Raw genomic sequence first — 204,097 nt, 5'->3', positions numbered from 1 at the left:
CCCCAAAGGCATCGACTTCACCACCGTCACCGACGAACGCGTCGCCCACGTCGAACACCTGCTCAACACCCGACCCCGAGCCACCCTCGGCTTCCACACCCCCGCCGTTAGGCTCAACGAACTACTCACCGTTGCGCAGACGACTTGAGACCGCCGCGTGGGGAGCTGGGCACTCGAGTGTCGAGTGCCCACTTCCCGACGGGACCAGCCCCTTCAGGAGTCGAAGCCGACCCCGACTCGGTCGAGGGCGCGTAGCCACAGGTTGCGTCGGCCGGTGCGGTCCTCGGCGGCGAGCGACGAGCGCGTGGCCCGCACAGCGGCATACCGAATCGGCTCCGGGGGGAAGGGGATCGGCTTGCGGCGCACCATGCCCAGCCGGGTCAGCTCGGTGTCCTTGCTGTCGACGAGGTCGAGCGCCACAGCCGCACCGAAGCGCGTCGAGGCGACGCCCAGACCGGTGTAGCCGACGGCATACGACATCCGTCCGCCGAGGGCGGTGCCGAAGACCGGCGTGAAGCGCGACGTCGTGTCGATGACACCGGCCCAGCGGTGCGTGAACCGGATGCCGTCGAGCTGCGGGAAGAGATCGAGGAAGTGGTCGGCGAGCAGGCCGTGCGACGCGTCGTTCTGCTCGAGTGCCGGGTCGATGCGTCCCGGGAAGTGGTAGTTGGCGTCGTAGCCGCCGAAGAGCACCCGGTCGTCGAGCGTCCTTCGGTAGTAGTGGAACTGGTTGCCGGCATCGGTCAGTCCCTCGCGGCCCTTCCACCCGATGGCGTCGAGCTGCGCCGGCGCCAGGGGCTCGGTCATGAGGACGTGGTCGTAGACCGGGAGCACCCACGCACTGAGCCGCTTGAGCACGCCCTGCGACGCGTTCGTGCCGATCACGACGCGCCGCGCATGGACCGAGCCCGCGTCCAGCGTCACCCGGACGCCGTTGCCCTCGGTGTCGAATCCCGTGGCGCGCGTGTGCTCGTGGAGCCGGACGCCCAGCGACTCAGCGGCCCGGGCCAGCCCCCAGACGAGGCGCGCCGGGTCGACGAGGGCGACGTCGGGGTCGTACATCCCGGCGAGGTAGCGCGGGGAGTCGACGCGCGCCCGGGCCTGCTCGGCGTCGAGCATCGCGACCCGCGCACCGTGAGCCCGGTGCAGCTCGTACGACTCGCGCACGGAAGAGATCTGGTGCTCGGTCAGGGCGAACGTCAGCTCACCGGGGACGTGGAGGTTCGCGTCGATCCCGTATGCCGTGAGCGACCGCTCGATGGCCGCGAAGTTCTCGGTCGCGAGCCGGTCCAGCGTCCCCATCTCCTCGGGCCAGCACCCCACGCCCTGGGCGAGCCCGTGGGTCAGCGACGGCGCCATGAAGCCGCCGTTGCGCCCGGACGCCCCGTCACCCAGCCGGCCGGCCTCGACGACGACGACGTCGCGGCTGGGGTCGGCCTCCTTGGCCTGGATTGCGGCCCACAGCCCGGTGAACCCGCCGCCGACGACGAGCAGGTCGGTGCGCGGCGCGGCGCCCGTCAGCGGGGCCCGCGGGTCGGGGCGTTCCGGACGGTCGGTCCAGAACGGGACGGGACGGGCGTCGGCCAGGGCGGCAGCGGCTCGGCGGGAGAGCGGGGAAACAGGCATGACGAAAGGGATTCGACCATGCTTGGCTGTCGCCTGTGAACCCTTCTTCGTTCCAGAGCGATGCCACGGTCCTCGGCCCCGACGAGCTGCTGCGCGTCTTCCACGACGAGACCCGCGCTCCGATCGGCGTGGGAACCGCCCAGCGTCCCATCGAGGTCGACGGGCTCGTGCGCCGCGAGTACGAGCTCGACGGCGGCCACTGGAACATGATCGAGAGTCCGGACGGCCTCGGCCCGAACCCCGACGAATGGGACCGCGTCATCGCGCGGCAGCGTGACTTCTTCGCGGAGCGGGGGCTGCGCGTCGAGTGGAAGACCTACGACTACGACGAGCCCGCCGACCTCGGCGAGCGACTCGTCGACGCCGGCTTCGTCAAGGAGGACGACGAGGCGCTCATCCTCGGCGAGGCCGCGCCCCTCGCCGCCCAGGACCTCGACCTGCCCGAGGGGGTCGTCGTGCGGGCCGCCGACTGCGACGAGGACTTCGCGCGGATGGCCGCGATGCTCGAGGTCGTCTGGGGTGAGCCGCAGGCCTGGGCCGTCGACTCCCTGCTGCCACGGTGGCGGGCCGAGCCGGCATCGATGGACGTCGTCGTGGTCGAGGAGTCGCGCGAGGGACCGGTGCTCTGCGCGGCACGCGCGGAGTACGACACGAGCGGGTTCATGGGGCTCTGGGGCGGCTCGACCCTGCCCGCGTGGCGCGGCCGCGGGCTCTACCGCGCGACCCTGCTCCACCGCGCCCGGCTCGGCCTCGAGCGCGGCAAGGACTACGTCCGCGTCGACGCCTCACCCGACTCCGAGCCGATCCTGCGTCGCCTCGGCCTGCACCGGGTCGCGACGACGACGCCCTACGTCTTCGATCCCACGGCCTGACGGAGGGCACGGTGGTGACGTGGGTACCGGGGCGGCGCTCCGCCACGGCCGCTCTGCCCGTCCTGGCCGCCGGCGCACTGGCCGCGACGACCTTGCTCGGCGCGTGCACCACGGAGAGCGCCGACCCGTCGGCGCGACGTGCCACGGCGACCACCGCGTCGACCACCGCGTCGACCACGGAGACGACCCGGCCCGACCCGGGGATGACCCCCGTCGAGTCCGCGCCGCGGTGCACCACGACGCGGCCCCTCACCGGCAAGGGTCGGGTGCCCCTCGACGCCGTCTTCCCCGGCGCCGAGACGAGCGCGATCTCCGACCCGAAGGAGACCGTGCCGGGTCCCGACGCGACCGACCGGAGCCGGTGCCCCCGCGAGCTGCCGTCCCAGCCGCACTGCGACGGCCTCGTGCCGTGGACCGGCCTGCTCCCCGAGGCGTTCGTCCCGGCGAGCGGGGCGCGTCGCCTCGTCGGCGGCTACCTCCTGACGATGCCGAGGCAGGCCGGCAACCAGGCACCGCCCGAGAGCTCGGCCGGGACCAAGGTCGTCACCTTCAACCTCGTCGACCTCGCGGCGGGCGACCCCGGCGGTCTCGTCGACTACCTCGACGCCGCGTTCCGGGCCTGCGCGAAGGCCACGCCGAGCAGCGTCGCCGGCGTCGGCGCCCTGGTCGGGACGGTGCGCTCGGAGTACGGCGCAGGGTCGGCCGAGGTGGTCCTGCTGCGCCGCGGCACCCACCTCGTGTGGGCCGCCCTCGACGGGAGCGGCTGGGAGCAGGGGGAGCAGCAGCGGGCCCTCGCCGTGCTCGTCGCGCGCCTCCTCTGAGCGCGCGCTCACCGATGGGTGGGCACCCGTGTGCAGGCGACGGCATACGTGGCAGGATTTCCGACGAACCTTGAAAGCCGCTCACGAGACTGCAGGAGTAGCAATGCCCATCGCCACCCCCGAGGTGTATGCCGACATGCTCGACCGCGCGAAGGCCGGCTCCTTCGCGTACCCCGCCATCAACGTCTCGAGCTCGCAGACGCTGAACGCCGCGCTCAAGGGCTTCGCCGACGCCGGCTCCGACGGCATCATCCAGGTCTCGACGGGTGGGGCCGACTACCTCTCCGGCCCGAGCATCAAGAACATGGTGAGCGGCTCGCTCGCGTTCGCCGCCTACGCGCACGAGGTGGCCAAGAACTACCCCGTCAACATCGCGCTCCACACCGACCACTGCCCCAAGGACAAGCTGGACGGCTTCGTGCGCCCGCTCCTCGCGGCGAGCACCGAGCGCGTCCAGGCCGGCGGCACGCCGTGGTTCCAGTCGCACATGTGGGACGGCTCGGCCGTGCCGCTCGACGAGAACCTCCAGATCGCGCAGGAGCTGCTCGCCCTCGCCAAGGCCGCGAACGTCATCCTCGAGATCGAGGTCGGCGTCGTCGGCGGCGAGGAGGACGGTGTCGAGGGCGCCATCGACGAGAAGCTCTACTCCACCCCCGAGGACGCCATCGCCACGATCAAGGCCCTCGGCGCCGGTGAGAACGGTCGCTACCTGACGGCCCTGACGTTCGGCAATGTCCACGGCGTCTACAAGCCGGGCAACGTCAAGCTGCGTCCCGAGATCCTCCTGCAGGCCCAGCAGGCCGCCGCCAAGGAGCTCGGCCTGTCCGACGACGCGCGTCCCTTCGACCTCGTCTTCCACGGCGGCTCCGGCTCGCTGCCCGAGGAGATCTCCGCCGCCGTCGACAACGGCGTCGTCAAGATGAACGTCGACACCGACACGCAGTACGCCTTCACCCGCCGCATCGCCGACTGGATGATCTCCGGCTACGCCGGCGTGCTCAAGGTCGACGGCGAGGTGGGCAACAAGAAGCAGTACGACCCGCGCGCCTGGGGCAAGGCGGCCGAGGAGGCCATGGCGGTGCGCATCGTCGAGGCCTGCACCGCGCTCCGCTCGGCGGGCACCCACTCGTGAGCGACAACCTCCTCGGCATCCCCGACACGCGTCTCGCCGTCGACCCGGCCGCCCAGAAGCTCGACGCCGGCGTCGACCCGGTCCAGGTGGCGGCCGCCTACCCCGCAAGCTCGCTCGCGTGGGCGGTCCTCGCCGAGGACGCGCTCGCCGACGGTGACCGCGACGTCGAGGCCTACGCGTACGCCCGGACGGGCTACCACCGGGCGCTCGACTCGCTGCGCAAGTCCGGCTGGCGGGGCCAGGGGCCCGTGCCGTGGTCGCACGAGCCGAACCGCGGCTTCCTCCGGGCGCTCGCGGCCCTCGCCCGGGCGGCCCGCGCCATCGGCGAGAGCGACGAGGAGGCCCGCTGCACGCAGTTCCTCCGCGACAGCTCGGCCGAAGGTGCCCGCGAGCTCGGCCTCTGAGGCCCGGCCGCGCCATCGCATGACGCTGTTCTGCTCCGACGTCGACGGCACGCTGCTCGACCACCGACGCACGCTCTCCGACCGCACCGTCGCCGCCATCCGGGCGGTGCGGTCGGCAGGGCACACGTTCGTGCTCTGCAGCTCGCGCATGCCGGCGTCCCTGGAGGGCCTCGAGCGACTCTGCGGCGTCGAGCCCACCCCGCTCATCGCCTACAACGGCGGTCTCGTCCTGCGCGCCGACCGCACCGTCGTGACCGACGTGCCCATCACGCCGGGCGACGCCCGGGAGGCGTATGCCGTGTGCTCGCGTCTCGGACTCCACGCGAGCTTCTTCGCCGGGGACGACTGGTACGCCTGGGGGCCCGACGAGTGGACCGAGCGCGAGGCGACGATCACGGCCGTCGACCCGAGCGACGGGTCCGCGCACGACTACATCTCGAGCGGGCGCGTCGACACGCACCCGCCGCACAAGGTGATGGCCATGGGTGACCGGGCCCTCGTCGACGACCTCGAGGCGGCGCTCGCCGGGCGCCCCGGTCTCGTGACCTACCGGTCCAAGCCGACCTACCTCGAGATCGCCAACGCCGCCTGCTCCAAGGGCGACGGACTGCGTTCCCTGGCCGAGGAGCTCGCCATCGACGTCGCCGACACGGTCTTCTTCGGCGACAACCACAACGACGTCTCGGCGTTCGCGGTGGCCGGCACGGCGGTCGCCGTGTCCAACGCCGTCGAGCCGGCGCTCGACGCCGCGACCGTCGTCACCGGTCACCACCGCGAGGACGGCGTCGCCGACTACCTCGAGGACTGGCTCGCCTCGCACTGACGGCACGCCCGTCCGACGCGCCGCAACAACTCCGCCCGGGCGGAGGAATCCGGGGTCGGGTGGCCCGATCCGCCACCACAACTCCGCCGGGGCGGAGCAATCCGGGTCGGGGGGCCTGATCCGCCACCACAACTCCGCCGGGGCGGAGGAATCGGGGGTCGGGGGGCCTGATCCGCCGCCACAACTCCGCCGGGGCGGAGAAGCCGGGTCCGGGGCACGGGCGTGCAACCGATAACCTTGCGGTTGGCTTTGACCACAACCGGAAGGCAGACCGATGCCGGCAATCGTGCTCGTCGGAGCGCAGTGGGGCGATGAGGGCAAGGGCAAGGCGACCGACCTGCTCGGCAGCAGCGTCGACTACGTCGTCAAGTTCAACGGCGGCAACAACGCCGGCCACACCGTCGTCATCGAGAAGGACGGCAAGCGCGAGAAGTACGCGCTGCACCTGCTGCCCTCCGGCATCCTCAGCCCGAACTGCGTGCCGGTCATCGGCAACGGCGTCGTCATCGACCTCGGCGTGCTCTTCGAGGAGCTCGACGGTCTCGAGGCCCGCGGCGTCGACACGAGCAAGCTGCTCGTCAGCGCCAACGCGCACGTCATCCCGAGCTACAACCGCACCATCGACAAGGTGACCGAGCGCTTCCTCGGCAAGCGCCGCATCGGCACGACCGGTCGCGGCATCGGCCCGACCTACGCCGACAAGATGAACCGCGTCGGCATCCGCATCCAGGACCTCTACGACGAGGGCATCCTGCGCCAGAAGGTCGAGGCGGCCCTGTCGCTGAAGAACCAGCTGCTCGCCAAGATCTACAACACCCGCGGGGCCGAGGTCGACGAGGTCGTCCAGGAGCTGCTGTCGTATGCCGCCCGCCTCGCTCCCATGGTCGCCGACACGAGCCTCGTGCTGAGCCAGGCGCTGGACCGGGGCGACACGGTGCTCTTCGAGGCCGGGCAGGCGACCCTGCTCGACGTCGACCACGGCACGTACCCCTACGTCACGTCGAGCAACGCCGTCTCCGCGGGCGCGTGCACCGGCTCGGGCGTCCCGCCGACCCGCATCGACTCGGTCATCGCGATCCTCAAGGCCTATACGACCCGCGTCGGCGAGGGCCCGTTCCCGACCGAGCTGCACGACGACAAGGGCGAGTTCCTCCGCAAGACGGGCGCCGAGTACGGCACGACGACCGGCCGTCCGCGCCGCTGCGGCTGGATGGACACCGTCGTCGGCCGCTACGCGACCCGGATCAACGGCGTCACCGACTTCGTCATCACCAAGCTCGATGTCCTCACCGGCCTCGACAAGGTCCCGGTGTGCGTCGCCTACGACGTGGGTGGCGTGCGCCACGACGAGATGCCGGTCAACCAGACCGACTTCCACCACGCGACCCCGATCTACGAGGAGCTCGACGGCTGGTGGGAGGACATCACCGCCTGCCGCACCTTCGAGGACCTGCCGGCCAACGCCCAGGCCTACGTGCTGCGCGTCGAGGAGCTCATCGGCGCCCGGGTCTCGGCCATCGGCGTCGGTCCCGGCCGCGACGAGATCATCGAGCGGTTCCCGCTCAAGCCGGCCGTCGCGGGCTGACGCGTCTGCGCGTCACCCGAGCACACGGCATACGAAAGCCTCTGCAACTGAAGGAAACCCATGACTGAAGAGGTCACCCCGCTCGACTGGGTCACGCGTCTAGCCGACGACGTGATTGCGGAGGCGCAGGAGCGCAACCCCGGCGAGACGATCGTCTGTGCGTCGGGGATCAGTCCGTCCGGCCCGATCCACCTCGGCAACTTCCGCGAGCTCATCACGCCGCACCTCGTCGCCGACGAGATCAAGCGGCGCGGGATCGACTGCGAGCACATCCTCAGCTGGGACGACTTCGACCGCTTCCGCCGCGTGCCGAAGAACCTTGCGGGAGTGGACGACTCGTGGGAGCAGTACATCGGTATGCCGCTGACCTCCGTGCCGCCGCCCGCCGGCTCACCGCATGCCAGCTGGGCCGAGCACTTCAAGGCGCCGCTCCTCGAGGCGATGGCCGCGACCGGCATCGAGGTGCGCCAGATCAGCCAGACCGAGCAGTACCGCGCGGGCGTCTACCGCGACCAGGTGCTGCTCGCGATGCGTGAGCGCTTCGCAATCGACAAGGTGCTGGACCAGTACCGCACGCTCGAGGCCGTCGAGGCCGCGCGTCAGAAGTCCTCCGGCAAAGGCAAGGGCGGCAAGCAGCAGAAGGCGGCGAAGCTCACCGAGGAGCAGGCCGCTGCGGCGACCGAGGCCGAGCGCGGTTCCGGTGCGGCGTCCGAGGACGACGGCAGCGAGGGCAAGGCCGGCTACTACCCGTTCAAGCCCTTCTGCAGCTCGTGCGGCACCGACTTCACGACCGTCACGGCCTACGACGACGACAGCCACGAGCTGACGTATGCCTGCACGAAGTGCGGCCACACCGAGACCGTCGACCTCGACACCTTCACCAACGGCAAGCTCGTGTGGAAGGTCGACTGGCCGATGCGCTGGGGCCACGAGCACGTGATGTTCGAGCCGTCCGGCGTCGACCACCAGAGCCCCGGCAGCAGCTTCGTCGTCGGCAAGGACCTCGCGCCGATCTTCGGCTGGGAGCGCCCGGTCGGCCCGATGTACGCCTTCGTCGGCATCGCCGGCATGGCCAAGATGAGCTCGAGCAAGGGCGGTGTGCCGATCCCGACCGACGCGCTCGAGGTCATGGAGGCGCCGGTGCTGCGCTGGCTCTACGCCCGCCGCCGGCCCAACCAGAGCTTCGACGTCGCCTTCGGGCCCGAGCTGCAGCGCCTCTACGACGAGTGGGATGCCTTGGGCCGCAAGGTCACCGACGGCTCGGCCCAGGCAGGCGACCTCGCCGCGCACCTGCGCGCCACGTCGACGGCTGCCGGTCCTCTGTCGACGACGCCGCGACCGATGCCGTTCCGCACCATCGCGTCGGTCATCGACGTCACCCAGGGTGACGAGGAGCAGGCTGTCCGCATCCTCAGCGAGCTCGAGCCCGACAACCCGGTCGGGTCCACGGACGACCTGCGCCCGCGCCTCGACTGCGCCGAGCGCTGGATGCTCGGCTACGTTCCGGCGGAGGACCGCACGATCGTGCGCACCGAGCCCGACGCCGAGCTGCTCGCCAGCCTCGACGAGCAGCAGCGGGAGTCGCTGCGCCTGCTCGTCGACGGGCTCGAGCGGCACTGGTCGCTCGACGGCCTGACCCACCTCGTCTACGGCGTGCCCAAGGTCCAGCGCGGCATCGACCCCGAGGCGAAGGTCAAGGACCCGGAGCTCTCGGCGGCCCAGCGCGCCTTCTTCGTCCTCGTCTACCGCCTGCTCGTCGGCAAGGACACCGGCCCACGGCTGCCCACGTTGCTGCTCGCCGTCGGCGCCGACCGCGTCCGCGCCCTCCTCGGCCACTGACCGATCGAAAAGAGCATCTCGCCGCCGGGCATTCGAAAGAGCGCTTCGTCGGCAAAGAATCGAAAGAGCACTTCGTCCGGACGAAATGCTCTTTCGATTGCCTGGTCGGGCCAGCCGTCGCCGGACATGGAACGGGCGAGGGGCGAGATACAGGGGGGTCGTATCTCGTCCCTCGCCCGGCGCGACGTCCATGTGTGGGAGCGGGACCTCGCCGGACGCCAAGGGCCTCAGGGGGGAGAGGACGGCGGGGAGGGGGGTCCCCGTGCCTTGACGTTGACGTAATCATCCCCCCCGTTCGGGGCCGAGTCGATGAATCACGGAATCTTTGAACAAGTCTTTACCTTGGCCGAGACGCTCCCGTCCGGGCTGGTCGTCGGGTCGACTCCGGAGCCCACCGAGACCGGACCAGAGGCAGCGACTCAGGACAGAACGGTCATCCGGTGCGCCGCGCGTGTCAGCGCGACATAGAGCACGCGGACGCCGCCGGGTGACTCGCGCGTGATCTCGTCGGGGTCGACCACGACGGTCGCGTCGTACTCGAGGCCCTTCGTCGACATGGGGTCGATGACCTGCACGCGTCCCGCGCCGAGCTCGGCCACAGGAGCGAGCCGGTCAGCATGGGTCGACGGGGTGATCACCGCGATCGCGCCCTCGACCTGCGCGAGCAGCGACTCGACCGACCGCCGCACCGAGGCGAGGGCGTCGGGTCCGAGAGGCCCCTCGACGGGCTCAATCCCGGTCTCGCGCACCGCCTGCGGGATGTCGGCGTCGGGCACCTGACGCCGCACGACCTCGGCTGCGTAGTCGAAGATCTCGCGCGCGTTTCGGTAGTTGGTGTCCATGTGGAACTGCTGGCGAGCCTGAGAGCCGAAGGCCTCCTCACGCGCGGCCGTGGCCTCGGTGGTGTCGGGCCAGGAGGCCTGGGCGGCGTCACCGACGACGGTCCACGACGCATACCTCCCGCGGCGGCCGATCATCCGCCACTGCATGGGGGAGAGGTCCTGGGCCTCGTCGACGAGGACGTGGGCGTACTCGTCGGGCTTGCCGATGCGCCCGGCGAGGAGCTTGTCGCGCGGGTCGGTCAGGACGAGCGGTGCGCCGGCGTCGCGAGCGGCGCTGACGACCGGCTGCACCTCGGTGACGCCGTACTGGCTGAGGTCCTCGAGCTCCTCGATCTCGTAGAAGCCGCGCTCCTCCTTGGGCGCCTCCTGGACCGGACCGACCCGGGCCGCGATGTCGTCGATGAGGGCGACGTCGGCCACCGACCAGGTGCCGGTCTCGAGGGCGAGGCGGAACGAGGCGGCCAGCGGCTCGACCTCGTCGTCCCGGAGGGTGCCGCGGGCGTGGCGTCGCACGAGCTCGGGGTCCGCGAGCCAGAGCAGCACCTCGCGCGGGTCGACCTGGGGCCACCACACCTGCATGAAGGCCTCGACGTCGAGGTGGTCCTCCCACTTGTCGAGGAACTCGGCCTTGGCGTCGCGGTCCCCGGTGACGCCGAGCGAGGCCCAGGCGGCCTCGCCGAGAGCGTCCTGCGCGGCTGCCGTGGCCGTGTTGCGCTGGTGCTGGCGCAGGACGTGCGAGCGGACGCGGTCGAGCTCTCGCGCCTCGAGCCGCACCGGGCGACCGGCGACCATGGCGCGGAACTCGGTCGGGGTGCCGGGAACCCGACCGCGGGCAGCGGCGCCGAGCAGCGTACGGACGCGGGTCGAGCCCTTCGTCCGGGCGACGGCGGGGGAGTCGAGCCGCTCGGTGTGCACCACGTCGAGGACGTCGCCGAGGGCGCGCAGGATGACGCTCTCCTCGCCGAGCGACGGGAGCACCCGTTCGATGTAGGCCGTGTAGGCACCTGAGGGGCCGACGACGAGAATGCCGCCCGACTCGAACCGGCGCCGGTCGGAGTAGAGCAGGTAGGCCGCGCGGTGCAGGGCGACGACCGTCTTGCCGGTGCCGGGCCCGCCGGTGATCTCGGTGATGCCGCGGGCGCTGGCGCGGATCGCCTCGTCCTGGTGGGCCTGGATCGTGGCGACGATGTCGCGCATGCGACCGCCGCGGCTGCGGGTCAGGGCCGCCATGAGGGCCCCGTCGCCGACGACGACGAGGTCGTCCGGCGCCTCGGGGACCATGAGGTCGTCCTCGATGCCGATGACGGTGGTGCCCCGGCTGCGCAGGACGCGACGGCGCAGCACGCCCATCGGCTGGGTCGGCGTCGCCCGGTAGAAGGCGGACGCCGCGGGTGCGCGCCAGTCGATGACAAGCGGCTCGTAGTCGTCGTCGCGGACGCCGAGACGCCCGATGTAGCGGACCTCGCGGTCGCCGCCGGTGCCGGCGGTGCCGCCGGCACCCCCGTCGGAGTCGGAGGGCGGCCGGTGGCCGTTGCCGTTGGCGTCGACGGCCGACGCACGCAGCATGGCGTGGTCGATGTCGAGGCGACCGAAGACGAGGCCTTCGTACTGGGTGTCGAGGGCGGTGCGTCGCTTCGCGGCGTGGAACATCAGCGCGTCACGCTCGAAGAGGGCAGCCCCCTCGGCGTCGCCGACCTCGACCTGCCGGCCGAACTGGCTGCGGGCCAGGCCCTCGGCCTGGACGCTGTCGGCGCGCACGCCGGCCTTCTCCAGCTCCTCGTGGACCCGGTCGACGTGCGCCTGCTCGACGGCGATCTCGCGGGCCAGCTCGTCGGGAATGCTCTTGGTCGACACGGGTGAGACGTCGCGCGATCCGGGCGCGCTGCTCCGCTGTGACGATGCGTTCGAAGTGCTCACTGACATCCAAGGACTCTGAGGGACGCCTCGGGCGGCGCGGGAACCATCAAGTCTACTGTCACTCCATGCCCACAAAGGCCTGTATGCCGCCAACTGGCGTGCCGCTCGTCGGGCGGTTCGTCCGGCTCGACGTGACGACCGCCGCCGACGCCGCCGGACTCTTCGCCGTCTACTCCGACCCGCGCTGCTACGAGCAGGGATTCGCGATGATGCAGCCCCACCGGACCGTGGCCGACACGGAGGCCCTCGTCGCGGCCGCGGCGGGGGCCCACGGGACCGACGGGACGGGCCGGACGGCATACACGATCAGGCTCGTCGCCGACGGCGACCTCGGCCCGGCGGGGACCGTCGTCGGCTCGAGCTCGCTCGGCGACGTCGACACCGGACGCGAGCACGTGCACCTCGGCTGGACGATGTACGGCTCGCGCTGGTGGGGCACGCAGGTCAATCCGGAGAGCAAGCTCCTGCTCCTCGCCCACGCGTTCGAGACGTGCGGCTTCGGCCGGGTGAAGATCCAGACCGACGTCATCAACGCCCGGTCGCGGGCGGCCATCCTCAAGCTGGGGGCGGTCTTCGAGGGCGTCACTCGTCGCGACGTGCGCCGACCAGACGGCACCTGGCGGGACACCGCGGTGCACTCGATCCTCGTCGACGAGTGGCCCACGGTCCGGGCAGGCCTGCTGGCGCGTCTCGGCGCACCCTAGGCTGGGCGCCGTGAAGGTCCTCGTGCTCGGCTCAGGCGCCCGTGAACACGCTCTCGTCAAGGCCGTCGCGGCCGATCCCGAGGTCGACGCGGTCATCGCCGCGCCCGGCAACCCGGGCATCGACGTCACCGCCCTCTGCGTCCCCGTCGACATCCTCGACGGGAACGCGGTCGTCGCCGTCGCGCGCGAGCACGGCGTCGACCTCGTCGTCGTCGGCCCCGAGGCACCACTCGTCGCAGGCGTCGCCGACGTATGCCGTGAGGCCGGGTTCGCCGTCTTCGGGCCCTCCGCGGAGGCGGCCCGTCTCGAGGGGAGCAAGTCCTTCGCCAAGGAGGTCATGGCCTCCGCCGACGTGCCGACGGCCCTGGCCCACGTGTGCACGACGATGGACGAGGTCGAGGCGGCTCTCGACGCGCTCGGGGCCCCGCACGTCGTCAAGGACGACGGGCTCGCCGCCGGCAAGGGCGTCGTCGTCACCGACTCGCGCGAGGTCGCCGTCGAGCACGCCCGTGCTTGTCTCGCCAAGCCGGACGGCCGGCTCGTCGTCGAGGAGTTCCTCGACGGGCCCGAGGTGTCGGTCTTCTGCATCAGCGACGGCGAGACCGTCGTCGCGCTCGCACCCGCGCAGGACTTCAAGCGCGTGGGCGACGACGACGCCGGCCCCAACACCGGTGGCATGGGCGCCTACTCACCGCTCGACTGGGCCCCGGCGGGCCTGGCCGACGAGATCGTCCGGCGCGTGGCCCAGCCGACCATCGACGAGATGCGGCGCCGAGGCACGCCCTTCGTCGGTGTCCTCTACGTCGGCCTCGCCCTCACCGCACGCGGCCCGCGGGTCATCGAGTTCAACGCGCGCTTCGGCGACCCGGACGGCCAGGCGTCGCTCGCCCGGCTCGAGACGCCCTTCGCCCAGCTGCTCTTCGCTGCCGCCACCGGTGGTTTGGCCGACTTCGGTCGGCTCCGCTGGTCCGACGACCACGCCGTCGTGGTGGTGCTCGCCTCGGCGGGCTACCCCGCTGCCCCGCGCACCGGCGACCCCATCACCGGGCTCGACGCCGCGGCCGAGGTTCCCGGCGTCGTCGTGCTCCACGCCGGCACTGCCCGTGACGGCGACGGGTTGCTCGTCTCGGCCGGCGGGCGGGTCCTCGACGTCGTGGCGGTCGCGCCTTCGCTGGCGCAGGCCAGGAAGGCGGCCTACGACGCCGTCGCCGTCATCGAGCTCGACGGCTCGCACCACCGCACCGACATCGCGCTGCGTGCCGAGCGCAACGACATCACCATCGGAGGGGCTCGATGAGCACGCTCGACCTGCCCGGATACGTCCACGTCTACTCCGGCAAGGTGCGTGACCTCTACGCGCCGGTCGGTCCCGACGGCGAGGCGGTGCCTGATCAGCTGCTCCTCGTCGCCTCGAACCGGCTCTCGGCCTACGACTGGATGATGTCGCCCGAGATCCCCGACAAGGGCGCCGTGCTGACCCGGCTGTCCCTGTGGTGGTTCGACCAGCTGAGCGACCTCGTGCCCAACCACGTCGTGTCGACGGAGGTGCCGGAGGCGGTCGCCGGGCGGGCCGTGCTCGTGCGGAAGCTGGAGATGCTCAAGGTCGAGGCGATCGCCCGCGCCTACCTCACCGGGGGCGGGCTGGAGGAGTACCGCGACAAGGGGTCCGTCTCGGGGATCGTCCTGCCCGAGGGGCTCGTCGACGGGTCGAAGCTGCCCGAGCCGGCCTTCACGCCGACGACCAAGGCGCCCGTGGGTGAGCACGACCTGCCGATGGCGCCCGACGAGGTCGAGGCCGAGCTGGGCGCGGACGTCGCGGTCGAGGTCTCGCGGCTGACCCGCGCGATCCTGGCCCGCGGCAACGAGATCGCCGCCGAGCGCGGCATCCTCATCGCCGACACCAAGGTCGAGTTCGGGGTCTCACCCGACGGGACCGGCGGCCTCGTCCTCGCCGACGAGGTCCTGACGCCGGACTCGTCGCGGTTCTGGCCGGCAGAGCTCTGGGAGCCCGGGCACCCGCAGCCGTCCTACGACAAGCAGTTCGTGCGCGACTGGCTCACCTCGGCCGAGTCGGGCTGGGACCGCAAGGCCGGCGGTCCACCGCCGGAGCTGCCCGAGCACGTCGTCGAGCAGACGCGCGCGAAGTACGTCGAGGCCTACGAGCGCCTCACCGGCGAGACCTTCTGAGCCGCGTCGAGCACGGCATGAGTCGTGCGCACGACGAAGTCCCGCACCTCGTCGGAGCGGCTCGGTTCGGTGTCCCGACCGTCGGCGTACCACCAGTCCCGCGCCCAGACGGCGAGGTCGGCGTCCTGCGGGTGACCGCCGACGAAGCGGTCGGCGGCCGCCCGCTTCGACAGCCGCTCGCGCCCGACCAGCGCGCACCAGGCTCGGCACACCGAGAGGACTGAGTACGCCTGCGCCCCAACCGTGGTCATGCTCTCGACCCAGGTGGGCCAGTCCCGGACGTGGTCGAGCAGAGCCTGGTCCACGGTGTGCTCGGGCCAGGCCGGCAGCACGTCCGTCGCCGGTGCTCCCGACAGCACCCGACCGGTCGCGCGCACCGTCGCCCACGTGAGGACCCGGTGGTTCGACGCGGGGAGGAGGTGAAGGGGCTCTCCCGGGCTGATCCGCATGATGCGGTCGTCTCGTCGGTCGGCACCGTCGACCTCCCGACCGGCGTAGGCGTCGACCGTGGACTGCGCGACGGTCTCCACCTCCACCCGCCCTCGCCATGCGCGGTGACGGCCCGCCAGCGCGGTGTGCACGGGAGCGACGGCCGCCAGCATGGTGTCGTCGGGTGGCCGCCTGACGACCGCGAGCACGTCGAGGTCGCTGCGTGAGGGGGCGAAGTCGCCGGCGACGAGTGAGCCGTGGGCATAGAGCCCGAGCAGATCATCGCCCAGCACCGCCCCGAGCCCTGCGGTCAGGTCGGCAAGCACGGCCTCGGGCCCCACGCCGCGACGCAGCACGACGCGACGGCCGAGTGCGTCCAGCCCGAGCCGTCGCTCCGTGTCGCGCAGCTGCCGCAGACCGGGCCCAGGGTCGGTCAGCTCGACGAAGCCGTGCCGGGCATAGAACGGGCCGTTCCACGGCACCTCGGCGAACGTGCACAGCGTCAGCGCCTCGTGCCCGCTCCGGGCCGCCCACCCGGCGGCCGCCTCCAGCAGGGCCGTCCCGACGCCGCGACGGGACGCGGACGGGTGCACCGACAGCTGCTCGAGATGGGCCTGCCCGTCGACACGTTCGAGCCGGGCGAAACCGACGACGGGGTCACCGACGACGAGCAGGGCAGCCGCACCGGCGAGCTCCTCCACGGATCCGACGCCCGGCGGGAGCGGCCCGATTCCGGCGTCCGCGAAGAGCGCGTCGGCGGCCGCCTCGAGTGCCGGGAGGTGCTCGAGGTCGCCGGGGCGGGCGGGACGCACGGCAAGGAGCATGTGACCACCCTGTCAGCCGGGGACCACTCTGTCGTATGCGTTCTGGCCGGTCGACGACCGATCGCAACGTCACGCGGCCCCCCGGGCACACGGCATACGCCAGCGGTTCGTGCCTGCTGTGGGACGCTGAGGGGATGACCGAGCCCGTCGCCGACGCGATCTCCGAGATCCCCGCCGAGCGCTACGTGCTCCGCCCGCAGCTCACCCTGATGGTCAACCGCTACGAGATCGTCCGCGCCGACGACAACGGCAGGGAGCTCGGTCTGCTGTGCTTCGCGGAGCAGAAGCGGATGGCCGCCAAGGAGCAGGTCACTTTCTACACCGACGCCGCCAAGCAGCACCCGCTCTTCGGCTTCAAGGCCCGACGCCGCCTCGACCTCGGGTCGACGTACGACGTCACGGACAGCCAGGGGCAGCCCATCGCCTGGTTCAAGAAGCACTTCAAGGCCTCGCTCGTGACCTCCACCTGGACGCTCGGTCTGCCCGACGGGCGCGAGCTCATCGGACAGGAGCGCAACGCCAAGGTCGCTGTCGCGCGCCGGCTCTGGGAGGTCATCCCGGTCGTCGGCGACATCCCCGGACCCTTCCTCTTCCACTTCGACTTCGTCGCCCCCGACGGGTCGATCGCGCTCAGCTCGACGAAGCGTGCCGGCATCAAGGACGTCTACCGCGTGACGCTCCCGGCGCTCGCGGACGGGAAGCCGATCGACTGGCGCGTCGGCATGGCGATGGCCGTGGCCCTCGACGCCCTCCAGTCGCGCTGAGACGGTTGTCCTGACGGCGCCGTGGCGCCCGATAGACTCGGGCCGTCCTTCGGGACGCCACCACCGCCCATCCAGCGCAGGGAGAACCACCACTGATGGGAAGCATCGTCGTCGACGTCATGCTCAAGCCCGAGATCCTCGACCCGCAGGGACAGGCCGTCAACGGCGCCCTCCCACGGCTCGGGTTCAACGGGTTCACGGACGTCCGCCAGGGCAAGCGCTTCGTGCTCACCGTCGACGGTGACGTGACGGACGAGCACCTCGCCGCGGCCCGCGAGGCGGCCGAGACGCTCCTGTCCAACCCCGTCATCGAGGACGTCGTCTCCGTGCGCGTCCTCGAGGACGCAGTGGACGCGAGCGGCGACGCCGACGCGGCCGGCGAGTCGGGGGACGACGCGCAGTGAAGGTCGGCGTCGTCACGTTCCCCGGTTCGCTCGACGACCGTGACGCGGCGCGTGCCGTCCGCGAGTGCGGCGGCGAGGCCGTCCCGCTCTGGCACGGCGACGCGGACCTCCGAGGCGTCGACGCGGTCATCCTGCCGGGCGGGTTCTCCTACGGCGACTACCTGCGCTGCGGCGCCATCGCCCGCTTCGCCCCGGTCATGGAGGCGCTCGTGCCGGCGGCCCAGGGTGGCCTGCCCGTCCTCGGCATCTGCAACGGCTTCCAGGTGCTCACCGAGAGCCACCTGCTGCCCGGCGCGCTCATCCGCAACGACCACCGCAAGTTCAACTGCGTCGACCAGCGGCTCGTCGTCGAGAACGCCTCGACCGCGTGGACGTCCGACTTCGAGGCCGGCCAGGAGATCACGATCGTCCTCAAGAACGGCGAGGGCGGTTTCGTCGCCGACGAGAAGACGCTCGACAGGCTCGAGGGGGAGGGGCGGGTCGTCTTCCGCTACGTCCCCGACGCCGAGGGCCGCAACCCCAACGGCTCCTACCGCCACATCGCCGGCATCACCAACGAGCGTGGCAACGTCGTCGGCCTCATGCCGCACCCCGAACACGCGGTCGAGCAGGGCTACGGCCCGAGCCTCGACGGGCGCGGGTTCTTCACCTCGATCATCAAGCAGACCCTCGAGAGCGCAGCGACCGCATGAGCGACACCCAGCAACAGTCCTCAGCCACACGTCCGGGGGGCGCACGGGGGGCGGAGCCCCCCGTGGGTCTCGACACCGTCGAGCACGCCGCATCGACGCCTGACGTCGAGCAACCGTGGGCCGAGCTCGGCCTCAAGCCCGACGAGTACGCCAACATCCGCGAGATCATCGGCCGACGCCCGACGATCGCCGAGCTCGCGATGTACTCCGTCATGTGGAGCGAGCACTGCTCCTACAAGTCGAGCAAGATCCACTTCAAGCTGTGGGGCGAGAACACCACCGACGAGATGCGCGAGAAGCTCCTCGTCGGCATCGGTGAGAACGCCGGCGTCGTCGACATCGGCGACGGCTGGGCGGTGACCTTCAAGGTCGAGTCGCACAACCACCCGTCCTACGTCGAGCCCTACCAGGGCGCCGCGACCGGTGTCGGCGGCATCATCCGCGACATCATGTCGATGGGTGCCCGGCCGATCGCCGTCATGGACCCGCTCCGGTTCGGCAACCTGCACCACCCCGACACCCAGCGCGTCCTGCCCGGCGTCGTCGCGGGCGTCGGTGGCTACGGCAACTGCATCGGCCTGCCCAACATCGGCGGCGAGGTCGTCTTCGATGACTGCTACCAGGGCAACCCGCTCGTCAACGCCCTGTGCGTCGGCGCGATGCGCGTCGAGGACATCCACCTCGCCAAGGCGTCCGGCGTGGGCAACAAGGTCATCCTCTTCGGCGCCCGGACCGGCGGCGACGGCATCGGCGGCGTCTCGGTCCTCGCGTCCGAGACCTTCGACGAGGGCGGCCCGACCAAGCGCCCCGCCGTGCAGGTCGGCGACCCGTTCGCCGAGAAGGTGCTCATCGAGTGCTGCCTCGACCTCTACAAGGCGGGTGTCGTCGACGGCATCCAGGACCTCGGCGGTGCCGGGCTCTCCTGTGCCACCAGCGAGCTCGCCTCCAACGGCGACGGCGGCATGCAGGTCGAGCTCGACCTCGTCCCCCTGCGCGACGCGAGCCTGCAGCCGCAGGAGATCCTCATGTCGGAGTCGCAGGAACGCATGATGGCGGTCGTCGAGCCGAAGCACCTCGAGCAGTTCATGGCCATCACCGACAAGTGGGACGTCGAGGCCACCGTCATCGGCGAGGTCACCGACGGCGACCACCTCGTCATCACCTGGCACGGCGAGGTCATCGTCGACGTGCCGCCGCGCTCGGTCGCCCACGAGGGCCCCACCTACGACCGCCCGCTGGCCCGGCCGGCATACCTCGACCAGCTCAACGCGGTCGGCGCGGCCGAGCTGGCCAAGCCCGAGTCGGGAGAGGAGATCCGGGCCCAGCTGCTGACGCTGCTCGGCTCGCCCAACCTCTGCGACAAGTCGTGGATCACCGACCAGTACGACCGCTACGTCCTCGGCAACACCGCGCTCGCCCAGCCCGACGACTCGGGCATCGTGCGCGTCGACGAGGAGACGGGCCGCGGCGTCGCGATCTCGACCGACTGCAACAGCCGGTTCGCCAAGCTCGACCCGTATGCCGGCGCGCAGCTCGCGCTCGCCGAGGCCTACCGCAACGTGGCGACGGCCGGAGCTGCTCCGCTCGCCGTCACCGACTGCCTCAACTTCGGCTCGCCGGAGGACCCGGGTGTCATGTGGCAGTTCCGCGAGGCGATCCGCGGCATCGCCGAGGGGTGCAAGTTCCTCGGCATCCCCGTCACGGGCGGCAACGTCTCGTTCTACAACCAGACCGGGGACGTCGCGATCCACCCGACGCCCGTCATCGGCGTGCTCGGGGTCATGGACGACGTCTCCAAGCGGTCCGGCTCCGGCTTCCGCAGCGACGACGCGCACGTCTACCTCCTCGGCACCACCCGTGACGAGCTCGACGGGTCCGAGTGGGCGCATGTCGTCCACAAGCACCTCGGTGGCCTGCCGCCGAAGGTCGACCTGGCGGCCGAGCAGGCGCTCGGCCGGGTCCTCGTCGAGGCCGCCCGCACCGGTGTCGTCGAGGCGGCCCACGACCTGTCCGAGGGTGGCCTTGCCATCGCGCTCGCCGAGGCATGCATGCGTCATGGCGTCGGCGTGACCGTCGACGGCCTGGACCGGGTCGGCGCCGACGCCGAGGGCAACCCGCTCGACGTGTTCACGGCCCTCTTCTCCGAGTCGAGCGCCCGCGCCCTCGTCGCGGTGCCGGCGGGGCACGCCGCCGAGTTCGAGGCGATGCTCGGCGACGTGCCGCACGCCAGGATCGGCGTCACCGGTGGACGCGACCTCGACATCGTCGGCCACTTCGCCGTCTCCGTGGCCGAGATGAAGTCGGCCCACGAGTTCACGCTGCCCGCGGTGTTCGGCGGCTGACCCCGGCCAGGCTCAGCGAGCCCGCCACTTCCCGGCCTCGGGAGGTGGCGGGCTCTGCATTCCCAGCTCGTCGAAGGGCTTTGCTCCGGCGAGCAGTCTCGAGAGCGCGGCTCCCTCACGCAGGCCGGTCGGGAGGTTGGCTCGGGCGACGTCGCGACGCAGGGCCTCGACCGGCAGCGGCGCGGCGCTCGCGACGAGCACCGAGTTGCCGAAGCGCCGGCCCTTGAGCACCTCGTGGGTTGCGATGACGGTCACGTGCGGCAGCGACGTGGCCACTGTCGCGACGACCCTTGCGACCCAACGCATCCCGGGCTCGTCGGCAAGGTTCCAGAGGGCCGTTCCCGTCGGCCTGAGCGCCCGCGCGACCTCCTGGGCGTATGCCGTCCCGACGAGCTCCGCGGGCACCCGCCCTCCCGCGTAGGCATCCGTGACGACGACGTCGGCCGAATCGTCCTTGAGGGCCCGGACCCCGGCCAGCCCGTCGACCGCGCGCACGCGGATGCGGTGGCGCCGGGGGAGCGGGACCTCGCGGCGGACGAGGTCGGTGAGGGCCTCGTCCGGCTCGAGGACGATCTGCGGAGATCCCGGACGGGTGGCCTCGACCCAGCGGGGCAGGGTGAGGCCGGCACCACCGACGTGCGTGACGCCCAGGGGAGCGGGCGGCTCGGGCGGCATGGCGTCGATGGCGAGCGCGAGGTGCTGGACGTACTCGAAGACGAGCAGCGTCGGGTCGTCGGGCTGCACGTGCGACTGCGGCGAGCCGTCCATGTGCACGGTCACGCCGCCCCGCCCGTCCCACTCCAGGGTGACGTGCTCTGCCGCAGGCGATCCCGTGCTCACCGGACCAGCGTAGGTGGCCGCGGCGTCAGGACCCCATGACGTTGGTGCCGTCCGACAGCACGGGGGAGATCATGCCGAAGATGTTGTGGTCCGGGTCCTGGAGGTAGGCGAGGCGACCGACCCCCGGCATGTCGGACGGGGCGAGAGCCTCCGTCCCACCGAGCTCGAGGCCCTTCGCGAAGAGCCCGTCGACGTCATCGACGCCGATCACGATGTTGGCACCGTTGACCGCGCCGCCGACCTCCGGGGCCGGTCCCTGACGTCGGGTCAGGCCGCCGTTGATGCCGTTCCCCCCGCCCGATGGGGTGATGGCGCCCTCCCCGGTGTCGATGGACCAGTAGTCCATCTCGCCGAACCGCTGGAACGACCAGCCCAGCAGCTGCGAGTAGAACGCGATGAGGCGGTCGGGGTCCGAGGCATGGATCTCGAAGTGGACGACGAGGTTCGACATGGCTGCTCCTTCCGAGGGCATGATCCGACGCTACGACCCACCGCCGACGGCCACACTGGGCATGGAGAAAGCCGGGGCCGCGGCACTACGGTCGGGGGATGCGATTCGGCCTGACGATCCTGCCCGAGCACCCGTGGTCCGAGGCGGCGCCGATGTGGCGCGAGGCCGAGCAGATGGGCTTCGACCATGCGTGGACCTTCGACCACGTGACGTGGGGTGGCCTGCCCGAGTCGCCATGGTTCGCTGCGGTGCCGACGCTCGCCGCGGCGACTGCCGTCACCGACCGGATCGGCCTCGGCACCTTCGTGTCCTCGCCCAACAACCACCACCCGGTGCAGCTCATGCGGGAGGTGCTGGCACTCCATGACATCTCGGGCGGTCGCTTCCTGCTCGGCATCGGCTCCGGCGGCGACATCGACGCACGCATCCTGGGCGAGGACCTGCCCCTCCGCGACCGGGTCGCCCGGTTCCACGAGTTCACCCGCCTGCTCGACCGGCTCCTGACCGAGGACCACGTCACGGCTGACGGGCGCTTCTACGCGGCCCGCGACGTGCGCACCCTGCCCGGCCCGGTCCGCGGGGACGACGCCGGCAGCCGGGTGCCGCTCGTCGTCGCGGCCAACGGGCCGCGGTCGATCGACCTCGCGGTCGAGCGCGGCGACGCGTGGATGACCTACGGAGGGAACGCCGACACCGACGAGGAGTGGTGGACCCTGGTGGCCGGCCACAGCCGCCGGGTCGACGAGGCGCTCGAGGCGGCCGGCCGCCAGGCGAGCGGCTTCGGGCGGTACCTCAACCTCGACTCCGCGCCCACCTTCTCGCTGACGAGCGCCGCCGTGTTCGAGGATGCCGTCGGTCGCGCTGCAGGTCTCGGCTTCACCGACGTCATCACCCACTGGCCGCGTGCGACCGAGCCGTTCCGCGGCACCCGCGACGTCCTCGACGTGGTCGCCTCCGACGTCATCCCGCGGCTGCGCTGAGGGGCCGTCGCGGCCTCAGGGCTCTGAATCGCGCCTTTTCTCCGCCGGGGCGGAGTTGTTGTGGTCCTAGGGTCCYGARTCGCGCCTTTTCTCCGCCGGGGCGGAGTTGTTGTGGTCCTAGGGTCCTGAATCGCGCCTTTTCTCCGCCGGGGCGGAGTTGTTGTGGTCCTAGGGTCCTGAATCGCGCCTTTTCTCCGCCAGGGCGGAGTTGTCGGGGGCGGGGCCGCGGACGGTGGTGGCGCTGGCTGGCGTATGCCGTCAGGCCGCTTCGGGCGCGCCGGCACCGTCGCGCCCCACCGCGCCTTTCGAACTGCGCGCGACGACCTTGGGACGGAAGACGTGCTCCGGGACTGCGCTGAGGGGCCGTCACGAGCGTCGGTGCGCGCCGATAACCTGCGAGGTATGCCGCCGCGTCGCCGTACCCCTGTCGCCGAGGGACACGCTGCCCTGGAGGCGTGCCGGGCGGCCCGCTGGGCAGCTGACCGTCGCACGACGGCCACCGCGGTCCGCTACACGCTCGAGGAGCTCGCAACCACCGCCCCGGGCCGCACGGTGGAGGTGCGGGTGCCGCCGCACGGCGCCGTGCAGTGCATCGAGGGCCCGGTCCACACCCGTGGCACGCCGCCCAACGTCATCGAGACCGACGCTGCGACGTGGCTGCGCCTCGCGGTCGGCGACCTGACGTGGGAGGCCGCGACGGGCGGTGCGCTCGTGCGCGCCAGCGGTCAGCGCGCCCACCTCGACGGCCTGCTGCCGCTCGCCTCGCTTAGGCTTGACCCGTGACCCAGTCGCCGAACACCCCGCCGCACACGCGCGCCGAGCGTCCCCGCATCCCGAACTTCAAGCGCTTCCTCATCACGGGCGCCGTCCTCGGCTTCATCGTCGGCGCCGCCATCTCGATCATGGGCGACGAGGTCCAGGGCTACACGACGACCACCGGGGCGCTCTACATCGGCGCGCTCGGTGCCTTCCTCGGCACCGGCCTGGCCGGTGTGCTCGGGATCCTCCTCGACCGCTCCGGTCGCGACCAGCCGTGACCCCGGCGGCCGGCGACGGCTCGGCACGCCCGGGGCCGCTCGCCGGTGTGCGCGTGGTCGAGCTCGCCGGCATCGGTCCGGCGCCCTTCGCGGCGATGCTCCTCGCCGACCTCGGCGCCGACGTCATCCGCGTCGACCGGCCCGGTGAGCCCGCGCTGCCGGTCCCGCTTCCGCCCGAGGCCGACCTGCTCCGCCGCGGACGACCCTCCGTCGGCCTCGACCTCAAGCACCCCGACGGCCTCGCCACCGCGCTCGCCCTCGTCGAGCGCGCCGACGTGCTCCTGGAAGGTTACCGCCCCGGCGTCGCCGAGCGGCTCGGCCTGGGCCCGGACGACTGCCTCGCCCGCAACCCGCGGCTCGTCTACGGCCGGATGACCGGCTGGGGCCAGGACGGTCCGCTCGCCCAAGCGGCGGGTCACGACATCGGCTACGTCGCCCTCACCGGTGCCCTGCACGCCATCGGCCGCGCCGGCGGACCACCCCAGGTGCCGGTCAACCTCGTCGGCGACTTCGGCGGCGGCGCGCTCTACCTCGTCGTCGGGGTGCTCGCCGCTCTGCTGGAGTCGCGCACGAGCGGCTGCGGCCAGGTCGTCGACGCCGCCATCGTCGACGGCACGGCCCACCTCTCCTCGCTCGTCGTCGGCCTCGTCTCGGCCGGCCTCTGGTCCGACCGCCGCGGCACCAACCTGCTCGACACCGGCGCCCCGTTCTACGACGTCTACGAGACGAGCGACGGCGGCTGGCTCGCCGTCGGTCCGCTCGAGCCCGCGTTCTACGCCGAGCTGCTGCGCCTGCTCGACCTCACCGACAGCGCTCCCGACCGGCTCGACCCCAGTCAGTGGCCGGCCCTGCGCGCCCTGCTCTCCGACACCTTCCGCACCCGGACCCGCGACGAGTGGGCCGCCCTCCTCGAGGGCACCGACGCGTGCGTCGCGCCCGTCCTCAGCTACGCCGAGGCACCTGCGCACCCGCACCTCGCCGCCCGCGGCACCTACGTCGAGCACCACGGCGTCGTCCAGCCGGCACCCGCGCCGCGCTTCTCCCGCACCCCGGCCGCGCTCGGCACCCCGCCGTCCATCCCGGGCGCCGACACCCGGTCGGCCCTCGGGGCGTGGGGCATCGACGACGTCGACGCCCTCATCGCCACCGGCGCCGCGATCCAGCCATGAGGCTCTTCGTCGCCGTCGTCCCACCCGACGACGTCCTCGACGACCTCGAGGCCCACCTCGAGCCGCGGCGCGAGGCCAGCCCCGAGATCCGCTGGACCGACCGGCACCAGTGGCACGTCACGCTCGCCTTTTTCGGGGCCGTTCCCGAGCGACGCCTCGACGACCTGACCGAGGCGCTCGCCCGGTCCGCGGCACGCCGCGACCCGCTGGTCCTGCGCCTCGCCGGAGCCGGCGCCTTCCCGAACCCGTATGCCGCGCGCGTGCTGTGGGCCGGCGTCGAGCAGGTGCGCGGTGACCTCGTGGCGGTGGCGGGCGGCATACGCAATGCCTCGAGCTCGGTGGGGGCGACGCCCGACGGCACGCGCTTCTCCCCGCACGTCACGCTCGGCCGCTTCCACCGGCCGACGGAGGCGACCCGGTGGATCCGCGCGCTCGACGCCTGGGAAGGCCCGGCCTGGCGGGCCCCGCACCTCGCGCTCGTGGAGTCGCACCTGGGGGAGGGGCGCGGGCGGCGGCCGCGCTACGAGGTGCTCGCCGAGCTGCCGCTGCGCGGCCAACCGCCCACGAGCTGATCGCGGCGGGTGTGGGAGACTGGGCGACGTGTCACGTGGCGACGGTCGTTTGAACCATGACCTCATCCCCGGCGAGAAGGGCCCGCAGGACGCCTGCGGGGTCTTCGGCGTCTGGGCCCCCGGAGAGGACGTCGCGAAGCTGACGTACTTCGGGCTCTATGCGCTGCAGCACCGCGGGCAGGAGTCGGCCGGCATCGCGACCGGTGACGGCGAGAAGATCCTCGTCTACAAGGACATGGGCCTCGTCTCGCAGGTCTTCGACGAGACCGCGCTCAGCTCACTGCGTGGCCACATCGCGATCGGCCACACGCGCTACTCGACGACGGGCGGCTCCACCTGGGAGAACGCCCAGCCGACGCTCGGCGGCGCCGGCGGCAGCACGCTGGCACTCGCGCACAACGGCAACCTGATCAACACCGTCGAGCTCAAGGCCCTCGTGGACGAGCACTTCGGCGGCGCCCGCATCACCGGCGAGCTCGCCCGCGGCAACACCTCCGACACCGCGCTCGTCACGACGCTGCTCGCCGCCGACGAGGACCGCACTCCTGAGCAGGCCGCCCTCGAGCTGCTGCCCAAGCTGCGCGGCGCCTTCTCCTTCGTCTTCATGGACGAGACGACGTTGTATGCCGCCCGCGACCCCTGGGGAGTCCGTCCCCTCGCGCTCGGCCGCCTCGAGCGGGGCTGGGTCGTCGCCTCCGAGACCGCCGCCCTGCAGACGATCGGCGCGGCCGTCATCCGCGAGGTCGAGCCCGGTGAGCTCATCGTCATCGACGAGGACGGCCTGCGCTCGCACACGTTCGCCGAGCCCCAGCCCAAGGGCTGCGTCTTCGAGTACGTCTACCTCGCCCGCCCCGACGCCGTCATCCGCGGCCGGGTCGTCCACGAGGCGCGCGTCGAGATGGGCCGGGTCCTCGCCCGCGAGCACCCCGTCGACGCCGACCTCGTCATCGGAGTCCCCGAGTCGGGCGTGCCTGCGGCCGTTGGCTATTCGCAGGAGTCCGGCATCCCCTTCGGGCAGGGCTTCGTCAAGAACGCCTACGTCGGGCGCACCTTCATCCAGCCGTCGCAGACGCTGCGCCAGCTCGGCATCCGGCTCAAGCTCAACCCGCTCGAGCACACGATCCGTGGCAAGCGCCTCGTCGTCGTCGACGACTCGATCGTGCGCGGCAACACCCAGCGGGCGCAGATCCGGATGCTCCGTGAGTCGGGCGCGGCCGAGGTGCACGTGCGCATCAGCTCACCGCCGGTGCAGTGGCCGTGCTTCTACGGCATCGACTTCGCCACTCGGGCCGAGCTCATCGCCACCGGGCTCAAGGTCGAGGAGATCCGCGCGTCGATCGGTGCCGACTCCCTCGGCTACATCTCGGAGGAGGGCATGGTCGGCGCGACGAACCAGCCCGCCGACGAGTTGTGCTCGGCGTGCTTCACCGGGAAGTACCCCATCGAGCTGCCCGAGGACGGCCGGATCGGCAAGCACGTCCTCGAGACCCTGCCCTTGACGGTGCGCACCGGCCACGACCGCTCGGTCGACGTCGAGGGGGTCAGCCTCGGGGTCGGTCTCGGCGGCGAGAACGCCCTGCAGCACCCCTGACCCCGCCCCCGCCCGGCGTCCGCACTCAGCCGCCGGCGTCACCGATCGAGGTGATGGCCGACCGTATCCGGTCGTCGATCACCTCGATCCGTCATTGCGCCAGCCCGAGCGCGACCTGCCGCAAGTACTCGTCCTCGTAGAGCCGCAGACCGACAAGGTCGATGCGCAACACGCGGTCGTGCTGGAGTGTCACGGCATTGCGACTGAGGTTGTCCGCCGTCACGTTGAGTCCCTCGCGGTGCTGAGCCCCGTCGATCTCCACCACGAGCCGCGAGTCCTCCCAGCGCACATCGAGGTAGATGCGGCCTCGCGGACCTCGGCGAACCACCTGTCTGGAGGGCTCGGGAAGTCCGCGAGACCGGCACATCCGCGCGAAGTCGAGCTCGCCCAGCGACTGAACCCCATCAGCTGCATCGAACAGGATGCGTCGAACGAAGCCCCGGCGGCGGCGACCTGGCATCCGCGCGCTGAGCTCCAGCATCTGTCGAGGCGTGGCCAGTCGCTGCTGCACCGTCATGAGCAGGACGAGCGCGGCCTGACGGTCCGAGACCGCCCAGGACGCCGCGCGAAGCGCAGCCACGGCCGGTCGTGTCCGGGGTGGGCCGGAACGGGCGAGCTCGTCGGGCAGTCGCCGGATCACCTTGTGCAACCGGACGCCCGGCAGGTGCTTTACCGACGCGGTGTGGATGACAGACACGTGCACCTCCTCGTCGACGTAGTTGCGCAGTCCCGCCACCTGAAGAGCTGTGACCCCATCGAGTGCCGCCACGCCGGCACCTGTCTCCCAGATCGCCTGCCACCGCCGGGCATCCACACCGATCGGCCCGCAGTGCAGAGCCACCGTCTGCAGGCCGTGACACCTCCACCGTCCGGCAGCGACCTCGGTCCGGACGTCCACATGGGTGAGGCCGAGCGCGAGCAGTGCGTCGCGCGAGGTCACCCCGTCGGTCGTGAACGCAGCAGTGCGCGCAAGCTCGCGCCGTTCGGGTCCTCGCATGAGAGTGAGCCTGCTTACGCGCTCTGCTCCGGGCACGGGTGAGCCGTTGCCCTGAGGACGAAGCGATCGCCGCCGAGGGAGGTGTGGACAGTCGGAGTCGAGGTGATCCGCGACCGTATCCAGTCGCGGGATACCTCGAACCGCGGCGAGGGGGACGGCACGGCGCCGGTAGGCTGTGACGGGTGAGCGACGCCCCCATCACCTATGCCTCCGCCGGTGTCGACGTCGAGGCGGGTGACAAGGCCGTCGAGCTGATGAAGGCGTCGGTCCGACGCGCGACCCGCCCCGAGGTGCTCAGTGGTCTCGGCGGCTTCGCCGGCATGTTCGACGCCAGCGCCATCGCACGGATGACGCGACCCGTCCTCGCCACGAGCACCGACGGCGTCGGCACCAAGGTCGCCATCGCGCAGGCCCTCGACATCCACGACACGATCGGCTTCGACCTCGTCGGCATGGTCGTCGACGACATCGTCGTGTGCGGCGCCGAGCCGCTCTTCATGACCGACTACATCGCGACCGGCAAGGTCGTGCCCGAGCGCATCGCCGCCATCGTCGGCGGCATCGCCCGCGCCTGCGAGGAGGCCGGCGTCGCCCTCGTCGGCGGTGAGACCGCAGAGCACCCGGGTCTGCTCGAGCCCGACGAGTACGACGTGGCCGGCGCCGCGACCGGCGTCGTGGAGTATGCCGCCGTGCTGGGTCCGCAGCGCGTCGCCGACGGCGACGTCGTGGTGGCGTTGGCCAGCAGCGGTCTGCACAGCAACGGCTACAGCCTCGTGCGCCGCGTCGTCGCCAGCGCCCGCTGGGAGCTGGACCGTCACGTCGCCGACTTCGGTCGCACCCTGGGCGAGGAGCTGCTGGAGCCGACCCGCATCTACACCAAGCCGTTGCTCGAGCTCATCGCTGCCGAGGGCGTCGACGTGCACGCCCTGAGCCATGTGACCGGAGGCGGTCTCGCCGCCAACCTCGCGCGCGTGCTGCCCACCGACATGTTCGCACGCGTCGACCGCGGCTCGTGGACCCCGCCGGCGGTCTTCCGCACGGTCCAGGACCTCGGCCGCGTGCCACAGGCCGACATCGAGCGCACCCTCAACCAGGGCATCGGCTTCGTCGCGGTGCTGCCGGAGGCGCACGCCGAGCGGGCCATCGAGCTGAGCGAGGCGCGCGGCATCCAGGCCTGGCGCCTCGGCGAGATCGCCACCGAGGAGCGCGCGCAGGCAGCGGGCCTCGTCGCCGAGGGTGTGGAGATCGTGCGCGGCGCCAAGGGTGTCGACGGCGGCGCCGTGCAGGTCGTCGGACAGCACCCGGCTCCCTGACGCCCGGGGTCCCGGCATTCGCGTACGCGGAGGCCCGGCGACCCGGCATACGCGGGGATGACGAGAGCCCGCACACCCCGGAGGCCGTGCGGGCATCGATGTGTCACTCCGACGCGACCCGGCCACTGGGGCCGGCGGGGCATCAGCTCCTCGATGTCAGCACTGATCGCGCGCCGGGTGGGAACACCCGACGCACGAGGTGCAGACGGAAGAGGGAGGACGAGCTCAGCGCTCGCCTGAGACCCACTTCCCGTATTCGTCGTACTCGTCGTCGTCGACGGACTGTGGCTGGTTGGAGACGTCGCGTTGCGACGGTCCGTGCAGCTCACGCTCCAGCGCGCTCAAGTCCGTGTCAGGTGTGTAGTACTTGAGCTGCCGTGCGACCTTGGTCTGCTTGGCTTTGGCTCGGCCGCGCCCCATGGCGTGACCCCCTCGTGCGTCGTGCCGGGACGGCATCGCCCCTCAAAGAGCCAGATGGCTCTTCGATGTCTGCGTAGCGGTCCCGGGAATGTGTGTGTTCTCGTGGGGCTAACGCTACATGAGTGAGGCAAATCGCGCGCCCGCCGGACCCCGGCTCGCCGGGGTCCGGATGCGCCGGGAGCGACGGGAGGTGACGGGCCGACCCGTCAGGGCCTGCACAACCCCCTGACGACGCCGTCGCACCCGCTCTCGTACGCCGTCCGCGTATACACCCAGGAGTGAGCAAGCGGGACGATTTGACTCTTTTCAGTGTTTAACCGCGATGTGGACGGCCGAGACTTTACCCTTGCTTTACTGAGCCCCGATTGGGGCACATGCGTGTCGCTGCACAAGCGACAGGGTGGTGGGGATATGACAATGACGACTCAGGATCGACACGAGACCGAGAAGCTGCTGACTCCTGCCGAAGTTGCGGCCCTGTTCCGAGTGGACCCCAAGACGGTCACTCGCTGGGCCAAGGCGGGCAAGCTGACTTCCATCCGGACCCTTGGCGGGCACCGGAGATACCGCGAGTCAGAGGTGCGCGACCTTCTGGGTGGCGGACACTGAACACGACCGCTACCAGGGGGTAACCGGTCAGCAGTCGGGGGAGAGCACCGCGCGGTGTGACTTCCCGGGCTGCCCAAGGTGCGCGCTCGGACCCGTCCGTGGGGGAACGGGTCGAGCGCGCACCAGTAGAACTTCAGGGCGCCACCGTCAGCGAGGCCCGCGGCGTTCATGGCTGCCTGCACCCTGTCCGCTGCATCGTGGGACCCCGGTCCGGTCGCTGCCCACGTCGGTGCGCCGTCCTATCGTGGCGGGATGACTGCACCGCCCGACATCACCGCCATCACCCTGGGCGTCCGCGACGTCGAACGCTCACGCGCCTTCTACGTCGACGGCCTCGGCTTCCGCTCCGTGCTGGACGTCGCGGGCGAGATCAGCTTCGTCCAGTGCGCGTCCGGCCAGCTCCTGGCGCTCTGGGACGTCACCCGGATGCCGAGCGAGTACGGCGACGTCGCCCACGGCCCGACCGCCCCGCCCATGTCGCTCGGCCACAACGTCGGCGCTGCCGAGGACGTCGAGCGGTTGTATGCCGCGGCCCTGGCTGCCGGCGCCGCCTCGGTCGCGGTCCCGACCGTCCGCGAGTGGGGCGGGGTGAGCGCATGCGTGGCCGACCCGGACGGTTTCCGGTGGGACTTCGTCCACAACCCGAACTTCCGCGTCGACGAAGACGGCAGCGTCCACCTGGGCGAGGGCTAACGCGCGTCCAGGCGCGCCCGCCACGGGTGGCCGGCCGGCTGGGCGTCGACGACCCGCCGGAGCACCGCGACCTGGGCGGAACCGAGCAGGGGGAGTGCCGCCTCGAGGTCGGCGTCGTCCTTGGGTCGCGGCGAGGCGGCCTTGTGGGCGAGGACGAGCTCGGGGCGCAGGTAGCGCACGCCGTCGCGCTCCCACGTGGCGTCGTCCAGTGACACCACGAGCGTCGGGTCGCGCTTGAACTGCCACCGTCCGTCGACGTCCGGGTTGAGCAGGATCTCCCCGCGCCAGGGGGCGAGCGCGTGCTCGCGGACCCAGATCTGGCCGGAGTCCTCGGGCACGTCCCGACCCGGCCGCAGGTGCAGCAGGCCCGAGTCGCCGGCGGACCACAGGTGCCAATCCGGCTCGAGGTGGGCCCGGATCGCGCCGACGTCGCGACGGAGCACCGAGACGTCGATGTCCTCGTGGTCGCGGGCGACGCCGGTGAACGCCTCGACGGCCCACCCGCCGGCCACCCACCACGGCACGCCCAGCCCATGGAGCAGGTCGCGGACCTCGACCGGGGTCCATGAACGCTGCGGGCCGTAGATCCGCTGGAACTCGGCCGGTGCGAGCCACTGCTGCCCGCCGGTCGTCACCGCGTCCCGCTCGTCCACGACGCCACGGTAGCGGCGCGGGGCCCGTTCAGTGGCCGAGAGCGCGCAGTTGGAGACGCAGGGCGAGGCGGGTCTCCGGGTCGTGCAGGTCGAGGTCGACGACGCCCGACAGCCGCTGCATCCGGTAGCGCAGCGTGTTGGGGTGGACGTGGATGCTCGCCGCAGCTGCCCGGGGGTCGCCCGGGTGGTCGAGCCACGCAGCGACCGTCTCGAGGTATGCCGTGTGGTGGGTCTCGTCGTGGTCGCGCAGGGTCCCGACGGGGCCGAGCAGCTCCTCGGTCCAGATGCCACCCAGGGCGCGGGCGTTCGTGACGGCGGCCCACGCGTCCTCGACCGTCGTCGTCGTGCCCGCCACCCGGCCCACGTCACGCAGACGCTGGACCTCGGTGGCCTCGCGCCGCGACCGGTCGAGGTCGACCGTGCGCGAGACCCGTCCGCCGGCGCTGGCCGTGGCCGTGGGAGCGACCCCCGCAACCTCCTCGACGACGCCGTGCAGCCACTCCCACGTGCCGGGGGAGGTGTCGCCCGGCACGTCGCGCACGAGGGTGAGCGCCACGCCGTCGAAGATGGCCAGGAGCGGCTGGCGCCAGGACCGGCGGCGCGCGGCCGACTCCCAGACGTCGAGCTCACGCTCGGTGTCGCGAGGCGAGCCCTGGCCGGCGACGACGGTGCGGTCACGGTGGGCGCCGGCAAGCACGACCACGCGCCACGGCGCGGGCGGGAGCCAGCCCTCGGCCTCGAGGGTGTCTCCGCTCAGCACGGCACGCAGCCGGTCGGCCGAGACCCGTCGGGCGAGGTCTGCCTGGGATCGCAGCCGCAGCAGGTGCAGGGCCACGACGGAGGCGGTCTGGGCGAGGGAGACGAGAACCTGCGCGGGGGGCTCCTCGTCGACGACGGCCCAGATCGAGCCGAGCCACTCGGTGCCGGCCCGGACGGGGACGACGAGGCGCGCCCCCAGACCGCGCCCGGCCGGCACGAAGAACGGCTCGTCGGAGCGGGCCAGCCGCCGGAAGACTCCGCGCCCGCGCAGGCCCGCGATGACCTCCTCGGGCACCCGGCGCCCGACGATGGTGGACACGCGGGCGGGGTCGGCGACGTCCTGCGTCGAGGAGTAGGCGAGCACGCGCGACTGGGTGTCCTCGATGGTGATCGGGGCGGAGACGAGCGCCGCGCACGCGTCGGCGAGGACGAAGAGCTCGTCGAGGACCGGGCCCTCGGCGCGCATCGCCGGACCGCTCGCGGCCCGGTCGAGCACGCCGCGCAGCAGCCACACGACATGCGCCCAGGACGCGTGGTCGGCCAGCTCGACGAGACTGACGCCGACGCGGGCCGCTGCGGCCCTGACCGGTCGGCTGCGGGCGGCAGCTCGCCGCAGGACCACGGCGCCGCTGCCGGACGCCGCCGCGCCCTCGAGCAGGGCGGCCGCGTCGGCCGGACGCTCGATGCCGACGCCGAGCAGCAGGTCGCCCACCTGGCCGAAGCCGCCCGACCCCGGCTCGGCGAGCGTCACGTCGTCGACGGCCGGCCCGCCCGCGTCGACGACCACGGTGAGCAGGCCCCCGCCGAGGGTGCCGGCGAGCTGCGCGATCGGTAGGCCGACCGGAGTCGTCGACGACGTGCGGGTGGCGGACGCGCGTGCGGCGCGGGGAGCGCGTGGGGTGGCGGACGGCATACCCCATCATCGCGCACGTCACTGTGCTGGGAGCACAAGCTCTCGCCGAGACTCTGTGCGACTGGCACCACTCATCCGTGAGCGGCGGGCCGCACCATGGAAGCAGGCCACCCCCAGACCTGACACAGGAGTCGATCGCATGCCTGCCGTGACCCCCGCCGGTACCCCCGTCCCCGAGCGCGTCGCCGTCGTCGGCGCCGGCATGGTCGGTCTCGCGACCGCCTGGTTCCTCCAGGAGCGTGGCGTCGAGGTGACCGTCATCGACCGCGACGGCGTCGCCGCCGGGGCCTCGTGGGGCAACGCCGGCTGGCTGACACCCGGCATCGCGACCCCGCTGCCCGAGCCCGCCGTGCTCAAGTACGGCCTGCGCGCCGTGCTCAGCCCGAGCTCGCCCGTCTACGTGCCGCCCAGCGCGCGACCCGACTTCCTCCGCTTCGTCAGCGGCTTCACCCGGCACAGCACGATGACGGCCTGGAAGAAGGCCATGGGCGCGCTCGTGCCCGTCAACGACCTGTCGCTCCAGAGCTTCGACCTGCTGAAGGCGGGGGGCGTCGACGCCGAGACCTACGAGGCGAAGTCGTTCACGGCCGCCTATCGGACCGCCGAGGAGCGCCAGACCCTCCTCGAGGAGATCGAGCACATCCACGCCTCCGGTGGGGACATCACCTTCGACGTCCTGAGCGGTGACGAGGCGCGGGCCATCGAGCCGGCCCTGTCGGACGAGATCGGCGCCGCGATCGTGCTGCACGGTCAGCGCTTCATCAACCCGGGTGCCTACGTCGCGGCTCTCGCCGACTCGGTCACCGCCCGAGGCGGCAAGATCGTCACCGGCAGCGCCGTCTCGCGCATCACCGACGCCCCGACCGGCGTCCTCGTCACCAACGACTTCGGTCAGGCCGAGCACTACGACGCCGTCGTCGTCGCCACCGGCGCCTGGCTCGGCAAGCTGGCGCGCGAGTTCGGCGTCAAGCGCGTCGTCCAGGCCGGTCGCGGCTACTCCTTCAGCGTGGCCGTCGACGACCTGCCCAACGGTCCCGTCTACTTCCCGGCTGCCCGCGTCGCGTGCACGCCGGTCGGTGACCGCCTCCGGGTCGCCGGCATGATGGAGTTCCGTCAGCCCGAGGCCGCCCTCGACCGGCGCCGCATCAAGGCCATCGTCGAGTCGGCCCGCCCGCTGCTCCAGGGCGCCGACCTCGACCACCGCCAGGACGAGTGGGTCGGCTCCCGCCCGTGCACCATCGACGGCCTGCCGCTCATCGGCGCCTCGCGCAACCCCAAGGTCTTCGTCGCCGGCGGTCACGGCATGTGGGGCATCACGCTCGGCCCGGTCACCGGCCGCCTGCTCGCCGAGCAGATGACGACCGGCGTCGCCCCCGCGCAGCTCGCGCCGTTCGACCCCCTGCGCTGAGCCACACGGCGAGCGGGCACCGCCCTTCGGGGGAGGTGCCCGCTCGCTGCGCTTCAGGCCGGCGTCAGGACGACCAGCGTGTAGGCACCGACCGAGACGGTGCCGCTTGCCGGCTGTTCGTCGACCGGCTCCTCCACCGCCTCGACGTCATGCGTCTCGTGGCCGGCGAAGAGGGCGCTGTAGGTGGACGCGTCCGAGTTGAAGCGGACGGTCCACGGCCCGGCGGACGGCATACCCGTCGTGACGTCGCGGGGCTCGGCGCTCGCGTTGACGACCAGCACCGCCACGTCGTCTCCAGCTCGTCGCGCCCACGCCAGCGTCTTGGCGTCGTCGTCGAGGTGGAGCACCTCGAAGCCGTCGCCGCGCAGACCGCCGGAGACCCCGTCTCCGTCACGGCGCAGTCGTACGAGGTCGCCGGTGAGCCGCACGAGATCACGGAACTGCTCGGCACGCTCCCAGTCGAGCGGCGCGGTGTCGCGGAACTCCTGGTCCTCGAGGAACTCCTGGCCCTGGAAGAGCATGGGGATGCCGGGGGCGGTCAGCGTCAACGCGAGGCCGAGGGTGGCGCGCTTCTGGGCCGCCCAGCCGGTGGGGTCGCCGCCATCGACCTCGTCCGGCACCCGGAGGCTGCCCTCCGCCACCTCGTCGTGGCTCTCGGTGTAGATCACGCGCCGGAACGGTGCGTCGTTGCCGCGCAGCGCCTCGGCTAGCTCGGCCATCGAGCGCTCGTGGTCGTCGACAGCGGTCAGGACCCGTCGCACGGGGTGCACGAAGCCGGGGTCCCACTGGGCGTGGAAGCCGGCCCCGCCGTCGTCGCCGGTGGTGATCGCGGGGTCGGACTGCAGGTCCTCGGCGATGAGGATCTTGTCGGGGTGGCGCTCGCGGATCGTCGACGTGATGGAACGCATCAGGTCCCAGCCCTCCGGCAGGTCGCCGGTGCCGAGGCCGTCGATGGTGCGCACGTAGAGAGTGGCGTCGAAGCGCAGCCCGTCGAGGTGGAACTCCTCGAGCCACATCAGGGCGTTGTCGTGCAGGTAGCTCCGGACCTCCTCGCGGCCGTAGTCCGGACGCGTGTCGCCCCACGGCGTCGACGAACGCTCGTCGTTGTAGAAGTAGATGCCGCCCTTCTCGTCCTCGCTCCACCCGTCGAACTGCCACAGCGCGAGGTCGCTCGGCCCGAAGTGGTTGATCACGACGTCGAGGATCACCGCGATGCCGTGCCGGTGGGCCTGCTTGACGAAGTCCTTGAGCGCGTCGGGTCCGCCGTAGCTGCTGGAGACCGCGAAGGGGTTGGACGGGTTGTAGCCCCAGGAGTAGTCGCCGGCGAACTCGGTGACCGGCATGAGCTCGACGGCGCTGACGCCGAGGTCGGCGAGGTGGTCGAGCTTCCCGGCGACACCGCCGAGGTCGCCGGCGTCACCGTCGGCTGCGACGAACGAGCCGATGTGCGCCTCGTAGATGACGAGGTCGTCGTGAGGTGGGCAGCCGAACGTGTCGCCCTCCCAGTCGAAGGCGTCGCGGTCGTAGACGACGGCGTTGCCCGACGAGTTCGTGACGACGCGGGCACGCGGGTCGATGCGCATCAGGCGCTGCTCGCCGTTGGTGATGACGAACTGGTACTCGTCGCCCGGGCGGGCGCCGTCGACGTCGGCGTACCAGTGCCCGTCGTCCTCGGCGACCATCGCGTGTCCGTCCTCGGACCAGTCGGTGAAGCCGCCGGTGACCGCGACGGCCTCGGCGTTGGGGGCCCACACCCGGAAGGCGGTCCCGCCGTCGTGGGGCATCGACCCGAGTCCTGGGTGGTGGGCGTCGTGCTCTGACATCGGGGCTCCAGTCGTGCAGGGTGCGGGCGGTCGGCCCGTGGCCCGGACGAAGCGCCGGGCCGGTGAGGGCCGAGGCGTGTCATACCCGATCGGGTCGGGTGGACCGCCCGCTCAGGCGTTGTCAGGCCAGGAGGAGGTATGCCGGGTGCTCGGGCACGCCTCCCGTGTCCCGCAGGTGCCGGGCCAGGTGCACGGCCCCGTCGAGGGCTCCCCCGTGGGCGGGGGAGCGCATGACGCCGGCCTCGGAGAGGTGAGCATCGAGGGCCTCCGCGACGGGTGCGGCCGCGAGCAGGCCGCCCGTCGCCGCGAGGAGCGGGTCGGTGAGGCCGTCGGCGGCACGGAGCAGCGAGACCGCCAGGTCGGTCCCGGCCTGCACGCACAGGGCGTGCGCCACCGGGTCGGTCGCGGCGGCTGCCGTCACAAGGGGTGCGACGCAAGCGAGTCGCTCGGGGGCGTCGGCGGTCGTCATGACGAGCCGCGGCCACCCCTCCGGGGCGCCGAGCAGGTCGGCCGCAGCGCGCAGCAGGGCGGCCGAGCCGTCGGTCAGGCCGTCGTGGGCCCGCAGGGCCGCGCGAAGGCCGGCCATGCCGAGCGAGGCGGCGGATCCTGCGTCGCCGAGCACGTGTCCCCACCCGTCGACGCGGCGCCACTGCCGGTCGAAGTCGGTGCCGAAGGCCACCGCCCCGGTGCCGGCCGCGACGACGGCCCCGGGACCGACGCGGCCGGTCGCGCCGACGAGGCCCGCGACCGCGTCGCTGACGACGACGGTGCGCCGTGCACCGAGGCCCTCCACCACGGTGCGCAGCACGTCGGCACGGTCGGCGAGGAAGAGCAGGCCGCGCATGGACCACACGACGACCTCGGGCAGCACACCGCCAGAGACGTCCTCGCCGGCCGCCCGACCCAGCAGGGACCGCGCGTCCGCCACGAGGGCGGCCACGTCGATGCCGGCGGCCCCGACCCGCGCACCCGGAGCGGTGAGCACGGGACCCGGCTGGCCGGCATACGTCTGCAGACGCAGGCCCGAGCCCCCGATGTCGACGGCGACGACGGTGCCGCCGTGGGACGTCCTGGCCTCGCTCACGCGAGCGAGCCGATCACTTCGCCATGCCGGCGGTCAACCCCGCCACGATCTGCTTGGTGGCGACGAGGAAGAGCACGATGAGGGGGATGGTCGTGATGACGAGCCCGGCGAAGACGGCCGAGTAGTTCGTCGCGTTCTCGCCGAAGAAGTTCGTCAGGCCGACCGGCAGGGTGTACTTCTCCTCGCGGCGCAGCAGCACCAGGGGGAAGAGGAAGTCGTTCCAGATCGGCACGAAGCGGAAGACTGCGACGGTGGCGAGCGCGGGCCGCACGAGCGGCACCATGATCCGCCAGAAGGTCTGCCAGCTGCTCGCACCGTCGAGTGCGGCCGCCTCCTCGAGCTCCTCCGGCAGCTGCCGGAAGAACGTCGTCAGGACGAAGATCGAGAAGGGGATGCCCGAGGACGCGTACATCAGCATGAGGCCGAAGCGCGAGTCGATGAGCCCGAGCCCGTCGAAGAGGTAGAAGATCGGCAGGATCGCGAGGTGGATCGGCAGCATGAGGCCCGATAGGAAGAGCGACTCGAGCCACCGGAAGATGCGCGACCGGCCGCGGGCCAGGGCGTACGCCGCCATCGTCGCGACTGCCGTCGAGATCGCGACCGCACCGACCGTGACGGCGAGCGAGTTGCCGAAGTACGTCGCGAAGTTGCCCGTCGTCCACGCCTCGACGTAGCTCGCCGTCGTCGGGGGTGCGGGCAGTCCGAGCGGGTCGGTGATGAGGTCGGCGTTCGAGCGGAAGCTGTTGCTGACCATGAGCAGCAGCGGCACGAGCGCCAGGGCGGCATACCCCCAGAGGAGCAGGCTCGCGCCCGGGCCGCCCACGGGACGGGTGCCCCGCGAAGGGCGCCGGCCCCGACTGCCCTGGGTCGTCGGGACGACCACCTGCTCCGACGGTGCCTCGGTGGTGACGACGGCCGTGGTCATGCGGTGATCCTCCGCTCGTGACGGCGCAGCACGGCCGTGGCGGCGTAGGCGCCGCCGAAGATGATGAGGAAGAGCAGCGTCGCCAGGGCCGACGAGCTGCCGATGGCATCGGTCGCCCCGGAGTCGAACGCCGTCCGGTAGAAGAGCAGTGACACGAAGTCCGTTGAGCCGGCAGGGTTTCCGGTCGACCCACCGAACGCGTAGGGCAGCGCGAAGGCCTCCATGGCGAAGATGAACGTCAGCACCGACACCGTGCCGATGGCGGGGACGAGCAGTGGCAGGGTGATCTTGAAGAACGCCTGCCGGTTGGTCGCCCCGTCGACGCGTGCCGCCTCGGTCAGCTCCTCGGGCACGCCGCCGAGAGCCGCGCCGTAGAGCAGGACCGGGAAGCCGATCCACTGCCACACGCTGACGAGGATGACGACCCAGATCGCCGTCTTCGGGTCACCGAGCCACGGCAGGGCCCACGACTCGAGCCCGATCTTGGTCAGCAGCGTGTTGACCGGCCCGAACGTCGGCGACAGCAGCAGGGTCCAGAGGTAGCCGATGACGATCGGGCTGACGAGGTAGGGCATCGCATAGAGCGTCTGCAGGATCCGGCGACTGCGCGGACGGCTGTAGAGCAGGTAGGCGATCGTCAGGCCGAAGGTGTTCTGGATGAGCATCGTGCCGACGAAGAAGAGCACGTTGTGCAACAGCGCCTGCGGAAGGTCGGTCGTGAAGGGTGCCCTGGTGAAGAGCGTCGCGAAGTTCTCGACACCCGCGAACCCTCCGCGGCTCGTGCCCTGCCAGTGGAAGAAGGCGTAGGAGAACGCCGTCACCATCGGGTAGAGCACGAAGACCGCGAAGAGTGCGAGCGCCGGCGCGACGAAGGCCAGGCCGGTGCGGCGCCTCATGCTGTGTCTCCTGCTGGATCCGTCACGCGCTCGGCTTGAACCAGGTCTTGACGCCGGTGTCGAGGTCCTTGCTCACACCAGCGGCGTCCTTGGAGCCGAGCAGCATCTCCTGCAGACCCTTGCCGAGCAGCTCGCCGCCGGAGGGGGACCCGTAGCGGAAGTCGGTGAGCAGCAGGTACGGGGATCCGGAGTTCTTGTAGTTGTCGCTCATCTGCTTGAGCAGCGGGTCGCTGGGGTCCACACCCGGCACGGCCGAGATCTGCTTCACGTCGTCGTTGACCATCTGGCCGAACTCCTTGGAGGTCATCCACTTCACGAGCTCCATGGCCTCGGTGGGGTGCTTCGACTTGGCGGAGACGCCGAAGTTGCCGTCGGCCCATCCTGCCGTGGTCGCCGCCGAGCCGCTCGGCGAGCCCGGGGCCGGCGGCACCTGGAAGACGCCGATCTTCATGGCGGGGTTGGCCTTCTGCAGGACCGACAGGTCGAAGCTGCCGCCGGGGATCATCGCGGCCTTCTCGGCCGAGAAGAGGGTCTGCGCGTCGGTCTGGGCGACGCCGGTGACGTTCTTGGGCATGTACTTCGCGAGGTCGCCGACGACCTTGACCGACGCGACCCAGTCGGGGTCGGTGAAGGACTTCTTGCCCGAGAGCACCTCGCTCTGGAAGGCCTTGCCGCCGAAGCGCGCGCCGGCGAGCACCTCGTGCACGATCGGGAGCGTCCAGTCGTCCTTGGCGCCGACGGCGATCGGGGTGACGCCCGCGCCCATCAGCTTGTCGTTGGCCGCGATGAACTCGGCCCACGTCGTGGGGGCCTTGAGGCCCTCCTTGTCGAACAGGCCCTGGTTGTAGAACATCTGGACCGTCTGGCGGGCGAGCGGGACCGAGTAGGTCTTGCCGTCCTCCTTGCCCTTCGCGCTCGCGACGATGTTCTCGTCCCAGCCGGACAGGTCGACCTTGCCGTCGAGTGGCAGCAGCGACTTGCTGGCGACCGTGCCCTGGAGCTGGCCGTAGGAACGCACCTGCGGCACGTCGGGGCCGCTCGCGCCGGCGAGCCCGGTCGCGAGGATCTTGTTGTACTCCGTCGCCTTGAAGGCCTTGAACTCGACGTTGACCTTCGGGTGGGACTTCTCGTACGCCTGGAAGATCTTGTTGTATGCCGCCTCGTCCTCCACGCGCCACGACCACACCGTCAGGGTGACCTTGCCGTCGCTGCCGGCATCGGTCCCGCCCGACGAGGAGGGGGAGCAGGCCGTCACGAGGAGTGCGCCGGAGAGTGCGGCGATGGTGAGGACCGTGCGGCGTGCGCGCCGGGACGAGCCGGGCGGGCGTGAGGCGAACGTCATGGTGGTGCTCCTGTCGGGTTCTGCGAGGTGCCTGGGGGTCGGCACGGGTGGGTGGGTGCGGGTCGGTGTCAGGGGGTGGGCGCTGCGGGGACCTGGCCGCCGAGGGCGGCCAGGGCCTGCGCGACCGAACCGTCGTGGGCGGCGATGGCGTCGCGTGCGGCGCCGGCGTCGACGCCCGCGAGCAGGGAGAGCAGCGCGGGCTTGAGCTCACCGTCGGCCGCGTCGAGGGCCTCGCGGGCCTGGTCCGCATCGGCACCGGTGGCTTCCCGGAGGATGCGCAGCACCCGGCCGCGGAGCTTGGCGTTCGTCGCGACGACGTCGACCATGAAGTTGCTCCACGTGCGACCGAGCCGGATCATCACGGCTGTCGAGAACGAGTTGAGGACGAGCTTCTGCGCGGTGCCGGCCTTGAGCCGCGTCGACCCGGTCAGCGCCTCGGGACCGGTGCGCACGGCGAGCAGGATGTCGGCGAGGACGGCGATCTCGGCGTTCGGGTTGGCCGTGACGAGGGCCGTGACGGCGCCGAGCTGCCGAGCCCGCGCCAGGGCGCCGGCGACGAACGGCGTACGACCCGAGGCCGTGAGGCCGATCGCGACGTCGCCGGGACGCAGGTCGTCGGCCTCGGAGCGGCCGAGGTCGGCGTCGTCCTCGACGTTCTCGACGGCCTGGAGGAGGGCCTCCGGTCCGCCCGCGTGGTGCGCGACGACGAGACCGGCAGGTGCGTTGAAGGTCGGTCGAAGCTCGGCGGCGTCGAGCACCGCGAGGCGACCCGAGGTGCCGGCCCCGAAGTAGTGGACGGTGCCGCCGGCGCGGAGCGACTCGACGGCCCGGTCGACGAGGTGGGCGAGCTCGGGGAGGACCTCGCTGACGGCGCCGGCGACGGTCGCGTCCTCGGCGTTGAGGGCCCTCAGGATGTCGAGCGAGGTGTGCGTGTCGATGGACGTCGTCCCCGGATGGCGCTCCTCGGTGGGGGCGTCCACGGTCACCTCGCTGCTCACCCGAGCGAGGTTAGTTTCCTACACGCCCAGCGTCAATGCTGTAAATCAGTAACATTCTTGTCACGACGCCCGGTTGGAACGAGGGCTGGGTGCCCACTCGCCGGGTCAGTCGGTGACGTGGTGGCCGGCGACGGCTTCTCGGGTGTCGGCGACGGCCTTGCGGACCCGGCGCAGGTTGCGCTGCGCGACCGCGATGTAGAGGCAGTCGATGACGGTGAGGGCCGCGATGCGGCTCGCCGTCGCGCCCGAGCGGACGCTGGTCTCGCGCGCGGCCGTGGTGAGCAGGAAGTCGACTCCGGAGGCGAGCCGCGACAGCGGAAAGTTCGTGATGGCGATGGTGCGCGCACCGGTCGAGCGGGCTGCCGCCAGGGCCTCGATGGTCTCGGTCGTCGTGCCCGAGTGCGAGATGCCGACCGCGATGTCGCCGCGGCCGAGCAGGGTGGCGCTCGTCAGGGCGATGTGCGGGTCGTTCCACGCGAAGGCGACGATGCCGATGCGGTGCAGCTTCTGCTGCAGGTCGGTCCCGACGATCGCGCTCGCGCCGATCCCGTAGATGTCGACGCGGCCCGCCTTGGCGATGGCAGCCGCGGCGGAGGCGAGGGTGTCGCGGTCGAGCTGCTGGGCGGTCTCCTCGACGGCGCTCGCGTCGGCGAAGGCGACCTTGGCGATGATGTCGTCGATGGTGTCGCTCGCGCTGATGTCGGTGCCGTTGCGGCTCATCGTGCGTGGGTGCGCCGACTCCTCGGCCAGCGCGAGACGCAGCTGCGGGTAGCCCGGCAGCCCGAGTCGGCGGCAGAAGCGCAGCACCGTCGTCTCGGACGTGCGCGCCGTCGTGGCGAGCTCGCTGATGGTCAGGCCCGCGGCACGGCGTGCGTCGGCGAGGACGATGTCGGCGACGCGGTCCTCGGCGGGCGACAGCGAGGGCTTGATCCCCCTCAGGCGGATGAGCAGCGATGCGCTCGCGGCGCCTGCGGGCGACGAGCCGCCGTCCTCGGTCCTGGGCATGGGCCTACGCTACGGCGTCGCGACCGGTCGGCTGCCAACCGGCCGACGTCAGCGCGTCGGGCTGGTGCTCGGCGTCGAGGAGGACGCCCTGGCTCCCGGTCACCCGGATCCGGTCGAGGGCGACGCCTCGACCGGGGTGGTTCGCGTCGGGCACGAGGCGCCAGCGCAGCAGCTGGGTGCCGGGCTCGAGCGCGGCCCGCGCCTCGACCCAGCGCCGCGTCCCGGAGCCGTCGATGGTGTCGTCGACGGTGCCGGCGACTGTCTCGTCGGTCTGGCCTGTCGTGCCCCGGTCCTTGACGGCGAAGGCCACCGGTGTCCACGTCGTACCGGCGTCGGTGGACCGCTCGAGGTGCAGGCCGGTCTCACCGCTGTCGACGAGGAAGTCGAAGCCGAGGCGGGCTCCGCCGGCGTCGACCGCGAGGGGCGCCGTCGTCAGGGTGGCGGTCGTCGCGTCGGAACTCCCGGCACACCAGGACGTGCGCTCCTCCTGCGGTCGGATCGGTAGGGCACTGGCCAGGCCATGGGCCCACGCGCGGCGAGCGATGTTGACCGAGCCCCAGTCGCGAGAAGGGTGCACGCGGTTGGTCAGCAGGATCGCGAAGGAGCGGCTGGCGAAGTCGATGACGACCGATGTGCCGGTGTAGCCGGTGTGGCCCGCGCTGCGGGGGCCGGATAGGGCGTCCATGTACCAGCGCTGGTCGAGCTCGAAGCCGAGCCCGTGCGAGTCGCCGGCGAAGGCCTGGTTGAAGTCGGTGACGAGCAGCTCGACGCTCGAGGGATCGAGGATCCGGTGGCCGCCGTAGGCGCCGCCGTCCAGCAGCGCCTGCGACAGGATCGCCAGGTCGTCCGCCGTCGAGAAGACGCCCGCGTGGCCGGCCACGCCGCCGAGGGACCACGCGTTCTCGTCGTGGACCTCGCCGCGCACCATGCCGCGGGGTGGCGCGGTCTGGTACTCGGTCGCGGCCGTGCGTGACCTGTCCGCCGGGTTGTAGCCGGTGTCCTCCATCCCCAGGGGCGCGGTGATGCGCCGGCGCACGACGACGTCGAGTGGCTCCCCGTACAGCCTTTCGACGAGGACGCCGAGGGTGATGAGGTTGAGGTCGCTGTAGCGGTAGGTGGAGCCGGCCGGGTCGGCCAAGGGATGGTCCAGGACCGCCTCGATGCGCGAGGCCTGGTCGGGCCACGCGCTCCACAGCGGGAGCTCCGGCGGGTAGCCCGACGTGTGCGTCAGCAGCTGGCGCACCGTGACGGCCTCCTTGCCGTTGGCGGCGAACTCCGGGAGGTGTGCTGCCACCGGGCTCTCCAGGCAGACGTGGCCCTCCTCGATGAGCTGCGCCACCGCGATCGAGGTGAAGAGCTTGGAGACCGACGCGAGGTCGAAGATCGTGTCGGTGCGCATGGGAACCCACTCGTCGCGGGGTAGCTCGGCGGTCGCGTCGGCATAGCGCAGGGCCCAGCCGCTCACGTCGCGCCCGACGATGCGCCCCGCGTGGCCCATGATCCCCACCGCGCCTGCGAAGAGCCGGTGCCCGTCGGGTGTGTCCTCCCCGTACGTGTGGATCCGCGCCACGGCCTCCGCGATGGGTGCGGGGTCCAGGCCCTGCGGGGCCGGGCTCGCGTCGGACAGGATGGTGTCGGAAGGCAACAACGGCTCAGTGCGCCGGGCCGCGGTAGAGGAGGTACTGCTGGCGCCGGGCGTCGAAGGCCGCGAGCTCGTCCCTCCAGGCGCCGATGACCTCGTCGGCGGGCGCGCCCGCCGAGATCTGCGTGCGGAGGCGCTGCGATCCGGTCAGCTTGTCGATCCAGTACGGCCGCGCCGGGTCGTAGGAGTCGTAGCGCCAGGCGAAGTCGGGGTAGAGCGCCTTTGCCGCGACGAGCATCTCGACGGCGGCGCGCATCGGGTCGAACGTCGACGGGTCGGTGACGTGCAGCTGGACTCCGCCGCACACCTTGCCGATGTGCTTGCTGAAGGTCGGCGAGAAGTAGGCCTCGCGGAAGCCGACACCCGGAAGACCAAGCGCGGCAAGGCGTTCGGCCCACTTGTAGTCGACGAACGGTGCCCCGATGAGCTCGAAGGGCCGCGTCGTACCCCGTCCCTCCGAGAGGTTGGTCCCCTCGAACATCCCCGTTCCCGGGTAGACCAGCGCGGTGTCGGGAGTCGGCATGTTGGGACTCGGCATGACCCAGGGGAGTCCGGTGACGGCATACGGCACGTCACGGCGCCAGCCCTTGACCTCGATCACGGAGAGCTCGGCAAGCCGGCGCCCCGCGTCGGCGGTGAGGAACTCGCCGTCGAAGTAGCGGGCGAGCTCGCCGACCGTCATGCCGTGGGCCTGGACGATCTCCTTGGCGCCGACGCCCGAGGTCCACGGCGTGGTCATCATCGGCCCGATCGCCGTGCCACCGATGGGGTTCGGCCGGTCGAGCACGACGAAGCGGGCGCCGACCGCGACCGCCGCCTGCATGGCGGTGTACATCGTCCAGATGTAGGTGTAGAACCGTGCGCCGACGTCCTGGATGTCGAAGACGACCGTTTCGACGCCGGCGGTGCGGAACATCGACGTCATCTTCGCCGTGTTGGCGCCGTAGGCGTCGTAGACCGTGAGCCCGGTCCGCGGGTCGGGGTGGGTGCCCTCGGAGTCGCCGGCCTGGGCGGTGCCGCGGAAGCCGTGCTCGGGCCCGAAGACACCGACGATGTCCACGGCGCCCGACTCGTGCATCTCGTCGACGATGGTCCGCAGGTTGCGAAGGATGCCGGTCGGGTTGGTGATGACCCCGACCTTCTGCCCGGAGAGCATCGACCAGCCGGCCGCTGCGGCGTTCTGGGCGCCCGTCGTCACCGGGTTGTTGGGGTAGTTGCTGGCGTATGCCGTCTGGCCGGCCTGCGCTGCAACGGAACCCGCCGCCGTCGCTGGGATCGCGACGGCGCTCAGGGCGCCGGCGGTGAGCAGCTGCCTGCGGTTGAGGTTGGTCATGTGGAGCTCTCCGATCGCGTTGGTGCCGGGCCGGCCGTCAGTAGGTGAGGCCGTGGCCGAAGGGGTAGAGCACGGTGTTCGGGTCGCCGGCGACGGGGATGTCGACCGGGAGGGTCGCTGTGGGGGAGACGTCACCGACGATCACGCGCGCGGCGGCCTCGATCGCGACCGGGCTGTAGGAGTACGTCGCGACGTAGGTGGGGGCAGCGGTGAAGTAGGCGATGTCGTAGGGGTCGCGGACGGCAACCACGACGACCGTCTTGCCGGTGCCGAGAAGCTGCTTGACGAGCTTCTGTTGGCCGCCGCGCGGGTCCGTGACGGTGGTGTCCCAGGCCTTCATGGTCGTGACCACCACGACGTCCTTGTCCGCTGCTGCGGTGACCGCAGAGGCGACCTGGGCGTCGGTCGGGGAGGTCCCGGTCTGGATGGTCTGGACCGTGGCTCCCTTGGCGGTCAGGGCCGCCGCGAGGGTCGCCGTCGTGCCGACGCCGTAGCCGGTCACGAGGACCTTCTTGCCGCTCGGGGCGATCGGAAGGGCCTTGGCGTCGTTCTTGACGAGGGTCGTCGTGCGGTCGGTGACGGAGTCGGCCGCCGCGAGGTGGGCGGGGGTGCCGACGACGCCCGACACGGCGGCAGGGTCGGCATACGGGCTGGCCACGATGCCGCGGCGGTACTTCAGGCTCAGCACGCGGCGCACCTTCGCGTCGAGCTCGTCCTTGGTGATGCGTCCGCTGCGGACGGCGTCGAGGACGGCGGCGAAGGCGTCGTCCATCGCGGGCGTCATGAGCAGCTGGTCGACGCCCGCGAGCAGGGCCCGCACGGCGACCTCGGCGTCGCCGTAGAGGTCACGGACGCCTTGCATGGCAAGGGAGTCCGTGATGATGACGCCCTTGTAGCCGAGCTCGCCGCGGAGCACGCCCGTCATGATCGGCTTGCTCAGCGTCGCCGGGTTGCCCGAGTCGTCGAGAGCCGGGAACGACAGGTGCGCGGTCATGATCATGTCGATCTGCTCGTAGATCGCGGCCTTGAAGGGCGGCGCGTCGATGGCCTCCCACTGCTCGCGCGTGTGGGTGATGACCGGGAAGGCGACGTGGCTGTCGGTCGCCGTGTCACCGTGGCCCGGGAAGTGCTTGCCGCAGGATGCGACCCCTCCGTCACGCTGGTAGCCGGCAACCTGGGCGGCCGCGAGCTGGGCGGCGAGCTCGGGTCGCGACGAGAAGGACCGCGTGCCGATCACCGGATTGAGCGGGTTGACGTTGACGTCGCAGTCGGGCGCGAAGTCGGTGTTGACGCCCATCGCGAGCAGCTCGCGGCCGGTGATCGCAGCGGCGGTGCGCGCGTCGGGGGCGCTGCGTCCGGCGCCGAGCGCCATCGAGCCGGGGAACTGCGTGGCCGGCGGTCCGATGCGCGTGACGACGCCCTGCTCCTGGTCGGTGGCGATCTGGAGAGGGATCCGCACCTTGCTGGGCTGCGTGAGCGCTGCCTTCTGCAGGCCGTTGGACAGGCCGACGATCTGGTCGGGGTTCTGCACGCTGTCGGTCCACGCGAAGTAGATGACACCGCCGAGGTGGTACTTCTGCACGACCTCGGCCGGGCTCGCGACGCCGTAGAGCGGGATGTTGCGGCTGTCGGGCGTCGTCGCGTCCTTGCCGTAGACGTTCTGGATGAAGAGCTGGCCGACCTTCTCCTCCATCGTCATCCGGGCCATCGTCGAGGTGACCCAGCCGTTCTCGGCTGCCGGGGGCGTGGCGGAGGTGCTCGTGGCCGCGCGGGCGCTACCGGCTGTCGCGCCCGCCGCAGCAGCAGCGAGGCCGCCGGCGATGACGGAGCGGCGGGAGAGATCGGACATGGACATGGGGGCCTCCGGGTGATGTGAACAAATGACGCGTTCTGTCCTCTCTGTGGAACTTACCTACGGCCCCTGCCATCGGCAACAGATAGCGGGGACAGGCCCGGTAGAACATCGCCCGTCCACCGGCGCTCACCAGCCGGCGAGCTCCCGGACGGTCTGCACGGTGTCGATCTCGGACACGGGCTTGTCGTCGCGGTAGCGCAGCACCCGCGCGAAGCGCAGCGCCATGCCGCCCGGGTAGCGGGACGACTTCTGCACTCCGTCGAACGCGATCTCGACGACCTGCTCGGGCTCCAGGGTCACGACCCAGTCGCCGCGGTCGACGGCGAGCTCCTGGAAGCGCTCGGTCTGCCAGGCGAGCATCTCGTCGGTCATCCCCTTGAACGTCTTCCCGAGCATCACGAGCTCGCCGGTCTCCGCGTCGCGGGCGCCGAGGTGGATGTTGGACAACCAGCCCTTGCGGCGCCCGCTACCCCACTCGACGGCGAGCACCACGAGGTCGAGGGTGTGCCGGGGTTTCACCTTGACCCACCCGGGACCGCGCCGGCCTGCGGCATACGGCAGGGCGGGGTCCTTGACGACGACCCCCTCGTGGCCGGCGGCGACGAGGTCGGTGAAGAACTGCTGGGCCCGCCCGGGGTCGTTGGTGATCTCGCGCGGCACCAGCCACGCGGGCGGCACGGTGCGCGAGAGGTGCTCCCACCGCACGTGGGCCGGCTCGTCGAGGAGATCGGCGCCGTCGAGGTGGAGCACGTCGAAGAAGAACGGCGTCAGCGGCACCTCCTCACGCAGCCGGCCGACGTCGGCGCTGCTCGCCGTGCGCGCGCCCGTGACCTGGAAGGGCTGCGGCCGGCCACCCTCGCCGAGCGCAATGACCTCGCCGTCGAGCACGAGGGTCTCGACGTCGAGGCCCGCGAGCGCCTCGGTGATCTCCGGCATCCGCTCGGTCACCTCGTCGAGCGTGCGGGTGAAGAGGCGCACGCTGCCGGGGGTCGTGCGGTTGTCGACGTGGGCCTGCAGCCGTATGCCGTCCAGCTTGGTCTCGACGACGACCTCACCTCCCAGCGTGGCGAGGGCCGCGGCGACGTCGGGCGCGGAGCCGGCGAGCATGGGGCGCAGGGGCCGGCCGACCTCGAGGGTCAGGGCGTCCAGCGCCTCGGCCCCGCCGGTCAGGGCCGCGCGTGCGACCGGACCTGCGAAGCCGGCCACCATGACGGCCCGGCGCACCGCGGCGTCCGGCACGTCGGCCGCCTTGGCGACGGCCTGGAGCATCACGCCGTCTCCAGCGCCCTGACGCGTCTCGCCCGTGATGAGGCCGCGCAGCCAGGCCTGCTCGTCGCCGGTCGCGCGGGCGAAGAGCGCACGGACCGCGGTGGCACGTGTGGTGCCCGAGCCCGACCCGGTGATGGCGGCGATGCTCGTCGCGGCGCGGTCGACCTCCTCGACGGTCAGGGTCGACTCGGCGGCGGGCTCGGGCAGGCCCTGGAGGCCGCGCCAGCTGACGCCGATGCGCCGCTGGGGCAGCACGCCGGCGAGGTGGGCGGTGACGACCTCGACGACGTCAGGACCGTCCTCGGCCGCCCGTCGCAGGCAGGCTGCCAGCGCCTCGACCTTCGCGGTGCGGGACGAAGTGGCCGCGACGGCCTGCGAGGTGGCGACGACGTCGGAGAGCAGCATGACGTGATCTTGCCCCGCCCCACCGACACGCAACCGTCGAAAGGCCACGTGTGGCCGCCACCCAACCGTCGAAAGGCCACGTGTGGCCGCCACGCGCTCGTCGAAAGGCCACGTGTGGCCGCCACGCGCTCGTCGAAAGGCCACGTGTGGCCGCCACGCGCTCGTCGAGAGGCCACGACGGGTCGGCGCGGGACTAGATTCACCCCATGGGTGACATCCTCGGCCGCGCCCGCGGACTGGTGCGGACGGTCGCACTCAGTGCCGCCACGGCGGCCGGAGCCGTCGCCGTCGTCGCGCGGACGACGCCCTGGCCCTCCGCCCTGGTGATCCGTGCGGTCTTCGACCGTGGAGCCGCGCGGTCCAGCGCCGCGCTGGCCAGGCACGTCCCGGGTGACCTCGTCGAGATCGTCGACGAGGCATACGACATCGCGTCGCCCGACGGGCGCCTCGACGTCTTCCGGCCACGTCGCGACGAGCCGTTGCCGACGGTCGTCTGGGTGCACGGTGGGGCCTTCGTGTCGGGATCCAAGTCCGACGTCTCCAACTATCTCCGCGTGCTGGCCGGCCGCGGCCTCACGACGGTCGGTGTCGACTACTCGATCGCGCCTGGCTCGCGCTACCCCACGCCGGTGAGGCAGGTGGCGGCCGCGCTCGCCCACGTCGTCGACCACGCCGACCGGCTGGGCGTCGACCCGGGGCGCGTGGTCCTCGCCGGGGACTCGGCGGGAGCGCAGATCGCTGCTCAGGTGGCCCTCCTCGTCACCGACCCGGCGTATGCCGCGGAGATCGGCATCGACGCTCCAGTGCCCTCGTCGTCACTGCGTGGTCTCGTGCTCTTCTGCGGTGCCTACGACTTCAGGCTCGCGCGCGGGACGAGCCGCCTCGGGGGTTGGCTCGTCGACACCGCGATCTGGTCCTACCTCGGGTCGAGCCGACGCCATGACGAGCGGACCACGCGGCAGGGCACGGTGCCCCTGCACGTCTCGCCCTCTTTCCCGCCGAGCTTCGTCTCGGCCGGCAACGGAGACCCGCTGCTCCCGCACACGCTCGGGCTCATCGAGGCGCTCGAGCAGCACGACGTCGAGCGCGACGTGCTGCTCTTCGACGACGCCCACGCACCGAGCCTCGGGCACGAGTACCAGTTCGACCTCGACAGCGTCGACGGCCGCGAGGCGCTGGACCGCGCTGTCGCCTTCGTGCACCGCGTCGCCGGCTGAGGCCGCGGGGTGGCCAAACGTGGCCTCTCGACGGTCGGGAAGCGGCCGAACGTGGCCTCTCGACGGTCGCGAGGCGGCCGAACGTGGCCTCTCGACGGGTGGAAGGTGGCCGAACGTGGCCTGTCGACGGTCGCGAGGCGGCCGAACGTGGCCTCTCGACGGGGGAGGAGTGGGTGGGTCACTTGACGGGGGAGGGGTCTTGTCGTCAAGGTAAGCAAGCGCTTAGTCCACAGCGAGGAGCAGCATGCCCGACACCGCCGTCGTCACCGGGGCCGCCCGGGGGATCGGTCGCGCCATCGCGACCCGACTCGCGCGCGAGGGCTGGCAGGTCGTCGTCGCCGACCTCGACGCCGCCGAGCTGCAGTCCGTCGCTGACGAGACGGGCGCCCTCGCCGTCCCCGGCGACACGTCGACCGATGCCGGCGTGGCCCACCTCGTCGACACGGCATACGACCACCTCGGCCACGTCGACGTCTTCTTCGCCAACGCGGGCATCGGCACCCTCAAGGGTCTGGACGCCTCCGACGACGAGTGGACCCGCACGCTCGAGACCAACGTCCTCGCCCACGTGCGCGCTGCCCGGCACCTCGTGCCGCGCTGGCTCGACGCCGGTGGCGGGCGCCTCGTCGTCACCGCGTCGGCGGCCGGGCTGCTGACGATGCTCGGCGACGCGCCCTACTCCGTGAGCAAGCACGGCGCCGTCGCCTTCGCCGAGTGGTTGAGCGCGACCTATCGCCACCGCGGGATCGTCGTGCAGGCGATCTGCCCCCAAGGTGTGCAGACGCGGATGCTCGACGGCTCCGGCCCGCTCAAGGATCTCCTCACCCTCGACGCGACGCTCACGGCCGACGAGGTCGCCGACGCCGCGTGGCAGGCGCTCGCGACCGACGCCTTCTACGTGCTCCCGCACCCTGAGGTGAGCGGCTACCACGAGCAGCGCGCCGCCCACCCCGACGCCTGGCTCGCCGGCATGAACCGGCTCCAGCAGAAGCTCGACCACCAGACCTCCACCACCTCGACCCAGGAGCACGCATGACCGACCAGCCGACCACCACCGACACGACCACCCAGCGCACTGCCATCGTCACCGGCGCCGCGCGTGGCATCGGCGCCGCCGTCGCCAAGCGCCTCGCCTCCGACGGGTATGCCGTCGCCGTCCTCGACCTCGACGAGTCCGCTTGTGCGGCAGTGGTATCCGACATCGAGGCCGCCGGCGGCAAGGGCCTCGCCGTGGGTGTCGACGTGTCCGACGAGGCGGGGGTGCAGGCCGCGGTCGAGCGCGTCGCCACCGAGCTCGGTGCCCCGACGGTCCTCGTCAACAACGCCGGCATCATCCGCGACAACATGCTCTTCAAGATGACTGCCGACGACTGGGACGCCGTCATGAACGTCCACCTGCGCGGCTCGTTCCTCATGACGCGCGCCACGCAGAAGCACATGATCGACGCGAAGTTCGGCCGCATCGTCAACCTCAGCTCGACCTCTGCGCTCGGCAACCGCGGACAGGCCAACTACTCCGCCGCCAAGGCCGGTCTCCAGGGCTTCACGAAGACCCTCGCCATCGAGCTCGGCAAGTTCGGCGTCACGGCCAACGCCATCGCGCCGGGCTTCATCGCGACGGACATGACGCGCCAGACCGCCGAGCGCATGGGCATCACCTTCGAGCAGTTCCTCGAGGGCGCGGCCAAGGAGATCCCGGTCGCCCGCGTCGGCCAGCCCGAGGACATCGCGGCCACGACCTCCTTCCTCGTGCGCGAGGAGGCCGGCTTCGTCTCCGGCCAGGTCATCTACGTCGCCGGCGGACCGAAGGACTAACGTGACCGACGCCGACCGCACCGACCCGCCGGGACTGCCGCTCGACGCGCTCCGGGGCTTCCTCGACCGTGAGGCACCCGGCCTGCTCGACGGGCCGCTGACCGGTCGGGTCGTGGCGGGCGGCAAGTCCAACCTCACCTACGAGGTGGGCGACGGCACGAGCACCGTCATCGTGCGTCGCCCACCTCTGGGGCACGTCCTCGCCACCGCGCACGACATGGTGCGCGAGCACCGCGTCATCACGGCTCTGCGCGACACCGCTGTCCCGGTCCCCGTCACGTATGCCGTGTGCGACGACCCCGACGTCGTCGGCGCCCCGTTCTACGTCATGGAGCGCGTCGCGGGCACGCCCTACCGCTTCGAGGCACAGCTGCGGCCGTTGGGCGCCGAGCGGGTGCGCGCGATCAGCGAGCGGTTGGTCGACACGCTCGTCGCATTGCATGCCGTCGACCCGGCGGAGGTGGGCCTCGCCGACTTCGGACGTCCCGAGGGGTTCCTCGAGCGGCAGGTCCGACGCTGGAAGCAGCAGCTCGACGCCTCGCGCAGCCGCGACCTGCCCGGCATCGACGAGCTGCACGAACGGCTCGCGGGATCCGTTCCGGCGCAGGGTGATCCGACGATCGTCCACGGCGACTTCCGGCTCGACAACCTCCTCGTCACGAGCGACGACGAGGTGTCGGCCGTGCTCGACTGGGAGATGGCGACGATCGGCGACCCCCTCACCGACGTCGCGCTCCTCGAGGCCTACCAGCGGCTCCCGCTCCTCATGGACTCCGTCGCCGTCTCCGACGTCTCGCGGGCGCCCGGCTTCATCACCGGCCCCGAGCTGCGCCAGCGGTATGCCGCGGCCAGCGGCCGGGATCTCGGCCACCTCTCGTTCCACCTCGGGCTCGCCTACTTCAAGCTCGCCGTGATCCTCGAGGGCATCCACTACCGCTACACCCAGGGCCAGACCGTCGGCGGCGGCTTCGCCACCATCGGCGAGGCCACCGTCCCCCTCGTCACGGCCGGCCTCGCCGCCGTCAAGGAGAGCTGACATGGACTTCGGATTCGACGCCCGCACGGAGGAGCTGCGGCAGTCGCTGCTCACCTTCATGGACGAGCGCATCGTCCCCTCACTGCCCGTCTTCGACGAGCAGGTGTCGGCGCTGCCCGACCGGTGGGCGTGGAGCACCGCGCCGGTGCTGCAGGAGCTGCGGCAGGAGGCCCGCGAGCTCGGGCTGTGGAACGTCTTCCTCCCAGGAGAGCACGGCGCCGGCTTGACGAACCTCCAGTACGCCCCGCTCGCCGAGATCACCGGCCGCTCCATCCGCCTCGCCCCGGCCGTCCTCAATTGCGCCGCACCCGACACCGGCAACATGGAGGTGCTCGCGCAGTTCGGCACGCCCGAGCAGCAGGAGAAGTGGCTGAAACCGTTGCTGCGCGGTGAGATCCGCTCGGCGTTCGCGATGACCGAGCCCGACGTGGCCAGCAGCGACGCCACCAACATCGGCACGAGCATCCGGCGTGACGGCGACGACTACGTCATCAACGGGCGCAAGTGGTGGATCACCGGCGCGATGAACCCCGAGTGCGAGGTCCTCATCGTCATGGGCAAGACCGACCCCGACGCCGACCGGCACCGCCAGCAGTCGATGGTCCTCGTGCCACGGGACACCCCGGGTGTCGAGGTCGTCCGCGGCATGGAGGTCTTCGGCTACGACGACCACGACCACGGCGGTCACGCCGAGCTGCGCTTCACCGACGTCCGGGTGCCCGCGAGCAACCTCATCGGCGAGGAGGGCACCGGCTTCGCCATCGCCCAGGCGCGGCTCGGCCCCGGCCGGATCCACCACTGCATGCGCTCCATCGGCCTCGCCGAGGTCGCCATCGAGGCCATGTGCCGCCGGGCGTCCGAGCGGGTCGCCTTCGGCCGCCCGATCGCCGAGCAGGGCGTCGTGCGTGACTGGATCGCCGAGTCCCGCGTGCGCATCGAGCAGCTGCGCCTCCTCGTCCTCAAGACCGCCTGGCTCATGGACACCGTCGGCAACAAGGGCGCGCACACCGAGATCCAGGCCATCAAGATCGCCACGCCGAAGACTGTCGAGTGGATCCTCGACAAGGCCATCCAGACCCACGGCGCCGCCGGGCTCAGCCAGGACACCGAGCTCGCCGCCGCCTTCGCCGGCATCCGCACACTCCGCTTCGCCGACGGTCCCGACGAGGTGCACAAGAACGCCCTCGCCAAGGCCGAGCTGCGCAGGTATGCCGCCCGCTGATCCGGGACGGCGGGCGCGCGCCCGCTGAGCGACCCGGCATACGACCCCCGACCGCACGACGAAGGGACCGACGATGGACTTCGACCTCAGCGCCGAGGAGCGCGAGATCCGCGACTGGGTGCGCACCTTCGTGCGCAAGGAGATCGTGCCGCTCGAGCCGCAGGTGCTCGAGCGGGAGCGGCGGGGCGAGCGCGGCCTGACAGCCGAGGAGCTGAAAGCCCTTCAGGACAAAGCCCGCTCGTCCGGCTTCTTCGGCATCCAGACACCCGAGAGCCACGGTGGGATGGGCCAGGGTGCCGTCGTCGCCGCGCTCATCGAGATCGAGCTGGGTCGGTCGTTCGTGCCGTTCCGCTTCGCCGGCGAGGCCGACAACATCCTCTTCTCGGCCACCGAGGAGCAGCAGGACACCTACCTCCGCCCGACGATCGAGGGCACCCGGAGGTCGTGCTTCGCGATCACCGAGCCCGGGGCCGGGTCCGACGCCCGCGCCATCCGCACGAGTGCCCGACGCGAGGGCGACGAGTGGGTCATCAACGGCGAGAAGACCTTCATCACCGGCGGCAACGAGGCCGACTTCGTCATGGTCTTCGCGGTGACCGACAGGGAGTTGGGCGCCGACGGCGGCGTCACGTGCTTCCTCGTCGACCGCGACCGGGGCTGGACGAGCACCCCGATCGACACGATGGGCGAGTGGGGTCCGGCCGCCCTCGTCTTCGAGGACGTCCGTGTGCCGCACTCGGCGATCCTCGGCGAGGAGGGCAAGGGCTTCGAGCTCGCGATGCGCTGGATCGGCAAGGGCCGCTACATGCTGCAGGCCCGCGCCCTCGGCTCGTGCGAGCGGCTCGTCGAGATGGGCATGGAGTGGGCCCGCAACCGCGTCACCTTCGGCCAGCCCATCGCCGAGCGGCAGGCGATCCAGTGGATGGTGGCCGACTCCGCCGTCGAGATCGAGGCGCTGCGGTGGCTCGTGCTCAGCGCCGCCTGGCAGGTCGACCGCGGCCTCGACTCGCGCCAGTCGCAGTCGATGGCCAAGCTCTACGGCGGCGTCAAGGCCAACGAGATCGTCGACCGCGTGCTGCAGATGCACGGCGGCATGGGTTACACGCGAGAGCTGCCCGTCGAGCGGTGGTACCGCGAGCTGCGCCTCCTGCGGATCTACGAAGGCACCGACGAGATCCAGCGCCGCACCATCGCCCGCAACCTGCTCAAGGGGCACGCGTCGGTGCGCGGGCACCTGGGCTGAGTGGACGAGGCCCGGCCCGGACGGCATACGTCGTCGGGGGGCCACGTATCGGCCCCCGCGCCGGGCCCGCGCGAGGATAGTGGAGGGATGGCAGGCCCTCCCGCAGGCGCGAAGCAGTTCAACAAGGTCGCCGTCCGGCTGGCCGGTCACCGGATGCTGCCGGTGTGGGCCGTGCTGCGCCACACCGGACGCTCGAGCGGCAAGTCGTACGCGACGCCGATCGCCGTGCTGCCGACCGAGACGACGTTCGTCATCGGCCTGCCTTGGGGTCGCACCACCGACTGGGTGCGCAACGTGCGCGCCGCAGGCGGCTGCATCATCCGGTGGAAGGGGCACGACTTCACGTGCACCGACCCGACCTTCGTCGACCAGTCCGTCGCGCTCGCGGCCGCGAGCGGCATCGCCCGCCGCGTCATCCAGCGGCGCGAGATGCCGGGTGGCTACCTCCAGCTCACGCGTACGCCGGCCCCGGAGCACTCGGCGATGCAGTCCGGGTGGTGACCCCGGCCGGTCGCGACACAAGTCCCGAATAGTTCTTTTTGCCCGATCCTCTCGGCAACTGCGACATCATGGGGCCATGAGGAGGTCCGCGCAGCCGGCTGCCCCGGACGCCACGCGTCGACCGACCCGCGACGGCGGGGGCGAGTGAGCCGCGCGGAGTGGCTTCGGCCCCGCTGGTGGACCCTGGCGGCGCTCACGCTCGTGGGGGTCTTCGTGCTCGGGGCCACCTCGGTGCGGTTCGCCCTGCCCGGCTCGACCGTCGCGCCCTGGTGGCCGGCAGCAGGCCTGGCCGTCTGCTTCCTGCTCGCGACGGACCCGGGCCCGCGGCGATCCTCCCTCTTCGTCCTCGGGGTCCTCGTCTCGAGCGCCGCGGCCAACGTCTACGGGGGTCGCCCGCCCCTCGTCAGCCTGCTCTACGGCGTCGCGAACGCGACGGAGGTCGCCGTGGTGCACGGTCTGCTCACCCACCGTGGTCGTCGCCCGCGGCTGGCCTCGATGGAAGACCTGTGGCGGCTGATCGCGGCGACCATCGCCGGCGCGGCGGTCATCGGGCTTCTCGCCGGGCTGACCGCGCACTACGCCCTCGGTGGGAACTTCCTCGACTCGGTGTCGGCGGCGGCGTCCTCGCACGGCGCCGCCGTCCTCGTCATGGCGCCGCTCGGCATCGCGGCCCGCGTCCGGCGCACACGCCGCCCCGACGTCGAGGACGTCGTGCAGTGGATCGTCGTCATCGGAGTGACGTTCTGGGTGTTCCACCGGGGGCAGTCCCTGCCGCTCGCCTTCCTGCCGATCCCGGGACTCGTCTGGGGTGCGCTGCGGCTCGGCCTGCGCACCGTCGCCGTCCAGCTCATCGTCGTCGGCATGCTGACCGTGCGGCTGACGATCCTCGGAGGTGGGCCGTTCGCCGCCGCCGCCCGCCGCAGCGGCATCCGTCCGGAGACCGTGGGCACGCTGACACAGGCCTTCCTCGTCACCGCGGCCCTGACCGCCCTGTCGCTGGCTGTCGCCGCGACCCAGCGGCGGTCGGCGCTCGCCGGGCTGCGGGCCGAGGGCGAGCTGACCGCAGGTGTCCTCGACACCGCAGCCAGCGCCATCATCGTCGTCGACCGGCGCGGCGTCATCGAGCGGCTCAACGCGACGGCCGCCCGGCTGCTGGGCGGCGCCGAGGCCGAGCTCGTGGGGCGGCCGGCGGCCGACGTCTTCCCGGTCGCGGACCGCACGGCCCTGGCTGTCCGCATGGCGGCGATCGCCGACGGCGGCGTGCCGCTCGCCGAGGAGCACGACTGGGACGTGCCCGGCCTCGGGGTGCGGCACCTCGTGTGGACCAACGCATACCTCACCGATGACGACGGCCGACGGACCCATCTCGTCAAGACCGGCGTCGACGTGACCGACGAGCGCGCCGCCCGCTCCTTCGTCGAGGCGGTCCTCGAGGCTGCCACGGCGACGGTCATCGTCGGCACCGACCTCGACGGCGTCATCACGCTCTTCAACCGCGGTGCCGAGAACGTCCTCGGCTACCAGGCGAGCGAGCTGGTGGGTCGTCGGGACTGGTCGGTGCTGCACGATGCCCAGCAGATCGCAGCCGTGGCGAAGGATCTGGGGATCGAGCCCGGCTTCGAGGTGCTCGTGCACCGCGTACGCGGGGGCGCTAGCACCGAGACGCGCGACTGGACCTACCTGCGCAAGGACGGGACTCCTCGCACCGTGTCGCTCACGGTCAGCGGCATCCGCGACGCGGGCGGCCACCTCACCGGCTACCTCGGGGTCGCCGAGGACGTGACGCGTCGGCGCCAGGCCGAGGTCGCGCTCCAGGTCGCACTCGACCGCGAGCGGCAGGCGGTCGAGGAGCTGACCGCGCTCGACCGGACCAAGTCGGACTTCGTCTCCTCGGTGAGCCACGAGCTGCGCACCCCGCTCGCGAGCGTCCTCGGCTACGCCGAGATGCTCGAGGACGGCGCGGCGGGGGCCCTCACCGACCGCCAGCGCGAGCTCATCGCGCGCGTCGACCGCAACGGGCGGCGTCTGCTGTCGCTCATCGAGGACCTCCTGCTCAACTCGCGCATCGAGGCCGGGCGTCTGGAGCTGCACCCGCGCCGGTTCGACCTGGCCGAGGTCATCGACGAGGCGTGGCACTCGGTCGCGTCGGTGACGAGCCAGCGCCAGCTCGTGCGCGACCTCGACGTCGCCCCCCGGCCGCTCTGGATCGACGGCGACCCGGTGGCGCTCGAGCGGGCCGTGACGAACCTGCTGACGAACGCCGTGAAGTTCACGCCCGACGGCGGACGCATCGGCCTCATGGCGCGCGTCGACGCCGAGGACGGCGGGGCGGTGCGTCTCACCGTCTCCGACTCGGGCATCGGCATCCCCACTGCCGACCTCGACCGGGTCTTCGCACGCTTCTACCGCACGAGCACCGCGAACGAGCGCGCGATCCAGGGCTCCGGCCTCGGCCTCTCGATCGTGCGAGCCATCGTTGAGGGACACGGCGGTCGCGTCGAGGTCGAGTCGGCCCCGGAGCAGGGCGCCACCTTCACCGTGCGACTGCCCGCATCGGGTTCTGACGTGCGGAACCCGGAGAGCGCGACGGGTTCAGGGGAGGTGTCCGCCCTCCGCTGACGAGTGGCCAGGGCAGCCGCCGTGGCTGGGCCTCGCCCCCGCGTCGGACTCAGCCCGCGACGACGACGACGAGGGTCCGTGGTCCGTGGACGCCCTCGACCCGGGTCAGCTCGATGTCGCTCGTGGCCGACGGTCCACTGACGAAGGTCAGGGGACGAATGGGGTCGAGGCGCGCGAGCCCCTCGGGCACCGTCTGCACGACGCTCGGGAGGGTGACGACGCAGATGTGCACGTCGGGGACGAGCGTGATCATCCGTCGACCGCACAGCGGAGATCCGTCGAGGATGATCGTGCCGGTCTCGGAGACGGCAGCGACGGACCCGGTCACGACCGCGTCGACGAGGTCCAGGTCGCGCGCGGTGGCGCTGCCGTCGTCGCGGCGGCATCCAGGTTCGGCTGACGTCCACGCGTCGGGGACGCCTGGCGCGGCGATCGAGGAGGTGGCGTCGACGGCCGCGAGGGCGGTTGCGATCGCGGCGCCGACGGACTCGTCGTCCGCCGCGGAGCGGATGACGGTGGCGCGGTAGTCCTCGAGCCGGTCCACGAGCTGCTCGACGACGCGAGCCGACCCGGGCGGGTGCTCGCCCGTCCGTCGGTAGGAGCGGGGGACGGCTGGAGCAGCACCGGGTGTGTCGCCGAGCGCCCCTCGGATCCGCGCCAGCACCTCGTCGCGGGCGCTCACGAGCGCTCCCCACGGGTGCGCGTCCACCAGTCGCGGAACGTCTCGGCGGCCGGGCTCGGGGCGTCGCGGGAGGCGGTCCACCCGTTGAGGGGTGGCGGCAGCGGCAGGAGGGGTCGACCACGCCGTATGCCGTGTCGCGCGGTCGTCGCTGCGCGCCCGGCCCGCGCGAAGCGGGTCGCGTCGCGCATCACCCACGCGGCGGCGGCCATCGCGGCGGCCTCGGGCGAGGGCAGGCGGTGGGCCTCGGCACGAGCCTCCGTGTGCTCGGCACGCAGTTCGACGAGCAGGTCCGGGATGTTGATCTTCACGGGGCACACGTCGTAGCACGCGCCGCACAGGCTCGAGGCGTAGGGCAGCGAATCGTTGGGGTCGTCGCCGCCGGTGACGCCGGTCAGGAAGGGCGTCAGCACCGCGCCGATGGGCCCGGGGTAGACCGAGCCGTAGGCGTGTCCGCCCGTCCGCTCGTAGACGGGGCACACGTTGAGGCAGGCGGAGCAGCGGATGCAGTGCAGGGCCGTGCGTCCGAGGTCGTCGGCCAGAGCACGGGTGCGGCCGTTGTCGAGCAGCACGAGGTGGACGTCCTGCGGCCCGTCGCCGGGCGTGACGCCGGTCCACGTCGACGTGTAGGGGTTCATCCGTTCGCCCGTCGAGGACCGCGGGAGCAGCTGGAGGAAGACCTCGAGGTCGCGCCAGGTGGGCACCACCTTCTCGATGCCCATGACCGTGATGAGCGTGTCGGGCAGGGTCAGGCACATCCGCCCGTTGCCCTCGGACTCGACGACCGCGAGCGTCCCGGTCTCGGCGACCCCGAAGTTGGCGCCGGAGACGGCCACCCGGGCGCGGAGGAACACCTCACGAAGGTGGGTGCGCGCCGCGGCCGCGAGGACGCTCGGCTCGTCGGTGAGGGTCTCGAGGTCGACGTCGGCCATCTCGGCGGCGAAGATGTCGCGGATCTCCGCGCGGCCCCGGTGGATGGCGGGGACGAGGATGTGCGACGGCTTGTCGTGCCCGAGCTGGACGATGAGCTCGGCGAGGTCGGTCTCGTGCGCCGTGATGCCAGCTGCCTCGAGAGCCTCGTTGAGGCCGATCTCCTGGGTGGCCATCGACTTGACCTTGACGACCTCGTCGGCGCCGGTCGCCCGCACGAGGTCGAGCACGATCCGGTTGGCCTCGGCGGCGTCACGGGCCCAGTGCACCGTGCCGCCCCGTGCGGTCACGTTGCGCTCGAGCTCCTCGAGCAGCTCGGGGAGGCGGGCCATCGTGTCGGCCTTGATGGCCGACCCCGCATCACGCAGCGCCTCCCAGTCGGGCACCTCGCCGACGACGGCGGCCCGCTTCGATCGGATCGTGGCGGTGGCGTGGGCGAGGTTGCGCCGCAGGCGGGTGTCGGCCAGCGCGTCGCGGGCAGCGGCGGGGAAGGGGCGCTCGCCGGTCAGCTGCCCGACAGCGGTGTCGGCGGGCGGCCCGGGGACACGGCCACGCGGCATACCCAGGAAGGTGCTCATCGTGCTGTCCTCACGTCGTGCTCGCGAGGATCTCGGCGAGGTGGACGGGGCGCACCCCGGTGCGTAGCCGGGAGAGGCCGCCGCCGATGTGCATGAGGCACGACGCATCGCCGGCGGTGACGACCTCGGCGCGCGTCGTGAGGACCGCAGACATCTTGTCGGCGAGCATCGCCGTCGACGTGTCGGCGTTCTTGACGGCGAACGTGCCGCCGAAGCCGCAGCACGAGTCCGCAGCGGGCAGCTCGACGAGGTCGATGCCGCGGACCGCCCGGAGGAGCCGGATCGGCCGGTCGCCGACCCCGAGCAGTCGCAGCGAGTGGCAGGTGGGGTGGTAGGTGACGCGGTGCGGGTAGGCGGCGCCCACGTCGGTGACCCCGAGCACGTCGACGAGCAGCTCGGAGAGCTCGTAGGTGCGGGCGGCGACAGCCTCGGCACGGACCGCGAGGGCCTCGTCGCCGGCCCGTCGCGCCACGGCCGCGTGCTGGTGGCGGACCGAACCGACGCACGAGCCCGACGGCGCGACGATCGCGTCGCAGCCCTCGGCGAGCGCCTGCTCGAAGACGTCGACGTGGTGCCGCACGAGTCCCGCCGCGTCGTGCTGGTAGCCGGTGTTCGTGTGCATCTGCCCGCAGCACGTCTGCGCCTCCGGGAAGACGACCTCGTGGCCGAGCCGCTCGAGGAGGGTCACTGTGGCCCGGCCCACGTCGGGGAACAGGACGTCGCCGAGGCAGGTGACGAAGAGGGCGATCCTCATGCCGGTCTCCTCGCCGTCGAGCCCGTCGCCGTGGACGCGCGGGCGACGAGCTCGGGCGGGAAGACGACGTGCTGGTGCTCGTGCTTGGTGCTGGGGTCGGCCTCGTCGGCGAGCAGCCGGGCGGCGGTCTGGCCGAGCAGGTGCCGCGGCTGTGAGACCGACGTGAGGGGCACGGCCGCGGCCGCGGCGAACTCGATGTCGTCGTAGCCGACGATCGCGACGTCGTGGGGGACGCTGACACCGTGCTGGGTGAGGTGCTGCAGCAGCCCGAGCGCGAGCAGGTCGTTGGCGCAGAAGATGCCGGTCGGGCGTGTGCGGCGTGGCAGGCCGAGCAGGCGCTCCCCGGCCCGACGACCCTCGGCGATCGTCAGCGCCGTCGTGCGGATCCAGGTGAGAGCATCCTCGGGCAGATCTGCCGCAACCGTCGCCCGGACAGCGCCGACATGACGGTCCCGGACCTGGGGGATGTCGGCGGGGCCGCCCACGAAGGCCAGGCGGGTGTGGCCGGCCTCGACGAGATGGCTGATGGCGAGCCCGCCACCGGCGACGTCGTCGACACCGACCGTGCACCACTCGTCGCTGTCGTCCGGAGCCCGGTCGACGAGGACGACGGGCACGCCGGCCTCGCGGAGCCGCTGAAGCCGGGGGTTGGCGTAGTCCATCGCCGTGATGAGGACGCCGCGGGCACGCAGTTCCGTGAGCTGCTCGAGGTACTGGTCCTCGCGGTCCACGTCCTGGTCGCTGTTGCAGATGAAGAGGGCGAGGCCCTCGGCCTTGGCCACCTCCTCGATGCCGCGGGCGACGTCGGTGAAGAAGGGGTTCGTCGCGTCGAGCACGAGGTAGGCGATGGTGCGCGAGCGCCCGGCAGCCAGTTGCCTCGCCGACGCGTTGGGCACGAAGCCGAGCTCGGCGATCGCTGCCTCGACCCTGGCCCGCGTCGCGGCCCGGACCGCTGCGGGGCGGTTGAGCACGTTGGAGACGGTCCCGAGCGAGACGCCGGCACGCGCCGCGACGTCCTTGATGCTCACCGTGGCCATGGGCCCTCCTCTCGCCGCAGAAACGTATCGCGTCCGGCTCGGTCGGCGACATCGCCTCCCATCTCGTGGTGTCTCATGACGGTCGGTGCACGCGCAAGGCCTGGGTGGCGGCCAGGTCGGCCCGGATCTGCTCGAGCGTGGCCGGGGCCGCCCCGACGGCGCGGGCCTGCACCAGCACGTTGCCCAGGGCCGTCGCCTCCACCGGACCGGCTACGACGGGCAGCCCCGTCAGGTCGGCGGTCACCTGGCAGAGGAGGTGGTTGCGGGAACCCCCACCGACGACGTGGACCACGTCGACACCGGTTCCGGCGAGCGCGCTGGCCGCTCGCACCGTCGAGGCGTATGCCGTCGCGAGCGAGTCGAGGATGCAACGCACGGTGTGGGCGGGGTCGGGGAGGGCGCCCCCGGCGGCCGCGGCGATCCGCTCGGGCATGTGGCCCGGGGGAATGAATGCGTCGTCGTCGACGTCGACGACTGGTCCTCCCGGGGGCAGCTGCTCGGCTGCGACGAGGAGCGCGTCGAGATCGGGCGCCAGCCCAGCCGCCTCCCACTCGCGCACGGACTCCTGGAGCAGCCACAGGCCGCCGACGTTGCGCAGGAAGCGGGTCCGGCCGTCGACGCCGCCCTCGTTGGTGAAGTTGGCCGCGCGGCTCGCCGGCGTGATGACGGGCGACCGGAGCTCGAGCCCGGCGAGGGACCACGTGCCGCTCGAGACGTAGGCGAACCGGGAGGTCGTCGCCGGCACGCCGACGACGGCCGACGCGGTGTCGTGGGAGCCGACCGCGGTGACGAGGGTGCCCGGGCGGAGCCCGGTCTGCTCGACTGCTCCAGGCGTCAGCGGCCCGATGACCTCGCCGGGCGCGACGAGCGGAGGCAGCAGCCCAGGCGGGATGTCGAGGCGGTCGAGCAGGTCCTTGGCCCAAGCGACCGTGTTGGCGTCGAGCAGGCCGGTCGTCGAGGCGTTGGTCGTCTCGGTGCGCAATACGCCGGTGAGCCGGTGCGCGAGCACGTCGGGGAGCAGGACGATGTGGGCTGCCATGTCCCACAGGCCTGCCGACCTCTCGGCCTCGAGCTGGTACATGGTCGTGAACGGCAGGAACTGGAGCCCGTTGACGGCATACAGCTCCTCCCGGCTGACGCGCCGGTGCACGCGCTCGACGGCCGGCCCGGTGCGTCCGTCACGGTACGAGACGGGCTCGGCGAGGAGTCGACCGTCGGCATCGAGGAGGGCGTAGTCGACCGCCCACGTGTCGATGCCGACGGACTCCGTCTCCGGGAAGTCTCGGGCGAGCAGCCGCAGGCCGGCGAGGACCTCGTTCCACAGCCGGGTGAGGTCCCAGCGGAGGTGGCCGTCGCGCTGCACCGGTCCGTTGCGGAACCGGTGCAGCGTGTGCAGGGTGGTGCTCGCGCCGTCGACGACGCCGGCCATGACCCGGCCACCGGACGCGCCGATGTCGACGGCGCCGAACACCCGTGCGGTCATGGTGTCAGCGCAGGAACGCGGCAGCGACGCCGGCGTCGACGGGGACGTGCAGGCCGGTGGTGTGGCTCAGCTCGTCGGACGTGAGAACCGCGGCGGCGTTGGCGACGTGCTCGGGCAGCACCTCGCGGCCGAGCAGGGTCCGCTTGGCGTAGTAGGCGCCGAGCTCCTCCTCGGGGACGCCGTAGACGGCGGCGCGCTTGGCCCCCCAGCCCGCCGCGAAGATGCCGCTGCCGCGCACGACGCCGTCCGGGTTGATCCCGTTGACCCGGATGCCGTGCTCGCCGAGCTCGGCCGCGAGCAGCCTGACCTGGTGGGCCTGGTCGGCCTTGACGGCGCTGTAGGCGATGTTGTTCGGGCCGGCGAAGACGGAGTTCTTCGACGAGATGTAGAGGATGTCGCCGCCGAGCCGCTGGGCGATCATCGCCCGCGCCGCGGCCTGGGCCATGAGGAAGCTGCCCTTGGCCATGACGTCGTGCTGGAGGTCCCAGTCGGCCTCGGTCGTGTCGAGCAGCGGCTTGCTGATGGAGAGGCCGGCGTTGTTGACGAGCAGGTCGATCCCGCCGAAGGCGAGCAGGGTGGCGTCGATGGCGGCCCGCACCTGCGCGGCGTCCGTGACGTCCGCCTGCACCCCGACCGCGACGTCGGCGCCCTTGGCGCCGGCGATCTCGGTCGCGGCGGCCTGCGCCTTGTCGAGGTCGAGGTCGGCGATGACGACGCACGCCCCCTCGGCAGCGAGCCGGGTCGCGATGGCCTTGCCGATGCCGCTCGCGGCGCCGGTGACGAGGGCGATGCGGCCGGCGTGGCTGCGCGGCTTGGGCATCCGCTGCAGCTTGGCCTCCTCGAGGGCCCAGTACTCGATGCGGAACTTCTCGGACTCGTCGATGGGCGCGTACGTCGAGACCGACTCGGCGCCGCGCATCACGTTGATGGCGTTGACGTAGAACTCGCCGGCGACGCGCGCGGTCTGCTTGTCCTTGCCGAAGGAGAACATCCCGACGCCGGGCACGAGGACGATCGCCGGGTCGGCGCCGCGCATCGCGGGGGAGTCGGGGCGTGCGTGGCGCTCGTAGTAGGCCGCGTAGTCCTCGCGGTATGCCGTGTGCAGGTCTGCGAGGCGCTCGACGACCTCCTCGACCGTGGCAGTTGAGGGCAGGTCGATGACGAGAGGCTTGACCTTGGTCCGCAGGAAGTGGTCGGGGCACGAGGTGCCGAGCCCGGCGAGGTGGGCGAGCTTGTCGTGGCTGAGGAACTCGAGCACGACGTCGGCATCGGTGAAGTGACCCACCATCGTGCGGTCGTGGGAGGCGACGGCCCTGATGTGAGGGGCGAGGGCCGCAGCCTTGGCGCGGCGCTCGGTGGGCGGCAGGGCGGCATACCCGGGGACTGCCCCGCCGAACGGCTCAGGGTCGCCGTGCTCGTCGAGGTGGGCTTGGGCCCTCTCGATGATCCACCGCGAGTTCGCCTCCGCCTCCTCGCTCGTGTCGCCCCAGGCCGTGATGCCGTGGCCGCCGAGCACCGTTCCGACGGCCTGCGGGTTCGCCGCCTGGATGGCGGCGATGTCGAGGCCGAGCTGGAAGCCCGGGCGGCGCCACGGCACCCAGACGACGCGGTCACCGAAGATCTCCTTGGTCAGCTGCTCGCCGTCCTTGGCCGTGGCGATGGCGATGCCGCTGTCGGGGTGCAGGTGGTCGACGTGGGCTGCGTCGACGAGGCCGTGCATCGCGGTGTCGATCGAGGGAGCCGCACCGCCCTTGCCGTGCAGGCAGTAGTCGAAGGCCGCGACCATCTCGTCCTCGCGGTCGATGCCGGGATAGACGTCCACGAGGCTGCGCATCCGGTCGAGACGCAGGACCGCGAGACCGGATTCGGTGAGGGTGCCGAGGTCGCCGCCCGAACCCTTGACCCACAGCAGGTTGACCTTCTCGCCCGTGACCGGGTCGGTCTCGGCGCCCTTGGCGGACGTGTTGCCACCGGCGTAGTTCGTGTTCCGGGGGTCGGCCCCGAGGCGGTTCGATCGGGCAAGCAGGTCGGCAACGGCAGCGTTGGTCATGGTGGTCTTCCTGGGTTCAGAGGTTTCTGGGGTTCATGGGGTGGCGGTGCTGGGGTGGCCGGTGCTGGGGCGCGGCGGTCAGGCGCCCCAGCCGGCCTGGGTGCCCCCGACGCGCTCGGCGACGATCTGGTCCTGGTAGCCGCTGGCGGCATACGCCCTCATCGGGTCCGCGGGCAGGCCCCGGCCGGCGCGCCAGTCGGCGAGGTCGGCGCGGACGTCGGTGTAGAACGCGTCCATGAGGACGGCGTTGCCTGCGAGCACGTCACCCGCCCGCTCGGCCTCGGCGAGGGCCTGGCGGTCGACGAGCAGCGCCCGGGCCGTCATCTCCTGGACGTTGAGGACCGACCGGATCTGGCCCGGCACCTTGTCCTCGACGTTGTGGCACTGGTCGAGCATGAAGGCGATGTCGCTGCCCTCGCCGTAGCCGCCGCCGCGGATGACCTCGTGGAGGATGCGGAAGAGCTGGAACGGGTCGGCCGCCCCGACGATGAGGTCGTCGTCGGCGTAGAAGCGGGAGTTGAAGTCGAAGGCGCCGAGGCGCCCCAGGCGCAGCAGTTGCATGACGATGAACTCGATGTTCGTGCCCGGTGCGTGATGGCCGGTGTCGAGGCACACGACCGCACGGTCGCCCAGGGCGAGGCACTGCGCGTAGGACGTGCCCCAGTCCGGCACGTCCGTCGCGTAGAAGGCCGGCTCGAAGAACTTGTACTCGAGGACGAGCCGCTGCTCGCCCGTGAGCCGGGCGTAGACCTGGGCGAGGGAGTCGGCCAGGCGGTCCTGCCGGTCGCGCAGGTCGCCCTGGCCCGGGTAGTTCGTGCCGTCCGGGAGCCAGATCTTGAGGTCCCGGCTGCCGGTCGCGTCCATGACGTCGATGCACTCGATCTGGTGCGCGATCGCCTTGGCGCGGATGCGCTCGTCGACGTGCGTGAGGCTGCCGAACTTGTAGTCGTCGTCCTGGAACGTGTTCGAGTTGATCGTGCCGAGCCGGACGCCCAGGTCGTCGGCGAACCGCGCGAGCTTGTCGTAGTCGTCGACGCGGTCCCACGGGATGTGCAGGGCCACGCTCGGGGCGAGGCCCGTGAAGCGGTGGACGGTCGCGGCGTCGGCGAGCTTCTCCTCGATGGTGCGCGGGGTGCCCTGCGCGCCAAAGACCTTGAAGCGCGTGCCCGAGTTGCCGAAAGCCCAGGAAGGCAGCTCGATCGCCTGCTGGGCAAGCTGCCCCGCAATGTCACTGAATGTCGTCATTGGTCATCCCGTCATGGTGAATGGAGCCTCGGGCGCCATGTATGAAGCGTTTCAGAAGAATGCTTCCGAGTAAAGCGCAAAAGTCTCGCGACGGTCAACCCCCGCACTGCCCAGTTCGAGTTGAGTGATGGAATCTGCCGCACGAGTGCTGAAAGTTTCAGCGAATCCGTTGACACGGCCACAGGGGGACCCTACCGTGGAGCGACCGAATGAAGCGATTCAAAATCGGTGACATCCAATCGCGGTTCCGCGCCCCAACGCTGTGGAGGTACCCCATGAAGAGTTCCCGTTCCAGGCTGACGATCGCCATGGTCGCCGCCCTCTCCCTCGTCCCACTCGCGGCCTGCTCGAGCTCCGGATCCGGCGGCTCGTCCGACGGCAAGACGGAGATCACGCTGCTCACCGACAATGCGGACACGACGGTCAAGCCCGCGGCAGCCGTCATCGCGGCGTTCGAGAAGGCCAACCCGACCATCACGGTCAAGACCCAGACCCGGCCGGGTGGCTCCGACGGTGACAACCTCGTCAAGACCAAGCTCTCGACCGGCGACATGGCCGACGTCTTCTGGTACAACTCCGGCTCGCTGCTCCAGGCGCTGAGCCCGGAGAAGACCCTCGTCGACCTGACGAACGACCCAGCCCTGAAGGACACCGACCCCTCGTTCCTGCCGGCGGTCACCCAGAAGGGCAAGGTCTACGGCGCTCCGTGGGGCACGGCCATGGGCGGCGGCATCCTCTACAACAAGGACGTCTACTCCAAGCTCGGACTGTCGGTGCCCAAGACCTGGGCGGAGTTCGAGTCGAACAGCGACAAGATCAAGGCCGCGGGGATCACGCCGGTGCTGGGCACCCTCAAGGACACCTTCACCTCGCAGCTGTACGTCCTCGGGGACTTCCACAACGTCGCAGCCTCGAACCCCAAGTGGGCGGAGGAGTACACGGCGAACAAGGTGAAGTACGCGACCGACCCGGTCGCGGTCAAGGGCTTCGAGAAGGCGGCCGAACCCAAGGCGAAGGGCTGGCTCAACAGCAGCGCGGGCTCCTTGACCTTCGCCCAGGGGATCAAGCAACTGGCCCAGGGCAAGGCGGCGCAGTACCCCATGCTGACCTTCCCGGTCTCCTCGCTGTCTCCGGCCGACGCCGCCAAGATCGGTTTCTTCGGCATCCCCGGTGACGACGCCAGCACGAACGGCGCGACCATCTGGGAGCCGGGTGGCCAGTACATCCCCAAGTCGAGCAAGAACATCGAGGCCGCGAAGAAGTTCGTCGCCTTCGTGGCCTCGGTCCCGGGCACCGACGCCTTCTCCTCTGCACTCCCGCCGGCCGGTCCGTACCTCGTCAAGGGCTCCAAGCTGCCCGCCAACGCGCCCCCCGTCGCCGCAGACATGCAGGCCTACATCGACGCCAAGACCTCGACCCCGGCCCTGGAGTTCGTCTCCCCGGTCAAGGGCCCCTCGCTCGAGCAGATCATGGTCGCCGTCATGACCGGGCAGACGCCTCCCCAGGAAGGAGCGGCCCAGTACGACGCCGACGTGACGAAGCAGGCCAAGCAGCTGGGACTACCAGGATGGTGATCAGCTCGCGAGCTGACGAGGCTCGCGCGGCCGGCCCACACGGTGACGCCAAGGCCGGCCGGAAGGGTCAGCGGTCCACGGGCGTCCGCAGCCTCCGGGCGCAGACCTACCCTTACTGGTTCTACGCCCCCGCGGGCATCGTCTACGGCCTGATCTTCCTCGTCCCGACGGTCATCTCGTTCTACTTCGCCTTCACCCGTTGGACCCTGTTCGACTCGGAGTTCATCGGCCTCGACAACTTCCGCCAGTTCTTCTCCGAGCAGGCCCTGGTGAGCGGCCTGAAGAACACGCTCATCTATGCCGTCGTCACCAGCGGACTCAAGGTGGTGCTGGGGATGCTCCTCGCGGTGCTGCTCACCGGCCCGATCCGGTCGCGCGGCCTGATGCGCTCGGTCATCTTCTTCCCGGTGCTCGTCAGCACGGTCGCCGTCGGCATCACCTTCAGCGTTTTGCTCCAGCCCGACGTCGGTGTCGTCTCGGCCGTGCTGGCCAAGGTCGGCATCACCGCGCCGGACTGGCTGGGTGACCCGAGCACCGCGCTGCTCTCGGTCGCCCTCGTCGACGTCTGGAAGGGCGTCGGGCTCGCCACCCTCATCTACATTGCCGGCATCCTCGCGATCCCCAAGGACTACTACGAGGCCGTCGACGTCGACGGCGGCGGGGTCTGGACCAAGTTCCGCAACGTCACGGTTCCCCTCTCGCGCCCTGCGACGTTCACCGTCATCCTGCTCTCCCTCATCGGCGGCCTCCGGTCCTTCGACCTCATCTGGACCATGACCGGCGGCGGACCCGGCTTCAGCAGCGACGTCATCGCCTCGATCATCTACAAGACCTACCAGGCGGGGTTCTTCGGCCTCTCGACCGCCGGCAACGTCGTCCTCTTCATCCTCGTGACGCTGATCATCTATCCGCTGTCGCGCTACTTCAACTCGCGGGAGGTGGAGTCATGAGAGCCGTTCGACGCACCTCGCTCGAGGTCGTGGCACTCGTCGTCGCCGCGGTCGTGTTCATAGTCCCCTTCATCTTCATGTTCCTCACGGCCTCGAAGAACGAGTCGGAGTCCGCGGACCTGACCTTCTCGCTGCCGACCGAGTGGACGGTCCTCGACAACGTCAAGGAGGTGTTTGCCGCACGCGACAGCATCCTCGTCACGGCGTTCCGGAACAGCATCATCCTCACCGTGGCATCGGTGACGATCCTCGTGGTGCTGTGCGCCATGGTGGGCTACGTCATCCAGAGACGACCCGGCCGCGCCGCGAACATCGCGAACCTCCTGGTGCTCTCCGGCCTGATCATCCCCCCGGCGGTCGTCCCGACCATCTGGGTGCTCCAGCAGATGCACCTCTTCAAGACCCTGCCGGGCCTGATACTCGTCGAGGTGGCCTTCAACATGTCGTTCTGCGTGCTGCTCTTCCGCGCCTTCGTCGCGGCCATCCCGCGCGAGCTCGACGAGGCCGCCATGATCGACGGGTGCACGGGCCTGGGCTTGTTCTTCCGGGTGATCTTCCCCTTGCTCCGTCCGGTCACGATCACCGTGATTCTCACGTCGTCGGTCTTCATCTTCAACGACTTCGTCAACCCGCTGTACTTCCTGCCCGGTGACGAGAACGCCACCGTGCAACTGACGCTCTACAACTTCCTGAGCCAGTTCAGCACGCAGTACAACCTGCTCTTCATGAACATCGTGCTCGTGACGATCCCGCCACTCGTCCTCTTCATCTTCTTCAATCGCAAGATCGTCGCGGGCATGACCTCCGGCGCCGTCAAGGGCTGACACCGACTTGCACGACCCTGCCGGTCGCACGGCCGGCCGGACGTCGCACCATCCTCCGAAAGGGAACCATGACCCACGTCTGGACCGCAGACCTCATCGCACCCGACCAGGACTTCGCCGGAGCCCCGTTGCTGCGCAAAGAGTTCGACCTCGCCGCGGGGCACGGCGACGTGGTCGCTGCCACCCTCCACGTCACGGCGCACGGCGTCGTCGAACCGAGCATCAACGGCGCGGCCGTCAGCGACGAGGTCCTCACTCCCGGGTGGAGCAGCTACGAGTGGCGCCTGCGTTACCGCTCCTACGACGTCACCCCCCTCGTGGCCGAGGTCTCGGTGCTCGGGCTCGCGCTAGGCAACGGCTGGTTCCGCGGCCGGCTCGGGTGGAGCGGGAAGAGAGCCTTCTACGGTTCCGAGCTGGCCGGCCTGGTGGAGCTGCACGTGGAGTTCGCCGACGGCCACCGCCAGGTCGTGGGCACCGACACCACGTGGCAGGCGGGACCGTCCGCGACCACCGCGAACGACCTCTACGACGGCCAGACGATCGACGCCCGGCTCGCCTCCACCGCGTGGACGGCTCCGGGGGCGGACCTGACCGGGTGGGTGGGGGTGCACGTGGTGGAGCACGACGCCGCCCGGCTCGAGCCGTACGCCGGACCTCCCGTGCGCCGGCACGAGGTGCTGAAGCCGGTCAAGGTGTGGGCCTCGCCCGCGGGTGCCACGCTCGTCGACTTCGGTCAGAACCTCGTCGGCTGGCTGCGCTTCACCGTGCGGGGACCGGTCGGCACGGAGATCACCCTCCGGCACGCCGAGGTGCTCGAGCACGACGAGCTGGGCACCCGCCCGCTGCGTTCGGCGAAGGCGACGGACCGCTTCGTCCTCAGCGGGGGAGAGGACGTCTTCGAGCCCACCATGACCTTCCACGGCTTCCGCTACGCAGAGGTGACCGGCTGGCCCGGCGAGCTGACCCCCGACGCCATCGAGGCGGTCGTGGTGCACTCCGAGCTGCGGCGCACCGGCACCCTGGAGTGCTCCGACGAGCTGCTCAACCAGCTCCACCACAACGTCGTCTGGGGCCTCAAGGGCAACTTCCTCGACGTGCCCACCGACTGTCCGCAGCGCGACGAGCGGCTGGGTTGGACCGGTGACATCGCCGCCTTCGCCCCGAGCGCCGCCTACCTCTACGACGTGTCGGGCTTCCTGGACAACTGGCTGGCCGACGTCGACCTCGAGCAGCAGCATGCCGACGGTCTCGTGCCCTTCGTCGTGCCCGACGTCCTCAAGTACGTCGACGCGCCGTCGGACTTCCCGGCGCCCGAGAGCACGGCCATCTGGAGCGACGCGGCAGCGTGGGTGCCGTGGGCCCTCTGGGAGGCGTATGGCGACCGCGAGGCGCTCGCGCGTCACTATCCCGCCATGACGGCCCACGCCCGGCGCGTCGAGGGGCTGCTCTCCGACACGGACCTGTGGGATACCGGCTTCCAGTTCGGCGACTGGCTCGACCCGCAGGCTCCGCCGGACGACCCGATCAAGGCCAAGGCCGACAACGGGGTCGTGGCGACCGCCTGCTACTACCGCACCCTGCGTCAGGTGTCTGCGGCGGCCGAGGTGCTCGACAGGACGGATGACGCGAGCTACTTCTCCGCGCTCGCGGACCGGGTCCACTCCGCCTTCGGCAAGCACTACGTCACGGACGGGGGACGGATCACGAGCGACTGCGCGACCGTCTACGCCCTGGCCATCGAGTTCGGGCTGCTCGACGGCGCCGAGCGGCAGGGGGCGGGAGACCGGCTCGCCGAGCTGGCCCGGGCGAACGGCTACCGGGTCTCCACCGGCTTCGCCGGGACGCCTTTCGTCACCGGGGCGCTCTCGTCGACCGGACACCTGGACGACGCCTACCGACTGTTGCTCGAGCGGGAGTGTCCCTCGTGGCTCTACCCCGTGACGATGGGCGCGACCACGGTGTGGGAGCGCTGGGACTCGATGCTGCCCGACGGCACGATCAACCCCGGCGAGATGACGAGCTTCAACCACTACGCCCTCGGAGCGGTGGCCGACTGGATGCACCGGACCATCGGCGGCATCGCCCCGCTCGCGCCCGGTTACGCGCGTGTGCTCGTCGAGCCGCAACCGGGTGGCGGGCTCACGTGGGCCCGTGGGGGTCTCGACACGCTGCACGGCCGGATCGAGACGTCGTGGTCGATCGACGGGGACCGGTTCCAGCTCGACGTCACCATCCCCGACGGTGTGGCCGCGACGGTCCGGGTGCCTGGCGAGGACGCAGTCGAGGTCGGCGCCGGCACGCACCACTACGCGACGTCGCTGGCCTGAGGCAGATCCCATGACCGACGACGTCGACCTCGACGCCCGCATCGCACGCCTCGACCTCGAGAGCAAGGTCCGACTGCTGACCGGCGCGACCATGTTCACGCTCCACGACGAGGAGTCGATCGGACTCGGCTCCATGGCCTTCTCCGACGGGCCGACGGGGGTGCGCGGGCTGGAGTTCATCGGCGGAGACGAGGTGGCGCTGTTGCCCAACGCCACCCTCATCGCCTCCGCCTGGGACGAGGACCTGGCACACGAGGTGGGCCAGGTCCTCGCTGAAGAGGCCCAGCGCCAGCACATCCACGTCGTGCTCGGGCCGACCATCAACCTGCACCGATCGCCCCTCGGGGGCCGCCTCTTCGAGGCGTACTCGGAGGACCCACTCCTCACGGGACGGCTCGCGGCGGCATACGTGAACGGCCTGCAGGGCAACGGGATCGGCGCCTGTCTCAAGCACCTCGTGGCCAACGAGGCCGAGACGGAACGGCACACGGTCAACAGCGTCGTCGACGAGGCGACGTTGCGCGAGCTCTACCTGCTGCCGTTCGAGATCGCCGTCGAGGACGCGCATCCCTGGTCGATCATGGCGGCGTACAACGACGTCAACGGCGTGCCGGCCACCGAGCAGGATGCCGTCAACAACGACATCGTCAAGGGGGAGTGGGGCTGGGACGGCCTGCTCATGTCCGACTGGTTCGCCACGAGATCGGCAGGTCCGGCAGCCAACGGCGGACTCGACCTGGTCATGCCGGGACCCGAGGGGCCTTGGGGGAGAGCGCTCGTCGCCGCTGTCAAGAACGGTGAGGTGGCGGAGGCCGTCGTGGACGACCATCTCCGTCGGCTGCTGCGACTGGCCGACCGGGTCGGCGCGCTCGACGGGGCCGTCACCTGGCCGACGGGCCGCCCCGGCCCCGCTGACCCGACGCGCCGTGCGCAGCTCGAGCGCATCGCCGCGCGGGGCATGACGGTCGTGCGCAACGACGGAAGCCTCCCTCTGAACCCGGATGCCAGGGTGGCGCTCATCGGGCGGCACGCGACGCAGACCGTCGACATGGGCGGTGGTTCGGCCCAGGTGCGGCCCCCGCACCAGGTGAGCATCGCCGAAGGGCTGTCCGCGCGGCTCGACGGCGTCGTGGTCGTCGACGGGGTGGAGGTCCGCTCGCGTCCCGTGGCGGCGGACCTCGACGCCGTCAGCGACCCCCACGACGGTCGGGCCGGCATCCACTTCACCGCGACGGACTCTGACGGTGCCGTCCTGGCCGACCGGCACGTCGACGACACGACGGTCTCGTTCGGCGTCGACGACGGGCTGCCGGAGCTGCCTGCGGTCATCCGGCTCGAGGCGACGGTCGGGGGAAGCGGCCCTCGGTCGATCGGGGTCGTGGGCGTCGGTTCGTGGACGCTGCGGATCGACGGTGCCAGTCATGACGTCGAGCTCGGTCTCGCGAGCGGCGACGTCGCAGAGGCGCTCCTCACCCCGCCCGGCTGGACGACGGTCGTCGAGTCCGACAGCCCGGTCCGGCTGGTGGCCGAGCGCCGGTCCAGCGGGGTGTCGTTCGGCAGGCTCTCGGTCGTCGGGGGCCCGGCACCGCGCCCCGTGGCCGACGTCCTGCGCGACGCATCCGCTGCGGCATCGGCGGCCGACGTGGCGGTGGTCGTCGTGGGGCTGACCGACGAGCAGGAGACCGAAGCCGCTGACAAGGAGACGCTGGCTCTCCCGGGTCACCAGGACAAGCTCGTCTCGGCGGTCGCCGCGACCGCGCGCCGGACGGTCGTCGTCGTCAACGCGGCCACCCCGGTGCTCATGCCGTGGTTCGACGAGGTCGACGCCGTTCTCGTCGCCGGCATCCCGGGGCAGGAGGGCGGTCACGCCGTGGCCTCGGCCCTGCTCGGGGTCATCGAGCCGTCAGGTCGTCTCGTCACGTCCTTCCCCGCGGCAGACGGGGCTTCTCCCGCGTGGGACGTCGTCCCGGTGGACGGGGTGCTGAGGTATGCCGAGGGGTCCTTCATGGGGTACCGCGGCCATCACGCGGGGCGTGCTCCCGAGCCGGCGCTGTGGTTCGGTCACGGGCTCGGCTACGGCTCCTGGGACTACGCCGACGTCGCGGTGTCGACCGGCGCCGGGCCGGGCGACGGGCCGGGCTCCGACGGCGCGGTGGTCGTCACGGCGTCCGTCACGAACACCTCGGACCGTCCCTCCCGCGAGGTCGTCCAGGTCTACCTCGAGCCCGACGACGTGGAGCAGCCGGTGCGCCTCGTCGGCTGGTCCGGTGTCCACGTCGGTGCGGGGGCGACCGCCACCGTGTCGGTGGACTGTGACGCCCGGATGTGGCGTCGCTGGGACGCTGCGACGCGGGGGTGGGCCCACCTCGAGGGCGGTGTGACCCTTCTCGTCGCCCGGGGGCTCGGAGACGTGCGTGCCCGGCTCCCGCTGGGCTGAGTGGGGTGCGTGGCCTCCCTCGGAGGTCGCGCACCCCCCGCTCATCACTTCTGGTTGTGCCGGACTGACCCCACGAGGGGCGTATCGGACCTATCGTGATGATCAGGACTAATCCCCCTGCGACGGTGGTCGTGATCCAGGGGTAGGCGCAGGTGAGGGGACAGGGTTGCGCGACGGCGCGGTGCGGGAGGTGCTGGCTCTTCGGCGGCTCACCGAGCTAATGAACCGGGTCAGCGCCCAGGACGACCTCTCGATCGTCTTCGACATGGTCGTCGACGGCGCGGCCGACGTCGTCGGCTTCAAGGTGGCCGCGATCAGCCTCGTCACGCCCTCGGGTGACGTCGAGGTCGTGGCCGTCGCGGGTGACGACGACGCCCGCGCCGAGCTGCTCGGTCGGCGGACCCCGCGGGCCAGCCTCGAGGCGGAGTTCGCGGTGGCCGAGCGGTGGGGGAGCCTGCGCTTCGTCCCGGCGGGCAAGCTGCCCGACGGGTCCGCGGAGGGCTGGGTGTCGTCGGACTGGACCGCTCCGGCGCCTGTCGGCGCCCTCGATGCCTGGAACCCCGAGGACACCCTCATCGCCCCGTTCTTCGACGCGGTCGGCGAGCTGCTCGGCATCCTCTCCGTCGACCTCCCGCTCAGTGGCTGCCGCCCCGACCTGACGCAGCGGGCCGTCCTCGAGCTCTTCGCGAACCAGACCGGCATCGCCATCTCGGCGGCTCGACAGCGGCACGCCCTCTCGGAGCGCGTGCGTCTCGCCGAGGCGGTCCAGACGGTGGCCCGCATCGCCCAGGAGGACCTCGACCCTGCCCGGGTCGTCGACGTCGCCGCCGTCCCCATCTCGGCCGGTCTCGCGGCGGCGGGCCTGTGGTTGCGGGCGTTCGCCGGCGAGGACGATGACGAGCGCGAGAGCGTGTCGGCGCGCAGCGGCCGGCCGGTCCGCACGCCCGTCACGCTCGTCGCGATCGCACGGGAGATGGCGGCCAGCTGCTGGCGCGCCGGCGTCGTCGCCGTGGTCGGGACCGATCACGTGGAGCCCGTGTCGATGTGGGCCGGTGACGACGTGGCGCGGGTGCGCACCTTCCTGACCGATGCCGGGGCGCGCTCGCTGCTCCTGGCGCCGATGGGTTCGGGGTCGAGCTGTTTCGGCTACATCGCCTGCACGCGCGGACCGGGTGACCCGGACTGGACCGACGCCGAGGCGCAGGCCGCGCTCGAGATGGGCCGTGACCTCGGGCGGGCCATCCGCAACGCCCGGCTGTATGCCGTCGAGCGGCGGGTCGCCGTGGAGCTGCGCGAGGCGGACCGCAACAAGACGCAGCTCTTCTCGACCGTGTCGCACGAGCTGAAGAACCCGCTCGCCTCGATCGTCGGTCACGTCGAGCTGCTGCGCCACGAGCCCGACGGCAATCGCGACTGGTCGCTCGGAGTCATCGAACGCAACACCGAGCGCCTGCAGCGCCTGGTCGACGACCTGCTCACGCTCTCGCGGGTCAGCGACCCCGACCGGCCCATGCCCGAGGCCGACGTGGATCTCGGCGAGGTCTCGCGCGACGTCGTCGACATGTTCCGACCGCGCGCCGACACCCAGCGAATCCGTCTGACCTTCGACCTGCAGGACCGGCTGCCGCCCGTGCGGGGCAGCGCGGGTGACCTCGAGCGCGTCGTGCAGAACCTCGTGAGCAACGCGGTGAAGTTCACCCCCGCGGGCGGGAAGGTGGCGGTCTCGGTGGGACGTCGCCGCGACAGGGTCGTGCTCGAGTGCACGGACGACGGGTTCGGCATCTCGCACGAGGACCAGGCGCGACTCTTCACCGAGTTCTTCCGCGGCACCAACCCGGAGACGCTCCAGGTGCCCGGCACGGGCCTTGGTCTCAGCATCGCGCAGCGTGTCGCGGCTCGGCACGGCGGCAGGATCGACATCGACTCCGAGCCGGGCCGCGGGACGAGTGTCAGGCTCCTGCTCCCGGCTCACTGAGGCCGCGGCTCCGGCGATCGGGGTGTCAGGACGCGTGCGTCCGTGGGCGGCTCGCGAGCTGAGGGGTCACCGAGCGTCGACGCAGCAGGAGGACGCCGCCGACGACGATGCACACGACCTCGGAGATGGCGGCCGCCCAGACGGAACCGCCCGACCAGACGGTGTGCACCCCGAGCAGACCGACCGTCGAGGCGATGACGAAGGCCCCCAGGGTCGCGGCCCCGAAACCGGCGGTGAGGAAGGCCGGCACCCAGTGGTCCCACCGCAGCAGGAGGGTGGCGATGACGATGCCGGCGACGACGTTCACGAGGAACATCGGGCCCACGGTCTGGTGGCGCACCCCGTCGAACCACAGGTAGAGGTGCACTCCTGCGGAGACGAGCAACGCCGCCGCTCCCACGACTCGGAGTCTCATGACAACGCTCCTGTCTCCCGGGTCGCGCCGCGCCGCCCCAGCGACGTCGCGGTGTTGGACTCCCTTCCCCTGAAGACGACCCCGGCTGTCGAGGGGTTCAGCCGCCCGCGCTGCGGCTGTAGGCCGTGAGGAAGCGGTCCCGGAAACGGTCCATGGGCCACACGGGCGCACCGAGGCCTGGCCGCAGGCCGTTCTCCCAGCCCCACGCGGTGATGTGGTCGAACACGGCTGGGTCGCGGGCGATGATGCTGACGGGCACCTCGTGGCTGGCGTGGTCGCCGGAGACGATGCTGATGGGCTGGTGGTCCCCGAGCATCAGGACGACGAGGTTGTCGTCGTGGGTGGCGCGGAGGAACGACACGACGCTGTCGAGCGAGTACGCCACCGTCTGGCCGTATGCCGTCCGCACCCCAGCGGGGGTCCTCCACACGACGTCCCGGGACGTTGCCGTCCGCGCCTGGTCGAGGAAGAGCGAGCCGTCGCCGATCCCGGCCCAGTCGACGAGCTGGGGGTGTGGGGCCCACGGGGCGTGGCTCGTCACCAGGTCGATCTCGGCCATGAGGGGCTGGCGACGGCCGGTCGGTCGGGGGACGAGCTCGAGGCGGTCGAAGGCCGAGAGCGTGTACTGGTCGGGCACGGGGGCGTAGCCGAAGCTGGCACCGGCATAGCCGAGGGTGCGGGAGTCGTAGATCTTGTCGTAGCCGTAGAAGGCCTGTCCCTCGGGCCAGTCCTGGTGGTTGGCCGGGACGACGTCGACCGTCCGCCAGCCGGCCCCGTGGAAGGCCCGCGCCAGGGTGAGGCGCCGGGCGTCCGTCGACGCCGTGGCCAGCAGCTGGTCGTAGCGCAGCTGGCTGTTCACCCACAGGCCGGACTGCAGGCTCGAGTGGGCGAGCCAGCTGATCCCGCCGAACGTGGGGGAGGTGAGCCAGGCACTGCGCGAGGAGTAGCCGGAGTCGCCCAGCCCGGTCGTGCCTGCTTGCAGGGCTCTCGCGACCTCGGGGCTCTGGTCGACGGCGACCCGACCGTAGCTCTCGACGAAGACGACGAGCACGTCCTTGCCCCGCAGGGCTGTCAGCAGGTCCGCTGGCGGGGTGGCGTGGAACGGGTCGGCACGGATCGCGTCGGCGAAGACGGCCCGGTCGTGCAGCCCGTCCCGGACCGAGGTGACCTCCTGCGTGGCTACCGCCACCGCGGACGAGGACGCCACCGGCAGGTCTGCGGACAGTCGCACCCCGAAGGAGGCGCACAGCACCCAGACGCCGGTGCCGGCCGCCACCGTGCGCAGCGCGCCCGCACGGTGCCGTCGAACGAGTCGCCCGAGCCGTCCGACGGCCAGGGGTGTGAGCACGAGCAGGCCCAGGAGGAGCCCCACGGCCCCGACCACGGCCATGACCGCCGTCGTCGCGCCGGCCGAGGACCCGACCAGGTCCTTGGCGGACCCCGCGTAGTGCCAGTCGACGAGTGGGTTGAACGGGCGGCGCAGCACCGCAAGGAAGGTGGCGTCGAGGATCCTGACGACGAGGAGCAGCCCGAGGACCACCCCGACGACGACGGCGAACCACCGTGCGGCTGCACCGCGCAGCGCGAGGAGGGCGGCGACGAGGACGATGCCCTCGGCGGGCACGCGGACCAGCGTGAGCGGCGTCAGGGACCAGCCGAGGACCGGCCCCGGCGCGACGAGGGCGACCCACACGAGCAGGGCGGCGGCGACCGTGAGTGCTGCCCCCAGGGTGGCCCGGACGATCGCGCGCCAGGACGCGCCGCCTCTCGGCGCGGTCACGACAGCCCGCTGGCAGCGACGATCTCGGCGCCGTCGGCGGCCTTGCGCGGCGAGGCCGGCCAGGTCGTCATGCGTTCATCGGCCGGCATCGCCCGCAGGGGCTGGTGACGCCTCGCCACGACCTCGGTGCCGAACGAGGCCACGAGCAGGGCGAGACCCGCACCGACGGCCAGCGTGGCGACGGGTGCGGGCAGCACGTCCGCAACGGCCACCGTGAGGGCGATGCCCTGGTAGGCCGCGACGACCTTGCGCCACCGTCGCGGCGGGAGCTGGGCCCGCCGCCACGGCGTCGAGCGGCCGGCGACGGTGGCGAGCAGGAGGACGTAGCGAGCGACCCCGATGCCGAGCACCCACCAGCCCAACAGCGGTGCGACCTGCACGCTGAGCACGAGGATGAGGAAGGCGTCGATCTCCATGTCGAAGCGTGCCCCCAACGGGTGCACGGTCCCGGTTCGTCGCGCGACCCGACCGTCCACGGCGTCGAGGGCGAGGGCGACCGACGCCAGGACGACGAGCACGGCCGTCGGAGCCGGGTGGCCCGTGCTGTCGACGGCGGTCCGGGCGACGAGGGCTGCGACCCCACAGGCGAGCACCGCCCGCGCGAGGGTGACGCGGTCGGCCGGCGAGAGGTGACGTCGCGAGGCGCGCAGGAGCGCGGCGGTGAGCAGCAGGACCACGGTGGCCGCGCAGGCGAGGCCGGTGACCCAGCCGGCGACCCCGAGACCGCCACCTGCAGTCAGCTCCAGTGCGGTGAGCAGCACTGGCACACCGAAGAGCCCGACGAGCGGGCCGGAAGGGATGACCTGATGCACCGCGGTCCACCTCACCGAGAAGGGGTTTGACCCAAGGACGTCGTCGACGCCGCGGGAGTTCACGGGCGATCTAGTCTGGTCGCGTGTCCACCGATGCACGGGCGTTCTGGGTGGTCGAGCCCGGCAGGGGCGAGATCCGGCCGGCTGTCGTGCCCACGCCCCGTGCGGGCGAGGTGCTCGTGCGTGCTCTGCACTCGGGGGTGAGCCGCGGCACCGAGACGATCGTCTTCCGCGGCGCCGTGCCCGAGGACCAGTACAGCGTCATGCGCGCCCCGCACCAGGAGGGTGACTTCCCCGCCCCGGTGAAGTACGGCTACCTCGGGGTCGGCGTCGTCGATGAGGGGCCGTCGGAGCTCGTGGGACGGACGGTCTTCTGCCTGCACCCGCACCAGACGGCATACGTCGTCCCCGTCGAGTCGGTGGTCGTCGTCCCCGACGAGGTGCCGGCGAGACGGGCCGTGCTCGCGGGCACGGTCGAGACGGCCGTCAACGCGCTCTGGGACGCGGCGCCACGGGTCGGTGACCGGGTCGCCGTCGTGGGTGCGGGGATGGTGGGGTGCTGCGTCGCCCGCCTCCTCGCCGGGATCCCCGGATCCCGGGTGACGCTCGTCGACGTGGACCCGGCCCGAGCCGACGTGGCCGCCCGGCTCGGCGTCGGCTTCGCGCGGCCGGACGCCCTCGCGGCCTCCCGAGGCGACGTCGACCTCGCCGTCCACACGAGCGCCACGGGAGCCGGCCTGCAGCTCTCGCTCGACCTGCTCGCTCCGGAGGCGACGGTGCTCGACCTCAGCTGGTACGGCGACGCGAAGGTCGAGCTGTCGCTCGGTGGGTCGTTCCACTCGTCGCGACTGCGCATCCGGGCGAGCCAGGTGGGTTCCGTTGCAGCAGCGCGGCGTTCGCGCTACACGTATGCGCAGCGGCTGGCGCTCGCGGTCGACCTGCTGCGCGACCCGGCCTTCGACGCACTGCTCACCGGGGACTCCCCGTTCGAGGACCTGCCCGACGTCATGCCCCGTCTCGCGGACGGCTCCCTGCCGGCCATCTGCCACACCATCACCTACCGATCCACCCACTGAAGCGGGGAGCCGATGTTCAGCGTGACCGTCCGGGACCACATGATGATCGCCCACAGCTTCCGGGGGGAGGTCTTCGGACCCGCCCAGCGGCTGCACGGCGCCACGTTCGTCGTCGACGTGACCTTCCGGGGTCCGGAGCTCGACGAGGACGACATCCTCGTCGACATCGGACTGGCCACGCAGCACGTCCACGAGGTCGTCGGGGCCCTCAGCTACCGCAACCTCGACGACGAGCCGGCCTTCGAAGGAATCAACACCTCGACGGAGGTGCTGGCGCGCACCGTCGCCGACCGGGTCGCCGAGCGCGTGCGGGCCGGCGATCTCGGCGGCGCCCGCGACCGGGTGACCGCGCTGGTCGTCACCCTCCACGAGTCGCACGTGGCGTGGGCGAGCTACGAGTGCGACCTCTGAGCGAGGTCCACGCCGTCGTGCCCGCAGGGATCGACGACGCCGCCCGCGTGAGCGGGGGGAACGTGTATGACCGACGCGTCCTCGACGGGCTCCGTGCGACCGGGTGGGTCGTCGCCGAGCACGCCGTGGCCGGCTCGTGGCCACGTCCCGATGGCGCCGCGCTCGCGCGTCTGGCCGCCGTCGTCGCCACCGTGCCCCCGCGCGGCCTGCTTCTCCTGGACGGCCTCGTGGCGTCCTGTGCCGACAGCGTCCTCGTGCCGGCAGCGGCGGCCGGGTTGCGTGTCGTCGTCCTCGTCCATCTGCCGATCGGGCTGGCCGATCCCCTTGCGGCAGAGGGCGAGCGGCGCGTCCTCACGGCGGCATCGGCCGTCGTCACGACGAGCGACTGGGCCCGCGACGTGCTGCTCGACGCCTACGCCCTCGCTCCGGACGGAGTGCACGTGGCGAGACCGGGGGTCGACCGTGCACCGTCGTCGGTGGGCACCGCCGACGGGACTCGGCTGCTGTGTGTCGCCGCGGTCACCGCGCTGAAGGGGCACGCCGACCTGGTCGCGGCGCTCGCGCTCGTGGCCGACCTGCCGTGGTCGTGCGTCGTGGCCGGTGCGCTGGACCGGGACCCCGCCGTCGTCGCCGCGCTCCGGGGCCGGCTCTCGCAGGAGGGGCTCACCGATCGCGTGCACCTCGTCGGCGCCCTGCACGGCACCGACCTCGAGGGGGCGTATGCCGCCGCCGACCTCCTCGTGCTGCCCTCCCACGTCGAGACGTACGGGATGGTCGTGACAGAGGCGCTCGCGCATGGTCTGCCGGTGGTCGCGACCGCCGTCGGGGGTCTGCTCGAGGCCCTGGGTGAGGTACCGGGCGAGGTTCTGGATGGGAGCGACGACGGGCGGCCGGGCCTGCTCGTGCCGCCCGGTCGTCCCGACGAGCTCGCCGACGCCCTCCGGTCCTGGCTGACGGACGGGGACCTGCGTGAGCGGCTGCGGCGGCGGGCGCTGCATCGACGTCTCCAGCTGTCTCCGTGGTCACGGACCGTGGAGGATGTCTCGGCCGTCCTCAGTGGCGCGGGAGACCTCTGAACCCGATCGGTGCGACCGGCGTCGTCACCATCAAGGGTGTTGCCGCAGAAGGGGCGGAGGAGATGCAGCGCGACCGGTCGTGGCTCGGCCCCCTCGCGGGGCTCGTGATCGTCGCCCTTCTCGTCCGGCGCCTCGGCGCCGGCGCCTTCGTCGATGCCCTGCGCCATCTCGACGCCTGGTCGGTCGCCGCTGGAGCTGCCATCGCCGTGCTGACCACCGTGTGCGGCGCGTGGCGCTGGGTCCTCGTCGCCCGGGGGCTCGGGGCGCAGCTGTCCCTGCGCTCGGCCGTCGCCGAGTCCTACCGGTCGCAGTTCCTCAACGTGACCCTCCCCGGTGGGATGCTGGGTGACGTGCATCGAGGAGTGCGGCACGGTCGCGGCGGCGGAGACCTCGGGCTCGGGCTGCGCTCGGTCGTGTGGGAGCGCTCCGCGGGTCAGGTGGTCCTCGCCGTCCTGACCGCGGGTGTCCTGCTCCTGGCACCAGGACCCGTGTCGGCCCTCTTCCCACCCGGATCGCCCGCCGCGACAGCCCTGGCCGGGCTGGCCGTCGTCGCGGGGGTGCTCGTCGCGGCCCTGACCGTCGTCGCGGTCCACGGGCGCCGGCACGGTTCGGCCAACGGCGTCGCACGCGTGGTGCGCGCGGCGGGAGCGGACGTGCGCGCCGGGCTGCTGGGACGGCATACGTGGCCGGGCGTCCTGGCGGGCTCCGCTGTCGTCGTGGCCGGCCACGCGGCGACTTTCATCGTGGCGGCCCGCGCCGCTGGGGTCACCGCACCCGTGACCCAGCTGCTGCCGCTGGCGCTCATCGTGCTCGTCGCGATGGGACTGCCCCTCAACGTCGCCGGATGGGGGCCCCGCGAGGGAGCTGCGGCCTGGGCCTTCGGGGCCGCCGGCCTCGGTGCCGCAGGGGGCGTCGGCACCGCCGTGGCCTACGGGGTCATGGTCCTCGTCGCGAGCCTGCCGGGCGCGGCGGTGCTCGCCGTCGCACGTCGCGAGCGACGGCGGGCAGGCCGCGCGACTTCGGCGGACGGGGCCGCCCGTGGCTGACCGTCCCTACACCCTGCTCAGCTGCAGCATGTCGATCGACGGCTACCTCAGCGCCGGGACCGCGACCCGGCTGCTGCTCTCCAACGAGGCCGACTTCGACCGGGTCGACGCGGAACGGGCCGCGAGCGACGCGATCCTCGTCGGCGCCGTGACGATCCGCCGGGACGACCCGCGACTGCTCGTCCGGTCGCCCGAGCGTCGGGTCGCTCGGGTGGCGCGAGGCCTCTCCCCGTCACCGGTGAAGGTGACGGTCACGCGCGAAGCCGACTTGGACTGTGCCGCAGCCTTTTTCGCGGCCGGCGACGCGGACAAGCTGGTCTACTGCCCGAGTGACGCGGTGCCCGGCGTGCGCGGTCGCCTCGGTGCGGTGGCCACCGTCGTCGACGCCGGCCGGCCACTGACGCTGCGCCGGGTCAGCGAGGACCTCGGTGAGCGCGGGGTGCGCCGGCTCATGGTCGAGGGTGGCGGATCCGTCCACACCCAGATGCTGACCGAGGACCTCGCCGACGAGCTGCAGCTCGTCGTCGCGCCCTTCTTCGTCGGGGACTCGGCGGCCTGCCGGTTCGTCGGCGACGGGCGCTACCCCTGGAACCCGGACCGGCGCGCGACGCTCGTCGAGACGCGCCAGATCGGGGACGTCGTGCTGCTGCGGTACGCCTTGTCCTCGCGTTTCCGGGAGGGCGCATGACCGCCGGGAGCTCGGGGACACCGGGGCCGGGGCTGGCCCCGGCGCGCATCCGCACCCACGTGCTCGTGCCGATGGCCTTCGCGGACGGCTTCGAGACGACGGCACGGGTCTACACCTTCGACGGGCTCGCCGACGGCCGTGAGCACCTGGCGCTCGGGCTCGGCACCTGCGCCGCCCCGCCGGACCCGGCAGGGCGTCGCGCCGGGCCGACGCCGACGCGCCTGCACAGCGAGTGCCTGACCGGCGACGTCTTCGGCAGCCGTCGCTGCGACTGTGGCGCCCAGCTGCGCGAGTCCCTCGAGCGACTCGACACCTCAGGGGGATTCCTGCTCTACCTCCGGCAGGAGGGGCGCGGCATCGGCCTCTATCCCAAGCTCGACGCATACGTGCTCCAGGACCACGGGCTCGACACCTACGAGGCGAACGTCGCCCTCGGCTACGGCGAGGACGAGCGGGACTACACGGTCGCCGCCCAGATGCTCGGGGCGCTCGGGATCAGCCGGGTCGCCCTGCACAGCAACAACCCCGACAAGGCCGAGCAGCTGCGGCGGCTCGGGGTCACGGTGGCCGACCGCGTGCCCACGGGCGTGCACCTGTCGGACTCCAACGCCCACTACCTCGCCACGAAGGTGCAGCGCGGCGCGCACACCCTCGACCTGTCCGCCGACGGCCCGTAGGCCTCGGACGGTTGACAGGACATTCCGGGCGCTTCAGACTGCCCAATGGCTCGGTGGCCTTGTGGCCTAGCCAATTATTCGCCGCCCTCCACGCGGCCGGGTCAACGCAGAGAGGCTCCCATGTCGCACAACTCCGAGCTCGTCCTGGAACAGGACCAGAGGGTGAGCCCCGGTCGTCCCGGACCGTTGCACCGCTTCACCGACCTGTCCGTCCGGTACGTCGAGAAGTGGATGCCCGACCCCTACCTCTTCGCCGTCATCCTGACCGTCGTCGTCGTGGCCCTGATCTTCGCCTTCGTGCCGGGCGCGAGCCTCGGGGGCGTCGTCGACGGCTGGTACAAGGGTGTCTGGGGCGAGGGCAACATCTTCACCTTCGCCATGCAGATGATCCTCATCCTCGTCGGCGGCTACACGCTGGCCGAGGCTCCGCTCGTCAAGCGCGGCCTGCAGTGGCTGGCCAGCAAGCCGAGGAACCAGGCCCAGGGCGGCCTGCTCTGCTTCGGCGTCGCTGCCCTCGCCTGCGTCGTCAACTGGGGCCTCGGACTCGTCGTCGGTGCCCTGCTCGCGCGCCAGGTGTTCGCGCGGCTCCGGACCGTCAACTTCGCCTACCTCGTCGCGGCGGGCTACATGGGCTACATGGTGTGGACCTCCGGTCTGTCCAGCTCCATCGCCCTGGCCAACACCGACAAGACGAGCAAGCTCAACATCATCTGGACGCAGACGCACCAGCTGGTGCCGCTCAGCGACACGATCTTCCGGCCCTACAGCTTCGTGCCGATGCTCGTGCTGGTCGCTGTGATCGGCCTGCTCGTGCACCGCATGTCGCCGCTGCAGCAAGAGACGACCGAGCAGGCGGACGTGGACCGTGACGCGCTGCTGGCGCTCGACCAGGCCCCAGAGACCCGCCCGGCCGGGCCCCAGACCTTCGCCGAGCGCCTCGAGAACCTCTGGGTCCTCAACGTCCTCCTCTTCGTGGCCGGCCTGGCCTACTTCGTGCGGAGCGGCTTCGCGCTCAACATCGGCTCGATGGTCATGCTCTTCTTCATCCTCGGTGCGCTCTTCCACTGGACGCCCATGCGTTTCATCCGGGCGTTCACGGAGGCCGCCAAGACGGCAGGTCCGCTCCTGCTGCAGTACCCCCTCTACGGCGGCATCATCGGGCTGCTCGGCTACGCCCCGCACTCCGGCGTCCACCCGCTCCAGACGGTCATCGCCTCGGCCATCGTGTCCCACGCGACGTACTACACGCTGCCGCTGCTGAACTACATCGCCTCGGTCGTCATCTCGCTCTTCGTCCCGTCCGGCGGCGGCCACTGGGGCGTCCAGGGCCCCGTCGCCGTCAGTGCGGCCGTCCAGCTGGGCCAGGCGTCCCCGGCCTACCTCGGCAAGATCTCGATGTCGGTGGCCAACGGCGAGGCGGTCGCCAACATGATCCAGCCGTTCTGGCTGCTGCCGGTCCTCGCGATCGCCAAGCTCAACATCCGCCGGGTCATGGGCTTCACCGTGGTCGCCTTCGTCGTCGGGTTCGTCGTCCTCGGCATCGGCAGCCTTCTCATGCCGCTCCTGCCATGAGCGAGCAGGCTCGTCTCGTCGAGCACTCGGCACTCGAGCTCTCGGGCCTCATCCACCGGCGCGACGTGTCGTGCGTCGAGGTGATGTCCGCCCACCTGGCGCAGATCGAGCGGTACAACCCGGTGCTGGGTGCCATCGTCGCGCTCCGCGACGGGGACGAGCTGCTGGCCGAGGCGCGCCAGCGCGATGACGAGCTGGCGGCGGGTCGCAGTCGCGGCTGGATGCACGGCTTCCCGCACGCCGTCAAGGACCTGGCGGCGGCCAGGGGCTTGCCGCACGCGTCGGGATCACGGATATTCGCGGACCGAGTCGCCGAGGCCGACGACGTGGTCGTCGCCCGCATCCGTGCAGCCGGCGCGATCATCATCGGCAAGACCAACACCCCCGAGTTCGGCCTCGGCTCCCAGACGTACAACGAGGTGTGGGGCACGACCGCGAACCCCTACGACCCCTCCCGCACGGCGGGCGGCAGCAGCGGCGGCGGGGCCGCCGCGCTGGCCGCCCGGATGGTGCCGGTCGCGGACGGGTCCGACAACATGGGTTCGCTGCGCAACCCGCCCGCCTTCAACCACGTCGTCGGGCTCCGTCCCTCGTGGGGCCGGGTCCCGGAGCCGGGCTTCATTCCCTACGGCAGCGTCAACGGTCCCATGGCACGCACCGTGGCCGACGTCGCGCAGCTGCTGTCGACGATGGCCGGACCCGACGCCGGCGCGCCGCTCTGCATCGACGAGGACCCGGCGTCCTTGTCGGCCGACCTCGTCCGGGACTGGTCCGGCGCGCGGATCGCGTGGGTCGGGGACTGGGACGGCTACCTCCCCACGGAGCCCGGGGTGCTCGAGCTGTGCGAGTCGGCTCTCGCCACGTTCGAGAGGTTCGGCTGCGAGGTCGAGCCGGTGCTGCCGGCATACGCCCCGCAGGACATCTGGGAGTCCTACCTCGCGTGGCGCTCGTGGGGAAACCTGCGCTACGCGGACCTCTACGAGGACCCGGCCACGCGGGCGCTGATGAAGCCCGAGCTGGTCTGGGAGATCGAGTACGGCCTCCGCCTCACCGCCCTCGACCTGACGCGGGCGGCCGCCGCTCGAGACGCCTGGTATGCCGCTCTGGCAGGGATGTTCGAGCGTTACGACTTCGTCGTGGCGCCGAGCGCGCAGGTGTTCCCGTTCGACAAGGCGGTGCACTGGCCGCGGGAGATCGCTGGTCGCCCCATGGACACCTACCACCGGTGGATGGAGACCGTCGTCCCGTGGACGATGTCCGGGCACCCGGTGGCGGCGGTCCCCGCCGGCTTCGACAGGCGCGGGCTGCCGACCGGGATCCAGCTCATCGGCAGGCGCCATGACGACCACGGCGTCCTCCAGCTCGCCCACGCGTACGAGACGGCGAGCCCCGTCGTGGACGGCACCCTGCCGCCGCTGTTGACGGGCGAGCCGGGCGGGCACTGAGCCCGGCGCGCGGCAGTCCGCGGGCCGGGCGTGTCCCGGCCCGCGGGTTTCTCGGCTCCGCGGACCGGGGGGTCGGCGCTGGGTCACTGGTCGTGGCCCTGCGCCTCCGTGACGGGATGCTCGTGAGCAGCCCCTCGTCCGTGGTCGGTGGCGTGCTGTCCGTCCACGTCGTCGAGGACCGCGGCCGTCTCGATGAGGGTGCGGAGCGTGTCCGTGAAGCGAGCGGCGGGCGCGCCGTCGATGACGGCGTGGTCGAAGCTCAGCGTGAGCGGCAGCATCGCCCGGGCCACGATCTGGCCGTGGTGGACGGCGGGCCGCTCGGCGACGTGGCCCACGGTGACGATCAGTGTCAGCGGCGCGACGGGGATGGCCCAGCCCCAGCCGTGCGTGAACATGCCGACCGACGTCACGCCGACGGCGGGGCCGAACGTCGCCGCGATGCTCGGCCGGGTGGCCACGAGGCGGATGGCCGTGCGTCTCAGCGGCCCCGGGAGTCGCACCAGCGCCGCGGTCATCCCGTTCTGACGGTGTGCCGGCGCCGGTCCGAACTTGGCGTGGTGGAGCTCGGCCGTGATCTCGGCACACGACCGCTCGTCGGCTGCCTCGATCTCGGCGATGTCGAGGACGACGTGGGCGCCCACCGGCCGTTCCACGGTGGCGCCGACGTCGACCCGGTCGAAGAAGAGGAGCTGGTTGCCGGCCTTGCGGGCGTTGACCTCGGGGTGCTCGGCGACCGCCCTCGCCACCGTGGCGAGCACGAACCCCGTCCACGACACCGTGGGCTGCACGTGACGGATCCGCTCGGCCGCCGTGGTCACGTCGAGCTCGACCAGGGCGTGCACCTGGAACCGGCGGCTGGCGCCGGTCAACCTGTCCAGGACCGGTTGGCGCTCCTTGGGGATCGGATGGAGCACGTAGCCGGTCAGCGGACGCCGTGCCACAGCTCGCGCTCCCACGAACGTGGGTCGTCCACGACCTCGGACGTGGTGTCGAACCGCATGGTGGCTCGCTTCCCGAGGTCGTATGCCGTCCAGCCGGGGTCCCCGGTCGAGGCGAAGGAGACCCACGCGGCGTGCATGGTGTCGGCCAGGGTCTGCGGCGGGTGCTCGCCGAGCAGGGGACCGAACAGCGGCGCGTCCGGGCTCAGGGTGTCGAAGACGAACGGCACCTCCACGGCGTGGACTGCGCCGAGTCCCGGTGCGGGCCAGGCGAACTCGTACATGTACGTCTGGCCGGCGGTGGCCGCGGCTGCGGTCGCGGCGGCGTGCGCATCCGCCAGGGCGATGGCAGGGATCCTCATCCACCAGTCGGTCTGCACGACGGTCAGCACGTCACCGGGTGCGGCGCCTGGGTGCCTGGCCCGGTAGGCGGCCAGCGCGGTCTCCGGGGAGAGTCCGTAGGCGGCGAGCGACTGGTACCCGTACGAGGTGACCGGGCCCGTGAGCATCTCGTCGGTGATCCCTGCGATGGCGCCGCTGACGACGAGCCACAGCCGCCAGTCGTCCGTGTTGGTTCCGACGAGGACGTCGACGTCGCGGCTGGATCCCGCAGCGATGCGGTCGATGGGCAGCCCCGGCACGGTGTCCCCGTCGACCACGGGCTGCCACGGCATGGTGCTCGTGACGACCTCCCAGCCCCAGCGGTCGGGGTCCGGGTCGGCGAGCAGGTCCGCCTTGAGGGCGGCCTGGGCGGCGAGCAGGCGGGGGATCCCGGCGTCGGCGATCGCTGCACGGGTCGGTGCGACGCCGAGCTTCTCGGCCAGGCAGTGGCCGATGCGCAGTGCGTCGTCGGCCGGGGTCACGTGGTGGGCAGCCCCGCTCTGCAGGATCGCTCGTCGGAAGAGGCCTTGCGCGCGGGGCATGGCGAGCAGGGTGCCGATGCTCATCGCTCCGGCGGACTCACCGAAGACGGTGACGTTGTGGGGGTCGCCGCCGAAGGCAGCGATGTTGTCCCGGACCCACTCGAGGGCAGCGACCTGGTCGAGGAGACCGAGGTTTGCGATCCCGTCCCCGAGGTAGAGGAACCCCTCTGCGCCGGGCCGCCAGTTGATGACGACGCAGACCACTCCGTCCCGGGCGAACCGGCTGCCGTCGTAGGCCGCCGTGGAGCTGAGCTCGAACATGCCGCCCTGGATCCACACCATCACCGGCAGCCCGGCTGCGGTCGGGTGGGGCGCCCAGAGGTTGAGGTTCAGGCAGTCCTCCGAGGGTGCGGCGCGCCGGACGGCCTCGAACGCCGCCCCGACGTCCTCCCAGTCCTCCCCGGCCCCCGATGGTGGGCCGGTCGGTGTCGGGGGAGCGACCTGCGGTGGCTCGGCGCCCAGCGTCACGGCGTCACGGATGCCAGCCCAGGCTGGCGCCGGCTGCGGGGGAGCGAGGCGGTTCACGCCGAAGGGGGCCGCGGCATACGGCACGCCGAGGAAGGACGCCACCCCGTCGGCGACGAGCCCGCGCAGCTCTCCGCTGACCGTCTTGACCACCGCACCCATTCGTCCACGGTTCTGCCCACGGCGCACACTGACCAGAGTCGAAGGTCCCGGACCCCCGAGCGACGCAGCCGAAGCGCGACCGGAGACGGAGGCGCGTCGTCAGGCCAGCACGGTGCTCGCGGGGACCTTGGGCCCTAGGCCCGGTCGGTGGATGCTTCCTATCGTGGTTTCCGATGAAGGAGGCGGCTTCGAGTGAGGGTCATCATCGGCAATCGTGAGGAGACTGTCAGAGGTCGTCGCGCGACGGCTCCCTTCAGGACGAACGCGGTGGTCGCGGGAGTCTTGTTCATCGTGGCAACCGTGGCGAGTCTTCTGAGCGGACCCTTCCTGGCTCCGGTGACGGGCGTCGACCACCTCGCCGACGCGGCGGCACACGAGAGCCAGGTGGCCATGGGTGTGCTGCTCGGGCTCATCGCCGCGTTCGCGGCGCCGGGCATCGCGATCGCGCTGTATCCGGTGCTGCGAAGGTTCGGTGAGGGCTTGGCGCTCGGAGCTGTCGGCTTCAGGCTCATGGAGGGGATCTTCTACGCCTTGGGCATGTGGGCGTTGCTGTCACTGTCGACGTTGAGCCGGGCATTCGCCGTCGCGGGAGCGCCCCGTGGCGCGGGCTACGCGGTCCTCGGTGACGCGCTGCTGGGGCAGTACCACTGGCTGGCTGATGCCGGACTGCTGTTGGCCTTCAGCGTCGGCGGGCTCTTGTACTACCTGCTGTTCTACCGCAGCAGGCTCATCCCGATCTGGCTGTCGGCGTGGGGAATTGCCGGGGTGGTCCTGCTGATGCTCGCGGGGGTGCTCATCATCTTCGGCACCATCAGTCCACTGTCGACAGCTCAGGTCGCCCTGGCCGTCCCGATCGGACTGCAGGAGATGGTGTTGGCCGTCTGGCTCCTCGTCAAGGGCTTCGACCGCTCCGCCCTGGCGGCGCTGGAGTCCTGACGGTTGACCGATTTCGATGACTGGGCCGGCCCACCTCCGGTCAGGGCTCGGCTGCCCGCTCGTGCTCGAGGTGCACCTTCATGCTCTGCCAGATGCGCTCTTCCTGACGTCGACCGAGCCAGACGATCAGCGGACCCAACAGGTGCAGCGCCCCTTTGGGGCGGACCTGGCCGGACCAGCTCATGCGCGTTCCTGCGGCGACCGGCTCGAAGCGCAGGACGTAGCGGATGTCGGCCTGCGCCATCGTCGTGACCGATGCGAGGAGCTTCGGCCGGTCGAAGTCCGTGATCTCGATGAGCAGGTCCGCGGTGCGGCCGCCCGACCACACGGCGGAGCGGAAGGTCGTGCCGCGGCCGACGGGCGCGGCGCCGACCTTCTGGGCGCGGACCATCCGCGGGTTGTACTGCGGCTCGTTGGTCTGGTCGGCCACGTAGTCGAAGACCACGTCCACGGGACTGGCGATCGTGATGTCACCCTCGATGCCCGCCACGTCGCTCCCTCAGCCCGGGCTGCCAGCGGAGCCCGCGTCGGCCGGCTCGCCTCGGGCGCCCAGCACCAGCAGCGCGAACGCGAGGACGTAGAGTCCGGCGATCACCGGCTCCAACGCATCGAAGGCCACGGCATCCGGCACTCCGGCCCAGACCTGGAACGGCATCCCGACGAGATAGCTGATCTGCTCGGGGATGCCTGACAGCAGGGCCACGAACGCCAGCACGTAGCCCCACGCGGACCGGCGCCACAGCAGCACGGCGCCCACGGCATACAACGGCACCTGCACGGCCAGGTCCAGCACGGCCGACGTGTGGATGAGCGCGGTGGACTCCACGAGGCGGCTGCCCACGGGCACCGTCCCGTTGACCGCGTTGACGACCGCCGCCGCGATCCACATGCCGCCGAGCGAGATCGCGAGGATTCCCAGTGCCGCCGCCACGGGCCACACCTGCCGCATCCCGCGGAACTGCTCTCTCACCATGTCGATCTCGAGACCGCCGATGGTGAGCACCATGGCGATCAGGCTCGAGGAGAAGACCGCCACGTGGAGCAGGAAGAGGTCGTTGAAATCGGTGGCGAAGACGTAGAAGGCGTAGCCGTAGACGAGGTCGGCGAGCAGTCCGGCGGTCACCAGCCGGCCCAGCAGCGAACCGCGCCGGGCACGACCCACGGCCAGGGCCAGCGCCGGTACGACCAGGACCGCCGTCACCACGTCGTAACCGCGCAGGATCTCCGCGGTCGACCGGGCACCGGTGTAGACCCCGTCGATCACGAGCCCCGCCACCGACGCCGCGAGGGCGAGGGCCGCAGTGACCCAGACGACCGCCGCCGTCCCGGTGCCCAAGGTGCGGGGCTGCACCTGACCCTGCAGCCTCGGCTGCTCCCGGCTGCCGATCGTGGCCATGGTGGTCGCCTCCTCGACGGAGCAGCCTGCCGGCCGAAGGCTGGCACGACCACTTCGTACCATCACCACACTAGGCAGCTGGGACCGAAGGGGGCAGGGCCGAAGGTCCCCGCGCCGGCAGGTCACTCGCCCGTGGGACCCCCGGCGAGCTCGGCGACGATGTCGAGGTGGCCCACGTGCCTCGCGTACTCCTGGACGAGGTGCAGGAGCACCCGTTCGAGGGTGGCCGGTGGGCGACCCTCCCAGCGGGGGCCGGGCTGACCGACATCGTCCAGACCGTGCGACTCGATGACCGCGTTGCTGCGTCGAGCCTGCGCGCGGAAGGCCGCGAGGAGGTCGTCGAGCGTCTCCGTGTCAGCGACGAACCAGCGCCCGTCGCGGCGGTCGGCCCATGGTTCGGTAATGACCGCACCCTCGAATCCCCATTCGAGCCAGCGTTGCTCGACATGCGTCAGATGCTTCAAGAGCTGAACCGGGGTCCAGCCGGACGGGACGCGTGTGACCCGCTGCTCGTCGACGGGGATGCCTTCGACCCTGCTGGCGACCTGGTCGCGGAAGTAGTCGAGATACCGAAGCATCACCTCGGTGCGGGTCGATGCGGCATCGGTCGGCTCGGGGAAGGTCGGGCTCATCGGCCGAGTATGACCGGCGTGCGTCCGACCGTGGCCTGTTACACGGGCTTATGGGGTTTCGGAGGCTTCGGATGGACCAGGCCGTCGGTCGGGGGAGCCACGACGCTGCCGTCAAGCGTCACGAGCGGGGGCATCGGCTGGCCCAACGGGTCCGGCCACGGTGCGGTCGGCTGGGGTGGGGTCGGCGGGCTGGGCGTTGTGGGCTGGGTGATCACCGTTCCGGGTGCCGGCGGGACGGACCTGCTGACGGCAGGGTCGACCAGGTGTGCCAGCGACGGGGCCGTGTCGACGCGTGGGACCTCCATGGGCGGCAGGCCGAGCAGGTCGATGATCGTCTTGGGGATGCTGGCGTGGGAGTGCCAGCGGGCATCGATGTGTTGACCGACCTTGCCCCCGAACATGACCAGCGGTATCCGTGAGCCACCGATGGCGGCATACCCGTCGGGGTGCAGTGCGTCGGGAACGGTCTCGATCGCCGGCGTCGGCACCGAGTCGGCGTAACCGCCCCAGTCGTCCCAGGTCAGCACGAAGGTGGTGTCGTCCCAGCCCCCGCCGTCGATGACGGCCTGGACCCGCTGCCAGACGAGGTCATGGCCCTTGGTGACGTAGCCGGGGTCGCTGACGAAGGGCGGGTGTTCGTCGTAGCCCGCCGGGCTCCACACGTAGCAGACCTGCGGGAGGGTGCCCGCCTTCGCCATCGGGACGAACTGGCTGGGCGGGTACACGTGGGCGTTGCCGGGGGCCGTGCTCAACGAGGCGTAGAACTTCGTCGGGTAGCCCGACTGGTCGGGGAAGGCAGCCCACCCGACGCCGGCGGTCTGGGCGACGGAGAAGATCGAGGGCAGGTCCCAGACCGGGTGGGGGCCGACGAACGGCGGGTTCTTCATGGTCGGCATCTGACCCCCGATGGCCAGCATGTGACCGGGCGTCGAGTTCGACCCGGACCCGAAGTGGTGGTCGCAGAACACGAACTGCTTCGCCAGCCACGAGTAGAACGGGATCACCACGTCGCTGTCGACCTGCGCGGACAGCGCCGGGTAGTCGCCCATCGAGTAGTGGACCCACGCGTTGCGGTCGTGGGGCTGGTCGAAGTCGGGAGGGCTGGACAGCAACGGCCCGTGGTTCGCGACGGCGGCGCCCCAGGCCGCCAGGGCGGAGAAGTAGAAGTCGGTCGTCTTGTTCTCCTGCAGGAACACGACCACCCGGTGCCCAGGAATCTCGCTCATTCCGGCGCCTCCCGATCTCCTCGCGTGCAGCTCGTCGTCAGACCCAGCCAAGCACTCGAACCCGTCGTCGGCCAGGTGCGGAGGCGCTCAGCCCTGAGGCAGACGCGCCTTTCCGCGTCCCGCAGGGGTGCGTTCCACGGGGCTTGCCGCGTCCAGCCCCCACTCCGCCCAGGACCCGTCGTAGACACGGACGCCGGGGCGGCCCAGCAGATGGGTCAGGACGAACCAGGTGGTGGCGGCCCGCGCGCCGACCGTGCAGTACGTGATGATCCCCGTCAGCCGCGCGAGGTCGGCACTGGTGAAGATGCACGTCAGCTCCGCGGCGTCGCGGAACGAGCCGCGCTCGTCCAGCACCCTGGTGATCGGGACGTGCACGGCGGTGGGAACGTGGCCCGTCCGGCCGCCGACCTGCTGTCCTCCGGAGGGCCAGAACTGGTCACCCCGGTACTCCGCCTCGGAGCGGACGTCCAGGATCACGGTGCCTGCGTCCTCGATGGCTCGCTCGACATCCTCGCGTCCCGCCCTCATCGCGGGATCAACCCCTTCGAGCCGGTAGGCGGTGGGCGTCGGAGACGGCACCGCCCTGGTCACCGGGCGACCCTGCGCCTGCCACGTGTCCAGGGAGCAGTCGAGCAGCCCGACCCGTCGGTGTCCGTGGGCCTGGAGGAGCCACAGTCCCAGGGCCGGGGCGTAGCCGGTGAACACCACGAGGGTGTCGGCATCGATCCCGGAGTCGCGAACCAGTCGTTCGACGGCCGCCGGGTCGACGAGCTGGAAGTCGGGGCGTCTGAGGTCCGTGTAGATGTTCCAGAGCACGGCACCCGGGAGGTGCGCGGCGTCGTAGCCGGCGGCAGCGACGTCGACGTGGATGATGCGGACACCGCCATCGGCAAGGTGCTCGTGCAGCCAGCCGGGGTCGATCAGGAGCGCGCCGCGTCCCTGGCCGACCTGGCCGACCTGGCCGACCTGGCCGACGTGGCCGAGCTGACCGGCCTGACCGGCCTGACCGGCATACGTGCTGACAACTGAGGAACCGTCCATGCTGACCACCTCGGGCCTTCAGGACCTATTCGATGTGGATCCAGCCCAGCAGGTCCTCGTCCCGGACTGTCTCCAGGAGTTCGGGATGGTCAGCGCGCATGTGCTCCCGGATCGCGTCGATCACCAGTTCGTCGGTGTCGCCGTGAGCCACGAACCCGCATTCGCAGCGGATGATTCTGGCCATGTCGTCCTCCTCTCATGGTGTACGCCGATGGCCTTGCCACAATGTTGGCATGACGTTGGCGTCGCCGATCGCGACGAGGATTCAGCTCTGCGGGCCGCCCGTGATCGAGCTGCAGGGCCAACGCCTCGACGACCGCCTCGCCGGGCACCAGAGCGTTCTCCTGTTCGCCTACCTCGTCCTCAACCGTCACCGGGTCAGCAGCCGCGACGACGTGCAGCGGGCCCTCTGGCCGGACGGACCCGGGCACGCGTCCGGCCTCAATCCCCTCGTCTCCAAGCTGCGCAAGGTCCTGGGTGCCGGCCTGGTCGAAGGGCGGTCGGGCCTTCGGCTGCGGCTGCCCAGCGACGCCGTGGTCGACGTCGAGGCCGCTCGTCGGGCGGTCCACACCGCTGAGTCCCAGATCGCCTTGGCACACTGGAAGCAGGCGTGGGCGCCCGCGCAGGTCGCGATGTTCATCACGGAGAGAGAGTTCCTGCCGGGGGAGGAGGCGCCGTGGATCGAGGAGGAGCGCCGAGAGCTCACCGCCGTCGCGCTCCGCGCACTGCAGGCGTATGCCGTCGCCGCACTGGGCACGGGCGGCACCGAGCTTCCTGCCGCCGTGCGGGCAGGGCGCCGACTCGTCCGGTTGGCTCCGCTCCACGAGAGCGGACACCAGGTCCTCATGCAGGCGCTGGCTCGCGAGGGCAACGTCGCCGAGGCCTTGACGGTCTACGCCGACCTGCAGGTGCTGCTCCGTGAGGAGCTGGGGGTGTCGCCCAGCGCGGCCAGCCAACGGGTCTTCGAAGGCCTGCTGCACGGCTGATGACCGGCTGCGTCCACCATGACGACGGACCGCCCAGCCCCCCCGACGCCGACCTACTTCACGCAGGGGATCCCGCCACCGGACAGGTCGGTCAGGGCCGTCGGGGGCGGCCCGGACCGACCGCCTCCCACCGCGGACACGGCAGTCGCCGGCGGCGGCGCAGGGGTCGTGGCCGTGCCCGAGGGGGTGGCCGAGGCCGGGAGCGTGAACCCGTTGCCGAGGCGGACGATGAGTGATCCCGACGGCGTGGAGGCGCGTTCCCGGATCTCCAGCCCGCCGAGGAGGCCGGCGAGCGACTGGGCGGCCGCGGAGTCACCGGGGGCGTAGTCGACGACCGAGCCGGTGCGCGGCACTCCGGTGGAGACGAGGCCGGCCCGGTAGCCCTTGGCCACGGCGGCGTCGAGCACGAGCCGGGCCTGGCCGGCGACCCCGGACTCGTTGATGACGTCGACCTTGCGGTCAGGCACGGGCGTCGTCGTCGCCGAGGGTTTCGGTGTCGCTGGTGCCGTCGGCGCATTGCCGGTGCTCAGGATCGCGTGCACCGTGCTGCGGATCACCGGCACGTTGACGAAGTTGACCGACTGTCCGCGAGAGTCGAAGCCGAAGCGCTCGACCGGGAGCGTGAAGAAGTGCAGGTTGCCGCCCGAGATCGCCGAAGCGTCCCGCGCCAGACCGATCGGGTCGAGCCCGGCATCGATCGCCGTGTTCTGCTTCGCCACGTTGACCAGGCCCGTGATGGTCGCCGGGTTGATGAACGTGTTGGCCTGCTTGAGCTGGTGGAAGAGCGAGGCGATGAAGGCCTGCTGGCGGCGGGACCGGTCCAGGTCGGTGAACTGCAGGTCGGGGTGCACCGTGTCCCGGCGCTGGCGCACGAACGCCATGGCCTGCGAGGCGTCGATCTCCTGCAGTCCGGCGTGGAAGTTGGCGCCGGAGAAGGTGTCCTGGGTGTCCTCCTTGACGCACACCTGGATCGGCTGCACGTTCTGCGCGATCTGGTAGAAGGCCACCATCGTCACCTCGACGAAGTGGTCGATCGGCACGCCCCCGAGGAACTGCCGGACCGTCGCGATCTCGGTCTTGCGACCCGCCTCGCGCGCCTGCTGGTTGGCCGGGTGACCGGTGACGCCCTTCTTGGCCAGTGCACGTTGCTCCTGGTCGTACGCCAGCCCGTAGGCCTCCTTGATCTTGCCCTTGCACTCGCCGTCGGGACAGCCGACGAAGTCGACGTAGTCGTCACGGGGGATCGAGATGGCTGTGGCGCGGGTGCCGTCGCCCGGGATGTGCACGAGCATGAGCACGTTGGTGTTGAGGCCCCCGATGCTCGCGTCGCCGGTGTGGAGCGCGTCGTACATCGCCTTCGGCAGCGGGTCGCCGTTCTCGTCGAGGCGGCTGTCGAGACCCATGATGAGCAGGTTCGTGTCGCCGTGGGTCGACTGCGTGCCTCCGGCCAACGCCGCCGAACGGCGTATGCCGCTGTCGAGCGAGTGGTACTGGTAGGCGCCGTAGCCGGCCAGTGCCAGGACCAGGACCCCGACGACGCCCAGGATCCACCAGCGTCGGCCACGACGCGGCCGGTCCGAACGGTGCCCGGACACCTCCTCCGCGTCAGGCGCGGACGCCGAAGCGGGCTCGGCGTCGCCGCTCATGCTCGGCTCCCCGTCGTGCGGCCTTCCGTGACGTTGGCACCGTCCCCGCTCAGGCGCGACTGTCCGACGAACTCATCCATGCTGCTCACTGCTGCTCCTCTGGTGTCGTCCGCCTTCGCTGCGCGACGACCTGTCTGTGGACGAGGGTTCCAGTTCGCTCTGAATGGTTGCTGGGGGCAGCCGGAAAAGGCAAACCGCAGGCCACGAGGTGACCTGCGGTTTGGGGTGGTGGCCAGGGGCGGGGTCGAACCGCCGACCTTCCGATTTTCAGTCGGACGCTCGTACCAACTGAGCTACCTGGCCGGGACAACGAGTGGAACTATAGCCGACCCGTTGCCCCTTCCCGCAAACCGTCCGGCGTCACGCGGACGGTCCCTTGGTGCGCACGTCCGCGACGCGCGACATGGCCTCCTGCAGCTCCCCGAGCCAGTCGCTCTCGTGCTGGCCGACGAGCTTGACGCACCAGGCGAGCGCCTCGGCGCGGGACCGGGCCACGCCGGCGTCGACGAGGGTGTCGAGGACGCGGCGTTCGGGCTGGCGCAGCCGGGTCATCGCCGGGGCTGCGACGTGCGTGAACAGCTCGGTGCGATCGCCGACGCGCACGGCCCAGGAGACCTTGCGCTCGAAACGGTGCTCGGCCTCGCGGGCGATCTCGATGCGGCGGCCGCGGGTGTCCTCGCGGAAGGCCTTGGTGCGGCCGGCGCGCGCCTCGTCGCGCTCGGCGTCGCTCGACCCGTCGGGCAGGTCGACGTCGGCGATGGTGAGGACGACGGTGATCTCCTCGCGGTCGACGGTGATCTCGGGTGGCGTGCTGCGCCACTCCTCGGGGAGGCGGCCGACGAACCAGCCGCGCACCCGCTCCAATGCTTCGTTCGTAATCATGTAATCAGCATTACTCGATTACAGACGCGGGTCAACGTCTTACGCCCGGGGCGAAGCGCGAGGGCGCATGCCGCCCGGTGGCTGGCGGACGGCATACGCCCTCGGTGGAAAGGGTCGCGGTCCTCAGCGGCGGCGGGCACGGATCGAGTACGCGCCGGTGCCGGTCGGCGCGTGGTGGCGCACCTGGGCGACGTAGCGTCCCGGCGTCAGCCCGGCGCGCACGCGGGCGTTGACGCCGAAGCCGCCGTCGTCGTCCTCGCCCACGAGATGGGTGTCGCTGTCAGGTCCGAAGAGCGTCAGGTAGACGTCGGTGGAGCCTCTCGTCGTGACCTCGTAGAGCCCGTCGCTCGCGACGTCGAAGGCGTAGAGGTCCTCCTCGCCCGCTGCCCCGATCGAGGCGTCGACCTTCGGTCCGTCGACGGTGAGCGGCACGGCGTCGCTGACGACCGGAGTCGACCTCGGGTACATCGCGGCCCCGGAGACGAATGCCTTGTCGAGCGAGGACAGGACGTCGTTGGCGTGGGTCGCGACGCCGTTGAGCGTCCACGTCGCGGGGAACGCGTAGAGCATGATCGAGTCGGGGTCGAACTGCGTCCCCTTGATCTGGTCGACCGCGTACTTCATGAAGACGTTGTGGCGCACCTTCGCCTCGTCCCAGCGGTTCGGTGGCCCGGCGAGCGCTGCGATGACGACCGGCTCGTTCCACTGGATGCCGCCCTCGGGGTTCGAGTGCTCGTGCGCCAGCCCGACCGCGTGGCCGAACTCGTGTCCGGCCGTGCCGCCGTCGAGGAAGCCGAGGTTCATCGTCGCCTCGTTGCTGGGAATGCCCTTGTTGTCGGTGCCGACGTAGGACCAGGCGCCGTCGTTGGGGTCGAAGGAGATCCGGATGTCGGCGTCCGGGTGGTCGCCGAAGTCGAAGGCGATGTTGCACGCGGCCTGCCACCAGGCGGCCTGCTCGCGGGCCTTCGCCTGCTGCTCCGGGGTGCCCTCGAGGAAACGGACCTTGAGGCTCGTCCCGTTCATCCACGCCTTGCCGATGGGCGAGATCGCACGATCCGCGCCGTCCGGCCCGCGCACGCGCCGGTGAGGGCGCATCAGGTCCTTGGGAAGGATCCGGTCGAAGCACACGTGCGGCGCATCCGTCATGGCGTTCCCCAATCGATCCGGGGCGCAAGCGCGCCCACGGTCCATCGTCCTCCCGCGGTTTCTCCGCCACAGGAGAAACGGGCGCATGCCGTCCCGTGGGCGTATGCCGTCCGGTGCCCCGATCGCGGGGCCGCCCCGTGCCGTGAGGCCACCTCGGGCGCCTAGAGTTGGTGACCGTGCAGTTCCTCAACGGTCTCCAGCCCCAGCTCGACCTCACCTACGACGACGTCTTCATGGTGCCCAGCCGGTCGTCCGTGACGAGCCGCCTCGACGTCGACCTCTCGACGGTCGACGGGTCGGGCACCACGATCCCGCTCGTCGTGGCCAACATGACCGCCATCGCCGGGCGCCGGATGGCCGAGACGGTCGCGCGACGGGGTGGCATCGCCGTCATCCCCCAGGACATCCCCGTCGAGGTCGTGCGCAACGTCGTCGGCTGGGTCAAGGAGCGCCACCTCGTCCACGACACGGCGATCACGCTCGAGCGGCACATGACAGCGGGTGAGGCGCTCGTGCTCATCGGCAAGCGTGCCCACGGCGTCGCGGTCGTCGTGGACGGCCCGAAGCCCGTCGGCATCGTCAGCGAGAAGGACCTGACCGGCGTGGACCGCTACACGCAGGTGCACGACGTCATGCACGAGGACATGGTCGTGCTGCCGGATACCCTCGACCCGCAGGAGGCCTTCGAGCGGCTGTCCGCGGCGCGCCGCAAGGTCGCTCCCGTCGTCTCCGAGCACGGCGAGCTCGTCGGCATCCTCACCCGGGGCGGTGCGATCCGCGCCGGCCTCTACCGACCCGCCGTCGACGACGACCGGCGACTGCGCGTGGCTGCCGCCGTCGGCATCAACGGCGACGTCGCGGCCAAGGCCGCGGAGGTGCTCGAGACCGGCGCCGACGTCCTCGTCATCGACACCGCCCACGGCCACCAGGACAAGATGATCGAGGCGCTCCGCGCCGTGCGGGCCCTCGACCCGCATGTCCCGGTCGTCGCCGGCAACGTCGTGTCGGCCGCCGGAACCCGCGAGCTCATCGAGGCCGGGGCGGACATCGTCAAGGTCGGCGTCGGCCCCGGCGCGATGTGCACGACCCGGATGATGACCGCCGTTGGTCGCCCGCAGTTCTCGGCAGTGCTCGAATGTGCCACGGCCGCAAGGGAGCTCGGCAAGCACGTCTGGGCCGACGGCGGCGTCCGTCACCCGCGCGACGTCGCCCTGGCGCTCGCGGCCGGCGCGTCGAACGTCATGATCGGTTCTTGGTTCGCCGGCACCCTCGAGTCGCCCGGCGACCTCTACACCGACAACGACGGCCGTCAGTACAAGGAGTCGTTCGGCATGGCGAGCAGCCGAGCGGTCCGCAACCGCACGGCCACCGACACCGAGTACGACCGCGCGCGCAAGGCCCTCTTCGAGGAGGGGATCAGCACGGCTCGGATGTACGTCGACCCGTCACGCCCGTCCGTCGAGGACGTCATCGACGAGATCGTCGCCGGCCTGCGCAGCAGCTGCACGTATGCCGGTGCCCGCAGTCTGGAGGAGTTCCACCAGCGGGCGGTCGTCGGGCTCCAGAGCACGGCCGGTTTCGCCGAGGGGCGGCCGCTCCACACCTCCTGGTGACCACGGCCCCGCCCCCCGCAGCAGCTCCCCCCCGCAACACACCCGGCAAAGGTCAACTGGTCGCGGTTGCAACCCGCACACCCTGACTGTTTCCGGGTGTGTTGCGGGTGGGTGTGCTCGGCAGGGGGAGGGTCGGCGCACGCCACGCCACGCCGCACGGCATACGGCAGACGGCTCAGTGGCGCTTGCGGCCGACCTCGACGATGCGCCAGCCGCGCTCCCGGGCGATCTCGCGCAGCTCTCCGTCCGGGTTGACCGCCACGGCAGTGCCGACCCGCTCCATGATCGGCAGGTCGCTGACGGAGTCGCTGTAGGCGGCGCACCGGTCGAGGTCGTAACCACGCTCGCCGGCCAGCTTCTCGATCTCGATGACCTTGCCGGGGCCGTAGCAGAACTCGCCGGCGAGGTGGCCGGTGTAGCGGCCCTCGTCGTCGAGCTCGCTGCGCGTGGCGACGGCACCCTCGAGACCGAGCGCCGTCGCGATGCGGCTCACGAGCTCGATGGGGGACGCTGACACGACGATCCGGTCATGACCGATCTCACGGGCCTCCGACAGCAGCCTCATCGAGGCCGGGATGGCCTTGCGGACGATGCCCGGTGTGATCGCGTCGGTGAGGTGGATGATGTCGGACTGCCGGATGCCGGCGACGGCCCGGAGGATGCGCTCGCGCAGAGCCTCCGAGCCCTCGTCGGTGGATCCCTTGCGGTGGAAGGAGATCGCGTTGACGGTGTCCTTGACGAGGTCCTTCCACGGCACGTGACCGCCGCGGAAGGCAGCGATCGCGAGCGGGTAGTTGGCGGACCCGCGGATCAAGGTGCGGTCGAGGTCGAAGAAGGCAGCCGTCGGCATGCCCGCGGCCTCGAGGTCACCCGTCAAGGGACTCAGCCCACACTGGCCGCGAGCGGCAGCGCGACGCGCCGCGGCGGGACCGCCGCGTTGACGGCGCCCTTGGGCAGCGGCTTCGGGCGGTTCGGCAGCGCCAGACGGAAGACCTTGGCCCACGCCTGGCCGACCTGCTTCGGCAGCGGGCCCGTCGTGTAGGGCAGGCCGTAGCGCTGGCAGATCTCACGCATCTCGACCGCGACCTCGTGGTAGCGGTTGCTCGGCAGGTCCGGGAAGCAGTGGTGCTCGATCTGGTGGCTGAGGTTGCCGGTCATGAGGTGCATCAGCTTGCTGCCCGAGATGTTGGCCGAGCCGAGCATCTGGCGGATGTACCAGTCGCCGCGGGTCTCGCCCTCGATCTCCTCCTCGGTGAAGACGTCGACACCGTCGGGGAAGTGGCCGCAGAAGATGACCGAGTGCGCCCAGACGTTGCGGATCGCGTTGGCCGTGAAGGTGCCGAGGAGCGCCTGCTTGCCGGAGCCGAACGGCACGGCGGCGAGCGGCGTCGCGGCGTAGTCCTTGGTGAACTGGCGCACCACCTTGCGGCCCACGGCCTTGAGGTCCTTCTTGAGGTCCGCCTTGGACTTCTCGCCGTCCTTGACCGCCTCGAGCTCGAGGTCGTAGATCGCGATGCCCCACTCGAAGAAGGGAGCCAGGATGCCGTTGATGACCGGGTTGAGCAGGTTGAAGGGGCGCCACGGCTGTTCCTCGGCCATCCGCAGGGTGGAGTAGCCCACGTCCTTGTCCTTGCCCAGCACGTTGGTCCACGTGTGGTGCAGGTCGTTGTGGGTGTGCTTCCACGCCGCGGCGGGCGTGACGAAGTCCCACTCCCACGTCGTGGAGTGGATGTCGGGGTCACGCATCCAGTCCCACTGCCCGTGCAGGACGTTGTGCCCGATCTCCATGTTCTCGAGGATCTTCGCGACGGACAGCATCGCCGTCCCGGCGACGAACGCCGTCTTCTTCTTCGACAGGAGCAGCGTGGCGCGGCCGGCGACCTCGAGGGTGCGCTGGACGCGGATGACGCGGCGGATGTAGGCCGCGTCCTTGGCGCCGCGCGTCGCGATGATGCGGTCGCGCAGGGCATCGAGCTCCTGGCCGAGGCGCTCGACGTCGGCGTCGGACAGGTGCGCGGCGGCACTCGGGCGCTTGACGGGTCCGCCGGACGCTGCGAGGACCGGCTTCTTGGGCCGGGTCGTCGTGGCGGTGCCTGCAACGGCACCGACAGCGTCGGCGACGCCGGTGGGCGTCGTCGTCGGTCGGTTCGTGGTGGCGGTCATGGGGTGTTTCCCTTCCTAGATGTCCAGGTGGACGGGTCCGGCAGCGGCGTTGACGCAGGTCTGGATCAGCTCGCCCTCGTCGCCGTGCACCTCGCCGGTGCGCAGGTCGCGGACCTTGCCGGCGACGAGTGGGACGAGGCAGCTGCGGCAGATGCCCATGCGGCACCCGCTCGGCATCACCACGCCGCACTCCTCCCCGGCTTCGAGGAGGGGGACGTCGCCGCCCACCTCCGTCTCCTTGTCCGACTTCTCGAACGTCAGCAGGCCGCCCTCGCCGCCGGATCCCTCCAGCAGGACGGGCGCGAAACGCTCGATGGTCAGGTTGGTGTGGGCGTCGTCGTCACCGTGGCGCAGCCACAGCTCCGTGGCCGCGTCGAGGAACTCCGTGGGCCCGCAGGCGTATGCCGCCCGCTCGCGCCAGTCGGGACAGAGCGTCTCGAGATCGGTGACGTCCGAGAGGTCGAGGCGGCGGCCGCCCTCCTCGCGGGTGAACCAGTGCTTGACCGCGAGGCCGGGGAACTGGTCGGCGAGCTCGAGCAGCTCGTCGTGGAAGAGGGCCTCGTCGCGGGTGCGCGCCGAGTGGATGAGCACGACGTCGGCGTCGGGGCGGCGCGGGACGAGGGTGCGGATCATCGACATGACCGGCGTCAGGCCGCTGCCGGCGGTGAGCATCAGGAGCGGCCGCGGGTGCTCGGGGAGCACGAAGTCGCCCTGGGGGGTGTCGAGGAAGAGGATGTCGCCGACCTTCGTGTCGCGCGCGAGGGCCGTCGAGACGAAGCCGATGGCGGTGACCGTGATGGCTGGGTCGTGACCGACGGCGGCGGACAGCGAGTAGCTGCGCCACTGGCGCACCCCGTCGATCTCGACGCCGATGCGGGCCCACTGGCCGGCGGCGTGGGGGTTCCAGCCGCGACCGGGACGGAAGTGGATCGTCGTCGAGTCGGGGGTCTCACGGACCACCTTCGTGACGACGCCGCGCAGCTGGCGCGCCGAGGACAGCGGGTTCACCAGATTGAGGATGTCCTCGGGCGCGAGCGGGGTCGTCAGGAGCGACGCCACACGCCGGAGAGCTCTGATCTGGGTCATGGTTCCATCTTCGAGGCCGAAGACCCCCCGCGTCTTGGGGTGACGCGTAGTCTTTGAGGGAAGAAACTGTTGCGTCACGACAAAATGCTGGAGGCCGCCGTGGCACAGGACACATCTGACCCGCCGTGGTTGTCTCTGCCCGCCGAAGTTGCGACCGTGCTGCGACCCGTCGTGAAGGACATCGTCGAGGCCATCATCAACGGCATACCCCGTGACGTCCCCGTCTACGCGATGCCCATGGAGGGGCGGTTCGGTCAGGGGGTGCGCCAGGGCGTCACGATCGCGCTCAACCGCTTCCTCGACCTGCCGGGCACGCGTCTGCCGGCCCTGTCCGAGGATGGCAAGTGGGTCTACGAGAGCCTCGGTCGCGGCGAGGTGCGCTCCGGCCGGAGCCTCGAGTCACTGCTCGCCGCCTATCGCTACGGGGCGCGCGTCACCTTCCGGGCGATCTCACGCACGGTGGACGTGTCGCAGATGCCGCCCGACGCGCTGCTCGCGCTGGGGGAGTCGCTCTTCGCCTACATCGACGAGCTGTCGGCGGCGAGCGCGCAGGGCTACGCACAGGAGCAGTCCGAGCGGGCCGGCGAGCAGGTGCGGCTGCGGGGGGAGCTGCTCGAGATGATCCTGCGCGGCGACTCCAGCGACGGCGGGGTGCCTCGCCTCGCCGCAGCCGTCGGGTGGACCCTGCCGGAGGTCGTCGGTGTCGCGCTCGTGCCGTTCCCGCACGTCGACGGGCTGCGAGCGGCTCTGGGGCCGGATGCTCTCGTCGCGGAGCGAGGCAGCGACGTCGTCATCGTCTTCCCGTTCGCCAGCCGCTCGGCTCGCCGGCGCGGCCTGGAGCGCGCGCTGCGAGGACGCCGTGCCATCGTCGGCCCACCGAGGCCGTGGCAGCAGGCGGGGGAGTCCCTGCACCTCGCGACGTCCGCGGGCGCGCACGGCATCGGGCCGGCGCCGGACCAGCCCGACGGCGACGCGGCCCCGGTCTGGGTCGAGGACCACCTCGCCGAGCTCGTCGTGCACGCCGAGCCGCTCGCCACCGACGACCTCGCCCGCACGCGGCTCGCGCCACTCGACGGGCTGCGGCCTGCGGTCCGTGAACGACTCACCGAGACGCTTTTGTCGTGGTTGCGCCACCAGGGGCAGCGGGCGCCGATCGCGGAGGAGCTGTTCGTGCACCAGCAGACCGTGGGCTACCGGGTCGCGCAGCTCAAGGAGCTCTTCGGCGACGCGCTCGATGACCCCGAGGTGCGCTTCGAGCTCGAGCTCGTCCTGCGGGCCGGCCACCGCTGAGCGCGACCCGTCAGAGCAGGCGGATGGGACCCGTCGAGGTATGCCGTCACGGCCTCGACGACGCCTCCGAAGAAGGTCGCGTAGACGTCGCGGGTGACGTAGCCGAGATGGGGCGTCAGGAGCGTGCGCGGCGCCGTGCGGAGCGGGTGGCCCGCGGGCAGCGGCTCCTCGTCGAAGACGTCGAGGCCGACTCCGCCCAGATGGCCTCGCTCGAGGGCGGCGAGCAGGGCGCGCCCGTCGACGATGGGTCCTCGCGAGGTGTTGACGAGCAGGGCGTGGGGGCGCATCAGTGCGAGCTCGCGCTCGCCGACGAGGCCTCGGGTCCCGTCGACGAGCGGCAGGTGGACCGAGACGACGTCGGAGCTGGCGAGCAGCTCGTCGAGCGGAACGGCCCGGGCCCCGACGGCCTCCGCGCGGGCAGGCGTGAGGTTGCGGCTCCAGGCGACGACGTCCATCCCGAAGGCGCGCCCGACAGTCGCGACCTGTGAGCCGATCCGGCCGAGCCCCAGCAGGCCCAGGGTGTGGCCGCTGAGGTCGCTGCCGACCGTCGTCTGCCAGCCACCGTCCCGCACGGCGGTGGCCTCGGGCACGAGATGCCGTGCCAGCCCGAGGATCAGGGCCCACGTCAGCTCGGCCGGAGCCGTCGCGAGGCTGTCGGTGCCGCAGACGGTGATGCCTGCGGCAGTCGCGGCAGCGACGTCGATGCTCGGGTTGCGCCGGCCGGTCGTGACGACGAGCCGCAGCCGGGGGAGGGCCGCCAGCACGTCAGCCGGCAGGGCCGTGCGCTCGCGCATGACGACGACGGCGTCAAAGGGCGCTAGACGCTGCACCAGGGCGTCCGGGTCGCTCACGTGGTCGCGAAACACCTCGACGGTGCACGGCGTGCGCGGGTGGTCGGTGACGTCTGACCAGTCGGCACTGGTCAGGGCCACGCCCTGGTAGTCGTCGAGCACCGCGATCCGCACGCGCCCACCTTAGGAGACGGGTCGGTCCCCGGAACGGCAGAAGCGCCGCTCTCTGCTGAGAGCGGCGCTTCCTGAGTGAAGCGACCCCGACCGGGCTCGAACCGGCGACCTCCGCCGTGACAGGGCGGCGCGCTAACCAACTGCGCTACGGGGCCTTACTGGGTGGTGCGTGTGGAACTCTACTGCGTATCCCCAACGGGATTCGAACCCGTGCTGCCGCCGTGAAAGGGCGGAGTCCTAGGCCGCTAGACGATGGGGACCTGCCCGACCTATCCGTTGGGACGTCGAAACTATATGGGAGTTTCTGGCACCGTCCAAATCGGCTCCCGAGGCCCCTCCGAGGGGTGCTTGATCAGCCCTTGGCCCAGGCTCGCACGTCATCGACCGGCCACGTCGTGACGATCCGCTCGGCCGGGATGCCGAGGCGCTCGGCGCGCTCGCAGCCCAACGACTTCATGTCGAGCTGACCCGGCGCGTGTGCGTCGGAGTCGATGGTGAAGAGGCAGCCGAGGTCGCGCGCCAGCTCGATGAGCTCGTCGGGCGGGTCGCAGCGCTCGGGCCGCGAGTTGATCTCGACCGCGACGTCGTTCTCGAGGCACGCCCGGAAGACCTTCTCGGCGTCGAACTGGGACGGCGGCCGCTTGCCGCGCCCTCCGGTGACGAGCTGACCCGTGCAGTGGGCCAGCACGTTGGTGCGCGGGTTGCGCACGGCCGCGACCATGCGCGGCGTCATCTCGAACGACGGTTGACGCAGCTTCGAGTGGATCGACGCGGTGACGACGTCGAGCTGGTCGAGCATGTCGTCGTCCTGGTCGAGCGTGCCATCGAGGTGGATGTCGACCTCGATGCCCTTGAGCAGCGTGAACGCGTCGCCGAGGCTCGCGTTGATGGCCTCGACACGCTTCAGCTGGTCGGTGAGGCGCTCGCGGGACAGTCCGTTGGCGATGGTCAGGCGGGGGGAGTGGTCCGTCAGCGCCATCCACTCCTGGCCGAGCTCGACGGCTGCAAGGACCATCTCCTCGATGGGGCTGCCACCGTCGCTCCAGTTGGAGTGCGCGTGCAGGTCACCGCGGAGGGCGGCATACAGCTCGGCGCCGCCGCGGGTCAGTGGCTCGCCGTGCTTCCCCTCCGCCGAGACGAGGTATGCCGGCAGGACGCCGCGCACGGCCTGGCCGATGATCGCTGCGCTCGAGTCACCGATTCCCTTGATCTGCTTGAGAGTTCCGGCCTCGACGCGTTCACGCAGCTCGTCGTCGGAGATCAGGGTGATGGCCTCGATGGTCTTGCGGAAGGCGTCGACGCGGTAGCTGCTCTCGCGGCCGCGCTCGAGGAGGAAGCAGATCCGGCGCAGCGCGTCGAGAGGACTGATCGGTGCCTGCGGAGTGGTTGGCTGCTCCATGGCGAGCAGCCTAACCGCGCCGGCCGACGTGAGGCCGACGTGAGGCCGACGTGAGGCCGGCTCAGCCGCGAGCCCTCACCGCTGCAGGGGCGGCAGCGTGCTCCCGTCGGGCAGCTTGCCCGCCGCCGGCGTGGACGGCACGACGCGGACGATGTCGCCGTACTGCTGCGCGATGAGGCCGGGCGAGGAGCCCTCGTCGGCCATCACGACGATCCGGTCGGTGCGGGCATCCTGCGTCACGGCGATGATCTCGATCCCCTTGGCGCGCCACAGCATTCGCTGGTCGACGATCTCCTTGGCCACCTTCTGCTTCTCCGCGAGCGAGTGCCTCATGACGACGAACTCCACGTCCGTCGGGGAGGGCATCGCGCCCGCCACGAAAGCCTCGAGGGCGGGGTCGTGGCGGGTGACCACGACGGCCACGCGAGCGCCGGTGGCGTCGACGGCATACGCCCCCGAGAAGACGTCGGGCCAGCGCGAGGCCACGGTGGGCTCGATGGCCTCGAAGGCGTTGGTCTGTCGCGTCGAGAGGGTGCCGAACCACCGGTTCGTGTCGCGGGCCGACGGCACGGACGGCGCCACGCCGGGCCCGCCGGGGGTCGCGGATCCCGAGAGTGACTCCGGGCTGCGGGCCCCGCTGCCCGAGCCGGCGGCTGACGAGTCCTGTTGGGCCGCGGGCGCCGACCCGGCGCTGGCGGTGCTCGTGGAGGAGCCCTGGTGGCCGACCACCCACGTGCCGCCGACCGCCCCCGCGACGACGACCGCGGCTGCGGCGCCGAGCAGGGTGGAGCGACGGCGGGAGGTGCGTGCGCGGCCGCGCAGGAGTGCCCGCTGGGCGAACAGGTCGTCGCGAGGCGGTTCGAGGTCGTTCATGGTGGACAGCACCTTTCGAAGCTGCGGCTCGCCCTCCTCCGGAGCCGCGCCCCGGCCCGGTGTCGTGTCGTCGCTCATGGGAAGGCTCCTGCCCCGGTCAGTGGTGGTTCGGCCAGACGGCTGCGCAGGACGGCGAGCCCGCGGGAGATCTGGCTCTTGATCGTCCCCTCGGCGACGCCGGTGCACTCGGCGATCTGGGGCACCGTGAGGTCCTCCCAGAAGCGGAGGACGAGGACCGCGCGCTGCTTCTCCGGCAGGTCGCGCAGCAGGTCGGTGAGTGTCATCGCGAGCTCGCGGTCGTGGTCGCTGGTCGGCGGCTCGGGGGTCTCGTCGGTGAGGACCTCGCGGCGCCGTTTGCGCTGGTCGTTGAGGTAGAGGTTCATCATGGTGCGCCTCGTGTAGGCGGTCTCGGCGCCGGTGGCGATGCGTGGCCACGCGACGTAGACCCGTGCCAGGGCCTCCTGGACGAGCTCGTCGCCGTCGGCCCAGCTGCCGCAGAGCAGGTAGGCGCGGCGGCGCAGCATCGTCTGCCGTTCCTGCACGAACGTGCGGAACGCGGCCTCGTCCCTGCGTCTCATGGGCTCCTGCCGGTCTGTGTCGTCAGGGTCTGAGTGTCCCCTACACCCCTAGACACCGGGGCACCCCGAACCGTTGCACCCGTCACCCGATCGCCCCGTTGGCGTATGCCGTGTGGCCGCGGACGAGGTCACGCTCAGGTGACGCGGCCCCGGGCCGCGAGCGCGAACATGAGGGCGGCGATGGTCTCACCGTCGGTGATGGTGCCGTCAACGACGAGCGTGAGCACGTCGGCGACCGGCACGCGACGGACGTCTCGGATGCCCTCCTCGTGGCGGGCCGCGGGGTCCTTGCCGGCGCCCGGGGCCGGTTCGAGCCCGGTCGCCAGGAACACGACCTCGGGGGCGCGGCAGACGCCGTTGAGGGCGTTCATGGTCCCGACCTGCCGCCACTCGCCCGCGACGAGCCCGGTCTCCTCGGCGAGCTCGCGCCGAGCAGCAACGAGGGGATCCTCGCCGTCGGTGCCGCCCGCGGGGACCTCGACCGAGGGGCCGACGGTGTGTCGGTCGACGGTGATGAGGACGATCTCGTCCTCGTCCGTCCACGCCACGACGAAGACCGCCGGCCGCTGCACCTCGACGACCCCGAAGATGCCGTCGCTCCCGTCGGGACGGGTCACGGCGTCCTCGCGGACCCGGATCCACGGGTTCTCGTAGACGACCCTGGTCGCACGCACGGGCCAGGTCACGCGGACTCTCCAGGGCGCATGCCCCGATGGTCGCACCTGTCCGGTCCTTCGTCGGGACGGACGCCGGCTCGGGACCCGGCGGGTCTCGGGACGTGTCGGGTCTCGGGACCTGGCGGGTGTCAGTCGGTGAGCGTGAGGAGGACGATGGCGCGCCCGCGGGTGCCCTCGCGCACCTCGTCGAGGGTCGGCGGGCGGTCGACGTTGACCGACAATCCGACGCGGTTCGCCTTCTTGGGACCGAGGTCCGTCAGCAGGCGGTGGAAGACCTCAGCGACGCGATCCGGGTCCTCCTCCAGCTCGGCATGCGCCTGGCGTCGCCGCCCGTCGATGGTCACCTCGAGGTCGGCGCCGCCCCTGAGGTTGAACCGCCAACGGCCCCCGCCGTACGTCAGCAGCTGTCCGTCGAGCTCGTGCCGTCCGACCGGTACGTCGTAGACCTTGCCGGTGCGGCGGCCTCGGACGTGCAGCACCAGCAGGCCCTTGCTGGCGATCCCGTGCAGCGGCGAGGCGAGGACCGCGCGAAGCACCGGGTTGAGGATCCTGACCATCGCGGCGGGGGCGAGGCGCTCCTCCACCGCCGGCTTCGGGGTGTCGGCCACGTCCTCAGCATGGCACCGGAGCGAGGACGTCGAGGGCGATCAGGACAAGCCGCGCCCTTCCCGCCGTCCCGTCCGTCCCGGCTCAGGCGGCTCGCTCGAGGGCGAGGAGGCGCTGCTTGGTGGGCAGGCCGCCGAGGTAGCCACCCAGCGACCCGTCCGAGCGGACGACGCGGTGGCATGGGACGACGATCGGCAGCGGGTTCGTCGCGCAGGCCGAGCCGACGGCGCGCACCGCCTTCGGGCTGCCGGACGCGACGGCGACCTCGGCGTAGCTCTCGGTCGAGCCGTAGGGGATCTCGCTGAGGTGATGCAGCACGGCGAGCCGGAAGCCGCGCGCCAGCCGGAGGTCGAGGGGGACGTCGAAGCCGTGCCGGCGACCGGCGAAGTAGTCGTCGAGCTCGCGGGCCAGCGGGTCGAGCCGATGGCCGCCGCGGAGGATCCGCGATCCGACGGACGCGGCAAGCGACTCGAGGACTCGGTCGTGGTCCTCGATCTCGAAGGCCACGCGGAGGACACCGTTCTCGGTCGCCGCGAGCAGGAGGGAGCCGACGGGGGAGTCGACGACGCGGTAGGTCGCGTCGACGGCGGACTCTGTCGAGGCGCGCTCGACCAGTGCTGCGTGGAGCGTCGCGAGGCGTTCGTCGTCCCCGGCCGCCGGACCGCTGAGGAGCTGCATCGGGTTGTCAGACATGGGTGCTCACCCTTCCGTGGGGTGCGTAGGTGGATCGAAGGCGCGCGATGCCGTCGGCGGCCGCACGGCGTGCGGCCGCAGGCGTGCCGCCGAGGATGCGGGCGACCTCGGGGTGGGGCAGGCCGGCGACGTGGTGGTAGGCCACGCAGAGGCGCTGCTTCTCGGGGAGCGCCGCCAGAGCCGTCCAGAGGTCACCGTCGGGCAGCGCCTCCTCGGGCTGGTCGGCGCGTGGGGCGGTGGCGTCCGGCACGTCGGCGACCGGGACCGCGTGACGGGCGCCTGCTCGGGCGACGTCGAGGGCCTTGCGGTGCGCGATGGTGACGAGCCAGGCGCGGACGTTCGCGTCGTCGGGCAGCTCGGGCCAGGCGCGCAGGGCCGAGAGGAAGGTCTCGGACCACGCGTCGTCGGCCTCGGTCGGGCCGAGCACGGCACGGCAGACGCGGAGCACCACGGCCCCGTGCTCGGTGACGGCCTGCTCGAACGGTCGCTTCATGTCCTGTAGACGCTCCGGCCCGGGAAGGTGTGAGGTCACCCAGTGTGGCGGATCGGACGTCGCGACCCCTCGGCGCGCGGTCGTCGGGTCAGAAGAGGCGGCCGGACTGGTCTGCGGGAGGCTCCTCGAGCGCGAGGAGGTAGCGCTTGCGAGCGAGCCCTCCGGCATACCCGACGAGGGAGCCGTCGGCGCCGATGACCCGGTGGCACGGGACGACGACGGCGATCGGGTTGCGGCCGTTGGCGGTGCCCACGGCCTGGGCGAGGTTGCGGTCCCCGAGCGCGCGGGCCAGCTGCCCGTAGCTGCGGGTCTCGCCGTACGGGATCTCGCGCAGCAGCGCCCACACCCGCTGGTGGAAGTCGTCGCCGCGCGGGGCGAGCGGCAGGTCGAACTCGGTCAGGGCGCCTGCGAAGTAGGCGGCGAGCTGCACCGAGGCCGCCGCAAACGGCTCGTCGACGAGGTCACCGACCTCGCCGAAGATCTCCGGGTCGTCGGGACGGTACTTCGCGGCGTCCATGAGCAGGTGCGTGACGGCGCCGTCCTCGGCGACGACGGTCAGGTCGCCGATCGGCGAGGGCACGACGACGTGCGCGCGGCTCATGCCTTGGAGTCGCCCCGTCCCGGTTGCGCCTTCGGGGCTGCCCCGTGCGCAGCGACGATGTCGTCGTGCGTCGGGATGGGGAACTCGGCGGCGTAGTCGCCGTAGGCGCGGGGGTCCTCGGAGGGCTCGAGGTGGCAGGTGAGGGCGATCTCGCCGAACTCCCGGTGCACGGTGTCCTCGACCTCCTCCATGAGGTCGTGGCCCTGCTGGACGGTCCACGCGCCGGGCACCAGCACGTGCACCTCGGCGAACCGGTGGTGGCCCGAGACGCGCGTGCGCAGGGCGTGGAAGTGGACCTCATGCGTGACGAACCGCGACAGGATCTCGGCGATGGCGCTGTTGTCCTCCTTGGGCATGGAGATGTCCATGAGCCCCTCGGTGGACTCGCGGATGAGCTTCCAGCCGGTCCAGACGATGTTGACCCCGACGAGGAAGGCGATGATGGGGTCGAGCCGCTCGACGTGGGTGAGGCCGACGAGGAGCACGCCGACGACGACGCCCGCGGAGGTCCACACGTCGGTCATCAGGTGCTTGCCGTCGGCGGTGAGCGTCAGCGACCGGTGGCGGCGGCCGGCCCGCAGGAGCACGACGGCGACGGCGCCGTTGACGGCCGAGGCGACGACCGAGATGGCGAGTCCGAGCCCGACGTTCTCGATGGGCTGCGGGTTGCGGAAGCGCTCGACCGCGGTGTACATGATCACGAGGGCGGCGACGAAGATCATCATCCCCTCGATGGCCGCGGAGAAGTACTCGGCCTTGGTGTGGCCGAAGTGGTGGTTCTTGTCGGCGGGCATGGCCGCCACCTTGAGCGCGATGAGCACGGCGATCGCGGCGACGAGGTTGACGACCGACTCGGCCGCGTCGGAGAGCAGCCCGACGGAGCCGGTGATGCGCCAGGCGATGACCTTGAGCGTGATCGTGACGACGGCGGCCGCGATGGAGAGGTAGGCGAACCGGCTGAGGTCTCGCGTCTGCGGCGCTCGTCCGGACGACGGGGACACCTCGGAGGCGGGATTCGGGATCGTGGTCACCCCTCCAGTGTCGCAAAGGCCACCCACGCCGTGCGCACACGACCCTCGCGGACGACTCGCCCGATGTGGTGGCGAACCACGGTGACCGGGTAGGGGAGAGGCATCCGATCGAAGGCGAAAGGGGCCCTGACATGGGTATCGAAGACAAGGCCAGCAACATGGGTGAAGACCTGAAGGGCAAGGCCAAGGAAGCCGCCGGAAAGGTCACCGACAACGAGCGGCTCGAGGCCGAGGGCAATCAGGACCAGGCCTCGGCTGACCTCAAGCAGCGGGGCGAGCAGCTCAAGGATGCGGGCAAGGACGTCAAGGACGCCTTCGACCGCTGACGTTTCCGGAGTGGGGTGGGCCGGTCCCGGAAGGGGCCGGCCCACTGCTCTGTCCGGGCCCTTGCCAGCCCGGCTGCGGTCCGTGAGGCTCGACGGGACGGACGACGACCCAGGAGAGGCCTTGCTGTGACGACGACGACCACGACGACCTCCGTGCCAGCGCCCACCGCAGACGAGATCGCCTCGATGGACGCGTGGTGGCGCGCGAACAACTACCTGACGATCGGGCAGATCTACCTGCAGGACAACGCGCTGCTGAAGCGGCCGCTCGTGCCGGACGACATCAAGCCGCGCCTTTTGGGCCACTGGGGCACGAGTCCCGGCCTCTCCTTCGTCTACACCCACATGTCCCGGGTCATCCGGCACACCGGTCAGGAGACGATCTACCTCACCGGCCCCGGGCACGGTGGTCCTGCGCTCGTCGCCGACGGCTACCTCGAGGGCACCTACTCCGAGGTCTACCCCAAGGTGACGTGCGACGCCGACGGTGTGCGGCGCCTCTTCCGGCAGTTCTCCGCGCCGGGCGGCATCCCGAGCCACGTGTCGGTGACGACCCCCGGCTCGATCCACGAGGGCGGCGAGCTCGGCTACGTCCTCGTCCACGCGTTCGGGGCGGTCATGGACAACCCCGAGCTGCTCGCGCTGGCCGTCGTCGGAGACGGCGAGGCCGAGACCGGCCCCCTGGAGGGCTCGTGGAAGGGGATCTCCTTCCTCAACCCGCGTCGCGACGGCGCCGTGCTGCCGGTCCTGCACCTCAACGGCGCGAAGATCGCCGGCCCGACGGTGCTCGGCCGCAAGGACCCGGCGGAGGTGCGCGGCCTGCTCGAGGGCCATGGCTACGACGTCCTGGAGGTCGAGGGGGACGACGTGCCGGGCATGCACGAGCGCTTCGCGCAGACGCTCGCGACGGCATACGACCGGATACGCGGCATCCAGCGGGAGGCGCGCGCGGACGGCTGGACCATGGGGGAGCGACCCCGGTGGCCGCTCATCGTGCTGCGCACGCCGAAGGGGTGGACGGGCCCCGCGGAGGTCGACGGCGTCAAGGTCACCGGCACGTGGCGCTCGCACCAGGTGCCGCTGTCGGGGGTCAAGGACAACCCCGACCACCTCGCGCTCCTCGAGACGTGGATGCGGTCCTATCGGCCCGAGGAGCTCTTCGACGAGTCCGGCAGGCCCAGCGACATTGTCCTGCAGGCGAACCCGCAGGGCGACCTTCGCATGAGCGCGTCACCGCACGCCAACGGTGGCGTGCTGACGAGGGACCTCGACATCCCGGACTTCCGGAACTACGCCCGGGACGTCCCGTCCCCGGCGAGCACTCGCGAGGAGTCGACGCGCGCCATCGGTGAGCTGATGCGCGAGCTCTACGTGCGCAACCCGACGACGTTCCGGCTCTTCAGCCCCGACGAGACGAACAGCAACCGCGTCGGCGCCGTCTTCGACGTCTCCGACCGGATGACAGCCGAGCGGGTCACGGACGAGGACGTCAAGCTCTCGCACGACGGCCGCGTCATGGAGGTGCTGTCCGAGCACTCGTGCCACGGCTGGCTCGAGGGCTACACCCTCACCGGTCGGCACGGGCTCTTCGCGACGTACGAGGCCTTCGCCATGGTGAGCGCGTCGATGACGGTCCAGCACAGCAAGTGGCTGCAGGAGGCCAACAAGCTCGACTGGCGGGCCAAGGTGCCGAGCCTCAACATCCTGCTGACGTCCACGGCTTGGCGCAACGACCACAACGGCTTCTCGCACCAGGGGCCGGGGCTCATCCAGACGGTCCTCAACGCCCGAGGGGAAGTCGCGCGCATCTACCTGCCGCCGGACGCGAACTGCCTTCTCTCCGTGGCTGATCACTGCTTCCGGTCGAAGAACTACGTCAACCTGATCGTCATCGACAAGCAGCCGCAGCCGCAGTGGCTGACGATGGACGAGGCCATCGCGCACTGCGCGGCCGGGGCCGGCATCTGGGACTGGGCCGGCAACGACGACGGCGACCGCGACCCCGACGTCGTGCTTGCCTGCGCCGGTGACGTCGTCACGATGGAGGTCGTCGCCGCGGCACAGATCCTCAAGGAGAAGCTGCCGCAGCTGCGGGTCCGTGTTGTCAACGTCGTCGACCTCATGACGCTGCCTCGGGCGCGCAGCCACCCCCACGGGATGGACGACGTGCGCTTCGGCGAGCTCTTCACGGACCACGTCGATGTCGTCTTCGCCTTCCACGGCTACCACGGCGCGATCCACCAGCTCGTCCACGGCCGGCCGGATGCCGACCGCTTCCACGTCCGCGGGTTCAGCGAGGAGGGCACGACGACGACGCCCTTCGACATGGTCGTGCGCAACGGCGTCGACCGCTACTCCCTCGTCATGGACGCCATCAACAACGCCGGGCGCCAGGTGCGCGGGGCGAGCGAGGTCAAGGCGTGGTGCGAGGCCCAGCTGGCCGAGCACCAGGACTACATCGTCGAGCACCTCGAGGACCTGCCGCAGGTGCGCGACTGGGTCATGACGACCGTCGTCGAGGACTGAGCCACGCGAGAAGCGGGCGTATGCCGTGAGGCCCGGCTGGCGGCATACACCCGCTTCTCGTCGGGTGCGTGACCAGCGAGCTCAGTCGCGTCGCGGCGCGACCACGACCTCGACGCCGTTGTCTCGGAAGGCCTGCAGCGCAACGGGATCGGCGGACTCGTCGGTGACGAGGGTCCAGTGGTGCGGCATGACGGCCCAGGCGTGGAAAAGGGACTGGCCGAGCTTGTCGGCGTGCGCGAGGACGTAGGTGTGCTCGGCCCGGCTCATCATGAGCTCCTTGAGCCGGGTCTGCTCGAGGTCGGCCTCGCAGATGCCGCGCTCGGCGTGGACGCTGTCGGCGCCCATGAAGGCGCGGTCGAACGACAGGCGCTGCACGGCGGCCTCGGCGAGCGGGCCGACGAAGGCCTGGCTCAGAGGGCGCAGCCGGCCGCCCAGGGCGATGACGTCGATGCCGACGCTGTCGGTGAGCGTGCCCATGGCGCTGATGCCGGCCGTGACGACGGTCAGCTCGGTCAGCTCGGGCGTCTTGGTGATGGCGTCGGCAAGGGCACCCATCGTCGAGCCGGCATCGAGGAGCACCGTCTCCCCGGGCTCGATCTGGTCGGCCGCCCAGCGGGCGATGTCGCGTTTGGCGGCATGCGCCTCGCCGAGCCGCTGGCGCAGCGAGGCCTCCGGGTGGTGGGCCAGGCTCATGACGCCGCCATACGTGCGGGCGAGCTTGCCCTGCGCGGTGAGCTTGGCGAGGTCGCGGCGGATCGTCGAGGCTGTGACCCCGAGCTGGTCGGAGAGCTCCTCGACGCTCGCGAGCCCACTGGTCGTGGCGAGGCGGACGATCTCGCCCCTACGCGTCTGTGCGGTGTGCTTCGCCACGCTGGGCACCTTAGGCGTCCGAAGGCCGGGGCGCCATCTCCGCGCCGAGGCGCAGCGCCTCGATCATCGACCGGTGGTCGGCGACACCGGTGCCGGCGATGTCGAAGGCGGTGCCGTGGTCGACGGACGTGCGGATCACGGGCAGTCCGATGGTGACGTTGACGCCGGCCTCCAGCCCGAGCACCTTGACGGGGCCGTGGCCCTGGTCGTGGTACATCGCGACGACGAGGTCGTAGTCGCCGCGCCCGGCGAGGAAGAAGAGCGTGTCTGCCGGCAGGGCGCCGTGCACGTCGATGCCGTCGGCGCGCGCGGCCTCGACACCGGGGTTGATCTTCGACTCCTCCTCGCCGTAGCCGAAGAGGCCGTTCTCCCCTGCGTGAGGGTTGATGCCGCAGACCCCGATCTTCGGGTTCGGGTTGCCGGCGTCGACGAGGGCCTGGTGGCCGCGGCGGATGACGCGCTCGACGAGACCCGGCTCGATGCGGGCGACGGCGTCGAGGAGACCGATGTGGGTCGTGACGTGGATGACCTTGACCCTCTCGGTCGACAGCATCATCGAGACCTCGGGAGTGCCGGTGAGGTGGGCGAGCAGCTCCGTGTGGCCGGGGAAGACGTGTCCGCCCGCGTGCAGCGCCTCCTTGTTGAGCGGGGCCGTGCAGATGGCCTGGACCTTGCCCGCCATCGCGAGCTCGGCGGCGACCCGGATGTAGTGGTAGGCCGCGTCGCCGGCGACGGCGGACAGCTGGCCGAAGGGGAGGTCGGCCGGCAGCAGCGCCAGGTCGATGACGTTGATCCGCCCGGCGGTCTCGCTCGCCTCCTCGACGTCGTCGATGGTGACGATGTCGACCGGCAGGCCGGCGATGTCGGCGGCCTGCTTGAGGCGGAGCGCGTCACCGACGACGACGACGCGGGCCATCGTCGCGACGTGCGGGTCGGCGAGCGCCTTGACGATGATCTCGGGGCCGATGCCGGCACCGTCGCCCATCGTGACGGCGATGCGGGGAAGGGCGACGCTCATGAGTTCTCCTCTGTGGTCGCGCCGGGCGTGACGCGGGTTGCGGTGTGAGTGGGTGCGGGATGGCGGGGTGCGCCGTCGCCGAGCAGGTGCTGGGCGACGCGGACGATCGAGCTCGGGTCGCCGAAGCTGCCGGGCCGGGTGACGACGAGACGGTTGCCCGGGCGGCGGCTGACGACGGTGCCCGTCTCGACCTCGGCGACGACGTCGACGGAGGTCACGTCGAGCCGGTCGAGGACGGCGCGGGCGGTTTCGCCGCCGGAGAGGAAGGCGACGTCGTAGCGGTCGAGGTGGGGTGCCACGGCGGTGGCGAGGGCGTCGGTGAGCTCGCGGGAACGGGCCGGGTCGGCCGGGGCGGCGGGATCCAGGGCGACGACGACAGTCCCGTGCGTGGGGAGGTCACCGACCCGAGCAGCCAATGCGGCCGGGTCGCCGAGCACATCGGTGGGCTGCAGCAGCAGCGTCTCCGCTGCGTGTGCGCGCACCTGCTCGATCTGCGCACCGACCCCGGCGGCACGGGTGCCGAGCACGACGAGCAGGGACGATGGACGCTGCTCCTCGAGCGCGTACGGTGCGTCACCGGTCGCCGCGGTTCGGTGCGCCGGGCGATGGTCGGGGAGGGCTCGGACGGCCGCGTCGGCCAGCGCACCCGAGCCGACGAGCAGGGTCCCAGAGCCGGTGGAGGAGCTGACGGCCGCGGCATGCACGACATCGAGGTCGGCGTCGGTCTCGGCGTCGCACACCGCCACGAGGCCGGCGTCCGCGGCTGCGGCGAGAGCTGCGGCGACAGCCGCCACGCCGAGTGCGACCGTGGCGTGCGGCACGTGCCTGGTCGGCAGAGGGGCGAGGGCCTCCGCGACTCGGGCGGGCGCGGTCGTGGGCTCGACGGCCCACAGGTCGGTCTCGTGCAGGGGAGTGCCCGCGACGTGCAGCACGCCGCCCCGCACGACGCGCTCGAGTGCGGGGTTGGTGACGGCCACCACGGGCGTGCGGTGCAGCTCTGCGGCCAGGGCGGCGACCTCGGCCGCCACGTGCCCGCGCAGGAGGGAGTCGACCTTCTTGACGACGACTGAAGCACTCGTGACGAGGGCGGCCGCTGCGCGCACTGTGCGCACCGCGTCCTGGGGAGCCATGCGTCGCGAGTCGGTGTCGACGGTGAGGACGACCGCGTCGGTCGCCGTCTCGGCGTCCGGGTCGCCAGCCGCGCTGGCAGGACCTGATGCTGCGTCGCGCGGGGAGACGGCGGTGAGAGCCACGGTGCTGCGCGAAACGCGCAAGAGTGCGTGTGATGCGCACTCGGCGGCGCCGCTCAGGTCGTCTGCGACGATTCCCAGGGACAGTGTGGCCATGGCTCCTCCTTCCCGTGCGTGAGGCGAGAATGCTTGTGCAGCAAGGAGGTTGGCGACCTTGCCGATGATGGTGAACGTGAGGGGCGTCCGTCGGCAAGATGTGCTGGCTGGCGTACGGCGGACCTTCCTTCACAAAAAACGCTACAGGTATTGCGCGAATCACGCAATGGTGCGAAGGTTGGTGAACTCCGAGGGGCGCATGGCGCGCCACCGACGGAGAGGCCACCGCTCAACGAGGAGTCCCGATGCCCCAGCACTCGCCCGCCATGCTTCCCCTGTCTGACCTGCCGGCGCGGGAGGTCTCGCGTCGTTCGATCCTCAAGTTCGCGTCGCTGGCCGGCGCCGGAGCCCTCTTCGCTCCCGCCCTCGCCGCCTGCGCCGGGCCCAAGAGCGCCAACAGCGCGAGCACTGCCGGCGCAGGGGCTGCGGGAGGCACACTGAGCATCGTGCTCAACCGCAACCTGGTCAGCCTCGACAACAAGCTGAACCAGTACGACGCGGCCGTCACCGTCCAGCGCGCCGTCCGTGAGGCGCTGACGAAGATCGGCGACGACCTCAAGCCCGAGCTCGTGCTCGCCGAGTCCTTCGAGCAGACGAAGCCCACGGTGTGGACCGTCAAGCTGCGGAGCGACGTCCACTACTCCGACAAGTCGCCGGTCACCGTCGAGGACGTCGAGACCGCCCTCAAGCTCTACTTCGAGGTCAAGGCCGGCTACGTCGCGTCGCAGTTCCCGGAGCAGCCCACCTTCACGAAGGTCGACGACAAGACCTTCACACTGACGACCAAGGTTCCTGTCGTCACGCTGAACTCGCTGATGTCCAACATCCTCATCACCCCGGCCAAGGACAACAAGGCCGAGGAGCTGAGCAACGGCCTCGGCACCGGCCCCTTCGTCATCGCGAACGCCGACACCGGCACGGGCACCTACACGCTGACCCGCAACGACAACTACTGGGGCACCAAGCCGGCGCTCGATACGGTCAAGGTCTCCTACCAGGAGGAGGAGGGCGCGCGCGTCATCGCGATCACCTCCGGCCAGGCCGACGTCATCGACACCATCACGCCCGAGTCGGCGACGGCGCTCAAGACGAAGTCCGACATCGACGTCATCGAGACGCCCGGCACTCGCCTGATCCATCTCTTCTTCAACTTCCGCAAGCCGGCGGGCCACCCGCTCGCCAACCCGAAGGTGCGCGAGGCGTTGACCTACGCAGTCGACCACGACTCGCTCATCAAGGCGCTCATGAACAACCAGGTCACCTCGGCCGAGGGGGTCGTGCCCAAGACGCTGGCCGGCTTCGCCAAGACGGGGGCGTACGCATACGACCCGGCCAAGGCCAAGCAGATGCTCGCCGACAACGGCGCGAGCGGTCTCAAGCTGACGTTCATCTGGGAGGACTCGGAGTTCGCCGGCGCCTCGCGCGTCCTCGAGGCCATCTCGCAGATGCTCGCCGCGGTCGGGGTCACGGCCACCCTCAAGATGATCCCGAAGGGTGGCGAGATCAACGCCTGGCGTCGCGGCGAGGCCGGCGACTGGGACGTGCTCGCCAACGGCTACGGCAATCAGACGGGTCTGGCCCTGACCAACCTCGTGGGACAGTACGGCGGCACGGCCGAGAAGGAGAAGACGCGCGACACCTACCAGGGCTTCGTCGTCCCCGAGGTCTCGGCGCTCCTCGACAAGGCCGGCGCCGAGGCCGACGAGGCCAAGCGCAACGACCTGCTGTCGCAGGCCCAGGAGAAGATCTGGGCGCTGTGGCCGGCCATGTGGGCCTGGACGCCGAACAACGTCCTCGCCAAGCGTAAGCGCGTCACCACGCTCAAGCTGCGGGCCATCAACTCCTACGACCTCGGCTCCGTGACCGTCGTCTCGGCCTGACCGGTCCAACCCCAGGTGATCCCATGTTGAACTACGTCCTCAAGCGCATCGGACAGACCGTCCTCACCGCGTTCCTCGCGACCGCGACTGTCTTCGTCCTGCTGCGGATCGCGCCGGGCGACCCGGCGGCGAACTACGCGCCGCCCAACCCGACGTCGGCCCAGCTCGAGGCCATCCGGGTTCAGTTCGGGCTCGACCAGCCGATCCCGGTGCAGTTCGTGACCTTCCTGCAGCACCTGTTCCAGGGCGACGTCGGCACGTCGTTCTTCTACAAGCGCCCCGCCCTCGAGGTCGTCCTGGAGCGGCTGCCCTACACCATCACACTGGCGGTGGCCGCGATCGTCGTCACGTCGGCCGTCGCGATCCCCCTCGGGGTCTGGATGGCACGACGGGCCAACACGGCCACGGAGCTCGGGGCCAACATCGGGACCATTGCCGGCCAGTCGATGCCGGACTTCTGGATCGGCTTCGTGCTGCTCATCCTCTTCGCGGTGCAGCTCCAGTGGTTCGCCCCGGCCGGCTTTGACTCACTGGCCTCGATCGTGCTGCCGACCCTGACCGTCGCGATCCTCCAGATCGCGCTCATCTCCCGGCTCGTGCGCCGCGAGATGGTCGTCAACCTCGCCTCGCCCTACCTGACCGTGGCGCGGTCGCGGGGCATCTCCGAGCGGGCACTGACCTGGCGCTACGCCTTCGGCAACTCGGCGCTGCCTGTCGTGACCGCCCTCGGCACGCGCTTCGCCGCGATGCTCAACGGTGTGGTCATCGTCGAGGTCGTCTTCAACTGGCCAGGGGTCGGCGAGCTCGTCGTCAACGCCCTCAAGCAGCGCGACTTCCCGCTCATCCAGGCCACCGTCCTCGTCACCGTGGTGCTGGCGCTCGTCGTCCAGCTCCTCGTCGACCTGCTCTACCCGCTCATGGACCCGCGGGTCCGTCTCGGAGAGGCGAGCGCATGACCACCTCCACCCCGAACCTGCCCGGTCACCCGCAGGTCCCGAACCTCAGCGAGGTGCCGGGCTCGATCCTCGGCCGCGACTCCGCGGTGACGAAGGTGCTGGCGCGCCGCTCGGCCGCCGCCCGTCGCGCCCGCTACAGCACGATCAAGATCTGGGTCGGCGCCATCTGCACCGGAGTCGTCGTGATCCCGGTCGTGCTGGCCCGCGTCCTGCCGCTGCCCGACCCGATCGTCGGCGCCCTGTCCGAGTCGTCGCTGCCGCCCTTCAGCAGTGGCCACCTCTTCGGTACCGACCCCAACGGGCGCGACCTGCTCAGCCGCATCCTCAACGGCGGTCAGACCTCGCTCGTCATCGGCTTCCTCGCGATCTTCGTGTCGGGCCTCGTCGGCATCGTCGCGGGAGCGGCGGCCGGCTACTTCGGCGGCTGGGTCGACACCACCGTCTCCCGCCTGCTCGAGGCGCAGATGTCGCTGCCCCTGCTGCTCATGCTGCTGCTCGTCGTGGCGCTCTTCGGCCCGTCCATCCCGGTGATCACCCTGGTCATCGCCTTCGCGCAGTGGCCCGAGCCGGCCCGCATCACCCGCGCGCTCGTGCTCGTGGAGCGCGAGAAGCCCTACGTCGCGGCGGCGCGGGTGCTCGGCCTCCAGCGGATGTCGATCATCACCCGCCACGTCATCCCGAACATCCTCCAGCAGGTCCTCGTCGTCGTCCTGCTCCTGCTCGCCCAGGCGGTCCTGCTCGAGAGCGCGCTGTCGTTCCTCGGGGCCGGCGTGCAGCGTCCCTACCCGACCTGGGGTGGCATCATCTCCGACGGACGCGAGCTCTTCGTCACGGGCAAGTGGTGGCTCGTCACGATCCCGGGCATCGTCATCGCCCTGCTCGTCGTCGGCGTCAACCTCATGGGTGACGGCCTGCGCGACCGTGTGCGCCGTGCGAAGGGAGACCAGTCATGAGCGTCCTCGAGGTCACCGACCTGCAGGTGGAGCTGATGGTCGGCGACGGCAACGTCGTGCGGGCCGTCGACGGGGTCAGCTTCCACATCGACCGCGGCGAGACCGTCACCATCATCGGCGAGTCCGGCTCGGGCAAGTCGACGACGGCGATGGCCATCCTGCGACTGCTGCCCGACGACCTCGCCGTCATCTCCGGCGAGGCGCGCATCGGCGGCCAGGACGTCACCGGCGACCGCAAGGTCATCAACGCCCTGCGCGGGCGCACCGTCGCGCTCATCCCGCAGGACCCGATGACGGCGCTGAACCCGATCCGCACCGTCGGCCGGCAGATGTCCGAGGCCGTCCGCATCAAGTACCCCAAGCTGAGCAAAGCGGAGGCGAAGGCCAGGGCACTCTCGCTCATGGAGCAGGTGCACATCCGCAACCCCGCGAGGCAGTACGACGCCTACCCGCACCAGCTCTCGGGCGGCATGCTCCAACGCGTCCTCATCGCGATGGCCGTCTCGACCGACGCCGACCTCATCGTCGCCGACGAGCCGACGAGCGCCCTCGACGTCACGGTGCAGGCCGGCATCCTCGACCTGCTGCTCGAGCTGCAGGAGCAGACGGGCATCGCGCTCCTGCTCATCACGCACGACCTCGGCGTCGCGCGGCTCATGAGTGACCGCATCCACGTCATGAAATCGGGCGTCTTCGTCGAGAGCGGCCCCGTCACCGACGTCGTCGACCACCCCCAGCACCCCTACACCCAGAAGCTGCTCGGCGCGATCCCCGAGCTGGGTCCCTGGCACGACCCGGCGGCCACCGTACCGACGGCGTATGCCGTGAGCGACGTCCCGGACACCAGTGACCCCGTCGGGCAGGCAGAGCCGACGGCAGCCGGCGACCCCTCCCTCGTGAAGGAGACCACGCATGGCTGAGGACCTGCTCACCGTCAGCAACCTCGTCGTCGAGTACGGCACGGGCAAGGACGTCTTCCGCGCCGTAGACGACGTGTCGTTCAGCGTCCCGCGCGGCGGCACCCTCGCGATCGTGGGGGAGTCCGGCTGCGGCAAGTCGACGATCGCCAAGGCGCTGGTCCGGCTGCTCAAGCCGACCTCCGGAGTCATCGACCTCGAGGGCACCGACCTCGCGCAGCTCACCGAGAAGCAGCTCCGCCCGCTCCGGCACCGCGTGCAGATGGTCTTCCAGGACCCGTACGGGTCCCTCGACCCACACCTCACGGCGCAGGAGATCGTCGCCGAGCCGATCGCGGTTCGTGGAGAGAGGTCTCGAAAGGTCCAGCGCGACAAGGCGGCCGAGCTCATCGACCGCGTCGGCCTGCCGCGCACGGCGCTCGGTCGCAAGCCCCCGGAGTTCTCCGGCGGGCAGCGCCAGCGCATCGGGATCGCGCGGGCGCTCGCGTCCGGCCCTGAGCTGCTCGTGTGCGACGAGGCGACGAGCGCCCTCGACGTATCGGTGCAGGCGCAGGTGCTCGAGCTGCTCGCCGACCTCCAGGCCGAGACCGGGCTGACCTACCTCTTCATCTCGCACAACCTCGGGGTCGTGCGGGCCATCTCGCAGGACACGATCGTCATGCGGGCCGGCCGCATCGTCGAGAGCGGGCGCACCGACGACCTGCTGTCGCGCCCGCAGGAGGACTACACCCAGCGACTGCGTCGTTCTGCCCTGGAGCCCGGACTCATGACGGGCATCAAGCCACGCCACCTCATCCGCCACATCGCCGCCTCGCGGGCGGCCGAGACCGAGAAGGCCTCATGACCCTCCCCACCACCGACCTCCCCGGACTCGAGCAGCCGCTGTCGCAGCTCGTGCTCGGCACGATGACGTTCGGCGACACCGTCGATCTCGACACCGCGCGCACCATGGTCGACACGGCGCTCGACGCCGGCATCACCTCCCTCGACACCGCCAACGGGTATGCCGCCGGGCGGAGCGAGGAGATGCTCGGCGAGATCCTCGCCGGCCGCCGTGACGCCGCGACGGTCGCGACCAAGGCCGGCATCTACCCGGGCGACGCGGGTGGCGCGCCGCTGCTGTCGGCCGCCGGCCTGCGGTCGTCGCTCGAGGCGAGCCTGCGCCGGCTGCGCACCGACCACGTCGACGTCTACTACCTCCACCAGCCCGACCGCTCGGTGCCGATCGACGAGACCGTCTCTGCCCTCGGCGAGCTCGTCAAGGAGGGCAAGGTCCGCACGATCGGCGTCTCCAACTTCTCGGCGTGGCAGGTCGGCGACGTCTTCGCCGCGTGCGATGCCCTCGGCACGCCGCGACCCGTCCTCGCGCAACAGCTCTACAACCTCGTCGCCCGGCGGATCGAGGCGGAGTATGCCGAGTTCGCGACGACGAAGGGGCTCGCGACGATCGTCTACAACCCCCTCGGCGGTGGCCTGCTCACGGGCCGCCACTCGTTCTCGGAGTCGCCGACCGAGGGCCGCTTCGGCTCGTCGGCCCTCTCGACGATGTACAAGGACCGCTACTGGAACGCCGAGACGTTCGCGGTCATCGAGGCCCTCGGCGCCATCGCGGCGGAGGCCGGCATCACCCTTCCCGAGCTGTCGCTGCGCTGGCTGCTCTCGAAGCCGGTCGTCACCTCGGTGCTGCTCGGCGGATCCAAACCACACCAACTGGAGGCCAACATCACTGCCGCACAAGCCGGTCCGCTCCCCGCCGACGTCGTCGCCGCATGCGACCAGGCCGGCCTGGCCATCGCCGGTTCCATGCCGGGGTACAACCGATGAGCACGGCGATGGAGCGCAGCCGCGAGCGGGTCCTCGGCTACGCCCGCCGGGTGCGGGCGCGCGAGACGATCCTTGGCTACTGGGTCATCATCGACTCGCCGGTGTCGACCGAGCGCCTCGCACGCCTCGGCTACGACTACGTCTGCTTCGACGCCCAGCACGGGCTGCTCGACTACAAGGGCATCCTCGCCGGCATGACGGCCATCGATGCCGGCGGTGAGTCCGTCGGCATGGTCCGCGTCGGCGCAAACGACCCGTTCCTCATCGGCCAGGCGCTCGACTCGGGCGCAGCCGGCATCATCGTGCCGCTCGTCAACACGGCCGAGGACGCCGCCCGCGCGGTCTCCTACGCCAAGTACGGCCCGGCCGGCATCCGGTCCTACGGCCCGATGCGCTCCCAGCTCCGGATCGGCCCCAACCCGGCCGACTCCAACGAGGCGACGATCGTGCTGGCCATGATCGAGACGCCCCAAGGTCTCGAGAACGTCGAGGCCATCGCGGCGACGCCCGGCATCGATGGCCTCTACATCGGCCCGTCCGACCTGCGCCTCGCCGTCGGCGGCGCGACATCGACCGACCCCGCCGTCGACGACGTCTTCGAGGCCGCCGTCGAGCGAGTGCTCGCCGCGGCCGAGGCGGCCGGGATCGCGGCCGGGTTCCACACGCCGAGTGGAGAGGTCGCCGCCAAGCGCCTTGGCCAGGGCTTCACGCTTGCCACCGTCAGCTCCGACCTCATCCACCTCGAGCAGGCCGCGACGGCCCACCTCAAGGCGGCGCGGGGCGAGTCGTGAGAACGGCCGACACCACCAGCGACGCCGTGGTCACCGATGGTGTCCTGCGCCCGCGCGACGCAGGCGGCCACACGGCATACCTCCCGACTCCGACGGTGCAGTGCCACGCGGCCAACCTCGCGTGGCTGCCGAACGGCGACCTCGCCTGCGTGTGGTTCGGCGGCACGCAGGAGGGCGTCAGCGACATCACGGCGTACCTCTCCCGTCTGCCGGTCGGCTCCGACACGTGGCTCGACCCGGTGGCGCTCAGCGACGACCCGACCCGGTCGGAGCAGAACCCGATCCTCTTCACCGCTCCCGACGGCGCGGTGTGGCTGCTCTACACAGCTCAGGTCGCTGGCAACCAGGACACCTCTGAGGTGCGCCGCCGCGTGTCGCGCGACGGCGGGGCCACGTGGGAGCCGCCGACGGTGCTGCTGCCGGCGACGGACGCCGGTGGCGTCTTCGTCCGTCAGCCGCCGGTCGTGCTCGCGAGCGGCCGCATCCTGCTGCCCGTCTTCAACTGCACGACCGTGCCTGGGGAGAAGTGGGTCGGCAACGAGGACACGTCGAGCGTCTGGTGGAGCGACGACGGTGGCGTCACGTGGAGCGAGTCCGAGGTGCTCGGTTCGCTCGGCTGCGTCCACATGAACGTCATTGTGCGACAAGACGGCTCGCTCTGGGCATGCTTCCGCAGCCGGTGGGCCGACCACATCTGGGAGACGACGTCGAACGACGACGGCCTGACCTGGGCCGAACCGACGCCGACCGTCCTGCCGAACAACAACTCGTCCATCCAGGCCGCCTCGACGGGTGGCCTCGAGATCGCGCTCGTCTTCAACCGGAGCTCGGCTGCCGACGCCACCGAGCGGCGCGTGTCGCTCTACGACGAGATCGACGACGAGGGCGTGCGCGACGGCATCGACGGGCCGGTGCTGGCCGAGCCCTCCCTCGACGCCGGGGACGACCGACCCAAGGCCTTCTGGGGTGCACCACGGGCACCGATGACGTTGGGCTTGAGCCCCGACGAGGGACGCACCTGGCCGGTCATGATCGACCTCGAGACGGGGGACGGCTACTGCATGTCGAACAACTCCCGCGACGGACTCAACCGCGAGCTCTCCTACCCCTCGGTGCTGCCGGGGCCGGACGGTGACCTGCACGTGGCGTTCACCTACCACCGGCGGGCCATCAAGCACGTGCACCTGCCCAGGGACGTCGTCGACCGCCTCCGGGGCCCATCCCGGTGACGGCGCCGAGCTCGCCCGAGGAGGCCTCCACCCCACCTGACGCGCGCGAGACACGCACGGCGGTCGTCACGGGGTCCAGCTCGGGCATCGGGCTCGCCATCGCCTCCGACCTTGCCGGTGCCGGGTGGCACGTCCTCGGGCTCAGCCGCTCCCGCGGCGCGCTGCCGGACGCCGCCACGTGGGTGCCGTGCGACCTGGCTGACGTGATCTCAGCCGGCGAGGCCGTGCGGTCGGTGCGCGAGACCGCGACCGGCGGCGTGGACGCCATCGTCCACGCCGCCGGTCTGCAGTTCTCCGCCGGGGTCGACGAGCTGCGTCCCGACCAGGGCGCGCGCATGTGGGCCGTGCACGTGCGCGGAGCAGAGCTCGTCGTCGGGGGCCTCGTCGATGTCCTCGGCGACGGGCGACGCGTCGTGCTCGTCGGCAGCCGCACCATGACCGGGGTGCCCGGCAAGAGCCAGTACGCCGCCACGAAGGCCGCGCTCGCCGCGATGGCTCGCGCGTGGGCGGCCGAACTCGCGTCGCGCGGGATCACGGTCAACGTCGTCGCGCCCGGGCCGACCCGGACGGCCATGCTCGAGGACCCGAACCGTGCGTCAGTGCCGCCGGTGGTGCCGCCGCTCGGGCGCCTTGTCGAACCCGCCGAGGTCGCCGCGTTGACCCGCTTCCTTCTCGACCCGAGCGGGACGATGATCACCGGCCAGACGTTCGTGATCTGCGGCGGCGCATCGCTCTCCTGACACCGCCGGGGGCAGGGTCGCTATCAGCCCGGCGTAGCCGGTCCAGTGCGCGTGCCGGCGAGAACCCCGGTGCTCGTCCCCGCAGTGTCAGAATCCCCGCATGGTGGCTTGGGCAGACCTCAGCGAGGCCGAGCGTGACGTCATGATGATGGCCTCGGAGGAATCTCCGCTATGGGAATTCGCCTTGACCAGGAAGATGGGCGACGGCCCAACACAGGCCCCCATGGGCATCGCGGCTGGACGCGCGTTGGTGCGGCGGCTCATGGAAATGGACCTTGTGAGCATGTTCCGGTTGTCGGAGCCGGACGCCGTCATGTCCAACGGCGAGGTCACGGATGTACTTGCTGCGACCGAGCCCTGGGACCTCGAGACGGGGCCGAGTGTGTGGGTCAGTCTGTGCCTGACGCCTGTGGGGGAGTCCCTGTACTACGACGACCAGGCGACGTGACTCCTCGAGGCCCTGGGCCGACGGCCATGACGCCCCGGCGCTGGCTCTCGACGGACCTGGGCCTCACTGCGCGCCGCCCCAAGCCCCCGACCGTGCTGACACGGAAGAGGCGAACGGGGCAGACAGTGCCTGACCTGCGCAAGAAAATGCGTGGGTGGGCCCCGTCGGGCTCGAACCGACGACCGGCGGATTAAAAGTCGGTCCGAAGGGTGCGGTCCCTCTTGCCCGTGAGGACTTTCGAGCATGGATGTTCAGTGCTCGTTGCTGTGGGCTGCCGCCACTTTCCGAGCCAGCGTGCCCCTTTTGCGCCCCCAAGCAGCTCCGCGACGCGCATGGGGACGCGACCTCCGCCTTAGGAGCCGAATATGACCTGTTATCAAAGGTTTTGGGACTTGGGCTGGCGTGGGTGATCGCCTGTTGTTGCTGGGCTCTCGCGGTCCGCCGGGTCGGAGGCTGTGTACTACAAATGCGCCACGTGATCCTGCTTCACCAGTGCGCCTGGATCGTGACGCGTGACTGTTCGGGGAGGCGATTGCGGCTAGTGAGACGGTTCCCGCTCGGGCAGTTCGAGTGCCAGGGTTGCCTGCGCCTCAAGGCGTCTCAAGGCTCTTGGCGGCCCCACGGTGTGCGGCAGGTTCACCCAGCGCTCGTAGCTTCGCACTCTGAGCATGCGCCACCACCCGGAGGGCGTATTGCCGAAGGCCAAGCCTCGGTAGCGGATCTCCTCGATTTGGGTGATCGAGTCACGAGGGAAGTGCCGTGTTCTCAGAATGCCGCGCGATGTCACCTGACCGTCGTCGATCGTCAGGCCGAGTCGCAGGGATCGGACGAGGAGTGCTGCCGCGGCCATGAGTTCGAGGAATGGGGCGACGGGCAGTCCGGGTCCAGATGTCGGGTCGAATATGCCCCCCAGGGCAGACAGCACGAACAAGCTCCAGGGCGCGGCGCACAGGCCTCGGGCGGCCTTGCTGTAGATGCGCACGGGCTGCCCTCGGGTCATGGGGCACATCGTAGAAGGACCAGAGAGAGCCACCGACCCGATAGCGGAGCAGGCCAGCGCGTCGGAGTGGCCGGGTCAAGGGTGGCCGGAGGCCATCACGGAGTGACGCGCAGCGCCCTTGATGCGGTCCGGAGGCGCGCGGACAGTGGAGCGTCGGGTCGGCGGCTCGGAGCTCGCACTCTCTGTGGGATCGGATCCGCCATGCCGGCTGTCTGTGCGGCCCGCACGCCTACCATCAGACGCATGGAGCCGGAGACGACCTACAGGTTCCTGTCAGCGACGCTCCCGGACTCCGGAGCGCGGGCTACGGAATACGTTCCCGTCCTCGAAGCTGCGTCCGGGCCGCGCGTTTCCCGTGAGCCGCTGGGACAGTACCCGTATCTGCGCCGGTTATCGCTGGACTGGCTGGACCGCTACGACGATTCCGCTCTCGATGACGTCGACGAGTTCCTCAGGTCCCACCGAGACGGGATCGACGGGCAGAGCGCAGGGCATGACCTCTCTGTGTATCTGTGCGACTGGGTCGTTGTGAACGTTGATGCCGCGTACTGGGTTCTCGATCCGGCGGGCACGTGCTACGTGCAGCTGGGGCCACACTGGCTCGATCCGTTCCGCCACGTGGTGCGGTGCATCGCTGACCGTGAGGCGGTGGCGCGGCGCTTCGTGCTGCAGGTCTGGAAGCTCGAGCCTCCGGGTCCGGTGTAGCGCGGGGTGCGGTGGGGTGCGCGTAGGCGCGCTAGCGCCGGAGCGCGGGGTCCCCGCCGCGGGGTCCCGCGCTTCTTCGCGCCGCAGGCGCGCTTGAGCCAGTACAGAAACTCCTCACGCCATCGCCCTTGGGTGGGTGTGCTCCGTCAGGTGATGCGCGACAGTCGTCCGTCAGGTGATGTGCGACAGCGACGCGCCACCCGATGTGCGACACCTGACGCGCCGTCGGCGGCATGTCCGATCGGGGCGCGGAGTGGAGTGGCCAATCCGTCAGCCCGAAGTTCGAACGCCTCCGGGTCCACGCTCGTGTACCGACTCGACAACAGCAGGCAGCTCCTTGATCGCGTCAACCTTGCTGCGCAGGCGTCGTCTGGCAACAACCTTCCGCCTGTACGGCCATCTCGTGCCGGGCCGAGAGACCCTCAACTGCCAGCCGAACCCGAACGCGATTCGTCCGCCTAAGTTCCAGAGAGCACCTGCCAGTGCCACGGGCAAGCCGTATTCGGAGTTCAGTGCCTGGTCGTATTGCCAACCGATGACCCCAGAGGGCAGAGCCTCAATCAGGTAGCCGATCCCGTCCGGTCCGATGGTCGTGCCCCAAGCTGGCTGGTCTCCATTCGCGACCGCTGCTGGCCCAGGGCCTCCGAACGGGCTGTCGTCATTCACGTCGGGATCGTCGCACATCACGGATTGATGGAGCTATTGACGCGGGACGACCGATCGGCGGCATGAGCGGGCGCGACGGTGGGCTTGGTGGCCCCGCCACGCGGAGGCTTTGTGGGACCCCTTGCCCAGCAGGCCGGCATATCCGTAGATCGCAACGGCTCTAGGGTGAGCGTGTGAGGACCGAGCGCCGCCCAGGTCGGCATGCGGGGGCGCCGGGGCCTCGGCCGGGGCGTCTCAGCGGCTTTTGGGTCCTGCTGCTCATTGGGGTCGTAGGCGTCCTGCTCGGTTTGGCCGGGCTGAGCAGCGTGCAGGGCCTTCGCGACCACGGCGTCCGCACCTCAGCCGAGGTACTGGATATCGCCTCGGTGAAGGGGGGCTACAGCTACATCCTGCGATATGGCCTCGAGAACGGGACGGTGGTCAACTGTGAGACGGAGGACGTGCTGGGTCGGCCGGCGCGGGGTGCCGCGCTGCAGGTGCTGTACGACCGCGAACTCCCGGACGTGAACTGTCAAAGTGCTGACTACGGCACCGACCTGACGGCTCCGGTCGTCATGATCATTGCTGGCGTGGTCATGATGGTGTCGGCGGCGGGCATCCGCATCTTCTCGCGCTGAGAGCGCGCTCTGCGGCATTTCCGGACGTTTGGTCAGGCCCCGGAAAGCCCCATAGCGTCAAGCTGCTCACGCACGTCCTCGTACTCCGCGTCGGCGTTGAGTTCGGCAAGGATCGCGGGATCAAGCGGCTCCGATCGATAGAGGGCGCTCACGGCCGCCTCGCTGGGGTCCAGCTCGAAGTACTCCTGAGCGAAGCGCACGTAGGCTTGAGGGTCGCCGTCGAGAAGCAACTCGAACAGCTCCGCCGCCCCATCAGCGCTCGGGTCGGCAGGCGGCGCTGTGGCGGATCCCGCGCGCCAAGTCCGCCCGTCCTCGCTCCAGAACGCGGCGGTCGCCATGAACGTGTTGGCAAGCTGGAAACGCTCCTCCTGAGTCAGAGGCTCCAGGGGTGCAGGCATGCCGTCGAGGAGGCCAGGCCATACCTCGACGGGCGTCCGCATGAAGGGGTTCATGGGGTACTCGTGCGCGAACCCCCAACCGAACACGGCTGTTTCGCCAAAAGCGATGTAGTAGCGGTCGCCTTGACCGTTGTCCATGCTCGCCATGGCGACGCCGGACGGGTCGCGGGGGTCGAACCGGAAGATGCGGTCATCTGGTTCATCATCCGGGCTCATCGCCACGTCGAGAACGGCCAGCGCAACGCAGAGCTGGCGCAGCCGCACGGGCGACGGAAGTGAGTCCAGCAGATCGGCCATCATGAGCGTCATCGTTGCAGATCGGGACTTTTTGGAACTGCATTGACGCCGCTCCGACCCCGCCTCAGTCGTCGTTTTGCGCCGGGCCTCGACGCGCGCTCATCGGCACGGCCGATCAGCGGCATGAGCGATCACGTCTTTCGGGGGAGGACCTCACGCGTAGCGGCCGACCCGTTAGCCTTCCTGGGGCGCGGCTTTGAAGCCATACTTCGCCGAGAGGCTCTTGTCAGGAAGGAGCGCGTTGGTGGGCGGCACCGTAACGATTCCGGGAGGAAGGGAATGGCTATGGACGTTCTCTCCATGGGGTCTTCTCCTCACAGCTACCGCCATCGGTTTGCTGACCACCGGCCAGTACGACACCGCGATGGTGGCGCTGGCCGCCATTCTCGCCAACGTGGCATTCATGGCGCACATCCGCCGGCTGAACCGGAGGAACTTCCTCCGCATGCACCGTCACCATTTATCGGTCTGGTGCCGGAATGGCAACCACGAGGTTGCCTTTGAGGACATCTCCTTCGTCGACTGGCTGCCTGGCAACGGATCCGCCATGTTGACAGGGACCGCGCGTCCGCCCCGAATCAAGATCACCCTGACATCCGGAGAGGTGGTTCTCGTGGAGCTGTTCTTCGCCAAGCTGTGGAGGGAGCGTCGGGCGAAATCCTCGTTGAAAAAGGCTCTGCCTGCGGGCGTCCTGCGGGGCTAGACAAGGGTGACGACACCCAAAAGCCCAGCATGACCACAGTCTGTGGGACGCCCGCTCATCGGCATGTGGGTGAAACTTCGCCCGCGGACACTCGGCGTGTTTCTTCGTCGTCCGGCGGTCTGGGTGTGGATGGTGGAAGTGCGGACACACCCACATAAATAACCTGAACTGACAAAACAGCGGGCTTGATGCCCTGGGGGTCGGCTCCCCACCCCGGCCAGAGGCCATCCACACGAATTGCCGTCACACACCACACACCTTTCTGGTCCGCCATCTTCTTCATGATCTTTGACGTGGCCGGCGTGTGAGCAACCCCCGCGGCGCCGGCTTCTCCTCCTTCATCGTTTCGGGGCCGCCCTTTCGGACCGGGTGTGTCGTGCAGCGCGGGGTTGCATCAGCTGCACGGCACACCCACCCGGACAGGGAAGGGGGTGGCCGAAATGACTCGGGGAACACGAGATCGCATCTGGGACGCCCTCCCAATGCACCCTCTCGAGCGCTCTGGTGACCGGCCGGTCGGGGAGGGCCACCCGCTGGACCTGGGTCATCTCGACGCCGCGACCGAGAAGCAGGTCATCGCCCGGCTGCTGTCGCGGGACTTCGACGCCTGGTCCGAGGCTGCCTCACGGGTCGGTCACTGCGCCAGACCGGTCCGCCTCCACGGCCACTCCGACACGGTCGACGCGCGCACCGGTGAGGTCCTGTCGAGCTACTCCTCGACGGATGCCCCGCTCCTGGTCCTGCACGTCCGGTGCGGGAACCGGAGGGCGGCCGAGTGCCCGTCCTGCTCGCGCCTGTACGCCGCGGACACGTTCCACATGATCCGGGCCGGCGTCACCGGCGGCAAGGGCGTCCCCGACACCGTGGGCGAGAACCCGCTGGTGTTCGCGACCCTGACCGCGCCCTCGTTCGGGCTGGTTCACGGGACCCGTGGCGGCCGCACCTGCCGCCCCTTCACCACCAAGGGCCAAGGCCGGGTGTGCGAGCACGGTCGGCCGGCGGTGTGCCACGCCAAGCACGTCGACAGTGACCAACTGCTTGGGCAGCCGTTGTGTCGGGACTGCTACGACTACGAGAGCCACCTCGTCTGGCAGTGGTGGGCACCGGAGCTGTGGCGCCGGTTCACCATCGACCTGCGCCGCGCCCTCGCCCGGCACCTCGGCGTCACCGAGTCGGGGCTCGCGGACGTCGTGACGGTGCAGTACGCGAAGGTCGCCGAGTACCAGCAGCGCGGCATCGTCCACTTCCACGCCCTCATCCGCCTTGACGGCCCCAAGTCGGTGGACGGGTTCGCGCCCGCGCCGGCCGGTGTAACCGCATCGCTGCTGGCGAGACTGGTCGAGCAGGCCGCCGCCGGGGTGGTCTTCGACGCGCCGCCGCTGCACGAGGCGGATGTGGTGCGCCGGCTCCGGTTCGGCACCCAGCTCGACTCCCGCCCCATAGCCGCCGCCCGCCGGGCCGACGAGCCGGACCGAGCCCTGACCCCGGAGCAGGTCGCCGGCTACCTGGCGAAGTACGCGACGAAGTCCGCCACCGACTCCACCAACACGGACAGCGCGCACGCGCAGAGGCTGCGGGCCACCATCGCCGAGGTCACAGACCGGATCCACAGCGACGCCCAAGGTGACGCGGACAGTGACGGCACCCCGCTCCGGGAACACCCGTACGGGCTGCTGTTCAAGTGGCGGCACATGCTCGGCTTCCGCGGCCACTTCTCCACCAAGTCCCGCCGCTATTCCGTCACCCTCGGGCAGCTCCGCCGCCGACGCATTCGGTACGAACGCGCCCTCGCCGCCGCGAACCGCGAGGGCCGCACCCTCGACGTCCGCGACCTCGACGACCTCCTCCAGGCCGAAACCGAGGAGACCACCCTCGTCATCGGGCAGTGGACCTACGCCGGGACCGGCTGGGACACCGACGGCGACACCGAGCTCGCCAAAGCCGCCGCCGCCCGAGCCCTTGAGTATGCACAGTGGAAGGCAGCGCAGAAGGCGAATTCCACGTCACCGCAGGTCGATCGGAGTAGAGGAGAAGAGTCATGAGTGAGACTGAAGTGCTTTGGACCGTGCAGGACGTAAGCGACTTCCTGCGTGTTCCGGTGGCGACTATCTACCAATGGCGGGTTCGCCACGAAGGTCCGCCGGCGATGCGGATCGGTCGTCACCTTCGCTTCGACCCGGACACGGTCCGAGCCTGGTCGCGCGAGCAGCTGGAGGTCGTCTGATGGCGAGCATCAGCAAGAATCCGAAGGACCCCGGCTGGCAAGCCAGGTGGCGCGATCCGGGTGGGCGGCAGCGAAAGAAGAACTTTACGCGCAAGGTCGATGCTCAAAGGTGGCTCGACCAGATGCAGGCGGAGCGGCATCGGGGTCAGTACATCGATCCCCGGGCCGGCAAGGTGCGAGTGCGTGACGTGGCCGAAGCCTGGGCTTCCGGCCTGACGCATCTCAAGGTGTCGACTGCGACCCGCTACCGCGGGCTCGTCAACGGGCACATCCTTCCCCGATTCGGTGGCTGGGCTATCGGGGACCTGAGGCACAGCGACGTACGGGATTGGGTGCGCGATCTGTCGGCGAGCGGTCTGTCGCCCGGAACCGTCCGGCAGGCACACCGGGTGCTGTCACTGATCCTCGCCGAGGCGGTGAAGGACGGACGGCTCTCTCGCAACCCTGCATCGGGCGTGCAACTGCCCAGGGCCGTCCGGTCCGATCCACGCTTCCTGACGGCCGCCGAGGTCGCCCGCCTCGTCGAGGCAGCCCACCCGAATGGCCTCAGCGTGGCGGTCCTCGCGTTCTGCGGCCTGCGGTTCGGTGAGCTCGCTGCGCTCCGGGTTCGTCGGGTCAACTTGCTCCGCCGTCGCCTGATCGTCGCGGAGAGTGTCACCGAGGTGGCCGGCCGTGCAGTCTGGTCGCTGCCCAAGACCAATCGGACGAGGACCGTCCCGTTCCCACCGTCGCTGGCTCAGGGGATCGAGGCGCTGTGCCAGGGAAAGGGGCCCGAGGATCTGCTCTTCACCGCTCCCGAGGGCGGCGTCCTACGCCTGGGCAACTGGCGTCGCCGCGTCTTCGACCCGGCCTGTCGAGCTGCTCGCCTGGTCGACGTCACACCTCACGATCTGAGGCACACCGCTGCATCGCTGGCCATCGCCTCGGGCGCCAACGTCAAGGCCGTTCAGCAGATGCTGGGGCACGCCTCGGCCGCCATGACGCTCGATGTCTACGCCGGTCTGTTCGGCGATGATCTCGACGCGGTCGCACTTGCGCTCGACGGGCTTGTGCCCCCTTTGCGCCCCCTCGAGGCCTCCAAGGGCGAAACCCGGCGAGAGTCGAAGGGTGCAGACAGTGCGTGACCTGCGCAAACGCGTGGTGGGCCCCGTCGGGCTCGAACCGACGACCGGCGGATTAAAAGTCCGATGCTCTACCGACTGAGCTAGAGGCCCGGGGGGTGGGGAGTTTGAATGCAACTTCCCTCGCAACTTTGGTCGGAACAACAGTGGTGTAGTACCGACCGATGCGACCCCACGCGTCAGTATGCCGCACCCGGCCAGAGCTCAGGGCGCCCCTTGAGCTGACGGCCCGGCGCGCGCGCAGCGGAGATGTCCACGGCCGAGTACCAGCCGTCGTCCTTCGAGCCGCCGAATCGAACTCGGCCGGGCCCGGTGCGACCGCCCTACGGCGGGGGCTGGGCGTCGGCGATCACGCGCAGAGCGTCGAGTTGCTCCTTGGCGTGGGCCCTCTTGCCGTTCCCTGCTTGGACCGTGAACCTGAAGTGCGAGGGCCACGAGGACCAGGGTCGCAGACCAGCGCGGAGCCTGGCGTCGTAGTCGCGCGCGGCTGGCAGAGCGTCCACGTACCAACTGTCGCTGGCGTGCGCCTCGAGGCGGTGAGGCAGCGCGGGCCCATGAGCGCCCCTGACGATCACGGCCGGCCGGCGCGACCCGTAGGGTGTCAGGGCGAACGACTCGATGGTGACGGCGGCGCGTCCGGCGTTGACCACCGCCAGGCGCACCGGCGCGCCTGACGGGAACGGGATCTCAGGGGAGCGGCTGGAAGCGCGCTCCATCCTCAGGCTCAGACGGGGCCCACCCGCCCGGAAGGCGAGGGTGGAGACGACCAAGGACAGGGCTGACATCACGAGGGCGGCGTAGGGCACCAAAGCCGGGGCGTCAGGCACTCCCCGAGGGTAGGACGCGGACCAGCCGGCGGCCTGAAGGCGCGCGCATGGGCTCACGCAACCTCAGGCGAGCCGGGCTGTTGGGGCACTCTGGTGTGACTTGTCTGGGCGAGACCGGTCATAGGGGGAGGGGTGGGATGGACCCGCAGCAAGTGGTGCAGTCGATCACGATGGGGTCGCGCATCGCGGAGGACGAGCGAGACGATCTCTCGACCTACTTCGTGGAGACCGAGAACTGGCGCAAGGTGTACCAGGGCGAAGCGGACGTGATCTTCGCGCCCAAGGGCGGCGGCAAGAGCGCGATCTACTCGATGCTGATGTCGCGAGAGAGCGACTTCTTCGACCGCGGCATTCTCCTCGCGACGGCCGAGAACCCAAGCGGTGGAACCGCGTTCGCCGAGGTCGAGACGGCTCCACCGACGACAGAGGCCGAGTTCGTCGGCCTTTGGAAGATCTACTTCCTGACGATCATCGCCCAGAGCCTGGCGGAGTATGACCTCAAGGGCGACGCAGCGAACCGCCTCCTCGCGAAACTGGCTGACGCGAACCTGCTCCCCCCGAGCGCGGCACCCCGTCGCCAACTCGTGCGCCTGGCGATGGACTACGTGAAGCGACTCTTCCGCCCCGCCTCGGTCGAGGCGGCGATGACGGTCGACCCGGCAACCGGCTACCCCATGGTGGTCCCGAAGATCACGTTCGCCGAGCCCACCGCCGAGGAGCGGCAGTCCGGCGCGCTCTTCGTTGACGAACTCTTCGATCTCGCCCAGCAGGCGCTGGGCGACGCTGGCACCTCCATGTGGATCCTGCTGGACCGGCTGGACATCGCGTTCGCCGAATCTCCCGATCTCGAGGCCAACGCGCTCCGGGCGCTGTTTCGCGTCTACCGCGACTTGGAGCCACGGAACAAGGTCCACCTGAAGATCTTCCTCCGGTCGGACATCTGGGAGGCGATCACAAGGAAAGGCTTCCGCGAGGCTAGCCACATCACTCGCGACCTGGCCATCGACTGGAACGAAAACACCTTGTTGCGCCTCGCGGTGCAACGCCTCCTCCGGAGTGCCGCACTGCGGGAGCACTACGGGGTGGACGAGGCGGAGGTTCTGTCGCACATAGACCGCCAGCGGGAGTTCTTCTACCGAGTGTTTCCGCCGCAGGTCGACCGGGGCAGCAAGAAGCTCGCGACGATCGACTGGTGTCTCTCGCGGACCAAGGACGGGACCGGGCAGAACGCGCCTCGCGAACTCATCCACCTCCTGTCGGAGACGCGAAACAGCCAACTCAACCGCTTCGAAACCGGCCAGGCCGCGCCCGAGGGGGGCGCGGTGTTCGACCGACAGGCGTTCAAGGAGGCACTGCCGACGGTATCGAAGGCCCGACTGACGCAGACGCTGTATGCCGAGCACCCGACCCTGAGGCCGTACATCGAGAGGCTGGAGGGCCAGAAGACGCGGCAGAACGTTGCAAGTCTGGCGGCGGCGTGGGGCATCAATGAGGCCGAGGCCGCGAAGACCGCCGAGCAACTCGTGATCATCGGCTTCTTCGAGCCGCGACTGAGCGACTTCTGGGTCCCCTTCATGTACCGCCCAGCGCTGGAGATGATCCAAGGATCGGCGGAGGGTGTCGCGGCCGCAGACGAAGACTGATCCATCAGGCGCCGAGGCGGCACAGCGCAGTCCCTTTCCCGGGTCCGTTCGTGGCAGGCGGTCGCGGCGGCGACGAGGGAGCCGCCTCCTCGCAGAGGGGTCTACCCCGGCAAGCCGCCAGACCACCTCCAGCCGCTCTAGCGTCCACCTTGCGCCCCGCTGATCAGTCGGCCACACGACGACTGCGTCCCCCCCGCCGCTCTCCAGCGTGCTCACCGGCGGGAAGGCGACAGTCCCGAAGGGCGTCCCGGTGTTGAACGCGGCCTAGCATCGGCTGGCGGCCCGACCCTGCTCGGCCCTCGCTGGCCGTGCTCGGGGCCGTCAAACGACCCGGCCCCGCGGACGCCTTTGGTCGCGGCGGTGCTCCCTGGGGCCCTGGTGCGCTGTGTTTCTGGCGGCGGCTGACAGACTGGCCGAGCACGCCCCCGCCGCATCATCTGGGGCGACCGTCGGCCCGGGATATCGGCGTCGAGGCGGCGGGCCCCTCGTCGAGGTGCGAAAGCCAGGTGTGGCGCGAGCCGTGCTATTCGGGGGCCACGTCCAGACAGGGACAGCCCCCGCAGGACCGCGAGCGGCATTTCACCTCCTTGGCTCGCGGTGGGTGGTCGTGTGACGTTGGGGAAGGTTTCGCCGCGTGTGGCGGTCGTCACCGTCTTCGAGCCGGTGGCTGGTCACCTCCTTGGTCGGCTCGGGGTCGTGTCGTCGACCGTCATGTTCACGACGGTCGTCGGTCGTTTCGCTGTGGAGTTCTCAAGGTGCGGGTCTGCCCGCTCTCTCACGGTCGGAGCCAGCTGCTTTCTCGCAGACTGGCCGTCGCTTTCGAGGCCCGGGCTGACGCACGTACCTGTGCACCGTGCGTCATCGAGCGCAATCACCTCGTCGAGCTTGGCGAGCAGGGATGTTCTCGCGCCGCGTTCCGGTGTGCGCCTGCGTGCGTTCTCGTGGCTGTGGTGGGCTGGCAGCTGCGGGGAGCCGCTCCTACCGTCGGTGGGAGGAGGCGCGCCATGGCACGACGAACGGGCGCCGCGGTCCGTGAACCGGAGGACCGTCGGGCACACGAGGACACCGCGACCCAGCGAGCATCGGTCTCAGGGCTACCTGGCGGCGAGCCACCCGACAGCGGACGGGTGAAGGCAGCCGAGCGGCGCCGGCGGAACACAGCGCCGTTGGGAGCTGCTGAGGTGGTCTTCGACGATGACCCCGGCCGGAGGGGGCGCCGTACCGGGCCTCCAAGGTCGGCACCGTCGGGCGTGTGGGATGTCGGTGGGGCCGTCGAGGCGGCGCAGGCGCGGTGGGAGGTGAGCGCCGAGTTCACTCATCAGACGCTCGCCCGGGTCGGTGAGACGGTGCACCGGTTCGCCCGGCGGCTCACAGTTCAGGGGGTCTGCGACGTCCGGGAGATCACGGTGGAGCACTGTCGAGGGTTCGTCTTTGCGCACACCGCGGGCGGGCAGGCGCCGGAGCTCACCACCCAGCACGCGCGCCGGACCGCGCTGCGGATGCTGTTCCGCACGTGGCGCGAGCTCGGTATCGGCGATGGTGACCCCACGCTGGACCTCGTTCTGCCGACCCGGTCCAGCACTTCGGCGCGTCCGCTCACGGACGTCGAGGTCACCTTGTGCCGGGCCTCGGCGCGACTGGGGGAGGCGGGAGCCGCTTCCCTGCAGCGGGCCGTCGCATGGGCGCTCGGTGAGGCCACCGCGGTCTCATCCGAGATCTCCGCGGTCCGCCTCGCCGACCTCGATGACCCGGACCAGCCGCGTTGGGTGCACCTGCCCGGCACGCGCCGGCACGACTCGCGGTTGGGGGAGCTGACCGAGTGGGGTGCCAGCATCGTCAGCCGCCAGGTCCAGGTGCTCCGTTCGCACCACGCGCCCGCCGCCACGCCCTTGGCGTACCGCGGGGCGGCACCCGCCGGGCAGGCGAAGGCCCAAGCGGCCGTGTGCAGCGCCCTTGGCGCGGTCCTCGAGCTGGCGGGCCTGTCCACCGAGCCGGACGTGCGACCGGCGTCGCTGCGGAATTGGGCGGGGCGGACGCTCTACGACGGGGGCATGCCGATCGAGCAGGTCGCCCGGCGGATGGGCGCCCGCAAGCTGGACCAGGTCGCTGAGGACCTCGCGATCACTTGGAGGCTCCCGTGAGCGAGAAGCACGCCTCGACCCTCGCGCGGATCCGCGCGGTCACCGCCTCCCCGACGCTGTACCGGCTCGCCGCTGCCCTGGAGTACGAGCGCCTCGTCGGGCGCACGCCGACCAACCCCCTCTACGTCGTCTTGGCGTACGGCGTCCTAGCCCGGGTGCTGCGCTCGGGCATTCGCGTCCAGGTGGACCTGCAGGACCGCGCCACCTGGCTGATGATCCGGGCCCAGCTCGAGCAGGGCCTCGCCGACTCCGGGATCGACGCCCCGCCCCCCGGGCTGCGGCCACCCGTCTGGGGCCACTGGCGCTGGCTGCGCGACCAGCGTCTGGCCACCGACGAGGGCCTGGCCGTGCTGGACCGGGTCTTCCCTGAGCTGGCCGTGGACACCGCGCACCGCATCGGGCTGCTGCTGCCGGCCGGCCCCGGCAGCTTCACCCACCCCGACCCGTCCCGGTGCGCCTACGGCGACGGCACCCTCATCCGGCCGATCTACCGGCCCCCGGAAGCCGTCACGGTCACCGAGGCCGACGGCAGCACCCACATCGCCTACCCCCACCCGCGCACCAAGGAGCTGCTCGACCACCCGCCCGGACGGTTCGACCCCGACATGCAGCTGCACCACGGCCAGCTCGGGCCCGTCCAGACCCACGGCTACGTGTGCTGGCACGCCCGAGGACCCGAGCTCTACCAGCGCGTCGTCCTCGCCGCCGCGCACATCCCCGTCCCCGGCGCCGAGGCCGCGACCGCCATCCGCGTGCTCTCCCGGGTACATGCCGCGGCCGGCGACGGGATCCAGGTCGTGGTCTACGACGGGGCCATGAACGGCGTCCACATCGACCAGGTCATGACCCGCTACGGGTACCTGCTCCTGGCCAAGCAGCCCACCAGCTCCACCGCCGGCGACACCGACTCGGCGACGCTGGTGCTCAACGACGCCGGCCGCCGCACCCGCTCCTACCCGCTCGGGACCATCCGGCATGCCCCCGTCGGGGCGGTCGAAGGGTGCGCGCACCAGATCGCGACGATCGGCGGGCGCGTCGTCGAGGTAGGCCTCGACGAGACCGGGGACCCCGTGGTCCTGGCCGAGCTCAGTCGCGGCGCCGTCAAACGCTTCCGCCGCACCAACGGCAGCTACCACTTCAACATCGGCTACCACGTCCCCTGCGCCGCTGAGCCGTTCACTGTCTGGCTCAGCCCGCACGCCGAAGCCACCGGCGACCCGCGCCGGCCCCAGAACCTGCGCGTGATCCCCGAGACCGACCCGGACTTCGACCCCCTCAGCGGCCTACGCAACGACGCCGAGAACTTCCACTCCAACCTCAAGCGCACCCTGATCTGCGACCGCGCCATGAGCCTGGGCTGGCGCCGCGGCCTCGTTGACGTCTACTGCTTCGGCCTGCTCAACAACGCCCTCACCGAAGCCAGAGCCGCCGCAGTCAGTGACGCCCGGAAACGCCGCCGCGTCGTCACCCGGAGACGCGCCAGCGATCCGCGCCCCGTCGGTGACGGCTTCGCTTCCACCAGGACCACGGAGCGTCGGCACCAAAAGGGCTGACGCCCCCGGGCCCGCGGCCCACACGTCGCAGGGGCAGCGACAAGTTCGCCTGCGCGCTCGATGCCTCGTCGGCGCTTGAACTGTGGCGGTACTTCCGTCTCCGCGGAGGCGACGACACCGGAGACCGGCCCGCAGGCAGAGCCTCAACTACGAACGTCTGCACCCGAAGGGACTCATCCCATGAACCATGCCGACCCCACCGGCCAACCCGCCTCGCGCCGTCCGGCGAGCGGTCAGCCCGCGAAGACCGAGAATGTCACCGGCGAAATACCACCCGCACAGGACCCCGCTGAGACCTGCGAGCTCCCCGGCGTCGAGGAGCTCACCCCCGACGGCCGGGGCACCTGGTTCGTCCTCTCCACCCACACCACGCACGTCCTGGACCTCGACCGGCACCGCTACCAACGCCGGCCAGGCCCCCACGGCTCCAGATTCCCCCTCGACTACACGTCCGTCGTGTACTCCGCCATCGAGGTCTACCCAAAGCGAGGGGGACACCTGCTCGTGTGGTGCGACGACCCGACGGCACCAGACCTCTGGCAGCACTTCCGCCGCTCCTCCACCATTCGGGCGATCCTCGGACTGGAAAGCAGAGGTCTGCACGGGCCGGACACGGCTGGCGGCGCGGAAGCGGCCGATCCGAGCACTGCTGCACCCACACCAGCCTTCGAGGAGTTCTACACGCACATCGGGACGAGCGGCCGCTGGCGCGTCCTGACGGAGAACAGCGAGTACCTCGTCGACTTGGATGCCCGCACCGCAACCCGCAAGCCCGCAGCAGGCTGGCCCTTGCGCGGGGACGGACGCCCCCAACAACTGCTCGAGGTGATCCACGCCGAAGTAGGTGAACCCCTGACCCTGCGCCTACACCTCGACGGCAGCCCGCACCAGACCGTCCGGTACGCGACCACGGTCGTGCGGATCGAGCGTCCCTGAACCCTCGATGAGGGCGGTCCACGGGTGGAGTGCCACTGGGTCGGTCGCCACGGTCGGTGGCCACGGGGACGGCGCGGCGGGGTCGGCCCGGCGGGTTGGCCGGACGTTTCGCGTCGTGGGTCTACCGGGTTTTGAGGAGCTAAAAATACCGATTTTTGATGATGTGCCCCGGGCGCGCTGCAAAGCAGACTGCGAGTGCGGCCTTCGAGCAGGGGTTGTCGCGACCCGATACGTCCGAACACCTGGCTACCTGGGGTCGCAGTTCCAGGCACCGGCCTCGGTCGTCCTGTCCCACCCTGCTCGGGGGCTTCCCGCCCCACCGAGCTTCTGTACGCGCCGGCTCCGCCGACGCCCCCGAACCTGAAGGACACGCACATGCCGCACGACCCTGAGACCACCCGCAACGACCGCTCCGGCGCCAGCACTGTCCCGGTGTACGAGCAGATCACCCAGGTGTTCCTGTTCGAGACCACCTACACGATGGGAGGGGTGATCCAGGCGGCCGTGGACGCTCCACTCACCTGCGGGCGCAAGTTCGGCTTCCCGGCGACGCTGCTCTGGGGCCTACTCGTTGGGCAGCGAGCAGCCGGCTCAACCCCACGGCTACTGCATGAGCTCAGGGTCAAGAGTACCTGGCGGGCCATCTGCGAGAACTACGCCGCCATGACCGGCGGCGACCAGCTGCCGCCCGAGCCCCCGAACCATGACGAGTTCGAGGATTTCATGCTGCGCATGCTGACGCCCGACCTGCTGATCGCGCTGTACGACATGTTGCGACGCTGCGCCCTCGGCCAGGCGTGGGAGTACCGCGACCTCATGCCCGGCCTGCACTGCTCCTTCCTGCTGACAGCGCAGACAAACATGGTCTACGGCGACGCCACCTGCGTCGCGTGAGCGGAGACAGTGCGCCGCCGGCCGTCGAGGACGCACACCGTCGACGCGGCGACGGCGAGGTCGACCAGTCCTGAGACCGGCAGCGGCGGCCGTGGTGGTTACGGTGCCGCTCCTCGCGACCACCCGTCGACGCGTGCACTCACCGCAGGCACGGACGGAGGCGGACCCGCTCTGTATAGTCGCCATCCGCGCGCCCATGGAAGGTGGAAGCAGTCTCCCTGTCTTGCCGATGGTCGGACGTTGCGATCCTGCCGCTGACGGTGCGTCAATCTGCCCTCAGCAGAGCCGGCACTCGGGGCGAGATGCCGCGTTCTGAGTCGGCGGCCCGGTATCCCAAACGGGGTCTGATGGAGGCTTTCATTTCACGAAGGATAGGGGCCATGGCAGCACCGAGGAAGTACTCGGAAGACCTTCACGAGCGCGCGGTCACACCGTTGACCGGCGCCGCGACCCGGCCACCAAGCAAGTGGCGCTGCGACTCGGGACCGAGGCGAGGCTAGCGGCCTTCCTTTCTCGCCGCCACCGACCTCATCAACGCTTGCGCAATGAGGAGTACGGCGAGGCCGCCCAGCAGATACCGGCCCGGGGCCGGCAACAGCAGGAAGGCCAAGACCCCGGAGAAGCACTCGGCGCCCGCGATCAACACCCAGCCTCTGAAGCCCGGATCCCTCACGCGCTTTTTAGCACTCATCTGAGAACACGCATCCAACCGAAGCAGCAAAGATTCCAGCCGAGAAGGTGAAGTTCGAGCCCGCCACGACAGCGGCTGCAACAGTGGCCGTCGCCGGTAGAGTTACAAGACTAAATACAGCGAATCCAACGAACAATGCCCCAAACCCCACAAAGAGAGCATCCGAAGCGGCGCTCTGCCCAGTGGGGTCGTTGTAGTTGATGGGGTTGTCGGCGGCGTAGGTGTAGGGGTTGGCTTGGTCGGGATCGTTGAGGCGGGTGATGGGGTCGGTGGTGGTCCAGCGGCCGGTGGTGGTGTCGTTCCACCGGGTGCCGTGTTTGGTGTAGCCGGTGGCGGGGTCGTACAGGCCGGTGGTGTGCCGGTAGGGGTTGGCGTCGACGAGGGCGCCGGTCCCGGTGGCGGCGGTGATGGTGCCGTAGGGGTCGTAGCTGTAGGTGGCTTGGGTGGTGCCCTGGCCGTCGACGATGCCGACGACGGTGCCGAGGCCGTCGAGGACGAAGTAGCCCTTCTGCCCGGTGGGCAGCTCCATCCCCAGCGGCGTGCCGTCGGGGTCGGTGTCGAGGTAGGTCTTGGCGCCGTTGACGATGATGATGTCGATCCCGGGGACACCGTGCTTGGTGTTGCGGCCGTAGACGTACTTGGTGGTGTCGCCGCCGGTGACCTTGCGGGTGACCAGCTCGTTCTGGCCGGGGCCGGCGTACTCGTAGGTGGTGTCGGTGGTGGTGTTGTGCTGGGTGGTCATCTGCCCGGGGCCGTTGTAGGTCAGGGTGCCGGCGGCGGGGGCGGTGGTGGTGTTGCCGGCCATGTCGTAACCGTATCCGGCGGTGGTGATCTGGTTGCCGGTGTTGAAGGTCAGCGACTGGGTCTGCACGCCGTCGCGGGTGACGGTCTTGCGGTTGCCGTTGGCGTCGTAGGTGTAGCCGTAGGTGTGCCCGGCGTAGTTGGTGACGCCGGTGAGCCGGTTCGCGGCGTCGTAGCTGTAGACGGAGCGGGCGGCGGTGAGGTTGTCCTGGGACCACTGGATCAGGCCCTTGGTCGGGTTCGACGTTGTGGTCGAGACCGGGCAGGGCGCCCCGGCCGCAACGGTGACGTAGCAGTAGGTGGTGTCGAACACCTTGGTGGTGTCCGAGCTGTTGCGGGAGGTCCAGGTCCCGGCGATCCGGCCCGTACTGTCGTAGTCGGTGTGGGTGTGCGCCATGAACGTGCTGTGGTCGGCGTTGGCCTTCCACCAGGTGTCGGCGCGCAGCCCGTCAGCGTTGTAGCCGAACCGGGTGGTGGCCGAGCCGGGCGGGGTCATCGAGGTCAGCTGGTTGGCGTCGTCGTAGGTGTAGGCGGTGGTGCCGCGGGTGGTGGTCTCCCCGGTGAGGTTCCCGGCCAGGTCGTAGTCCCAGCTCAGCGAGCCGCCGCCGGTGGTGGCGGAGCGGCCGATCAGGTTGTCGTGGGCGTTGTAGGTGAAGGTGACGGTGCCGTTGCCGTCGGTGCGGGTCTGGACCTGGCTGGAGTTGTTGTACGTGTAGCTGATCGACGGCGTGGTGTCGGAGTAGGCGATGGTGTCGATCTGGTCGACGCCGGTGTACGTGTACGTGGTGGTGACGCCGCGGCCGTCGGTGACGCTCTGGAGCCGGCCGTACCCGTCCCAGGCCAGGGCGGTGGCCCCGAGCCCGGACCCGGCCGGTGGGGTGATCGAGGTGATCTGGTTGGTGGCCGTGTCGATGCCGTAGCTGGTGACCTTCCCGGCGGGGTCGGTGGAGGTGGCCAGCGTCCCGGCGCCGGCGGTGCCGGCGGCCCGGTAGCTGACCTTGGCGACCGCGCCGGTGCCCGAGTTGGTGGTCGAGGTCGGGTTCCCGGCGCCGTCGTAGCCGATCACGGCGGCGTTGCCCTGGGCGTCGGTGCCGCCGGTCGGGGCGTACGGGTTGACCGACCCGGAGGTGTACGACAAGGAGGCGGTGGCCCCGGTGGGGGCGGTGACCTTGGTCAGCGACTCCCCGCTGTTCGCGCCGTAGGCGGCGCTGGTGACCGCCCCGGCCGGGGAGGTGGCCGAGGCGATGTCGGCCATCGGGGTGTAGCTGGTCTTGCGGGTCCGGCCGAGCTCGTCGACGGCCTGGGTGACCCGGTCGGTGCCGTCCAGCGTGTACGTGACGTGCGGGACCGCGGACACCGGCTGGGTCTGGTCGGTGTTCGGGCTGGCGACCTGCGTCTGGGTGCTGCTCGGGTAGCTGAACCGGGTGATCGACCGGGTCCCGGTCGCTGGGCCCTTCTCCACCGCGGTGACCCGGCGGGAGCTGTCGTAGGCGATGTTCAGGACGGTGGTTGATGGGTCGTCGATCGAGGTCAGGTTCCCCGCGGCGTCCCAGCCGAAGGTCGTCACGCCGCCGGCGGTGTCGGTGATCGAGGTCAGGTGCTGGTTGACCGTGTCGTAGCCGTAGGTCACGGTCCGGGAGCCGGCGGCGTCCGAGGCCTGCGTGATCGAGGTCAACAGCCCACCGGTGAAGGCCAGGGTTGCCTTGCGCGCGTTGCCTCCGCCGCGGGTGGCCGTGATCGAGGAGGCGGTGACCGTGGTGGCGTTGCCGCTGCGGTCGGTGACCTTGCTCAGTGCCCCGGACGCGGTGAACGTCGAGACCGCCTTCGTGGCGTGGTCGGACAGGGTCCAGCCGGTCGTGCCGGTCTTGGTCAGGGTGTTCTTGAACCCAGCCGGGGTGGTGTAGCCGCTGGTGCCGGTGATCGGGGTGTACAGGCCCTCGAGGCCGCCCGGGGCCAGGTACAGCACGGTGCCGTCGGTGTTCGCGACGAGCTTGGTGTCCTGCCCGAGCCGGGTCGCGAAGCCCTTGCCGGCCGCGCCGGCCGGCAGCGCAGACCCGGCGCCGAGCAGCAGGCTGTTGAAGTCCAGCCCGAGCTGGACGTCCTGGTCGACCCCGGGCAGGGTCAGGTCCGTGGTGGTGACCAGCAGGTTTCCGGTGCCGACGTCCACGCTGGCGCTGACCCGCTCGGCCGCCCGGAACTCCACCCGGGTCGCGTTCGGACGCGGACCGACCGGCAACGGCGCGACCCCGGCCGCCTGCGCCGGAGCAGCGACCACGGCCCCGAGCCCGGCTGCGACCAGCGCCCCGACCACCCCCGCCGCGACCAGCCGCGCCCCGCGCGGCTTCGCCCCCTGCACCTGAACCGACCTGGAAGCCTTCATCACACGCCCCTTCGCGAGAACCAGCCTCCCCCTGCGGCTCAGCTGGTCGTTCGCACCATCCTCCGCAGATGCGGAAATAGGACGAGAATCCCGATATTTCTTGACCAAACCTTTAACCTCCACCCCGACATCGCAGCCCGCCCGGGCTCCGGCACCACAGCGGAAAGACGAATACAGATGTTCGCTCATGCCGCTGTCGGTAAGTCGGGTCGTGCCGATGGGCGTCGACCGCTCACACGTCAAGCAGCGACTCGTCCCGCCAGGTATCGGTGAAGTCAGGCGCGTAGATGAACCGCGTCCCGGGAGGGAGTTCCAGCAGAGACTGCAGAGCGGGGCAGCGTTCGAGCACATGAGCCATGTGCCACGGGCGGAAGAAGTCCGCACGCCCTTGAAGCTCGCCCGTCCACAGGTACCAACCTGTGGCGTCCGCCTCTGGCGGGTGGCGCAGCCCATGTAGTGGCCACTCCCACGTGGTGGCCTCGATCACGGCTCGGGAAGCACCGAGTTTGCCGCCGGTCAGTGTCACTCCGCGATTGTGTCGGAGAACCGCCCGATCATGCCGCCGTGCGCGAGGTGCCTGTTACCGAGCGATCGCCGTGTCCGCGCCGCCGTGGGGCGGCGGCACGATCCCCGGGAGGGCTGCGCTGGTCGAGCTGCCATGGCGTATGTCAGTACCGTCGAGGCGGCGAAGTGACCGTCGCGCCGCGCCTGCCCGAAGTCGGCAGCTTGGGCGCGGCGTTCCATGCGGCGCAGGCGCTCACCGTCGAGCGGTCGTGAAGACCCAGACGGCGCCAGGAAGGTGCGTGGGTTGTCCGCTGCGCCGGCGCCCCGTTCGGGCATGATGTGCGCATGACAGGGAAGCCGCCGCCTACGTGACCGGGCGGCTCGCCGCCGCACGTTGGTGGTGTGCCCATTCCGATGCCGAGGATGCCGACTCGCTGGCTGCTCCTGCGGGTCGGCGCGGCCCTGGTGTGGGGCGGCATCTACGCGTCCCAGTTTGTCTGGCCTACGGGAGCCGCCGGCACCGATCCTGCGCTGCGGCTCTCGCACCTGGGGGTGGCCCTTGCGATCGTCATCCTCGGCGTCGTGGACGTGCGTTCGCGTGTGCTGCTCGCGGACGACGGGGTGGTGGTCGTCCGCGGCTTCTGGCACAGGCGGATCGCGTGGGCCGACATTCGCCAGGTCCGGGCCCGCAAGAACGGGTTCGGGCCGGGCTGGGTTGAGCTGTTACGCATTTCCTCACGCCGGGTGGTGAGGCTGCCCGTGGACGCCCAGCAGTATCGGCGTCTGCGGGAGCGGTAGGCCGCGGCAACCAACGCGAGCGGGCGGAGCGCGCGCTGTAGCCACCGGTAATGCGCACGGGCGTCCGCAGGCTGGGGCCCGCACCTTGCGGTGCAACGTCGTGCGCAGCCAGGCGTCGGTGCGGCAAAGTGAGGGGCGTGAGCCCGGATCTGGACGAGCGGTTGAGCGTTGCCGCGACGCTCAACCTGACCGAGCTGGTGAACCTCGGATGCGAGTTGGCCGAGGTCGGTCGGCTGCCCGATGCCGAGCAGTGCTTCCGTCAGGCCTCGGACGGCGGCTCGGGGGCCGCCGCGTTCAACCTCGGCAACTGCCTCGCCGAGCAAGAACGATGGCTCGAGGCCGTGGCCGCCTACGAGGTCGCACTCGGTCGCGGCGAGAGCGACGCGTGGCTGAACCTCGGGCTGGTCCTGCACGAGCTCGGGGACCTCGTCGGCGAGATCCGCGCGTACGAAGCCGCGGAGGCAGCCGGTGACAGCGGCGGAGCTCTCGGGCTGGCCTTCGCCCTTCGCGAGCAGGGCGACCGAGACGCGGCGATGCAGGCCGCTCAACGATCGGCCGCGGCAGGTAATGACACCGCGGCCGCCGTGGTCGCGTGCTGGCAGTGGTGCACCTCGCTCGACCCTGCGCTCGATCCGGCTCTGCGGGCCGGGGCGGACCACTTCCCGTCCGCCCGCGCAGACCTGGGGCACCTGCTCGTCGACACCGGCCGCATCGGGGAGGCCCGCGCGGTCCTCGAGCGGGGGATGAAGCTGGGTGAGGTCGAGAGCATGCTGCCGCTGGGCAACCTATACGCCGACGTCCTCGGTGACGAGCAGGCCGCCGAGACCGCCTACCGTGCCGGCGCCGCCCACGGGGACGCGCACTCGCACTACAACCTGGCCGTCCTGCTCGAAGAGCGGGGCGACCGAGCCGGCGCGGAGCAGCACTACCGGGCGGCCATCGAGGGCGGCGACACCCTTGCCGTGTCCGCGCTGAGGGAGCTTCTCGACGAGTAGGCGGGCGGGGCTCAGCGATGGCGCCGCCGCCTCGAAGCCCCTGCCTCTTCAACGCTACGTGGGCCGGTAGGGGGTGGCCTCGACCCGCCGTTTGGGCTCCCTGCTCAGGGGTGGCTGTTCGCCGGGGTGGCAGCAGCGAGCGGGTCGCGTCGGTACCGCAGGGTGGCCACACCAATCAGCACCGCCAGGCCTTCGAGCGTTGCCCCGGGAGCAGCCCGCGCCGTACCGAACAGCCCGTCAGCTGCTCTGCGAAGAGCGTTGCCGTTCGGCTTCGACGCGGGCCATCATCCAGGAGGTGACCGCGGCGATCACGGCCCCGACGAGGCCGATGCAAGGAACCGCTGCGTGGCTGAGCGCGACTGCGGCTCGCTAGCCGCGGGGTTGCCCCCCACCAGTGGGCGGCTGTGGTCGCGCATAGCAACTTCGGAGGACTGGTCGGTGCCTCGACGTTCCCCGACCCTGTCAGCCTCGACACCCCGAGACGTCCGGCCCGACGCGGGGTCGGCACCCGGACCTCGTTGCGAGCGCACCACCCACGAGGCACCGGATGAGGCGCGAGCGGCAACACGCCGAGCACGGCGGATCCACGCTAAGCGACATAGGACGCGTGTACGGCATGATCGAGCCCAGATGTGACCGCCTGTTCTGCTTTTAGTGTTGTTTTCGGGACTGAAGCGCCGGTTTTCCAAAGGCTCGACCTGGTGGTCGGGCGTGGAGAACCGGCGCTTCTTCACGCGTGGGAGGTGGGCCGTGCCGGCCCGGAAAGCGGGCGCGGACACCGCCTGCTCGAGGCCGCGCTCGAACGCAACCTCGAGGCCGAGGAGCCCCGCCTGGCCCTCAGGATGTGCGGCCACGTCACCGAGACGCGGCTACGTCTCCGCCCAGGACATGCCACCCTTGCCCTGTCCTCCGCCACGAGTGCCCCCGCCTACGACGAGCTGCGCACCTGCCTCTCGTACTTGGCTACGGTCCGCGACACCAGCCACACCTGCGCCGTGAACAGCGACCACGAGCCCGTCAGCAGGCCGAGGGTGACGACGTCCCCTTCCCCGCCCCAGAAGACGGCCCGCACCAGTCGAACGGCCATGAGGAGCGTGACACCGCCGGTGACGCAGTAGAGCACGCGGGCATGTCGCGCGACCCATCGCTGGTACGAGTTCGGCGGCTGTGATGCCTGGGTCACGACTTCCCCCTCGGTAACGGCCTCGGTGGACCTCACATCGCATGGTGCCAGAGCGCCGCCTCATGGCACGGGACAAGAGCGCACCCGACCGACACGCTGCGCAGCCGAGGGTCCCGCTCGCGACGGGAGGGCCGGACAACCCTGAGCAGGACGAAGGCTGCGGTGCCCCTTGCAAGGGACACCGCAGCCTCAAAGCGCCGGGTTATGCGCCCGCCAGCAACACTAAAAGCCGAACAGGATGTGACCGGGGGGGACCCGGGGCGAGCAGGAACGCGGCAGGGGGCCAAGACGAGGCCCAGCGCATCCTCGACGAGCGCTTCGCCCGCGGCGACATCGACGCTGAGAAGGACCGACGAAGGCGGCAGCTCCTTCAGTCCGGCCGGACCAAGCCCAGGACCGCAGTGGCCGCCGCTGGAGTCAGAGTCGCGGCCCGGTCGTCCTCCCTTGCGCGTGACGGTGTGCCGGGCAAGGTCCTTACCGCTGCGGCGGCGCGTGTGGGGAGGAGGCCGACACTTCGAGGTTTCGGGCGGGCGGTGACGGCGTGGCCCGCGGGGAGCGGACGCGGCGGGCTATAGCCTCCGTGCTCGTGAATCGTCGCCGCATCCTCGTCGTCTGCCTGTCTGTCGTCACCGCCCTGGCGGCCTGTTCGGGCCCGGGCGGCACGCCGGGTTCGTCGCGCACCGCCCATGCGACCACCACCCCGTCGAGCAGCACCACGGCCGCGAGCCCCTCGGCGTCGGCGTCGAGCACCCCGTCGTCCAGCGCGACGGGCAGCGCCGCCGCGCCGCTCGCGCGGACGGCGGCGACGCTGAAGAAGGCCGCGCTCGCGGTCGACGACCTGCCGTCGGGCTTCTCCCAGGATCCGTCCGCCGGCAGCGGCAGCGGCGGACCCACCGTCTCCTCCCGTGAGCCCCGGTGCGCCGACCTGGTGAGCATGATGAACCTGCGCAACGCTCCGGGCTCCCTGGCCAGTGCCGAGGTGGCGTTCTCCGGCGGGCAGAACGGGCCGGGCATCGACGAGAGCCTGGATGCCCTCGGCTCATCCGAGAAGGTGGCGGCGTTGCAGGGCCGCCTCAAGGCCGCCCTGGGCGGGTGCCCGACGGTGACGATGAGCCTGCCCGGACAGGGCCGGTCGGCCATGCACGTCACGGTGGTCAACCCGCCCAAGTTCGGCACCGACCCGGTCGCCGCGCGCGTCACGGCCCAAGGCGGACCTCTTGACGGGTTCGAGCTGACCCAGGTCTACACCGGGGTGGGGGACGTCGTGCTGGCGCTCACCTTCGTCGGCGCCGCGCCCGCCGACGTCGACGGGGCCACCGGGCTCGCGCACGACAAGGCCGCCACCGTGCTGGGCGTGAGCCCCGGGGCCCGGACGAGCTGAGGAGCACCCCCAGACGTAGCCCAGGCCGCTGGCGCGTGCCTGCCGCCGTATCGGGGAGCAAACTGAGCGACAGACCGGGCTGCCGCGACACACGCTCAGGCCGCTGCCCTGGTGCTTCGGACCTTCGAGGAGTTCATAGCCAGACGGCTCGCCCAGTCGACGCTCGACACGCTCGGCACGCTCGACACAGGAGTCCAAGGGCTGCCGCCCCCTTTGAGGGAGGCCTCTCACTATTGTGAGAGATTCCCACTATTGCGAGAGGGTCAGGCGCAGCGCTAGGGAGCCGCTGCCTCTGAGCCGGTTCACGGCGAGGTGCACGATGTCCGGTATGACCCCGGACGCGGCCAGTGCCGCTGGAGCCGTTGAAGCCACACCGGCCACCCCCGACGAGGAAGCCTCGGCCCGAGAGTTTCGCCGGCAGTGGGCTCCTGCGCCTGCCGACCAGGACCGGCGCAGCTGGGCCACGTTCGGCATCTCGGGGCGCCTGAGCGCCGGGTGGACCCTGACGCTGCTGGTGTTCGCGGTCGTCTCCCTGGGCATGATTCCCGGATCCATCCGCGCCCAGGGCGACGCCCGGCTGCTCCAGGCTCAGGGGCAGTCGCTCGTCAGCGACAAGGTTCAGGTGCACGTCTCGCACGTCACCAGCAAGAGCGGCGGGTACTACACGGTCGACGGGGTCCGGGCCACCTTGCCCGGGTCGAGCGACCCGGAGCTGGAGTCGGTCTTCTCCGAACCGGGCGCCACGCAGGAGATCTACGACCCAATGAAGGAGGGCTGGCAGCCCCCGAGCGCGAGGACCGGCTACCGACCCCCGCTGCGGGTCCGGGTCCGACGTGACGCGAACGGCGTGGTCACGACTGCGATGTGGCAGCCGAACTACGAGTACCTCCTCAGCGCGGACGAGCCGCTAGGGGAGTCCATCCTCGGCGTTTTCTGCCTGGTCGTGGCAGGCCTGTCGATGTGGCTGAACCGGCTGCGGCTGCGTCACCGAGCGCGCCGCCGCGGTACTGACCAACCTTCCTTGGGAGCCTGAGGCACTCGCGGAAGGTTGGACCGGTGCACCAGAGCGGCCCGTTGCCGGCAGAACTGGCGAGGCCTTGGCGCCGCTGCGGGTTGAGTTCGATGCGGCAGCGGGCTCGTGGCTCAGTCGGGGACGTTGAAGTCGCCACGCCCCGGGGCGGTGCGCCGCACGGCGGCGGGCTCGACCTTGAGGGCCTCGCACATCTGGGGCAGGGAGTGGCGCCCGGATACCTCAAGTGCGAGCTCCGTTCCGTGGGACTTCCACTCGCTCTGGATGCGCCACTGTGTCAGGCTCGAGGCGGTGGTGTCGGCGTGCCAAAGCCCGAGGTGCTTGAGCAGGTTGCTGATCACGTTCTGCGCCGAGGACGTGGCCTCCTTGCTACCGGGCAGGTTCTTGCGCGGGATGTACGTCAGCTGGGCGGTCATCGGGGGCCGGCGCTGACCCGAGAAGGCGTGGCGATTGTGGGCGCCGAGCACGCGCTTGCCGAAGCGGTCGAGGCCGAGGTAGCGCGCCACGACGTGCTCGTTGCCCGGAGCGTGGATGTACGGGACGGAGGAGTACTCGAGGTCGTCGAGCTCGTCGAGGTCGTCGATGTCGTCGATGTCGTCGATGTCGTCGATGTCGTCGAGGGTGACCTTGGTGGTCTCCCCGGGGGTCATGCCCGCGTCGACCAGCGCGTACACGCTGGCGCTCCGGTCGCCGGGGCGGTAGGTCGCGGCGACGTAGCTGCGCATGAGCAGGACCTCGACGTCGGTGAACGGGCGGCGCTCGCTGATGGTGCACGTCGTCAGGCGGGGAGCGCCCTTGACGAGCTCGTCGATGGCGGCGGTGCTGCTGCGGTAGCTGGCGGCGGCGGCGATGACCACGACGAGCACGAGGTTGCGCCAGTGGTGCACCGGCGTCGCCTCCTCGGTCACCAGGTCGTCGGTGACGTGCTTGGTGGCGACTCCGGACAGGGCGGCGATCAGCTGCTTCTGGTGGGTGACGAGCTGGCCGACGTTGTCGATGGCGGCGGTGTTGCCGGTCTTGGTGGCCACGGTGAAGCCGCCGGCGACGGTGAGGAGTGTCTGCAGGTCACCGCGCAGCTCCTCGTGGGCGGCAGGGGGGACGATGCCCCACCTGTCGTCGAGGTCCCACACCATCTCGACGGCCTCGTTCAGCATGACCGTCTGCAGGGTGGGGGTGCCGGTGGTGGTGGCAGTGGTGGCGTTCATGGGGGTTCTCCTCGGGCGTAGTGGACGCTGGTGAGGAGGAAGGTCCGGCGGGTGAACCCAGGCGCAATCGGCGCGCCCGGCCAACACCGCTCGGCACCCCCCTAGGGAGGGCCAGCCGCGGCGCGGGGTATCGCAGGCGCACACGGCCGCGGAGGCTTTGCGAGCCGGGGACGCGTGACCGCCGGTTCCCAGGGACGCGTGGCCGCCGGGTCCCCAGGGCGCGCATGGACTGCGGAGGCGACCGAGTGACCGTGCGACGGCAGTACTGCGGGTGGGGAGAACCGCGAGGGGGGAGGGCCAGGTTCGTCGTGTGCCCGCCGTCACACAGACGTCATCCGCGGGTGCACCGCACCAGGCGCAGACGGCTTCTCGGATGTCTGGGAGGGGCGGGGCCCACCGGTTTTTGAGGACGCCTACCGGAAATTGATGAGGCGGAAATACCGATTTTTGATGATGTGCGCGGTCGGGGTGCCGAAGCAGACTTGCAGTGCGGCCTTCGAACAGCGGCTGTCGGCGACACAGGTGCGCCTGAACAGCTCGCTGTCCCGGATGCCGCAGTTCCTGGGGCGCCGGGCCTGTCGGCCCCGCCCTGACCACCCCTGCTCAGGGCTACCCGGCCCTGAGCTGCTGCTGTGCGCGTCGGCGCTGTCGGCGCGTCCCAACAAACCAAGGAGACCCACGTGCCCTACGCACCGGAGACCAAGCGCGTCAACCGTTCCGGCACCAGCGCGATCGCTGTGCACGAGCAGATCACGGACGTGTTCCTGTTCAAGACCACCTACATGATGGGAGAGGTGATCCAGACCGCCATGGACGCGGCGCGCACCCGCGGACGCAAGTCCGCGTTCCCGGCAGCGCTGTTCTGGGGGCTGATCGTGGCGGAGCGGGCCGCCGGCTCGGCCCCTCGGCTCCTGCGCGCGCTCGAGGTCAAGAGCACCTGGCAGACCATCAGCGAGAACTACGCCGCCATGACCGGCGGTGACCGGCTGCCCCTGCGGCCGCCGAACCGCGACCAGCTCGACCACTTCAAGCAGCGCCTGATCGACAAGCGGCGCCTGCTCGACCTTGACCTGCTGCCCGCGCTGCAGGAGATGTTCCGCCGGTGTGCCCTGGGCCAGGCCTGGGACCACGGGAACCTGCTGCCCGGCAAGGAGTGCTCCTTCACCCGTCCCGCGGAGGAGCACATGATCTACGGCGATGGCACCGACATCGCTCCGTACAGCAAGGTCCGGACCATGGCCGACCCCTGGGATCCCACCGGCGACAGGATCCCCCTCGGCAGCCGCTGCAAAACCGGGAAGCCCAGGATCCAGAGCTTCTACTCGGACATGAGCGAGGACGGCAAGATCGCCCGGGGCGTCAACATGGTCAGCGTCCACACCTGGACCGCGTGGGGTCGGATCGTGCTCGGCACCGCGACCGCGATGCGCGCCGAGCTGTGGCCGGCCTTGGAGATCATCGACGCCGTCGCGGCCCGGGCGAAGGACGGGGTGCACTCGGTGGTGTGGGACCGGGCGGTGACCGGCTGGGCCGTCGACTACCTGATGGCTCGCCACCGCATCCAGGTCTTCGGCAAGGCCGTCGCACGCGGTGAGGAGAAGATCTCCGACGGGGCCAATGCGAAGGAGGAGCCGGCCGACTCCCCGGACGGGCGGTCCCGGTTCACCTTGCGCAAGAGCATGCAGGAAGAACGAGCCCGACGGCTGGCGGTCGAGCTGGGCGCGAACCGCTCGGCGGACACCATCCGGCTGCTGCGCTACGACCGCCTGGCCAAGATCCACGCCGGCACCGATCCGGCGCCCGTCGGGACCAACGTGTACGCGAGCCCCAACGGGAGCCTGCGCGCCTCCTACGGAAAGACCTACTACCTCACGCCGGTCACGCACCTGACCGACGACGGCCTCTGCCGCCACGAGCTCGTCGTCGACGACGGCAGCCTCTACACCGTCGGCAGCCACCCGACCGAGGAGTACCCCGTCAAGGAGGCCCACCTGCCGTGCCAGTCCAGCACTGCCTTCAAGACGGCCCACGGGCGCTGGGGTCGCCGCAATGAGTACGTCATTCCCTGCGACCACGGGGCGATGCCCTTCACCCACACCTGGGAGCCGCGCGCCGATCGCGGCGCCCCGGACACCCCGTCACCGGAACGTGTCGACCCGGCCGGAAGCGAGCTGCGGCCCCTGGCGCGCCGCGACGCGGAGTTCACCCCGTTCTACTCCCGCCGCAACGACGCCGAGTCCTACAACGCCTGGTTCAAGACGACCCTGCCGATCCACGGCCGCGCCGCCTCCGACAGCCTTCGAGGGCAGGAGCTCGACTGGCTGGCCGCAGCCGTGCTGAACAACTCCAACACCATGTCCCGCCGAAGCCGGGGGTGACACCGCCTCCCTCCACGCCCGGCCTCGCCAACCCGAGATCACCAACCCAACCCACCTACAAGAGACGGACCCCGCCAGCGGCAGTTGGCGGGGTCCGCGCTTGTGCTCAGCGCAGGAGGCACCCGACCGGTGCCCGGTCAGACCGGGCATCCGTATGGCCGCCGGAGCGCGTCTCGACCCCGCACCGGGAACGCCCGACGGCGCTGCACCGCAAGGCGCGCGCATCTGCCCCACCTCGCAGCCAGTACAGAGGACGGCGGTTCGGCGCCCGTCTGCGAGTGCACTCCGCGGGGACCTCCTTGGGGGTCGGAAACGCACCAGAAGAGCGAGCCCCCGGGGACGTGGTGTGAGTGTGCCGGTCGACCACCCCATCGCCGGGTCGACGAGTCGAGCACTCGGAGGGAAGGAATCGGGCGATCTTTCCCTCGACGGCGGTGAACGTGCTTATGTATGCAGGTTGCGTCAGGGTTCCCCTTGGACCCGTTCGAGGGCGCGTTGACCGTCAGGGGACGACGAAGTTGGCCAAGCCGAAGTGGTGGCGCAGACGCCGGTTCTGGGCGGCGATGTGCCTGGTGGAAGTGCTGGGCGCTGGTTCCAACCGTGACTGGGGTCCGGTCCTGGTCTTCGGGCTGCTCGGACTGTTCTTGGCCCTGCCGCCGGGCACGATCCCGTGGCCGGTGTCACGGCGCCCCCGGACCGGCACGGACTCCTCTCAGCCGCTGGCGCCGGCGCCGTTGGCGGCCCGGATGCCACCTGTGGGTCAGCCCGTGACCGGGTTCGCGCCGCAGCCGTCATTCCCTGCCCCGCCGGTGGCGATCCCACCCCAGACGGGGACTGCGACGCCGACGTCGCCCCCGGGCGCGCGATCCGGGGAGCATGCGCCCGCGTCCCCGGTCGGGGCGGCGGTGGAAGCGTGGGCGGTCAGCACGCGGCCATGCGAGGTTGCGGGGGAGTGGTTCCATCAGGACGCCTTCCGCGCCCTGTACAAGCGCCGCGGGGCAACGATCACCGAGTACGGGCAGGAGCTGCGGGACCTTGCGGCTGAGCTGGCGATCGACCCGTCCAACCCGCACGACCCGAACGCGGTCGGGGTGTGGGTGAGCGGTCAGATGCTCGGCTTCCTGCCCCGCCTCACGGCCGCCGAGTACACCGCCGCCTTGGCGGACCTGGCGGAGGAGGGCGCGCATCTGTCGGTCCCGGCGCGGGTCTGGGCGCGCGCCGACGACGACGGCCAGATCGCAGCGAGTGCGACGGTGTGGCTGCCGCCGGTGCACGGTGTGCAGCCGTTCAATGCCTTCCCGGAGGCTCCCTTCCAGGTGCTGCCGGCGGGCCGGGCGGTGCAGGTCACGGGCGAAGACGAACACATGGACGTGTTGCGCCCCTTCGTCAGCGACCGCGAGCGGTACCTCGTGGTGACCCTGCACCTGGTGCAGGAGGCCCGGACCCCGCGTTCCACCCCGTTCGAGGCCATCGAGGTTCGCCTCGGCGGTCGACGGGTCGGCACTCTGACCAAGGCGATGTCGGGTCAGCTGCGTGATCTCGTCGCCCACGTCGACGGGCTGGGCAGGCTCCCCGCCTGCCGGGCCCGGCTGCGGGGGTCCCCGCTGCGTGCCGAGCTCACCTTGTACGTGGCGCGCTCGGCCGACGTCACCAGCCGGTGGCTCGACTCGATCGCCACTGCCTGAGGAACTCGAGCGCCTCGGGAACGGCGCGGCCGCTCGGGGCTGGATCCGACGGGTGCGATGGAACGTCACGCGCTTGCATCCCAGCGACGACCGTGGGTCTGGCCGTTGCGCCGGCGGGGATTGCGCGCGCCCGCGGGCGCGGAACGGTGGTCAGCACCCCCGGTACGCGCGCCGTTTCGCGGCGAAGGTCCCGGTGGGGTGGCCACTTGAAACGTGAACAGATGATCAGACCGCACTGCGGCAACCACAGCGCAGACCCGTTGCGCGGTGGTGTGCGCGGCGGTCCCGAGCGCGGTGGGCCACGAAAGGAGGTGATGAGCCGGCCCATCCGCGCTGGAGCCGCTCCGTTTGCCACGACCCCGACGCGTACAGCGGAAGGAGGAGCCCCAGAACCCTGCCGGATGCGCCACCGCCACACGCGATGCGCTCTGGCGGGGTCACGGCCTGCGGAAGGCGTGGTGCCCGCCACTGCCCCCGCTGGGGAGCGGCGGGTGCACGGGCCGCGCCGCCCGTCCGCGATCAGGCTGGCACCGTCCGGGGCATCGGCCATGATGTTGGGATGGCCAGTTCGGGAAGGACCCGGGCCCACGCGGTCGCGCTCGTGAGGGCGTTTCCGTGGGCGAGCCGGCTCGAGCCCGGCGAGTTGATCGACTTCGCCACCGAGCTGGAGACCGACAACAAGGACTGGTCGGCAGCGGCAGTCCAACAGCACGCGAGTCTCGTCGTCTCCTACTGGCAGCAGCGCGCCGAATCCCCTCGCAGGCTCGTCGATGACCGGCTAGGTGACCTGACCTGAAGAACGCCGTGCGCGGCACCCACGACAGTCGTGCCGACATGCAGGTTCCGGGCTCGGGTGGCGCTGGAAAGGACCAGCACGGTGTGGCCCGCCTTGCGGTGTAACAGTCCCAGCTCGACGTCCCCAGATCTGGCCGGGCTTCTCCGAGCCCCGCACGCCCCCAGCTCGAAGGGCGCTGCTTGCAGGCCCCGGCCCGCCCGGGGCGCGCCCGTCGTAGCGGGGAGTCGGGCCCTCGCGAACCTGCGCCCCGCCTGGCCGGCAGCCATCGGCTGGCGGCACCTGGTCGAGGAACGCCACTGCTGACCAGAACGTGGAGGAGGAAGCAGGCCGAGTAGGGGTGGGGGATTGCCGGGACGGGGCTGCGGGGAGCACGGTAGGCGGGTGGAGGGGGAGACGCGCCGGGCGGCGGTGCATCAGCAGATGCGCATGAGCTCGGTCGAGCTGCGCCGCTGGGCGAGCGACCTCAGGCAGGCGCCGCCACCCCCGGGGAAATGGAGCGGTGCCCCGTGGGCTACCGCTCTGGCCGAGCAGGCCGACCTCGCAGAGGCACTGGCCCCCCTTCGTGACGAGCTCGATGACGAGCAGTGGGCCGACCTCGGCCGCCGACTCGAGCGCGGCGATGACCTAGATGCCGCCTCCTCCGCAGTCCGCCGTCCCCGAGGGTGAACGCCACCGCGAGGGTGCTGTCGCCCTTCCCGTAGAGCCTGTTTCTCCCGGCATTGCAACTGATCCACAGTCAGAGGCGCTCGACGAGCAGGAAAAGTCCAGTCGGGTTCAGATGCCTCCGCTGATCACGATCTCGCGCCGCTCGAGAATGCCGAAGCACCCCGCACGCCGGTACTTGATCCGCAGGCCGTGCATGTTGGGGACAACCGCTTGAAGCGTGTCCCCTGGAGGGATCGTCACCCCTTTCCAGCTGCGGTGGTGTACGTACAGAAGGGTCTCCAGGGTGCTGTGGTCAAACGAGAGCGATGCACCGTCTGCCCGGTCCCCAGCCAAGGGCAGCTCGATCTCTCGCTGCTGCTCCGTCGCATGGTTGAACGTAGAGAGGCCGGTGACCCGAACGGAGCGGATGCGGATCGGCAGGGCCGAGTCGTTCCGCAAATTCCACGTGCTGCCCACCGGCTCCCCGTGGTGGTTGTGCGATCGGACTGCTCGGGTGAGAACGACTCCGCGTGGCAGTAGCGCCCACAACCCCAGACTCGCGGCGATGGACACCGCTGTATTCACGAGCAGATCGATCATGCCGGGGAGTGTAGGTGCCCGGTACGTCTGGACTGGCGTGCCTGCTGCGGCCTCTAGCTCGTGGCCGAGGTGACCGAACCACACGTTCGGCGAGCAACCGGCCTCCGCGCACAGCCGCAACTAGCCAAACCGCGGTGGAGGCCGAAAAGACCGCTCGATGGGCTCTGGCTTCACCACAGCCACGGCCAGATCACACAGCTCTCTTTCAGAGAACACCTACAGGCGGCGCTTGTCTGAGCGGTAACTGGCAGTTCGGCAATGTCTTACCCAAGAAGATGGCGCTTTGGGTGCTTTGACCGACATGCTCCGTCCGGCGTCCTTTGAGGGAACGCACATGGTCGGCCGATGGCCGAGACAGGGGCAGTGCTGTGTGGTTCTCAGGGCGTTGGGCTCGGCTGTGCGCATCGACGGTTGCGGTCGCGGCGGTGTTGGTTGTTGATGCTTCCGCGGTGGATGCTTCGGCGATCCCGGTAAGTGCGGCTGCTGTGCTGCCGCATGCGGCTCCTGCCAAGGCGCGCGTGACGCAGGCGGCTGACCTGGTGTCGGCGCGGGTCGCGGCGCGGGCGCAAGGGGTCCGGGTGGAGGCGCTGTCGGAGCGGACCGACACGACGACGACGTGGGTCAACCCGGACGGGTCGCGCACGAGCGAGGTCTCTGCGGCGCCGGTCCGGTTCAAGGACGCCTCCGGGCACTGGCAGCCGATCGACCTGGACCTGAAGGCCGCCGGCGCCGACGTGGTGCCGGCCGCCGGAGGCCCCGGGGTGCACCTGTCGGCCGGTGGGGCGGCAGGCACCGATGTCACGTCCCTCGACCACGGCGCGGGCCGGTCGGTGTCGTGGGCGCTCGGTGGTGGCTTCGGGAAGGTGAAGCTGCCGGCGCCGGTACTGGCCGGCCGGACCGCGACGTACCCGAACGTGCTGCCCGGGGTGGATGTGCGGGTGAGCGTGCGCCCGTCCGGGTTCGAGCAGGACTTCGTCATCAAGGACCGCGCCGCCGCGGACCAGCTCGCCGCGGCCGCATCGGCGGGCGGCGCCGGCGGCTCGTTCTCGATCCCGCTCAAGATCAAGGGCCTGACCGCGAAAGCCACCGCCGATGGCGGGATCGCGTTCATGGACGGCAAGGGCAAGCAGGTCTCGACGATCCCGCCAGCTACGGCGTGGGACGCGCAGGTCGACCCGCACTCGGGCGACCCGGCGAGCGTATCCCCGGTGAAGCTCTCCGCGGCCCAGACGAACCCGGGTCACGCGATGCTGACGGTGACCCCGGACCTGGCGTGGCTCGCGGACCCGGCCCGGAAGTTCCCGGTGACGATCGACCCGACGTACGCGTCGATGACGGTGACGCCCTCGTTCGACACGTGGGTGGAGAACACGTACAGCACCGACCAGTCGACCTCGACCGAGCTGAAGGTCGGCACCTTCGACGGCGGCTCCTCGGTCGCCCGGTCCTACATCAACTTCCCGATTACGGGGTTCCACAACCTGAAGGTGGAGTCGGCGCAGCTGTCGGTCTACGAGACGTGGTCCTATTCGTGCACGGCGGCGGGGATGAACGTCTTCAACGCGTCGCCGGCGACCACGAGTACCCGGTGGACGGCCCAACCGGGTTCCGGTACAACGGTGTGGGGCTCGGTGAACGTGGCGAAGGGCTTCTCCTCGGGCTGTGGTGCGGGGTGGGTGAATGTGCCGATGACGTCGTTGTTCCAGGCGCTGTCGACGAACACGGCGGTGACCTCGACGGCGGTGCTGCTCAAGGCCGCGTCGGAGACCGACAGCAACGGGTGGAAGAAGTTCTCCTCGATGGAGGGCGCGAACCCGCCGAAGTTCACGCTGACGTATGACCGCAAGCCCAACGTTGCCGGTGCTCCCGTTCTCGGCGGGGCGGGGCAGAGCTCATCAGGTGTGTGGTATGCCGCGACGCTGACGCCGACGTTCACCTCGACCGCGACGGACCCGGACGGCAACAACGTCACGATGACGACTGAGGTCCACACGAACAACACCGACGGCACCGCCACGGCGGGCGTCGCCTCCTGTGCTGCCGCGTCCACGGCATCCGGGCGGAGCGCGTCGTGCACCCTGTCCAGCCCGCTGGGTGACAACGCGACGTACTACGCCCGCACGAAGGTCCAGGATGACCAGGGCCTGTGGAACGGGGCGTGGTCGCCGTGGACGCAGTTCAAGACCGCGGCCACCAAGCCCGCGCCGTCTACCGCGATCTGCACCGGGTATCCGGACGGGCAGTGGCAGACGAAGCCTGCCGGCCCCAACGCTTCATGCACCCTCACGGCTACGGACACCGGCACCCCGTCCGCACCGGCCACCGTGTACGCGATCATCGACGGCAAGAACCTCAACACCCCCCTGACCGGTGCATCCCCGCTGGCGGTATCGGTGGCCACGACCAACGGCCGGCACACGATCGAGCACTGGAGCATGTCGAGGGCCGGGCTTGAGTCGGCACACACCACGTACAGCTTCGGTGTCGGTGCCGCCGCCATGACTTACCCGGCCCCGAACACTGCGACTCCCGCGACCGGGCCGATCAAGATCACCGTCACCGGGCCACCGGCGTCCACCACGAGCGTCGCGACCACCGTGACCGCCGCGCTGAAGTGGCGCGTTTCCGGCTCGTCTCAAGGCGCGACCGGCACCGACTGGCACTCCGACCCCACCCCGATGCCGGTGACGCAGGCCGCCGATGGCAGTGAACTGGTCAACGGTGTGTGGGACGTCTCCAAGGTCGACCCGGCCACCGGCGGCCAGGCAACCCAGACAACCAGCCGGGCACCCATCAAGCTCGACGTGCAGGTGTGCCTGTCCTACGACACGACCGTCCAATGCACGTACGACACCGCGCCCGCGAGCGTGCTCCGAGTCCCGCACGCGTTCGGCAACGGCTTCCCGACCCAGACCGCCGGCCCCGGCCAGGTGGCACTGTTCACCGGCGAGTTCAACACCAGCGCGACCGACGTGAGCATCCCCGGATACACCGGCACGCTGTCCCTGTCCCGGTCGCACTCGACCTACGCCAACCTGCCCAGCGCATACGTGCCGCCGGCGGCGTCGGTGTTCGGGCCCGGCTGGAGCGCCTCCATCGGCGGCTCCGACGCCGGACTTGGCCGCCTCGTCCCCTATGACGGAACCCGCGACGACGGCACCCTGCAGTTCATCGACGAGGACGGCACCGCGCTGGTCTACCAGGCCACGAGCGCCGGGCTGCGCCGCACCAGCGACAACTTCACCACCGGCACCTGGATCCCCTCCAACGACGACACCCGCCTGAGCGGCACCACCTTCTCCGTCTCAGGCTTGTTCGCCGACACCCAACTGAAGCTCACCGAAGCCGACGGCACCGTCACGACCTTCAGGCCGTCGACGCCTTCGAGCTACCCCAAGAGCGGCAGCCCAGGTCTGTTCACGGCCAACAGCGTCGCCGAGGCCGGTGGCGCCACCACCACCATGACCATCGACCAGGCCACGGGCCGGGTCACCCGGATCCTCGCGCCGCTGCCGGACGGCATGACCGCCACCGACTGCCCCGACACGGGCACGGTCAAGGCCGGCTGCCGCGCGCTGCGTCTGGTCTACGGGAGCACCGGGCAGCTCACGCAGGTCAACCTCGAGGCCTGGGCGCCCGAGAAACTGACGGTCACGGACTGCGCCGGGGGCACGACCTCGGTTGCCGCCGGCACGATGGCGTCCATCCCCGTGGCCTGCTACAGCTACAACGCCAGCTCACAGCTCGCGAAGATCACCGACCCCCGCTCCAACCTCGCCACTAGCTACACGTACGGCTCCACCAACGAGATCACCGGCGTCACCCCGCCGGGCCTGGCCCCGTTCACGATCAGCTACGCCGCGCCGTCCGGCACGAGCCAGCTCAAGGTCACCGCCGTCACCCGCGCCAACCCATCCGGCAGCGGCTCCACCAGCCTGGCCCGATTCGTCTACGGCGCCGCCCCGAGCAACAGCAACGCCGCCGCCGGCACCACCGTCCCCGACCTGAGCGCCGGCACGGTCGCCAAGTGGGGCCAAGACGCTGCCCCGACGTACGCGGCCGCGGTGTTCGGACCCGACTACACCGGTCCCGTCCCGGACGCGCTCACCGGCGCCGGGACTGGCATCGACTGGACCTACGCAGACCTGTCGTACACCGACGCCCAGGGCTACACCACAAACACCGCCACGTTCGGCGCCGACAAGTGGCTGTACGGCTACACCGACTACGACCAGCTCGGCAACGTCGTCTTCACCCTCGACACCCACGCCACCGCCACGATCCTCGCCGACGCCGCGGCCGGTACGCGCGACAATGTTGCCCCGCTCGGAACCACGACGATCTACAACAGCGACTCCACCACCAGTGCCCCGCTGCCCGGGCAGCCGGCCCACACCCCGGCCGGCGCGGTTGTCACCGACGTCTACGCCCCGAGGCGGACCGTCACGCTAACCGAAGGCCCCAAGGCCGGCACGCGGCTGCCGATCCGGCCCCGGACGCACACCGACTACGACCAGGCCGCCCCCAACAGCGGGCTCAACCCCGCCACGGCGACGGCCGCCGCGGACCAGAGGGGCTACGCCCTGCCCACTACGGTCACCACATACGCCGCCGACTCGACCGAGAACACGCCGCCCGCCAGCACGACCGCACCGGTCATCTCCCGCACCCTGACCGGATACGCCTCAAAGTCCGGCGCTCTCACCGACCCGGACTCCGGCTGGACCCTCGGCCGGCCCACCAAGACCGTCACCGACATGGACCTGTCCGGCACCGAGAACACCGGCGACCTCGTCGCCGTCACCTACTACGACGCGCACGGCCGCACCATTGAGGCCCGCCAGCCATCCGAGTCCACCAGCCCCAACGGGCTGCCCGCAGCCGGCGCCGGAACCACCCTGACCGACTACTACACGTACACGACCGGCAAGGACGACCCCTCCACGTGCCAGTCGGGCGCCTGGGCCGGCCTCGTCTGCCACACCCGCAAGGCCGCGCAGCCCGCCGGGTCCACCCTCCCGGACAGCGTTGTGAAGGCCTATTCCTACCTGCTGGCACCCTCGACCACACTCGAGACCTCCGGCGCGGTCGTGCGCACCACCAACGCGACGTACCTGCTCGACGGGCGCCCGGACACTACGGAGACGGCCGTTACTGGGCTGGCGTCCTCGAGTCCGCTGCCCGGGACGAAGACCAACTACGACGCGAAGACGGGGATCGCCACCGGCACCACCCCCGTCGACGCCAACGGCAACCCCACCGGGGCCGCGTCCAGCAGCATCGTCGACAGCTGGGGCCGCACCACCTCGACCACCTCCAGCCAAGGCGACACCACGACCACCAGCTACGACCCAGCTGGTCACGTCGCGGCGGTCACCGACCCGAAGAACATGGGCATCACTCGGTACACCTACGACGGCACCGACGCCAACCACGCACTCGAGCGCCGCGGTCTGGTCACCAAGGTCACCGTCACCCGGAAGGACACCACCGACACGGCCAGCACCAACCTGCTGACCTACACCGGCGCCTACGACGACACCGGCGCCCTGGCGGCCGAGACCATGCCAGGTGGGCTCACCCAAAACTGGCAGCACGACGAGGCCGGCCAGGCGACCGAGGTCAACTACACCGGCCAGGTCACCAACTACACCACGGACACCAGCACCGACCCGCCTACCTACACCCCGACCACGGTGGACCCACACGGGACGTGGCTGGCCTGGACCCAGGACCGCGACGAGACCGGCAAGGTCGTCGCCGAGTACAACGGCCCGTCCGCCGCGTTCGACGGCAACCCCGGCGTCACCGACCCCGCCAACATCCAGGCCCCCACCGGCGTCGGCGATGCCCGCGCCGCGGACCGCGCCTACAGCTACGACCGCGCCGGACGCCTGACCCGCGTCACCGACCGCATCGCCGCCGCCCGCGGCGCCGAGGCCGACCCCACCACCACCGCCTCCGAGGCCCTGCCGTGCACCGTCCGCAACTACGGCTTCGACGCCAACCCCAACGCCAACAACAACAGCAATGGCAACCGCACCAGCCTCACGGTCGACACGCACAACGACGGCAACTGCACCGGCACCGTCGACACTCACACCGCCACCACGTACGCGTACGACACCGCGGACCGCCCGATCAGTGGCGGGAATACCGGCACGAACACCCCCGGCGCGTACAGCTACGACCCGCTCGGACGCCAGACCACCATCCCGGCCGCTGACGCCCCCGACCCGAGCAAGGGCGACATCACCCTCGGCTACTACGACACCGACCTAGCGCACACCATCACCCAAGGCGCTTCTGGTTCCTCCACGACGACGACCTACACCCTCGACGAGCAGCAGCGCCGCACCACCTCCGTCACCGGACCCACCGGCGCAGCAGCCGGCGCGGCCAACACGACCACCACGGTGCGCCACTACACCGACAACTCCGACAACCCCGCCTGGACCGACGTCACCACCGTCGACGCCACCGGAACCGCACAGCCCGCCGTCACCACCCGCTACACCGAGAGCCTCGACGGCAACCTCGGCGCCCAGATCAACGCCGATTCCACCAACCAGGCCACCTACGGCAGCGCCACCCTCACCCTGGGCAACCCCCACGGCGACGCTGTCACCACCGTCACCATCCCCGCCGGCACCGACGAGTCCACCCCTGCCGTGTGCATCAACGGCTGGGCCGACTACACCGAGTACGGCGCACCCACCTCCACCACCAGCACCTCCGCAGAGGCAGGCGTGGCGGGGACCATCGGCTACGGCTGGCTCGGCCTCAAGCAACGCGCCACCCCCACAGAAGCCGCCGGGCTGACCCTCATGGGCGTGCGCCTCTACAACCCCACCCGCGGCCTCTTCACCTCGCTCGACCCCGTCGACGCAGGAAACACGACTGAATATGCCTATCCTCAGGACCCTGTTAATGCTAACGATGTAACTGGAAAGTACAGGAATTACAGCTATACTTGGCACTATTATGGGGGTCGGCGCCACTATACGTATAACTACAATTATTCTGCTCGCCGAGCGCATTACGGCTCGAACTACGCCAGGCGTCAGTATCGAAAGACAAGCAGATACAGCAGGCCCAACCGTAGATCCCAATACGTTTCAGTCGGGTATCGCGCCCAGCCAGCGGAGTTCAGTGGTCCCTGCCTAATGGGAGATGCTCTGTCATTGCTTTCCGCAATCGGTATGATCGTGGCGGGGCCAGAGGTGGGGCTCCCACTAACGGCGTATGGTTATGGGACGTACTTCGGTGGAGTATATGCCGGAAGTGAGTGTAAAGGTCCGCCAGCAGATCCACTGACCGTTTCCCTCGCCAATCTCAACGTGTGGATGAACGTCTAAGTCCTCCATGTTGTCAAAGAAGTTCAGGAGTCTTTGAAGTGAAGATGGGTGCTCCAAGCCGGGAAGTTCTTGTTGCGGCGCTGTTTGCGCTAGTTACAGTGCTCGCGGGAGCAGCGGCGGCGCTCGGCCTTGGTTGGAAGATGTGGGTCGTATGCATCGGATATGTTGTGTTGACCGCCATGTTTGTCAGACGAGCCGTGAAGGTTAGGCGCGGTTCCTCGTCCTGAATCCACAATAAACCGACGAGAAGACCCGACGCGTCCCCGGCGGTGGGCTACGCGACCCGTGGACTGGTTGCAGAATCGGTGTCCGGCCAGGTTCGGTCCGGGTGCTCGACCTGACGCTCTCTTCATCGGCTGCCCACTCGTGTCATTGGTGTGGCTCTCTCATGGGATGCGTTCTCGTCGAGCACCGCGCGAGGAGTGGCTCGAAAGGGGATTGTCGTGCTCGAAGTAGCAATGCCCTCCTTGTTGTCACTCGACCGCAAGATCAAAGCGGCGGAGAAGGAACTGACCGCGCTCGGCCTCGAGCGTGGCTCGACCCTGTTGGAGCTGACCGGGATCAGCCCAATCGGCGCTGCGCGGCTGCTGGCCGACGTCCGGGACCTCCACCGCTTTCGCGACAAGGGCCGCTTCGCCTGGTGGAATGGCACCGCGCCGCTAGATGCTTTCTCCGGGGCAACCGACACCACCGGCTCTCTCGTGCCGGCCACCGCCAGGTCAACCGCACGCTGCACATCATGGCTGACGTGCAGATGCGTAACCGCACCCCGGGGCGGGAGTTCTAGTACGACCGCAGGGTCGGTGGGACGCCATCGCTGATGGCGATCCGGTCCCTGAAACGATGCCTGTCGAACGTCGTGTACGCCCGGATGGTCGCTGACCAAAACAGACGCGAGCGCGCGCTCCGCATCGGGGAGATGAGGGTCCGGGAGGGCAACGGGGCAACGTCTCTGACTCCAGCGTGACCGGCTCACGGTCTCTTGCCATCCCTTCGGATCAGCCACCTCCAGAACCCGACGCCACCCGGCGTAGAACGCCGCCGGCCCTGGCTCGGTCTTGACCTAAGGGGTGCCCGGACAGGACGGGTGCTTCCTTCCGTCGCAGCGCAGCTCGGTAGCCCGCGCCGGTCAGAGGATCCGCTGGGCTCGGCAGATCTGAGCGAGGTCGCGGAAGCCGCGGAAGGCTCCTTGACGCCGGGCGCACCCAAAGGACGGTCGCTACACGCACGTTCCGGCTGAGCCGCGAAGCATTCCGAGCTCAACGCGCGCCGTTCCCCTGGACGTGAGCAGCTAGACAGGGTTTGTCCGATGGCCGCAGGTCGGAATGCTTGTCCTGACCCCCCAGAGGCCCGGTGGGTGGGGACATTAACAGGGAGAACGATAGGGACAACATCCGTGTGGTTCGCCCAGCCCCAGCCAAGCGCAAGTATGCCGCACCGACCGCCGCGGCGGTCGCAGGCCCCCTCGGTGAAGGCTCAAGACCTCGGCTAGCCGGTGCCCGGATGGCTGTGCCTGCGCCAGAGAGGGGGTTGCGAGCGGTAGAAGCCAATGCTGCTTCGTCGGCGCCTCCGGTCTCCGCTGGGGAACTGGGGGGGTCGCGCACCGCCGGACCCGACGCCACGACGATCGTCGCAGCGGCTCCGGCCAATGGGCCGTCGCCGCAGCGGCGGAGATCGCACGGCCGGTGGGTGGGGCACGGGCCCCTCGGCGTCGAGGGGCACACCACCCGGCAGTGGCTCCGGCCCCGCGGGGGTCGTCGTGTCTCGGTGTCCTGTTGTCGGCGCCACGTAGGGTGAGCGGCGCCACGCTCTTACCTGGAGGACGTATGAGTGACTCCCTGCTCGAAGATGCGCGCATGGTGCGCGCGGTCAGCAGCATCGTGTCTCGATCTGAACGGCAGGCCAGTTCCGAGGTTCTACGAGAGACCTACGTCGAGACAGGCGTGCTCCCACAGGTGTCCAACTTCGGCCACCAGATTCTCTACGGTCGCCGCGGCACCGGGAAGACACACGTGTTGCAGGTGTTGGGCGCCGAGATGGAGGAGACCGAGAACGTCTTCCACATCTACCTCGACATCCGGCTCCTCGGCAGCGCCCACATGTTCACGGACCCGACGCAACCCCTCGCGCCCCGGTGCATTGCGCTCTTCAAGGACTTTCTCGGGCTGCTGCAGGGGCGCCTTCTGGACATCGCCACAGACCCGGATCGCGATGGGACCGGTATCGCGGAGGTGAGCGAGCTTGCGCGGTACATCACCGAGAAGACGGCCGAGGTAACCAGCCGGGACGTCAAGGCCATCCGTCAGCTCGAGGACGGTGCTCAGGCCGGATTCAAGGTGGGGGCATCCACCGCCGGACTCACTGGCGAGGCGAGCATCGGCGCCGCCAGTCGCCAGACCAACACCGACGAAGTGGCTTACACGGAAGCGCTCCGCGAAACCATCGTCTACAGCGAGATCTACCACGTGCTCGACCAGGCCCTCGCCGCGATGAAGGTGGACCACCTCGTCCTCCTCATCGACGAGTGGACGTCAATCCCCACGGACCTCCAGCCCTTCATCGCCGAGTTCTTGAAGAGGTCTCTGCTGCCGTCGCAGCGCATCACCGTCAAGATCGGATCCTTGGAGTACCGGTCGCGCTTCAACCTGCCTCAGCCTGGGGGTGGCAACGTCGTGGGCTTTGAACTCGGGCCGGACATCACGGCGAACCTCGACCTAGATGACTTCTACGTGTACGAGCGCAACCCAGATCGCGTGGAGGGCATCTTCGCCGCCGTGCTCTACCGGCACGTGGTCTCGGGGCTGGACCCGGAAGTGCTGGCTCAGTATGGCATCCGGGACGCCACAGGATTCCGGTCGCGGCTCTTCACGGAGCGGGCGACGTTCGTCGAGCTCGTGCGTGCCGGTGAGGGGGTAGTCCGCGACTTCCTCGGCATCTTCGGTGCGGCGTTCTTCAAGGCGACCGGTGCGGGCCGGCAGAAGATCGACCTGCATTCGGTAGAGGAGGCAGCCCGCGACTGGTATGAGACGGACAAATCTGCATCACTGTCGGACCAGCAACACGCCGCGCTGCAGCGCATCATCCGCGACGTGATTGGCAGCCGCCAGACGAAGATGTTCATGCTGTCGAGGGAGCACGCCGACCACCCGATGATCTTGTCCCTGTTCGACCTTCGGCTACTGCACCTGATCGAGCGGGGGTACAGCGACAAGGAGAACCCGGGGCTGAGGTACAACATCTACGCGCTTGACTACGGCACATATGTCGACCTCAAGCGCACGAAGGTGGAGCCGGCCGGAGTGCTGTTCGAGCTCCCGGAAGAACAGGGGTCCGCGGATACAGGGGAGGAACGGCTGGTCCCGCTCGCTGACAAGCGCAGCATTCGTCGTGTGATCCTGCAGACCTCGATCTTCGACGATTTGTGACCTGACCAGGGTGAGGCTGCCCCTAGCCCATGGGGTCGAAGTGCCTGGGTGAACACCGCTGGCCACGCCCTGCGCTTGTGCGGAGAGGAATGCACCGATGCCTCCGCGTCTGCGCTGGGAAGGTTGGTCGGCGACTTCCGCGTGGCTCACCTGGATTGGAGAGACGGCAGACCCTCAGAGGGTCAGGCGGCGGGGAGGGTGAGCCCGGGGCGGCGGAAGGCTGCGCTGGGCTCCTGCTGGAGGGGGCGGTGGTAGAGCTGCTCTTCCATCTGCTTCATGCTGGAGCGCCCGGAGATGGCGAGGGCGTACTCGGCGCCGAGGGCGGCCAGGCCCTGCTCGACGCGCCACTGGGTGACGCTGGCGGGCGTGAGGTCGGTGTGCCGCAGGCCGACGGCGATCATGAGTCGGGTGATGATGCCCATGGGGGTGCTGTTGGAGGAGTTGCTGTCGTCCTTGTGCCCCCGGGGGCGGTAGGTCAGGACGGCAGTGGCGTCGAGGTCGCGCTCGACGGCGTCGCGGGTGAGCTGGCCGAGGATGATGCGGGCGAACCGGTCCAGGTGCAGGACGCGGTCGCCGATGTGCTTGTTGCCGTGCGCGATCACGGTCGTCGGGACGTCGGTGAAGTCGAAGTGGTTGAGGGTGGTGTGGCTGGTCTCGCTGGCGTTGCAGCCGGCGTCCATGAGGGCGTAGATGGCGGCGTTGGTGCGTCCGCGGCTGATGGGGGCCTGCTCGACGTCGACGGCGATGTAGGTGCGCAGCAGGAGGGCCTCGTCCGGGCGCAGGGGGCGGCGCTGCTCTGCGGTGCGGTCTTCCGGCAGGGGGGTGATGTGCCGGCAGATGGTGGTGGGCTTGGCGTGGTGGCAGCTGACCCCGGCGAGGGCGAGGGTGAGGATGAGGTTGCGCCAGTGGTGGGCGCGCTCGGCCACCTCGGTGACGTCGTCGCCGTTCGGGTTGGCCAGCTCGGCGACCGCAACCAGGAGCAGCTCCTGGCTCGTGACGAGTTGGCGGAGGTTCTTCAGGCCGATCTTCTGCGCTTTGGTGGCGAGGATGTCGAAGTCGCGCGTCAGCTCCGCAGCCGTGCGCTCGGGAAGGATTCCGTAGTTCTTGTTCAGCGTGAAGAACGCGTCGCGGGCCTCGGTGAGGGTGATTGAGCCGAGGACCTCGTCTAGGGGCCCCGTGGGGCGGGAGATGCCGGTCGAGCGCTTACGCGTGGAAGCAGTCTTGGTTGCGGTGCGTGCGGTGCTGATCGTGGTGCTCATGGAGGCTCTCCCGGCTGCGGTGTTCGCTGACGGGGTGGAAGGTCCGGAGCCGGGCACGCAGCGCAATCGCCGCCTTGAGGGCACGGCCACCTCAGTGGTGCTCTCGCAGGTCAGAGGCGGTTTCGATGTCCCGAAACCCGATTCGTCTCGCACGGGGGTCGTCGAAACCGAGCGTGACCGGCTTGCGGAAGCCGGGCGCGGGCTGCGCCGAAGCGAGCATGCGAAACGCCGCCCCGGCGTAGGCCGGGGCGGCGTTTTGAGTCGGGCGCTGGAGGGTCAGGCCATGGGGCTGCGGGACATGGTCAGGGAGTTGTTCACGATGCCGGAGGCGAGGAAGTCGAACTCCTGACCGGCGAGGGTCACGGAGGCTGCCCGCCCGGGGATCGGCATGCTGCGCTTGACCCAGGCGTTGTAGGCCTCGGAGTCGTTGCGTCGGAAGGACGCCTTGAACCGCTTGTCCGCGCGGGCGAGGGGGCGCAGCTCCCGGCCGGCGATGTCCGGTGCCGGGTTCACTGCCTTGGCCCCCGACGAAAAGGCCCCCGTCGCGTCCGCCTGGGAGATGGGGTCCGCCGACTCGGGGTTCGCGGACTTGGGCTCGGGGTAGGCCCGGTGGGCCGTTGGGGACCAGGTGTGGCTGTATGTCAGGTCGCCGTGCTCGCAGGGAATGAGGTAGGTGTTCGTCCGCTGCCATGTCTCTTCTGCGCTCTGGCTGCGGGTGCTCCTGACGCAGGGCAGGTGCTGCTCCTTGACGGCGTAGTCCAGCTCCGGGTCAGACCCGACGAGGTAGAGGGAGCCGTCGTCGATGACGAGCCGGTGCACGCAGGCCCGGCCGGCGGGGGTCGTGTGGCTGGCCGGGGCGGGCCAGTACGTCTTGCCGTAGACGGCGTCGTAGCTGTTCCTGCTGGTCTCGTACAGGTTCGTCCCGACGGGAAGGGGTTCCTTGTTGTGAAAGCGGGCGGCGAGCTGGTCTTGGCGCAGCACGTGCAGGGTCTGCGTGGTCGGTTCCGCGCCGAGCTCGGCGGCCAGCCGACGGCTCTTCTCGGTGATGTGCTTCCAGTTCAGGACGAAGCGTGCCGCTGCTGGCGGCTCGTCCCAGGCGTCGTCACTGAGCGGGTCGTCGAGATCGCCGGCGAAGTGCGGATCGTCGCTGGCCGCGCCGCTCGCGTCGTAGATGCTCCGGCTGGTGGTCTGGTCGGTGATCTCACGCTGGGCGACGCTCTTGCCGAGCACCTGGGCGCCGTACCTGCCCATCAGGTAGTCGACGCTCCAGCCGGTGATTGCCCGGTCCCAGATGACGTGGTGCATGCCCCCACCGGCGAGGTCCCCGACCGACTCGAGGAGCTCGAGCGCGGCCCACTGCTCCGCACGCATGGCGGGCGCGGTGCCGAGCACGACCCGCCCGTACTGGGTCCAGGTGTGCGCGGCAACGAAGTTGACCCCGCGGCCGGTCTTGTCGTCCTCGCTCAGGTCGGTGGTGAAGTTCTGGATCCGCGCCCGCTCCGGCTTCCCGGCGCGGGAACCGAGGACGCGTCGACGCGTGGGGTCGTACGGGTCGGGGATGGTGCGCACGTCGCTGAACGCCTTGAGCATGGTTCCGTCGCCGTAGACGGCGTTGCGCTCGTCGGGATTCGTGAAGTCACAGGAGCTGCCCGGGAGCAGGTTGCCGTGGGCCCAGGCCTGGCCGATGGCGCAGCGACGAAACATCGCCTGCAAGAGCGGTATGGCGCCCAGCTCGAGAATCCGCTCACGGAAGTGGTCGACCTGGTCCTTGTTGGGCGGCCCGGCGGGCAGCTCGTGCCCGGTCATCTCCCGGTAGCGGTACCGGATGGTGTCCCACAGGCGGCCGTTCCCCAGGAGCCGGATCGACTCGGGCACCGAGGTGGTGATCCGCGCGGACACCGCGACCCCGAACAGCAGCGTCGCCGGGAAGCTGGCCCGCCGCCCGCGCGTGCGGTGCTCGTCCAACAGCTGTTGGACGATCTCGCCCATCAGGTAGAGCGGCTCGAACGCGAACAGGTTCGCCATCTGCTCCTCGTTCGACACCTTCGAGGTGCCGGAGCGGTCCCAGCGAGCTGTCTCTGGGGCGTGGGGCATGCGGTGACTCCTTCTGGCGCGCCACCGAGCGCGCCGGATGTGGGTGAGAAGCCGACACCCGCTGTCGGCCGAAGATGTCCGTGAGGCCGCTGCATCGCTGGTCGCCACTGAAGAGCGACACCGGGCTGCGGACCATCGGACATTTCGAGAATAGTCGCAAAAGGGACATTCCGCGTCACGCGAATCGGAGAAACCGGCCCCAGCGCAAGGTGCCGGGAGGCAGGCCGAACTCGGCGCCGCTCGGCCGGGCTCTGTCAGCAGGTGTCGTGCCTCGGCGTCTCTTGGTGAGGACGTTCCCGACCGGGGTGTGCGGCGTTCCCGAGCGCAAAGCGCCGATGACACGGAGGCCGGTGGCTCCTACCGTCGAAGGCAAGGAGGCGCGTCAATGAACCCTCGACCCAGCGCCCCGGCCCGAGCCCCGCTCGAACCGCAGTCAGACCACAGTGCCGACAGCCGGCCCCCAGGTTGGGGAGAGGCCTCGTCTGCTTCCCTCGCGGGCCCGACCGCGGCTGACGCCAACATGGCATCCGCAGACGCCGCACCAGCCCACCCCCCGGTCACTGCCGAGCCCGCCAGCGAGCCCGCGGCGGTGGTCTCCAGCAGAGGCTCACCCTCCGCCGGCTCGTCCGGCTTGGCGGCCAGCACCTCGTCGTCCTCGGCGGTCGACGCGGCCGTCGGTGCCGCTAGGGACCGCTGGGAGGAGGGGTCCGAGTTCACCGACCAGACGCTGGCCCGCGTCGGGGAGACCGTCACCCGTTTCGCTGCCCGCCTGCGCGCGCAAGGCGTCCAGACGCCCGAGCAGATCACTGCCGAGCACTGCCGCGGTTTCGTCACCGCCCGCACCGCGGCTGGTCGTCCGGCGGAGCTGACCACGCAGCACACCCGTCGCAACTCACTGCGGATGTTGTTTCGCACCTGGCGCGAGCTCGGCCTGAGCGACGGCGACCCCACCTTGGACCTGAGTCTGCCCGCCCGCAGCGACACCTCCGCCAGACCCCTGACCGACACGGAGGTCATCCTGTGCCGCGGCGCGACGCGGCTCGGCGAGGCCGGCGCGACCGCGCTGCAGCGCGCCGTCGCGTGGGCGTTGGGGGAGACCACCGCCGTCTCCAGCGAAATCTCCACCATCCGCCTCGCCGATCTCGATGACCCCGACTCGCCCCGATGGGTGCACCTGCCCGGCACCCGCCGCCACGACCCGCGCCTGGGCGAGCTGAGCGACTGGGGGACACGGATCGTCACCCGGCAGGCCCAGGTGCTGCGCTCGCGGCACGCCCCGGCCACCACGCTGCTGACCTACCGCGGCTCCGGCACCCCCGGACAGGCCAAGGCGCAGGCCGCCGTCTGCAACGCCCTCGGCGCCGTGCTCGACCTCGCCGGGCTGTCTAGTGAGCCCGACGTGCGGCCGGCGTCGCTACGCAACTGGGCCGGCCGGACCCTGTTCGACGGCGGCATGCCGCTCGAGCAAGTGGCCCGCCGGATGGGTGCCCGCAGCCTCGACACCGTCGCCGCGGACCTCGCATTGGAGTGGCGGACGACATGAACCTGCAGCACGCCTCGTCCCTGACCCGCATCCGCGCTGTGCTGGCGTCCCCGACGCTCTACCGGCTCGCCGCCGCCCTCGAACCGGAGCGGCCTGTCGGGCGCCCACCGGCCAACCCGGTGTACGTCACTCTCGCGTACGGGGTCCTGGCCCGGGTCCTGCGCTCCGGCGTCCGGGTCCAGCTCGACCTTCACGAACGGCACACGTGGACGATGGTGCGCGCCCTCATGGAGCAGGGGCTGGCCGCCAGCGGCGTGGAGGCTCCACCGCCGGGCCTGCACCCGCCCACCTGGGACCACTGGAGATGGCTGCGCGACCAGCACCTGGCTACCGACGAGGGACTGGCCCACCTCGCCGAGGCCTTCCCGCCGCTCGCGGTGCGCACCGCCCGCGACATCGGGCTGCTTCTCCCGCACGGGCCCGGCAGCCTCACCCATCCCGACCCGACCCGCTGCGTCTACGGCGACGGCACCCTCGTACGGCCCCTCTACCGGCCGCCGCAAGCCACGACCGTGGTCGATCCTGACGGCAGCACCCACCTGGCCTACCCACACCCGCGCACCGGTGAGCTGCTCGAGCACCCCGTCGGACGCTACGACCCAGACCTGCGCGAGCACCACGGCCAGCTCGGCCCAGTCCTGACCCACGGCTACGTCTTCTGGCACGCCCGCGGCCCTGGCCGCTACCAGCGGGTGGTCCTGGGCGCCGACCACATCCCCGAACCCGGCACCGAGGCCGCGACCGCTCTCGGGCTGCTCGGCCGAGTCCACCAGGTCGCCGGGGACGGCATCCAAGCAGCGGTCTACGACGGCGCCATGAACGGCGTCCACATCGACCAGGTCATGACCCGCTACGGCTACCTCCTGCTGGCCAAGCAGCCCACCGGCGCCCCCGCCGACGCCGAACAGGTCGCCACCCTGGTCCTCAACGACGCCGGGCGCCGCGTCCGCTCCTATCCGCTCGGCACCGTCAGTCACCCCGGGCCACCCACCCGTGCAGAACCCGACGGGGCCCGGTGCCGGCACCAGCTCGCGGCCATCGGCGGGCGCGTCGTCGACGTCGGGCTCGACGAGACAGGCGATCCCGTCGTCCTCGCCGAACTCGACCGCGGCCCGGTCAAACGCTTCCGGCGCACCAACGGCAGCTACCACTTCAACATCGGCTACCACCTGAACTGCCCCGACGGCGAGCACACCGTCTGGCTCACCCCTCACGCCGCCGACGGCGACCCCCGCCGGCCGCAGAACCTGCGCGTCATCCCCGAGACCGACCCCGACTTCCCGCCCATCATCGGCCTACGCAGCGACGCCGAAGGCTTCCACTCCAACCTCAAACGCACCCTGCTCGTGAACCGGGCCATGTGCCTGGGCTGGCGCCGAGGCCTCGTCGAGGTCTACTGCTTCTCCCTGCTCAACAACGCCCTGACCGAAGCCCTCGCCAACACCGAACCAGCCCGCACCCACGCCGCCCGCACCACCCGACGTCGGACGCGCCCAGAGCACCGGCCGCCCGACGCGGCCGCCACCCGCTGACACATCGACCACTCACCACGCCTCCGACGGCGCCATCCCGGCCTGCCCGAACGTCACTCGGCCGGGGAGATGCAGTCGCCCGGAAACCCGCGCCGCACCCACATCGCACCGGTGGAGCACCGCCATGACTCCTCATGACCACGACCATGACCCTGACCCGACGCACGAGCCCACCCCAGCAACCGGCGGGTCCCAGCCCGGACCGGCCGGCGGCCCCGAGCATCAGCAGCGCCGCGTCTTCTACGACGTCGACGAACTCACCCAGGACAGCCGCGGAGCTTGGCTCGTGCGCACCCGGCACACCAGCCACATCTTCCACCTCGACGCCGGCCTGTACCGGCGCGAACCCGACACCGGCGCCCAGCGCTTCGACGGCGACCACGGGTGGCTCGCACTCGCCCGCATCGAGGAATACCCCCGGGTGGGCGGTCGCTTCCTGATCTGGCTCGAGCCCGCCGTCAATCCGGCGTGGGAGTACTGGCGCATCTCCTCCTCCATCCGCGCCATCCTTGGAACCCGGCTCACGTCCGCGCCGGACGCTCCCGCATGGCCAGCCCTCCCCGACAACCTTCCAGAACGGCTCGCGCCGCCCCTCGAGCGCGCAGGACCGTGGGAAGCGAGCCTGGGCACGCACCGCGACTCGGATGCGGAGTCGTCCGCACCCGAGATTGTGAGCCACTACCCGGCCGTCGGTCTGAGGGGTCGCTGGCACGTCACCACGATGGACTCCGACTACACCCTGGACCTCGATGCCGGGACCGCAACCCGCACCCCGCGCAGTGCCGCGCAGCCCCTCGCCGGCGACGGCCGGCCTGTCCGTCTGCTCTCAGTGATCAAGGCACAACTGGGAGAGCCTCTCGTGTTGCGCCTGGACCTGGGTCGTTCCAGCGAGCACTCCACCGGGTCGGCCAGCGCGGACGACGACCGCGCTGGGCGCGACCTGCGAACGGGAAATCCTCAGAACTCCTCGATGGCGCCGCTGTCGCCGTCATCCAGCGACGCTCGCCTTCACCCTCCGCGGCTGGTCTTCCGTTACGGCACCCCAGTCCTGCGCATCCGTCCGGCTCCTTGAGCTGCGCGGCCCCAGGCGGCAAAGCGTGTGGAGGGCTGTGGGCCAGGCAGATCCCAGCCGGTAGGAATCGTGGCACTCGGGGCCCAGCCGACAGTGGCGAACAAAACGTCGAGTACCCGACCGGAAGCCAGCCCGGGCAGGGGCGCGAGAGCGGGGATTGCGCGCGCCGGCAGGCACAGGACGTTGGGCCGTATCCCGGAACGCGCGTCCGTCGGCGGCGAAGGGTCCGGTGGTGTTGCCACTTGAAATCTGAACAGCGTGTGAACGCAAGAACTGAACCGCGAGAAGACGGCACCACGCCGTCTACGCGAGGCGATCCCGAAAGCGATGGGCCACAAGAGGAGGTGATGAGCCGGCCCATCTGCGACGGCGCTGCCGCGGTTTTGAAACGCCTTGCCGCGAGTGAGGCATTCAGAGCATGGAGTCCCCACGCGGCCGGTCTTTGCGCTGTCGGCGGGCAGGGTCTGCGCCCAGCAGTGGGGGAGCTTGTCAGCGCGGGCACGAAGGTCGTGCCGGGGCCCTGACCAGACTGTTGGGGCCTGCTCTCACAGGCCCGGTCGCTGCCCCCGGGCGCCTGCTCGCCGCTCCCACGCTTGCCGGTGTGGTCGTTCGCCGGCACGGTGTCGGCGCCCACTGGCACCATGCACCCATGGGGACAGGGGACAGCGTGGAGCCCGCGCCGGGGCCGGCGGCCGGCGCCATGACCGGCATCGTCGGCCGTGCAAGCACTCCGAGCCGCCGACTGCGCCGGCCCTCAGTCACCGTCGCCTGCGCGCACTGCGGAACGAGTTTCACTGTCCAGGCCCACCGCGCGCAGGCGGCAAAGTTCTGCTCCCGCACCTGTCAGGGCATGGCCCGGCGCGCAGAGGAGTTCCCCTGTGCAACGTGCCAGGCGCCGGTGCGGCGCAGCACCACGCGCCCCAACCAGAAGTACTGCTCGTTGGCCTGCCGCGACGCCGCCGGCCGTGCCGAGGTGACCTGCCGGCAATGCGGAACTGCCTTCACGATGAAGGCCAGCGAGGCTGCGGCTCGGTTGTTCTGCTCTCGGGCGTGCATGCGGGCCGCCTGGCGATGCGCCTGGTGCGCGAAGCTCGTGCCCACTGACCGGCAGGCCAGCTCGCGGTACTGCTCGCAAAGGTGTGACCTCTCTGCGGAGCTCGACGGTGAGGCTCAGGCGACCGGCGTGCGGCGCGCCTACTGCTTCGCCTGCCAGACGGTGAAGCCTCAAGAGGCGTTCTACCGCGACAGGACCACGCGAAACGGCCTCGACGCTCGGTGCAAGGCCTGCACCCGAATCAAGTACGAGGAGACCAAGGACGCCTACCGGTTGCGCCGCTACCGGTACAAGGCTGCCGCCGGAGGCCAAATCATCGCGTTCACCCCCGAACAGAAGGCCGCCCGGTTCGCCATGTGGGGTGGCCGCTGCTGGAGATGCGGCATCGCGGAGGCCACCGAGGAAGACCACGTGAAGCCGATCGCGAAGGGAGGGCCGCACTGCCTGGCCAACCTGCGCCCCATCTGTCAGAAGTGCAACGCCACGAAGCGTGACCTGTGGCCGCTGCCCTCAGCGTGGTCGTTGCCCGGCTTCCGGCATCCCGACCCGGCGCCCGGCAGCGACCGCGACCGGCGCCGCCCCCGCGAGGATCACCAGGAACACACCTGTCGCCAGTGCTTACGGGTCGCAATGATGCCGGCGTACTGGGCCCGCACCCACATCTACTGCTCGCCCGCGTGTCACTACGTCGCGATGACCCTCCCCCCGATCGTGCTGGTTTGTGCCGGGTGCCAGCGCGAGGTGAAGCTGCCGGGACACCAGACCAACGTGAACCGGCGGTTCTGCTCGAACGCGTGCGCCAACCCCTTCCGCGGCAACCGCGCTCGCCGGGCCAGGAACCCGGACCCGGACCAGCTCGCCTTGTGGGATTAGCCGGCGGGCGCGACGGCAGCAGTCACTGCTTTGAGGCTCGGGCATTCGTACTTCTCCGCCTCGCAGCACAAACGCGCCCCTTGTTCCTCGCGTGGATCATGCGCGGGGCCGCGAGTCGAGGGGCCGAGGAGTTGCGCGTTCTTGCCCTCGGCAAGGTCGGACATGCTTACGTATGCGGTGATACGTCGGAGGCCCCCGGGTCCCGGTTGGAAAGCGCCTGAAAGGTCAGGGGGACGACGAAGATGGGCAAGCCGAAGTGGTGGCGTAGACGCCGGTTCTGGGCCGCGATCTGCCTCGTCGAAGTGCTCGGCGCCAGCTCCAGCCGCGCCTGGGGAGCCGTCCTCGTCTTCGGGCTGCTGGGAGCCTTCCTAGCCCTACCGCCCGGCACGATCCGCCGGCCGGCGTCACGGAGACCCCGGGGCAGCTCGGACGTGTCGGATGCTCCGTCATCGCCGGGGCCGGTGGCGATGATGCCTCCACCCGTCGGCCTCCCCGCGACCGGGGTGTCGACGCAGACGTCCTTCACATCCGCTCCGGTGGCTACCGCACCCGAGGTGAGGACTGAGAACCCGCCGTCGCCCCTCGAGCGATCAGGCGAGCGCGTGCCGGCCTCCCCGACCGGGGCGGCGGTGGAGGCATGGGCGATCAGCACGAAACCCTGCGAGGTTGCGGGTGAATGGTTCTATCAGGATGCCTTCCGCGCGGTGTACAAGCGCCGCGGCGCGGCTATCACCGCGTACGGGCAGGAGCTGCAGGACCTGGCAGCTGGGCTGGCGATCGACCCGTCAAACCCTCACGACCCGAACGCCGTCGCCGTCTGGGTGAGCGGTCAGATGCTCGGGTTCCTGCCCCGCGGCACCGCCGCCGAATACGCCCCCGCGCTGGCGGACCTGGCGGAGGACGGCGGGCACCTCTCGGTCTCTTCCCGGGTATGGGCACGCGTTGAGGACGACGGCCAGATCTACGCGAGCGCGACGGTCTGGCTGCCGCCCGCGCACGGTGTGCAGCCGTTCAATGCCTTCCCCGAGGCTCCCTACCAAGTGCTCCCAGGGGGACGGGCAGTGCAGGTGACCGGCGAAGACGAGCACATGGATGTGTTGCGCCGCTTCGTCAGCGACCGCGAGCGCTACCTTGTGGTGACCCTGCACGTGGTGCAGGAGGCCCGGACACCGCGTTCAACCCCGTTCGAGGCCATCGAGGTCCGCCTCGGCGGTCGACGGGTCGGCGCGCTGACCAAGGCGATGTCGGGGCAGCTGCGTGACCTTGTCGCACACGTCGATGGGCTGAGCAGGCTCCCTGCCTGCCGCGCCGTGCTGCGTGGGTCCCCGCTGCGTGCCGAGCTCACCTTGCACGTGGCACGCTCGGCCGACGTCACCAGCCGGTGGCTCGACTCCATCGCGACTGCCTGAGGAGCCCGGGCGCCTCGGGGAGCGGAACAGTCGCCCTGAGCTGGATCCGATGGGTGCACTGGAACGTCAAGCACCTGCATCCCAGCGACGAGCGTGGAGCCGGTCGCTGCGCCGGCGGGGATTGCGCGTGGACGCGGGCGCGGAACGGTGGCCGGTACCCCGGTAGGCGCGCCATTCGCGGCGAAGGTTCCGGTGGGGTGGTCTCTTGAAACGTGAACAGCATGCTCAGACGGCAAAGAGGGCGAACACTGCGCAGACCCCTCGCGCTGTGTTCGCACGGCGGTCCTCAGCGCGATGGGCCACGAAAGGAGGTGATGAGCCGGCCCATCCGCGACGGAGCCGCTCCGTTTGCCACGGCCCCCAGACGCGTACGAAATAGGGAACGCCCCGACGAGTGCCGGGACGGGCCACGCCGCACGCCATCGGCCGTCGACGGGGCAGGGTGGGCAGCGTGGTAGCCCTCGAGCGCTCGCAAGGGGCTGATCCTCACGTGGCTCCGACCCGGGAGCGTCGAGGTCCACCTCCGTCTCGGCTCCCCGCGACTGTCGCCTTGGCTCCCGCGACTGTCGCCTTGGCTCCCTCGGCCGCGCCCCAGCGTCAGGGGCGGTGCATGGCGGGGCCGTCCTTGATGGGGCTGGCACCGTCGGGGGCATCGGTCATGATGTAGGCATGGCCAGTTCGGGGATGACCCGGGCCCATGCGGTCGCTCTCGTGAGGGCGTTTCCGTGGGCGAGTCGGCTTGAGTCCGGCGAGCTGATCGACTTCGCCGTCGAGTTGGAAGCCGACACTCGGGACTGGTCTCCGGCGGCCGCCCAGCAGCATGCGACCCTCGTCGTCTCCTATTGGCAGCAGCGCGCCGAGTCCCAGCACAGGCGCCCCAGGCGCGCCGGCTCGTCGGGCTCGGTGAGCGGCGAGGGTGACCAAATCTGAACGCGACGCCGTATGCGGAGCTGATGGGTCCCGCAGGGGCGGTGTGCGGCTCGCGGCTCGGGTGGCTCTCGACGCGGGCCAACAGGGTCGGGGCGTAGCGGACCTCTTGCATCCAGTGACCGGCGGGCGTGGTCAAGCCAGCGCGGCTTCTACCTTGGCGATGACAGCCGTCTCGTTGGGCGAGGTGTCGTCGGCTGCAGCCGCGGCGTCACGACAGCTTTGTAGGACCATGGCGCGGTAACCGTCGACGAGTTGGGGAGCCTTTGCCCGCAACAGCGAGACCGCATCGCCCAGTAGCGCCAAGGTACGGGCTTCGACTTCCGCCGGCGTACCCTTCGGCATCTCGGGGAACCCACCCTTGCCGACCAGGGCGGCGACCTCCGGGGGCGAGCCCGCGATCGCCTTCGACGCGGCGAAGGACTCCTTGATGCTGTCGAACATCCCCTTCTCCGCCCGTGACACCCACGCGCTCGCCAGCATCGCGGCCGAGCGCAGGGTGTGGTGCTCGGCATCGGTGAACCCGGTGGCGTCCTGGGTTTCGGCCGGCGGGGTTGGTGCGCTGCTCGCAGCGGCCGCGGATGGCTCGAAGCGCTGCGTCGAGGGGGTGTCGGTCATCGTCGGCTCCTGTTTGGTGCGGTGGCAATCGGTAGGGACGGGGGTCACCCACCCCTGATCCTGCCCGGTGAGCCGGCCGGGTGCTGCTGGTTCACGTCGCGAGTTCCCCGGGTCGACGAGCAGACTGGGGAAGAGGCATTGTCACGCGGACGTCCTGCGCGGGCGCACGTGTGGTGGGCACGGGCCGCGACGGACCCAGGAGCCCCCATACGGAGGGGTGTTGTCGGTGTGCCGTCGCTTGTACGCTGTCGCTACGGCGAAGCCGGTCCATGCGCGTGGGGGTCGCATCTCACCGCACAGCCTTCAACGGGGAGGGCCGGAGCCGACCCGCTCCCGGAGGTTCCCCAATGACCGAGGTTCGCCCCTTCCACACCGGCTCACCACCTCAGCTCCGCAACTCGGAGCCCGTCTCTGGTCCCGAGTCCGCGGTCCCCGCCACGGCCGCGCCGGTCTTGAACCGTCTGGTGCGAGCCATCGCCCTCGTCGATGCCCGCTTCGAACACGTCAGCATCGCCCACCCCCGCCTGGACCGGGCCGGGCCGGTGGTCGCGACCAGCCTGCTCGCCGACACGATGGCTGCCGCCCAACTGTCCTGTGAGCAGGGCGGCATCGCTGAGGCGCTGCGTACCGGGCTGCCGGTCATCGTGACCGCCGCCGACCGGGCGACGCGGTTCCCACGCATGCACCCGGTAGCCGGGAACCTCGGAGTGCAGCTGCAACTGGTCGTGCCGTTGGTACACAGGACGCTCCCCGTAGGCGCCCTCAGCGTCTACACCACTGACGATACGACCGTCGACCTGTCGCTGCTGGAGCTGGCGGAGGCACTGGCGCTGCAGGCGGTCGTGGTGCTCGAGCAGGAGCAAATGGTGGGCGACCTCGAAGTCGCAGTGAGCACCCGGCAGCGGATCGGGCAGGCGTGCGGGATCCTCATGTCCCGGTTCGTCCTGTCCGACGAGGACGCGTTCGCCGCCCTGAGACACGTCTCGCAGCACCGGAACGTCAAGGTCCGCGACCTGTCGCTCGAGGTCATAGCCACCGGCACCCTGGCCGAACTGGAGGGCCATCATTGAGCCCTGCCGCACCCCCTGGCGTTCGACGAGATCACACAGGCCGCGAAGGTGCCTGCCCTTGACGGAGTGCCTGGCAGACGTGCCGGCGAGAAGTGCGCACCGATGCGGCGGGAGCTGAGGGCCGCGGTCGCCGAGCGACGGCCCGGCAGGTGACCGTCGACCTGACCTGCCGCGTGCTCGGCGGAATACGGCACACCAGCGGCGTGTGCGGACGTTGTCGGCTCAAAGCGCGCCGTGGGCTCGGGGATGGCGTCGGCGGACTGGGACAGGGTGATCAGCAACACCGCCATCCGACTACGGATGGCGGCCGCTTCTCTGTGGTTCAGTGGGCATCGTGAAATTGCTACTCACGTCCGGGGGAGTCACGAACCCGAGCATTCATGAGGCGCTCGTCGATCTGTTGGGCAAGCCGGTCGAGGAGGCAAGAGCCCTCTGCATTCCCACCGCTCAGTGGGGTCATCCGATGTGCGGGCCGGTCTCGGCGCGCGGGTTTGTCGCCGGTCTGCCGCCGTGGGGCGGGATGACCTCGATGTCCTGGAACTCCCTCGGCCTGCTCGAGCTGACCGCGCTGGCGACGATCGGCGAAGAACGCTGGGTGCCGTGGATTCGTGCGGCCGACGTCCTCCTCGTCGACGGTGGCGAGGCCACCTATCTGTGCCACTGGATGAAGGAGTCCGGGCTCGCGGCCCTCCTGCCGTCGCTGTCCGACACGGTCTGGGTGGGCGTGAGCGCCGGCAGCATGGTGATGACGCCGCGGATCGGTGCCGACTTCGTACAGTGGCCGGGAGCCACCGACGACCGCACGCTCGGCCTCGTCGACTTCTCGATCTTTCCCCATCTTGATGTGTTCCCGGAGAACACCATGGCCCATGCCGAGAAGTGGGCTGCCGAGATCAGCGGGCCGGCATACGTCCTCGATGACCAGTCTGCGATCCGGGTGGTCGACGGGGTGGCCCAGGTAGTGTCCGAGGGGCGTTGGAGGAGCCTTCCTGAGGAGGGTCCCTACTAGAAGCAGGCGTTGCCTTGAGTTCGGGCAACACGACACCCCTTTCAACCGCCGGGGCAGGTGCCGCTTGGTTCCAAACCTCGAGCAGGGTCCGGCGACACCCGCTCGTCCGGCACGATCGACCGCGCGATCCGGGCAGGATGGGCGGGTCGCCCGCGATGGGCATGTTCAGGCGGTTGTGGTCGCCCGAAGCGGCATGAGTGAAAACGCGCGGGGGGCTGGTGCCGGGACCTGCGGGAGGCTGTCCGTGGACGTCATGAGCGGTGACACCAGCTCGGGGCTTGGGCCGCGACCCCGGTTGCAAGCGTCAACCTGCGGCACGTCAAAGGCAGGCTGACACCCCGATCCGTCGTTCCCGACCACGAGTCCGGCAACTGGTCGACGATGGTCGCATGGTCCGCATCCTGGCCGCGCTGCGGCGGCTGCCCCTGACCACGACCCTCGTCGCGCTCATCCTCGTCCTGTCGGTCCTCAGCCGCACCCTGTGGGAGCCGCTGGCGTCGCAGGCAGTGGTCCGGACCGTTGCCTACGGGCTGCCCGCCTTCGAGGACGGCGCCTGGTGGACCGTGGCGACCGGGGCGTTCTTCGCGATGCAACCGGTGCAGTACGTCCCGATCCTGCTCGGGGTCGCGGTGTTCGGCGGCTTCGCCGAATGGCGCCTCGGCACGCGCCGGGCCGCCCTCGCCCTAGTCGTGTGCCACGTCGTGGCCGTCGTCGGGACCGCCACGTTGCTCTGGCTCACGCGTGACCACGGCTACGCGTGGACGACCGCGCTGGCGCGGGTCCGCGACGCCGGCCCCTCCGCGGGCTTCCTCGGGGCGGCCGCCGCCGCCTCCGTCACCCTGACGCCACCGTGGCGCGGGCGACTCCGGGCGGTGCTCGTCACCTACGTGCTGCTCTTCGTCGTCCACATGGGCGCGCTGGCCGACCTGGAGCACGTCGTCGGCGTCGGCGCCGGCCTCCTCCTGGGCCCGCTGCTCCAGGACCGACGGCCGCGCCTCGTGCCGCGGCGCCTGACGCGCCGGGACTACCGGTTGCTCGCCTCAGGATTCTTCATCATTGCCGCGGTCGAGGCCGTCATCGCCAACTTCACGACCGAGGAGGGTCCACTCGCCGTGACGCTGTCGGCGCAGGCACAGGCGGACGACCTCGCCCACCGCAACCTCTTCGGCCCGATCGTCCTCGGTGTGCTGTGGCTCTGGCTGGCGCGCAGCCTCTACAAGGGCCGCCGGCGCGCGTGGCTCTGGGCCGTCGGTCTCCTCGCCGCCGTCATCGCGCTCCAGATCGCCAGCTTCGCGCACATGGTCGTCGTCGGCGAGCAGGGGCTCGTGGCCGCCTCCTACGACCTCGTCCTCAACACCGTTGGTCTGGCGCTGCTCTGGGCCGGCCGCCACGCCTTCCGTAACCCATCGCCCCGACGGGCGCGACGCACCATCGGTAGCCTCGTCGCCCCGGCAGACGAGGACCAGCGGGCCATGGCGACCGAACTGCTACGCCACGAGGGCACGGTCAACCGACTCGCCTGGATGACGACCTGGCCGGAGAACCGCTGGTTCTCCAGCAGGAACCGCGCCGGCTACGTCGCCTATCGGGTGCACGCAGGCGTCGCGGTCGGCCTGTGCGACCCGGTGGCGGCCCGCGAGGAGGACCGGTCGGCACTGCTCGCCGAGTTCGCCGACCAGGTGCACGCGCAGGGAATGGTTCCCTGCCTGTTCACCGTGAGCGCGGAGGCCGCTCGCCACGCACGGTCCCGGGGATGGCATGCCCTCCAGGTGGCAGAGGAAGCTGTCATCGAGCTGGCTGACCTCGACTTCGTCGGCAAGGCCTGGCAAGACGTGCGCACGGGCCTCAACCAGGCCTCCAAGCGCAACATCCGGTTCTCCCTCGGGCCACTGGGGGCCATGCCACGCGGGTTGCAGATGCAGGTCAAGGCCATCTCGTCCGAATGGGTCGAGGACATGGGCCTGCCCGAAATGGGTTTCACGCTGGGCGGGGTCGATGAGGCCCTGGATCCCGCCGTGCGGGTCGGTCTCGCCGTCGACGCCGACGCGACGGTTCACGGCGTGACGTCGTGGATGCCGATCCACGACGTGGGCGGCGGCGAGCCGGTCGGCTGGACCCTCGATGTGATGCGCCGGCTGCCCGGGGGCTTTCGCTACTCGATGGAGTTCCTCATCGCCTCCGCCTGCCTCACCTTCCGCGATGAGGGCTGCACGGCCGTCTCGCTCTCGGGCGCTCCCTTGGCGCGGAGCCGCCAGTCCGGCGGCGAGGACCTCGACCGCGGAACGCTCGACCTCTTCCTCGACCGGCTCGGCGCCACGCTGGAGCCGTACTACGGCTTCCGGTCGCTGCACGCGTTCAAGTCGAAGTTCCAGCCGGTGCACGATCCGCTCTACCTCGTCTTCCCCGACGAGGCCGCTCTCCCAAGGATCGGCCTCGCGCTGAGCCGGGCCTACCTCCCGGAGGCCGGGCTGCGCGACCTGATGGCCCTCACGCGGCCGACCCACGCGTGACCCGGGTGTTACGGGATCGGAGCCTCGTCTGCCGCCAAGGGGCTCAGGAGCCTGGTATGCCGCCGAGCGCGCCCGGAGGGCCCGCGACGCGCGGGGACGGGGTCAAGGCAACGGGATTCGTCTGTTGGACCAGGAACAACAACGGGGCACGACGGTCCTGCCTGGGCATACGGGCCGCGGATGTCTCTGGCTCGGCGTGACCGCGTCATCCGCATCGCTCCTCTCGGCGGCGACGCGGGTGGCGCGGCCGACTCGATGTTTGGACGCTCCGAGGAGCGTGGCTGCGACTCCACAGCTTCTTCCGCTACTCCCTGCGGCTCTGCCAAAACTGAGACGATGGCGTATGGATCCGCGACAGCCTTTGCGCTCTCCGGCGCCCAGCCTCGACTCGGCGGCCCGCACCGTTCTGGCCCGGACCGAGTCAGGCAAGGGGACGAGCCCGATCCGTCAGCTCGCGGGACGCGGGTCGTGGACCGGGCGCCAGCAGGTGCGCAGCGGACCTGCCACCACCGGGTTCACCGGCCGGTTGCCTGGCCAGGCCCTGCTCACCCCGGCCGTGCTGACCGCAACGCAGCTGCGGCTGCACGATGCCCACCCGGCTGACGAGCGCTGTCGCCGACATGCATCCGGCGCGGGAGCACGCTTCCGTCGTCCGGTCGTTCGTGCGCGGCGAGGACTCCGAGCGCAGCGACATCGACTCGTCCCTGCCCAAGCTCGATGGGTACGACGAGGTCGCGGGCGGGGGGACGCCGGCACGCCGGCACTCGAGGACCGGTGCCCACCCGGCCCGGTAACCGGTTGCAGGGGCTCGTCTTCGACCACAGCAAGCTCGTTGATGTGGCCCCATCCGGCGAACCGAACCTTCCACACCCTCGTGCGGAGGCCGTGAGCGTCGTGCTGGCACGGGTGCACAGGTGATGGCTCCAGCGAGGCCGACGACCCGGCCCTCGGACATGGTCTGGGCCCGATCCCGGCGCCAGGTCGCGGAGAGGTACCTCGAGGGGGCCGACCTCGTCGATGCCGAGGACGGCGCCGCCAAGGACGTGTGCCTCGGCCTGCTCACCCTCGCCGGGATCGCGGCCGGGGACGCCATCTGCGCCGCTGCGCTCGGCGCGCACTACGTGGGAGCGGACCACGCGGGCGCGGCGACGCTGCTCGCACGGGTAAACGACCATCTGGGCGCGCAGCTCAAGACGCTGGTCGACCTCGAGCCCGGGGCGCACGAGGGCAACGCGGCGCTCCGCGGCCGCCGCCGCGGCCGCCACCGGGGCACGGCCCGGCGGGCCGCCCACGAGCTGGTCGCGCAGGCCCGCGCACGGACCCTCTGACCCGCTGTGTCCGGTGGGCGCCCGCCTTCCCCGGCGCGGGGTCCCGCCCCAGCCGCCATCTGTCGTCAGGAGCCACCGTGCCGGGCCAGCCGTGGCAGGGTTGCACGACCGGGAACCCCAGTGAACGCGCTGCGTTTTGGGGTGCCCGCCGCCCCTCTCGCTAGCCTGCAAAGACGCCATCGCCTGGAGCCACCACCCCTAGGTCACGCTTCGGGCGGTGGTGCTGCGACGTGGGTGACCGGCGTGCGCAGCTCGCTGGCGATGTTGCGGGGTCGGTGAGGTTCCGGCTGGGCTTTGCGCGTTCGGGCGCGGGCGTCCCTGCGGCCCTTTTACGCTGGGTGTACCCCACCGTCTGGGCCTCCCGTAAGGACACAGGCGGTGGCGGTCGCCGACGGCCCCCCGCTGGGGGGTCGTTGAATGTGCACATGTCGGGGCACCTGGGACCGGGTAGGCGCGGAGATCACGCACGGGGAGCACGCGCGGAGGCAGACTCCCGGACGTGTGTGTCGAGCTCGGCCCCCAGGTGTGTGGAACGCTCGGCGGCATGACGCGTGACGAACTGCTGGACGTGTACGACCGTGAGGTTCGAGCCTCCTTCCCACGTCGTCTCCCTGCCGGCTGGGTCAGTGAGCAGGACGGTCCGTTGACACGCTGCCTGACCCCCCACGGCAGGGGGTTCTCCATGCTGACCGCCGATGCGTCGGGATTGACCGCGGCGCAGCTGCAAGGGCTGGTCTCGCGAACGTTCGGCTTCTACCATGAGCACGGACGAGGGTTCGAGTGGAAGACCTTCGACCACGACCGGCGCGACCTGCGGCCCCTGCTGGTCCAGCACGGCGCCCGGCCGGAGGCTGCCGAGGCCCTGGTCCTCGGCGAGGCGGCCGCGCTAGCGGGGGACGCGGAGTTGCCAGCGGGGCTGACCGTCCGGGCCGTCACCTCCCGCACCGACCTTGACCGGGTGGCGGCCCTCGAGAGCCACGTGTGGGCCCAGGACTGGTCCTGGCTGGCCGATGACCTGCACGCCCGGCTCACGGGCCCGGCACCGGTTGAGGTCCTCCTCGTCGAAGACCAGGGCGTGGCCGTCAGCGCGGCCTGGCTGGTGCCACTGGGCGGGACCCAGGTGGCCGGCCTGTGGGGCGGGAGCACCCTGCCCGCCTACCGAGGACGCGGGATCTACCGGGCCTTGGTCTCCCGACGTGCCCACCTCGCCCTCGAACGCGGCTACTCGACTCTGCAGGTCGACGCCTCCGAGGACAGTCGGCCCATCCTCGAACGGCTCGGCCTGCACACCGTGGGACGAACCGTCCCCTACGCGACAGCCTGAGCCCGGACGCAGGAGTCACGCCGAGCACGCGGTGGCACCGCTCCTCTGCGAAAACCCTCGACACCCTCGAGAGAAGCCCTCATCCCCGTCCCGGGCGCCGGCGGGTTCGTGACAGGGCGCGGAGCGTCGCGTGCCTGCGGCTGGGGGAGCCGGGCCAGGCCGGGTCGAGCTCCCCGAGTGGTCACCGCTGCCTGCCTGCCACGAACAGAGCGACCGCCTTGTCGATACGTCGTTGCCGGGTCTCCGGGGATTTGGCGGCGTTGATGGTGTCCACGTGGTACCGCTGCAGACTGTTGGACAGCCCGTCGAAGAACTCGCGAGCCGCAACGCTGTGCTCCATGGCGGCCGCGAAGTCAGCTGGCACGTCCACCTCTCGCGGTGAGTCCGCGACCTTCAGCGTCACCGCAATGGGGTCGCCGCCCTTCAACCCGGTGGCGGCGCGGACCGCGGCACTGACCCCGATCAGGTGTCGACCCCCCATGACGGCCACGGTGCTGCGGTACTCGTAGCCGTTCACGGTCACGAGCACCGGCGGGCGTTGCCCACGCCCGAGCTGCTCGATGACGTCGTGCGGCACGGGAATCCCGGTGTTGTTCCCGCTGGAGCTCAAAGTGGTCTCGAAGGTCACGGCTTCGCGCTCGTCCGGCATCATCGCTCTCCTGTCGGCTTGGATCGTCAGCCCGAACTGTTGCACGCGAGCCGGCCCCCGTGCCGCAGACCGGTTGAGCGACGGCACAGGCCCACAAGTGGAGTCACTCGAGTCAGTGGCGTGTCGCTTCCCGGATACGGTGCTGCAACCGGTCCAGACCGGAACGGATGAGCGCCCCGTACCCGTTGATCGGGAGGCCGGCGCCGCACCAGTTCTCTTGACGCTACGTCGCAACTCCGAAGCGTCGCACCTCCTGGGGCCAACCGCAGGCTACCGCGATCTTGCCTGCCCACAGCCGCGCTTCCTCGGCGTCGGCGACATCGACGACGGCGATGCCGCCGAGGTGCTCCTTGGTCTCGGCGAACGGACCATCGGTGAACAACGGCGTGCCACTCGAGGCATCGACGTTGAAGGCGGGGGAATCGTCCAGGCCACCGGTGAAGAGGAGGACTCCGGCATCCTTCATCTCTGACCGCAACGCCTTGACAGCCTCGAACCTCTCGGCCATCTCCTCTGCGGTGTAGTCGGGCACCCACTCGTCGTTGAACGCGATGAGGAACTCAGTCACCTCTACTCCTTCCCTGGAGGTGGACCCTCCGTCCGCCTTTACGTCACCACGAACGGCGACAGCCCCGTTCGACAGGCACTGGACAAGAGCCTATGTGCATGGGACGTTTCCGGCACGAGCCCTCTGCGGCATGAGCGAGCGTCTCCTATCCCTCCGGGCTAGGTGCGAGTCCCGCCAGCAGAATGTCGACGGTCCGGTCGAGGACGTCTGCCCAGCGGCTGCCGCCAGGGTCGTTGCTGACCTGTTGCGTCGCCAGACCCGTGAGCATCGCCGTCCAGATGTCGAGGGCCGCCGGGTCGACGATGCCCACGGCGCGCAGCGCCTTTGACAGTTCCGCGAGCACCTCACTCGCCAGTGCGTAGGACGTGGCCGACGGGACGAACGCCGGAATCACCCGCAGGAACAGCAACTGCAACCGTGCGGAGTCGGCGACCGCGAACTCGAAGAAGATGCGCGCCCCGGCGCGCACCCGGTCCTCCTCGGGCAGTTCTGCCGTCAGCAGAGACTGGTACGCCGCACGCAGCTCGCGGTAGCCCTGGGCGTACATCTCGTCGTAGAGCGCGCCCTTGCTCGCGAAGTACACGTACAGCGACGGCGCCCGCATCCCCACCCGCGCCCCCAGGTCGCGCAGTCCCCAGCCGGTGAGGCCGCGTTCGCGCGACAGCTGCCAGGCCGCGTCGACGATGACTCGCCGGGTCCGCTCGCGCCGCTGGTCTCGGCTGAGAGTGGGGGGCTGGGGCTGCACCCTTGACACGGTACAGGCGCAGCGCGACTCTTGCCTAACAGCGTTAGGTAGGGAGTGGGATGACCACAAGCACCAGTGAAGTCGCTCAGATCACGCCGATCGCCAAGAGCACCGATGCGGCTGAGGTCGCATTGGCTGCCTACGACCAGCTGCTCGGCTTGCTGCGCTCACTGCACGACGAGGCATGGCGGGCAGCCACGGAGTGCCCGGGCTGGTCGGTCGCCGACATGGTGGGGCATCTGATCGGGGCCGCGGAGGCCAACGCCTCCCTGCGGCAGAACCTGCGACAGCAGGCCTGGGGCGCCCGGCACCGCAGCGATCACTGCGGGAACCCGCTCGACGCGGTCAACGCCCTCCAGGTCAGCGAGCACCTCTCCCTGTCCCCTGCCGAGCGGGTAAGCATGCTGGCTTCACTCGCGCCGCGGGCGGTTGCCGGCCGGATGCGGCTCCCGCGGCTACTGCGCCGGGTCAGCGTCCCCATCGCCCAGTCGGGCTCGTCTGCCGGGATGCCGCCGCGGCTTCGGCTCGGGCATCTCGTCGATGTCGTCTACACCCGGGACGTGTGGATGCACACCCTCGACATCGCGCGCGCCACCGGCGACGAGGTCGACCTGTCCGCGCCAGTGAACGCCCGGATCGTCGCCGACGTCGTCCGGGAGTGGGCGCCCCTGCATGGGCAGCCGGTGGACCTGACTCTGACCGGTCCCTGCGGCGGCCGTTTCGTCAGCGGCGCCCGGGCAGAGCGACTCGAGCTCGACGCCGTCGAGTTCTGTCGTGCCCTCTCCGGCCGCACGCCCGGCCCGGGCTTGCTGCGTCACCTGGTCATCTTCTGAACCAACCACTGGGCCAAGGTGCGTGAGGCCGCGACCGGCACCGGTGACCTGGCCGCAAGCTGAGCCGGACATGCTCGAACCCCGCGGGCGGCTCGCCGACCCGAGTTCGCCTGCCACCCCCGCCGACTCGCGACATTGACGCAAGGCCGCGGCCGGTGGGTCGCTACAGGATGGGCGGTTACCCCGCCGGCGAAGCAGACGCCGGCGTTGCCGCCACCCCGGCGTTGCCGCCACCCCGGCGTTGTCGCCACCCCGGCGTCTCAAAGCTCCCGGTGAAGCTTTGAGCAGGAGAGTCGGTTGCGACGGGAGAAAATGGCACCGGTCGACACCGGCCCAAGTCAGAGGTCGGAAGGTGAGCTAGGAGAGTTGCGTCAACCCGTCCAGGGCCATCTGCAGGTACGTCCTGGACTCCTCGACGCGAGCCGGCATGTCGCCCCCGGCACGGGCTGCCGTGTCGAGAAGCATCGCTGCGGCAAACAGCTCCTGGAGGATGGACTGGTGAAGGCGGTCCTCGATGGCCTGCCGCTCCTGCAGGGCTGCGTATGCCGACCGAGCCGCGATCAGCTCCTCGCCAGCCTTCATGGCGTCGGTGATGTCGGAGGCGTACGCGAAGGCGCCGATGACCTCACCGTCCGCGATTCGCGGCACGTAGCGGACGTGGAAGTGGTGCTCCTGCCCGTCCGGGCTGATCTGGCGACGGTGGAAGGACTGGGTCCTGCCGTGCAGGACGTCCTCGGCGTGCGCCTCGTGAACCCGGAGAAAGTCCTCGCTGACTATCTGCTCCAGGCGCCGGCCCGTCGCTCTCGTGTGGCCCCACTTGGCCAAGACCGCCTCAGCGGCTCGGTTGGCGTAGCGGAGCGATCGTGTTCGGTCCCATACGGTGATGACGACCGGCAGCTGATCCAACAGGGCGAAGACCTCGGCCTCGAGGCGCGCTGTCCGGTGAACGAAGCTCGGTGGGAAGCATGCCTGCGCCGACGAGGCGGCGGCCAACAGCCCCCCGTCCGAGTTTCGCCGATCGACGGACAAGGGAGAGGTCGACACCGTGCTCGGCGCCGTGGTCGGCACCGTATTCGAGACCGTGCCGTCCTCTGAGGCCGGGGGCGACGCCCGGGTGCCCTGACGGAGCCGGCGGGTGCAGTTGCGCAGCTCTTCAGCCAGCCGGTGGAGGTGGGCCTCCGGCTGGTCATCGGGGATGGGCGGCTGCAGCTGGTCCAAGGTCCGGCGGAGCCTGGCCAGCACCTCGCTGCCGGCGGTCACCATGAGTCGGTGCCGCTCGGTGAGCCGGGCAACCTGGAGGCTGTCGCGGAAGATCTGGGCCTGCGTGTTGAGTTCCTCGGTGATGTCGACGAGCACGATCGCGACGCCGATGACCACCTCGTCGATGCAGACCGGGGTGTAGGTGGTGCGGTACTGCCGCAGCTCGCCCTCGCCGTCGAAGAGCGCTCGTTCCTGCTCGGATCCCTCACCCTTCAGGGCGTTCAGGAACCGGGAGCGCATCAGCGTCGCGGCATGGGTCCCGAGAACGTCCACGAGCGGAACTTCCCGCAGTCCTTCGGCCGAACGCCCGAACGCCGCCGCGGCAGCCGCATTCGCAAAGACACACCGCTCGCCGCGATCCCAGAACGCGACCAGCTCGGGGAGGCTGTCCAGAACCGCTACCAAGCTCGAGCCGTCCAGCCCATCGAACGAACCGACCTGCTTCTCCATGGCGCCTCCACTGCCCTTGACGACGTCCCGCGGGGCGGACAACGTCCGACGCCCGAGTCCAACCCGATCCTCGCATGACCCGAACCAGGAGAAAGGCCCTTCAGAAGTAGCTGGCGGAGGAGGCGCGCGAGAGCCGGCTTGCACGGCCAGCCGGGCTCCCGCTGCCCCGACGATCGCCGAACGGAGCCGGGCATTCTTCTCAAAACGACTTCGCGGCAGTCGGGCGCCTTGTACGGTCCGCGTGAACCCCGGCGCCGATTCCCTCACCGCGCCGCGGGGGTCCGGCTGATCGTTCAGACAGTCGGGACACCGTCGACGTCATCGCTGACGTCGCACCTGCTGGGAGTCATTCTTGAACAAGGTCCGAATCGCCGCGTCGTTCGCCGCGTCCGCCGCACTGCTCGCCGCCATGTCCGGTACGGCCAGCGCCGCCACCGGGGGCAACCCGGCCTCCGCGGTCCCCGCCGGCTGCTCCTTCTCACGGGGCATCACCACGTGCACGACGACGACGAGCACGCCGGGAACCCCGATCGTCACCGTCACACCCGCTCCCGCGACGTTCACGTCGACATCCGGACCCGCCTACGACCTCGAGTACGCAGTGAACATCGCCGGCGCCTGCACCCCGGGGGCGCCAGTCCTGACTGCCTGGGAAACGACCACGACAACACCCTCGAGCGTGACCACGACGACGACCGCGCACCACGGCGCTCCCGGCAGCCACGGCGAGGAGCTCCCGACCCAGGCCAGCACCGTCTCCGGGCCCACGACCACGACGACCAGCACCACGCAGCCCGCATCGCCCGGCACCATCACCCTCGCCGGCAGCACCGCGACCGCGGTCTTCACCGGGCTGCGGCCCAACGCCCCGTACGGCGTCGGCGTCCGTTGCGGCGGGCACGCTGTCGCCTTCTGGACTGACGGGACCGGAGCGGCCACCGCCACCCTTGACCTCAGCCCGTTCGCCGGCCAGCAGATCCAGCTCGAGATGTTCGCCGAGCCGAACGACTACTTCGGTCCCGACTACGCCGTGATCGCCCCGCTCACCCCGGTCGCCCCTGACTGACCCGTAGACGGGAGCACGGGCGCACGCCGACGAAGGTCGCGTACGCCGCAGCGCGGCGGGCCACGGTGAGGGGGCGCCGCGCAGCGGCTCGTCGTCCAGGAACCTCAGCGCTGGGGCGGCGGCGGACTGGAGAGCCAGGACGGCGATGTCCTTGTCGACCTCCCGCCCGGACGCCCGCGGACAGCGTGCCCCAAGACGACCGGCAGGTCGCTGGTACGCCGTCGCCCGCGCCGTTGCGGGCTGCGACACTCAAAAGGTGACCCATGCGCTCGTGGTTGATGTCGACGGGGTGGTCTCACCGATCGGCGGCCACACGGCCTGGGGCGATGACGTCGTCGCGGGCGACGTCTTCGGTCCGGTCTACACCTCTCCGACAATGTGCGCGCGGCTGGACCGGCTCGCGGCTCAACCCGGCGTGACGTGCTGGTGGTTGACGAGCTGGTCAAAGCAGATGCGGACCGCCGTAGTGCCCTTCCCGGGCCGGTCATGGGTGGACATCGGAACTGCTGAGGAGCCACTGCCCCCATCTCGGTGGTGGAAACTGCAGGCGCTGCAGCAGTGGCTGGGGAGCCACGACGAGGTCAGGTCTCTCGCATGGTGCGAAGACCACCTCAGCCCGTCGCGTACCGAGGTGACGAAGCGCTGGCTCACGCACCGAGGGGTCGAGTCCCTGCTCATCGCTCCGGACACGAGCGTCGGCTTGACCCCGCACGACCTCGCCGACCTCGAAACCTGGGGCGGCCGAGCCCGCACCCCGTAGCCGCAGACTGGCTGACGCGACAGCCGCATCTGGCGACTCGTGTCGGTAACCGCCGTCGCTGAGCAGCTGAGCTTCACCCGGACTGCCGGCCGAGCACAGGGGGGCATGGCTGAATCCCTCGCTGCAAGGGTCGCTGTAACCCTCGCTGAAACGAGGCCCTGTGGGGTCGGCCAACGGGGACGGGTTACTGGACCCGGGCGGCGGTCTCGCGCATGGCTGCCGCCAGCAGCACGTCACGCACCATCAGCGGCAAATGAGTGCGTGCGGAACTAGGACATCCTGACCGCAAGGAAGTGGCCCAGCCGGCTGCGGACCGCGCGGTCGCGGGCGGTTGCGGGCGGCCCGAGGGGAAGTGCGTCCGCTCCTGTCGCGGGCCGCGCGCACGACCCGCGCACGCGCCCGAACTCGCCGTCCTTGGCGAGGACCCGACCCGGCAAGAGGACACCGACCCGTTCACCGGCGTCCCTTCCCTGACACCGGGGGAAACACGCACGAACCGGTGGGCGGCGCCACTTCACTCCGTACGAGTGGGCAGGGATGGTGGCGACCTTCAGCGACCACCAACAACTCGGCCCCGCGCGCCTGGCCACGTTGCAGCACGCGGTGCGCCGCATCGTCCAGCCGCATGGCGGCACGGTCGAGGCCCACTGCGGCACCTACATGTGGTCCGCGCACAAGGTGGCCTGACCATGGGACGCCTCGGCGCCCAAAGGCCAACACGTGCGGGAGGCCCAGGCCCCAACGCACGCGCGCCGTTGGTGCCCGCTCGCCGTGCCGCCGCCTAGCGTCAGCGCTTCCGTTAGCCCCACCCGAGGCGTGTTCGGGCGGTTCGTCTATGCGGCCGGCTCCTCGGTTCGGCCCTGCAACCCGTCGAGGAAGGCGTCCACGGCGGCGTCTCCTCCGGCAGCGTGGAGGTGCTGGACCGCTTCCTCGACGACGGCCAGGGTCGCGCGTGCCGCGGCCTCGCTGAACACGGAAGCCTGTTGCGAGAAGGTGTGTGACAGCGCACCCGCGGGGTCGAGGCCGGCGAGCAGCTGCTCGCGGACGCCGTCGAGGGGTCGGGGCATCGGCATGCCCTCGACCATCTCGCCGATCGCGAGCTCGCGGAAGCTGCGGTCGTCAGGTCCGAGGGTGAGGTCGAGCCTCCCGATGGTTGCCGCGGTCCTGACGAGGAAGTCAGCCAGCTCGTTCGCGGTCACCATGGCACATACCTCCCAATGTGTGGCGACTCTGCCACCCTATGCCGCACGTGTACCCGCAGAGGGCGAGAACCGCCGTTTTGCGAGACGTGAGGTGCCCGGGCGGTCACGACGTGTCGGGCGGCGTCCGGCGCCGGGCCCTCGCGCCCTCCAGTCGGGGGGCGCTGGACGTCGTCGCGCGCGCACGGTACCCCGCGCCATGGCGGACCCACCGCCCTGCGCGTCGCCAAGCCCGGCACTCTCGTCCGCTTGGGAGGACGCTGGGAAAGTAAGCAACTGCCCTCCGCCACCGCGACGGCGAGGATCATGTGAGGTGTGGATACTCCTGAAGGGCTCGCGGCCTTCCACGTCAAGACCGCGGTGGCGGTGGCAAGACTCGACGAGGGTCTCGGCCCCGGCGACGAGCCCTTCCGTTCGCTCGTGATCAACGAACTTTCGACGGCCGCGCCGTCCCCCTACGACTCGGACGCGCTGCTGGACCAGCTGATTCGAGCCGACAACCCGATGAGGGCCCTGGCAGCGGCGCTCGCGGCATCGTACTCGGCGGCCGCGTCGGAGGCCTGCTCCATGATCGTCGACGAGGCAGTGGTCCATGTGTTCCGCAGCGGTGGAGAGCCTGCCGTGCAGGAGTTCCTGGCAGACCTTGAGGCCCGCGCCGAGGAGTGAGGCCCCGTGCCGGCCGGGCAGACGCCACACGTGCGTTCGGGACCTTCTGAGGCACCGGCCGAGCCGGCAGGACCCCCAAAGCCGTTCCCAGCGGGTGCTAGCACGAACGGCACTGCCGCCTCCACCTATACCGGCGGCAGTGCCCTACGCCGTCGCGATGCCGCGAATTCGCCCCTCCCGGCGCAGAGCTAGAGGGCCACCAGGGTCCCGGCGCCACTGGAGAAATCGGTAGCCATAGGCACATCCGCCCGCGCCGCGGGACGGACCGTCCCGTGCCGGTGCCGAGCCCCTGGCGGCTCGGCACCGGCGCCGGTTGACGTGGTCGCTGGTCAGCGGACCTGGAGCGAGTCGCGGATCTGGGTCAGCAGCAGGACCTCCTCCGTGGGTGCCTCAGTGACCGGCTCCGCGCCGCGGGCGCGGCGTTCGGCCAGCTTGTTCATCGGCAGCACGACCATGAAGTACACCGCCGCGGCGACGATCACGAAGCTGATGAGCACGGTGATGAAGGCGCCTACATGAACCCCGCCGGGGACCCAGTTGGAGAAGTCGGGGGTGCCCCCGAGCTTGCCGATGAGGTCCATGATGATCGTCACGAATGCCTCGATGACTTTGCCGAAGGCGATGCCGATGACGATGGCGACGGCCAGGTCGATGACGTTGCCGCGCAAGATGAACTCTTTGAAGCCTTTGAGCATGGTTCTCTCGTTCCTCTTGATAGGAGTGCGGTGCCTCGGCGTGGACACGCCGAGCGATGCGTCACCGCCGGGACATCACGGCCCCGCTTGCGGGGTGTAGGGCGGTAGCACGAAAAGGGAGAGGCCGCTCGCTCGTGGTCTACTCGGCCAGCTTCGCGATCGCCTGCGCCCAGAGGAAGTGCTTGTTCGTGCCCAGGTCCCGAACCGTCTTGATGTTGAAGGCGGCCTTGAGGTGCTCCGCGTCGCCGGCGCTCACACCCTGCAACGCATCCACCGGCGCGTCAGCCAGCTCGCTGAAAGAGACGGTCTCGTAAGCCTTGTCGACCTTGGCGGCGATATCGCCCATGATCACTCCTGAGGAGTCGGTGCCCGCCGGTGCGGCGAGCGGTATCCCAAGATGTACCACCGTTAAACCCCTCCGCACCTGGTTCGCGGTCTACCGGCTCGAACCCCTGCCCAGGGGCTCTCGCAAGGCAACAAGGGGTAGTCGTCAAACGCGCCTGGCGCACGGAAGGGCCTGGCATGGCGCCGCGGCTCCCCCGAGGAGAGCCGCGGCCTAGAAACACCGGAAAGCGCACCCGTCAGCAACACCGAAAGCGAATAGGGGTCAAGACGCTGGGGATCCACATGCGGCATGTCCGGTTACGCCACGCTCGGGTCGCCCGAGCGTGTCATCGCCGTGTCGTTCCTGTATGCCTTGCACCGGCGGCATCGTCGTCCTCCAGCAAGCAAGGGGCGGAGATGACGTCGAGCCTGGGTGGCCCGGGGGAGGCGTTACCGGCCGGCGCGAACCGCGACACGTTCCCTTCGGTCGACGTACCGGTCCCAAGTACATCTATGTCCACCCCCCGCAGACCGCTTCCGCCACGTTCGCGATGCCCAATGCTCCCGGCTTCGAGACTGCCTCGATCCGTGGCCCGTTTGTCCCTTGTCCATCCTGAGCGCCAAGGAACACACTGCGAACGTGCCCAGGCACCGCGTCTGGCATAAGGAAGGTCGCCATGTACACGCGCCACACCACGTTCCCCCTCAAGCCCGATAGCGCAAGCA

At 70.7% G+C, this 204,097-nt stretch carries 174 protein-coding genes and 4 tRNA genes; 100 read left to right on the top strand and 78 right to left on the bottom strand.

The window, feature by feature from the left end:
• Positions 1-213 precede the first annotated feature (213 nt).
• Positions 214-1,626 carry an NAD(P)/FAD-dependent oxidoreductase gene (locus AC1DIW_RS18535; RefSeq protein ID WP_478110035.1) on the bottom strand — a complete coding sequence of 471 codons (1,413 nt, stop codon included), beginning with the start codon at positions 1,624-1,626 and terminating at the stop codon, positions 214-216.
• A gap of 35 nt (positions 1,627-1,661) precedes the next feature.
• Here AC1DIW_RS18535 and AC1DIW_RS18530 point away from each other — a divergent pair, with 35 nt between their 5' ends.
• The 7 genes from AC1DIW_RS18530 to lysS all read left to right on the top strand — a co-directional run bounded on the left by AC1DIW_RS18530 (position 1,662) and on the right by lysS (position 9,102).
• Positions 1,662-2,498 carry a GNAT family N-acetyltransferase gene (locus AC1DIW_RS18530; RefSeq protein WP_478110034.1) on the top strand — a complete coding sequence of 279 codons (837 nt, stop codon included), beginning with the start codon at positions 1,662-1,664 and terminating at the stop codon, positions 2,496-2,498.
• Positions 2,499-2,512: 14 nt separating this feature from the next.
• The gene (locus AC1DIW_RS18525) at positions 2,513-3,319 is read left to right on the top strand and encodes a hypothetical protein (protein WP_478110032.1); all 807 of its coding nucleotides are present in this window, start codon (positions 2,513-2,515) and stop codon (positions 3,317-3,319) included.
• 103 nt (positions 3,320-3,422) lie between these two features.
• Positions 3,423-4,451 carry a class II fructose-bisphosphate aldolase gene (fbaA, locus tag AC1DIW_RS18520; RefSeq protein WP_442277282.1) on the top strand — a complete coding sequence of 343 codons (1,029 nt, stop codon included), beginning with the start codon at positions 3,423-3,425 and terminating at the stop codon, positions 4,449-4,451.
• Entirely contained in the window at positions 4,448-4,855 is a 408-nt protein-coding gene (locus tag AC1DIW_RS18515) for a DUF3151 domain-containing protein (RefSeq protein ID WP_478110031.1), read from the top strand. The genes fbaA and AC1DIW_RS18515 overlap by 4 nt, the downstream gene beginning before the upstream one ends.
• Before the next feature lie 19 nt (positions 4,856-4,874).
• Positions 4,875-5,678, top strand: a complete 804-nt coding sequence (locus AC1DIW_RS18510) for a Cof-type HAD-IIB family hydrolase (RefSeq protein WP_478110029.1) — start codon at positions 4,875-4,877, stop codon at positions 5,676-5,678.
• A gap of 274 nt (positions 5,679-5,952) precedes the next feature.
• Positions 5,953-7,263 carry an adenylosuccinate synthase gene (locus AC1DIW_RS18505; protein WP_478110027.1) on the top strand — a complete coding sequence of 437 codons (1,311 nt, stop codon included), beginning with the start codon at positions 5,953-5,955 and terminating at the stop codon, positions 7,261-7,263.
• A gap of 60 nt (positions 7,264-7,323) precedes the next feature.
• Positions 7,324-9,102, top strand: coding sequence for a lysine--tRNA ligase (lysS, locus tag AC1DIW_RS18500; protein ID WP_442277278.1), 1,779 nt, complete (start codon positions 7,324-7,326; stop codon positions 9,100-9,102).
• Positions 9,103-9,521: 419 nt separating this feature from the next.
• Here lysS and AC1DIW_RS18495 read toward each other — a convergent pair whose 3' ends face one another.
• Positions 9,522-11,798 carry a HelD family protein gene (locus AC1DIW_RS18495; RefSeq protein WP_478110026.1) on the bottom strand — a complete coding sequence of 759 codons (2,277 nt, stop codon included), beginning with the start codon at positions 11,796-11,798 and terminating at the stop codon, positions 9,522-9,524.
• 128 nt (positions 11,799-11,926) lie between these two features.
• Between AC1DIW_RS18495 and AC1DIW_RS18490 the strand changes: the two genes are divergently transcribed.
• Genes AC1DIW_RS18490 through AC1DIW_RS18480 form a run of 3 tightly spaced genes read left to right on the top strand, consistent with a single transcriptional unit; the run spans position 11,927 to position 14,752 of the window.
• Positions 11,927-12,565 (top strand): GNAT family N-acetyltransferase, encoded by a 639-nt coding sequence (locus AC1DIW_RS18490; RefSeq protein ID WP_478110024.1) that lies wholly within the window; start codon positions 11,927-11,929, stop codon positions 12,563-12,565.
• 10 nt (positions 12,566-12,575) lie between these two features.
• The gene (gene purD, locus AC1DIW_RS18485; RefSeq protein WP_478110022.1) at positions 12,576-13,862 is read left to right on the top strand and encodes a phosphoribosylamine--glycine ligase; all 1,287 of its coding nucleotides are present in this window, start codon (positions 12,576-12,578) and stop codon (positions 13,860-13,862) included.
• A complete protein-coding gene (locus AC1DIW_RS18480; protein WP_478110021.1) occupies positions 13,859-14,752 on the top strand; it encodes a phosphoribosylaminoimidazolesuccinocarboxamide synthase in 894 nt (297 codons plus the stop codon). The genes purD and AC1DIW_RS18480 overlap by 4 nt, the downstream gene beginning before the upstream one ends.
• On the opposite strand, the gene AC1DIW_RS18475 is transcribed toward AC1DIW_RS18480, so the two are convergent.
• Positions 14,722-16,005 (bottom strand): GNAT family N-acetyltransferase, encoded by a 1,284-nt coding sequence (locus AC1DIW_RS18475; RefSeq protein WP_478110020.1) that lies wholly within the window; start codon positions 16,003-16,005, stop codon positions 14,722-14,724. The two genes, AC1DIW_RS18480 and AC1DIW_RS18475, sit on opposite strands and share 31 nt — an antisense overlap.
• A gap of 134 nt (positions 16,006-16,139) precedes the next feature.
• Here AC1DIW_RS18475 and AC1DIW_RS18470 point away from each other — a divergent pair, with 134 nt between their 5' ends.
• The 4 genes from AC1DIW_RS18470 (at position 16,140) to purL (ending at position 20,207) form a co-directional block, all read left to right on the top strand.
• The gene (locus tag AC1DIW_RS18470; RefSeq protein ID WP_478110018.1) at positions 16,140-16,769 is read left to right on the top strand and encodes an LURP-one-related family protein; all 630 of its coding nucleotides are present in this window, start codon (positions 16,140-16,142) and stop codon (positions 16,767-16,769) included.
• A 95-nt stretch (positions 16,770-16,864) separates the two neighbouring features.
• Positions 16,865-17,173 (top strand): phosphoribosylformylglycinamidine synthase subunit PurS, encoded by a 309-nt coding sequence (purS, locus tag AC1DIW_RS18465; protein WP_478110017.1) that lies wholly within the window; start codon positions 16,865-16,867, stop codon positions 17,171-17,173.
• Positions 17,170-17,865 carry a phosphoribosylformylglycinamidine synthase subunit PurQ gene (gene purQ / locus AC1DIW_RS18460; RefSeq protein WP_442277271.1) on the top strand — a complete coding sequence of 232 codons (696 nt, stop codon included), beginning with the start codon at positions 17,170-17,172 and terminating at the stop codon, positions 17,863-17,865. The genes purS and purQ overlap by 4 nt, the downstream gene beginning before the upstream one ends.
• Entirely contained in the window at positions 17,862-20,207 is a 2,346-nt protein-coding gene (purL, locus tag AC1DIW_RS18455; RefSeq protein WP_478110016.1) for a phosphoribosylformylglycinamidine synthase subunit PurL, read from the top strand. The genes purQ and purL overlap by 4 nt, the downstream gene beginning before the upstream one ends.
• 12 nt (positions 20,208-20,219) lie before the next feature.
• On the opposite strand, the gene AC1DIW_RS18450 is transcribed toward purL, so the two are convergent.
• Entirely contained in the window at positions 20,220-21,047 is an 828-nt protein-coding gene (locus AC1DIW_RS18450; protein ID WP_478110014.1) for a spermidine synthase, read from the bottom strand.
• Positions 21,048-21,072: 25 nt separating this feature from the next.
• A complete protein-coding gene (locus AC1DIW_RS18445; RefSeq protein ID WP_478110012.1) occupies positions 21,073-21,498 on the bottom strand; it encodes a VOC family protein in 426 nt (141 codons plus the stop codon).
• A 98-nt stretch (positions 21,499-21,596) separates the two neighbouring features.
• Between AC1DIW_RS18445 and AC1DIW_RS18440 the strand changes: the two genes are divergently transcribed.
• The 6 genes from AC1DIW_RS18440 to purF all read left to right on the top strand — a co-directional run bounded on the left by AC1DIW_RS18440 (position 21,597) and on the right by purF (position 26,847).
• Positions 21,597-22,478, top strand: a complete 882-nt coding sequence (locus tag AC1DIW_RS18440; RefSeq protein ID WP_478110010.1) for an LLM class flavin-dependent oxidoreductase — start codon at positions 21,597-21,599, stop codon at positions 22,476-22,478.
• A 402-nt stretch (positions 22,479-22,880) separates the two neighbouring features.
• Positions 22,881-23,261: a sterol carrier family protein gene (locus AC1DIW_RS18435; RefSeq protein WP_478110038.1), complete on the top strand. Its 381-nt coding sequence runs from the start codon at positions 22,881-22,883 to the stop codon at positions 23,259-23,261.
• Complete coding sequence (locus tag AC1DIW_RS18430) at positions 23,258-23,515, top strand: hypothetical protein (RefSeq protein WP_442277266.1); 258 nt, start codon at positions 23,258-23,260, stop codon at positions 23,513-23,515. The genes AC1DIW_RS18435 and AC1DIW_RS18430 overlap by 4 nt, the downstream gene beginning before the upstream one ends.
• Positions 23,512-24,684, top strand: coding sequence for a CaiB/BaiF CoA transferase family protein (locus tag AC1DIW_RS18425; RefSeq protein ID WP_478110008.1), 1,173 nt, complete (start codon positions 23,512-23,514; stop codon positions 24,682-24,684). Before AC1DIW_RS18430 ends, AC1DIW_RS18425 begins: the two co-directional genes overlap by 4 nt.
• Complete coding sequence (gene thpR / locus AC1DIW_RS18420) at positions 24,681-25,256, top strand: RNA 2',3'-cyclic phosphodiesterase (protein ID WP_478110007.1); 576 nt, start codon at positions 24,681-24,683, stop codon at positions 25,254-25,256. The genes AC1DIW_RS18425 and thpR overlap by 4 nt, the downstream gene beginning before the upstream one ends.
• 28 nt (positions 25,257-25,284) lie before the next feature.
• Entirely contained in the window at positions 25,285-26,847 is a 1,563-nt protein-coding gene (purF, locus tag AC1DIW_RS18415; RefSeq protein ID WP_478110005.1) for an amidophosphoribosyltransferase, read from the top strand.
• A gap of 91 nt (positions 26,848-26,938) precedes the next feature.
• Here the strand turns inward: purF and AC1DIW_RS18410 are convergent, their stop codons facing one another.
• Positions 26,939-27,844 (bottom strand): hypothetical protein, encoded by a 906-nt coding sequence (locus AC1DIW_RS18410; RefSeq protein WP_478110003.1) that lies wholly within the window; start codon positions 27,842-27,844, stop codon positions 26,939-26,941.
• Between the two features lie 182 nt (positions 27,845-28,026).
• Here AC1DIW_RS18410 and purM point away from each other — a divergent pair, with 182 nt between their 5' ends.
• The gene (gene purM, locus AC1DIW_RS18405; RefSeq protein ID WP_478110001.1) at positions 28,027-29,157 is read left to right on the top strand and encodes a phosphoribosylformylglycinamidine cyclo-ligase; all 1,131 of its coding nucleotides are present in this window, start codon (positions 28,027-28,029) and stop codon (positions 29,155-29,157) included.
• A gap of 225 nt (positions 29,158-29,382) precedes the next feature.
• Here the strand turns inward: purM and AC1DIW_RS18400 are convergent, their stop codons facing one another.
• Entirely contained in the window at positions 29,383-29,577 is a 195-nt protein-coding gene (locus AC1DIW_RS18400; protein ID WP_442277260.1) for a DUF3073 domain-containing protein, read from the bottom strand.
• A 417-nt stretch (positions 29,578-29,994) separates the two neighbouring features.
• Here AC1DIW_RS18400 and AC1DIW_RS18395 point away from each other — a divergent pair, with 417 nt between their 5' ends.
• Together AC1DIW_RS18395 and AC1DIW_RS18390 are read left to right on the top strand one after the other, a co-directional pair.
• On the top strand, positions 29,995-30,186 hold the full coding sequence (locus AC1DIW_RS18395; protein ID WP_045191048.1) for a BldC family transcriptional regulator: 192 nt from the start codon (positions 29,995-29,997) through the stop codon (positions 30,184-30,186).
• Positions 30,187-30,438: 252 nt separating this feature from the next.
• A complete protein-coding gene (locus AC1DIW_RS18390) occupies positions 30,439-30,879 on the top strand; it encodes a VOC family protein (protein WP_478110000.1) in 441 nt (146 codons plus the stop codon).
• Here the strand turns inward: AC1DIW_RS18390 and AC1DIW_RS18385 are convergent.
• Positions 30,876-31,532, bottom strand: a complete 657-nt coding sequence (locus AC1DIW_RS18385) for a nucleotidyltransferase domain-containing protein (protein ID WP_478109998.1) — start codon at positions 31,530-31,532, stop codon at positions 30,876-30,878. The two genes, AC1DIW_RS18390 and AC1DIW_RS18385, sit on opposite strands and share 4 nt — an antisense overlap.
• A gap of 28 nt (positions 31,533-31,560) precedes the next feature.
• Complete coding sequence (locus AC1DIW_RS18380) at positions 31,561-33,204, bottom strand: PucR family transcriptional regulator (RefSeq protein WP_478109996.1); 1,644 nt, start codon at positions 33,202-33,204, stop codon at positions 31,561-31,563.
• A gap of 139 nt (positions 33,205-33,343) precedes the next feature.
• Between AC1DIW_RS18380 and AC1DIW_RS18375 the strand changes: the two genes are divergently transcribed.
• The gene (locus AC1DIW_RS18375) at positions 33,344-34,612 is read left to right on the top strand and encodes an NAD(P)/FAD-dependent oxidoreductase (RefSeq protein ID WP_478109994.1); all 1,269 of its coding nucleotides are present in this window, start codon (positions 33,344-33,346) and stop codon (positions 34,610-34,612) included.
• 53 nt (positions 34,613-34,665) lie between these two features.
• On the opposite strand, the gene AC1DIW_RS18370 is transcribed toward AC1DIW_RS18375, so the two are convergent.
• The 11 genes from AC1DIW_RS18370 to AC1DIW_RS18320 form a co-directional block, all read right to left on the bottom strand.
• Positions 34,666-36,435 (bottom strand): alpha-amylase family glycosyl hydrolase, encoded by a 1,770-nt coding sequence (locus AC1DIW_RS18370; RefSeq protein ID WP_478109993.1) that lies wholly within the window; start codon positions 36,433-36,435, stop codon positions 34,666-34,668.
• 121 nt (positions 36,436-36,556) lie between these two features.
• Positions 36,557-37,519, bottom strand: coding sequence for a BadF/BadG/BcrA/BcrD ATPase family protein (locus tag AC1DIW_RS18365; protein WP_478109992.1), 963 nt, complete (start codon positions 37,517-37,519; stop codon positions 36,557-36,559).
• 13 nt (positions 37,520-37,532) lie between these two features.
• Positions 37,533-38,444 (bottom strand): carbohydrate ABC transporter permease, encoded by a 912-nt coding sequence (locus AC1DIW_RS18360; RefSeq protein ID WP_442277253.1) that lies wholly within the window; start codon positions 38,442-38,444, stop codon positions 37,533-37,535.
• Entirely contained in the window at positions 38,441-39,340 is a 900-nt protein-coding gene (locus AC1DIW_RS18355; protein ID WP_478109990.1) for a carbohydrate ABC transporter permease, read from the bottom strand. Before AC1DIW_RS18355 ends, AC1DIW_RS18360 begins: the two co-directional genes overlap by 4 nt.
• 22 nt (positions 39,341-39,362) lie before the next feature.
• Positions 39,363-40,682 (bottom strand): ABC transporter substrate-binding protein, encoded by a 1,320-nt coding sequence (locus tag AC1DIW_RS18350; RefSeq protein WP_478109988.1) that lies wholly within the window; start codon positions 40,680-40,682, stop codon positions 39,363-39,365.
• 68 nt (positions 40,683-40,750) lie between these two features.
• On the bottom strand, positions 40,751-41,680 hold the full coding sequence (locus AC1DIW_RS18345) for an N-acetylmuramic acid 6-phosphate etherase (protein ID WP_478109987.1): 930 nt from the start codon (positions 41,678-41,680) through the stop codon (positions 40,751-40,753).
• Positions 41,681-41,785: 105 nt separating this feature from the next.
• Entirely contained in the window at positions 41,786-42,685 is a 900-nt protein-coding gene (locus AC1DIW_RS18340) for a MurR/RpiR family transcriptional regulator (RefSeq protein WP_442277249.1), read from the bottom strand.
• A gap of 4 nt (positions 42,686-42,689) precedes the next feature.
• Complete coding sequence (locus tag AC1DIW_RS18335) at positions 42,690-44,330, bottom strand: serine hydrolase domain-containing protein (protein WP_478109985.1); 1,641 nt, start codon at positions 44,328-44,330, stop codon at positions 42,690-42,692.
• A gap of 7 nt (positions 44,331-44,337) precedes the next feature.
• On the bottom strand, positions 44,338-45,660 hold the full coding sequence (locus AC1DIW_RS18330; RefSeq protein ID WP_478109983.1) for an exo-beta-N-acetylmuramidase NamZ family protein: 1,323 nt from the start codon (positions 45,658-45,660) through the stop codon (positions 44,338-44,340).
• A gap of 37 nt (positions 45,661-45,697) precedes the next feature.
• The gene (locus tag AC1DIW_RS18325) at positions 45,698-47,515 is read right to left on the bottom strand and encodes a glycoside hydrolase family 3 protein (protein WP_478109981.1); all 1,818 of its coding nucleotides are present in this window, start codon (positions 47,513-47,515) and stop codon (positions 45,698-45,700) included.
• 126 nt (positions 47,516-47,641) lie between these two features.
• The gene (locus tag AC1DIW_RS18320) at positions 47,642-49,189 is read right to left on the bottom strand and encodes an ATP-dependent DNA ligase (RefSeq protein WP_478109979.1); all 1,548 of its coding nucleotides are present in this window, start codon (positions 49,187-49,189) and stop codon (positions 47,642-47,644) included.
• 206 nt (positions 49,190-49,395) lie between these two features.
• Here AC1DIW_RS18320 and AC1DIW_RS18315 point away from each other — a divergent pair, with 206 nt between their 5' ends.
• The 8 genes from AC1DIW_RS18315 (at position 49,396) to AC1DIW_RS18280 (ending at position 58,842) form a co-directional block, all read left to right on the top strand.
• Entirely contained in the window at positions 49,396-50,406 is a 1,011-nt protein-coding gene (locus AC1DIW_RS18315) for an alpha/beta hydrolase (RefSeq protein WP_442277244.1), read from the top strand.
• 244 nt (positions 50,407-50,650) lie between these two features.
• Positions 50,651-51,442, top strand: a complete 792-nt coding sequence (locus AC1DIW_RS18310; protein ID WP_478109978.1) for an SDR family oxidoreductase — start codon at positions 50,651-50,653, stop codon at positions 51,440-51,442.
• Entirely contained in the window at positions 51,439-52,221 is a 783-nt protein-coding gene (gene fabG, locus AC1DIW_RS18305; protein ID WP_442277242.1) for a 3-oxoacyl-ACP reductase FabG, read from the top strand. The genes AC1DIW_RS18310 and fabG overlap by 4 nt, the downstream gene beginning before the upstream one ends.
• 1 nt (position 52,222) lies before the next feature.
• Positions 52,223-53,257: a phosphotransferase family protein gene (locus tag AC1DIW_RS18300; protein WP_478109976.1), complete on the top strand. Its 1,035-nt coding sequence runs from the start codon at positions 52,223-52,225 to the stop codon at positions 53,255-53,257.
• A 1-nt stretch (position 53,258) separates the two neighbouring features.
• Positions 53,259-54,479: an acyl-CoA dehydrogenase family protein gene (locus tag AC1DIW_RS18295; protein WP_478109975.1), complete on the top strand. Its 1,221-nt coding sequence runs from the start codon at positions 53,259-53,261 to the stop codon at positions 54,477-54,479.
• Positions 54,480-54,552: 73 nt separating this feature from the next.
• Entirely contained in the window at positions 54,553-55,722 is a 1,170-nt protein-coding gene (locus AC1DIW_RS18290) for an acyl-CoA dehydrogenase family protein (RefSeq protein WP_478109974.1), read from the top strand.
• Between the two features lie 87 nt (positions 55,723-55,809).
• Entirely contained in the window at positions 55,810-56,223 is a 414-nt protein-coding gene (locus AC1DIW_RS18285; protein WP_478109972.1) for a nitroreductase family deazaflavin-dependent oxidoreductase, read from the top strand.
• 144 nt (positions 56,224-56,367) lie between these two features.
• The gene (locus tag AC1DIW_RS18280; RefSeq protein ID WP_478109971.1) at positions 56,368-58,842 is read left to right on the top strand and encodes a sensor histidine kinase; all 2,475 of its coding nucleotides are present in this window, start codon (positions 56,368-56,370) and stop codon (positions 58,840-58,842) included.
• Between the two features lie 49 nt (positions 58,843-58,891).
• Here the strand turns inward: AC1DIW_RS18280 and AC1DIW_RS18275 are convergent, their stop codons facing one another.
• The 7 genes from AC1DIW_RS18275 to rhaI all read right to left on the bottom strand — a co-directional run bounded on the left by AC1DIW_RS18275 (position 58,892) and on the right by rhaI (position 67,598).
• A complete protein-coding gene (locus AC1DIW_RS18275) occupies positions 58,892-59,524 on the bottom strand; it encodes a LutC/YkgG family protein (protein WP_478109970.1) in 633 nt (210 codons plus the stop codon).
• Entirely contained in the window at positions 59,521-61,029 is a 1,509-nt protein-coding gene (locus tag AC1DIW_RS18270; RefSeq protein ID WP_478109968.1) for a lactate utilization protein B, read from the bottom strand. Before AC1DIW_RS18270 ends, AC1DIW_RS18275 begins: the two co-directional genes overlap by 4 nt.
• A gap of 10 nt (positions 61,030-61,039) precedes the next feature.
• Positions 61,040-61,783: a (Fe-S)-binding protein gene (locus tag AC1DIW_RS18265; protein WP_478109967.1), complete on the bottom strand. Its 744-nt coding sequence runs from the start codon at positions 61,781-61,783 to the stop codon at positions 61,040-61,042.
• Complete coding sequence (locus AC1DIW_RS18260) at positions 61,780-62,820, bottom strand: LacI family DNA-binding transcriptional regulator (protein WP_478109966.1); 1,041 nt, start codon at positions 62,818-62,820, stop codon at positions 61,780-61,782. The genes AC1DIW_RS18265 and AC1DIW_RS18260 overlap by 4 nt, the downstream gene beginning before the upstream one ends.
• Positions 62,821-62,893: 73 nt before the next feature.
• Positions 62,894-64,303, bottom strand: a complete 1,410-nt coding sequence (locus AC1DIW_RS18255) for a rhamnulokinase (RefSeq protein WP_478109964.1) — start codon at positions 64,301-64,303, stop codon at positions 62,894-62,896.
• A gap of 4 nt (positions 64,304-64,307) precedes the next feature.
• Positions 64,308-66,353, bottom strand: a complete 2,046-nt coding sequence (locus AC1DIW_RS18250) for a bifunctional aldolase/short-chain dehydrogenase (RefSeq protein WP_478109962.1) — start codon at positions 66,351-66,353, stop codon at positions 64,308-64,310.
• 78 nt (positions 66,354-66,431) lie between these two features.
• Positions 66,432-67,598: an L-rhamnose isomerase gene (gene rhaI / locus AC1DIW_RS18245; RefSeq protein WP_478109960.1), complete on the bottom strand. Its 1,167-nt coding sequence runs from the start codon at positions 67,596-67,598 to the stop codon at positions 66,432-66,434.
• 275 nt (positions 67,599-67,873) lie between these two features.
• On the opposite strand from rhaI, the gene AC1DIW_RS18240 reads away from it, so the two are divergent.
• The 6 genes from AC1DIW_RS18240 to AC1DIW_RS18215 all read left to right on the top strand — a co-directional run bounded on the left by AC1DIW_RS18240 (position 67,874) and on the right by AC1DIW_RS18215 (position 77,685).
• Positions 67,874-69,172: an ABC transporter substrate-binding protein gene (locus AC1DIW_RS18240; protein WP_478109958.1), complete on the top strand. Its 1,299-nt coding sequence runs from the start codon at positions 67,874-67,876 to the stop codon at positions 69,170-69,172.
• Complete coding sequence (locus tag AC1DIW_RS18235) at positions 69,166-70,122, top strand: carbohydrate ABC transporter permease (RefSeq protein WP_478109956.1); 957 nt, start codon at positions 69,166-69,168, stop codon at positions 70,120-70,122. Before AC1DIW_RS18240 ends, AC1DIW_RS18235 begins: the two co-directional genes overlap by 7 nt.
• The gene (locus tag AC1DIW_RS18230) at positions 70,119-70,946 is read left to right on the top strand and encodes a carbohydrate ABC transporter permease (protein ID WP_442277227.1); all 828 of its coding nucleotides are present in this window, start codon (positions 70,119-70,121) and stop codon (positions 70,944-70,946) included. The genes AC1DIW_RS18235 and AC1DIW_RS18230 overlap by 4 nt, the downstream gene beginning before the upstream one ends.
• A 68-nt stretch (positions 70,947-71,014) precedes the next feature.
• Positions 71,015-73,273 carry a family 78 glycoside hydrolase catalytic domain gene (locus AC1DIW_RS18225; protein WP_478109954.1) on the top strand — a complete coding sequence of 753 codons (2,259 nt, stop codon included), beginning with the start codon at positions 71,015-71,017 and terminating at the stop codon, positions 73,271-73,273.
• Between the two features lie 10 nt (positions 73,274-73,283).
• Positions 73,284-75,710, top strand: coding sequence for a beta-glucosidase (locus tag AC1DIW_RS18220; RefSeq protein WP_478109952.1), 2,427 nt, complete (start codon positions 73,284-73,286; stop codon positions 75,708-75,710).
• Positions 75,711-75,876: 166 nt separating this feature from the next.
• A complete protein-coding gene (locus tag AC1DIW_RS18215; RefSeq protein ID WP_478109951.1) occupies positions 75,877-77,685 on the top strand; it encodes a sensor histidine kinase in 1,809 nt (602 codons plus the stop codon).
• 25 nt (positions 77,686-77,710) lie between these two features.
• Here the strand turns inward: AC1DIW_RS18215 and AC1DIW_RS18210 are convergent, their stop codons facing one another.
• The 3 genes from AC1DIW_RS18210 to AC1DIW_RS18200 form a co-directional block, all read right to left on the bottom strand.
• A complete protein-coding gene (locus AC1DIW_RS18210; RefSeq protein WP_442277223.1) occupies positions 77,711-78,100 on the bottom strand; it encodes a hypothetical protein in 390 nt (129 codons plus the stop codon).
• A gap of 97 nt (positions 78,101-78,197) precedes the next feature.
• On the bottom strand, positions 78,198-79,880 hold the full coding sequence (locus AC1DIW_RS18205; protein ID WP_478109950.1) for a CDP-alcohol phosphatidyltransferase: 1,683 nt from the start codon (positions 79,878-79,880) through the stop codon (positions 78,198-78,200).
• The gene (locus tag AC1DIW_RS18200) at positions 79,877-80,692 is read right to left on the bottom strand and encodes a CDP-alcohol phosphatidyltransferase family protein (protein WP_478109948.1); all 816 of its coding nucleotides are present in this window, start codon (positions 80,690-80,692) and stop codon (positions 79,877-79,879) included. The genes AC1DIW_RS18205 and AC1DIW_RS18200 overlap by 4 nt, the downstream gene beginning before the upstream one ends.
• A gap of 83 nt (positions 80,693-80,775) precedes the next feature.
• Here AC1DIW_RS18200 and AC1DIW_RS18195 point away from each other — a divergent pair, with 83 nt between their 5' ends.
• From AC1DIW_RS18195 to AC1DIW_RS18160, 8 genes are all read left to right on the top strand, one after another.
• Positions 80,776-81,768 carry a zinc-dependent alcohol dehydrogenase gene (locus AC1DIW_RS18195; protein ID WP_478109947.1) on the top strand — a complete coding sequence of 331 codons (993 nt, stop codon included), beginning with the start codon at positions 80,776-80,778 and terminating at the stop codon, positions 81,766-81,768.
• 12 nt (positions 81,769-81,780) lie between these two features.
• Complete coding sequence (locus AC1DIW_RS18190) at positions 81,781-82,179, top strand: 6-pyruvoyl trahydropterin synthase family protein (RefSeq protein WP_478109946.1); 399 nt, start codon at positions 81,781-81,783, stop codon at positions 82,177-82,179.
• Positions 82,180-82,226: 47 nt separating this feature from the next.
• Positions 82,227-83,255 (top strand): glycosyltransferase family 4 protein, encoded by a 1,029-nt coding sequence (locus tag AC1DIW_RS18185; protein WP_478109944.1) that lies wholly within the window; start codon positions 82,227-82,229, stop codon positions 83,253-83,255.
• A gap of 62 nt (positions 83,256-83,317) precedes the next feature.
• A complete protein-coding gene (locus AC1DIW_RS18180) occupies positions 83,318-84,301 on the top strand; it encodes a lysylphosphatidylglycerol synthase transmembrane domain-containing protein (protein ID WP_478109942.1) in 984 nt (327 codons plus the stop codon).
• Positions 84,294-84,989 carry a RibD family protein gene (locus AC1DIW_RS18175; protein ID WP_478109940.1) on the top strand — a complete coding sequence of 232 codons (696 nt, stop codon included), beginning with the start codon at positions 84,294-84,296 and terminating at the stop codon, positions 84,987-84,989. Before AC1DIW_RS18180 ends, AC1DIW_RS18175 begins: the two co-directional genes overlap by 8 nt.
• Positions 84,986-85,666, top strand: coding sequence for a GTP cyclohydrolase II (locus AC1DIW_RS18170; protein WP_478109938.1), 681 nt, complete (start codon positions 84,986-84,988; stop codon positions 85,664-85,666). The genes AC1DIW_RS18175 and AC1DIW_RS18170 overlap by 4 nt, the downstream gene beginning before the upstream one ends.
• A gap of 120 nt (positions 85,667-85,786) precedes the next feature.
• A complete protein-coding gene (locus tag AC1DIW_RS18165) occupies positions 85,787-87,238 on the top strand; it encodes a TIGR00366 family protein (RefSeq protein ID WP_478109936.1) in 1,452 nt (483 codons plus the stop codon).
• A complete protein-coding gene (locus tag AC1DIW_RS18160; protein ID WP_478109934.1) occupies positions 87,235-88,683 on the top strand; it encodes an amidase in 1,449 nt (482 codons plus the stop codon). The genes AC1DIW_RS18165 and AC1DIW_RS18160 overlap by 4 nt, the downstream gene beginning before the upstream one ends.
• A gap of 83 nt (positions 88,684-88,766) precedes the next feature.
• Here the strand turns inward: AC1DIW_RS18160 and AC1DIW_RS18155 are convergent, their stop codons facing one another.
• Together AC1DIW_RS18155 and AC1DIW_RS18150 are read right to left on the bottom strand one after the other, a co-directional pair.
• Positions 88,767-89,624 carry a 2-oxo acid dehydrogenase subunit E2 gene (locus tag AC1DIW_RS18155; protein WP_478109933.1) on the bottom strand — a complete coding sequence of 286 codons (858 nt, stop codon included), beginning with the start codon at positions 89,622-89,624 and terminating at the stop codon, positions 88,767-88,769.
• Positions 89,606-91,171, bottom strand: coding sequence for a carboxylesterase/lipase family protein (locus tag AC1DIW_RS18150; protein WP_478109931.1), 1,566 nt, complete (start codon positions 91,169-91,171; stop codon positions 89,606-89,608). The genes AC1DIW_RS18155 and AC1DIW_RS18150 overlap by 19 nt, the downstream gene beginning before the upstream one ends.
• Positions 91,172-91,363: 192 nt before the next feature.
• On the opposite strand from AC1DIW_RS18150, the gene AC1DIW_RS18145 reads away from it, so the two are divergent.
• Positions 91,364-92,107 (top strand): DUF4386 domain-containing protein, encoded by a 744-nt coding sequence (locus AC1DIW_RS18145; RefSeq protein ID WP_478109930.1) that lies wholly within the window; start codon positions 91,364-91,366, stop codon positions 92,105-92,107.
• Between the two features lie 40 nt (positions 92,108-92,147).
• Here AC1DIW_RS18145 and AC1DIW_RS18140 read toward each other — a convergent pair whose 3' ends face one another.
• The 6 genes from AC1DIW_RS18140 to AC1DIW_RS18115 all read right to left on the bottom strand — a co-directional run bounded on the left by AC1DIW_RS18140 (position 92,148) and on the right by AC1DIW_RS18115 (position 96,586).
• Positions 92,148-92,597: an SRPBCC family protein gene (locus AC1DIW_RS18140; protein WP_478109928.1), complete on the bottom strand. Its 450-nt coding sequence runs from the start codon at positions 92,595-92,597 to the stop codon at positions 92,148-92,150.
• Between the two features lie 9 nt (positions 92,598-92,606).
• Positions 92,607-93,503: a hypothetical protein gene (locus AC1DIW_RS18135; protein WP_478109927.1), complete on the bottom strand. Its 897-nt coding sequence runs from the start codon at positions 93,501-93,503 to the stop codon at positions 92,607-92,609.
• Positions 93,504-93,625: 122 nt separating this feature from the next.
• Positions 93,626-94,135, bottom strand: a complete 510-nt coding sequence (locus AC1DIW_RS18130) for a mycothiol transferase (protein WP_478109925.1) — start codon at positions 94,133-94,135, stop codon at positions 93,626-93,628.
• 38 nt (positions 94,136-94,173) lie between these two features.
• Entirely contained in the window at positions 94,174-95,361 is a 1,188-nt protein-coding gene (locus AC1DIW_RS18125; protein ID WP_478109924.1) for an alkaline phosphatase family protein, read from the bottom strand.
• Positions 95,362-95,448: 87 nt separating this feature from the next.
• Positions 95,449-96,402 carry a sulfurtransferase gene (locus AC1DIW_RS18120; RefSeq protein ID WP_478109922.1) on the bottom strand — a complete coding sequence of 318 codons (954 nt, stop codon included), beginning with the start codon at positions 96,400-96,402 and terminating at the stop codon, positions 95,449-95,451.
• Between the two features lie 25 nt (positions 96,403-96,427).
• On the bottom strand, positions 96,428-96,586 hold the full coding sequence (locus AC1DIW_RS18115; protein ID WP_442277203.1) for a DUF1059 domain-containing protein: 159 nt from the start codon (positions 96,584-96,586) through the stop codon (positions 96,428-96,430).
• Positions 96,587-96,635: 49 nt separating this feature from the next.
• Between AC1DIW_RS18115 and AC1DIW_RS18110 the strand changes: the two genes are divergently transcribed.
• Complete coding sequence (locus tag AC1DIW_RS18110; RefSeq protein ID WP_478109920.1) at positions 96,636-97,388, top strand: AfsR/SARP family transcriptional regulator; 753 nt, start codon at positions 96,636-96,638, stop codon at positions 97,386-97,388.
• Between the two features lie 53 nt (positions 97,389-97,441).
• On the opposite strand, the gene AC1DIW_RS18105 is transcribed toward AC1DIW_RS18110, so the two are convergent.
• From AC1DIW_RS18105 to AC1DIW_RS18090, 4 genes are all read right to left on the bottom strand, one after another.
• Entirely contained in the window at positions 97,442-99,034 is a 1,593-nt protein-coding gene (locus AC1DIW_RS18105; protein WP_478109918.1) for an LCP family protein, read from the bottom strand.
• Between the two features lie 226 nt (positions 99,035-99,260).
• Positions 99,261-99,337 (bottom strand) — tRNA-Phe (locus AC1DIW_RS18100).
• Between the two features lie 57 nt (positions 99,338-99,394).
• Positions 99,395-99,916: a hypothetical protein gene (locus AC1DIW_RS18095; RefSeq protein WP_478109917.1), complete on the bottom strand. Its 522-nt coding sequence runs from the start codon at positions 99,914-99,916 to the stop codon at positions 99,395-99,397.
• Positions 99,917-100,039: 123 nt separating this feature from the next.
• Positions 100,040-101,062, bottom strand: a complete 1,023-nt coding sequence (locus AC1DIW_RS18090; RefSeq protein ID WP_478109915.1) for a M12 family metallopeptidase — start codon at positions 101,060-101,062, stop codon at positions 100,040-100,042.
• A gap of 176 nt (positions 101,063-101,238) precedes the next feature.
• Between AC1DIW_RS18090 and AC1DIW_RS18085 the strand changes: the two genes are divergently transcribed.
• Positions 101,239-102,675: a GuaB1 family IMP dehydrogenase-related protein gene (locus tag AC1DIW_RS18085; RefSeq protein ID WP_478109913.1), complete on the top strand. Its 1,437-nt coding sequence runs from the start codon at positions 101,239-101,241 to the stop codon at positions 102,673-102,675.
• Positions 102,676-102,850: 175 nt separating this feature from the next.
• Here the strand turns inward: AC1DIW_RS18085 and AC1DIW_RS18080 are convergent, their stop codons facing one another.
• Genes AC1DIW_RS18080 through AC1DIW_RS18070 form a run of 3 tightly spaced genes read right to left on the bottom strand, consistent with a single transcriptional unit; the run spans position 102,851 to position 105,924 of the window.
• Entirely contained in the window at positions 102,851-103,552 is a 702-nt protein-coding gene (locus tag AC1DIW_RS18080; RefSeq protein ID WP_478109911.1) for an HAD family hydrolase, read from the bottom strand.
• A 5-nt stretch (positions 103,553-103,557) separates the two neighbouring features.
• Entirely contained in the window at positions 103,558-104,838 is a 1,281-nt protein-coding gene (locus tag AC1DIW_RS18075; RefSeq protein WP_478109909.1) for a fatty acid desaturase family protein, read from the bottom strand.
• A 15-nt stretch (positions 104,839-104,853) separates the two neighbouring features.
• Positions 104,854-105,924, bottom strand: a complete 1,071-nt coding sequence (locus AC1DIW_RS18070) for a ferredoxin reductase (protein WP_478109908.1) — start codon at positions 105,922-105,924, stop codon at positions 104,854-104,856.
• Between the two features lie 84 nt (positions 105,925-106,008).
• On the opposite strand from AC1DIW_RS18070, the gene AC1DIW_RS18065 reads away from it, so the two are divergent.
• Entirely contained in the window at positions 106,009-107,214 is a 1,206-nt protein-coding gene (locus tag AC1DIW_RS18065) for a PucR family transcriptional regulator (protein WP_478110037.1), read from the top strand.
• On the opposite strand, the gene AC1DIW_RS18060 is transcribed toward AC1DIW_RS18065, so the two are convergent.
• The 12 genes from AC1DIW_RS18060 to AC1DIW_RS18005 form a co-directional block, all read right to left on the bottom strand.
• Positions 107,115-108,179: a D-2-hydroxyacid dehydrogenase family protein gene (locus AC1DIW_RS18060; RefSeq protein WP_478109906.1), complete on the bottom strand. Its 1,065-nt coding sequence runs from the start codon at positions 108,177-108,179 to the stop codon at positions 107,115-107,117. The genes AC1DIW_RS18065 and AC1DIW_RS18060 overlap by 100 nt on opposite strands.
• A gap of 81 nt (positions 108,180-108,260) precedes the next feature.
• Positions 108,261-108,334 (bottom strand) — tRNA-Asp (locus AC1DIW_RS18055).
• A 32-nt stretch (positions 108,335-108,366) separates the two neighbouring features.
• Positions 108,367-108,439, bottom strand: a tRNA-Glu gene (locus AC1DIW_RS18050).
• A gap of 92 nt (positions 108,440-108,531) precedes the next feature.
• Positions 108,532-109,578, bottom strand: a complete 1,047-nt coding sequence (locus AC1DIW_RS18045; protein ID WP_478109905.1) for a PHP domain-containing protein — start codon at positions 109,576-109,578, stop codon at positions 108,532-108,534.
• A gap of 75 nt (positions 109,579-109,653) precedes the next feature.
• Positions 109,654-110,529 carry a hypothetical protein gene (locus tag AC1DIW_RS18040; protein ID WP_478109903.1) on the bottom strand — a complete coding sequence of 292 codons (876 nt, stop codon included), beginning with the start codon at positions 110,527-110,529 and terminating at the stop codon, positions 109,654-109,656.
• Positions 110,526-111,029 carry a SigE family RNA polymerase sigma factor gene (locus AC1DIW_RS18035; RefSeq protein ID WP_478109901.1) on the bottom strand — a complete coding sequence of 168 codons (504 nt, stop codon included), beginning with the start codon at positions 111,027-111,029 and terminating at the stop codon, positions 110,526-110,528. The genes AC1DIW_RS18040 and AC1DIW_RS18035 overlap by 4 nt, the downstream gene beginning before the upstream one ends.
• A gap of 134 nt (positions 111,030-111,163) precedes the next feature.
• Positions 111,164-111,715 (bottom strand): NUDIX domain-containing protein, encoded by a 552-nt coding sequence (locus AC1DIW_RS18030; protein ID WP_478109900.1) that lies wholly within the window; start codon positions 111,713-111,715, stop codon positions 111,164-111,166.
• 119 nt (positions 111,716-111,834) lie between these two features.
• Positions 111,835-112,314: a nitroreductase/quinone reductase family protein gene (locus AC1DIW_RS18025; RefSeq protein WP_478109899.1), complete on the bottom strand. Its 480-nt coding sequence runs from the start codon at positions 112,312-112,314 to the stop codon at positions 111,835-111,837.
• 82 nt (positions 112,315-112,396) lie between these two features.
• Positions 112,397-113,005 (bottom strand): methylated-DNA--[protein]-cysteine S-methyltransferase, encoded by a 609-nt coding sequence (locus tag AC1DIW_RS18020; protein ID WP_478109897.1) that lies wholly within the window; start codon positions 113,003-113,005, stop codon positions 112,397-112,399.
• Positions 112,998-113,498: an RNA polymerase sigma factor gene (locus tag AC1DIW_RS18015; protein WP_442277157.1), complete on the bottom strand. Its 501-nt coding sequence runs from the start codon at positions 113,496-113,498 to the stop codon at positions 112,998-113,000. The genes AC1DIW_RS18020 and AC1DIW_RS18015 overlap by 8 nt, the downstream gene beginning before the upstream one ends.
• 88 nt (positions 113,499-113,586) lie before the next feature.
• Complete coding sequence (locus tag AC1DIW_RS18010; protein WP_478109895.1) at positions 113,587-114,099, bottom strand: methylated-DNA--[protein]-cysteine S-methyltransferase; 513 nt, start codon at positions 114,097-114,099, stop codon at positions 113,587-113,589.
• The gene (locus AC1DIW_RS18005; protein ID WP_478109894.1) at positions 114,096-115,130 is read right to left on the bottom strand and encodes a cation diffusion facilitator family transporter; all 1,035 of its coding nucleotides are present in this window, start codon (positions 115,128-115,130) and stop codon (positions 114,096-114,098) included. Before AC1DIW_RS18005 ends, AC1DIW_RS18010 begins: the two co-directional genes overlap by 4 nt.
• A 131-nt stretch (positions 115,131-115,261) precedes the next feature.
• On the opposite strand from AC1DIW_RS18005, the gene AC1DIW_RS18000 reads away from it, so the two are divergent.
• Both AC1DIW_RS18000 and AC1DIW_RS17995 read left to right on the top strand, forming a co-directional pair.
• Entirely contained in the window at positions 115,262-115,456 is a 195-nt protein-coding gene (locus tag AC1DIW_RS18000; RefSeq protein WP_442277154.1) for a CsbD family protein, read from the top strand.
• Positions 115,457-115,582: 126 nt separating this feature from the next.
• Positions 115,583-117,982: a phosphoketolase family protein gene (locus AC1DIW_RS17995; protein WP_478109892.1), complete on the top strand. Its 2,400-nt coding sequence runs from the start codon at positions 115,583-115,585 to the stop codon at positions 117,980-117,982.
• Between the two features lie 81 nt (positions 117,983-118,063).
• Here the strand turns inward: AC1DIW_RS17995 and AC1DIW_RS17990 are convergent, their stop codons facing one another.
• The 3 genes from AC1DIW_RS17990 to AC1DIW_RS17980 are packed head-to-tail and all read right to left on the bottom strand — an operon-like array spanning position 118,064 to position 121,216.
• A complete protein-coding gene (locus AC1DIW_RS17990) occupies positions 118,064-118,852 on the bottom strand; it encodes a DeoR/GlpR family DNA-binding transcription regulator (protein WP_442277152.1) in 789 nt (262 codons plus the stop codon).
• 10 nt (positions 118,853-118,862) lie between these two features.
• Positions 118,863-119,870 (bottom strand): 4-hydroxythreonine-4-phosphate dehydrogenase PdxA, encoded by a 1,008-nt coding sequence (gene pdxA, locus AC1DIW_RS17985; RefSeq protein ID WP_442277151.1) that lies wholly within the window; start codon positions 119,868-119,870, stop codon positions 118,863-118,865.
• The gene (locus AC1DIW_RS17980; protein ID WP_478109889.1) at positions 119,867-121,216 is read right to left on the bottom strand and encodes a four-carbon acid sugar kinase family protein; all 1,350 of its coding nucleotides are present in this window, start codon (positions 121,214-121,216) and stop codon (positions 119,867-119,869) included. The genes pdxA and AC1DIW_RS17980 overlap by 4 nt, the downstream gene beginning before the upstream one ends.
• 245 nt (positions 121,217-121,461) lie before the next feature.
• Between AC1DIW_RS17980 and AC1DIW_RS17975 the strand changes: the two genes are divergently transcribed.
• The 10 genes from AC1DIW_RS17975 (at position 121,462) to AC1DIW_RS17930 (ending at position 130,954) form a co-directional block, all read left to right on the top strand.
• Positions 121,462-123,096: an ABC transporter substrate-binding protein gene (locus tag AC1DIW_RS17975; protein WP_442277149.1), complete on the top strand. Its 1,635-nt coding sequence runs from the start codon at positions 121,462-121,464 to the stop codon at positions 123,094-123,096.
• A 23-nt stretch (positions 123,097-123,119) separates the two neighbouring features.
• Entirely contained in the window at positions 123,120-124,052 is a 933-nt protein-coding gene (locus AC1DIW_RS17970; RefSeq protein ID WP_442277148.1) for an ABC transporter permease, read from the top strand.
• Positions 124,049-125,005, top strand: coding sequence for an ABC transporter permease (locus AC1DIW_RS17965; protein ID WP_478109887.1), 957 nt, complete (start codon positions 124,049-124,051; stop codon positions 125,003-125,005). The genes AC1DIW_RS17970 and AC1DIW_RS17965 overlap by 4 nt, the downstream gene beginning before the upstream one ends.
• A complete protein-coding gene (locus tag AC1DIW_RS17960) occupies positions 125,002-125,925 on the top strand; it encodes an ABC transporter ATP-binding protein (protein WP_478109885.1) in 924 nt (307 codons plus the stop codon). Before AC1DIW_RS17965 ends, AC1DIW_RS17960 begins: the two co-directional genes overlap by 4 nt.
• Positions 125,918-126,766 carry an ATP-binding cassette domain-containing protein gene (locus tag AC1DIW_RS17955; protein WP_442277145.1) on the top strand — a complete coding sequence of 283 codons (849 nt, stop codon included), beginning with the start codon at positions 125,918-125,920 and terminating at the stop codon, positions 126,764-126,766. Before AC1DIW_RS17960 ends, AC1DIW_RS17955 begins: the two co-directional genes overlap by 8 nt.
• Positions 126,763-127,746: an aldo/keto reductase gene (locus tag AC1DIW_RS17950; RefSeq protein WP_478109884.1), complete on the top strand. Its 984-nt coding sequence runs from the start codon at positions 126,763-126,765 to the stop codon at positions 127,744-127,746. Before AC1DIW_RS17955 ends, AC1DIW_RS17950 begins: the two co-directional genes overlap by 4 nt.
• Positions 127,743-128,537: an HpcH/HpaI aldolase family protein gene (locus AC1DIW_RS17945; protein WP_442277143.1), complete on the top strand. Its 795-nt coding sequence runs from the start codon at positions 127,743-127,745 to the stop codon at positions 128,535-128,537. The genes AC1DIW_RS17950 and AC1DIW_RS17945 overlap by 4 nt, the downstream gene beginning before the upstream one ends.
• A complete protein-coding gene (locus AC1DIW_RS17940) occupies positions 128,534-129,766 on the top strand; it encodes a sialidase family protein (protein WP_478109882.1) in 1,233 nt (410 codons plus the stop codon). Before AC1DIW_RS17945 ends, AC1DIW_RS17940 begins: the two co-directional genes overlap by 4 nt.
• Entirely contained in the window at positions 129,763-130,506 is a 744-nt protein-coding gene (locus AC1DIW_RS17935; protein WP_478109880.1) for an SDR family NAD(P)-dependent oxidoreductase, read from the top strand. The genes AC1DIW_RS17940 and AC1DIW_RS17935 overlap by 4 nt, the downstream gene beginning before the upstream one ends.
• Before the next feature lie 100 nt (positions 130,507-130,606).
• Positions 130,607-130,954 carry a hypothetical protein gene (locus AC1DIW_RS17930; RefSeq protein WP_442277140.1) on the top strand — a complete coding sequence of 116 codons (348 nt, stop codon included), beginning with the start codon at positions 130,607-130,609 and terminating at the stop codon, positions 130,952-130,954.
• Positions 130,955-131,492: 538 nt separating this feature from the next.
• Here the strand turns inward: AC1DIW_RS17930 and AC1DIW_RS17925 are convergent.
• Positions 131,493-131,954: a hypothetical protein gene (locus AC1DIW_RS17925; protein WP_478109878.1), complete on the bottom strand. Its 462-nt coding sequence runs from the start codon at positions 131,952-131,954 to the stop codon at positions 131,493-131,495.
• 243 nt (positions 131,955-132,197) lie between these two features.
• Here AC1DIW_RS17925 and AC1DIW_RS17920 point away from each other — a divergent pair, with 243 nt between their 5' ends.
• The gene (locus AC1DIW_RS17920) at positions 132,198-132,659 is read left to right on the top strand and encodes a hypothetical protein (protein ID WP_478109877.1); all 462 of its coding nucleotides are present in this window, start codon (positions 132,198-132,200) and stop codon (positions 132,657-132,659) included.
• Between the two features lie 839 nt (positions 132,660-133,498).
• Entirely contained in the window at positions 133,499-133,942 is a 444-nt protein-coding gene (locus tag AC1DIW_RS17915; protein WP_478109875.1) for a DUF3592 domain-containing protein, read from the top strand.
• Positions 133,943-133,974: 32 nt separating this feature from the next.
• On the opposite strand, the gene AC1DIW_RS17910 is transcribed toward AC1DIW_RS17915, so the two are convergent.
• Complete coding sequence (locus tag AC1DIW_RS17910) at positions 133,975-134,640, bottom strand: hypothetical protein (RefSeq protein ID WP_478109874.1); 666 nt, start codon at positions 134,638-134,640, stop codon at positions 133,975-133,977.
• Between the two features lie 241 nt (positions 134,641-134,881).
• Between AC1DIW_RS17910 and AC1DIW_RS17905 the strand changes: the two genes are divergently transcribed.
• From AC1DIW_RS17905 to AC1DIW_RS17890, 4 genes are all read left to right on the top strand, one after another.
• Positions 134,882-135,340: a hypothetical protein gene (locus AC1DIW_RS17905; protein WP_478109873.1), complete on the top strand. Its 459-nt coding sequence runs from the start codon at positions 134,882-134,884 to the stop codon at positions 135,338-135,340.
• A 482-nt stretch (positions 135,341-135,822) separates the two neighbouring features.
• Entirely contained in the window at positions 135,823-137,382 is a 1,560-nt protein-coding gene (locus AC1DIW_RS17900; RefSeq protein ID WP_478109872.1) for a replication initiator, read from the top strand.
• Positions 137,379-137,564, top strand: a complete 186-nt coding sequence (locus tag AC1DIW_RS17895) for a helix-turn-helix domain-containing protein (RefSeq protein WP_478109870.1) — start codon at positions 137,379-137,381, stop codon at positions 137,562-137,564. The genes AC1DIW_RS17900 and AC1DIW_RS17895 overlap by 4 nt, the downstream gene beginning before the upstream one ends.
• On the top strand, positions 137,564-138,688 hold the full coding sequence (locus tag AC1DIW_RS17890; protein WP_478109869.1) for a tyrosine-type recombinase/integrase: 1,125 nt from the start codon (positions 137,564-137,566) through the stop codon (positions 138,686-138,688). Before AC1DIW_RS17895 ends, AC1DIW_RS17890 begins: the two co-directional genes overlap by 1 nt.
• 14 nt (positions 138,689-138,702) lie before the next feature.
• Here the strand turns inward: AC1DIW_RS17890 and AC1DIW_RS17885 are convergent.
• Positions 138,703-138,778, bottom strand: a tRNA-Lys gene (locus tag AC1DIW_RS17885).
• A gap of 871 nt (positions 138,779-139,649) precedes the next feature.
• Here AC1DIW_RS17885 and AC1DIW_RS17880 point away from each other — a divergent pair.
• From AC1DIW_RS17880 to AC1DIW_RS17860, 5 genes are all read left to right on the top strand, one after another.
• Entirely contained in the window at positions 139,650-141,155 is a 1,506-nt protein-coding gene (locus AC1DIW_RS17880) for a P-loop ATPase, Sll1717 family (protein WP_442280421.1), read from the top strand.
• A 1,298-nt stretch (positions 141,156-142,453) separates the two neighbouring features.
• Positions 142,454-143,296, top strand: a complete 843-nt coding sequence (locus tag AC1DIW_RS17875) for a hypothetical protein (protein ID WP_478109867.1) — start codon at positions 142,454-142,456, stop codon at positions 143,294-143,296.
• The gene (locus AC1DIW_RS17870) at positions 143,293-144,849 is read left to right on the top strand and encodes a hypothetical protein (protein ID WP_478109865.1); all 1,557 of its coding nucleotides are present in this window, start codon (positions 143,293-143,295) and stop codon (positions 144,847-144,849) included. The genes AC1DIW_RS17875 and AC1DIW_RS17870 overlap by 4 nt, the downstream gene beginning before the upstream one ends.
• Positions 144,850-145,029: 180 nt before the next feature.
• Positions 145,030-145,785, top strand: a complete 756-nt coding sequence (locus AC1DIW_RS17865; protein WP_442280424.1) for a hypothetical protein — start codon at positions 145,030-145,032, stop codon at positions 145,783-145,785.
• 375 nt (positions 145,786-146,160) lie between these two features.
• The gene (locus AC1DIW_RS17860; RefSeq protein ID WP_442280425.1) at positions 146,161-146,679 is read left to right on the top strand and encodes a hypothetical protein; all 519 of its coding nucleotides are present in this window, start codon (positions 146,161-146,163) and stop codon (positions 146,677-146,679) included.
• A gap of 680 nt (positions 146,680-147,359) precedes the next feature.
• Here AC1DIW_RS17860 and AC1DIW_RS17855 read toward each other — a convergent pair.
• Together AC1DIW_RS17855 and AC1DIW_RS17850 are read right to left on the bottom strand one after the other, a co-directional pair.
• Entirely contained in the window at positions 147,360-150,551 is a 3,192-nt protein-coding gene (locus AC1DIW_RS17855) for an RHS repeat domain-containing protein (RefSeq protein WP_478109862.1), read from the bottom strand.
• A gap of 232 nt (positions 150,552-150,783) precedes the next feature.
• Positions 150,784-151,077 (bottom strand): immunity protein Imm33 domain-containing protein, encoded by a 294-nt coding sequence (locus AC1DIW_RS17850; RefSeq protein WP_442280427.1) that lies wholly within the window; start codon positions 151,075-151,077, stop codon positions 150,784-150,786.
• Between the two features lie 401 nt (positions 151,078-151,478).
• Here AC1DIW_RS17850 and AC1DIW_RS17845 point away from each other — a divergent pair, with 401 nt between their 5' ends.
• Positions 151,479-151,853 carry a PH domain-containing protein gene (locus AC1DIW_RS17845; protein ID WP_442280428.1) on the top strand — a complete coding sequence of 125 codons (375 nt, stop codon included), beginning with the start codon at positions 151,479-151,481 and terminating at the stop codon, positions 151,851-151,853.
• Positions 151,854-151,990: 137 nt separating this feature from the next.
• Positions 151,991-152,848 carry a tetratricopeptide repeat protein gene (locus tag AC1DIW_RS17840; RefSeq protein ID WP_442280429.1) on the top strand — a complete coding sequence of 286 codons (858 nt, stop codon included), beginning with the start codon at positions 151,991-151,993 and terminating at the stop codon, positions 152,846-152,848.
• A gap of 928 nt (positions 152,849-153,776) precedes the next feature.
• On the opposite strand, the gene AC1DIW_RS17835 is transcribed toward AC1DIW_RS17840, so the two are convergent.
• Positions 153,777-154,031 carry a hypothetical protein gene (locus tag AC1DIW_RS17835; protein WP_442280430.1) on the bottom strand — a complete coding sequence of 85 codons (255 nt, stop codon included), beginning with the start codon at positions 154,029-154,031 and terminating at the stop codon, positions 153,777-153,779.
• 586 nt (positions 154,032-154,617) lie between these two features.
• On the opposite strand from AC1DIW_RS17835, the gene AC1DIW_RS17830 reads away from it, so the two are divergent.
• Entirely contained in the window at positions 154,618-155,412 is a 795-nt protein-coding gene (locus tag AC1DIW_RS17830) for a hypothetical protein (protein ID WP_442280431.1), read from the top strand.
• A gap of 328 nt (positions 155,413-155,740) precedes the next feature.
• Entirely contained in the window at positions 155,741-156,445 is a 705-nt protein-coding gene (locus tag AC1DIW_RS17825) for a hypothetical protein (RefSeq protein ID WP_442280432.1), read from the top strand.
• A gap of 110 nt (positions 156,446-156,555) precedes the next feature.
• Here the strand turns inward: AC1DIW_RS17825 and AC1DIW_RS17820 are convergent, their stop codons facing one another.
• Complete coding sequence (locus tag AC1DIW_RS17820) at positions 156,556-157,647, bottom strand: hypothetical protein (protein ID WP_478109859.1); 1,092 nt, start codon at positions 157,645-157,647, stop codon at positions 156,556-156,558.
• A 680-nt stretch (positions 157,648-158,327) separates the two neighbouring features.
• Here AC1DIW_RS17820 and AC1DIW_RS17815 point away from each other — a divergent pair.
• From AC1DIW_RS17815 to AC1DIW_RS17800, 4 genes are all read left to right on the top strand, one after another.
• The gene (locus AC1DIW_RS17815) at positions 158,328-160,025 is read left to right on the top strand and encodes a DcrB/PsbP domain-containing protein (protein WP_442280434.1); all 1,698 of its coding nucleotides are present in this window, start codon (positions 158,328-158,330) and stop codon (positions 160,023-160,025) included.
• Between the two features lie 905 nt (positions 160,026-160,930).
• A complete protein-coding gene (locus AC1DIW_RS17810; RefSeq protein WP_442280435.1) occupies positions 160,931-161,710 on the top strand; it encodes a hypothetical protein in 780 nt (259 codons plus the stop codon).
• 559 nt (positions 161,711-162,269) lie between these two features.
• Entirely contained in the window at positions 162,270-162,506 is a 237-nt protein-coding gene (locus AC1DIW_RS17805; RefSeq protein ID WP_442280436.1) for a hypothetical protein, read from the top strand.
• Between the two features lie 426 nt (positions 162,507-162,932).
• Positions 162,933-163,172 (top strand): hypothetical protein, encoded by a 240-nt coding sequence (locus AC1DIW_RS17800; RefSeq protein ID WP_442280437.1) that lies wholly within the window; start codon positions 162,933-162,935, stop codon positions 163,170-163,172.
• 108 nt (positions 163,173-163,280) lie between these two features.
• Here AC1DIW_RS17800 and AC1DIW_RS17795 read toward each other — a convergent pair whose 3' ends face one another.
• Positions 163,281-163,751: a hypothetical protein gene (locus AC1DIW_RS17795; protein WP_478109856.1), complete on the bottom strand. Its 471-nt coding sequence runs from the start codon at positions 163,749-163,751 to the stop codon at positions 163,281-163,283.
• A gap of 449 nt (positions 163,752-164,200) precedes the next feature.
• Between AC1DIW_RS17795 and AC1DIW_RS17790 the strand changes: the two genes are divergently transcribed.
• The 3 genes from AC1DIW_RS17790 (at position 164,201) to AC1DIW_RS17780 (ending at position 174,534) form a co-directional block, all read left to right on the top strand.
• A complete protein-coding gene (locus AC1DIW_RS17790; RefSeq protein WP_478109854.1) occupies positions 164,201-171,109 on the top strand; it encodes a hypothetical protein in 6,909 nt (2,302 codons plus the stop codon).
• Between the two features lie 443 nt (positions 171,110-171,552).
• On the top strand, positions 171,553-171,930 hold the full coding sequence (locus AC1DIW_RS17785; protein ID WP_478109852.1) for a transposase: 378 nt from the start codon (positions 171,553-171,555) through the stop codon (positions 171,928-171,930).
• A 1,005-nt stretch (positions 171,931-172,935) separates the two neighbouring features.
• Positions 172,936-174,534: an ORC-CDC6 family AAA ATPase gene (locus tag AC1DIW_RS17780; RefSeq protein WP_478109851.1), complete on the top strand. Its 1,599-nt coding sequence runs from the start codon at positions 172,936-172,938 to the stop codon at positions 174,532-174,534.
• A 182-nt stretch (positions 174,535-174,716) separates the two neighbouring features.
• On the opposite strand, the gene AC1DIW_RS17775 is transcribed toward AC1DIW_RS17780, so the two are convergent.
• Together AC1DIW_RS17775 and AC1DIW_RS17770 are read right to left on the bottom strand one after the other, a co-directional pair.
• Complete coding sequence (locus tag AC1DIW_RS17775; RefSeq protein ID WP_478109849.1) at positions 174,717-175,793, bottom strand: hypothetical protein; 1,077 nt, start codon at positions 175,791-175,793, stop codon at positions 174,717-174,719.
• 276 nt (positions 175,794-176,069) lie between these two features.
• Entirely contained in the window at positions 176,070-177,887 is a 1,818-nt protein-coding gene (locus tag AC1DIW_RS17770) for a hypothetical protein (protein ID WP_478109847.1), read from the bottom strand.
• A gap of 589 nt (positions 177,888-178,476) precedes the next feature.
• On the opposite strand from AC1DIW_RS17770, the gene AC1DIW_RS17765 reads away from it, so the two are divergent.
• From AC1DIW_RS17765 to AC1DIW_RS17745, 5 genes are all read left to right on the top strand, one after another.
• Entirely contained in the window at positions 178,477-179,430 is a 954-nt protein-coding gene (locus AC1DIW_RS17765) for a hypothetical protein (RefSeq protein ID WP_478109846.1), read from the top strand.
• Positions 179,427-180,962 (top strand): hypothetical protein, encoded by a 1,536-nt coding sequence (locus tag AC1DIW_RS17760; protein WP_478109844.1) that lies wholly within the window; start codon positions 179,427-179,429, stop codon positions 180,960-180,962. The genes AC1DIW_RS17765 and AC1DIW_RS17760 overlap by 4 nt, the downstream gene beginning before the upstream one ends.
• A gap of 124 nt (positions 180,963-181,086) precedes the next feature.
• Positions 181,087-182,034 (top strand): hypothetical protein, encoded by a 948-nt coding sequence (locus tag AC1DIW_RS17755; RefSeq protein WP_478109842.1) that lies wholly within the window; start codon positions 181,087-181,089, stop codon positions 182,032-182,034.
• A 649-nt stretch (positions 182,035-182,683) separates the two neighbouring features.
• Complete coding sequence (locus tag AC1DIW_RS17750; RefSeq protein WP_478109840.1) at positions 182,684-183,961, top strand: HNH endonuclease; 1,278 nt, start codon at positions 182,684-182,686, stop codon at positions 183,959-183,961.
• A 602-nt stretch (positions 183,962-184,563) separates the two neighbouring features.
• Entirely contained in the window at positions 184,564-185,370 is an 807-nt protein-coding gene (locus tag AC1DIW_RS17745; protein ID WP_478109838.1) for an HIRAN domain-containing protein, read from the top strand.
• Positions 185,371-186,432: 1,062 nt separating this feature from the next.
• On the opposite strand, the gene AC1DIW_RS17740 is transcribed toward AC1DIW_RS17745, so the two are convergent.
• Positions 186,433-186,915 carry a hypothetical protein gene (locus AC1DIW_RS17740; protein WP_478109837.1) on the bottom strand — a complete coding sequence of 161 codons (483 nt, stop codon included), beginning with the start codon at positions 186,913-186,915 and terminating at the stop codon, positions 186,433-186,435.
• A 347-nt stretch (positions 186,916-187,262) separates the two neighbouring features.
• Between AC1DIW_RS17740 and AC1DIW_RS17735 the strand changes: the two genes are divergently transcribed.
• The 6 genes from AC1DIW_RS17735 (at position 187,263) to AC1DIW_RS17710 (ending at position 194,156) form a co-directional block, all read left to right on the top strand.
• A complete protein-coding gene (locus AC1DIW_RS17735) occupies positions 187,263-187,985 on the top strand; it encodes a GAF and ANTAR domain-containing protein (RefSeq protein WP_442281243.1) in 723 nt (240 codons plus the stop codon).
• 334 nt (positions 187,986-188,319) lie between these two features.
• Positions 188,320-188,994, top strand: coding sequence for a Type 1 glutamine amidotransferase-like domain-containing protein (locus tag AC1DIW_RS17730; protein ID WP_478109835.1), 675 nt, complete (start codon positions 188,320-188,322; stop codon positions 188,992-188,994).
• Between the two features lie 389 nt (positions 188,995-189,383).
• A complete protein-coding gene (locus AC1DIW_RS17725) occupies positions 189,384-191,504 on the top strand; it encodes a bifunctional lysylphosphatidylglycerol flippase/synthetase MprF (RefSeq protein ID WP_478109834.1) in 2,121 nt (706 codons plus the stop codon).
• Between the two features lie 587 nt (positions 191,505-192,091).
• Complete coding sequence (locus AC1DIW_RS17720) at positions 192,092-192,298, top strand: hypothetical protein (RefSeq protein WP_478109832.1); 207 nt, start codon at positions 192,092-192,094, stop codon at positions 192,296-192,298.
• A 159-nt stretch (positions 192,299-192,457) separates the two neighbouring features.
• A complete protein-coding gene (locus AC1DIW_RS17715; RefSeq protein WP_478109830.1) occupies positions 192,458-192,832 on the top strand; it encodes a hypothetical protein in 375 nt (124 codons plus the stop codon).
• A gap of 682 nt (positions 192,833-193,514) precedes the next feature.
• The gene (locus AC1DIW_RS17710; protein WP_478109828.1) at positions 193,515-194,156 is read left to right on the top strand and encodes a GNAT family N-acetyltransferase; all 642 of its coding nucleotides are present in this window, start codon (positions 193,515-193,517) and stop codon (positions 194,154-194,156) included.
• Positions 194,157-194,337: 181 nt separating this feature from the next.
• Here the strand turns inward: AC1DIW_RS17710 and AC1DIW_RS17705 are convergent, their stop codons facing one another.
• The 3 genes from AC1DIW_RS17705 to AC1DIW_RS17695 form a co-directional block, all read right to left on the bottom strand.
• A complete protein-coding gene (locus AC1DIW_RS17705; RefSeq protein ID WP_478109826.1) occupies positions 194,338-194,808 on the bottom strand; it encodes a YdeI/OmpD-associated family protein in 471 nt (156 codons plus the stop codon).
• 220 nt (positions 194,809-195,028) lie between these two features.
• The gene (locus tag AC1DIW_RS17700) at positions 195,029-195,373 is read right to left on the bottom strand and encodes a YciI family protein (protein WP_442281348.1); all 345 of its coding nucleotides are present in this window, start codon (positions 195,371-195,373) and stop codon (positions 195,029-195,031) included.
• A 145-nt stretch (positions 195,374-195,518) separates the two neighbouring features.
• Complete coding sequence (locus AC1DIW_RS17695; protein WP_442281347.1) at positions 195,519-196,118, bottom strand: TetR/AcrR family transcriptional regulator; 600 nt, start codon at positions 196,116-196,118, stop codon at positions 195,519-195,521.
• A gap of 59 nt (positions 196,119-196,177) precedes the next feature.
• Between AC1DIW_RS17695 and AC1DIW_RS17690 the strand changes: the two genes are divergently transcribed.
• Positions 196,178-196,951, top strand: coding sequence for a maleylpyruvate isomerase family mycothiol-dependent enzyme (locus tag AC1DIW_RS17690; RefSeq protein WP_478109824.1), 774 nt, complete (start codon positions 196,178-196,180; stop codon positions 196,949-196,951).
• A 357-nt stretch (positions 196,952-197,308) separates the two neighbouring features.
• Here AC1DIW_RS17690 and AC1DIW_RS17685 read toward each other — a convergent pair whose 3' ends face one another.
• Positions 197,309-198,661 (bottom strand): PAS domain-containing protein, encoded by a 1,353-nt coding sequence (locus AC1DIW_RS17685; protein WP_478109822.1) that lies wholly within the window; start codon positions 198,659-198,661, stop codon positions 197,309-197,311.
• A gap of 352 nt (positions 198,662-199,013) precedes the next feature.
• On the opposite strand from AC1DIW_RS17685, the gene AC1DIW_RS17680 reads away from it, so the two are divergent.
• The 3 genes from AC1DIW_RS17680 to AC1DIW_RS17670 all read left to right on the top strand — a co-directional run bounded on the left by AC1DIW_RS17680 (position 199,014) and on the right by AC1DIW_RS17670 (position 201,174).
• Positions 199,014-199,727, top strand: coding sequence for a hypothetical protein (locus AC1DIW_RS17680; protein WP_442281344.1), 714 nt, complete (start codon positions 199,014-199,016; stop codon positions 199,725-199,727).
• A gap of 145 nt (positions 199,728-199,872) precedes the next feature.
• Positions 199,873-200,487: an HAD domain-containing protein gene (locus tag AC1DIW_RS17675; protein ID WP_478109820.1), complete on the top strand. Its 615-nt coding sequence runs from the start codon at positions 199,873-199,875 to the stop codon at positions 200,485-200,487.
• A 537-nt stretch (positions 200,488-201,024) separates the two neighbouring features.
• Entirely contained in the window at positions 201,025-201,174 is a 150-nt protein-coding gene (locus tag AC1DIW_RS17670; protein WP_478109818.1) for a hypothetical protein, read from the top strand.
• 146 nt (positions 201,175-201,320) lie between these two features.
• On the opposite strand, the gene AC1DIW_RS17665 is transcribed toward AC1DIW_RS17670, so the two are convergent.
• Positions 201,321-201,689: a hypothetical protein gene (locus AC1DIW_RS17665; protein WP_442281341.1), complete on the bottom strand. Its 369-nt coding sequence runs from the start codon at positions 201,687-201,689 to the stop codon at positions 201,321-201,323.
• Between the two features lie 312 nt (positions 201,690-202,001).
• Here AC1DIW_RS17665 and AC1DIW_RS17660 point away from each other — a divergent pair, with 312 nt between their 5' ends.
• Positions 202,002-202,352: a hypothetical protein gene (locus tag AC1DIW_RS17660; protein WP_478109817.1), complete on the top strand. Its 351-nt coding sequence runs from the start codon at positions 202,002-202,004 to the stop codon at positions 202,350-202,352.
• Positions 202,353-202,681: 329 nt separating this feature from the next.
• Here the strand turns inward: AC1DIW_RS17660 and mscL are convergent, their stop codons facing one another.
• A complete protein-coding gene (gene mscL, locus AC1DIW_RS17655) occupies positions 202,682-203,047 on the bottom strand; it encodes a large conductance mechanosensitive channel protein MscL (RefSeq protein WP_478109815.1) in 366 nt (121 codons plus the stop codon).
• Positions 203,048-203,186: 139 nt separating this feature from the next.
• A complete protein-coding gene (locus tag AC1DIW_RS17650) occupies positions 203,187-203,393 on the bottom strand; it encodes a hypothetical protein (protein WP_478109814.1) in 207 nt (68 codons plus the stop codon).
• Positions 203,394-204,097: the final 704 nt, after the last annotated feature.

This window comes from Terrabacter sp. 01T434, assembly GCF_056398545.1.
This window is presented reverse-complemented; position numbering and strand designations above follow the sequence as displayed.

Excerpts from the sequence above, each read along its gene's own strand:
- AC1DIW_RS18535 (WP_478110035.1), bottom strand. The coding sequence starts at position 1,626 with ATGCCTGTTTCCCCGCTCTCCCGCCGAGCCGCTGCCGCCCTGGCCGAC.
- fbaA (WP_442277282.1), top strand. The coding sequence starts at position 3,423 with ATGCCCATCGCCACCCCCGAGGTGTATGCCGACATGCTCGACCGCGCG.
- AC1DIW_RS18510 (WP_478110029.1), top strand. The coding sequence starts at position 4,875 with ATGACGCTGTTCTGCTCCGACGTCGACGGCACGCTGCTCGACCACCGA.
- AC1DIW_RS18505 (WP_478110027.1), top strand. The coding sequence starts at position 5,953 with ATGCCGGCAATCGTGCTCGTCGGAGCGCAGTGGGGCGATGAGGGCAAG.
- lysS (WP_442277278.1), top strand. The coding sequence starts at position 7,324 with ATGACTGAAGAGGTCACCCCGCTCGACTGGGTCACGCGTCTAGCCGAC.
- AC1DIW_RS18490 (WP_478110024.1), top strand. The coding sequence starts at position 11,927 with ATGCCCACAAAGGCCTGTATGCCGCCAACTGGCGTGCCGCTCGTCGGG.
- AC1DIW_RS18480 (WP_478110021.1), top strand. The coding sequence starts at position 13,859 with ATGAGCACGCTCGACCTGCCCGGATACGTCCACGTCTACTCCGGCAAG.
- AC1DIW_RS18475 (WP_478110020.1), bottom strand. The coding sequence starts at position 16,005 with ATGCTCCTTGCCGTGCGTCCCGCCCGCCCCGGCGACCTCGAGCACCTC.
- AC1DIW_RS18470 (WP_478110018.1), top strand. The coding sequence starts at position 16,140 with ATGACCGAGCCCGTCGCCGACGCGATCTCCGAGATCCCCGCCGAGCGC.
- purS (WP_478110017.1), top strand. The coding sequence starts at position 16,865 with ATGGGAAGCATCGTCGTCGACGTCATGCTCAAGCCCGAGATCCTCGAC.
- purL (WP_478110016.1), top strand. The coding sequence starts at position 17,862 with ATGAGCGACACCCAGCAACAGTCCTCAGCCACACGTCCGGGGGGCGCA.
- AC1DIW_RS18445 (WP_478110012.1), bottom strand. The coding sequence starts at position 21,498 with ATGTCGAACCTCGTCGTCCACTTCGAGATCCATGCCTCGGACCCCGAC.
- AC1DIW_RS18440 (WP_478110010.1), top strand. The coding sequence starts at position 21,597 with ATGCGATTCGGCCTGACGATCCTGCCCGAGCACCCGTGGTCCGAGGCG.
- AC1DIW_RS18435 (WP_478110038.1), top strand. The coding sequence starts at position 22,881 with ATGCCGCCGCGTCGCCGTACCCCTGTCGCCGAGGGACACGCTGCCCTG.
- thpR (WP_478110007.1), top strand. The coding sequence starts at position 24,681 with ATGAGGCTCTTCGTCGCCGTCGTCCCACCCGACGACGTCCTCGACGAC.
- AC1DIW_RS18410 (WP_478110003.1), bottom strand. The coding sequence starts at position 27,844 with ATGCGAGGACCCGAACGGCGCGAGCTTGCGCGCACTGCTGCGTTCACG.
- AC1DIW_RS18400 (WP_442277260.1), bottom strand. The coding sequence starts at position 29,577 with ATGGGGCGCGGCCGAGCCAAAGCCAAGCAGACCAAGGTCGCACGGCAG.
- AC1DIW_RS18395 (WP_045191048.1), top strand. The coding sequence starts at position 29,995 with ATGACGACTCAGGATCGACACGAGACCGAGAAGCTGCTGACTCCTGCC.
- AC1DIW_RS18390 (WP_478110000.1), top strand. The coding sequence starts at position 30,439 with ATGACTGCACCGCCCGACATCACCGCCATCACCCTGGGCGTCCGCGAC.
- AC1DIW_RS18380 (WP_478109996.1), bottom strand. The coding sequence starts at position 33,204 with ATGCCGTCCGCCACCCCACGCGCTCCCCGCGCCGCACGCGCGTCCGCC.
- AC1DIW_RS18375 (WP_478109994.1), top strand. The coding sequence starts at position 33,344 with ATGCCTGCCGTGACCCCCGCCGGTACCCCCGTCCCCGAGCGCGTCGCC.
- AC1DIW_RS18370 (WP_478109993.1), bottom strand. The coding sequence starts at position 36,435 with ATGTCAGAGCACGACGCCCACCACCCAGGACTCGGGTCGATGCCCCAC.
- AC1DIW_RS18360 (WP_442277253.1), bottom strand. The coding sequence starts at position 38,444 with ATGACCACGGCCGTCGTCACCACCGAGGCACCGTCGGAGCAGGTGGTC.
- AC1DIW_RS18355 (WP_478109990.1), bottom strand. The coding sequence starts at position 39,340 with ATGAGGCGCCGCACCGGCCTGGCCTTCGTCGCGCCGGCGCTCGCACTC.
- AC1DIW_RS18350 (WP_478109988.1), bottom strand. The coding sequence starts at position 40,682 with ATGACGTTCGCCTCACGCCCGCCCGGCTCGTCCCGGCGCGCACGCCGC.
- AC1DIW_RS18340 (WP_442277249.1), bottom strand. The coding sequence starts at position 42,685 with ATGCCCAGGACCGAGGACGGCGGCTCGTCGCCCGCAGGCGCCGCGAGC.
- AC1DIW_RS18330 (WP_478109983.1), bottom strand. The coding sequence starts at position 45,660 with ATGACCAACCTCAACCGCAGGCAGCTGCTCACCGCCGGCGCCCTGAGC.
- AC1DIW_RS18325 (WP_478109981.1), bottom strand. The coding sequence starts at position 47,515 with ATGTCCATGTCCGATCTCTCCCGCCGCTCCGTCATCGCCGGCGGCCTC.
- AC1DIW_RS18320 (WP_478109979.1), bottom strand. The coding sequence starts at position 49,189 with ATGCTGCTCTCCGACGTCGTCGCCACCTCGCAGGCCGTCGCGGCCACT.
- AC1DIW_RS18315 (WP_442277244.1), top strand. The coding sequence starts at position 49,396 with ATGGGTGACATCCTCGGCCGCGCCCGCGGACTGGTGCGGACGGTCGCA.
- AC1DIW_RS18310 (WP_478109978.1), top strand. The coding sequence starts at position 50,651 with ATGCCCGACACCGCCGTCGTCACCGGGGCCGCCCGGGGGATCGGTCGC.
- fabG (WP_442277242.1), top strand. The coding sequence starts at position 51,439 with ATGACCGACCAGCCGACCACCACCGACACGACCACCCAGCGCACTGCC.
- AC1DIW_RS18295 (WP_478109975.1), top strand. The coding sequence starts at position 53,259 with ATGGACTTCGGATTCGACGCCCGCACGGAGGAGCTGCGGCAGTCGCTG.
- AC1DIW_RS18290 (WP_478109974.1), top strand. The coding sequence starts at position 54,553 with ATGGACTTCGACCTCAGCGCCGAGGAGCGCGAGATCCGCGACTGGGTG.
- AC1DIW_RS18285 (WP_478109972.1), top strand. The coding sequence starts at position 55,810 with ATGGCAGGCCCTCCCGCAGGCGCGAAGCAGTTCAACAAGGTCGCCGTC.
- AC1DIW_RS18270 (WP_478109968.1), bottom strand. The coding sequence starts at position 61,029 with ATGAGCACCTTCCTGGGTATGCCGCGTGGCCGTGTCCCCGGGCCGCCC.
- AC1DIW_RS18265 (WP_478109967.1), bottom strand. The coding sequence starts at position 61,783 with ATGAGGATCGCCCTCTTCGTCACCTGCCTCGGCGACGTCCTGTTCCCC.
- AC1DIW_RS18260 (WP_478109966.1), bottom strand. The coding sequence starts at position 62,820 with ATGGCCACGGTGAGCATCAAGGACGTCGCGGCGCGTGCCGGCGTCTCG.
- AC1DIW_RS18255 (WP_478109964.1), bottom strand. The coding sequence starts at position 64,303 with ATGACCGCACGGGTGTTCGGCGCCGTCGACATCGGCGCGTCCGGTGGC.
- AC1DIW_RS18250 (WP_478109962.1), bottom strand. The coding sequence starts at position 66,353 with ATGACCAACGCTGCCGTTGCCGACCTGCTTGCCCGATCGAACCGCCTC.
- rhaI (WP_478109960.1), bottom strand. The coding sequence starts at position 67,598 with ATGACGACATTCAGTGACATTGCGGGGCAGCTTGCCCAGCAGGCGATC.
- AC1DIW_RS18240 (WP_478109958.1), top strand. The coding sequence starts at position 67,874 with ATGAAGAGTTCCCGTTCCAGGCTGACGATCGCCATGGTCGCCGCCCTC.
- AC1DIW_RS18235 (WP_478109956.1), top strand. The coding sequence starts at position 69,166 with ATGGTGATCAGCTCGCGAGCTGACGAGGCTCGCGCGGCCGGCCCACAC.
- AC1DIW_RS18230 (WP_442277227.1), top strand. The coding sequence starts at position 70,119 with ATGAGAGCCGTTCGACGCACCTCGCTCGAGGTCGTGGCACTCGTCGTC.
- AC1DIW_RS18225 (WP_478109954.1), top strand. The coding sequence starts at position 71,015 with ATGACCCACGTCTGGACCGCAGACCTCATCGCACCCGACCAGGACTTC.
- AC1DIW_RS18220 (WP_478109952.1), top strand. The coding sequence starts at position 73,284 with ATGACCGACGACGTCGACCTCGACGCCCGCATCGCACGCCTCGACCTC.
- AC1DIW_RS18210 (WP_442277223.1), bottom strand. The coding sequence starts at position 78,100 with ATGAGACTCCGAGTCGTGGGAGCGGCGGCGTTGCTCGTCTCCGCAGGA.
- AC1DIW_RS18190 (WP_478109946.1), top strand. The coding sequence starts at position 81,781 with ATGTTCAGCGTGACCGTCCGGGACCACATGATGATCGCCCACAGCTTC.
- AC1DIW_RS18180 (WP_478109942.1), top strand. The coding sequence starts at position 83,318 with ATGCAGCGCGACCGGTCGTGGCTCGGCCCCCTCGCGGGGCTCGTGATC.
- AC1DIW_RS18170 (WP_478109938.1), top strand. The coding sequence starts at position 84,986 with ATGACCGCCGGGAGCTCGGGGACACCGGGGCCGGGGCTGGCCCCGGCG.
- AC1DIW_RS18165 (WP_478109936.1), top strand. The coding sequence starts at position 85,787 with ATGTCGCACAACTCCGAGCTCGTCCTGGAACAGGACCAGAGGGTGAGC.
- AC1DIW_RS18160 (WP_478109934.1), top strand. The coding sequence starts at position 87,235 with ATGAGCGAGCAGGCTCGTCTCGTCGAGCACTCGGCACTCGAGCTCTCG.
- AC1DIW_RS18150 (WP_478109931.1), bottom strand. The coding sequence starts at position 91,171 with ATGGGTGCGGTGGTCAAGACGGTCAGCGGAGAGCTGCGCGGGCTCGTC.
- AC1DIW_RS18135 (WP_478109927.1), bottom strand. The coding sequence starts at position 93,503 with ATGGCCACGATCGGCAGCCGGGAGCAGCCGAGGCTGCAGGGTCAGGTG.
- AC1DIW_RS18130 (WP_478109925.1), bottom strand. The coding sequence starts at position 94,135 with ATGAGCCCGACCTTCCCCGAGCCGACCGATGCCGCATCGACCCGCACC.
- AC1DIW_RS18125 (WP_478109924.1), bottom strand. The coding sequence starts at position 95,361 with ATGAGCGAGATTCCTGGGCACCGGGTGGTCGTGTTCCTGCAGGAGAAC.
- AC1DIW_RS18120 (WP_478109922.1), bottom strand. The coding sequence starts at position 96,402 with ATGGACGGTTCCTCAGTTGTCAGCACGTATGCCGGTCAGGCCGGTCAG.
- AC1DIW_RS18115 (WP_442277203.1), bottom strand. The coding sequence starts at position 96,586 with ATGGCCAGAATCATCCGCTGCGAATGCGGGTTCGTGGCTCACGGCGAC.
- AC1DIW_RS18110 (WP_478109920.1), top strand. The coding sequence starts at position 96,636 with ATGACGTTGGCGTCGCCGATCGCGACGAGGATTCAGCTCTGCGGGCCG.
- AC1DIW_RS18105 (WP_478109918.1), bottom strand. The coding sequence starts at position 99,034 with ATGAGCGGCGACGCCGAGCCCGCTTCGGCGTCCGCGCCTGACGCGGAG.
- AC1DIW_RS18095 (WP_478109917.1), bottom strand. The coding sequence starts at position 99,916 with ATGATTACGAACGAAGCATTGGAGCGGGTGCGCGGCTGGTTCGTCGGC.
- AC1DIW_RS18090 (WP_478109915.1), bottom strand. The coding sequence starts at position 101,062 with ATGACGGATGCGCCGCACGTGTGCTTCGACCGGATCCTTCCCAAGGAC.
- AC1DIW_RS18075 (WP_478109909.1), bottom strand. The coding sequence starts at position 104,838 with ATGACCGCCACCACGAACCGACCGACGACGACGCCCACCGGCGTCGCC.
- AC1DIW_RS18070 (WP_478109908.1), bottom strand. The coding sequence starts at position 105,924 with ATGACCCAGATCAGAGCTCTCCGGCGTGTGGCGTCGCTCCTGACGACC.
- AC1DIW_RS18065 (WP_478110037.1), top strand. The coding sequence starts at position 106,009 with ATGCTGGAGGCCGCCGTGGCACAGGACACATCTGACCCGCCGTGGTTG.
- AC1DIW_RS18045 (WP_478109905.1), bottom strand. The coding sequence starts at position 109,578 with ATGGAGCAGCCAACCACTCCGCAGGCACCGATCAGTCCTCTCGACGCG.
- AC1DIW_RS18040 (WP_478109903.1), bottom strand. The coding sequence starts at position 110,529 with ATGAGCGACGACACGACACCGGGCCGGGGCGCGGCTCCGGAGGAGGGC.
- AC1DIW_RS18035 (WP_478109901.1), bottom strand. The coding sequence starts at position 111,029 with ATGAGACGCAGGGACGAGGCCGCGTTCCGCACGTTCGTGCAGGAACGG.
- AC1DIW_RS18020 (WP_478109897.1), bottom strand. The coding sequence starts at position 113,005 with ATGTCTGACAACCCGATGCAGCTCCTCAGCGGTCCGGCGGCCGGGGAC.
- AC1DIW_RS18015 (WP_442277157.1), bottom strand. The coding sequence starts at position 113,498 with ATGAAGCGACCGTTCGAGCAGGCCGTCACCGAGCACGGGGCCGTGGTG.
- AC1DIW_RS18010 (WP_478109895.1), bottom strand. The coding sequence starts at position 114,099 with ATGAGCCGCGCGCACGTCGTCGTGCCCTCGCCGATCGGCGACCTGACC.
- AC1DIW_RS18000 (WP_442277154.1), top strand. The coding sequence starts at position 115,262 with ATGGGTATCGAAGACAAGGCCAGCAACATGGGTGAAGACCTGAAGGGC.
- pdxA (WP_442277151.1), bottom strand. The coding sequence starts at position 119,870 with ATGAGCGTCGCCCTTCCCCGCATCGCCGTCACGATGGGCGACGGTGCC.
- AC1DIW_RS17980 (WP_478109889.1), bottom strand. The coding sequence starts at position 121,216 with ATGGCCACACTGTCCCTGGGAATCGTCGCAGACGACCTGAGCGGCGCC.
- AC1DIW_RS17975 (WP_442277149.1), top strand. The coding sequence starts at position 121,462 with ATGCCCCAGCACTCGCCCGCCATGCTTCCCCTGTCTGACCTGCCGGCG.
- AC1DIW_RS17970 (WP_442277148.1), top strand. The coding sequence starts at position 123,120 with ATGTTGAACTACGTCCTCAAGCGCATCGGACAGACCGTCCTCACCGCG.
- AC1DIW_RS17965 (WP_478109887.1), top strand. The coding sequence starts at position 124,049 with ATGACCACCTCCACCCCGAACCTGCCCGGTCACCCGCAGGTCCCGAAC.
- AC1DIW_RS17960 (WP_478109885.1), top strand. The coding sequence starts at position 125,002 with ATGAGCGTCCTCGAGGTCACCGACCTGCAGGTGGAGCTGATGGTCGGC.
- AC1DIW_RS17955 (WP_442277145.1), top strand. The coding sequence starts at position 125,918 with ATGGCTGAGGACCTGCTCACCGTCAGCAACCTCGTCGTCGAGTACGGC.
- AC1DIW_RS17950 (WP_478109884.1), top strand. The coding sequence starts at position 126,763 with ATGACCCTCCCCACCACCGACCTCCCCGGACTCGAGCAGCCGCTGTCG.
- AC1DIW_RS17945 (WP_442277143.1), top strand. The coding sequence starts at position 127,743 with ATGAGCACGGCGATGGAGCGCAGCCGCGAGCGGGTCCTCGGCTACGCC.
- AC1DIW_RS17930 (WP_442277140.1), top strand. The coding sequence starts at position 130,607 with ATGGTGGCTTGGGCAGACCTCAGCGAGGCCGAGCGTGACGTCATGATG.
- AC1DIW_RS17925 (WP_478109878.1), bottom strand. The coding sequence starts at position 131,954 with ATGACCCGAGGGCAGCCCGTGCGCATCTACAGCAAGGCCGCCCGAGGC.
- AC1DIW_RS17920 (WP_478109877.1), top strand. The coding sequence starts at position 132,198 with ATGGAGCCGGAGACGACCTACAGGTTCCTGTCAGCGACGCTCCCGGAC.
- AC1DIW_RS17910 (WP_478109874.1), bottom strand. The coding sequence starts at position 134,640 with ATGATGGCCGATCTGCTGGACTCACTTCCGTCGCCCGTGCGGCTGCGC.
- AC1DIW_RS17900 (WP_478109872.1), top strand. The coding sequence starts at position 135,823 with ATGCACCCTCTCGAGCGCTCTGGTGACCGGCCGGTCGGGGAGGGCCAC.
- AC1DIW_RS17895 (WP_478109870.1), top strand. The coding sequence starts at position 137,379 with ATGAGTGAGACTGAAGTGCTTTGGACCGTGCAGGACGTAAGCGACTTC.
- AC1DIW_RS17890 (WP_478109869.1), top strand. The coding sequence starts at position 137,564 with ATGGCGAGCATCAGCAAGAATCCGAAGGACCCCGGCTGGCAAGCCAGG.
- AC1DIW_RS17880 (WP_442280421.1), top strand. The coding sequence starts at position 139,650 with ATGGACCCGCAGCAAGTGGTGCAGTCGATCACGATGGGGTCGCGCATC.
- AC1DIW_RS17865 (WP_442280424.1), top strand. The coding sequence starts at position 145,030 with ATGAACCATGCCGACCCCACCGGCCAACCCGCCTCGCGCCGTCCGGCG.
- AC1DIW_RS17860 (WP_442280425.1), top strand. The coding sequence starts at position 146,161 with ATGCCGCACGACCCTGAGACCACCCGCAACGACCGCTCCGGCGCCAGC.
- AC1DIW_RS17855 (WP_478109862.1), bottom strand. The coding sequence starts at position 150,551 with ATGAAGGCTTCCAGGTCGGTTCAGGTGCAGGGGGCGAAGCCGCGCGGG.
- AC1DIW_RS17845 (WP_442280428.1), top strand. The coding sequence starts at position 151,479 with ATGCCGACTCGCTGGCTGCTCCTGCGGGTCGGCGCGGCCCTGGTGTGG.
- AC1DIW_RS17825 (WP_442280432.1), top strand. The coding sequence starts at position 155,741 with ATGACCCCGGACGCGGCCAGTGCCGCTGGAGCCGTTGAAGCCACACCG.
- AC1DIW_RS17820 (WP_478109859.1), bottom strand. The coding sequence starts at position 157,647 with ATGAACGCCACCACTGCCACCACCACCGGCACCCCCACCCTGCAGACG.
- AC1DIW_RS17805 (WP_442280436.1), top strand. The coding sequence starts at position 162,270 with ATGGCCAGTTCGGGAAGGACCCGGGCCCACGCGGTCGCGCTCGTGAGG.
- AC1DIW_RS17800 (WP_442280437.1), top strand. The coding sequence starts at position 162,933 with ATGAGCTCGGTCGAGCTGCGCCGCTGGGCGAGCGACCTCAGGCAGGCG.
- AC1DIW_RS17795 (WP_478109856.1), bottom strand. The coding sequence starts at position 163,751 with ATGATCGATCTGCTCGTGAATACAGCGGTGTCCATCGCCGCGAGTCTG.
- AC1DIW_RS17780 (WP_478109851.1), top strand. The coding sequence starts at position 172,936 with ATGAGTGACTCCCTGCTCGAAGATGCGCGCATGGTGCGCGCGGTCAGC.
- AC1DIW_RS17775 (WP_478109849.1), bottom strand. The coding sequence starts at position 175,793 with ATGAGCACCACGATCAGCACCGCACGCACCGCAACCAAGACTGCTTCC.
- AC1DIW_RS17770 (WP_478109847.1), bottom strand. The coding sequence starts at position 177,887 with ATGCCCCACGCCCCAGAGACAGCTCGCTGGGACCGCTCCGGCACCTCG.
- AC1DIW_RS17760 (WP_478109844.1), top strand. The coding sequence starts at position 179,427 with ATGAACCTGCAGCACGCCTCGTCCCTGACCCGCATCCGCGCTGTGCTG.
- AC1DIW_RS17755 (WP_478109842.1), top strand. The coding sequence starts at position 181,087 with ATGACTCCTCATGACCACGACCATGACCCTGACCCGACGCACGAGCCC.
- AC1DIW_RS17750 (WP_478109840.1), top strand. The coding sequence starts at position 182,684 with ATGGGGACAGGGGACAGCGTGGAGCCCGCGCCGGGGCCGGCGGCCGGC.
- AC1DIW_RS17740 (WP_478109837.1), bottom strand. The coding sequence starts at position 186,915 with ATGACCGACACCCCCTCGACGCAGCGCTTCGAGCCATCCGCGGCCGCT.
- AC1DIW_RS17735 (WP_442281243.1), top strand. The coding sequence starts at position 187,263 with ATGACCGAGGTTCGCCCCTTCCACACCGGCTCACCACCTCAGCTCCGC.
- AC1DIW_RS17725 (WP_478109834.1), top strand. The coding sequence starts at position 189,384 with ATGGTCCGCATCCTGGCCGCGCTGCGGCGGCTGCCCCTGACCACGACC.
- AC1DIW_RS17720 (WP_478109832.1), top strand. The coding sequence starts at position 192,092 with ATGCCCACCCGGCTGACGAGCGCTGTCGCCGACATGCATCCGGCGCGG.
- AC1DIW_RS17715 (WP_478109830.1), top strand. The coding sequence starts at position 192,458 with ATGGTCTGGGCCCGATCCCGGCGCCAGGTCGCGGAGAGGTACCTCGAG.
- AC1DIW_RS17710 (WP_478109828.1), top strand. The coding sequence starts at position 193,515 with ATGCTGACCGCCGATGCGTCGGGATTGACCGCGGCGCAGCTGCAAGGG.
- AC1DIW_RS17705 (WP_478109826.1), bottom strand. The coding sequence starts at position 194,808 with ATGATGCCGGACGAGCGCGAAGCCGTGACCTTCGAGACCACTTTGAGC.
- AC1DIW_RS17690 (WP_478109824.1), top strand. The coding sequence starts at position 196,178 with ATGACCACAAGCACCAGTGAAGTCGCTCAGATCACGCCGATCGCCAAG.
- AC1DIW_RS17685 (WP_478109822.1), bottom strand. The coding sequence starts at position 198,661 with ATGGAGAAGCAGGTCGGTTCGTTCGATGGGCTGGACGGCTCGAGCTTG.
- AC1DIW_RS17675 (WP_478109820.1), top strand. The coding sequence starts at position 199,873 with ATGTCCTTGTCGACCTCCCGCCCGGACGCCCGCGGACAGCGTGCCCCA.
- AC1DIW_RS17670 (WP_478109818.1), top strand. The coding sequence starts at position 201,025 with ATGGTGGCGACCTTCAGCGACCACCAACAACTCGGCCCCGCGCGCCTG.
- AC1DIW_RS17665 (WP_442281341.1), bottom strand. The coding sequence starts at position 201,689 with ATGGTGACCGCGAACGAGCTGGCTGACTTCCTCGTCAGGACCGCGGCA.
- mscL (WP_478109815.1), bottom strand. The coding sequence starts at position 203,047 with ATGCTCAAAGGCTTCAAAGAGTTCATCTTGCGCGGCAACGTCATCGAC.
- AC1DIW_RS17650 (WP_478109814.1), bottom strand. The coding sequence starts at position 203,393 with ATGGGCGATATCGCCGCCAAGGTCGACAAGGCTTACGAGACCGTCTCT.